Origin of the sequence: Allobosea sp. (assembly GCF_035999205.1) — a bacterium.
GTDB lineage: Bacteria > Pseudomonadota > Alphaproteobacteria > Rhizobiales > Beijerinckiaceae > Allobosea.
The window spans coordinates 57,672-288,357 of sequence record NZ_DASYHA010000024.1; the positions used below are offsets into that span (position 1 = coordinate 57,672).

Sequence of the window (230,686 nt, forward strand, 5' to 3'; positions counted from 1 at the left end):
AAAGCATGACCATTCGCGCTTCCGTGTCGCTGACGGCACTCATCCTGGCTGCCGCAGTTCCGATGTCGGGCAAGGCCTGGGCACAGGAGGGCTCCGGCGCAATCTCGCTCGACACGATCATGGTCGAAGGCGAGAGCGCGACCGGTCCGGTCCGCGGCTATGTCGCCCAGCGCAGCGCGACCGGTAGCAAGACGGGTACGCCGCTCGCCGAAACCGCCCAGAGCGTTTCGGTCATCACGCGAGACCAGATGAGCCAGCAGAACGCACAGAGCCTGAACGAGGCGCTGCGCTACACGCCCGGCGTCATCCCCGAAAGCCGCGGTGCAGGCGCCAGCCGCTTCGACCTGTTCAAGATTCGTGGTTTCGATGCGGTGAATTACCTCAATGGCCTGCGCATGCAGAAGATGAACTGGGTCTCCCCGCAGGTCGATCCTTATCTGCTGGAGCGCGTCGAGGTGCTGCGCGGCCCGTCCTCGGTCCTCTACGGGCAGGCGCCGACCGGCGGCATGGTCAACCAGATCAGCAAGCTGCCGACCGCCACGCGCTTCGGCGAGGTCGGCGTCCAGTTCGGCAACAACCAACAGCGTCAGGCGAGCTTCGACCTCGGCGGGCCGGTCGATCCCGAAGGACGTTTCCTCTATCGCCTGACCGGCATTGGGCGGATGGAGAACGGTCAGATCGCTGATACTGAAGCCGAGCGCTTCGCCATCGCACCCGCCATCACCTTCAAGCCTTCGGAAGACACCAGCCTGACGCTGCTCGGCCTGCACCAGCGCGACCCGAAGGCCAATGCCTATATCGGCGTGCCGTCTGTAGGCTCTGTGCTCTACAACCCGAATGGCCGCCTCAGCCGCCGGACGAATGTCTCGGAGCCGAACCTCGAGAGCTTCGATCGCACGCAGAGTTCTGCGGGGTACCTGTTCAGCCACCGCTTCAACGATGCTGTGACGCTACGGATGAACGGGCAGTGGTTCCGCACCAATCTCGACTATTTCAGCGTCTACGGCTCGACCTTGGCGGCGAATGGGCGGACCCTGTCGCGCTCCGTCTCAATCTCGCATGACGAGATGGACGCGTTCGCCTTCGACAACCAGATCGAATGGAAGTTCAACACCGGCCCGCTGTCGCACACGCTGCTGACGGGCTTCGATGCGCAATCCTCCGATGGATATTTCGTCTCGGGCACGGGGACCGCACCGGCGATTGACATGTTCGCCCCGGTCTATGGCCGGGCGATCACGCTGCCGGCGACACGCCGCACCGACGTCACGACCCGGCAATATGGGCTCTATGCGCAGGACGAGATCCGCTTCGGCAACTTCATCGCCACCTTCGCCGGTCGCTCCGACTGGGCGCAGAACAAGACGACGGTGGCGGGGGTGCGCAGCGAGACCGACGATCACGCGCTCACCGGCCGGGCCGCGCTGCTCTACCGTTTCGACAACGGCATCGCGCCGTATGTCAGCTTCGCGCAGTCCTTCACGCCGCTCGCCGGCACGGATGCGACGGGACGCGCCTTCGATCCGGAGCGCGGCGTCCAGTACGAGGCCGGCATCAAGTACCAGCCCGTTGGCATCAACGCCCTGCTCAGCGCCGCCGTCTTCGACCTGACGCGCGAGAACCTGCTGACGACGGACCTGGCCAATCGGAACTTCTCGGTGCAGGTCGGCGAGGCGCGCTCGCGCGGCGTCGAACTCGAGGCCAAGGCGAGCCTCGATTTCGGCCTGAACCTGGCGGCGAGCTACACCTATCTCGATACGAAATACACCAAGGATAACAGCGGCCTGCAAGGACTTGTTACGACGGGCGTTCCGCGCCATATGGCCTCGCTCTGGCTGTACTACGACCTGCCGGTAAACTTCGTGCCCGGCCTGTCGATCGGCGCGGGCATCCGCTATGTCGGCAGCACCTTCAACACCAACAACACCATCGAGGTCCCGAGCGTGACGCTGGTCGACGCCGCCCTGCGCTACGATTTCGGCCAGCTCATGCCGCAGCTCAAGGGCGCCGCGTTGCAGGTCAACGTCAAGAACCTGTTCGACAAGGAGTTTGTCGGCACCTGCTACACCTCGACCACCTGCGCGTATGGGCAAGGCCGCGTCATCACGGCCGGCCTTAACTATCGCTGGTGAAGCAGACGTCGTGACCGAACTCGTCGCATATTGCCGGTTCCAGGGAGATGCCGCCGAAGCACTGGCGCGGCATCTCGACGCTAAAAGGCAGCACTGGGACGCAGAGGGCTTCCATGTCTGCTGCGAGCGCTCGGAGCGGGAGCTCTGCCTCAGCCTTTCGGGGGCAGGCTGGCGGCGCTTGGCCCTGGCGAAGGCGCGCATAGCCGGCGAGATCCGCCGCCTGCCGGGCTGTGCAACCCTGGCCCTGACCTGGGCCGGCGATGGCGACCCAGAGCGGCTCGGGCATGTGCAGCATTGGCATGTCACGGGCGCGCGCCTCGTGACGCCGCATCTGCGCAGGGTGACCTTCCAGGTGGAGGATGCGGAACTCTACGCTGGCGACCTCCACCATATCCGCCTGCTCCTGCCGCAGCGGCCCGGAGGAGCCTTCGCCTTTCCGCGGCCCTGCCCTGCCGGCCTGCCGGTTTGGCCGGAAGGAGAGCTGATGCCGGTCTTGCGCAACTACACGATCCGCGCGGTCAGGGCGGGCAGCGACGAGGTCGATGTCGACTTCGTCCTGCACGAGCCTGCCGGGCCGGCCACTGCCTGGGCGCGGGATTGCCGCCCGGGCGTTGAGATCGGCGCGCTTGGCCCGATCGGACGGCCGGTGAGCCATGCGCCGCGGCGGATTCTCGCCGGTGACGAGACCGCCCTGCCGACCATCCTGCGCCAGATCGAGGAATGCCCGGCCGGCGAGCGGATCGACGCTTATGTCGAACTCGTCGACGATGCGGAACGCCAGAACGTGACCCTGCCTCAGGGGTGCCGGCTGTATTGGCTCCACCGCGGCGAGCTCGTCGATGCGCTGCGGCAGCTCGGGCGCGAGCAGAACGATGTAACCCTTGCCTATGCCGGCACGGAGTTTTCGACCTCCCGGCAGCTGAGCTTGGCATTCGGCAAGGATCTCGGGCTTCCCAGCACCCGCTTTCGGTCCGTTGCCTATTGGCGCATGCAAGGCGCGAGGGCTGCATGATCGCCAACGGGACATTGGACATTGCCAAGGAGGCCGTCTTCGACCTCCAGGGGGCGGGCTTCGACCTCGGCAGCCGCACCTTGCTGCGGCCGCTCGACCTCGCGCTGGCGCCGGGGCGTTGCTACGGTCTGATTGGCCCCAACGGCTCGGGTAAGAGCACGCTGGTCAAGCTGCTGGCGCGCCAGCTCACCCCGACCCGCGGCGAAATCCGCTTTCGCGGGCAGGCGCTGGCACAATGGGGCGCGCGTCCCTTCGCCCGTGAGCTCGGCTATCTGCCTCAGTTGACGCCTGCGACCGACGGTATGCTGGTGGAAGAGCTGGTCGCGCTCGGCCGCTATCCCTGGCACGGGCCGCTCGGCCGCTTCGCTCCTCGCGATCGTGCCAAGGTGGCGGAAGCGATGGCCCTGACGCAGGTCGACGTCTTCAAGGGGCGGCCGGTCGACAGCCTCTCCGGCGGCGAGCGGCAGCGCGTCTGGCTCGCCATGCTGCTGGCCCAGGATGCCGGCTGTCTCCTGCTCGATGAGCCGACATCGGCGCTCGACATCGCCCATCAGAACGAAGTTCTGGCGGTTGTCCGCGAGATGACGGTGAACCGGGCCATGACGACGCTCGTCGTGCTCCACGACGTCAACATGGCCGCGCGCTATTGCGACGAGATCATAGCGCTCGGCCAAGGGTCGGTGGTGGCGCGCGGCAAGCCCAGCGAGATCATGACCCCGGGCCGCCTCGAACAGATCTATGGCGTGCGCATGGGCGTGACCTGCCCGGACGGGAACGGTCGAGCGATCGGATACGTCCTGTGACGCAGTCCCTCGTCTCCCGACGCGGGTTGATCGCTCTTGCCGCGGCGGGGCTGATCAGCCGTCCGGCGCGTGCAGTGGAGTTCTCGGCCGCTGCGATCGACTGGGCGATGCTGGAGACCGCCCTGGCGCTCGACATTCGCGTCGTCGCAGGCGCCGAACTGCTGCTCTACCGCAAATTCGTCAGCGAGCCGGATCTGCCGTCCGGTATTGCCGATCTCGGCCTGCGCGGCAGCATCAATTTCGAGGTGCTGCGCCACACTGCGCCGAGCCTCATCCTCAGCTCGCCCTGGTATACGCGCCTCGAGCCCAATCTGAGCCGGATCGCGCCGGTGCTCTCGATGCGCATTCACGAGCGAGGGCGCGACCCCTACGGGGCCGCCGAGGCGGTAGCCAGCGAGCTCGGGCGTCGCTTTGGCCGGGAGGCTGCCGCCGAAGCGCTGATCGGCTCGACACGGGATGAGCTCGCTGCGACGGCCGGTCGGCTCGCGGCCGCGCAACAGCCGCCGCTGTTCGTCATCTCGATCGGGGACCCGCGCCACTTCCGCGTCTTCGGGGCCGACAGCATGGTCGGGACCGTGCTGAAACGCCTGGGGCTCGCGAATGCCTGGGCACGCCAGACCAGCTACAGCGCGCAGGCGCCTATCGACATCGTGACACTGGCCGACAATCCCGACGCCGCGATCGCGATCCTCGCGCCGGTGCCGGACGACGCAAGGCGGATCCTGCCGGAGAGCGCGATCTGGCGAAACCTGCCGGCCGTTCGCGCCGGCCGGGTGATGCTGCTCGATCCGGTCAATCATTTCGGCGGATTGCCCGCAGCCCGGCGGCTCGGGCGTCTGATCGGCTTGGCTTTGACGACGGGAGCGCCGGGCATTGGTTGACGCGTTGCGGCACCGCCGACTCCTGATCGGTGGCCTGGGTCTCGTCGCGCTCAGCCTGGCGTTGAGCCTCCATGCGCTGTTCATCGGCCTCGGCCCGCGCGGCCTCGCCGTCCTGACCGAACCCCAGCCGGCTGACGGCCTCAGGCGGATCATCGTGCTTCATGCCCTGCTGCCACGGGTCGCGGTCGCCTTGATCGCCGGTGCCGCGCTCGGCCTCGCCGGAGCGCTGCTGCAAAGGGTCCTGCGCAATCCAATCGCCGACGCCTCCACGCTCGGAATCTCGGCCGGCGCCCAGCTCGCATTGGTCGCGGCTACCGCCTTCCTGCCCCAGCTCAGCGGCCTCGGCCGCGAGACGATCGCCCTCGCCGGCGGTCTCGCGGCGGTTTCATTCGTGCTCGCGCTCGGCTGGCGGCGCGGCTTCGAGCCGACGACGCTCGCGCTCGCAGGCCTGCTGGTCGGGCTGGTCTGCGCGTCGGCGGGGGCGGCGATCGTCCTGTTCTCAGGACAGTACCTGACCTCGATGTTCCTCTGGGGTGGCGGTTCGCTTGCCCAGCAGAGCTGGGAGCCGGCCGAGGCGCTGGCGCTCCGGCTCGCGGTCTGCGCCGGGCTCGCTGCCCTTCTGCAGCGGCCGCTGGAGGTGCTGGCGCTCGGCGATGCCGGCGCGCGGAATCTCGGCCTATCGGTCCGCGGCGTCCGTTTCGCCATCGTGCTCGTCGCCGTGGCGCTGGCGGGTTCGGTAGTGTCGCAGGTCGGAATCATCGCCTTCGTCGGCCTGGCTGCGCCCAATGTCGCCCGCATGCTCGGCGCGCGCCGGCCGGCTTCCCTGCTGCTGGCATCGCCGCTGATCGGGGCGCTGCTGCTCGGCCTCACCGATGGCCTCGTCCAGGCCGCCAATGCCGCCAGCGGTGTCGGCATGCCGACCGGTGCGGTCGCCGCCCTGCTCGGCGGACCATTCCTGCTGTTCCTGCTGCCGCGGCTGCCGGTCTATACCATGCCCCCACAGGAGAGCGGTCCGGAACTCGGCAGCGCTTCGCGCCGGCCTTGGCGCCGCATCGGGCTGATTGCGGCGGCGCTCGCAGCGGTCACCTTGCTCGCTCTGTTTGTTGGCCGAGATCCGGACGGCCCTGCCCTCGCCATCGGGGCCGCCTTCGGAGAGCTGCTGCCCTGGCGCTGGCCGCGTCTCCTGGCGGCGATGGCGGCCGGCGCGATGCTGGCAGCTGCGGGCACGACGATCCAGCGACTCACCGGCAATCCGCTGGCGAGCCCGGAAGTCCTCGGCATCAGCAGCGCGGCCGGGCTTGGGCTCGCTTTGACCATCGTGCTGGTTCCGGGGGCATCCTGGTGGCAACAGGGCCTTGCCTGCGCCGCGGGCGCGGCGCTCGGCCTGCTGCTCCTGCTCGTGATCGCGCGCCATTTCGCGCTGGCGGCGAACCGCATGCTGCTCGGCGGAATCGCGCTGGCTGCCTTGTCCGGGGCAATCGTGACCATCATCCTGGCGCGCGGCGGGCTCGAAGCCTTCGCGATCCTCGCCTGGCTCACCGGTTCGACGCAGCAGGTGACGCCGGAGCTCGCAGTGGCCGCAGCTGCGACGGCGGCCGTTCTGCTGTCGCCATTGCCGCTGTTCGCGCGCTGGCTCCAGATCCTGCCGCTCGGCGACGCGACCTCGGCAGGCCTCGGCATCGCGATCAGACCCGCCAAGACCTGGCTCGTCATCTCGGCCTCCCTGCTGACCGGGGCTGCGACGCTGATCGTCGGCCCGGTCAGCTTCGTTGGCCTGATGGCGCCGCATCTGGCACGCATGCTCGGCCTGCGTGGCGCCGGGGTTCATCTTGCCGGAGCGGTGCTGGTCGGCGCGCTGCTGCTGGCCTTGGCGGACTGGCTGTCGCGGCTGGTGTTCTTTCCCTACCAGATGCCGGTCGGGCTCTTCGCCTCGCTGATCGGAACGCCGTATCTGGTGTGGGCGCTGCTCCGGACCAGACGCTAACGACCCTGGATTCCAGGCGCGATCGGCGTCCCGCCACCAGCCCAGCGATCAGGGGCCGACGAGTTGGCCGCCATCGACCACGATAGACTGGCCGGTGACCCAGCTGGCCTTGTCGGAAGCGAGGAAGAGCGCGACCTCGGCGACCTCCTCGGGCTTGCCCATCCGGCCGAAGGGGATCGTTGCCAGCGTGGCCTGATAGAGGTCGGGGTTCGACGTCTTCCGATCCTCCCAGGTGCCGCCTGGAAACTCGATCGAACCGGGGGCGACGCAATTCACCCGGATGCCCTTCCGCGACAGCATCTTCGCCTGGCTCGCCGTGTAGTGCATCACCGCCGCCTTGACGGCCCCGTAGGGCGCGGCGCGCGACGAGGCGCGCAGTGCGGAAATCGACGAGATATTGACGATCGACGAACCAGGTTTCATGTGCGGGATCGCAGCATGGCTGCCGCGAACGACGGCCATCACGTCCACTCTGAGCGAGACCGCCCAGCCCTCCTCGTCATCCGAGTGGCCAAAGCCGGAGGCGTTGTTGACGAGGACGTCGAGCCCTCCGAGGGCCTTCACCGCCTCGGGCACATAGGCCGCAATCGCAGCCGCGTCGGCGAGGTCGACGCTGGCCGCGTGAGCCGTCACGCCGAGCGCCTTGATGTCCCGGCGGGTCGCCTCGAGCGGCCCTGCTCCCCGAGCACAGATCGAAACGGACGCGCCGCCCGCCGCGAAGGCGAGCGCAATCGAGCGTCCGATGCCGCGGCTTCCGCCCATCACGATCACGCGCTTGCCGGTGAATTGCTGGGTCATGGGGCAGTTCCTTCCCGTTTGTAAGCCGTCGCTCCTATAGCGCGATTCTCGGGGCGGAGATGGCCGTCGGTCTACCTCGACGGACAACATGCGGATTGGCCGTCAGCCTTCATCGGCGCAGACCCGACGCTGCATGCGTCCCGATCGGCAGGTGCTGAGGCGCAGCAGCCTTCCCCGGTCTCAGGCGTCGCCCTGCAAACCCCCGTCTCCGGGAGCACGAGCCTGACGTCGTCCGCCTCCTCCATGTCTCCCGCAATCGCCGCGACGACCGAGCGAACTTGCTCAAACCCCGTCAGCATCAGGAATGTCGGCGCGCGCCCATAGCTCTTGATCCCGGCGGTGTAGAACCCGGGCTCGTGGTGAGAGAGCTCGCGATGGCCGTGCGGCGGCACCGAACCACAGGAATGCAGGTTCGGGTCGATCATCGGCCCGAGCAGGCGGGTGCTCTCCAGCCAGGGATCGAGCTCGACCCGCAATTCGCGCGTCAGCGAGAGATCGGGCCGCTGGCCCGTGCAGGCGATGACGCGGTCGACCGGACCGATCGTGCGGCCCCCTTCGGCAGTCTCGCCGTTGAGAAGGAGGCGCCCGTCCTCTTCCCGGATGCCGGACAAGGCAAAACCACTCACCAGGGCGATGGAGCCCGTCTCCACCTCACGGCGCAAGCGCTGGCCGAGATCGCCGCGGGCGGCGAGCTGATCGCTGGCTCCGCCGCCGTAGACACGCGAGAGGTCGCGGCCGCGCGTGGCCCAGATCGCCTTGGTTCCCGGCTGGTCCTTCGCAAGCCCTTCGAGTTCGAGCAGCACGTTCGCGGCCGAGTGCCCGGCGCCGAGCACGAGCGTGGTGCGTCCGGCATAGTCACCCCGATCGGATCCGCGCACGTCCGGGATGCCGTAGGCGATCCTGTCGGCCAGCGCCTCCTCGCCATCGGCGGGAACGCCGCCGGCTCCTGCCGGGTTCGGCGTGGTCCATGTACCGGAGGCATCGATCACCGCACGGGCGAGGATGCGCCGCGTGCTCCCGTCCTGGCCGCGGATGACGAGCTGGAACGGGTGCAGCGCCCGATCCCGGCCGACCACCTTGTCGATGCCGCGGCGCCCGATCGCCACGACCCGGCTGCCGAGCTCGATGATGCGCGCCAGTTCCGGCGTCTCCGCGAGGGGCGCGAGGTAGCGCGCAACGAACTCGTTCCCGGTCGGATGCTCCTGCGCGTTCGGCTCCTGCCATCCCGCCTTTTCGAGCAGAGCACGACTGGCGGAGTCGATGTTGAATTCCCAGGGCGAGAACAGCCTGACATGACCCCAGTTGCGAATGTTGGCGCCGACGCCCTCCCCGGCCTCGTAGACCCTCACGGAAACGCGGCGGGCTATGAGGTTCGCGGCGGCGGCGAGCCCGACGGGGCCCGCTCCGATGACGACGACGGGCAATGTCTGCATGCTGGCCTCCACTCCTGCCGGTCTCGTAAAATTACACCCAAGAAAAGGCGACTCCGGCGGCCCGGAAGCCGTCTATTCCTATTCCGCTGCCTGAACTGACCGTTCGACCTGGCCGCGCTCGTACCACCCCTTCGAGCGGTTCACGATCCAGACGACGGTCAGCATGACCGGCACCTCGATCAGCACGCCGACGACCGTCGCGAGCGCCGCGCCGGAGTGGAAGCCGAACAGGCTGATCGCGGCCGCGACGGCGAGCTCGAAAAAGTTCGAGGCGCCGATCAGGGCCGACGGGCCGGCGACGCAATGCTGCTCGCCGGCGATGCGGTTCAGAGGATAGGCCAGCCCGGCGTTGAGGTAGACCTGGATCAGGATCGGCACCGCCAGCAGCGCAATGACGATCGGCTGGGCGAGGATCTGCTCCCCCTGGAACCCGAAGAGCAGCACGAGCGTGGTGAGCAGCGCGACGAGCGAGGCGGGCCCCAGACGCGCGAGCAGCTTGTCGAGCGCGACCTGCCCGCCCGTCGCCAGGACATGGCTGCGGACGAGCTGCGCGACGATCACCGGAAGGACGATGTAGAGGATCACGGACAGAACCAGCGTTCCCCATGGCACGGTTATCGCCGACAGCCCGAGCAGCAGGGCGACGATCGGGGCGAAGGCCACGACCATGATCGCATCGTTCAGCGCGACCTGGCTCAGTGTGAAATGCGGCTCGCCCCTGGTCAGGTTCGACCAGACGAAGACCATGGCGGTGCAGGGCGCGGCCGCAAGGATGATGAGGCCCGCGATGTAGCTATCGATTTGGTCGGCGGGCAGCCAGGGCCGGAATAGCCAGGCGATGAAGAACCAGCCGAGCGCCGCCATCGAGAAGGGCTTCACTGCCCAGTTGATGAAGAGCGTGACGCCGATTCCGCGCCAGTGCCTTCCGATCTGGCCGAGCGCCGCGAAGTCGATCCTCAGCAGCATTGGAATGACCATCAGCCAGATCAGCACCGCGACGGGAAGGTTGACCTTGGCGATCTCGGCGGTGCCGATGAGCTGGAACACGCCCGGCAAGGCATGCCCCAGCGCGATCCCGACGACAATGCTCAGAGCGACCCAGACCGTGAGGTAGCGTTCGAAGGTGGACATGACGACCTCAGGCGAGAGCGGCAGAGCGGCCCGAGGCATCGACGACCAGTTCGCCGTCCTCCGGGCGAAGCTCGCCCCGCTGCGGTGGCAGCAGTGCCAGCAAGGCCTCCGAGGGGCGGCACAGGCCTACGCCCAGGGGCATGCCCGCGTTGCGGATCAGACCGAGCGTGTTCCGGGACGTTCCGCAGGTCGGGTTGTGGTAGATGACGACGTCCATCATGCCCCTTCCGGGCGCTGTTCGCTCGAGCCCTCAAGGCCGCCGATCTGGTGCAGGCGACTCGCCAGCGCCATCTCGTCAAGGCTGGCGAGGGGCAGCGACAGCAGGACGTTGATCCGGTTGCGCAGGTAGCGCAGCGCCGTCACGAAGGCCCGTTCGCGTTCGATGTCGCTGCCTTCGACCCTGGACGGGTCCTCTATCCCCCAATGGGCGTGATCGGCTGTCCCGGCCAAAAAGGACAGGCCTCGCCCGCGGCCTCGTCGCAGACCGTGATCACGAGGTCCATGGCGGGAGCGCCCGGCTTCGCGAAGACGTCCCAAGTCTTCGATGCCAGCCCGTCGGTCGGGATGCCCTCGGCCTGCAACACCTTGAGTGTCATGGGGTTGGGCCCGGGTCCGCCCTCGCTTCCGGCGGAGAAGGCCCGAAAGCGCCCCTCGCCCAGATGGTTCAGCAAGGCCTCGGCCAAGATCGAGCGAGCGGAATTGTGCGTGCAGAGGAACAGCACATTGTGGATGCGGTCAGCCATCATTTTAAACCCTCGGTGAGGAGCAGGGGCTGAGTTCGGCCAGCAGGGGGGCGCAAATCTCCGAACGCCCGCCGCAGCAATCCTTGAGGAGGAAGGCGAGGACCGCACGCAGGGCGTCGAGGTCGGCTCTGTAGACGATAGAACGGCTGAAGCGCTCCGATCGGACCAGCCCTGCCCGGCTGAGAATGTTCAGATGGGAGGACATCGTGTTGTGCGGAACCTCGAGGCGCCGAGCGACCTCGCCGGCAGGCAGCCCCTCCGGCTCCGCGCTCACCAACAGGCGGAAGACATCGAGACGGGTGCTCTGCGCCAGTGCGGCCAGGGCGAGGATCACATTCTCTTTTTCCATATGTCGAGATATATCGACATATTAAACCGACGACAAGGCGAGAATTTGCGGTACCTCGTTCGTGACGGCTGAACGCGACAGCGTATCGCTCGCTGGCCAGCGGCCGCAGCACGGCGCCAGTTTCCCCGGGTCCGCAGCCTCGCTTCAAGCCCTTCGCTTTCGCGGCCAGCAATATGCTTCACAGCTGATAGATGCTGACGCTCGACTCCGGCTGTGCGCTCTCCGCCGATGCGAGCAGGTTGCGGGAATTGTTGTTGGCCGGACGCAGCAGCAATGCGTGATTCATGCCCCAGATCGCCGCCTGCGTACGGTTCTGCACCCGGATCTTACGAAGTATTGCCTTGACGTGAGCCTTCACCGTCGCTTCGGCAATGCCGATCTTGCGTGCGATGCTCTTGTTGGAATCGCCGTCGACCAGGCAACACAGGATGCCGGTTTCTCGCGGCGACAGCAGCGATGTGGCGGCGGTCTCCGGCGGGGCGGATGGAAAGGCCTTTTCCGGTTCGCCGGAGACGGGCTTCGGTCGACGATGGATCTTCGCGGAGGGCGCCAATGACGGAAACGCCGGCGGGAAGAGGGTTTCGCCCAGCATCACCAGCTCGATCGACTTGACGAAGGCATCGCAGGAGTTGGCATTGACGAGGTAACCGGTCGCGCCGGCCTTGAATGCCGAGGCTGGCTCGGTCGGTCCGTAGTGATCGGCGACCACGGCGATGTGCGCATCCGGATACTGATCGCGGACCTGCTCGATTTCTCCGACGACGAGGTCGAATTCGTCATTGGTGTAGACGAACAGAAACAGGTTCTTCTGCGATCGAAGCCGGCCTCCCAGTTGGTCAGCGCCTGAGACAGAGGCGATAACACGGAAATTCTGCTCTTGAAGGACGCGATAAATACCCTCTCGCATCAATGAATATTTTCCAATAATGACAATTCCGAACGACTTGTTCTCCAACATTTGACTCTCCCTCCCAACAGGGAAACGCAATCAAATTTGGCCGCACTCCCGGAAAGTCAAACCCCTACGCAACACTATCATGAGATTTATTGTCGGGAGATCTTGACCTAAATCAATATCCATCAATCGGTATATTTCAATGAAATTCATGCTATTTAGCATCTAGGCGGCACGCTATTAAATTCGATCAGCAATATCTTTCAACTCACTATTTCTTGATGACGCATCGGCAATCAGATTCCATCTGGCATCCCCGCTTCGAACGAAGAGATCGATGGTGTATCGTGAAGCATAAAATTCAATCATGCAGGCTGTCATCTAAATAGTCAATTTTCGTTCGGATTGAATTCAATCGATCAACTTTGGTTCTCTAAATTCTGTTAGCAATCCTTTCAGTCTTTGCTTCGCCCACAATCCGTTATTAGCCGGATCGATCCTAGATCGGGCTCCCCACAGCGATCAGTTCAAATATTAGCGAAATTTCGAAATGCCGGCAAGAAATTTAGGGACTCTTTAACCAGCGCGGCGCCTTGGCCCACTTCTCGCGATACCAAGGGGTCGATCGATTTGGCGAACGAGGCGAACAGCTGCGCGCGTGCGTCGAAGCATCGAATCCGGCGGCATCACCCCTTTGACGGCGCGCGCATCCCTCGGAGCATGTAATGCAACCGGACGCGTTTACTCAACGTTTGCACGGTCTCCTTGGGATTCAAAATCAGATCGAGGCATTTCTTGGCGATTCCGACCGACAACTTCCGTCCATCGAAGCTATATCCGAGGTCGTGCAGCCGCCCGGCATGGTAGTCCCAGAATTTCCGGTCCTTGAACTTGAACGCGGCCGTCGACAGATAGGCATAGTACTGGTTCAGGAGCTGTTCGATGCGCATCTCGCGCTCCTTCTTGGTCAGATACCAGCCTCCGTACTCCTGACAGTCGCTGATCTCCGCCGAAATATACGCATTCTTTTCCAGGGATGCCGCGGTGGCCGTCTGGCGATGGATCCGCTCATGCGCCAGGACCTGATGCACGAAGCCAAAGTCGTCGTAGCGCAAGTGCTTCAGACAGGCGCTGGTATCGGCCTCGTGTGTCGCATTCGGAAAGAATTCGTCTGACTTTCTGATGAGGTCCGAGCGATACATGACCGAGGAGGGATTGCCCAAGACGTTGAGAATTCCAAGCAGATGAGAGCGGCAGACATCATGCCCTGGAACGACGGTTTGCCTGTAGGAAAGGCCGACGTTGCGGACATACCAGATGCCGGCCCCGCCGCTGAGCTGATACGCGCCGACGATGCCGACGGACGGGTTGGCTTCGGCGAGGTCGGCCATCTTCTCGAGGCATTCCGGATAGATCCAGTCGTCAGCCGAAACGACTTTGCAATATTTGCTGTTCTCCGCAATCAGGCGGAAGGCCCTGTTGTGATTTGCGATGATCGGCAGCAACGTCTCGTTGCTCACGACACGAACGCGGCTGTCCTTCCGGGCATATTCTTCCGCGATATCGAGCGTTCCGTCCGTGCTGGCGTTGTTGACGATGATGTATTCCCAATTGGCGTAGGTCTGGGCCAGGACGCTTTCGATGCATTCGCGCAGGAAATCCTCACCATTGTAGACCGGCGTCACAACGCTGATCAGCGGAGCATTCCTGCTTGGAGCATTCCTGGCTGGAGCATTCTTGGCTTTCATCGCAGCCCCCATCTCGAGAGTGTGGGTTGAGCCGTTCGGCGGAAAGGTCTTCGTTCGGCAATGCGTATGCTTCGTGGCCAGATCAGCTCGGCAAGCGGCGGCGCAAAGGTGGCGGGAAGCCGCAACCCGGCACCAGTCTTCCCGCGGACCGGGATCGATCGGCGAGTTCCAGGCAACGCCTGACCGATGTCGAGCTCGTCGATCATCCCGAATGCACCCGCCGCTTCGCCTGGAACGCCGCAGGCTTCGACAGGACGGCCTCCGCCGCCGCCTCGCCGCTCTTGAAGCTCTCGTCGGTCCATAGATAGCCCCAGTCGCCATAGCGACCGCAGTAGGAGATCCCGATATCGTCAAGATAACCGTGAACCGTCTTGAGTGCGGCGGCACGGTCGAGATCGAATATGATGTTGGCGTAGGGCAGATACATAGCCGTGCGGAACACGACCCGATCGCTGTCTCGGAGCAGCCCGCAGCGGCGCAGGTCGTCGATCACGGGCTGGATCCAGTCCTCGGGCTTGCCCGAGAACGGCCTGTACTTGTCGGAGAAATAGACTTCGGCCTGGATGCTTCCCATGCCTTTCGGGGCGTTGGCGTCACAGAGCATGTGCGGGAAGCCGAGGCGGGTGAAGCAGATATCCTCGTCGTAGAAATACGTCATGTGCGCGCTGGAGATGTCCTCGCGATCGACGCCGATATTGACCAGCACGCAAGACGAACAGGCGAGACGGCGCGAGGCCTCGAGAACGTCCGCCGGCACGCCCTTGATCATGCGGATGAGATCCGGCAGCGGAACCGACGAGATCAGTTCGTCGTAGCGGGTGCGGACGCCGTTCGAGAAGGCGAGTTCGTTGATCCCGGGATCGACCGAGACGAGCTCGTGATTCAGCTTGATGTTACCGAGCGGCACGAACCTGTGCAGATAGGACACGAAGCCGCCCTGCGTCGGATAGCGGAAATGGGTGATGTAGTGGATGTTCGGCGACGAGGCCGAGATCGCGCCGCGGAGCACTTCCTCGAGGGTCGGCCGGTAGATGCGCGGCCCGAGCCAGTCGGTGCTCATGTTCTCGGCTGTCGTGAGGTGGTATTTGCGCGTGTACTGCTTCGGGAAAAGCTCGGCGAAGGTCGGCCCGAAGCTGGCGAGCAGCCAGTCATTGTAGTTGTTGATCGGTCCGTCGGGCTTCTGCCGCTCTTCGACGAAGTCGGCGATCACTTTGACGACCACGTCTTCCGGCAGGCCATGCAGGTGCAGCTGGACGGGATGTTGCGGCCAGTAGCCGCGCCAGTAGTTGTTCAGGCTGATCTGGATGGTTTCGTAGCGTTGGTCGACGTTGTCCGCGAGCAGCTCCTGGATGCGCTCATCCTTCGTGAAGGAGATGTGCGGCCCGATATCGAAGACGAAACCGGGCTCGTGACGGAACGACATCGTATGGCCGCCATAGTACGCATTCTTGTCGTACATGACGGGCGTGATGCCCTCCTGCCCCAGGCGGTGTGCAGCACCGAAGCCAGCCATTCCCGTTCCAAGCACGACGACATTCGGCATGTGCAGGCGTTCCTTCTGCTAGCGAGGCGCTACGGGGTTCATCCTTCGGCAATCGGGAGAAGAGGCGTCGGAGCGGCCGCCGGCGACCTGATTTCCGCGCCGTTGCGCTCGGCATGGTCCTGGAGCAGGTACTCGTAACGCTCGATCTGGCGGCGCGTCAGGGATTGGAGATCGGCCCCGGCCTGGAATGCGTGGTACCATTCGACAATCCAGGCGAGGCTTTGGTCCAGTTGAAGAACCGGGTGCCAGTCGAGGCTCGCCCTCGCCTTGGACGTGTCGAGGCGCAGCAACTGCGCTTCGGCGGGATGGGCGGCCCCGTCACGCGTCCATGAGGCGCCCTCGCCCCACAGCGTCACGAGCTTGTCGGCGATCCAGGACACCGGTCTCGCATCCGTCTCCGCCGGGCCGAAGTTCCAGCCCGATGCGAAGCGCTGGCCGTCCTCGGCGAGCCTCTCGCACAGCAGCAGATAGCCATGCAGGGGCATCAGGGCGAACTGCCAGGGCCGGATCGCCGAAGGACTGCGAATGCGGCACGGGCGCCGGCCCAGAAATGCACGGATGAGATCCGGGATAAGCTGGTTGGCCGTCCAGTCGCCGCCTCCGATGGCATTGCCCGCGCGCGCGCTCGCTAGCGCGACACCGTGCCGGGACAGCCCATCCGGTGGGAAGTAGGAATCGCGATAGGCGCTGGTGACCAGCTCGGCGCATCCCTTGGAGTTGGAGTACGGGTCGTGCCCGCCCATCGCGTCATGCTCGCGATAGCCCCAGACCCACTCCCGGTTCTCGTAGCATTTGTCGCTGGTGACGTTGACCACGACGCAGGGGCGTCCGAGCTGACGGATGGCCTCGAGCAGGTGGACCGTCCCCATGACGTTCGTGGCATAGGTCTCAACCGGCTCCTCGTAGCCGTGGCGAACCACGGACTGGGCGGCCATGTGGATGATGACGTCGGGCTTGCAGGTCGCCATCGTCGATTTCAGATGCTCGAAATCGCGAATGTCGCCACGGATCGAGCGAAGGCATTCGCCCACCCTCGCCTGCTCGAACAGATTGGGTTCGGATGGCGGGTCCAGCGCATAGCCCGTGACATCGGCGCCCAGAGCCTCCAGCCACAAGGCGAGCCAGCTGCCCTTGAAGCCGGTGTGTCCGGTGACGAACACCTTGCGGTTTTGCCAGAAGGAGCGATTCAGCATGGCCGACCTAGTCCTGCGTCGATGAGATTTGCCGGCTGTCCCTGGTGTCCATTCCGCTGCATGGCCCTGCCCCTGCAGCGTATCGCCATGTCACGAAGCCGCCTCGGCCAGCACGCGCTGTCGTGGAGCGCTCGCCTCCTGCATCGGCCAGCGCCGCTGCTGTTCGCGCCACAGAGCCTCCGCCTGACTGCCTGCCGGCATGGTGACGTCGTCGAAAGTGATGACGTCGTCCTTGAATTTGTCTCGTAGCAGAATGCAGCCCTCAGAGAGGCCGATCGGCAGGGCATCGGCCGCGCGGGCCTCCGTCGCATTCTCGATCAGGCCGTAGGCGCAGAAGCCGCCGATGCCATCGAGGCGCTCGCCCGCCTTGAGATCGCGCTTGGCGACCGTGACCACCTCGCAGACGGGTCCTGCCAACGGCGCCACGGTCGCGTCGTGTTGAATGACGGCCCGCCCGATCGTCGAGGCGATCTGCAGATGAGGCAGATGGAACGGCGTGTAGAAGACGTAGAACGGCCCGTCGCCCATCTTGTAGTAGGCCAGTTGGGCCTGCTTCAGCGGCTCGGTCTCATGGACGACGACGAATGCGCCGGTGTGCGGCGCTGCGCCGAGTGCATAGTCGACGAGCCCGGATTCGAGCATGGCCGCCGGCGGCAGGCGCTCCGCGATCTCACGGACCTCCTTGCAGGCCGGTCCGTACATGCCGCGGCGGCCCGCGCGAAAGCCGGTCGCGTTCGCGAGCACCGTGGTTTCCATCGAGAGTTTCGTCGCATCGGCAAAGGAGGTGACCTTCCGGGCATCCTGACCGTTCTTTTCGGCGAAGGCCCGCTGGGTATCGGGGTTTCGATAGTAGTCCACCATGCCCTTGATGTTGCCGGCGGCGACGGGGCGCAGGCCGAGCGTCCGCAGATAGCGCAGGAGCGTCATGGCGACGCCGGGCTCATCGCCATCGGTATTGGTCAGGACCACGCCGGCCTGGCGGGCTCGCTCGTTCAGGATCGGGCCGATCAGCGAGTCGAGCTCGGCATTGACCATCACCACATGCTTGCGATGCGCGATCGCGTCGAGAACGACCATGGTGCCGGCCTCGACCGTCCCGGTGACCTCGAGGATGATGTCGATCGCTTCGCAAGCGGTCAGAACGGCCGGATCATCCGTCAGGACCGGTGCCCCGCGCGCAATGGCCTGCTCGGCCTCCCGGGCCGTGGAGGTGCGGCTCCAGCCATGGATGCCCGCCTCCCGTAAGGCTCGCTCCGCATTCTCGACGGTCCGGTTGGCGATGGCGACGAGCTGCATGCCCGGCACCGGCGTGCCGAGCTGGAGCGCAATCGCGCGGCCGGTGGCACCGGCGCCGACCATTCCCACGCGGATCGGGCGTCCCTCAGTCTCGCGCTCGCGCAATACGGTATCAACGGCCATGGCATGTTCCCTTCCGATAGCACCAGCGGATGCGATCATGACGTCAGGCACGCGGCTGACGTGATTTGGCTCGGCAGGCGCGTGGCCGGCGGCCAATTGCGATCCTGCTCGGAGACTTCGGTCACGGCCAAAGGCCAGATGATGCCGAATGCCGGATCGTCGAAGCGCACGCCCCTGACGGCTTCCGGGGTGTAGAACGCCGAGGTCATGTAGTGCATCTCGGTGTCGGAGGTGAGCGTCTGGTATCCGTGCGCGCACCCCTCGGGGAGGTAGAGCATGCGGCCGTTGTCGCCGCTCAGCTCCACGCCGTACCACGCGCCGTAGCTGGGCGATTCCGGCCGTAGGTCCAGCACGACGTCGAACATCGCTCCCTGTGTGCAGCGCACCAGCTTGGCCTCGCTGGCCGGCGCTGCCTGGAAGTGCATGCCGCGGACCGTGCCGCGCCGTGTACTGAAACCGAGATTTGCCTGGACGGGCTCGAACGTGATGCCCTGGTCGGCGAACTCCTTGAGGCACCAGGCGCGCATGAAGCGACCTCGTGAATCGGTATGCTGAACCGGGTCGATTACCATCGCCCCTTCGATGCTGGTCGTCGCGAACTTCATGCCCGCCCCCCGGAGTGCCTGGCCTCCACTGGGTTAATGCCGGGCGCACCGACCTGTTCCGGCGCCGGAGCCGCGCCCGCGCATCGGGCTGGCGCGATGGCTCAGGCGGATTTGGCAGCGCGGAAGAGGTCGAGATAGAGCGCCTTCTCGCCGGCGATGAGCAGCAGGGCAGCGACATAGGCCGCGCCGAACGAGCCGACATCCAGCGCGAGGCGCAGCACCGGCGACAGTGTCGGCGGAAGCAATGTGTGAACCCAAAGCGCGGCGGCCGCCGCGACCATGCTCGCGGCCAGCGGGCTCGCCAGCGCTCCGACGACCTCGCGGACGCGGATTCCGGTGCCGTGAAGCGCCCAGAGCGTAGCCGGGATCACCCTGACGACCATTACGGTGGAATAGGCTATCGCGACGCCGTGTGGTCCGTGAGGAAGCCCGATGAGGACGCCTGCGATCATGAGGCAAACGGAGCACAAGCCCATGTAGACGCCGCGTCTGACCAGGCCGAGCGCTGTGAGCAGCCAGCCCAGCGGGTTGTTGATCGCAAACACCAGGATCGTCGGAGCGAGTATCCTGAAGATCTCGACCGCACCGATCCATTTCGGACCCAGGGCCACGACGATGAGATCGTCCGCGAACAAGGCACACACGACCGTCAGAGGCAGGGTCAACGCCACCACCAGCGCATAGGCCTTGAGGAAGTAGCGTCGGAAGCGTGCGGGATCGTCCTTCGTGCGCGAGAGCGCGGCGAAGGCGATCTCGCCGAAGGTCGTGTTGAGGTTCTCGGTCGGGAAGTTGATGAGATAAAAGCTTCGGCTGTAGAGGCCGGTCGCTTCCGTGCCCCATACGCGGCCAAGCAGGAGCTTGTCGATGCTGATCGTGATGTAGAACAGGAAGCCGTTCAGCATCGTCCCGCCGCCGAACTGCAGCATGGACGGGACCCTGGCCGCGATCTGTGGCCGGCCCGGAAGCCAGCCCGTCGCCAGCCACAGGCCGATCGTCGTGGCCAGCGGCAGGGAGATGGTCATCGAGACGATCGCCCAATACTCGTAGCCGTGCATGGCCATGCCGATCGACACGGCAGTCGCGATCAGTAGCGCCGCGATCTCGATCGTCGCCAGGATGCCGAACGCCATGCGCCGCTGCAGCAAGACGTTGTGCTGGACGCCCGCGGCAGTGATGACGAAGGAGAGCGCCGTCACCTGCGTGATCGCAATCAGGCGTGGCTCACGATAGAATGCGCTGACCATCGGCGCGGCCGCGAAGACGATGAGCGCGAGCGCAGCACCGAACGTCAGGTTCAGCCAGAACAGCGACGTCGACTCCCGTTCGCTCAGCTCGTCGCGCTGGATCGCGGCCTGGAACAGGCCGAAGCAGCCGAACATGTTGAGCACGCCCGTGAAGGCCGCGACCATGGTGACCAGCCCATAATCCTCGGGGGTCAGCAATCGCGCCATGATCATGATCGACAGGGTGCGGATGATGAAGCCCAGCCCGCGCGCTCCGATGTTGAAGATGCCGGCACGAACGGTCTTGCGCTTCAAGTCATGCATGTCGTCCTCGATTGCCGGTTCAGAGCATCAGCTTGCGAGCGTAGAAGGCCTCGGCATAGCCACTGGGCGCGTTGCATTCCATGCCACGCAGCCGCATCAGGGCCATGAAGGTCGAACGGTCGAACCATGGCTTGTTGCTTTGGGACTTGAAGGTATCGAGGATCAGATCGACCTTCTTCTCGCAGACGTCGTCCGAAAGGGCATTGAAGACACTCGGTTGGCCGAGATCGCCGTCATATTTCGGGATCTCGTATTCGAGGATCAGGTGGCTGCGAAACGTGTTCCATGTCAGCTCGGCGATGAGCCGGTGATCCTGATGTGAATCGTGCCGGTTGTGCGTGAAGATGATGTCCGGCTGCACCTCGCGCTTGAGGTCCTCGAAGACGTTCTTGATGTCGGCTCCGAGGAACGGCATGTAACCATCTTGAAAATCCTTCAGAATGACCCGTTTCATGCGTGCGGGGTCGACGAACTGCCGCGCCCCGCTTTCGGCCTCCGATACGCGTACGCCCTTTGCGCTGAAGACGACCCAATGGAACACGGCGTCCGGGCGCTCGGCTGCAATCTGCAGCACGGTTCCGCCGCAGCCGATCTCGATGTCGTCGGAATGGCAGCCGAGACACAGGATCTGCAGCGGCGACCGGCCGTCGCCATCCGGCTTCAGGCGAAGCATGGTCACGCCACCTGGGTCATCGTGGGAGCCACCTTCGGCATTGCGCGATAGGACAACGTGGCGGCGCAGTCCTTCCAGACCTTCCAGGGCGGATTGGTGTCGTGGAGCTCCTCGAGGCGCTGCTTGTCCTTGAAGGTGTCCATGCACTGCCAGAAGCCGGTGCATTTATGCGCCAGGAGGGCCTGCTGCCGGATCAGCCGCTCGAAAGGCTCGCGGACCAATTCGTCGCCGGGATTGATGTAGTCGAAGATCTCGTTCCGGAAGACGAAGAAGCCGCCATTGATCCAGATGTCGGAATGGCTCAACGCCGCGACTTCGGCGATCTTGCCATCAGGCGTCGTCCGGACGATGTCGAAGCTCGCGGTCGGCTGCACCAGCAGCAGCGAGCCGATGGCGTTGCTCCGCTGGAACTCCTCGATCATCGTCGGAAGGTGCAGGTCGCTGAGACCGTCACCGTAGTTGGCCAGGAAGAACTCGTCGCCCTGCAGATAGGGCTCGACGGCCTTGAGCCGTTCTCCGATCGTGGCGTGCAGCCCGGTTTCCACGAAGGTGATCGTCCAGTCGTCACTGTCGCGGTTGACGAAGTCGATCTTCCGGCCGCCTTGCGACCAGACGAAGTCGTTCGAAATCGACTCGTCGTATTTCAGGAAGTAATCCTTGATGGCGCAGCCCTTATGGCCCAGGCAGAGAATGAAATCCCTGTGGCCGAAATGGGCGTAGTACTTCATCAGGTGCCACAGGATGGGGCGCGACCCGATCGGGACCATCGGCTTCGGGACATCGTCGACATATCCGCGCAGCCGCATGCCAGCGCCACCGCAAAAGAGAACGACCTTCATGATACTCTCCTTTCCGCACTTGCCGTGGCCGGGGGCCGGGATTCATCTGTCTCAGGAGGCCGATCGCGCTCTCGTCGCCGCAGGACGCTCCGATCGATAACGTTTCATCGCCGTGTCATCGGCCATGTTCAGCACCGTTCCGATGAATTTGTACCGGGCCTGGCCGGCGGACTCGAATGCCTGGCGCACGAGCTCGGATTGGGTCGTGGCCCATTTCACGACAAGCAGGAAGGCATCCAGCGAGGGGGCGGCAGCGCGCACCTGCGGGCCCGCGACGAGCGACGGCATGTCGACGATGACGAGGTCGTACGAGACCGCCGCGGTGCTGGTCATATCGTCGAGCCAGCCGCGGCGCATCAGGCGAGCGGCGCCGCCGGAGGGTTCGTCCAGCGGCAGGACATGCAGCGCGGGCTGGATCTCGACGATGCCGTCGCGCGCGGCGGCTGGCGGCTCGCACAGGGCGCGCGCAGCAAGCGCCGCCCAGCGCGAGACGGCGGGGTTCTCCGGCACAGCATCGACCAGGAGGACTTGCTTACCAGATTCCGCGGCCGCCATCGCCAGGCCGATCGCGAGGGTCGTGGCGCCCTCGCCTGCTACGACCGAGGTCACGCCGATCGTCCGTGCTCCGCCGTGCGAAACCTCTTGCAGCATGGCAGCGGCACGTCGCAGCACCGGGTTCTGCGATGCGAGCAACCGTCGTGCGGCACTGTCCTCGGGTCCGATGCCGAGGCCTGGGAAGCGTGGCACGACGCCCAGGCACTCGAGTCCGAGCGCGTATTCCATCTGGTGGGCGTTGCGGATGGTGTCGTCGACCATGTCGAGCAGGAGAGCGATGGCGGCGCCGGCGCTCAGGCCAAGCAATGCGGCGATAGCGAGGATCGCGGCTGCCGGCGGTCCATTCGCCTTGATCGGCGGCTCGGCTTCGGAAACCACCTGAGCGCTGGGGCCCAGATTCTGATGAATCTCGCGCAGCGTCGATGCCCTGGAGGAAGCTGCGTCGAAGGCCCGCGCGCGCTCCTGAAGGTAGATCTGGATCAGGCTGTTGACGATGCGGGCGGCCTTGTCGGGGTTCGACGCCTCGAAGCTCACTGTGACGATGTGGCTCGTTCCGAGTTGGCGAACCTCGAGCTTGCGGTTCATGGCGCGCAGCGCGGCGCGAAACGCGCGAGCTTCGGCCTTGGCGGTGGCGGAGGCATCCGCGCTCTCGCCACTCACGAGGCCAGAAGGCTCCTGGAGATCGCTGATGAACTCCGGATCCTTCGTCAGTTGCAGGGCGTCGACGACCTTGCCCAGCACATAGCCGGAGCGCAGCAGCTCGATCTGGTTCTGAACCATCGCGAGATCGGCACGCCCCGGCAGGATCGCCTGCTCGGAGCCCGTCAGAATCTGCCTGATGTAGATCAGCAGCTGGCCTGATGCTGTGTATGTCACCGGGCGCAAGGCGACGAAGAGTGCGGCGATGGTCACGCATGCGAGCATGCCCATACTCAGCAGCCACTTGCGCCTCCGGAGGCTTTCCAGGCCGAAGGCCGGCTGCGGCCGCGCATGGACCCGGCGATCGAACCTCTCCGTGCCGGGGGTGAGCTGCGGGTGGCCTATCGTGTCCAGCATGGCTTTCCATCAAAAAATGGGCTCCCGTCTCCGGTGCCCGGCTCGATAGACGCGGCAGTCAGGAGGGGGTCTTGCCGGCGCGGTCGCGACCTGGTCGTTCCAGTCCGCTGGCGCCTGCCCTCGCCTCCTCCGTCCTCCGTTCGCAGTGGCATTCACAGAACCAACGCGGGGCAATCCGTCGCCGTTCCTGCGGCTGCTGCGGGCCTGGATTGGGATCATCCGGAGGGTGAAGGAAGCATGCGTGCCGGGGCGAGGCCGCGGGTTACGGGACCGCGGGAGGCTTCATCTGGTTACCGCAAGCCAGGCGGGCCTGCCATCCGCGATAACTCGTTGCGGCGCGTCGCACCGGGTCCGGCGAGGGCCTCCTCCCGGCAGATCCACGCGTAGACCGTGCCCATGACGAACCAGAAATACCAGTTGAACGACAGATAGAAGTGCATGTTGTCGGAATACGACTCGAGCAGATAGGTCATCAGGATGCACAGGATGATCAGCAGGCCCGGCGGGTCGCGCCGGAGCGCCCTGGCGAAACGATAGGCCGGCCAACCGAGCAACCACGCAAGTGCCACGGCGCCGAGAAGGCCCATCTCGAAGGAAGTCTGCAGATAGAGGTTATGAGCATCGATACCTTCGGGGCCAATCAGCGGAAAGAAGCTCGACGTCGACGGCCGGAACGACTCGAGGCCGTGGCCCAGCAAGGGCTGCTCCAGGATCTGGGGGATGGCAGCCTCCCACAACGCCTGCCGCCAGACATAGGAGTTCAGCCGCGTGCTTTCGCTGAGCTGATCGAAGCTGTCGACTTCCGTCGCGGCGGTGACGTCGGTCAGCCGCTCCATCAGGCTTGGACTGGCAATGAACAGCACCGGCACCAGCAGGAAAGCCGCCAGAAACCGCCGGTCGATCTTGAACGCGTAGACCAGGAACATCAGTCCGCAGGCAACCCAGGCGCTGCGCGTCTTGGTGAGCAGCAGGAATGTGGTCAGCACGGGGATATAGAGCGTCACCAGAATTTGAATGCGGGGGGGCACGCGGATGGCGTGCGATGCCCTTACGTAAAGCGCCAGCCCCAGCACCAGCACGAGATAGAACGCATAGATGTTTGGATGCGAGAATGTGCTCTGCAAACGGAACTCGTCGAGATCGGACAATCCGCGCGCGATATCCACGAAGGCATAGAGCGTGGGAGGAACGGACGATCCGATCACCACGAGGAAGAAGCGGGACAGGTCCAGCGACGAACGCAGGATGAAGAACGGGATCGCGAAAAACGCCCAGTAAGTCAGGAGGATGAAGGCGAGCCGTGACGCCGCCCTGAAATCCGGCGCATAAAGCGTGGCCCCGAACGCGATCAGCAGAAAGGGCCCCCAGATCGCGATGACCGGCCAGGGCGCCCGCAACGGCGCTTGCAGGAAGAGGACGAGGGCAATCGCGATCACGAGGACATTGACGAGTGCGCCCACGCCCATCGCCGAGGCTCCTGCATCGCCGGCCATGAGATTGAAGATCGGGTCGGACGACGCCCGGGTCAGCAAAATGCCGAACAAGAGGGCCCGCAGGAACAGCCAGATCGCCTCGGCATTGGCGGCTCGCACGGAGAGCGTTCGCGAGACGGGGCGGAACCGGCGCCGAATTGCGTCGCCGTGAGTCGCATCGAAGGATCCCGGCGCCTGTGTCATGCCTCCAACTCCCGGGCCCTGACCCAGGCCGGATGGTGCTGCACGGCAATCTGGTTCGCCTCGCGGATCGGCCGCAGCCAGCCTTCGGCTTCCTCGCGCCATGCCGCCGGAACCGCGGCGGCGGCGCCGGCTTGTCCGATGCGATCCGTCATGCCGGGCGCGACCAGCGCGGCGGCCGTGCGCGGCAGTTCCCGCCATTGGCGGCGCTTGAAGGCGAGCGCGCTGAAGATCGAGGCGGCTCGCGCGCTCGCGGCTGCACGCCGCGATCGCCTGGCGAGGTCGTGCTCGTGCCCGGCCTCGTCCGGCTCGAGTGCGTGGTTTGCCGCCAGTGCCGCATAGCGTTCGGCGACCACCGGCCCGCGTGCAGGCAGGAGGGCTGTCCTCATCGCCCGCGATTGCCTTCCCAGGCGATCGGCGACCAGCGGCCGGTCAATGGTGGCCAGCGGCGAATGCTGGGCCAGCCTGATCCAGAGGTCCCAGTCCTCGGCGTCGCGCAGCGACCGATCGAAGCCGCCGACCAGCCGGACAAGACGACGCTCGACGATCACTGACGACCCCGTCGGGATGATGTTGCGCTTCAGCAGGGCCGCGAGGACCAATCCGCCCCTGGCATGATGATGCCCGACGATCTGGAGGCACTCGTCTACGACCACCGACCCCGTGCAACCCCACCGCGCCGAACTGACGTGCAAGGCGGCGAGCTGAGTGGCCAGCTTGTCCGGAGCCCAGAGATCGCCGTCGCCACAGAAGGCGACCCAGTGCCCGGTGGCGCAGGCGATCCCGACGTTCCGCGCCCCCGCTGCGAAGCGCGGCTGCAGGTGATGCGCGACCTTGACCCTCGGGTCCGTTGCGGCGAGCCGATCGAGCCACGGCCGCGTCTCGTCGGTCGAGCCGTCATTGACCACGACGAGTTCGATCGCGACGCCCTCCTGCCGCAGGATCGCATTCACCGCCTGCGGCAGGATCTGCCGGCGGTTCTGCGTCGCAACGATGACGGAGACGTCGATCACTCAGGACCTCCTCACCTGGCCGCATGTCCGGGCCGGAGCGCGATCACCTTGCCCGGCTCGCTCCCGCCCCGCTCAGCGAGCGACGCATTGGACGCTTCGGGCGCTTCGGCGCGTCTGCCGGCTGCCTCGACGCGATCGCGGGGCGGTGCCGCCTCTTGCGCCTGGGCCCTGAACAGGGCTGCCAGAGTCCGGGCTTCTGGCACGATGTCGTGCTGTTCGAGCACGCGCTTTCGCCCCGCCGAACCCATGGTCCGGATGAGAGTGTCGGGCGCGTCGAGGCATTGGCGGATGGCGTCCGCGAGTTGATCGACACTGCCCGCCGGAACGAGCCAGCCGCAGGTCTTGTCTTCGACCAGCTCCGGAATGCCGGCAATATAGGTCGTGACGACCGGTCGGCCGAGCGCCAGGGCTTCCATCAGGACGACGGGCAGCCCCTCGGCGAAGCTCGGCAGGACGAGTGCCCTCGCCTCGCCGATTGCGGCCCGCACCTCTGCGTTGCTCATCCAGCCCACCAGCTCGACCTGCTGTTCCAGGCCGAGTTGCCGGATGCGCTGCTCGAGCTGCGACCGCAGCGGACCATCGCCGACGACGGTCAGCTTGAAGGGCACGCCCGCGCGCGCGAGGGTCGCGAGGGCCTGGAGCAGGACCATATGCCCCTTCTGCTCGCTGAGCCGGCCGACGGTGACGAGCCGGGCCTTCTGCACGAGCCTGGACGGGCGGACAGCCAGGAAATCGGCATCCAGCCCGCACCGCACCAGCTTGAGCTTTCGCCACTCATCCTGCGGAATCCAGCGGCAGAGCTGGCTTCCAGTAAAGGAGCTGATGACGCAGACGAACGCGGCATGCTTCACCTTGGCGGGCAGGCCGAGATACTCCGGCCTGTCGAATTCATCGGGGCCGTGCACGGTGAAGCTGTAGGGGACCCCGGTCATGAGATGGCAGAGCATGGCGACCTCGGCGCCATTCGTGCCGAAATGCGCGTGGATATGTTGGACATCCTCCTCCAGAACCCAGCGCGCGAGGACGAGCGCTTCCGCAAGATAGGCCAGATGGAGCGGTGCCGGGCGGCTCGAACGGCGCATCATCCCGAATGCGGCTGCAGTCGCTTTCGCCAGCGCCATGGGCCTATGCAGCATGGCTCTGGCAAGGGCCGCCCCGAACTTGGCGATATTGCCGTCGAGGATATAGCGCGTGCGGTCTCTCTCGCTAAGATCGGCCGGGTCCACCAGCTGCAGGCCGCCGCCGCGGAGCGAAACGCGCAGGACCGAGATGCCATTGCGCTCGAGCTCGACGATCTCCCGCCGAACGAAGGTGTGCGAGGGGGCGGGATATTCCGGCACGAAGTAGCAGACCCGCATCGACGGCTTCCCCTCGCTCAATAGGCGTCGATATGTGCGCGCTTCGATATGACGGTCATGATCATGATCTTCAGATCGAAGGCGAACGACCAGTTGTCGACGTAGTAGAGATCGTGCTCGATCCGCTTCTGCATCTTCTCGAACGTATCTGTTTCGCCGCGCAGGCCGTTGACCTGCGCCCAGCCCGTGATCCCCGGCTTGACGTTGTGGCGACGGAACATCCTGCAGATCTGGTCGGCAAACATCTGATTGTGCGCGACGGCATGCGGGCGCGGCCCCACAAGCGACATCTCTCCCCTGAGGACATTCAACAGCTGCGGCAATTCGTCGATGTTGCTCCGCCGCAGGATCCGCCCGAGGCGGGTCACGCGCGGGTCGTTCCGGACCGCCTGTCGGAACTCGTCGCGCGCATCGTCGAAGGTCGTCATGCTGCGGAACTTCAGGATCTGGATCGGCTCGTTGTTGAAGCCCAGGCGCGTCTGCCGGAACAGCACCGGGCCGCGCGAGTCGAGTTTGATCAAGGCAGCGACGACAAGAAGCAGCGGCGACAGGATGACCAGCAGCGATGCGGCGACGATGGTATCGAAACTCCGTTTCAGGAACCGGTCCCGCAGCGAGCATGGCCCGCAGAACAGTTCCAGCACCTGCAGATGACCATGATGTCCGATGCGGCTGTGCCGCATGAGCTCGGCCAGTTCGATCGGCAGGAGCTGGATTCTGACCGGGAGTTCCGACAGCGCCTCGACCGCGCGCGAGACGACCTCCATGTTGTCGGAACCGAAGAGAATGAGCACGGCGTCGATCGGCAACTCCCGGCATTCATGGCGGATAGCCGAAAGTTGTACCTCCAATGAGCCGCCCTGCCCGGCCTGATCGGCACCGGACGGGAAGTCATACCAGCGCAGGATGTGCTCGTGCCTTGTCGCTGTCCGGGCGCGAACATCACCAGCGCCGAGCGCACCGGGCATGGTCAGGACAACCATGTTTTCGCGACGCCACTGCCCCGGCGAGCGGATATGATCGATGACCTGCCAGAGAACGGACCGGATGATCATCTGGCCGAGCAGCGTGGCCGCCAGTTGCGCCAGGAACGTGCCCCGCGAATAGCCGCTGAGGCTGTTGGTCACGTAACCGATGGTCAGCAGGATCACGCATGACAGGGCGATCGCTGCGCTGCCCCGCGAACGGGCGTGCTCATTCCATTCCGGGCCAAGCAGATCGTATTGGTTGTCGGCGATACACAGCGCGACATACAGCGCGCCGGCCGCAACGGACGCCAGAGCATAGTCCATCCGGAAGAAAACGACACCGTAGACGGCCGCCGAGTACGCGAGGAATGCGCCATACGCGCAGACGACGATGACGATCATCTCGATGGCCGCGACCACTACAGTCCAGAAGACCTGCGTCCCGAGAATCGACACGGTTCCGGAATGACGTCGAACCCGATGTGGAATGGCATTGGTTGACATTGAATCGCCAGTACATGTCGGCATCTGCAGAGGCATAATGCTGGCGACCAGCCCGGGTTCTTCGCGTTCTAGGACCTCGCGTTTTCGTGCGTGAGCAGGGGCGCAGCCGATCCGTCAAAAGCGCAACCGGTTGCGCTTTTGACCACCTCACGGGCTCCGGGGAACTCGCCTCCGATGCACTTTCTCCGAACGGTCGGGCACAGCGACCGGCAACAGCAACAAGCGCTTCGCGGCGAACCAATCAAAGACCCCGATCGTTAGATCTGCAGTCGGTGCGCAGTTCGATCTGCGGCCTCGTTGCCGCGCAATTTTTTTTGCGACGGGCTTTGCACGCCGCCGCAAGCGTTGCTGCCTTGGGGGTTTTCGATGTCGTCAGACGCATCTCCGCTGCGACCACCCGAGGCGACGCGGTCCAGTCAGGTTCAGATTCTGAACGGTCGTTTCGACAGGCTCTCGGCCGAAGAGACCGTCCAGGAGGTCATTGGTGCCGTCCAGGCCGGAGAACGCGGCGTGCTGTCGACGGTGAATGTCTCGATCCTGATGATGATGCGACAGAACCCGCGCCTGCAGCGCTTCATCGATGCATCGCGATGGACGGTGGCAGACGGCCAGCCCCTGGTCTGGGCATCGCATCTCCGGCAGCCGCGTTTGCCGGAGCGCGTCGCCGGCATCGATCTGATCGACCAGCTCTGCGCCCGCGCAGCGCAGGACGGAATCGGCGTCTACTTCCTCGGCGCCGAGAGCGGCACTGTGCATGCCGCCGTCGCTGTGCTCAGGAGCCGGCATCGCGGCCTCGATGTGCGCGGCTATGCCGATGGCTATTTCGGCCCCGAGCAGGCCGAGGCACGGGCGCGAGCGGTGGCGGACAGCGGCGCCGGGCTGCTCTTCGTCGCAATGGGCGTGCCGCGACAGGAGCACTTCATCGAGGAACAGTGGGAGAATCTCGGAGCGCGGGTCGTGATCGGCGTGGGCGGCAGCTTCGATGTCATCGCTGGCCGTCGCAAGCGGGCGCCAGTGTTCGTCCAGCGCGCCGGGCTGGAATGGGCCTATCGCCTGGCTCAGGAACCGCGCCGGCTGTTCAGGCGCTATCTGGTGACGAACTCCCAGTTTCTCGGCCTGATCTCCTGGAGCGCGATCGCACAGGTCGCCCTTGTCCGACGCGTCATTCCGCGACCCTGAACGAGGATCGAGATGGCTGCACGCAAGCGCATTCTCGTCGTGATGGGCACGCGGCCTGAGGCCATCAAGCTCGCTCCGCTCATCCTGAGCGCACTGGCCGATCCCGAACGCTTCGAGGTTCTGGCGGTGCGCACCAGCCAGCATCGGGAAATGCTCGATCAGGTCGTCACCGATTTCGGCCTGCCGATCCTTGCTGACCTCGACATCATGCGCAAAGACCAGGATCTCGCGCATGTCACGATGGCCGCGCTCGAAGGCCTCCAGCGCGTGATCGCCGAGGCGCGGCCCGACGTCGTCGTCGTGCAAGGCGATACGACGACGAGCTTCGTGGGCGCGCTGGCCGCCTTCTACGAGAACGTCCCCGTCGCTCACGTCGAGGCCGGTCTGCGGACCTACGACAAGCGCGCGCCCTTTCCCGAGGAGGTCTATCGCCGCCTGACGAGCGTCATCGCAGACTATCATTTCGCCCCGACGGAAACGGCCCGGTACAATCTGCTGAAGGAGAATGTGCCGGCAGAGACGATTTGGGTCACCGGAAACACGGCGATCGATGCGCTGCTCCTGACACTCGCGAAGGCTCCTCCTGCGGCTCGGGTCTCCGCTCCGACCCTTCTCCTGACCACGCACCGGCGCGAAAACCACGGCGAGCCGATGCAGCGCATCTGCCAGGCCGTTCTGCTGCTGTTGCAGGGTTTTCCGGATCTGCGCGTCGTCTGCCCCGTCCATCTCAGCCCGCGCGTTCGGCAGGTGGTCGGCCCGATGCTGGGCTCGCACCCGCGCGTCTCGCTGATCGAGCCGCTCGGCTACGCGCAGTTCGTGCTGGCGATGAGCAATGCCCACATCATTCTTTCGGACTCAGGCGGCGTTCAGGAAGAAGCGCCCGCTCTGGGCAAGCCGGTGCTCGTCCTCCGGGACAGCACCGAGCGCCCGGAAGCGGTGGAAGCCGGCACCGCGCGTCTCGTCGGCACCGAAGTGGACGCAATCGTTTCCGCCTGTCGTCAGTTGCTCACGGACCCCGAAGCGTATCGCGCCATGGCGCAGGCCAGGAACCCGTTCGGCGACGGCCATGCCTCGGAGCGAATCCTCGACGTGCTCGCCAGATCGCTCGACCATACCGAGCGCCGAGAAAAGCCAGTTCTCGCGAATACGCCAGAGCGGATCGCGTTTGCGGCCCGTCTCCCAGTCGAAACGGTGCACCAGGCGGCAATCGCAGCGGAGGTCGCCGCGCATTCGGCGGCCGTCGTGCAAGGGCCGGGATCATCGTGACCGTCATGATCGCCACCGTCACACTGGTCCTGATGGGGCTCGGACTGCTGACGGCGATCCCCGTCGTCTTTCTCGCCGTTCAGACCGGCGCGGCCCTTCTGCCCGGGCGGCGCGCAGCGGCAATTGTCTCGACAGCCTGCCCACGCTTCACGGTGATCATGCCCGCCCATGATGAAGAGGCGATCATCGCGCGCAGCATCGCTTCGATCATGGCCCAGCTGCCGGCCTCCGGGCGTTTGCTTGTGGTAGCCGACAATTGCTCGGACGACACTGCGCAAGTCGCGGCGGCCGCCGGTGCGGACCTGGCCATACGTCACGACCTCACTCGCGTCGGAAAGGGCTACGCACTCGATCACGGCGTGCGCTTTCTCGGTATCGATCCGCCCGAGGTCGTGATCATCATCGACGCCGATTGCGAAGCGATGCCCGGTACGCTCGACCATCTGGCACGGCAATGCGCCGCGACCGGACGGCCTGCCCAGGCGCGTGATACTGTGCTGGCGCCGTCATCGCCGAGCCCGGCCGACAAGGTCTCGCTGCTGGCCTGGACGGTCAAGACCTTGGTACGACCGCTGGGCTCCACGCGTCTCGGATGGCCGTGTCAGCTCATGGGCACGGGAATGGCCCTGCCCTTCGATCTCATTCGCAGGCTCGACCTCGCCACCGGGCATCTCGCGGAGGATCAGAAGATCGGTGCCGAGCTCGCCCTCGCAGGCAAGCCACCGCTGTTCTGTCCACAGGCACAGGTCGTCAGCCGGCTTCCCGAGGGCGAAACGGGAAAGAACCAGCAGCGCACGCGATGGGAGCACGGGCACCTCGCGATCATCGGAGAGTTCCTCTTTCCGATGCTCCGGCAGTCAATCGCGAAGCGCAGCCTGCAGCTCTTCGCATTCACTCTCGATCTGTGCATTCCGCCTTTGACGCTCCTGGCCATGTCCCTGCTGCTGATGGCAGGCCTCAGCCTCCTCTGGTTTGCCGCGACGGGGGCTGCAGCGCCTTTCATCGTCTCCTTGATCGTTCTGGCCTGCCTTGCCGCGACCATCGCCATGGCGTGGTGGCAGTTTGGACGGGCGATCATTTCCTGGCGCGAGCTGGCGGCGGCACCGGCCTACTGCCTGCTCAAGATTCCTTCCTTCATCCGCTTCTTCTTCCACCGCCAGGTCGATTGGGTCCGGACGGAACGATGACGGCACGACGCGGCGCCGGGGACGATGCCCATCCCCATCGAAAGACTGTCCGGATGAGATCGGATCGTGCACAGCCGGCGCGATTGGCATTCGCACTCGCGGCCGCCATGGCATTTAGTCCCCTCGCCGCGGCGCAGGATGCGCGCAATGCAGCCGTCGATGCCCCTCGCGGCGGGTTTGCGCTCGGCGAACGGCCATTCGCCGCCACCTCGTCCTGGAACACGCCGATCCCTTCGGACGCTGTTTTCGAAAAGGTCGGCTGGCCGCTGGGCGCCCGCTTCGGAATCGCCTGGAGCAGCTATTCGCCCGCCGTTCACGTCACTTCCGCTTCCGACCCCGTCGTCCTTGTCGAGCATCCGGCAACCTGGGGACGCCCCGCCGGCGCGGTCAGGGTCCGGATCCCCGCCGGAGCCGACGGAGCGTCGGGAACCGACGGCGAATTGCTGGTTATCGACGGTGAGACCGTCCATAATTTCTGGCAGTTCAGGCGGCTGGGGGGCGGAAACGCCACGGCGCAGGCCTATGGCGCGACGAACGTCGTGACCGGGAATGGCTGGGGGCTTCGCTCGCCATTTCTCGGTGCAGGCATCGTCGCCGCCGGCTCGAGCCAGCTCGCCGGCCTGCTGGTTCAGGCGGAGACGGACCGCGGCGAGATTACCCACGCCTTGCAGATTGCGATCGATGGCACCTTGGCGAAGCCCGGGCGCATCGGCGAGGCGATCTATGGGGATGGCCAAAATCCAGATGGCCTGGTCCAGGAAGGCCAACGCCTGGCGATTCCGGGCACTGTCGCCATGCCGACAGGGCTCTCGTCTCTCGGGCAAAAGGTCTTTCGCGCCTACCAGACCTACGGGGCCTTCGTGATCGACGTCGCCGGGGGCACCACCAATTTGCGGGCCCAGGCCAATGCCTATGATCGCTGGACCATCATGGCCCTGCAGCGGGATCTGGCGCGGATCTCGCCCCTGCTTCAGCGCGTCGGACGGCCGGTGAGTGAAAATCCGCCCGACGAGACCGGGGGGTAACGGGAGAAGAAGTACCGCAAGTTACGGTGATATGGCAGGCATCCGGTCGCGGTCGCGACGCGATGACCTTCCTCGAAATAGGCGCCTTGCGCGCGGCTCGATCGTCAGCGGCGACCCAGCGATCGAGCGGAAAATGCCGCTTCCCGAGCATGACGGTTCCAAGCCGACTTGCGTCGGTTAACTAAATTTTAGCCTAAACATTTCCCCTTTCAGATCACATTCTAAACACGATACGCCGCCACCGTCGTTTTGCGGATGGGAATCGCGTTGCTGTTCGAGATGACGATCTCAGGTCATCCGATCGTAGTTCTCGCGTCTAGTGTGCGTAATCGCCACGCCTCCTCACAAAACAGAAACGCCCATCCGGCCTATGGCTTCCTGCTACCGCCTATTCCGTTTATAAAAAAGGAAAACAGGACCAATGGTTTCACTTGCAAATCGGCCGTTTGCCGACTCATCAAGCTGGAATACACCAGTATCCAACAACGCAACCTTCACAAAACTTGGATGGCCTGCATCAAACGGTTACAACTATAACGCTGCGTGGAGCAGCTATTCGCCTTCCGTTTACGTTGCCTCTGCTTCCGACCCGGTCGTTCAAGTGACCTATCCTGCGACCTGGGGATATCCTGGCGGAACCGTCAACATTCGCATGCCGGCAGCGGCCAATGGCGCCGCGGGCACGGATGGCGAGCTGATCGTCATCGACGGTGATGTCGCCTACAATTTCTGGCAGTTCAAGCGCACCAGCAGCACCACCGGCACGGCCGTGTCGTTCGGGGCCGAGAACGTCGTCACCGGTGACGGGTGGGGCAGCAAGTCGCCGTTCCTCGGCGCCGGCATCACGGCGGTCGGCGCAAGCCAGCTCGGCGGCCTGATCGTCAAGGACGAAATGAACGACGGGGACATCGATCACGCCCTGCAGCTCGCGGTCGATCGCAACCTCGTCAAGGCTGGTGCCGTCGGCCAGGCCCTCTCCAGCGACGGCAGCAGCGCGTCGGGCATCGTCCAGGAAGGGCAGCTCCTCGCGATCCCGCCGGGCACGCCGATGCCTTCCGGCCTCTCGGCTGCGGGCCAGCAGGTCTTCAAGGCCATGCAGACCTACGGCGCCTATGTCGTCGACGTGGCCGGAGGCACCACGAACGTGCGCGCTCAGGCCAATGCGTTCGACAGCGCCACGATCGCGGCGTTGGCGAAGGACATGCACCAGATCACGCCCCTGCTTCATGCCGTGTCGAACAACTCTGGTGGCTCGACCGTTACGCCTCCGACCACCCCGACCAATCCCACCAATCCGACGACGCCTGCGGTCGATACGACTGCTCCGACGTTGCAGTCGGTTGCAGCCAGCGGGACGGGTCTCACCAACGGGAACGGGACTGTCCACGCCGGTGACACGGTGAGCCTGACGCTCAAGTTCAGCGAAGTGGTGAATGTCACCGGTACGCCGACCTTGGCCCTGAACAGCAATGGCAGCGCCAAGTATGTCAGCGGTGCCGGCACCGATACGCTGAAGTTCGAGTACAAGGTCGCGGCTGGCGAGACGGCCTCCGATCTCGCGATCAACGGCTTCAACCTGTCCGGGGTGAAGGATAAGGCGGGCAACGTTGCCAACCTTACCAGCGCGCCGCGGCAGCCGGCTGGGACATTGGTTGTCAACACAAGCACTCCGACGGACCCGACCACTCCGACGACCCCGACCAATCCGACCAACCCGACCACTCCCACGCCGATCGACACCACGGCGCCCAAGATTCAGGCCATCGCGGCTTCCGGATCGGGCATCAGCAACGGCAACGGCACTGTTGGAGCCGGCAGCACCGTCCGCCTGTCGGTCAGCTTCAACGAGGCGATGACCGTCAACGGCACGCCGACCTTGTCGCTGAACAGCAACGGCACGGCCAAATATGTCAGCGGCTCGGGCACCAACACCTTGCAGTTCGACTACAAGGTCGCGGCGGGCGAGAAGGCGGCCGACCTGGCTGTTTCCGGCTTCAACCTGGGTGGCGTCACGGACAAGGCGGGCAATGCCGTCAACCTGACCGGCGCGCCGCTCCAGCCCGCCGGGACGCTCGCCATCAGCACGAGCAGCACGTCGACCGATACCGTCAAGCCCAAGGTCCAGTGGCTCTCGGCGTCCGGCTCCGGCATCCGGAACGGGAACGGCATGGTTCGCGCCGGCGACACCGTTCGGCTGTCTATCGGCTTCAGCGAGGCGATGACCGTCAACGGCACGCCGACCTTGTCGCTGAGCAGCAATGGCACCGCCAAGTATGTCGGCGGCTCCGGGACCAATACCTTGCAGTTCGACTACAAGGTGGGGTCTGGCGATAGGGCGTTCGACCTTTCCGTTTCCGGCTTCAACCTGGGCGGCGTCACGGACAAGGCGGGCAACGCCGTCAACCTGACCGGCGCGCCGCGTCAGCCTGGCGGAACGCTCGTCGTGCTCTCGTCCTGGTCGTCCTCCAGCCGGCGGACTGCGACGCTGTCCACGTCCGAGAGCAGCCTGGCGGCGCCTGCGACACTGGAGTCCAGCGCGACTACGGCGTCGTCGAGCAGCAACGTGACGGACTTCATGTCCGGCAGCCGTCAGACGGTCGGGTATCCCAGTGCCCAGGATCAGGCTGCCAGCTCGGCAGCATCTGACGGCTCGCTGTCGTCCAAGCTGGCTCTGCTGAGCCAGTACTCGGCGTCCAGCTTCTCGACGCCGGCGGCGTTCTCGACCGGGGGGCTGTCGCAGGGCTGGGGGGACAGCGCCTTCCAGACGCTGGCCAAGCCGCGAGGCTAACCCAGGCCATGATAGGCCGATCAGGCTGATGCAGCCTGATCGGATCCGGCTCCAAAGCATTGGACCGAAAGTGGATTCCACGTTTCGGAAAGATGCGACGTGCCGGCCTTGAGACCGATCGCCATGCGTCCAGCTGGATGCATGGCGATCCCAGTAAGCACACATCACCAAACTGGCGTCTTCGTATCGACGATACCGAGCGTTCGACGCTCGCCGTGGCACGCGTGGGCATTTTTCCCACGCGGACGACACGGCATATCTGCGGGACAGCAGCCTTTGAAAAAACCTGACAACGATACCCGTCCGATCCCTGATGGCGGTCTGGCCGCGCTCATGTTCATCCTGAGCAGCCAGGGCGTGAGCGTGACCCCGGAGCAGATCCAGCATCAGTTCCCCGGCCGCCCCATCGGCGTCACCGAGATGGTCCGTTGCGCCAAGAACCTGGGCCTCAAGGCCCGTTCCGTGACGTCGAACTGGGAGCGCCTGGCCAAGACGCCGCTGCCGGCGATCGCGGCGATGCGCGACGGAAGCTTCCTCTTGCTGGGGCGGTGCGGCGAGGACAGCATCCTCGTCATGGCGCCGAATGCACCGCGACCGAGCATGATGTCGCGTGCCGAGCTGGAAGAAGCCTGGGACGGTCGGATCGTTCTGATGACGAAGCGCGCGTCGCTGACCGACCTTGCGCGTCGTTTCGACATCACCTGGTTCATGGGCGCCATCCACAAATACCGGTTCCTCCTCGGCGAGGTCCTGGTGGCGTCGTTCTTCCTGCAGCTGTTCGGCCTGATCTCGCCGCTCTTCTTCCAGGTCGTCATCGACAAGGTGCTCGTGCACCACAGCCTGAGCACGTTGGACGTGCTGGTTGTCGGGCTGCTGGCGATTGCCCTGTTCGAAGTCGTCCTCGGCGCGCTGCGAACCCATCTGTTCTCGCACACCACGAACCGTATCGACGTCGAACTGGGCGCGCGGCTGTTCCGGCATCTGCTTGCGCTGCCGATCGGCTATTTCCAGGCAAGGCGCGTCGGCGATTCCGTCGCCCGCGTTCGCGAGCTCGAGAATATCCGCAATTTTCTCACCAGCTCGGGCCTGACGCTCGTCATCGACCTGTTCTTCACGCTCGTCTTCATCGCTGCGCTGTTCTTCTATTCGCCCCTGCTGACGTGGATCGTCCTGGCATCGCTGCCCATCTACGTCGCGATCTCCGCGGGGGTGACGCCGCTTTTTCGCAGGTACCTGGACGACAAGTTCGCTCGCGGCGCTGAGAACCAGGCCTTTCTGGTCGAGAGCGTGACGGCGGTCGAAACGCTCAAGGCGATGGCGATCGAACCCCAGATGCAGCAGCGCTGGGAGGAGCAGCTGGCGGCTTATGTCGCTGCGAGCTTCCGCGTGCTGAACCTCGGCAACGTCGCCAGCCAGGCGGTCCAGTTCGTCAGCAAGCTGGTGACTGCCGCGATCCTCTACGTGGGCGCGAAGCTGGTCATTGCTGGGGATCTGTCGGTCGGCGAGCTGGTCGCCTTCAATCTGCTGGCAGGGCGCGTCAGCGGCCCCGTGCTGCGGCTGGCGCAGATCTGGCAGGATTTCCATCAGGCACGGCTGTCGGTCGCCCGCCTCGGTGACATCCTCAACACCGCGCCCGAGCCCGCCTTCAACCCCAGCCGGACGGCGCTCCCGTCGATCCGCGGCGACATCAGCTTCCAGCACGTCACTTTCCGTTACAAGGTCGACGGTCCAGAGATCCTCCGCAACGTCAGCCTGGACATTCCGGCCGGGCAGATGATCGGGATCGTGGGTCCGTCAGGCTCCGGCAAGAGCACGCTGGCCAAGCTCGCGCAGCGGCTCTACGTGCCGGAAACCGGCCGGGTCCTGGTCGACGGTGTCGACGTCGCCCAGATCGATCCCTCCTGGCTGCGCCGCCAGATCGGCGTCGTTCTGCAGGACAACATCCTGTTCAACCGCTCGGTCCGCGACAACATCGCCCTGGCCGACCCTGCCCTTCCGGCGGAACGGGTGATCGAGGCCGCGAAGCTCGCCGGCGCGCATGACTTCATCCTGACGCTGCCCGAGGGCTACGACACGATCGTCGGCGAGCGCGGCGGCAGCCTGTCGGGTGGCCAGCGGCAACGCATCGCCATCGCCCGCGCGCTGGTGACCGACCCCCGCATCCTGATCTTCGACGAGGCCACCAGCGCACTCGACTACGAAAGCGAGCACATCATCCAGCAGCATATGGCCGAGATCGCCCGCTCGCGAACCGTGCTCATCATCGCGCACCGGCTCTCGACGCTGCGGATGGCCGATCGCATCGTCACCATCGAGGCCGGCCGCCTCATCGAGGACGGCACGCATGAGGAGCTGATGCGCACGGGCGGCCGTTACGCCACGCTGCATCGCCTCCAGTCCGGTTTGCCCGAGGCGGGCAGCAAGCCTGCTGCGGCGAGCCAGGCCGCCGCCCGATCCGAGGCGCGGACGCCATCGCTGCCGGCGCTCGCCGGACACCAGCCATCGGGACGCTCCGAGCCGGGCGACCATGAGCGTCAGCGGGAAATCGTCTGATGGCCGTTCCTTTCATCGCACCAACGACCACCCCGCCGAGCTCGTCTCCCGAGGAGACCGGCCACGGCGAACCGAACACCATGCACACGAGCACGAACGAAGAGACGGGGCTCTTTGCCCTGGAGATGCTGCTGCGCCTGCGCGGCGCCGCTGCCACCAAGGACGATCTGCGCCCGCATCTAGGCGATGGTATTGTCGGCATCGTCGAGATCCTGCGCGGCGCGCAGGCCTTTGGCTTTGCAGGACAGACCCTGTCGGCAAGCTGGGAAGAGCTCGCCGCCCTTCCACTGCCCTGCATCGCGATGCTGCGCGACGACAGCTTCCTACTGCTCGGGAAGGCCAATCACGAGAAGGCGATCGTCATGTTGGCGAACGTCACGCAGCCGACCGTGATGACGAAGGCCGAGTTCGAGGCCGCGTGGAGCGGGAAGCTCATTTTGCTGCAGCAAGCCAAGGTAGCGCCCGAAGCGGCGCCGCGCTTCGACAAGGCCGTGGCGACCCGGGCGCGGCAGGCGCTGGTGACGACGACCCAATGGGGCGCTGCGCGTTCCAAGGCCCTGCAGCAGGCCATTGTCGCGCGTGCCAACAACGAGACGAGCCTGCGTACTCAGGAACTCGCATTCCTGCCGGCTGCGCTCGAGATCGTGGAAACGCCGCCGTCGCCTCTGGGCCGCACCATCGGCCTGAGCATCATCGGAATCTTCGCCGCAGCCCTGGTCTGGTCCTGCATCGGCACCGTCGACATCGTCGCGATCGCCCCTGGGAAGATCATTCCGAGCGGCCGGACCAAGATGATCCAGCCATTCGATACCGGTGTCGTTCGCGCGATCCAGGTCCGCGATGGCCAGAGCGTCAAGGCGGGCGATGTGTTGATCGACCTCGACACGACGGCCGTTGACGCGGAGCTCGGACACCTGCGGAACGATCTGATGGCCGCGCGCCTCGATATCGCCCGGCTGCAGGCTGCCATTTCCGACAAGGCCAACCCGATAGCGGCCTTCGCTCCTCCCCATGATGCCCCGGGCGAGCTGGTCAAGATCTATCGCGGCCTTCTGGTCAGCCAAAGCAGCGAGCAGAAGGCCAAGCTGGCGGCCATCGATGGCCAGCTTGCGCAGAAGGGCGCAGAGCGCGACACGATTCAGGCCTCGGTCGACAAACTGAAATCGACCATCGTGCCGCTGCAGCAGCGGGTCGAGATTCGCGAACATCTCTTTCAGAAGGAACTCGGCTCCAAGGTCATCTACCTGACCGAGCTGCAGGATCTCGTCGGCCAGCGTCAGGATATTCTCGTCCAGGAAAAGCGCGGCAGCGAAACACATGCGGCGCTCGCCGCCTTGCAGGAAACGCGGCTGAAGGCCGAGGCGGAGTACGAACGAACCCTGTTCGACGACCTCACCAAGGCCCAGCAGAAAGAAGCCGGCCTCAGGCGGGATGTCGTCAAGGCCGAGCAACGCAGAAGCCTGCAAAGGCTGACGGCGCCGGTCGACGGCAATGTCCAGCAGCTTGCCGTTCACACGATCGGCGGCGTCGTCACTCCCGCGCAGACGCTGATGCTCATCGTTCCGGCGGATAGCAAGCTGGAAATCGAGGCGATGGTCTCGAACCGCGACATCGGCTTCGTCAGCGCCGGCCAGGAAGCGGCCATCAAGATCGACACCTTCAACTTCACGCGCTACGGCCTGCTGCACGGCAAGATCCTCAGCGTTTCGCAGGATGCCATCGCGCGAGACAAGGCGTTCGGCGGAGCCGGCGAGAAGACCTCGGGCGCGGGTAACGACAGCAGCGAGCCGCGCGGGCAGGAGCTGCTCTATTCTGCGCGCATCGCCCTCGATCGCACGCAGCTGGCGATAGAGGACAAGCAGGTCAACCTCGCGCCCGGCATGGCCGTGACTGCGGAAATCAAGACCGGCCGGCGGCGGATCATCAGCTATCTGCTCTCGCCGCTCGCCCGCTATCGCCACGACAGCCTGCGGGAACGATAGACGACCAGTTCCGGCGACAGGAGCATTGCGGCAGCGGGTCTGACAGCATCGTCGGCCTGCTGCCGCTCGGCTTGTGCCGAACGGGGCGAAACCGGATGGCGGCTTGGCCGGATGAGTCAAGCTTGGTCGCTGTCGGGAAGCCGCAATGGCCTGCTGTCAGAACGGCCGCCGCGGTCCATCGGCCCCCTGGTTGGTGGCCACGACCGAGCGCATCTGGTTGTCGAAGCCGATCTCGCTGGTGCGCTCGATCCCCAGCAGCGCAGCCAATCGCGAACGGGCTCGGTTGATCCTGCTCTTGATCGTACCCGTCGAGGTCCGGCACAGCGCGGCGGTGTCCTCGTAGGACAGTCCGGCGGCACCGACCAGCATGAGCGCCTCGCGTTGATCGAACGGAATGGCTCGAAGGGCCGCGCAGAATTCCTTGTACTCCAGCAAGCCTTCCTGCTCCGGTGCCACGTGCAATGCTTCCGAGTAGCAGCCGTCCACGTCTTCCACCTCATGGCGGCGCCTGCGCAGATCGGAGAGGTAGCAGTTTCGGAGGATCGTCGTCAGCCAGGCACCGAGTTTCGTTCCGGGGTGGAACGTATCGATCTTGCTGATCGCGCGGAGCATCGTCTCCTGCACGAGATCGTCCGACTTGTCCGCGCTGCGGCTGAGGGACATGGCGTAGGCGCGCAGTTGCGGTGCAAATGCCAGGATCTGCTGCTGCAGGGGGAGCGCGCCGTCCTCCTCTTGCGGCCCTGAGCGATTGTCTCCGAAGGCCATCGTCGATCTCCCACTCACCACCACGGGACGAAACGATTCATCACTCACAAGCGAAGCTAGGGCCGAAATCCGGCTGCGGAGGACCGCAGCCGGGCCGCTACTGGTTGATCTTGGTCGGCAGCATGACGTTGGTCGGCCCGCGCGTGCCGATGCCGAGTGCCCCTGGCAGGATGCTCCTCTGAATCCGGAGAACGTCCCCAGGCAGAAGCTCGGTGTGCTCCTCCGCATCGATCGTCTGAGCCTTGCCGTCCTGGACGCGAATGACGGCCAGGTTCCGGGTTTCGATGGTGCCGTCGGAGCTACCGGCCAGGGTCGGTACGAGCAGCTGGGCTTCGACCAGAAGGCTCCGGTTGGTGTCGAACTTGACGCTGATGTCGTCGAGATCCATACGGATCTTCTGAACCTCCGCGGTCAGCGTCGCATTGCGCTCGCTCTTCAGGTCGAAGATCCGCTGGTCGGCCTGGGTGATGCTCTGGTGCGATCGCAGGATCAGCATCAGGAAGCCCTGCTCGTTCATCTCGAGCTGCGCCTGCATGCGCTCGAGGTTCGCCACGCGGCTGAGCGTCGTCAGCCCGCGCTTGACCAGACTGCGGACCTCCGCGAGTTCGCGTTCAACGCTGGCGGACTGTGCCTTGTTGGCCTCGATCTGGCGCGTGATCGCCGCGATCTCGCGCTCATACAGGTTGCGATTCTGAACCAGGCTGTCGATCTGGTTTTTCAAGGCGTCGACGCGAATGTTCAAAAGTGAGCGCTCCTCGTCGAGAAGCTGCCTGAGCCCGGAATCGCCCTGCGACCGCGCGAGCAGATCGGGCGGAAACTGGATGTTGTTGGTCATCATCAACTCGGCGTTCAACCGAGCCCGGCGCGCCGTCAGTTGCTGATGGCGCTTGACGAGAGTCTGCAGGTCCCCGCCGATGTTGATGGCGTCGCGATCGAGCCGCATCAGGCCGGGGTCGTTGAAGCGCAGCCACCCGCCTGCGAGGCTGACGACCTGCAGGACGGTCATTCCCGGACGGAACTGATATTCGCCAGGCTTCTGGACGTCGCCCAGTACATAGACCGGGCGCGTCTCGAGGACCTCGACCGAGGTGCCAGGCTTGTCGGACATGCCGGCACGCACGAAGCGGTCAGAGATCTTGTTCGCGATCTCCTTGGTCGAAAGGCCGTTGACCGGAACATCACCGACCGGCGCAATGGAGATCGTTCCGTTCGCGCGGACCTTATACTCGCCGCTCAACTCCGGATACTGGAAGATCTTGATCTTCAGCTTGTCATCGGGGCGAACGATATAGTCGGACGTCGCGCGAGCTGCATTGCCGCCAAGCAGGCACAGGGCCAGAGAGACTGATCCGACGATGCGTGTCCATGAATGGCTATGCCTCATTGTAGCACCTCTGCGGGTTCACGGTTATCCGGCAATTGGCTCCGGGTTCATTGCAGGCCCGATTGGGGGACGGCTGGCTGCCAGGAACGCTTCCGCCTCCCAGAGTTTGTCTCCGAACCGTCCGATCATCCGGTCGTCGACCATGTTCAATACAGCCCCGATGAAATCGGACGGTGCCGCTCCCGATACCGCGAAAGCGCGCTCGACCCGTTCCATGGCCGGGCCGCCCCACTTCATCACCAGCAGAATCCCATCGACGCTTCGCGCGAGCATTCGAAACTCGGGGCCCCGTTCCAACGGCGGCAGAGCGACAAAGATCAGGTCGTAGGCGAGCAGGGCCTTCCGGTCGAAATGCGTCCACCAATTCGCGGCGTCGCGACCGTCCAGGGGCTCTGCAGCCAGAACGTCGGGGCCGTCACCATCGGTGCGGCGCAGATTGCTCCCGGGCGGCCGCGGCCAAGCCTCGGGCGCTCCTTCCGGCCCGGAACTGGCCGCATCGGTCAAAGGATGTGGCTGGTCGCGGCGGTCGAGATCGACCAGCAAGACCTTCCTCTCACTGCCTGCAGCCATGCGCGCGAGATGCTTTGCCACAGTCGTGGCGCCCTCTCCCGCTACCGGCGAGGCGATGCCGACGATGCGCGCATCGGCGGCCTCGATCGCCACCGTCGCCCGGAGCAGCGTCTGCTCGAGCAGCGGAGCGGACGGCAGCTCGTCGTCGCTGGGCTGCTCATCGATGCTGGGAGTCCGGCTCGAAGCCGGCGCCGCACGGCGTCTGAGCAAGGGGATAGCGCCGATGCATTCCAGGCCGAAACTCTCGACCTGACGGGCGGAGCGGATCGTCTTGTCCCGGACGTCCAGCAACAGCGCCAGCACCGATCCGGCGACCAGGCCGGCCATGATGGCCGCCAACAGGACGAGGATCTTCCGTGGCCCGTCCGGCCTGTCCGGAGCAAGGGCTGGCGTCATCACGAACGCGCTGGGCCCCAATCCCCGCAAGCGCTCCCGCAGCGACGGCAGCCGGTCGCCATCCTGCTCCGCAACGCCGCGCCCTTGCAACAGAACCTGGCTGATGCTGTTTGCGATGCGTGCCGACTTATCGGGATCGGAGGTCGTGGCGCTGATGAGGATGGCGTGACTCGTTCCCACCCGCTTGACCGAGACGCGCTTCGCAAGGGCGTCGACGACGAGTTCCTGCCTGGCTCGGTTGTCGTCGGAGCCCGCTCGCGTTTCCTCAGTACCCCCCGACAGCCCTTTCAATATCGCGGCCGAGAACCCGCCTGCGATCCCCGAGAATGGTAGCGCAGCGGAAGCGAATTCGGGATCATCGCTCAAATTCAACGAGCGCGCGACCTTCGCAAGGACGGCGCGCGATCGCGCGAACTCGCTCTCGTTCTGAACTTGCGTGAGATCGGCGCGTCCGATCGAAATGACGAGGTCCGGACCGGGCTGAATCTCTTTGACGTAAACCTGAAGCTGGGTAGATGCCGTGTAATTAGCCGGCCGGAGCATCAAGAAGACGGCAGTCGGCATCGTCAAGCATGCAATACAGGCGGCGATCAGCTTCCAGCGGCGCCGAAGGCCGGGAAGTCCGATCGGTATTGCTGTCTGGCGATCGTCACTATAGACCGACATAGGAATTCAGACCCCAATTGCCTGCCGCTGCATTGCCAATGTGAGGGCGACCTTCAAAAAGCGTGCCCAAACGCCTCGCTCGGCATGTTTTAAAATTAGCAATACTAGAAATATTCAAATATTATTGTGTCAAATCCGGAATCGATATGTCACTGGCCTGCGATGAATTATTGTTCGACAGCTGGAACTCGAGATTATCCGATTCGAATTTGCGAGCTGATCGCATCCACACGAACGCTTTATTCCAAATCTCCCAGTTGGCGCTCTCCATGATGATTCGGTAGTCATCAGCGCTAAGTCGGCTAAGAATCAATTCTGCGACCATCCGTGCCCGGTCCCCGCCCGAATTGCTTCGTCCGTCCTCGGGGGGCCAATGGAACGCGCGGCCTGACAAGAACGATGCGGAGAAGCCCTCCTCCGCCGGACGATCATCCGCCTTTGCGCGCGCCTTCGCCCGTGAAGCAGAAGTCTCCGAGTACAGTTCGCTGCGCGAGACGCACTCGCCATTCTCAAGCCGTCGCAGGACCGACCTGCGAACCGCCGAGGGCGTCGTCTTGGACAGATAGACGCGCAGCGTCGACGGAACCATGAGTGCCGCGAGATTGCTGTCGGCGTGGGAATCCGCCTCGCGCGCGAGCTTCATCAGATCCTGCGCCGTTCGAATCTTGAACTCGCAGGCCTTTTCGACCCATTTGACGAAAGCGCCATGCGGCAGTTTCGCTTTCACGCCAAGGAGTTCCCGGCCGATCTCGACAGCATGCTCGGTGGCTGCGCGGCGTAGTGCCTTGATCCGCTGCGCAGCATCCTGCAATTCCGATGCGGACATTGGCGTTACGGATTTGTGCATGTCCGGAAGCACGGCCAACCCCTTACTCAACCCAGCATTTTAACGAGTCTAAGCTCGACTGCCCGCGTGGCGAAGCGATCAAAGGGGTTCCCGCCAGCGCAAAGGGGGTAGTTCTTTCAGATTACCTCCGAGTTCGCTTCGGGCGTCATGGGAGCCGGGGGCCGGCCCTGTGGCACCGCAACAGGCGCAAGCGGATTCCGGTCAAGAGCTCCGGATCAGAGCCGCATGCCGCCGTCCACCGCGATTTCTGCGCCGTTGATGTAACTTCCCTCGCGCGAACACAGCAGCAGTGCGATGCCCGCACAATCCGCGGGCGAGCCGATCCGGCCGAGGGGGATGCGCGACAGGGCCAGTTGCTCCCGTCCGGGCTGCGCCAGGATCTCGCGGTTGCGATCGGTGCGGATGGCGCCAGGCTGGATGACGTTGAAGGTGAGATCACCGCCTCCCGTCGTGCGGGCGAGCGTCCGGATCATGCTGGTTTGAGCGGCCTTGGTGGCGGCGTAGTACAAGCAATCGGCATTGGCGCGCGTCTCCTGCACCGAGCCGATTGCGATCACGCGGCCGAAGCCGCGCGCTGTCATGCCGGGCAGGAAGGCCTTCAGCAGCCGTGCCGTCGCATGCAGGTTGACCTCACTTTGAGTGGCGAGCGCACCGTCGGTCAGGGCCTCGAGCGCCTGCCGGATCTCGGCCGAAGCGGATAGCACGAGGATGTCGGGCGAGAGCCCGCGCTCCTCCAGCGCACTGGCCATGCGGCTGGGCGCGTCGGGCGCGCCCAGTTCCGCCATCAGCGCGCTGGCGAGGGCGCCTCCATCCCGAAGCCGCAGTGCAGCCGCGTCGGCCTCAGCGTCGCGATCATGGATCACGACATGCGCCGATGCTGCCGCGAGCGCCGATGCGATGGCGAGCCCGATGCCGCGTGCCCCACCGGTGACGAGAGCGACGCGGCCGGAAAGCGCTCCCGCCATCAGCCGAGTAGCGGCTTCACGCGGGCCACCGCGTCGTCCATCGCCTGCTGTGGCGGCTTGCGGCCGAGCACGGCGGCCTGCGTCTCCTCTATGAAGATGTCATGCGCACGGGCCTGCTCGTCGAAGGCCGGCAGATGGATGCGCGAGGCCTTCAGCGCCGCGGCCTCGTCTGCCGCATAGGGCATGGCTGCCTTAAGTTTCTCGTCGGAATAGGTCGAGATGCGGGTCGGGCCATTGCCGTTGAGCGCCATCGCCAGCGTCCCCGCCTTGGAGGACAGCGCGCGGATCAGTTCCCAGCCGAGCGGCTTCTGCTTGGCGTTTTTCGGGATGACGAGCGACCAGAACTCGACCGTCGGGGCATAGGCGACCTTGCCGGCGAGATCGGAGGCCATTGGCGGCAGCAGCGATTTGAAGCGCCCACCATACTTGCCCTTGGACGGGTCGTTATAGGTCACCAGCCGGGCGAAGGGGTTGATCGTCATCGCCGCCCTTCCCTGCTGCATCCAGGTGGTGATCTCCTCGTTGTTCACGGTCGCGAAATTCCGCGGCAGGACTCCGGCCTTGTAGAAGTCGGCCAGCAGCGCCAGCGCCTTGATCATCGGCGGCTCGTTGGCGACGAGCTTTCCATCAGGCGTCATGTAATCGCCCCCGAGGCAGCGTGCGAGCGTCAGGAAATTCGAGGCGAAGACGGCTGTGAAGGCGAGGCCGTTCACCTGCGTGCCGTCATCGCGCTTGAAAGTGAGCTTGCGCGCCAGTTCGGCCAGTTCCTCGAAACTTGTCGGCAGCTTGCTGACGCCGCGCTCCTCGAGGATCGCCTCATTGTAGATCAGGGCGTTGGTGGCATGGCGCACGGGGATGGCGTGCAGCGCACCATCGAGCCGCATCGGCGCGATCAGGCCGGGTGCGAAATCGTCCACCGCCTCGATCGGCGCCGCCTTCATCAAGGCGTCGAGCGGCTCGAACAGCTTGAGATTGCGCGGCACGGCGCGTCCGTTGAGCAGATAGGCGACGTCGATCGTGGTTTCGCCCAGCGAGACCTCACGCAACAGCCGCTCATGGATCGCGTTGACGTCGCCGAAGGTCACCCAATTGACGGTCGCGTCCGCCTGCTTGCGGAACCCTTCGGTCGCATCGCCGCCAGGGCCGGTCGTCGCGGAGGTCTGGTGGACGCGATGGCCGAGCGCCGTGACGGTCCTGGCCTGGGCGAGAGCTGCGCCCGGCAAGGACAGGGCCGCGGTTGCGCCGCCCGCGAACAGCCCGAAGTCGCGACGGGATATGAACTTCGACATGGCATTCCTCCGAGAGCTTGGCTCGCGCTATTCCGCGCGGTCTTGTTTGGATGATCTCAGGCCGGCAGCAGCGGCTGGACGCGCTTGACCAGCGACGCCATCGCCTCCTCCGGCGTCTTCAGACCGAGGACTGCTGCCTCCGCCTCCTCCTTGAAGAGATCACCGGCGCGCGCGGCCTCGTCGAAGGCCGGCATCGGCACGCGCGCGACCTTGAGCACCTTCAATTCCTCGGCCGCGTAGGGAACGGTGCCGGCGAAGCCCGAATCGGCATAGGTCGAGGCGCGGACAGGACCATTGCCGTTCAGGGCGGCCTTCAGGGTCGCTTCCTTGGAGGCCATCGCCTTGATGAAGCTCCAGGCGAGATCCTTGCGCTTGGCGTTCTTCGGGATGACCATCCCCCAGAACTCGACCTTGGCCGGCGCGGCGTCATACTTGCCCGCAAGCGTTTTGGAAGCCGGCACCGCGATCGTCTTGATCTTGCCGGGGAATTTCGATTTGTGCGGGTCGTTGTAGATCCGGTTTCGGCCCATACTCTGCAGGCTCATCGCCGCGCGCCCGGTCTGCATCCAGACATTGACGTCCTCAGGCGAAAGCGTCGCAAAGGTACGCGGAAACGCGCCCGCCTCGAACAGGGCGCGCAGCAGCTTGATCGCGTTCAGCATCGGTGGCTGGTCGGCGACGCATTTGAAGTCGGGCGTGATGAAGTCACCGTCCCAGGCACGGGCGATGTCGATCACGTTGGGATAGGTCACGCCGGGCATGCAGAGCCCGGTCACCGCCGTGCCGTCGGCCCTGCGATAGGTGCAGGCGCGGGCGATCTCGACCATTTCCTCGATCGTTGCCGGCGGCTTCGAGAAGCCCTTCTCCGCCAGCAGCTCCTCATTGAAGTGCAGGCCCGACGAGGCGTGGCGGAAGGGGATCGCGATCTGCTTGCCGCCAACCTTCATCCCCTCCATCAGGCCGGGGAAGACGTCGGCGCCGTCCTCCAGCGGATCGCGCTTGAGAAAGTCGTCAAGCGGCTCGAACAGGGTGGCGGCGCGCGGGATCGCCTGGGTGTTCAGGAGGAAGCCGACATCGACCGAGGTTTCGCCTAGGCTCGCCTCGCGGAACAGCCTCTCCTGCAGCGGACCGGTATCGAAGGTCGTCCACTGTATCGTGGTGCCGTTCTTCTGGGCCCAGTCCTTGGTGATGTCGCCGCCCTGAGCGCCGGTTGCGACCGTCTGCATGACGCGATGGGCGAAGACGTTGAGCGGGCCGCCCTGCGCGAAAGCGGGCGAGACCTCGAATCCGGCGAGGCCTGCCCCCGCGATGCCGGCGATGAGCTGCCTACGGTCGAGCCCTTGTCTTGTGGTCATGGTCGTCCTCCCGTGATGCCGCGATTTCCGCGATGGCGGCTTCAGCCGCTTCGAAGTGCTTGTTCATGGCGGCTCGCGCCGCATCGGCGTCGCCGGCGCGGATCGCATCGACCACGCGCACATGCCGCTCATAGGTCTTGCGCCAGTCCGCTTGCGTGCGGGCCTCGCGCGAATTGAAGATTTCCATCACCTGCCGGATCACCGGCCGCAGGCCACGGATCTGAAAGTCAAGCAGGCGATTGCCGGAGGAGGCGGCGATCGCCTCGTGGAAGTCAAGATCGGCTTCGATCCAGCGCGGCACGTCGCCGAGCGCGGCTTCCATATGCGTCATGATCGTATCAAGGCGCGCAAGATCGGCCTCGCTGCGCCTCTCGGCGCTATGCGCGGCGATCGGCGGCTCGAGAATGCGGCGCAGTTCCACGGCCTCGATCAGCCCGGCCCGGCTGCCTCCGACCGCGAAACGGAAGAAGCGATCAAGCGGTGCAGCGTTCAGCGCCTGCACCCGCGTGACCTTGCCCTGCTGGATATGAACGACGCCCATCGCCGCAAGCTGGCGGATCGCCTCGCGGGCGATCGGCTTGCTCACGCCGAAAGACGCCGCGATCCGCGATTCCGACGGAAGTGCGTCGCCGGGCTTCAGGCGGCCGTCCTGGATCGCCTGCGTGATGCGCTGGATCACGGCATCGCCAAGGCGCATCGGTACGACATCGGTCCCGCCGAACGGGTCGTCGCTGACGTTCTCGATCGCTGCGTCCGCCATTCCTGTCTCCATGGAAATGATGATTGACAGACGATCGGCATCTTTGCAACTGATGAACTTATCAAATAAGTGACTCATCCAAATTCGTTTGGTTGTCCTGGGGAGGACAGCGCCGCATGACAGCAGATCAGATCGAGAGGGTCGTCGCGCATCCGCTGCGCGCCACCTTGCCCAAGGTCCAGCGCACCTCGCAGGGCGACTATCCTGCGATCGAGCTCGTGGTCGTCGAGATCGTGACGGCCGATGGCGTGACCGGTTTCGGCGAAGGCCTGTGCCGGCGCGGCGCCGCCGGATACGCCCGGCTCATTGACGAGGCGCTGACACCCCGACTGCTTGGCAAGGATGCTGCCGACCGGCGCGCGCTCTGGAAGGCGATGCGCGCGGCGCTGTCCGGCCGGCCCGGCGGGCAATTGGTCGAGGCGATCTCGGCCGTCGACATCGCGCTCTGGGATATCGCCGGAAAGCGTTCCGGACAGCCCGTCCACAAGCTGCTTGGCGGCATGGGGCGCAGCGAGGTCGCAGCCTACGCATCCTCGATCAACTGGCTCGATGACGCGACCGTCGAGACCGAGGTCGCCGCCGCGGTGAAGGCGGGTTTCCGCGAGATCAAGGTCAAGCTCGGCCATCCGCTGAAGGACGCGGTCGCGCGCGCCAGGCTGGTGCGCAAGCTCGCGGGCGACGACATCGCGCTCTATGTCGATGCCAACTGGGCCTATGACGTCGACGATGCAATGATCGTCGGCCGCGCGCTCGCCGATCTCGGCTACGGCTTCTTCGAGGAACCGATCGCGCCGCATGATCGCGAGGGCTATCGAAGGCTGGCGCAGCATCTGCCGATCCGCCTTGCAGCCGGTGAGAGCGATTATGTCGCCTCCGAGGCGCTGACGATGCTGCAGGATCGTTCGCTAGGGCTGCTCCAGCCGGATGTGACGCGCTCGGGCGGCATCACTGAAACCTGGCGCATCGCCGAGCTGGCGGCGGCCTTCAACACGGCCTATGCGCCGCATGTGGGCTGGTCGGGCGCGATCTGCGTCGCCGCCAGCCTCCAGCTTGCCGCTGCGGCCGAGAGTTTCCGCACCTTCGAGTGCATGGTCTACGAGAACCCGCTGCGCGACGCCTTCACGACGCCGGTTGTCGGCGAGGGCTCGCAATTGATCGAGGGCAGGCTCAAGGTGCCGCAGGGCCCGGGGCTGGGCATCGAGATCGACCGCGACGCGCTCGCGCGCTTCCGGATCGCGTGATGAGCGTGCGCGCTCCCCTCTCCGCCGTCGCGCTGGTCACGCCGGTCCAACTCATGGTCGGCGGCATCATCTTCCTGCCGGCGATCTATGTCTTCTGGCTCAGCCTCAACCAGTCTTCCTTCGGGCAGGCTGCGACCTTCGTCGGCCTCGCCAACTACGCGAAGGTGCTGGGCGATGCCTATTTCTGGCGGGCACTCGTCAATACCGTGATCGTCGTCGCGGTCGTCGTGCATGTCGAACTTCTGCTCGGCCTGCTGATGGCGCTGTTCTTCGCCTCGGGCGTGCCGTTTCGGCCGGTCCTGCTCGCCATCGTGCTCGCGCCCTATGCGGTCAGCGAGGTCTCGGCGGTGGTGATGTGGCGTTTTCTGTTCGAGCCCGATGTCGGGATGATGAGCCAGGTGCTCGCCTTCGTCGGCCTGCCACCGATCGAATGGGCGGTGAAGCCGAGCCACGGGCTGTTCATGGTTTCGCTGCTCTCGATCTGGCTGCACCTGCCCTTCAGCTTCATCATCATCTATGCGGCCCGGCTCTCGATCCCGAGTGATCTCTACGAGGCCGGCGCCATCGACGGCGCGACGGGCTGGGCTGCCTTCCGGCGCATCACGCTGCCATTGCTGATGCCGGCCCTGCTGATCGCGGCGCTGTTTCGCTACATCTTCGCCTTCCGCCTGTTCTCGGAGGTCTGGCTGATGACCGGCGGTGGCCCGGCGCGCACGACCGAGGTGCTCGCGGTGTACCTCTATCTCGAGGCCTTCCGTTACAACGCCTTCGGCTCGGCCGCCGCCACCGGCTGGCTGCTCGTGCTCGCCTCGCTCGTGCTGGCGCTGTTCTATCTGCGCCGGCTCTACAGGGAGATGTTCGGCAAGCATGCTTAAGCTCCCTGCTCTGCGCGCAGCCTTCAAGCTCCTCGGCGTCCTCGCGATCGTCGCCTGGTCGATCCTGCCGATCGCGCTGATCGTGATGTCGTCCTTCAAGGCCGACCGCGACATCTTCTCGACCTCGGGCGCCTTCTCCTTCGCGCCGACGCTCGCCAATTACGAAATGCTCTGGGGCCGCTGGGGCGACTTCTTCTTCGGGCTCTGGAACAGCTTCCTGGTGACGGTCGGCGCCACGATCCTGGCCGTGGGCGTCTCGCTTCTGGCCGGCTTCGCCTATTCGCGCTTCGCCTCCAGGGGCCTGCAGGCCAGTGCCTTCTTCCTGATCTTCATCCGGCTGATCCCCCCGATCGTGATCACGCTGCCGCTGTTTCCGGTAGTGAACCGGCTCGGGCTGAACGACACCCATTTCATCCTGATCGTGCTCTACGCCACCTTCTTCGTCTCGCTCGGCACGATCGTGATGCGCACCTTCATCGACCAGATTCCGCGCGAGCTGGACGAGGCCGCGATGATGGACGGCGCCTCGCAGATGCAGATCGTCTGGCGCGTGATCCTGCCCATGGCTGCACAGGGCATGCTGGCGGTTTCGGTCTTCGTGATCGTCTATGCCTGGAACGAGTTCCTGTTCGCCTTCATCTTCACCACGACCAAGGCCAAGACGGCGCCGTTGGTGATCTCCGAGATGATCGGCGCCGTCGAGGGTGTCGAATGGGGCGTGCTCTTCGCGGCGTCCACCGTCCAGCTCGTGCCGGTCCTCGCCTTCGTCATCCTCATGCAGAAGCATCTCGTTGCGGGCCTGACCGCCGGCGCGGTGAAAGGGTAGAAGCCATGAACGCTGCAGATTTCCGGCTCGACGACATGCGCCGTGCCATCCGCGAGGCCGATCCGCAGCTCAGCCGTTTCGATCCGCTGCCGCGCATCATCTGCCTCGACGATTTCGACCGCGGCATGTGCGGCTGGACCCAGCTCGTCGGAAATTACGAGGATACGCTCGACGCGATGCTGCCGGGCTATGCCCAGCACAGCCATGCCATGCTCTCGACCCTGCCCAATTGGGATTTCGGCTCGCATGGCGGCGTTGACGGCTCCTACGCCCTGAAGATCGCGACACGGCCGAAAAAGGGCGCGCAGAACGTCGCGATCAAGCGCCTGACCTTCCGCAAGCCCGGTCCGATCCGGATCGAGGCCTATTTCACCTTCAAGCCGGAGGCCACCGAGCTGGCGCTGTCGGAGACCGACATCCGGTCGTTCGGCTTTCTCTACGATCTCCAGGTCACGGACCAGCATGGCGCGGGTGGCAACCGCGTGATGCCGCATCTGCGCTTTCTGAACGCCCTCGACGGCCAGCACGTCCAGAAATGGCAGTTCAAGCGCAAGACGACGCCGATCAAGCCGATCGGCACCTCCGGCAAGACGATCACGCATTATCACCTGGCGGAATCCGACTGGGAGGACCTGCCCGGCGGCGAGCAGCGGCTCTGCTACAACGAGATCCCGACCAAGGTGAACTGGCACTATTTCCGCTTCGACTTCGACCTCGCGACGATGCAGGCGACCGGCTTTCAGGTGAATGACCGGGTCTTCGACATGGGCGGCTTCGAGCCGATCCGCATCCCCGCGATGAAGAATCTCTGGTGCATGCTGAACCTTGCCTTCTTCGCCGAGACGGACACCGACAAGCGCGCCTTCGCCTATCTCGATTCCGTCTGCCTGTCGGGAGATTTCTGATGCTGCCCGAGAACCTCACCGCCGTCGTTGCCCGCAACGAGATCTGGACCGGCGAAAGTGCGACCGAGCCCTATGAGGCCGGCTGGGCCAGGGAGGCCGTCATCTTCGTCCGCGCGCTCAAGGAACCCAAGGGCGCGCTTCCGATGGCACGCATCGAGATCTCGGCCGACGGCATGCACTGGTGCCGCGAAGGCTCCGAATTCGCTTTGCCCGCACAGAAGGATGGCGTGACGTTCCAGCGTCTCGGGCATTTCGGCAACTTCGTCCGTGTCGCCGCATCGCTGCCTTCGGGCACGGAAATCGTCGTCCTGGTGACGCTGCATCTGAAGGCCTGAGCGCCGCCCCTCGTGGGGCCGCGTCAATCGAGCGGAGGCCGGGGCATCTGCCTTGAGGCTCGCATGCACCCGGTGCAGCCCAGCCGGCCGAAAACCGGCCTCGACGCTGCCCGAGCATTCCCCGAAGACAGGCGCAACGCTGCAGAACCGAGTCAACTGTCGTCCCGTCGCGGAGCAGGACATCTAGCGGCGACGGGATGGAGAAGCGCCTTGAAGCTGCCTGTGTGGGCGAGCGCCCTGTGCGCGACCCTTCTCATTCAAATCGTCAGCTCGTTTGCTTCGGCAGCCATCCCACTTCTCGGGCCAATCCTGACGCAGCGATGGGGCTTGCCGCCCGAGAGCATCGGCTATGTCTCGGCCATCGTTTCGATCGGCATATGCTGGTGCCTGGCCTGCGGCGGCCCGATGCTCGATCACTACGGCCCGATCCGGACCTTGCAGCTCAGCCTCGCCTGCGTCGCCGCAGGCGTTGCACTGCTGGCCTACCCCAACGTCTTCGTGGGCCTGCTTGGCGCACTCGCCATCGGCCTGGGCGTGGCGCCGAACAACCCGGCCGGCAGCAAGATTCTGATGGGAACGGCGCCGCCCAGGCACCGGACTCTGATCTTCTCGATCAGGCAGGCCGGCGTCCCGCTGGGCGGGGCGATCGCCGGCTTCACGATTGCGCCCGCCGTGCTGGCGCTGGGCTTTGCCAACGCGATCTGGCTGATCATTGTGATCGTCGTTCTGAGCGCTCTGGCCGTCCAGCCTTTCCAGCCGCGGCTTGATGCAGAGAAGGGGCCGCTCAACCACGCCTGGGCACGCTTCTTCCTGTCGCCTGCCGCCCTGCTGCGCTCGGCCAGCGTCATTCGCACCCACCCCGCCCTGCCGCTGCTCACAGCGATGGGCGTCGCCTTTTCGATCTCCCAGGCCAGCGTCACTGCCTTTACCGCGACGTATCTGGTGACCCAGCAGGGCAAATCGCTTGCCGAGGCAGGCACATTCGTTGCCGTGCTGCTGACGGCGAGCACCCTCTCACGCATCTTCCTCGGCTGGCTGGCGGATAGACTGGGACGTGGGCTGCTGCTGCTCTACCTCCTCTCCCTGGCAACGAGTGCGGCCATCCTGCTGCTCGTCTGGTCGGCAGCGGCGCCCGCCATATGGGTCTATGCCTGCGTCGCATTGGTCGGCGCGACTGCACTGGGCTGGAATGGCGTCTATATGGCCGAACTCGCGAGGCTGGCCCCGCCTGCCCTCATCGGCGACGTCACCTCCGCATCAAATCTCTTCGGTTTCGTCGGCTCAGTCTGCGGCCCGATCGTCTTTGCGGTGATTGCCAACCGCACCGCCAGCTTCGATTGGTCGTTCATCCTCATGGCCTCCCAGGTCGGCGCCTTCGGTCTCTTCGCGGTCTGGCGCCATCGCCGGGCCTGAGCCTGCGCCGAACGGCGGCCTCGCGCTAGTCCAGGCCGATCTTGCGTCCGCCGTCGCGAAACAGTTGCGCGCCTTCAGGGGTGAAATGCATCGCGGTGAGGAAGTCGTCGATGCGGTAATGCGGCAGCACGCTGCGTATGGCCGCCAGATGAGCCTGCCCCTCGTCGTGCCTCCCGGCGAGCGATAGCGACAGCGCGGCGATCGCACGGATCTGGGCATGCGCATTCGGGCGAGCAGCAGCCTTGATCGCCCAATCCGCCGCCTCGTCGAAGCGCCCGAGCCGGACCAGGGCCATGGCGCGAGCGCCGAGCATGCCGAACAGCATAGGGTCGAAGGGGCTGAGCTGGCGCGAGTAGTCCGAGGACGCGATCGCCGCGGCGGCATCGCCGGCCTGCGAATGGACGAAGGCCAACGCGTAGTGGCCCTGGGCGAAATTCGGGCTGAGCGCGATCGCTTGTTCCAACTCGGCGACCGACTGGTCGTGGCGACCGCGCAGCCACAGCGCCCTGCCCATTGCCCAATGCGCGGCCGGATCGCGGTCATCGACCATGAGGCTCTGTCCGGCCGCCTCGAAGGCCAGATCGATCTGCGGCGCGCGCGCCGTCCAGCCCTGAAAGGCGTTCTGGAAATGGGTGAAGGACAGCCCGGCATAGGCGCGCGCGAAGGTCGGATCGAGCCTGATCGCCCGCTCGAAGAACGAGCGGGCCTTGTCATTGTCGGCCTGATTGAAGCGATACATGTGCCAGAGGCCACGATGATGCGCTTCCCACGCGTCGAGGCCATTGGGCGGCTTCAGGATGGCGCGGTTGCGTTCGGCCGCCTCGACCTCGCTGGCGACGCTCGCGACGATGCGGTCGCCGATCTCGTCGAGCACGAGGAATGTGTCGTCGGCCGTGCGATTGAAGATCTCGGCCCAGACGACGCGGCCGCTTTCCGTCTCGGCGAGTTCGACGGTGATCGTCAGGCGGCCGGTCTGGCGCCGCAATGAGCCGCTGACGACATATTCGACCTTGAGCATCCTGCCGGCCTGCTCCGGGCCGATATGCCGGTCGTGCAGCCTGAAGACGGTGCCCTGAGCGATCACGAAGAGGCTGCGCAGCTTCGCGAGCCGGGTGATCACGTCATGCGCGAGCGCCGCAGCCGCTCCACCATCCTCTCCGGCAGCGATTGATTGATCGGTGAACGGCATCACAGCGATCGAGGCGCGCCGTGCCGCGCCGGCCACCTCGCCTTCATCGCCGACGGCCGCGCCCACCTCCGGAACGTCGGCGGGCGTCGCGGCTGCGGCCGGCGGGCGATCGGCGCCCGCGGTTCGCACCGCGGCCCAGGCTTGCCGGAGAGGCGCGGCATCGAAGCCCTCCGCCTCGAACAGCCGGCTTGCCGCTGCCAGATGATCGTCGCCGTCGCGAAGCTGGCCGTTCCGGGCCAGACGGGCGAGCAGCAGACCATGCGCCCGCAGGTCGAATGGCGCGAGTTCCAGCCAGCGCTCCAGATGACCGCTGCCCTGATCCTCGCCGCATGCGACCAATCTTTCCAGGAGAGCGATGTGGATGGAATGGAAGCGCCGCCGCTGCGCCATGAGCCAGTTGTCGAAGGCCGGACAGCGCTCGATCTCGAGCCCATCGAGAAGCTCGCTCTGGACGAGAGCCGCGAGGGCCTCCGCCTGGGCCGGGCCCAATGTCCCGATGCCCGACCGGCTCGCATGAGCAATGTCGCATGCATCGACGCTGCAATCCGACAGGTCGAGCCAGACCGTGTCGGCCTGCGCGCGGACTCGTTGCCGGTCAGGCCCATCGACCATCTGCCGGATCTTGCTCAGGCACCACCGTAGTTCGCCGCGTGGATCATTGGGTACGTCCCAGAGCAGTTCGCAAAGCCGGGTCCGTGTGACCGGCTGGGGCGTTAGTGCCAGATAGGCGAAGAGCGCGCGGACCTTGCGCGAGCGGGGGAGCGCCAGCGAAGCTCCGTTTCGCCGGATCGCCAACGGTCCCAGCAGCCGCACCTGCAAGGCAGGGTTCGTTTCGAGGACGCCGGCTGTGTCGGATTCCACGGCCATTTCCACACCGGATCCCACGCTCGCTTCCACGGGTGGCGACTAGTCTCGGAGGCATCGCGTCACAGCTGTCGCGACGACAGGCCCGCCCCCGCACGCGCAGGGATAGGCCGCATCGCAGAAGCACGGCCCCTCACATGGAGAGCGAGCAATGTCAGCCACTGCCACGATCCAGAGCCAAACCGCACCGACCGTCGACTTCGCCGCGATCAAGGCCCGCCAGCATGGCGCCTGGTCGTCGGGCGATTATGCCGTCGTCGGAACCACGCTGCAAATCGTCGGCGAGAACCTCTGCGAGGCCCTCGATCTGCGTGCCGGGCAGACGGTGCTCGACGTCGCTGCGGGCAACGGGAATGCCAGCCTCGCGGCGGCACGGCGCTGGTGCAAGGTGACGAGCACGGACTATGTCGGCGCCCTGCTCGAGCGCGCCCGCGAGCGGGCCGGAGCGGAGCGCCTGGAGATGGTGTTCCGCGAGGCGGATGCGGAAGCCCTGCCCTTCCCCGATGCCAGTTTCGACGCAGTCCTCTCGACCTTCGGCGTGATGTTCACGCCCGACCAGGAGCGCGCCGCAAGCGAACTCCTGCGCGTCTGCCGGCCCGGCGGCAAGATCGGGATGGCCAACTGGACGCCCGAGGGCTTCATAGGCCAACTGTTCAAGACAATCGGGCAGCATATGGCACCCCCGCCCGGCGCACGCTCGCCGGCGCTCTGGGGCACCCGGGCGCGGCTTGCCGAACTCTTCCCCGCCGATGAGGCGATGGTCGAGGCGACGGAGCGCCACTTCGTCTTCCGCTATCACTCGCCGGAGCATTGGCTTGAGGTGTTCAGGGGATACTACGGCCCGGTCCTCAAGACATTCGCCGCCCTGGCGCCGCCGGCCCAGCTCGCGCTGGAGCAGGATTTGAAGGCGCTGATCGCCCGCTTCAACCGCTCCGGGGACGGAACGGTGGTCGTGCCGAGCGCCTATCTGGAAGTCGTCGCCACGCGGCGCTGATCTCGACCATGCAACCGGCTATACCGCGGCCGAGCGCATAGGATAAGATTGTGCGCTTTACGCTGACGGCAGTGTTGGTTGGAAGGAGAGACGGCCTTGCGCTTCGTGCCCTCCGCCTCGGCCGCGGCCTTCGCTCGAACGAGGAGACGCGACGTCCTCGCGCTCCTCGGAGGTGCGCTGGCGTCATGGACCGTTCCGGCCAATGCGCAGCGCCCCACAGTGCCGGTGATTGGATATCTTGGCTCGGAATCGCCGGACCGCTACGCCAGTCGTCTTGCAGCCTTCCGAGCCGGACTCGCCGAAACCGGATTTATCGAGGGACGCAACGTCGCGATCGAGTATCGCTGGGCGGAAGGTCAGTACCGCCGGCTGCCGGCATTGGCGAAGGACCTGGTCGACCGGCAGGTGAACCTGATCGTCGCGCCTGGTGGCGCCGAAGTCGCGCTCGCGGCGAAGGCGGCTACCTCCGATATTCCGGTCGTTTTCGAGATGGGGGGCGATCCCGTCGCCCTCGGCGTGGTGGACAGCCTCTCGCGACCGGCCGGCAATCTCACCGGGGTGTCGAGCCTGAGCGTCGAGGTTTCCCGCAAGCGGCTGGAGTTCATGAGCGAGCTGCGTCCTGGCATCAAGCTGTTCGCTGCCGCCATGAACCCGGCCAGCCCGACGGCGAAAACGCAACTGGGAAATCTCCAGGTCGCAGCGAGCAGCCTCGGATTGGAGCTGCGCATCCTGGAGGCTAGCGCCGAGGAGGAATTCGACGCGATGTTCGCAAGCGCGGCGCAGCTGCGTGTCGGGGGCCTCGTCTTCAGCTCTGACCCGTATTTCGCCTACCGCAGCCCGCAACTGGCGGCGCTTGCCGTCACCCATGCCGTGCCGGCGATCACGCAATCCCGCGATTTCCCGCTTGCCGGCGGATTGATGAGCTATGGCGGCGACTTCGAACAGTCGCACCGCCACACCGGCATCTATGCCGGCCGGATTATCAAGGGTGCGAAGCCCTCGGAGCTGCCGGTACAACGTGTCACAAAAGTCGAGATGTGCATCAATCTCAAGGCGGCCAGGACACTCGACCTGGCCTTTCCGCCCTCGCTTCTGAGCAGCGCCGACCTTGTGATCGAATGAGCATCTGACCGAATGAGCTGGCCGGCGCGCCGCCCGAGAGCCAAGACTGTGTCCGATCCCCTCGCCGCACCGCGGATGTCCCTGTTCAGCAAGTATTTCCTTGCCCTGTTCGCAGCGGTCGTCGTGCCACTTCTGATCGCAGGCGGCAGCCAGGCCTGGCTCGGCTATCGCGACCGGCGGGCCGATCTGAACGATCTGCTCGATGCCGAGGCCCGGGCAGCCGCCTCCAAGATTCAGGATTTCATGGAAGGCATCCGCGACCAGCTCCGCTGGACCGTGCAGTTGCCCTGGTCGGACAGTGCCGATGAGAGGCGCAGGCTGGAGGCCCTGCTTCTGCTGCGGCAGGTTCCGGCCGTCCTCAGCCTCGCCCTCGTCGATGCAGCCGGCAGGGAGCGCCTGTTCGTGTCGAGGATCGGGCTCAATCGGATCGAGGGTGGCGAGGACCATTCCGCCAACCCGGCCGTCACGGGCGCCCGCGGGGAGCGTTCCTGGTTCGGGCCAGTGACATTCCAGCGCGGTTCGGAGCCCTTCATGACGGTATCCGTCGCGGGCAGCCGTGCGGCGGCCGGTGTCGCCGTCGCCGAGGTCAACCTCAAATTCATCTGGGATGTGATCTCGGCGATACGGGTCGGACGGACGGGCGAAGCCTTCGTTCTCGATCGGCAAGGCCGCCTCATCGCCCATCCCGATATCAGCCTGGTGCTTCGTGCCGACGATGCCGGCACCCAGCCGCTCAGGGATCTACGGGCAGCCATCGTCGCGCGACCTGGCGAAGCCATCGCCGGCCGCGACATCGCGGGCAACACGGTGCTGGCGGCGATGGCGCCGATCTCGTCCGCCGGCTGGAGCGTCATCGTCAGCCAGCCCGCGGCCGAGGCCTTTGGGCCGATCTATGCCGCGCTCTGGCGCACGCTGGGCCTGCTCGTGGCGGGTGCTGCGCTGGCAGCAGCCCTCGCCTATTGGCTCACCCAGCGCATGACACGGCCGATCCTGGTGCTCGAAGACGGGGTTGCGCGGATCGGCGCAGGGCAGTTCGACCACAGGATCACCATTGCAACGGGCGACGAATTCGAACGGCTTGCGGCCCGCTTCAACGAGATGGCGGGCGAGCTGGCGGTCTCACAAGAACGCTCGGAGCGGATCAGCCGGCTCAAGCGCTTTCTCGCGCCACAAGTGGCCGAGCTCGTCGATGGCAGCGGAGACGAGCATGTGCTGGACGGCCGCCGCGTCGAAGTCGTCGTGGTCTTCTGCGACCTGCGGGGCTTCACCGCCTTTTCGGCGCGCTCCGACCCCGAGACCGTCATTCACCTTCTGGGCGAGTACTACGATGCGCTCGAACGGGTGGTCAGCAACCACGGTGCCACGCTGACCAATTTTTCCGGCGACGGTGCGATGGTGCTCGTGAACGCACCGGTGCCTTGCCCCGACCCCGCCTTGCGTGCCGTCGAGATGGCCCGCGACATGCAGTCTGACGTGCAAAGGCTCCTGGCGGAGCGGCAGGCGCTCGACCACGGGCTCGGCTTCGGCGTGGGTCTCGCCATGGGGCCGGCGACCGTCGGGCGCATCGGTTCGGAAGGCCGCCTCGACTACACCGCCATCGGCAACGTCGTGAACCTCGCATCACGGTTGTGCTCGGGCGCTCATGACCGGGAAATCCTCGTCGATCGTGTCGCGGCCAGCGCCGTGGGCTCGAAGCTGCCGCTTGTCGAACTCGTTCCGCGTGCTCTGAAGGGGTTCGACCGGCCCGTATCGGTTTTCGCGGCCGCCGCGTTGGCCCCGCAATGACGCACCGGTGGCAACCGGGCGCGAGCCTGCCCGGTGCTCAAATCGCACCGATCCTGGCGAGCCGCTTCAAGTCCTCGAGATCATGGATCATCAGCCGGCCGCGCCCGAGCGAGAGAATGCCGTCGCGCTTCCAATTCTGCAGGTGGCGGTTCACCGTTTCACGCGTCACACCGGCGAGCGAGGCGAGTTCCTCCTGCGAGGCGTGGACTTCTGCACCGTAGTCGGTCACGAGCATCAGAATCCGGCGGGCCAGCCGCGTCTCGGCGGACAAGAATGTCGTCTCTTCCATCCGCTCGATCAGGTCGCGCAGCCGAGCGCAGAGAAGCTCGAGCAATTGCAGCGCGATCGACGGGTCGCTCTTGAGCAGGCCCAGAAAGTCGTGCCGCGGCAGGAAGAACATGTCCGTATCCTCCATCGCCACCGCATCGGCGGTTCGGGAGCGGCCGTCAAGCAGGGCGATCTCGCCGAAGATGTCGCCGCCCCCGAGGATGTTCATCGTCATCTGCTGCCCGAGGTCATCGGTCGTTCCGATACGGATCAACCCGCGCCGGATCGCATAGAGCCCATCGCTCGTGTCTCCCTTCAGGAACAGCACCTCGCGCGCCGCAAGATGGTGCGGCTTGCAGATCGCCGCGATCCTGTCGAGCGTGTCCTGGACCAGCCCGGAGAAGAACGGGTTCGTCGACAGAAGGCTCGCGATGCGCTGACGCCCCTCGTTCATCCAGCGACCCCGGCGACCGGCTCCGCCGAGCGGCGGCAGCCTATGTGATCCAGCGCACAGAACCCGAAGCTCTAAAGTTCCAGAAACCCATCGCGATCAGCCGCCGCGATCATCCTTCGCGATCAGCGACAATGCCGATCCAACTGGGGAGTTACGTCGTGTACAACGCCCTGAACCATCATCAAACCACCTTGAAAGTAGCAGATCTGGAAGCTTTGCGCGACGTCGGGCCGGCTGACGGGACCGGCGAAGGCTCGTTCCTGGGACGGCTGTCGCGCGGAGCCGGTACCCTTCGTCGGTGGCTGTCGCGGGGACGCGACGATCGGTTCGCCGCCTTCCAGCCGGAGCCTCTCGACGACCACACCTTGAGCGACATCGGAATGGAGCGCATCGAAACGCTCTATTGGGATCCGAAGAAAAGCAGCCATTGATCTGAGCGGGCTCGATAATTCGGACCGCATATCGTTCTCGTTGTCGAAATTGCGTCGTCCGCCCGACGACGGCGTCTCGCGGGAACGTGATGGACCGCCCGCTCGTGCAATTGCTGCGACGCCGAACTCGGCCAGCATAGAGGTGGACCGCGCCGGGCTCTCATGCCAGCATTCAGCCAAGCTTGCTTGATCCTGCACTGGCCGTCGCGACCGGCGCTTTCCGGTCGGGACATGAGAGCTTCGTAGCGACGATGCAGCGCCATCTGACTGCCATCCTCTCAGCCGACGTCGTCGGGTATATGCGCCTCAGCGAGGCGGCGGAGGAAGCGACTCATCATCGCCTGATGAGCCTGCGCAGCAGCCTGATCGATCCCTGCGTGCAGGAGCATGAAGGGCGGATCGTCAAGAACACCGGCGACGGGTTTCTGGCGACCTTCGACAGCGCCCCCTCGGCAACGCGGTGCGCGCTTCGCCTGCAGCGCGCGCTGGCCGTCGCCACCGCCGACCAACCGCTTGCGCTGCGGATCGCATTTCGGATGGGCATTCATCTTGCCGACGTCATTCTCGAGAACGACGACATCTTCGGCGACGGGGTCAATGTTGCCGCCAGGCTGCAATCCTATGCCGAGCAGGGCCGCGTGATCATATCCGAGGCTGTCTTCGAGCAGGCCGACGAGGAGGCCAGGTCGCTCGCTTTCGACATGGGCGAGATCTTCCTGCGCAATCACGAGCGGCCGGTGCGTGTCTTCGCCCTCGGCTATGAGCCGGGCCCCGGTCCGACCCGGAAGATTGGCGAGGCGCCGGCCGGCGTCGATGCGCGGGCATCCATCGCTGTGCTGCCGTTCCGCATGAATGGTTCGCGGTCCAAGAAGACCCTGGTCGCCGACGGTGTCGTCGACTCGATCATCCAGTCACTGTCCGGCCTGAAGGAGCTGTTCGTGATCTCGCGGGGATCGACCCTGAAATATGGTCGGCGGCGGGTCGACCCGGTGGCGATCGGGCGCCGGCTCGGCGTTCGCTACATCATGGACGGAACCGTAGCGCTACACCGCGGCAATGTCCGGATCAGCACCGAGCTGATCGCCAACGAGAACGGCGCCGTGGTCAGCGCCGATCACTACGATGGCAAGATCGCCGAGCTGTTCGAGCTGCAGGACCGCATCTCGTTGAAGCTCGTCAGAACCATCGCCCCCCATGTGCGGGAGCGCGAGCTGCGCCGGGCGCTGCGCCAGCACCCCCACAACATGACAGCCTACGACCTGCTGCTCCAGGCGCTCGACCTGCTCTACAAGATGGATCCCGACAGCTTTGCCCGTGCGCGCGGGCTGCTGCAGCAGGCCATGGCGCTGGATCCGGCCTACGCGCCGCCCTTCACCTATGCGGCCCTCTGGCATGTCTTCCGTGTCGGCGAGCTCGGATCGCCCGATCCCGACGGGGACGCCAAGGTCGCGGTCGACCGGGCGCTCGCGGCCGTCGAGCGCGACGGCAACGATGCCCTCGCGCTGGCGATCTATGGCCATGTCCAGTCCTTCCTGCTGCACGACACCGTCACGGCGCAACGCTTCCTCGACCGGGCGATCGAGGCCGGGCCGAGCGTGGCGATGGCCTGGTCGATGAGCAGCGCAACACGCGGATTCGTCGGAGACGGCCCTCTGGCGGTGCTGCACGGCGAGAAGGGACAGCGTCTGGCGCCGGCCGATCCCTATCGCTTCTGGCACGAGGGCATGCTCGCGCAGGCCCACTACGTCAACGGCGACTACGATCAGGCCGTCAGCTGGGCGCGTAGCGCGGTCGCGTACAACCCTGCAATTCGCTTTACATTGAGGACGCTTGCCGCCAGCTTGGTGGCGGCTGGCCGAATGGCGGAAGCCGCGCGCGCGGCGGACCGCCTGATGCTGGTCCAGCCCGACTTTCGATTGACCTCCTACGCCCCGCGCTGCCCGTTCGTGCCACCCGTTCTGGAGCGATGGATCGGGCATCTGCGGGGAGCGGGACTGCCTGACTGAGCCGAAGCCTGACGACTTTGCCGTAACAGCAATCGTGGGGGGCGAGCCATGACCGGGAACACGGGCAACACCGGCAATACGGGAAACGCCGGGATCAGCGGCGACATGGGTGGGGGCTGGTTCGTCCCCGACAGGCCCGATTTCCCCTTCATCATGGAAACCCGACCGAACGGCGCGGGCGGTGTCGAACGCATCGCAGAGCTTCGCCGGGAGGTCCATATCCGCGACGAATCCACCGGATCTCGACGTCGGATCAAGTTCCGCAGCGCCAATACGGGCACAGCGCCTTCTGTTGCCTTCGACGAGAACAACTGGGGCGCGCGCTGGTATGCGTTCGATGTCCTGATCCCCTTCGCCAGGAACTGGGGGCCGGGCGCGATCCACGACGATCTCGCCGACATCCTGATCGGCCTCAACGATTATGTCGTCCCGAACGACCCGACGTCGGGGACGAAGCAGGCGCGCGAGATCGACATCCTATGCGCGATGGCCCGCGACGAACGTGCGTCGGCGCTGGGCGAGATCCTGAGCCAGGATGTCGAATTCATCACGACCTTCATGGAATTCCTGGCGATGACGCCAGGTTCGCACCCGCGCACCTTCCGGGTGCTCCACATCGCTAGCCTGATCGCGTCCTTCGCCGCGCTGCACTTCAAGCATGAGTTCAACCGGCCGCGCCCATCCTGGCAATGCCCGGCCCTGCTTCCGCCGGTCCCGGTGCCCGGCCACTCCTCCTATCCGAGCGGCCACGCGACCCAGGCTCATCTGATCGCGCTTTGCATGCAGCATGTGCTCGGGCTGGTCCAGCCGGCCCTGCCGCAGCGCGACGCCGATGCCATGAAAGCCGGCCTGCACGCGCTGGCGTGCCGGGTCGCACGCAATCGCGAGATCGCCGGCCTGCATTTCCAGAGTGACTCGGAAGCTGGCAAGCGCCTGGCGGAAGCGGTGTTCGACATCCTCGCCGAGCCCGATCCGCAGGATCAGACGGCTTATGCGATCAGGCCATTCGGGCTTGCCGTGGTCGCGGCGGCCCGAAGGGAATGGACGCCTGACAGGGCCTTTCCGTGATGTCCGGCCCTGGCGACGGCCCAACGAGGTTCGATCGGAGCCGCGTGCTGCGGCAGGACAGGATTGTGCCGCTCGGCCTGCCGCACGGTCCCTTTGATCCAGCGGTGCAACCCGACAGCGTCCTGGAGCAATACGGCTTGCCGACGCCCAATGCCATGCCCACAAACCCGAAGGCGGCTGCGTTCCGACGGGAATTTCTGCAACCGCGTCGCGATGGCCCGCCCTTGCGTTTCGCCCCGGCGCTGGCGAGTCCGGAGTTTGCCGCGGACGCCACGGTGATCACGCGCACAGCCCCGACGGGCCAGCCGGCACAGAAGAGCGTCAACTGGTCCGGGGCCTATCAGTCGCCCCGCGATGGCCATCGCTTCGTCTCGGTGATGGCCGAATGGAAGGTGCCCAGCGTGTCGGTTCCGCCGGGTCGCGCCGAACCGGAGTTTCACAGCTCGACGTGGATCGGGCTCGACGGCCAGAAGCTCTATCTGGATTCGTCGCTGCCCCAGATCGGCACGAAGCAGCGTTGTGGACCCGGACTGGCCGGACAGCCGGAATACTACGCGTGGTTCCAGTGGTGGGCACGGGGCCAGGATACCGAGGAAGAACCGCTCGAGCTGCCCGTGGCGCCCGGCGACAGGATCAGCGCCATCCTGACGGTAGCCGACGCGTACTCCGTCATCTGCAACCTGAAGAACATCACGCAGGATGTCATCCTGGAGGCCTTCAAAGCCTGGGCTCCCTCACCCTGCCGCATCAGCGGCGCCACGGCCGAATGGATCATGGAACGTCCGAGCCCTCCGGTGTCTGACGGCTGGGAAGCCTATCCCCTGCCCGTCTACACGCCCTTCGCCTTCACCAGCTGCATCGCCGAAACCCGGCCCGTGGGAAGTACCGCCCTGCATGATCGCGACCTGGAAGGCGCACGGCTGATCCGCATGTACGAGATCATCGCCAACCCGCCCGGTACCCGCACGGTCTCGACCGCTCGCCGCGTCCTCCTGCCCGAGCAGAAGCTGGAGTTGTCTCACGTCGCGTCGTAGCCCGCCGCGCCCGTCGCTGAACGGTCGTCGGTCAGCGCTCAGACGTGCTGCTGCGGCGATCCGGCTGCCCGGTCGTGGCGACATTGTCCCGCAGGCGCCGGACCATCAGCCGCGTCACTGACAACGCCATCTTCGGGAACTCGGCGAGCAGGGCAAGGAAGACATCCTTGCGCAGCTTCAGCGCGTCGATGGCGGAGGTCGCGACGACCGTGGCCGAGCGCGGATCGTCGGTCACAAGACCCATCTCGCCGAGAATGGCGTTCTGGGCGAGGCTCGACACCCGTACCTGGCCGCCATCCCCGGCTTCGATGATGACATCGGCAGTGCCGGCGAGCAGCACATAGGCCGCATCCGATTCATCGCCCTGCCGGAAGAGCACATCGCCTGCTGCAAATGCGACGCGTTCGCCGGTGAAGGCTAGGAGCTTGAGACGCGCCGTGTCGAGGTCGCCGAAGATCGGCACCGATCGCAGCACGCGGATCTCCTCGGTATCGACCGGTGCCGGAGGCTCGGCTTCGGCCTCTGGAGGCGCTGGCCATTCCGCAGCCAACTCCGCCCCGGCTCCGCTTTGCACGGCCGACAGCCTGGCTCCGTCGAATGCTACATGCAGGTCAAAGCCCGGGTCGGATGCGAGATCGCGCCCGGCAACGATCAACGTTCGGCCACTCATGGCCGCCCGGACGCGGTCGAGGGTCTGTCGCGTATCGGCCTGGCCGAAGGCTCCGAAGGCATTGTTGAGTATCAGCAATTGCGGTTGCTTGATGAGGCAGCGCGCTAGGGCGATCTGCACCTTCATCGCCGGAAACAACAGCCGGCCTGCGTAGCCGGCCGGCTGTTCGAGGCCGCAACGATGGATGTCCGCGTCGAGCCCCAGTTCGGCTAGCGTATCGCGTATGATCTCGTCGGCCACGGCCGCGTCATGCGCCACCGAACCGAACAGGACGTTGTCGCGGACAGGCGCTGCCGCGCAGTACTCCAGCGGATCGTAGAAGGCGATCGAATGGGGTGTGTCAGCCGGCACCCGATCATGAAACGCCGACCGGGCCGCAAGGATGCGCTGCTCGAGCGTCAGGTCGAGCAAGCCGAGACGGTGCCGCGGCTCGACATAGAGAAGTGCCAGTCCGATGAGCTGTGCGCGGTCGGCTTCGCTGGCCATTCCGGCTTCCACGCGCCCGAGCAAGTCCCGATATTCCTGGAAGTTCTCGGCTGCGATGAAGGAGTACTGCTCGAACAGCACATGGCCCGGGGCGAGATCGCGAAAGATCTCCAGCATCGTCGCGGCGATGCGCCGCCCGATCGCCAGGAGCGGTTCGGTCAGGCCGAGATCGGCGAGGACGCGGCGCGTCGGACCATGGCTGGCGAGGCTGGCGCCGACCAGCGCCGGATCTGTCGGCACGCCGAAGAGGATGTTCTCGCCGATCGTTGCGTTGCGCGTGTAGCGCTCGGGGTCGTAGGGCTCTATCGCCGCGTCCAAGCCTCGCTCCGCGAGTCTGGCACGGATGCGGGTGCGGATCTCCGAGATCCGAAGCACCACGTCTGACGGTGTTGCACGATCGAGCTTGCCGGCAAGCCCGAAACGGAACACCGCATCGGCCAACCCTGCGACTCTCAGCACGTCGATCAGCTTCCGGTCGAGCTCGGCCTCGTCAGCCGCGTTGGCCCGGCCAGGGTCCACGGACCAGCCCGCCGGGCTCGTCTCGTCCGGCACGACGCGGCGCAGGCCGTACAGGATGTTGTCGCGCAGGCTGCCCTCGAGGATCACCGGCTCGGGGCCGAGATAGGCAATCGCGCGTCCGCGCGCTTCGGGCGACAACAGGGAGAGCGGCCTTCCGGCGATGGTCAACGAGCCGTCGCGGGCGCTCAGGCCGCCACCCAGCAACTGCGCCAGAATGCCGGCCCCCTCGCTCGCGCCACCAGACAGGGCGATGTGCCTTTGCAAGGGCAACGAGAGCGAGACCCGGTCGAGCACGTGATCACCGGCGGGATTCACGACGGTCAATCCGCGCGCCACGATCGGGCCCGCACCGGACAGGCAGGCGGCATCGTCCGCGCCATCGGCGGCGAGCTCGAGCGTCGCCTCGCCGTTCAGCGCGAAATGCTCGACGACTTGCTGGAACTTGGCCTCGACATCCAGCCGCTGCTGGTCCCAGTCGATCAGCTCCTTCACCGGGGACGGCAGGTCGCGATACGCCGCGATGACGGCGACGAGCTGGCCGAGATCGAGGCGGCCGGCCAGGGCGAAATAGCCTCCCACCGCATAGAAGAGGAACGGGGTGATCTGCGCGAGCAGGTTGTTCAGCGCCTTGACCGCGAATTTGCGCCCATAGAGCCGGTAGCGGATCCCGAACAGCGTTTCGAGGCGCCGTGCCACCTGGCTCGTCTCGACGGCGGAGGTGCCGTGGTTGTTCACCTCCGCCATGGTCTCGACGACCTCGCCGATCTTGCCTGCGAAGGCCCGCGAGGCGATCTGGCGCTGACGCCCGAGACGGATTTGTTCGCGCCGGAGGCGTGGGATGACCGCGCCCTGGATCAGGATCATGCCCGCGGCGATCAGGCCGAGCGCGAGGTTCTGCGCGAGGATGAAGGCGAGCGCCGTCAGCGCCTGACCGGCCAGGAAGACCGGTTGCACGAAGGCATCACCGACGAAGCCACCGATCGGCTCGACCTCGTCCTTGATGATGGTCGCCGCCTCGGAGGGCTTGATGCGCTGCAGCGCCTCGGGCTTGAAACGCAGCACGGCCGAGAACAGGTCGAGACGCAGGCGTTGCAGCAGGCGCTCGCCCAGGGCGCCCTTGCGCATGTTGATGACGTATTTGAAGCCGCCATTGATCAGCACGAGCAGCAGGAAAACCCCCGACAGCGCGAACAGATAGGACAGCCTGTCGAGCCAGATGCCGTCGAAGATGGTCCGCGGCCCGCCCAGCACGGCTGGAAAGTTCAGATGCAGGTGAAACAACCGGGCCGTGTCGCGCCCGCCGGCAAAGGCATGCCCCTGCAGTGCATCTGAGATGATGTAGCGGGGAACGTCGAGGGACAGGTAGTAGAACGGCAAAGACAGGACGACGATGCCGATGAGCCTGATCTGCTCGCGGCGGCTGTTGCGCCAGATATAGTCAAAAAACCCGACCATCGCAGCCGCCGCTTCTTGAGTATCGTCGCTCGTCAGATATCCATCCGGGCCGTCGCGCCGGTGCGCTCTGGCCCCCTTCTCGATGTCCTCGCAGGAGCCCCCGCCACGGGCGATCCGCCCCGCACCACCCATCCGCCGGCCCTGCCCGCGGCGCGAACGTGCATCACGGTTGCGCGGGCGGCTGGGCGCAATCGATCATGTCGCGATGTGACCGGGGCGAAAAGCCCTCACGACCACGCCCACGCCCCACCCCGCCCAGCCGTGTCAGCGCCCGGCTGGAGCGAGGCGCTGCTCAGCCGGGCGGGAGAGCCGCGCTGCTCTACCTCGGCTGCGGCAGGACGCGCAGGTAGGGCTTCATCGTCGTCCAGCCCTGGGGGAACTGTTTCTTGGCATCCTCGTCCGAGACCGAGGCCAGGATGATGACGTCATCGCCATCCTTCCAATTCACCGGCGTCGCGACCTTGTGCTTGGCGGTCAACTGCATCGAGTCGATCACGCGCAGAAGTTCGTCGAAGTTGCGGCCGGTGCTCATCGGGTAGGCCAGCGTCAGCTTGATGCGCTTGTCCGGCCCGATGACAAAGACCGTGCGGACCGTCGCATTGTCGGCGGCGGTGCGACCATCGGAGGTGCCTTCGACCTCGGCCGGCAGCATGTTGTAGAGCTTGGAGACGGAGAGTTCGGTGTCGCCGATCATCGGGTAATTCGGTGCGAAGCCCTGGGTCTCGGCGATGTCCTGCGCCCAGCTGGCATGCCGGTCGACCGGGTCGACGCTGAGCCCGATCACCTTGACGCCGCGCCGGTCGAACTCCGGCTTGATCTTGGCCAGGTTGCCGAGTTCGGTCGTGCAGACGGGCGTGAAGTCCTTGGGGTGGGAGAAGAGCACGCACCAGCCCTCCCCGATCCAGTCGTGGAACCGGATCCTTCCTTCGGTCGTCTGGGCCTCGAAATCAGGTGCGATACTGTTGATTTGGAGTGTCATGACCTGTTGTCCCCGCTTGCCGTATCCCTGAACCGTCAGGGCGAACGCAGCGCGGCGTCCGCCGCGCAGAGCTTCATGTGGCAACAAGTCATCGGGCCGCAATAGCTGGTCTCAGCTCTTGCCGGCAGGGCGTTAACGCCGCTTGCCCCTGGGGCCCCGTGCCTCCGGCGTCTTGGCCTTGTTCTCGAGGTCGAGCTTGCGCCAGCGCGCCAGCCGTTCGGGGTCGATGATGCCTTGCTTCACCGCATCCTGCACGGCGCAGCCGGGTTCGTGCTCATGGCTGCAGTCGCGGAAGCGGCAAAGATGAGCGCGCTCGGTGATTTCCGCGAACAGCGTCTCCAGGCCGGATGCCGCATCGCTGACATGGAGGGTGCGCATGCCCGGCGTATCGATCACCCAGCCGCCGCCGGCAATCGCATGCAGCGAGCGCGAGGTCGTGGTGTGGCGGCCCTTGTCGTCACGCGCACGGATGCCTCCGGTCTCCTGCGGTGCGGCGTCGCTCGTGCCGGCCAGAGCGTTCACCAGAGTCGACTTTCCGACGCCCGACGAGCCGACCAGCGCCACTGTCCGGCCTTCCGTGCACCAGGGCGCCAATACCGAAGCCGCATTCGCCTCGCGCGGGTTCACGCTCGCGACCGTCAGATCGCGCTGCAAGGCGGCCGCCTGCTCCCGATACGTCTCGACGTCCTTAACCAGATCGGCCTTGGTCAGCAGGATCACAGGCTCGGCGCCGCTCTCGTTGGCGAGCGCCAGATAGCGCTCCAGCCGCGCCACGTTGAAGTCGGAATTGCAGGAGGTGACGATGAACAGCGTGTCGATATTGGCACCCGCAAGCTGCGGCGTCTTACTGCCCTCGATGCGCCGCGCAAGCACGCTGCGGCGTTCCAGCAGCCGCCGCAGCCGATGCGTACCGGGCTCGACCAGAACCCAGTCGCCGACCGTGTATTCACCGGTATTGGTGTGAACCGCCAGTTCCAGCCGTATGGGGCCTTCCTCGGCGATCGCACTCATCCGGGCGCGATGCACTGTGGCGATGCGGGCCGGCACCAGCCCAGCCTCGTCCGGCTCGCACTGTTCGGCGAAGAAACGCGACCAGCCCAGTGTGGCCAGCGTCAGCGGACTGTCGTCCTGGCGGGGGCCGGTCATGAGCAGCGCCCATCATGCAGCGTCATCGTCATGCTCAGCGATAGAGCGGGGATCGCGCCGGCTGGCAAGCGCTGATGCGCGACCCCAATCAGCCTTCCGGGTCCCACGGGACCATTCGCAGGATGTTACCGCCAAGCTGCGCGAAGGCGCGCTGTCGGCACGAGAAGACGATAATCTGCTGGTTGCTGGCCTGCCGGTGCAGCGCGTCGAACATCCGCTCGATCCGGTCGTCGTCGGAATAGACCAATGCGTCGTCGAGAATGACCGGCGCCGGCTGCCCGTCCTTCGCCAGGAGTCGGGCGAAGGCGAGGCGCGTCAGCACCGCGAGCTGTTCGCGCATGCCGCCGCTGAGCACGCCGACCGGCTCCTCCAGCCCGTTGCGGCTGACGGTCCGGGGCAGCAGCGTCTCCTCGTCGAAGGTCACCGTCGCATCCTCGAAGAGCAGCCCGAGCAGCGGCCGCAGCTCGCCCATGACCGGCGCGAAATAGTGGTCCCGCGCCTCGGTCCGAGCCGCTTCGAGCGCATCACGCAGACGCGTCAGCAGCGCGACCTCGCGTTCCAGCCCCGCGACACGCTGCCGGGCTGCCGTCAGCTTGTCACCTGTCTCCTGCCAAGCCTCCTCCACGGCGGTATCCGCGCGGGCACGGATCTGTCCGTTGAGGCCCGCGGTCTCCTCGCGCAGCTTGGCGATCTCGGCTGCCGCGCCATCGACGACCGAGCGCATCCGGCGGAGCTTCGCCTCGGCTCCGGCCAAATCCGTGGCTCCGGCGCGCAGGACCTCAAGCTGGTCCTGCGCTCCTGCGAACCCCTGCTCGGCTTGCGCCAGATCCGCCGCCAGCGCCGTCTCCCGCCCCGCGCGCTCAGGCTCCGGCCCAAGCGTCGCGGCGAGTGCACCGAGTTCCGTGGTGACGCTCGCCAGTACCCGCTCCGCCTCGACGACGGCGGCATGGGCGGCGTCGCGCTGCGTTTGGGCCGCCCTGACCGCGCCGCGCGAGGTGATGACCTGCGCTTCCGCCTGAGCCAATGCGTTGCGAGCCAGCTCTGGGTCGCCCTTGGCTTCGCCCGCGCCTGCACTCTGGCTCTCGAGCCGCGCGACCTGTTCCTGGAGCGCCGGCAGACCATCCGGCGCCAGCAAGGCCAGGCTCTGTCGGGCAAGGCCGAACTGGACGTTCAGTTCGGCGAGCGTCGCCTCGCGTCGGCGCGCCTCGGCCAGGCTCTCAACGCCGAGACTGGACAGAATGGCAGCGCGCCGGGCCTCAGCGCGGGCGAGGTCATCATGCCCGTCCCGCCCCTGCGGCAAGGTCAGCGTCAGCCGGCCGACGCCATCGATCTCCAGCGCGGTGCTGCGCACCAGAGCGCGCTCCTCGCCGTCAGCCAGCGCCACACCGTCTATCGCGAGCGCGCCAGCTGCGCCCTCGCGATAGACGACCCGCAGAAGGGGCACCTGCGCTGCGATCACCGCCCGCAGCCCGACGAGTTCGGTCTCGACGGCTTCGAGCTGCTTCACCGCTCCGGCCGGCAGTGCCCGCGCCTTCAGTTCGGCCTGGATCGTCTCGACCTCGGCCCGGCCGCTCTCGGCCCTCGCCTGCACCTGCTTCACGCCGGCGAGCTGCTCCGCGGCATCGCGCGCCCGCAAGGCCCGTTCGAGACGGCTCAGCAGGTCGCGCGCCTCACGTTCCGCGCGCTCGGCCCGCTCGACAGCCGCCACGGCTTCCTGACCGGCAGCACTGGCGCCGCACTGACGCTCCAGCGCCTCGTCCCGCTTGCGGCCGCCCTCGGCCTCGCGCTCGCGCAGCGCGGAACAGCGCGCCAGGTTCTGCCGGTAGCTGTCGAGGCCCTGCCGGGCGGCGTCGCGACGGCTGCGCGCCAGCGCCGTCTCGACCTCGGCCGTCTTCAACGCCTCGCCCTGCGCCCTGGCGGTCGCGAAGGCGGCCTCGGCATGGGCCAACTCCTGCAGACGCACGGCCTGCTGCTCCGGATGTTCAAGCTCGGACAGGCGGGCGCGCAGGGCGCGGCGCCGGTCGAGCGCCGCGCGGAGCTCCTTGACGTCCAAGGCCAGCCGGCGCTCGGCCTCGACCAACCGGTCACGCTCCTCGATCGCCTGTGCATAGGGGCCGCCGGCCTTGGGCCGCCCCGTCGCCGTCACTAGGCGTGACAATTCCTCCTCGCAAGCTGCCACAGCCTGCGCCATCCGGCGTCCCCCGGTCAGCGACTCGACCTCACCCTGGACGGAGGTCAGGACGGATTCCCGGGCGCGCTTCTCGCCCTCCTCGTCGCTCTTGGCGCGCCGCTCGATCCCGGTGATGCCCTGCCGCACCCAGAGCAGCCCTGCCGGCCCCGTCGTGCCGCCTTGAACGAGATTGGCGATGAAGCGCTCGGCTTCGTCCGCCTGCGCGACGAGGCGCCCGGAGCCGGTCTCCCGCACCATCGCGCGCCGGCCGCCATAGAACTGCTTCGTCAGACGGAAGGAACCGTCTCCGGTCTGGATATCGGCCTCGATCAGCGGATTGCCGCCGCTATAGGGCCGCAGACCCTGCACCGCGCCGGGCGTGCCGGTGTGGGGCTGGAAGAACAAGGCGTGCAGTGCGTCGAAACAGGTCGATTTTCCGAATTCGTTGACGGCGCAGAGCACGTTGACGCCGTCGCCGATGCCTTCGACGGCGATGCCACGCGCGGCGAAGCGGCGGACATTTTGGAGACGCAGCGCTGTCAGCTTCATGAGGTCATGGCCTCGCAATAGCTGAACAGCCTGACCAGCGCGTCACGCGCAGCCTGACGCTCGCTGCCAGGGCGGCTCTCGTCGAGGCTCTCGGCGAAGAGCCGGTCGGCGGCCTGGCGCAGCGCCCCGGCGCGGTCGATGGCGTCGAGATCCTCGCTGTCGCAATCGGTCGCCAGAGCATCCGCGTCGAGCGCAAGATGCGCGAATTCCGGCGCCACGGCCGCGACCGCCGCATCGAGAGCGGCGCGAGCCTGTGGCCGCAGCCGCCCCGCGGCCTCGACCTTCAACAGGATTTGCCGGCGGATGCTGCCAGAGGGCAGTCGCTCGCCCAGCAGCGCCGCAGCGTCGTCGCCGGAAAGCAGCTTCAACGGCAGCATCCTCCAGTCGAAGCTGCCGGTCTCGACTGAAGTGACCTCGGGCACGGCACCAGGCCCCGCGAGCGAGACCAGCAGCGCCCGCCCCGGGCCCTCGTGCTTGAAGCGATCCTGCTCCGGCGCGCCGCTGTACCAGCTGCGCGCATTGATCTGCATCTGGCCGTGCCAGTCGCCGAGCGCGAGATAGTCGAGCCCCGAACGCGTGGCGCGATCCGGCGCGATGACCTCGAGCCCGACGCCGTCCTCCGAGAAACTCTGGATCGCGCCGTGGGCGAGCCCGATCCGCAGCGCGCCTTCGGGCGTCGCAGCCCGGTCCATCCAGTCGGTCAGGTCGCGACCGGGCCGTCGCGTCGTGCAGGGCGCGGGCAGAATCGCGACACCGGCTTCCAGCGCGAACGGTTCAGGCTCCATTGCGAGGACGACATTGGCGGGCAACGCTGCGCGTGCCGCAGCCCACAGCTCGTCCGCCAGCAGGGAGTCATGGTTCCCTGGCAGCACGACCCAGCGAAGCGGAGCATGGCCCGCCATGGCAGCGAGGGCTTGGCGGAGCATCGCCGGGCTCGGCGTTTCAGTGTCGAAGCAGTCTCCAGCCAGCAGGATCGTGCCCGCACCGCCCTCGCGCGCCCGCGCCGCCAAACGGTCGATCACGGTGTGTCGTGCATCACGGAGCCGGCCGCGCAGCTCCTCCGGCATCGTGCCGAAGCGCTTGCCGATATGCAGGTCCGAACTGTGCAGGAAACGGAACATCGGGCCTCGTGAAGCGGCGAACGACGAATCCGCCCTCTCTTTCATCGGGACAGAGCAGGCTTTTGTCGAGATGCAGCTGTAACGCGGCGGCGTGCTGCACGGTGATGCCACAGCGCGCCATGCGTCGGACACACCGCCCCGGTCGGCGCGAAGCTATCGACCGCGCGATGTGCTCCCGGTAAGCCTCGATACGACGGGTCGTGCCGCGGCCCCACAGGAACGATGGCATGAACCAGGTCGACACTGCCGACACGCTTCGCGACGACGGCTTCCTCCCCCACACCTCGCACTGGGGCGTCTTCTCCGCCCGCATGAAGGATGGCGAGCTCGAGGTCCGGCCGCATGGGGGCGATCCCGACCCGAACGGCATCATCGACAATTTCCCGGCCGCGCTGCGCCACCGCGCGCGCATCGCTCAGCCGATGGTGCGCCGCGGCTGGTTGGAAAACGGCCCTGGCCCGGACGAGCGGCGCGGCCGCGACGAATTCGTCCCTGTGTCCTGGGAGAAGGCCCTTGACCTGCTCGGCGGCGAGTTGAAGCGAATCCGCGACGACGCCGGCCCGGGCGCCATCTTCGGCGGTTCCTATGGCTGGGCCAGCGCCGGGCGCTTCCACCACGCCCAGAGCCAGATCCACCGCTTCCTGAACGTCGCCTGCGGTGGCTACGTCAAATCGGTCAACAGCTACTCCTCCGGCTCGTCGCAGGTGCTGGTGCCGCACATCATCGGCGAGTACGAGGATCTGACCAAGCGCAACGTCTCCTGGGAGCAGATCGCCGAGCACAGCGAGATCGTGCTCGCCTTCGGCGGCATGGCGCTGAAGAACTCGATGGTTGCTGGCGGCAGCGTCAGCAAGCATGTCGAGCGCGGCGCGATGCGGCGCGCCGCCGAGCGCGGCTGCGAGTTCGTGCTGGTCGGGCCCCTGCGCTCGGACCTGCCCGAGGAAGCGAAGGCCGAATGGCTCTCCTGCATTCCCGGCAGCGACACCGCGCTGATGATGGGCATCGTCCATACCCTCGTCGTCGAGGGCAAGCATGACCGCGCCTTCCTGGATCGCTACACGGTCGGTTGGCCTGTCTTCGAGCGCTACCTGCTTGGCGAGACCGACGGCCAGCCGAAGGACGCCGCCTGGGCCGCGGGACTCACCGGCGTCACGGCCGAAGAGATCGTCGCCCTCGCGCATCGCCTCCATGGCAAGCGCGCGCTAGTCGTCGTGGCGCATGCGTTGCAGCGCGCCGAGCATGGCGAGCAGCCGGTCTGGATGGGCATGGTGCTGGCGGCTGCGCTCGGACAGATTGGCCTTCCCGGCGGTGGCTATGGCTATGCCCTCGGCGCGATCGCCTATTACGGCCGCCGTTTCAATGCCGTGCCGGTGCCCACCTTCTCGCAAGGGAAGAACCGCGTCACCGACTACATCCCGGTCGCGCGCATTTCCGACATGCTGCTCAATCCCGGCGAGACCTATCGCTACAACGGCCAGACCCGGACCTATCCGAAGATCAAGCTGGTCTACTGGGCCGGCGGCAATCCGTTCCACCATCATCAGGACCTGAACCGCCTGCGGCAGGCCTTCGCCAAGCTGGACACGCTCGTCGTGCACGAACTCGCCTGGACAGCGACCGCGCGCCACGCCGACATCGTCCTGCCCTGCACGATGACGCTCGAGCGCGAGGACATCGGCGGCAGCTCGAACGACCCGCTGCTGGTGCCGATGCATCCGGTCGTGCCGCCCCATGGCGAGGCCCGCGACGACTACGAAATCTTTGCTGATCTCGCAGAACGTCTTGGCGCGCGCGAAGCCTTCACCGAGGGCCGCAGTGTGCGCGAATGGCTCGAATATCTCTGGGAGCCGACCCGCGAAGGGCTCGCCGCCAAGGGACTGCCGGCTCCGAGCTTCGCCGAGTTCTGGGCCAGCGAGGGCTATATCGTTCCGCAGCAGCCCGATGATGGCGGCCGCCTGCGCGCCTTCCGCGACGATCCCGAAGGAAAGCCGCTGCTGACGCCGAGCGGCAAGCTGGAGATCTTCAGCGAGACGATCGCGAGCTTTGGCGAGGCCGACTGCCCCGGCCATCCGACCTGGCTCGGCCCGACCAACGTGCCCGATCCCGCGACGCCCTATGTCCTGGTCGCCAATCAGCCGCGCACCCGCCTGCACAGCCAGTTCGATTTCGGCGGCCATAGCGGCGGCGCGAAGCATCGCGGCCGCGAGGTGGCCCGGATGCATCCGGAGGATGCCGCCGCGCGCGGCATCTCCGACGGCGACATCATCCGCCTGCATAACGAGCGCGGCGCCTGCCTGGCCGGCGTGGTGCTGACCGACGGCATCCGTCGCGGCGTGATCCAGCTGCCCACGGGCGCCTGGTACGATCCCGTCGATCCCAGCGAGGACAAGCCACTCTGCGTGCATGGGAACCCGAACGTGCTGACGCGGGACATCGGCACCTCGGCCCTGGCGCAGGGCTGCACCGGCCAGCTCACGACGGTCCAGGTCGAGCGCTTCGACGGCAACCTGCCGCCGATCAACGCCTTCGAGCCGCCGCAGGCAGCCTGACGACAACCCGGCTGCGGCGGCGATCGCCGCAGCCGGCGAAAGCGCTGGATCGACACAGCCGCGATCGACAGGCGTCCCGAAACGGGACGTTTCCGCTTCCGCCTCCCCTGCGACGGGCTCGGCAAGAGCGACGAGCGAGTCCCGCCAGGGCGAGTTCATCCGCGGATAAAATCCGTCGCACAATCAAATAATTAGAGAGCTTTCTGCGCGCGGAATGTCAGCCCGGCGGCCGAGGGCGGCTGCGCCGGAGGCGGGCACCGATCGGGGACGAGCCGGCGGCACACGCCTTGCTGCCTCGAGCTGCGTCGGGGATGCGATCAACCGGCAAGACGCATCTCGGCGACCAGGTGAAACGCGCAGGAAGGACCGGCTCTAGATGGTTGTCGTGATCCAGTACCTCCGAGGCCTCGCTGCGCTGCTGGTCGTCTACACCCATCTCGATACTCAGATCCTGAGGCTGTTGGTGGATGACGGCCTGCCCTATGCCTCGATCGGGAACTGGGGCGTCGACATCTTCTTCGTCATCAGCGGCTTCATCATGTATGTCGCCGCCATCGAGATCGATTCCAGACCGGGCGAGTTCCTGCTGCGCCGCGCCATCCGGATCGTTCCGCTCTACTGGGCACTGACGGCGCTGATCGTCGCCATTGCCGTCGTCGCGCCCTCGTTGCTCTCCAGCACGCGCCTCGACGCGAGCCATGTGCTGGCATCGCTGCTGTTCCTGCCATGGCCCAATCCGGCCTTTGACGGTCACTGGCCGGTGCTGATCCCCGGCTGGACGCTGAACTACGAGATGTACTTCTACGCGGCGGTGGCGCTCGGCCTTCTGGCGCCGCGGCGGTACAGGGTCTTCCTGACCTCGGCGATCGTGCTGGGCGTTCTCGTCACGGTCCAGGGCGCGCAGGCGGCGGGGCCCGTCGCCTTCTATGGCAACGACATCGTCATCGAGTTCCTGTTGGGCCTAATAGCGGGCTACCTGTTCACCAGGGCGCGGCCTCTCGGCGTGCCCATCGGCCTGGCCCTGATCGGGCTGTCCGTCTGTTCGGTCATTGCGATGGCCGATCTGGCGCCCGTGCCGAGGTCCGTCGCCTCCGGCATCCCCGCGCTGATGCTCGTACTCGGCAGCCTTCAGCTGGAAACACTGGCCAGGCGCTCCCCCTTCCGGCCCGCCCTCTTTCTCGGCGACATCTCCTATTCGCTGTACCTGACGCATGTCATCGCCCTGCCGATGGTCACGGCCATCTTCATCCGCCTCGATGCCCGGTACGGCCTCGATACAGCTGCCGCCTACCCGCTCGTCGCAGCACTATGGGCCCTCCTCGTCGCAGCACTCGTCTATCTGGCGATCGAAAAGCCGCTGACGCGAAGACTGCGCGTTGCAGCCGGCGAGCGGCCCGCGCCCGTGCGCGCCCCAACTCTGTACCCCGGCCGAAGTTGACCGAATTCCCCAGCGACGTCTCCCGATCGTTAAAGCAACGGCCAGCATCTCAGGTGACGCCGGAAGCAGACCGTTAGCGATGTTCTACGGCTCTGCTGGATGCGTTTCCGGCTCCATGCAATCACCCCCGCAAACGGACCAGGAGGCCGCATGTCGGCTATCGAAAAACGTCCTATGACTGCCAAATCGGAGCCGACGACGACGATCGGTGGCTTGCCGATCACGGCTCTGGGCAAGAAGGAGTCGGCGCGTCTGCTGGTCGACACCGCACTGCAGGCGCGCGGCCAGGGACAGCGGCCGTACTATTCCACATCGGCGAACGGGCAAGTCATCGCGCTCGCGCGAAACGATGCTGCCTTCCGTGAGCTGCTGACACAGGCTGACCAGATCCATCCGGATGGGATGCCCATGGTCATCCTGTCCGGCGTCGTGTCGCAAATCCCGCTACGCGAGCGCGTCGCAACCACAGATCTAATCCATGACGTCGCGAGCTTGTCGGAGGTCGACGGCGTGAGCTTCTACTTCCTCGGGGGGACCGCGGAGGTCAACAACGCCGCCGTCGAGCGCATGAAGCAGACCTATCCGAAGCTCGTCGTCGCGGGCGCACGATCAGGATACTTCACGCCGGAGGAAGAGGCGGGCGTCGTCGACGAGATCGCTCGCCTGCGGCCGGACATCCTGTGGATCGGTCTGGGCGTTCCGCTCGAACAGCGCTTCGTCGCCCGCAATATCGACCGCTTGAAGGGCGTCGGTGTCATCAAGACCTCCGGCGGCCTCTTCGATTTCCTCTCCGGGCGGAATTCCCGCGCGCCACAGTGGATGCAAGCTGCCGGGCTCGAATGGGTCTATCGCATCATGCTCGAGCCGCGCCGGCTTCTGGGCCGCTATCTCACGACGAACTTCGTGGCGATGTGGCAGATCATGAGGCATTCGCGATAGCCGGGCAGACGCGCCCCGGCACCAAGACCTGCGCAGGCCGCGAGCCTGTTGGTTGGCCGGCGCTAGATCGTGTTCGTGATCGTCCGCCACATCCCGTCGATCTCGGTCTGAAGATCGATCCGCTCCGGCGGAGTGGCGGTGGCACTGGCAACCGCGTCGGCGACGGTTTCCGGATTCGCGTCAGTCGGCACCAACCGGACGGCGCGGGCGTCGATCAGTTTCTGATAGAGGCCATGGTGGCGCAGCGCATCGGCTCGGACCGGCGCATTGACCACGACGGGCTTGCCGAAAAGGGCTGCCGCCAGCACGCTCGCCCGCCGCGAGGTCAGACCTTCCGAAAAGACGTAGCAAAAGACATCGACGGGTTCGAACATGGCGAAGAGCTCGGCGTCGTTCTTCACATATCCGGTGACGAGTACCCGATCGGTGAGCCCGGCCGCTTCCGCGAGCCGGGCGAATTCCGCCTCGACATTGTCCATACCCTTGATGAACGAGCCGATGAAGACGACGAAGACGTCGTTGCCCCGCGCGATGAGCCTCTCGGCGACCTGCAGGACCGCCGTCGACTGCTTCTTGGGATAGATCGATCCGAACTGCCCCAGAACAACACGACCCAGGCGGCGCTGCTCGTGAAGCAGCGCGCTCACTGGAGACGCGTGCAATTCCGGCGGCGGCAGGAGGTTCGGCGGGATCGGGATCAGCCTGCGGTCCGCCGTTGCCACCCTCGACAACGGGCTCCGGCCGAACTCGTCCGCAATCTCGGGGGCAGAGAAAATGATGCGCGTGGCCAGGGCCAGGACCGGCGCAAGCACGACCCTGCGCTTCCAGTCGAGCGCTTGCCACTCGTGGAGGACGACGACGACCTCCTTTCGCTTGAACCGGGCCGCCAGGGGGATCAGTACCGGCCGGACGAGTTCCTTCTTCCAGGCGACGACCGGGAAGTTGAGCAGGACGCCATCGAATTGGCGGAGGCGCTCAAGGAACCCCGCGATGCCGTCTCCAAGGACCCAGGTCCCGCCTCGGTCGGCGAGCCGCCGCGCCAGTTGCCTCGCGAACTCCTCGACGCCGCAGGTCTCGGACGCACGCGACAGGAGGACGAGATAGCGCTTCGACATTTCGGATCGGCTGAAGTCCAACGATGATGCAACGTCAAGTTAGGATTGCGACGTTAACAGATCATCCAGCGAAATGGGGCGATGGGGCGTTTGGCCCTGCAAGGGACGGGGCATGAGCGGCAATATCTCCGTGGTAACGCCGAGCTATGTTGGCGATTTCGAGCGCTGCCGATTGCTGTGCGACTCGATGGACCGGTTTTGCACGGGGTTTGCCAGGCATTGCATCGTCGTGGACGACGAGGACTATGCCCTTTTCTCGCTGCTTGCCGGGCCCAAGCGCGACGTGATCGCGACATCGGCGCTGTTCCCTCCATTCTGGCCGGTCGGGCGGTGGCGCGGGCGTCAGTATCGCTGGCGGCCCGGGCTCGGCCTTCCTGTCTATGGCTGGCATCTCCAGCAGTTGCGGAAGATCGCCGTCACTCTCGCCCAGCAGAGCGACCGCGTCCTGTGCGTCGACTCCGACATCTGCTTTTGCCGCCCCGCCGATCTTTCGGGGCTCGGCGCATCCGAGCTTGTACCGCATTTCATCCGCCCGGCCGGGCTCACCGCGGATCTGGTGCGCCATGTGCGATGGCGGGAGAATGCCTATCGGAGCCTCGGCCTCGCCCCCTCGCCACTGCCTGGAGACGACTTCATCGGGCCGATGATCACCTGGGAGCGCGAAACCGTCAGGGCCATGGTCGATCGCATCGAGACCGCCAACGGCCGCCCCTGGTGGCAGGTGCTGGCGCGTCAGCGTCATTTCTCCGAGTATCTGATCTATGGCATCGCAGTCGCGAGCGACCCGGCGCTCGCGCAGAGGCATGAGCGCGTCGAAACCTCGCCTTGCCTGACCTACTGGACCGGCCCCCAGCTCGATGAGAGTGGCATCAAACAGCTTATCGCGGAGTTGCGGCCGGACCAGTACGGGCTAACGATCCAGTCGCACACGCAGACGCCCGTCGAAACGATCCGTTCGGCGATCATGACCGGCTGAGCCGGCCCCGATCAGGACGACGATCTGTAGGGCTTCGGCAGCAGGCCGACGCTGGCGACGATCCGGCCGATCGGCATCAGGAAGGGGTGGCTCGCGAGCAAAGGCGAGCCGGTCGCCACGAGCACGCGCAGCCCGCGCAGCACGCCGAGCAGCAGGCTGGCCGCGTTCTTCAGCAGCGCGAACGGGAGCGGCTGATGCAGGCGATCGATCATGTAGTTGATGCTGCCGGTTCTCACGGACCGTTTCGCGAGAAACGACGCCGTGGTGCGCTCCGGCGCGACGAATTCATGCGCGATCGCCTCCGCGCACCACCAGGTCTTGAAGCCTGCCAGCCGGCAGCGCGTGAAGAACTCCATGTCGCCTCCGCCGAGGAAGTTGAAGCGGACATCGAAAGGCGGCCTCGGCAGTTTTTCAAAGACCCGTCGGCGGATCAGGCAGTTTCCCGAGCCGTGCAGCTGGTCGACCTGCCGCGTCTCGCCGTCGATCGAGACGAAGAGAGGATGCTGCATCACCGTGGCGCCCGGCCGGGTCTCGAACTGGCGCAGGACCGGCCCGCCGACGAGATCGGCATCCCTGGCGCGAGACAGGTTGACCATCGCCTGCAGCCAGCCGTCCAGCGCGATCTCGTCGTCGTCGATCATGAGGATGTGCTGGGCGGCGGGATAGGTGTCGAGCGCCGTCCCGAAAGCGCGATTGATCGCGTGGCAGTTGCCCTGCTCGTGCTCGACCACCACCGCGTGCGGCACAGCCGTCGCCGACAGGATCTCGTTTGCCAGGGCCGCGCCGAGAGGATTTCTTCCGTCATTGTCGACAACGACGATGGCGAAGCCGAAATCGGCTTTCTGCCCGATCACCGACTGCAGCGTACGACGCAGCCATTCGGGACGACGGAATGTCGGGATGCAGATGACGGCTTCGACAGACATGAGGCGCTGCTGCTGATCGGTCATGCGGGGCCGTTCACGCCGCCCTGCCCTTGCGGGTCAGCATGCGGCCTGAGTTCGGATCGGGCCCTTTGGATAGTCCGCCGCCGTCAATTTTCCGTATGCGAGCAGCCGCAGGCCGAACACCGCGATCAGCATGGTGAACCAAATCGGACCGCGATTGTCGAAGAACGGGTTCTCGAGGCAGGACAGAAACAGCATGAATAGCCAGCAGCGGACGAACAGGCGGGTCAGCTCGGGATCCTGCCCGCGACGGAACGCGAGGCCCGCATGGCGGCAGGGCAGCAGGACAAGCCAGATGATCATCAGCAGGAGCATCGGAAACCCGCCGTTGATCACCTGGTCGAGATAGCCGTTATGCGCGTTGGCCGCCGTGACGGCCCAGCTCGTATCTCCCCCCTCGCCATAGACGAGCCCATCCATCTGCCAGAAGGACTGGAAGCCATAGCCAAGCCAGGGCCGCTCCGCGACGGCGGCCAGCGCCAGCTGCCAGATCGACGCCCTGTCCGTGAAAGTCGGATCGATGCCGAACGAGATGAGCAGGTCCTGCATGTCGCGCGATACCGCGGCGGACATCAGGACGTAGTTCATCAAGGCCAGGCAGGCGACCAGGAACACGACCCGCAAGGGCCCGATCCGCTCGAAGAACCAGCTTGCGATGAGGATGGCCGGCAGCATCGCGGCGGCCGTCTTTCCTCCCGAGTTCAACAGAAACACCGTGGCACAGCCCACGATCAGCGCGCCCCACCAGAACGAGCGCGTCTTCATGAAGAAGATGCCGACGAAAACCGAGAATACCATCGCGGCCGCCGCAACGTTCTTGTGGCCGAAATGGCCGCGCCAGGCGCCCGCAAGCTGCTGCTCCAGCGCGTCGGAGCCCTGATGGATCGCGAGCCGGGGGACGGCGAGGACACCAAGCAGGGACAGCAGTACGGCGGTCAGCACGCAGGCGCCGATCAGCTTCCCGAACTGCTCGCTGTCGCGCGGCAGCAACAGGGCGCTGCTGCCACACAGGCAAACCAGCATCGCATAGATGATCCTGCGCAGGGCGATGGCCGGAGCATCGGAGAAGGCGGCCGTGAACAGCATCCAGCAGAAGATCACGGCGAGAAACCCATAGGACCGCAGGATGAGCCTGCGGGACGGGTGGTTGGCGAGCGCCAGAACGACAAGCGTCGCCAGACCAATCACGATGATCTGGTTCACGACGTTGGAGGACGTGCCGTAGGCGGTCAGCAGTTCGGAGGCATTGGGATTGGGAAAGGGCGCAAGGCCGATCCAGAAGAAGCAGAACAGGATGACGAACAGCGCCGACGAGAACCTGCCTGTTTCGGTACTCTGGACGGAACTCATTTCCGACACGGTGCAGCCCTTCGTCATCCGCCTTGGCATGCCGGTTTCCGGCAAGGTCGATCGCTCCGTCGGGCTCACCGCATCATCACGGCGATCTCTGCCTGCGCTGCTGCGTGGTCCAGCCTGGCAGAGCCATTTCCTGATCATCTGAAGGCCATCGCGTTAAGTATGCCATAACGCAGGTCAGCAACCGGCCGGAACTTCCTCGTTTCATATGGTATTTTGTCGACTGCGTGGTCTCGGGCGGGATCAGTCGCCGTCAAGGAGGTCACGGTTGCACAGGAGGCAGTTCGTCCTCGGCGCGATGGGTGCGGGCCTGAGCGCAGGTTCGACCTCGGCGCTCGCACAAGCGGCCGCAAAGGAATGCTCACGGGCTGCGATACCCTATGGCGCCGCGATCAGGGTGGACCTGCTGCGCGACGACCAGGAATACCGGCGCGCGGTCCTCGGCAACTGCCAGCTGGTGGTCGGCGAAGGCGGGCTGAAATGGATCGACCTTCGGCCCGAGCCCGGCAAATTCCACTTCGATCATCCCGACCGACTCCTTGCCTTCGCGGATGCCAATGGCATGCGGATGCGCGGGCATACCCTCGCCTGGTACGCCGCGATGCCTAAATGGACCGAGGCGATCTCGACGAAAGCGGAAGCGGAACGCGTGCTGTACGAGCATATCGACACCGTCGTCGGCCGCTACAAGGGCCGGATCCCGAGTTGGGATGTGGTCAACGAGGCCATCAGCGACAATCCCGCCGTCGAGGCGCCGATGCGCAAGTCGATCTGGCAGGACCTGATCGGGACGCAGCATGTCGAACTGGCGCTGCGCCGGACGGCGGCCGTCGATCCGAACGCGCAGCTGGTCCTCAACGATTTCGGCTTCGAGAACCCGACGGAACAATGTCGGGCGAAGCGTGCGGCTTTCCTGCGGCTTGTGCGGGATCTGAAGGATCGCGACGCGCCGCTCCACGCCATCGGCCTGCAGGGGCACCTGCCTGGCGAGAAGGACATCGACAAGGACGGAATCTCCAGCTTCGTCGCCGAACTGCACGGCATGGGCCTGTCGATCCTTGTCACGGAACTCGACGTGATCGATGACAAGCTGCCGAGGGACCGCGCGATCCGCGACGACATCGTGGCTTCGCGTGTGAGGGCTTTCCTGCAGGCGGTCGGCGACGTCTGCCGGCCCGAGGCGGTGCTGACCTGGGGGATCAGCGACCGCTTCACCTGGGTGCCGATCTGGTTTCGACGCAAGGATGGAGAACCCAACAGGCCGCTTCCGCTCGACGCCAATTACCGGCCAAAACCCATGATGCGGGTGATCCGCGAGTTCACGCGCGCAAAGCTCTGACGTGGCGGACGTAATTCCGCGGCGGGCACCTGGACACCGGGAGACCCCGGCTATCTGACCTTGAGATACATGTCCCAGCAGGGCGAGAGCTCGATGCGACGCCGATCGGCGAGCGAGGCCGCGTAGTGCTTCGCGAGAGCGATCCGCGCCGGCGTCAGCGGGCATTTTGGCGCGAGGATCGCATCGGTCTCCGCGAGCGAGGCGAGCGTGCTCTCGGTCGCCTCCGGCAGACTGCGGCCCGGTGTGATTCCGATCGGGACAAAACGCGGCGCATCGCGGTCGAGCAGCGCATTGAAGGGATCGACGAAATCGAGTGTGAAGATGCCATTCAGCCTGCGTTGCTCGCGCACCTCCCAGTCGCGCAAGGCGAGCAGCCCCTGCCTGACCTCGAGCAGCCAGGTCGCCTGGTAGTCGATCTCCGCGGCAAGGATCGCCGACGGCTCCAGGCCCTGATCACTCAGCGCTCGGAAGGCCTGTGCGTGCGCAGGATAGAAGTCCACCATGGCTGCGGCGCGCTCCGCCAGTCCGCGCTTGACGCTGACGCGCGCCAGCGGTCCCAGCTCCGGCGCCGGCAAGGCAACGACATCGCCGGCCATCCCGGCGAGGGCGCGTGCCCCGCGCTCGATGCAGAGCATCAGGCTGGGCAGAGCAACGGCGAGTGTCACAGCCACGACGACCGGCTTGAGTTGATCGCTGCGCAGACGCCATTGCTGCAGCACGAGCAGCAGAACCGGCCAGAGCGCGATGAATTCGAGCGAGCCGGTGTTCTGCGTCTCGAACAGCGTCAGAGCGAAGAGCGTCACTGCCAACCAACCGGCCGATCCGGCCAGTATGCGCCGGATTCGTTCAGCCGGAGATCCCTCGCCTTCCCGCAGCCCGGTCCAGAGCAGCAGGGCGACGAGAGCGGAAGCCGGCAGAACCACGCCGAACTTGGCGGACGCCACTGTCAGCAGCCGCGGCAGCAGGGTGTCCTCGTTCAGGCTGAGCAGCGTGAGAACATCTTCGAGATAGGCCCGCACCAGGCCGGTCGGCCAGTCGATGACCAGGAGCGCGAGGATGCATGCGGCCGCCGCCGCACATGCGTCGGCGAGCCGAAGCCGGCCAACCAGGCAAGCGTAGCCAACAATCACGGCGCCGACGACTGCGCCGGTTATCTTGAGGAGGAAGAGTGCCAGCATGAAGGCCGCGACGAGCAGGGTACGCGTCTTCGAGGGCTCGACGAACAGCAGCGTCGCAACCAGCCAATACAGCAGCAGCGCCGTTTGGCGGTTGTAGTTCCCGAACCCGTCAAGGCCGGGCGCAGGGTAGAAGATCGACAGATTGACCGGCAGGGCTGCAAAGATCAGGAACGGAACGAGAAGCGCGAGACCGTGGCGGCTTGCGTCGCGCTGATACAAGATGATGAGCGCCAGCGGCAGGACGAGCGGCAGAACGGCCCAGTTCACCACCAGCATCGGTTGCGCATCCGGAAAGGCATGCTGCAGCAGCGCGCCCAGATAGTAGCTCAGTGGCCCGACGGGGGCGAAGAAGTCGATGGCCGGAGCCTGGCCTAGCCCGATGCGATGGAATGCATCCAGATAGACGGCGACATCCCAATAGAACGCGCCGAGCGGCAGTCGAAGCGGAAGCGACAAGGCGACCAGCGCGGCGACAGCGAATCCGGTGACGAGGAGCAGCGGCAAGTGCCGCGCGGCCGAGCTGGTGACCGCCTGCACTTGGAGGGACGGCGCCTGCGTCTCAGCCGCTTCGCCGGCAAGCGGATCCGAAGACGGCAACCGAAGCGCCCCCTGCACGCGACCGATCCCGCTATGGGCTTCCGAGCTATCGGTCATCGCTAACCTCGACGTGGCCGCGTGCCCGGAACCGGGCGCGCAGCTGAGGCCTGCCCCACCGCCAGAAGCAGCGATATTGTGTTCGATCGTGCCACGAATTCCGCCTATCTCGCCGTCATGACGGCGCAGTGGACCGGCTCGGCCTTGCGATCGTTTACGGGTGCATCGTTTCGATTTCGTTGAACCGAATGATGAATCCGCCTTCTTGCGACGCCTCTGCGGGGTGCAGCATGTCGCCTTCTTGGCCAAGACTGTCCGAAAGCGGACCCGGTCGCTGTCAGAGGTCCGGCACCTCGCCGATCTTCTGCACGGCAACGTTCACCGTCATGCCGAGATAGTCCCCGGCATCTCCGAACCACGAACCGGCCAGCGGAATTGCCTGGCCGGGATGTCGGGCCACCGCGACCGGAATGAGATCAAAGCCGGCACTGATCTGGTTCGTTGGATCGTAATCCAGCCATCCGGCACCGGGCAGGAAGACCTGCAGCCAGGCATGGGTAGCGCCCGCTCCGCAGGTGCCGACGGCGCCACCATCGACGGTGCCGTCATACAGATAGCCGGAGACGAAACGAGATGCGAAGCCGAGCCGCCGCAGGGCCTCGACCATCAACCAGGCATAGTCCCGACATGTGCCCGATCGCGAGCGCAGCGTTTCGCCCGGCGTCTGGGTCCCCTCCTCTTCCCTCGCCTGGTAGCGGAAGCTGTCCCGAAAGATGTTCAGCATGCGCCGCAGGGCATCGACCGCCCGGTCCTGGTCGCCAGCAACGAAGCTCTTTGCCCATGCGGCCAGGCTCCCGTCGGGATCCTCCGCATGGGGACGCAAATAGCCAGCCAAGTCGGTCCACTCGTCGGGGGTGTACTGGACGGGGATTTCCTCGGCTCGCGGGTCCAGAGGGAATGCCTCGACCCCGCTAATCCCGAAATAGACGCCGCTCACCTCGAAGGTGAAAGTGAGCTCGCTGCCGGGCTCACTGAATTCCATGACGGTAACGGAATTGGATCGGGAATCACTGATCCAGTGCATCTTCGAGGGAATGTTCGTCCTTGCCGACCAGCTGAGGAGACGGGCGCATGCGCCTCTCCTTGGCAGGAACATGGCTCGATGCGTTCCGAAGCTTACCGGCTTGGCATATCGATAGGTCGTGACGTGGCTGATGGTGCCGAGTATTGCCATGGGAGCCCCCTTGCATCGCAGGATGGTCGCTTCCCCAACACGTTTTGTCGTGGGCGCTATACGATGGCGAGCGTCATCCTGTTCCGGGCCGGTCAGGCTGCGGCGGTTGGCAGCTGACAGCGGATCATTGCCGATCGGGACCGGGCATTCCAGTGCGATGTGACAGGCGTGCGGCGTCCGGCCAGGACCTATTGGGACCAGTCCGCTGAAACCTCCTCGGGCAGTCGGGTCCGCTGCCCCCCATCTTCCACCGCCTCCTCGGCGATCCAGTAGGCCACGAGCTTGTGGCGCCCGTCGCCAAATACGGAGGTTTCGCTGGCGAAGCGGCGAAGCGCCCGCACCGACCTCTGTTCGCCGGCGCCCCAGAGATAGCCGCCCCCCTCCAATAGCGGAACCTGACCGATCAGGTCCGAGAGCAGGCTCGGCGCAACGCCATTGCCGGTCCCCGTCAGCCAGGTAACACGGGCCCTCGGATGCTCCGGCAGCGGCTGGCGATGGGCCTCATCCGCAACTTCGATGAAGACCCGGCTGGCGACATGGCAAGGCGTCTGCTCGATGATCCGGGCCACCGCCGGCAGGCCGGTCGCATCGGCGAGCAGGATCTGCCAGCGCAGATCCTCGGGCGGCTTGTAAAGGCCGCGCGGATTGTTGATCAGGATCCGGTCGCCGAGGCTGGCGTTCTGCGCCCAGTCGCTGGCAAGCCCTCCCTCGTGAACCACGAAATCGACGACCAGCTCGCAGCGCTCGGCGTCGAACTGGCGCACGGTATAGGTCGCGTAACGCACGGGCGGCCCGCTGTCCGGGAAGGTCCAGCGCCCGTCGGCATCGATGGTCGGCAGCGCCAGCTCGCCGGTCTCGGGATCGGGAAAGAACAGGCGGATGTATTCATCGGCGATCCCGGTCGAGCGAAAGGCGGCGAGCCCGTCCCCCGAAAAGGTGAGCCGGACCATGCCCGACGTCAGCAGATGGCGGCCGGTCACCGTCGCTTCGTGGAACATCGGCTTCGTCATCTTCGGCAGCCCCGCATTCCACTGGCCAGATCTCGACGGGGCGCAGCTTGTCCGCGTTTTCGCGGCGGCAAGCAAGCTGTTTATCTTTGATTTGTTTGGACTATTTCTAAATCATGCTTGTTGAAGGCCAGGTTTTCCGCTGCTAAGCACAAACGTCTTCGCGTTGCGGGAGCCCCCTTTCATGTCCACGAGTGTCGACGACATCGAAAGCCTCTACGCTTCCGAGCATCGTCGGCTCCAGCGCATCGCCGCACGCAAGGTCGGGCCGGCCCAGGCGGCCGACGTCGTGCAGGACGTCTTCACCGCGTTGTGGTCGCGAGCCCGCGAGCAGATCGCCTGGACGCCGGCCTATCTCGCGCGAGCGACGCAATTCACTGCTATCAGCCATTTCCGCGCGGAGCACCGGCGCAGACGTTTCCTGGCCGGCATCACGGAAGAGCAGTATGCCGCTCCTGTAATCCAGCCGGACCAGATCGTCACGGCGCGTGAGGAACTCGCGCGTCTCGATGCCGCGCTGACGGCCCTGCCCGAGCGCACACGCCAGGTCTTCCTGCTGAACCGCTGCCATCACTGCTCCTATGACGAGATCGCAGCGGCGCTGGGCCTGTCCTATTCGACGGTCGAGCGCGAGATCGCCAAGGCGCTGCTCGCCTGCAGGAGTGGCGTGCGCTGAGCGCTCTGGACGAGGACGGGCGGCCTGAGATGTCCAGCGAGGACACCCACCAACCAGACGAGGCGCTGCTGGAACGGCAGTCGATCGCCTGGTTCACCCGCATGAACGGCCGGCCGTCCGACGCCGACAGGCAGGACTTCGCCCGCTGGCTCGCGGCCTCCCCTGCGCATGCGCGCAGCTACCAGAGCGTCCAGACGCTCTGGTCGGATCTTGGCCCGGCGGCCGGAACGCTCGACCTGCGGGAAGCCGGAGACCTGGCGGGCCCGATCGAGCGCATCCGTGAACTCCGGCGGAAGCGCCGCCTGGCTGGCGGTGCAGCCGGCGTCGTCCTGGGCGTCGCGGCAGTGGTCGCCGGCGCCTGGCTCTGGCTCGAGCAGCCTCATCTGATCGAGAACTGGCAGGCTGACCTCGCGACTGCGCGCGGCGAGCAGAGGCAGGTCGCACTCGCCGACGGCTCGACCCTGATCCTCGATGCCGACAGCGCGGTGAACATCGATTTCTCCTCGTCGCAGCGGCGCGTCACGCTCCTGCGCGGAGCGGCCTTCTTCGCCGTCGAGCCCGCGCAGACGCCCTTCGTCGTCACCGCACGCAACGGCGCCGCACGCGTTCTGGGCACGGCCTTCGAGGTCGCCTCGCGCGAAGGCGACGAGGTGACGGTGACGCTCGAGCGCGGCAGCCTGCAGGTCGGCTTGCTCGACCGCTCGAACGAGGTCGTCCTGAAGCCGGGCGAGAGTGTCGAATACGGCAAGGCGGGGCTCGGGACGGCGCATGCGGTCGATCCCGACGAGACTGCCGCCTGGCGTGGCGGCCGCTTCATCTTCACCAATGTGCGGCTGGCAGACGTGCTGCAACGCATCGGCCGCTACCGCGAAGGCCGCATCGTCCTGATCGATTCAGACCTCGGCGACCGGCGCGTCAGCGGCAATGTCGCGCTGCGCGACACCGATGCGGCACTGGCAGCGGTCCAGTCCTCGGTCGGCTTCCGCCTGACCCGGCTCGGCCGTATCACCGTGGTCTCGCCCTGAGCCCGCCGCGCTCCTCAATGTTTTTTCTGCCGGATGTGAGGGTGCGCCGGGTCGACAGACGACATGTGGGTTGAGAGGCACGCGTCGCGATCGTCGCGGCGCTCTCGGCAGTGTCGGCTGGGGACGAGTGGAATGACGGATATGGCTAGGAGCAGGATCGCGGCGCTGCTGGCGACCACGGTTTGCATCGGGGCGTTCGAGGCGATCAGCCTCGTGCCTGCGGCGGTCGCGCAGGAACGGGCCCAGGCAACCTACCGCTTCGAGATTCCCGCCAAGCCGGTCCGGTCCGCGATGAACGACGTCGCCCGCATCGCCGGTATCGACGTGGTCTTCGCCGAGACGCCAGCCGCATCCCGACGTGGCCAGGCCGTGCGCGGCTCGATGACGGTCGCCCAGGCGCTCGGCACGCTGCTCTCCGGCACCGGCCTGTCCTATCGATTCAGCAACGCCACGACCGTCGAGATCTACGACCCCAGCGCGACGGCAACGCGCGGAGGCGCGGCTCCGGAAGGCTCGATCCAGCTCGACGCCATCAACGTGCAGGGTGCGGGCAGCCTCGCGCCGCCCTATGCCGGCGGCCTGATCGCCACCGGTGGATCGCTTGGCGTGCTCGGCCAGCGTTCCGTCATGGACACGCCCTTCTCGGTGACGAACTACACGGCGAAACTGATCGAGGATCAGCGGGCGCAGTCGGTCGCCGACGTCGTGAGGAACGACTCCTCGATCCGCAATGTCGAGCCGACCAATGTCGGCAACGCGAACTACTTCGTCATTCGCGGCATCCAGGTCGGCAATGCGGCGATCGCCTTCGGCGGCCTGTTCGGCATCGCGCCGAATGCGCAATCGACACTCGCCGGAATCGAGCGCGTCGAGATCTTGAAGGGCCCCGGCGCCTTCCTCGGGGGCCTCTCGCCGAGCGGCGTCGGCGGCGTGATCAATCTCGTGCCCAAGCGCGCCGGCGACGAGCCCCTGACCCGTTTCACCGCGACCTGGCTCAGCAACACCCAGTTCGGCGGCCATCTCGATGTCGGCCGGCGCTTCGGCTCGGAGAACCAGATCGGCGTCCGCGCCAATCTGCTGTTCCGCGACGGCGGCACGCCGATCGACCAGCAGTCGCAGACGCTGGCGAACGGCACGCTCGGCCTCGACTATCGCGGCGACAATCTGCGGATCTCGCTCGACGGCGGCTATCAGGTCCTGAACACCGACCGGATGAACAACACGGTGACGCCGCTCGCCGGCGAGCCCATTCCGCGGCCGATCAAGCCCGACACGTCCTATGTCTCGCCCTGGAACTACAGCAAGTTCGCCGACAGCTACGGCATGCTGCAGGCCGAGTACGACATCACCAAGGATGTCATGCTCTATGCCAAGGGCGGCGTCAGCCACATGGACTGGGACCAGCAGGTCGAGGCCGGCAGCAGCCTGCGCCGCAACGGCGATTTCATCAGCACCGGCTCGCGCTATCTCATCGATATCAATCGCTATTCAGCTGAAACCGGGGTTCGCGGACGCTTCAGCACCGGGCCCATCGATCATGAGGTCGTTGCCTCGGCCAATACTTTCTACCAAGCGCGCGCCTCGGCTCCGCCGACGACCCTCTCGGTCACATCATCCAACATCTACAATCCGACATTCTCGCCCAATCCGGTTGTCGCCCCCGCGAGCCGCTACCGACAGAACGACAACACCTTCACCAGCTACTCGATCTCCGACACGCTCTCGGCCTTCGACAAGCGGGTCCAGTTGACGCTCGGCGTTCGCAAGCAGTTCGTCGACATCAACAACTACACCCTGCTGACGGGCGCCGTGGCCTCGCGCAACAAGAGCGACGCCGTGACCCCGATCTTCGGCCTCGTCGTCAAGCCGTGGCAGAACGTCTCGCTCTATGCGAGCTATATCGAGGGCCTCACGGCCGGCACCGTGGTCGGCAACACCTTCGTCAATGCTGGGCAGGTCCTGCCTCCCTTCGTCACCAAGCAGTACGAAGCCGGCGTGAAGGTCGACTGGGGCAAGCTGATGACCCAGGCGAGCTTCTTCCATTCGACCCAAGCCTCGGGCATCGCCAACACCGCGACCAATACCTTCACCGACGATGGCGAGACCCGCTACCAGGGCATCGAGCTGAGCGTCGCCGGCGAGGTGGTCGAAGGCGTCAGGGCGCTCGGCGGCATCACCTTCCTCGACACCGAGCAGACCCGCACGGCCAACGGCACCTTCGACGGCAAGCAGGCACCGGGTGCACCGCACGTCCAGGCCAATCTCGGCATGGAGTGGGATCCAAGCTTCGTGCCCAAGCTCACCTTGTTCGGCCGCGTGATCTACACCGGCTCCAACTATGCGGACGCCGCCAACCTGCAGAAGCTGAAGGCCTGGACCACCGTCGACATCGGGGCCCGCTACAAGATCGAGCGCCCTGGCGCCAAGCCGATCACGCTGCAGGCCAATGTGACGAACCTGTTCAACAAGGGCTATTGGACGACCTATCCCGGCTTCAACCTGCTCTATCCGAGCGAGGCGCGCATGGTCTCGGTCTCCTCGACCTTCGAGTTCTGAGCCTTGCCGCATCGGCTGACACGGCGCTGCTTCACCCTGTCGGGTGGAGCAGCTTTGCTCGCTCCCGGTGGGCCCGCCTTGGCGAGCCTCGATCGAAACGTCGAGACGTCGCTCGGTCGGATCTCGATCCCCGCCGCGCCGCGGCGCGTGATCGCGATCGATTCCCGGATCAGCCTCGAAATGGGACTCGCGCTCGAGCTGCCATTGATCGGCTACAGCCATAGCCGCGCGCGCGCCTGGGTGCCGGTACCCAGCGATGTGCCATTCCTCGCGGCACCGCCCGATCTCGAACAGATCCTGATGCTCGCGCCGGACCTGATCCTCTGTCCGGACACCGGGCCCCGCTCCGACTGGTGGCCGCTGGCGCGGCTGCAAGCGGTTGCCCCTGTCCTGCCCAGCAACCACCTTCTCTCGTGGCAGGCCAATCTGCGGCGCCTCGCCGAATGGATCGCCAAGGGCGAAATCGCCGAGGCGATCATCGCCGAGCACGCCGCGCGCGTCGCAGCGATCCGCGCGAGCCATGCGCAGGCAATCGCGCGAAGCCTCGTCGCCGCCGTTCAGTTCGACAGGATCAAGCGGCGCATTCTGGTGCGCAGCGCCGGGACCGGCAATGGCCTCGTCATGCCGGCCCAGGTTCTCGCCGATCTCGGCGGGCGCGAGCTCGGGGCAGATGTGCTGGGACCTTATGGCGAGGTCGCGCTCGAGGCTTTCGGCGACGTGCTTGGCCGTGTCGACGGCGTCCTGTTGATCGATTTCGGCGATGGCGCGCCGCAGGCCCTGGCGCGCGAACCGTTGTGGCAGCGGCTGCCGTTCGTGCAGGCCGGTCGCATCCAGACCATCGCCGGGAACTGCACCTTCGGCGCCAGCTACACCGCTCGCTATCTGCTTGCCGGCTGGGAGGCGCTGTATCAGCGCCTGGTAGGATGAGGCGCCGCCCTGCCCTGTTCGTCGTATCGGCGACCGCGGTCAGCCTTGCGACGCTCGCCGGGATGATGGCCGGCGCGAGATGGCTGCCACCCGACGCCGTGATCGCGGGGCTGTTCGGCAGCAGCGGCGACGAGGCCTCCCTGATCATGCGAGAGCTGCGGCTGCCCCGGATCGTCTTGGGCGGACTGGTAGGCGCGGCCCTCGGCCTGTCCGGCGCGATCATTCAATCCGCGACCCGCAACCCATTCGGCGATCCCGGCCTGCTCGGCATCAATGCCGGCGCCAGCCTGGCCGTCGTCCTGGGTGCCGGCCTGCTCGGATGGAGCGGCATGCCTGCGCTGCTGGCGCTCGCTGCCGGCGGCGCGGCCATGGCGGCATGTGCGGTCGCCTTCGTCGCGGGCACGGCGAGAGGCGCGGTCGCACCCGTCCAGATCGCACTCTCGGGCGTCGCCGTCGGCGCACTCTGCTATGGCCTGACGCAAGCGATCGCATTGGCCGACCCCGAACGCTTCGATCTGGTGCGCAACTGGCGGGTCGGGGCGTTGTCGGGCGACGCGCACCTGATCCTGCCCGCAGTGCTGCCGGTCATCCTGAGCGGCTTCGGGCTGGCGGCGCTGATCGCACCGCGGCTGGACCTCCTGGCGCTCGGCGAGGATCGTGCCGCATCGCTCGGCATTTCGGTCGGCCGGACGCAGGCGCTTTGCTTTCTCGCCGTGGTCCTGCTCGCCGGCGCAGCGACCGCGGCCGCCGGGCCGATCGCCTTCGTGGGCCTCGCCGCGCCTCACATCGCAAGGCGGCTTGTCGGCGCCAATGAGGCACGTCTCCTGCCGCAGGCGGCCTTGCTCGGCGCGGCACTGACGATCGCCGCCGACGCGCTCGGACGAGTCGCGGTGCTTCCGGGCGAGCTGCCGGTCGGTGTCGTCACTGCGCTGCTCGGTGCGCCGGTGCTGGTCCTCGTCGCCCGTGGTCACCGCCGGCTGGAACGGCCATGAACCGCGTCGTCATAAGCCGGCAGCCTGTCTTCGCACCGCCCGCGTTGCGGCTGTTCGCAGAACGACTGTCCATGCGGATCGACGCCCGGACGTCGGCCGTCTGCCTCGGCCTTGGGCTGCTCGGCCTGGTCCTGGCTCTGGCCGCACTGCGTCTCGGGACCATGCCGGTCTCGTTCGCCCAGGTGCTGCATACACTCTCCGGCGAGGGCCAACCGGCCGAGCGCCTCGTCCTGCTGGAGTGGCGGCTGCCGCGTGTCCTCGGCGCTGCCCTGGCCGGAGCCGGTCTCGGGCTCGCCGGTGCCCTGTTCCAGACGCTGCTGCGGAACCCGCTCGGCAGTCCCGACATCCTCGGCTTCGATGCCGGCGCCTTCCTCGGGCTGGCCCTGGCGATGCTCGCTGGCGGCAGCACGGTCGCACTCACCTCGGCAACGCTGAGCGGCGGCCTTGTCGCCGGGACGCTCATCCTGCTTCTGTCGGGCGGGCTCCATGCCGATCGGTTGCGCCTGATCCTAACCGGCATCGCGATCGGCGCTCTGTTCTCCGCCCTGTCCGAGTGGCTGGTCTTCACAGCGCCGCTCGATACCGCTCTGACCCTGGCCAACTGGAAGCAGGGTTCCCTGGCAGGTATCGACTGGGTCCGGCTCGGGACAGCGACCACACTTTTCAGCCTTCTCCTGCCGCTCGGCCTCGGCTGCGGTCGGATGATGCGGGCGCTCGAGCTTGGCGACGACAAGGCGCTGTCGCTCGGCCAGCCGGCCGGGAACGCCCGCCTCCGGCTCGCGCTCACCGGGCTCGGGCTGACCGCCACGGCAACGCTGCTCGCCGGGCCCATCGGTTTCGTCGCGCTGATCTCGCCGCAGGTCGCGCGCCGCATGGCCGGCACGGCTGGCCTGCCGCTGCTCACCTCGATGCTGGTCGGCGTCGTCTTCCTGCTCGGCGCGGACCTTGCCGCTCGCACGCTGTTCGCTCCCCGCTCCCTGCCGGTGGGTGCCGTCACGGCCTGCCTCGGCGGCTTCTACTTCGCCGTGCTGCTGCGTTCGCGCTTCGTCAGGCCAGGTGCGCCTCGATGAAGCGCCTCGATCATCCGCTGATGGCGCGCGGTCTGAAGGCGCGCCATGACCGCCGCGAGATCCTGCACGGGCTGGACGTGGCCTTTCCGGCTGGCGGCCTGACCGTGATCGTCGGCCCCAATGCCTGCGGAAAGTCGACACTCTTGCGCTCGCTCGCCCGCCTGCATCCGACCTCGGACGGCGCCGTCCTGCTCGATGGCAGCGAGATCGCCGGATTGCGGCAGCGCGACCTCGCCCGCCGGCTCGCGGTTCTGCCACAAGGCGCCGAGGCTCCCGACGGCATCACCGTGGCAGACCTCGTCAGCCGCGGCCGCCATCCGCATCAGGGGCTGTTCCGGCGCTGGTCGTCGGCAGACGAGGCCGCGGTCGCGGACGCCATGGCGGCGACGGGCGTTGCCGCCCTCGCCTCCCGCCTCCTGCATGAACTCTCCGGCGGCCAGCGCCAGAAGGTCTGGATCGCGATGGCCCTGGCCCAGGCGACTGACATCCTGCTGCTCGACGAGCCCACGACATTCCTCGACATCGCGCACCAGATCGAGATCCTCGAACTCTGTCGGTCGCTCAGCCTGGCGGGGAAGACACTGGTTGCCGTGCTCCATGACCTGAACCAGGCCTGCCGCTATGCGACGAATCTCGTCGCGATGAAGGAGGGGGCTATCGCAGCACAGGGGGCACCGGCCGAGATCGTCACGGCCGAACTCGTCCAGCATGTCTTCGGGATCGCCTGCATCGTCATCGCTGATCCCATTACGGGAACTCCGATGATCGTTCCGGGCCGGAGCCAGGGCGGCGTGCCGGCGCGCTAGCGGGACCGAATGTCGAAGATCGCCACGTCAAACACTTGGCTTTGTTGCGGACAGGCCGACCGACGCAGCGATCACATCCGCCCAACGTGCGTAGCCGAATGCATTCAGGTGGACGCCGTCGGCCTCGTAGCACCGGCCCATCGGCCGGCCATTCTTCCCGAGCAGGCAGCTGCAGACGTCGACATAGCCGCCAGGTCCACCGTCCGCATGGCTTTCCTTGAGCATGGCATTGAAGGCGTTGAATTCACCGGCATAGAGCCAGCGTCCGGGGCTGTGCTTGATCGAGAGACGGTCAATCGGGACGGAGCCGAACTTCTCGCGTAGCCGTCGCGTCAACTGCTCCATCGCGGCGAAGGCGGAGGATGCGTCGAGCCCGTCATTGGCAATGTCGTTCTCGCCGAAATAGAGCACGATCCGCCCGGGTTCGACGAGGTCGAGCAGGCTGTCGCAATAGCGCAGGCCGCTTTCCGCCGTCCCTCCGCCGAAGCCGAGGTTCGCGACCTCGAGCGAGCCGAAATCCTCGGCCATGCGGTGCCAGTAGCGGAATGACGACGAGCCGAAGAAGACGATCGGCTTGCCGGTGAAGCGCCTGCGCTTGATCTGCTGCCGCACCGCCAGCACGTCGTCGTCGTAGCGCGTCGTGGTCCATTCCACTGACGAAATCGGGCCGCTGGCAGCAGGAATCGAAGGGTACCGGTTCACGCAACGACTCTCATCAGCAAGGGGTGCAACGGGGAATGCGAGCGGGCGTCCGAGCCCGGGCAGGCGTCGTGGCGCATCAGGCCCTCCGTCCGGAAAGCCGTGGGTCGATGCGTTCGCGCAAGGCGTCGCCGAGCACGTTGATCGCGATCACCAGCAGCGACAGGAAAAGGCCGGGAAAGGCGATGACCCATGGAGCAACGCGAAAGAATTGCCGGCCACCGGCCATCACATTGCCCCAGCTCGGCAGGTCCGGCGAGATCCCGACGCCGATGAAGCTGAGAATGGCTTCGGCGAGGATCGCCGAGGCGCAGACGAAGGTCGCCTGGACGACCAGAGCCTCCGTCGCATTCGGCAGGATATGCCGGAGCAGGACGCGTGGCGTGCTCGATCCGATCGAGATCGCCGCGTCGACATAGGGCATCTCGCGCAGGCTGAGCACGACGCTGCGCATCAGCCGCGCCGTGCGCGGGATCTCGGGCACGCTGATCGCGATCATGACGGTCAGGAGCCCGCCACCGAGGAGCGAGGCCAGGGCGATCGCCAGCAGGACGCCGGGAATCGCCATGAGCCCGTCCATGATTCGCATCAGCAGCGTGTCGGCCACTCGGACATAGCCCGCCACAAGCCCAATGAGGCCGCCGGCGACCAGGGTGAGGATCGAGACGCCGAGCCCCACCACCAGTGAGGTCCGGGCGCCAGACAAGGTTCTGGTGAAGATGTCCCGGCCGAGATTATCCGTTCCGAACCAGTGAGCCGCGCCCGGCGGTTGCAGCGCGGCGCCCATGTTGAGGTCGTTGCTGTATCCAAGGACCGCGGGAGCCAGCAGCGCGCAGGCGGCCACGACTGCGACGACGGCAACGCTCAGGCCGATCGCGACCTGCGATGCCTTCAGGGACAGGCCGACGCGTGCCGGTAGGGACGGCGCGCTCATGCCCGCATGCCCTGCCGAATGCGCGGGTCGAACACCGCATAGCTGAGGTCGACGAGCACGTTCACGACGACCAGGGCGAAGGCAAAGACCAGCATCACGCCCTGCACGACCGGGTAGTCGCGCGACAGGATGGCATCGACGGTCAGCCTCCCGATCCCGGGAAGGTTGAAGACGGATTCGGTCACGACGACCCCGCCGAGCAATGCTGCGAAGGATGTGCCGACGACGGTCACCACAGGCACGCCGATGTTCTTCAGCGCATGCGTCGCGATCACACGGCCCTCGGGCAGGCCCTTGGCCCTTGCGGTGCGGATGTAATCCTCGGACAGGACGTTGAGCAGCGTCGCCCGCGTGATGCGCGCGACCAGCGCGGCAAAGAGCAGCGTGAGCGCGACGGTGGGCAGCGTCAGGCTGCGCAGGGTGTTCCAGACGCCGCTCGCCAGCGGGCGATAGCCCTGCACCGGAAGCCAGCCGAGCTCGATCGCGAAAACCTGCATCAGGGCATAGCCAATCACGAAGACGGGGATCGAGAAGCCGGCAACAGAGAGCGCCATCACGACATAATCGGTCGCCAGGCCAAGGCGCCTGGCGGCGAAGACGCCCGCGGGTATGGCGACGAGCACCGACAGCAGCGTCGTGGTGAGGGCCAGCATCAGCGTCGGCTCGGCACGCTGGAGGATCATCATCGCGACTGGGCGGCCCGAGTAGACGGAAACGCCCAGGTCGAACTGGGCCAACTGGCGCAAATAGATCAGGAACTGGACGACCAGCGGCTGGTCGAGATGCAGCCGCTGGCGGATCTGCGCAATCTGCTCGGGGCTGGCGTTGTCGCCCGCCATGGCCGCCGCAGGATCGCCCGGACCGATGTGCAGGAGCATGAAGACCACGACCAGGACCGTCAGCATGACGGGCAGGGTCGCCAGGAGCCGCGAGAACAGGTAGCGCGCCATGAGAGACCTTGCAGGCGTGGACCGGAGCTCACGCCCCGGCCCGTCAAGTCGGAATGAAAGTCGGCTCAATCCGACTTGCGCACGTTCCAGTAGGTCAATGTCGGTCCCGGAACGAAGCCCGACACGGTCTTGCGCCAGGCCGAGAGGTCGTTGAACTGGCCGAGCGGGATATAGGTCACGATCTCGTTCGACCGCGCCTGCATCTCCACCGCGACCGATTTGCGCGTGGCGTCGTCCGAGGCTTCGAGGAATTTCTGCCAGAGCGCCTGCAGCGGCTTGTCGCAGGGCCAGCCGATAAAGGCCTTCTCGCAGGCTCCGGTGACATAGGGGTTGGTCAGCGGGTCCATCAGCGCATCACCCGCGAAGCCGGTGATGAAGACGTTCCAGCCGCCCTGCTTCGGAGGCCCCTTGTTGGTTCGGCGGGTGAACATCGTCGCCGTGTCCATCTGCACGTCCTCGACGACAAAGCCGGCCTTGCGCATCGAGCTCACCATCACCGTGCCGATGTCGCGCTGCGTCTTGGCATCCATCGGGTGGAGATAGACGATCGGCGTCCCGTCGTAGCCGGCCTCCTTCAGCAGCGCCTTCGCCTTCTCGAAGTCCTGCTTCATGAAGCGCTCGCTGCCGACATCGGTCTCGTAGGGGCTGCCGCACATGAACAGAGCCGGGCAGAGTTGGTAGAGATCCTTGCGGTTGCCGAAGATGGCCTGCATCGAATCCGACTGGCTGATCGCGTATTGCAGCGCCTGCCTGATCTTGACGTTGTCCATCGGCGGCTGGGTGTGGTTGATCACCACCTGAAAGTTCTTGCCGAGGACGGGTGCCTTCGCGATCTGGACCGACTTGTCCTTTTCCAGAACCGGCAGCATCTCGGAAGGCAATTCGGCAACATAGTCGATCTCGCCGGCCAGGAGCGCATTGACCGCGCTGAGATCGTCGCTGAACTGGATGCGCTCGATGCGATCGACCCCGGCCGTCTTGGCTCCAGCAAGGCCGCTCGGCGCTTCGCTCCGAGGCTTGTAACCAGCGTGCTTGGCGACGACGAACTTCACGCCCGGGACCCATTCGTCCGGCAGCAGCTTGAAGGGGCCCGAGCCGACGAACTCCTTGAGCTCGGTCGTCGCGGGCGTCTTGGCCAGCCGCTCCGGCATGATGAACAGCGGATAGGCGGTCATGCGGGCGAAGCCGTCGAGAATGCGCGGGAACGGCTCCTTCAGCCGGACCTCGAAGGACGTCGCATCGACCGCCTTCATCGCGTCCAGGCGCTTCTCGATCTCGGCGCCCAGGCTATCCTTCTTCATCCAGCGCTCGATGGAGGCGATGCAGTCCGCGCTGGTGACGGGCTTGCCGTCATGGAACGTCAGGCCGTCGCGCAGCTTGAATGTGTAGGTCTTGCCGTCGTCGGAGAGCTTGTGGCTCTCGACCATCTGCGGTTGGACGCGATAATCGCCGTCGAGCGAAAACAGCGTGTCATAGATCAGATAGGCCATGTCCCTGACCGGGTAGGCCGAGGTGAAGAGCGCATCGAGCTGCTTGATGTCGCCGGTATTCTTGATCTTCAGGACGGATTCCGCCCGCGCCGGGCCGAGCGAACCCGCAAGGCAGAGCGAACCGGCCAACCCAGCCGCCATGACGTTTCTCAGCATCGATGTCTCCCGGCATTTCCCCGTGCCGCCCGTTGCTCGTCGGGCATGTTCTTGGGGCCGAAACTAGCGAAGCTTGGCCCTTGCACCTAGTGCCGTAGTTATGTTTCAGATATAGCAATCTGTTATGTCAGGCCGTTGGAACGACAGTGAAACTCCGGCAGCTCAAGAATTTCCTGATGATCGCGGAGACCGGCAACCTGATGAAGGCGGCCCTGCATCTCGGCGTCGCGCAGCCGGCCCTGAGCCGGGATCTGCGGCTGCTGGAAGACGAGCTCTCGACCCGCCTCTTCCACCGCAATGGGCGGGGCGTCTCGCTGACGCGTGAAGGGGCGGCATTCCAGGCAGCGATCGCCCCGCACATTGCCGGGCTCGACATGGCGAAGCAGGCGCTGGTCGGTCGGCGCGCCGGGAATGCCGTTTCGATCCGCCTGGGCTGGACCGGCACGATCAGCATCCCGCTGGCGACGCCGATCATCTCGGCCTTCACCCAGCGCTTTCCCGAGATCGAATTGCATGCCCGCGGCGGATCGAGCCTCCAGATCGCGGAATGGGTGGCGCGCGACGAGATCGACATCGGCATCTTCAACTCCGAGCGCCCCGCCTCCGGCGCACTCGTCGAGACGCTGGCGCAGGCGCCGCTGTTCCACGTCGCCCGGGCCGAAGGGCCGGTGCCGCCGACCATCACATTCGCGGAGGCGGCTGCCGGGCCGCTCTTTGTCCACAGCCGGCAGAATGCGCTCGGACGCATCGTCGAAGCCTGCGCCCGCGACCACGACGTTCCGCTGAAGATCTATGCCGAGGTCGACGATTTCCTGGCGGTGCGGCCGATGATCGAGCGCGGGCGCGCTGCGGCGATCGTGCCGCTGAGCCTCCTGACCGGCGGGGACCCAACCAAGCTCGCCATCCGGCGCGTGACGGACCCGGGGCTCACCCTGTACTTCCAGCTTGCCGCCTCGAAGATCAAACGCAACAACGCGACCGTTCTGAGCCTGGCCGACACGATCAGGTCCGAGGTCCGGCGCGCGATCGAGGCTGGCGAGCTCGACGGCGAACTCCCGATATGACGGGCCGCATCAGACCGAATCTGCTCGGCCGTGACCTCACCGCGCAGCGCCAGCTACAGCGCGCTCGCCCTCTCTCTCATAGGCGCCCATACGATCGAAGGGGTGGCGTTGAGCGGGCCGCTGCGAGAGATGTGAATCGGCTCAGTTGCCATCCCGGCAAGCGGGATCGAGGCGCCGCGATACTGCCCGCCATGCACCCGCCGAGACCGGGGCGCTGCAACTCGATCAGGCCTGGATATGAAGAGAAAGATAGCGCCACTAAGGAGTGGCTGGGGGACTAGGATTCGAACCTAGACAACCAGAGTCAGAGTCTGGGGTCCTACCGTTAGACGATCCCCCAACGGTGCGCCGCGCTGGAAGCTGCGTTCGCGTTGGTGAGCGGCGGTCTAATCAAAGCTCGGCCGAATGGCAAGCCCCTGATTGCACGCGTCCATGCAATCGCTGCGCATAAGCCGCTGAAGCGGTGGCGCCCCTTGTCCGAGCGCCCTGCCCCCCGGACAGGCCGACGCCCCGAGCAAGCCATGCCAGGGGCCTAGTACACGGAATCAGGCGCCACATCAGGCGCCACTCAGCGTCCGGCGCAGGCTGTCGTGCCAGCCGGCGATCTTGCGGGTTCGTTCGCTCGCCGCCATTGCCGGGGTGAAGCGCCGCTCCAGCCGCCAGAGATCGGCGAAGCGGTCGGGCCCGGGCAGGAGCCCGGCGTCGAGGCCGGCGAGATAGGCGGCGCCCAACGCCGTCGTCTCGCGCAGACTCGGACGGTCCACGGGCAGATCGAGGAGGTCGGCGAGGCGCTGCATCGTCCAGTCGGATGCGACCATGCCGCCGTCGACGCGCAACACCGAGCGCGCGCCCTGCCCGCCTGAGCCGCTACCCGCCCGGCTGCCCCCCGACTCGGCCTGTGACCAGTCGGCATGCATCGCCTCGATCAGGTCGAGCGTCTGGTAGCAGACGCTTTCCAGCGCCGCCTTGGCGAGTTCGCGCGGGCCGCTGCCTCGCGTCAGGCCGAAGATCGCGCCGCGTGCCTCGGCATCCCAATGCGGGGCACCGAGGCCGACGAAGGCCGGCACCAGATAGACGTCCTGCGCTGGATCTGCGGACTGGGCCAGTGGCCCGGTCTCGCTGGCGTCGCTGATGATGCCGAGCCCATCGCGCAGCCATTGCACCGCAGCGCCCGCGACGAAGATCGAGCCCTCCAGCGCATAGGTGCGCTTGCCGTCGAGCTGGTAGGCGATGGTCGAAAGCAGTCGGTGCTTGGAAGCGACCGGCGTGTCGCCGGTGTTGAGCAGCGCAAAGCAGCCCGTGCCGTAGGTCGACTTCACCATGCCCGGCGAGAAGCAGGCCTGGCCGATCGTCGCGGCCTGCTGGTCGCCTGCGATGCCGCGCACCGGGATCGCCGCACCAAGCAGCTCCGGCACCGTCTCGCCGAAGAACGCCGCGCAATCCTTGACCTCCGGCAGCAGCGTGGCCGGGATGTCGAAGAGCGCCAGCAGTTCCTCGTCCCAGGCACCGCGATTGATGTCGAAGATCATGCTGCGCGAGGCGTTGGTCGCATCGGTCGCATGCACCGCTCCGCCGGTCAGTCGCCAGAGCAGGAACGAATCGACCGTCCCGAAGGCGAGCTCACCCGCCTCTGCACGCCGCCTGGCTCCGGGAACATTGTCGAGCAGCCAGGCGATCTTGGTCGCCGAGAAATAAGGATCGATGCGCAGGCCAGTACGGGATGCGACCAGCGGCTCGTGGCCGGCCGCAACCAGTTTGGCGCAACGGGCGGCGGTGCGCCGGTCCTGCCAGACGATGGCGCGGTGGATGGCACGGCCGGTCACACGGTCCCAGACCAGCGTCGTCTCGCGCTGGTTGGTGATCCCGATGGCAGCGATGGCGCCCGCATCGAGACGTGCCTTGGCGATCGCCTCGCGGCAGGTCGCCAGAACGCTGTCCCAGATGTCTTCGGGCTCGTGCTCGACCCAGCCGGAGGCCGGGAAATGCTGCGCGAATTCACGCTGGGCGCTGGCGAGGAGATTGAGCCCGGCATCGAAGACCAGCGCGCGCGAGGAGGTCGTACCCTGGTCGATCGCGAGGATATGGCGTGCGGCGGCCATGGCGGCGGTCCCTTCCCTGAAGCTGCGGCCATGCGTCGAGGCCATCTTGCCGAAGACTGGCCGAAGCCTGCGGCGGAGGGCAAGGGCTCCCAAAGGCTCCACCGCTGATCGTTGCCGGCAGAAGGTTCCGCTTGGCACCGCAGTCCCGCTGTTGTTACGCTCGTGCCGAACGGGCAGCCGGGCTTTTCGCCCGGCTCGGCAGCCGCGCCTCCCGGGGCGCGTGCGGCAGGCCAAAGGAACGAGCAGGGTGGCGGTCGAGGACCGGCAGGAGCGGGATGCCGCGGCAGTGGCGCTACCGCAGTTTCACGGCGCCGAGGCCTATGCGGGCGGCGGAACGCGGGCGGCTGCGCCTGGGTTGGCCGATGCGGGCCTGACGGCTCCCGCAGGCGAGGCTGCGCGAAGCTATGTTCCGCGCCCTCCGGCTGCGACTTATGCCGCGCTCGATCTCGGCACCAACAACTGCCGCCTGCTCATCGCGCGGCCGGCGCAGCACGGCTTTCGCGTCGTCGACGCCTTCTCGCGCATCGTCCGGCTCGGCGAGGGCCTGGCGGCAAGCAGCCGGCTCTGCGACGCCGCCATGGATCGCGCCGTCGATGCGCTGAAGGTCTGCCGCAGCAAGATGGCGCAGCGCAATGTCACAAGGGCGCGGCTGGTGACGACGGAGGCCTGCCGCGCCGCCGTCAACGGCTCGGATTTCGTGCGCCGGGTCGCGGACGAGGCGGAACTCGAGCTCGAGATCATCGACCAGCGCACCGAGGCGACGCTCGCCGTCTCCGGCTGCGCCGCCCTCGCCGACCCAGCGGCGGAGGGCGTGATCGTCTTCGACATCGGCGGCGGCTCGACCGAGATCGTCTGGATGGGCGGCCGCAACGAGGCTCGCGATCCCGCCGCCCGCATCCGGGAATGGGCGTCGCTGCCAATCGGCGTGGTCACGGTGGCCGAGCGTTATGGCGGCGTCGATGTCAGCAGGGCGCTGTTCGAGACGATGGTCGAGGATTGCGGACGGGAACTGGCGTCCTTCGCGAAGAAGGCCGCGGCTGCGCGCGGCGCCAAGGCCTTCCACCTGTTGGGTACCTCGGGCACTGTCACGACGGTCGCCGGCATCCATCTCGGCCTGCCCCGCTACGACCGCCGCGAGGTCGATGGCCTGTGGATGCGGCAGGAGGACATTCTCGCCGTCATCGACCGGCTGGTCGAGATGGACTATGCAGCGCGTGCGGCCAATGCCTGTATCGGCCGCGAGCGGGCCGATCTCGTGCTGGCTGGCTGCGCCATATTCGAGGCGATCCGCCGCGCCTTTCCGAGCGAGCGGGTCCGCATCGCCGATCGCGGCCTGCGCGAGGGCATCCTGCTCAGGATGATGCATGAGGACCGCGCCTGGTGGCGCCGGAGATGACATGACGTCTGTGAGGACACGGGCCGGCAGCACGGCAACGCCGCCGGGAGTGGGCGCATGAGCACCATCAAGTCGGGCGGAAAATCCGCAGGCAAGTCGGGCGGCAAGTCGACCGGCAAGGCGGTCGGCGTCGCCGGCACGTCCGGCGGCGCTCGCGATCTGCGCGTCAAGGTCAAGAAGGCCGGCAAGCTCAAGCATTCCTCGCAGCTTTGGCTCGAGCGCCAGCTCAACGACCCCTACGTGAAGCGGGCCCGCGAGATGGGCTATCGCTCGCGCGCCGCGTTCAAGCTCGAGGAGATGGACGACCGCTACAAGTTCCTCAAACCCGGCCAGAAGCTGATCGATCTCGGCTGCGCGCCAGGCGGCTGGTGCCAGATCGCGGCGGCACGGATCGGACTGGAGAAGGGCAAGGGCCGGATCGTCGGCATCGACCTGCTGCCCGTCGATCCGATTCCGGGCGTCGACCTGATCCAGATGGACTTCATGGCCGACGAGGCCCCTGCCCTGCTGACGGACCGGCTGGGCGGACGGGCCGACGGCGTGATGTCCGACATGGCCGCCAACACGACCGGCCACAAGAAGACCGACCATCTCAAGATCATCGCGCTGGCCGAAGCCGCGCTGGACTTCGCCCATACCATTCTCGCACCGGGCGGCTTCTACCTGGCGAAGCTGTTCCAGGGTGGCGACAGCGCCGGGCTCCTGGCCCAGCTCAAGCGCGACTTCACGACCGTGCGCAACGTCAAGCCGTCGGCGAGCCGAGCGGATTCGTCGGAGCTCTACGTGCTTGCGACGGGCTATCGGCGGAAGGCGGACGCGTCCGCGGCCGACGACGGGCCGGACCTCACCGAGGCCTAGAGGACCACATCCCTACGGAAACAGATCGCGCGGCAGCCGGTCGGGGCTATAGAGGCCGGGGCGGCCCTTCTCGATCGATTGCCAGATCCAGGCGCCAAATCCGATGAGGGCGGCGATCGGGAACAGGATTTCGAGCACCGGGATGGTGCCGTCGGCGGTCTTCACGAGGATCCAGAGACCGGCACCGCCAAAGACGATCAGGAACAGGGCGAGGATCCCGAGCATGACGTTGTGCCGGCCCTGCGGAATGCCACGCAGGAACCGGATTCGCGCCGCGTCGCCAGCCGGAATACGGCGGTGCAGCTCCTCGACGAAGGCGATGAAGACCGGGTCGCGGCCCGGATCATTGGCGCCCCAGGGCGAGCTGGAATGCACGAACAGCGGTTTGCCGCGGTCGAACGCCAGCTCGATCACGGCTTCCCAGGGACTGCGCTTGCCACCATGGAGGGCCTGGATCCTGACGCTGCGCAGATTCGAAAAGGCTCTCAGCCCGCTTCGATCGTCGAGCGTATAGCTGATCCCTTCGTCGCTCAGCGTCAGCCGGGCCTCGGCGAGCTTGAGCCGCATCCCGCCATCGCTGATGGCGAGATCGAAATGCGCCTCGGAACTGTCCGCCGCCGGCTCCATCGCAGGATTGTGCCCTGACGCTGCGGCATCGGGCAAGCAGCCGTCATTCCAGCGGCTTCTGGTCGGCGATCGCCTCGGCCGTCGCCTTGCGGGCGCTGAAGGGGGCGTGGCCTGAGACCTCGGCGCCGGCATCAGGCGCGAGCTGCCCCATCATGAAGACCGAGGAGGCGGAAATCAGCCCGACCAGCATGAAGGCGGGCCAGAAGTCGCCAGCGCCGAGAGCAGCGCCGCCATGGAGCGCGTGCGCCGTCTCCAGGGCGAAGGCGCCGATGGTGACGCCGAGGCTGAGCGACAATTGCTGCGCCACGCTCGACAGGCTGGTCGCGCTCGACATCTCCCTGTTGGAAACGTCGGCATAGCTCAGTGCGTTGATGCCGGTGAATTGCAGCGAGCGGAAGCAGCCGCCGATCAGCAGCACCGACAGCATCAGCCAATGCGGCGTCAGCGGCGTGAACAGACCCGATGCCGCCAGGAAGGCGGCGCCGACGACGGCGTTGACGGTCAGGACGCGGCGGAAGCCGAAGCGCGCCAGGATCGTCTTCGCCAGCGTCTTCATCAGCAGCGCGCCGGCTGCCGAGACGAAGGTGATCAGCCCCGACTGCAGTGCATCGAGCCCGAAGCCGAGCTGCAGCATCAGCGGCAGCAGGAAGGGGATCGCGCCGATGCCGGTGCGGAAGATCGAGCCGCCGATCACGCCGATCCGGTAGGTCGGTATCTTCAGCAGCGAAAGGTTCAGGACCGGGTGGGCGACGCGCCTGGAATGGAACCAGTAGGCGACCAGGGCCGCAATGCCCGCCGCGACGCAGGCATAGGACACCGCTTCCGGCACGAGATGGCGCCCGCCCGTGGCAAGACCCAGCATCAGGCTGGCGAAGCCGAAGGCGGAGAGGAGGAAGCCCTTGATGTCGAGCGGCGCGACGTCCTCTTCCCTGACATCTTCGAAGAACAGGCTCGCCAGCACGATGCCGACGATCCCGATCGGAATGTTGATGAAGAAGATCCAGCGCCAGTCGAGATATGTGGTGATGAAGCCGCCGAGCGGCGGGCCGACCACCGGCCCGACCAGGGCCGGCACGGTCAGATAGGCCAGAGCACCGACCAGCTCCGACTTGCTGACGCTGCGCAGGATGACGAGGCGCCCGACCGGCACCATCATCGCCCCGCCCATGCCCTGCACGAAGCGCGCGCCGACGAAGGCGCCGAGCGAATTCGACAGCGCGCAGAGGATCGAGCCGAGCATGAACACGCCGAGCGCGGCGCGAAAGATCGTGCGGGCGCCATAACGGTCCGCCATCCAGCCGGAGATCGGGATGAACACTGCGAGGCTGACGAGATAGGAGGTCAGCGCCAGCTTGAGGGCGATCGGATCCTCGCCGAGCGACTGCGCGATCACCGGCAGCGAGGTCGCGATCACCGTCGAATCGGTGTTCTCCATGAAGAGCGCGCAGGCGACGATCAGGGGCAGGAGTTTGGCGCGTTGCACGGCTGGTTTCCGGCGACAGGAGTACGCGGCCTGCTTTATCGACGCGCCCCCGCTCTGACGAGAGCGGGACCGCAGAGCCGTCATGCGCCTGCCGGCTGAGCAGGCCGGCAGCGCGCAACGATCCCGCGGCGCAGCCGGTCAGCGTCGACCGTCTGGACGGCCGCGGGATCGAGGCATGACGCCACGCTGGTGCCGCACTGCAAAATATTCGCATCGGCATACTAGCGGCGGCGCTGAGCCCATGCTAACGGGCCTCGTCAACCCGGTCGCGGGCGCCCTCCGCGAGACCGCAACAGAACCGGCTCGAGCCGGTGTCGGAGTTGACGATGACTGCTTCCCTCGATGGTCTGATTCGCGACGGTTTCACCTTCGACGACGTGCTGCTCGAGCCCGGACCGTCCGAGGTCATGCCGGCCGATGTCGACATCAGCACCCAGCTCACCAAGACGATATCTCTGAACCTGCCGATTATCGCTTCGGCGATGGATACCGTGACCGAAGCCAAGATGGCGATCGCCATGGCGCAGGCCGGAGGCCTCGGTGTCGTCCACCGCAACCTCGAAGCCGACCAGCAGGCGGCGCAGGTCCGTCTCGTCAAGAAATTCGAATCGGGCATGGTCGCCAACCCGATCACGATCTTCCCCGACGAGACGCTGGGCGATGCGCTGGCGATCATGAAGCACAACTCGATCTCCGGCATCCCGGTGGTCGAGCGCGGCCCGCAGGGCCACAAGGGCAAGCTCGTCGGCATCCTCACCAACCGTGATGTCCGCTTCGCTGCCAATCCCGAGCAGCCCGTGTCTGAGATCATGACCAAGGACCGGCTGATCACGGTCCGCGAAGGCGTGACTCAGGACGAGGCCCGCCGGCTGCTGCACCAGTTCCGCATCGAGAAGCTGCTCGTCGTCGATGATCACTATCGCTGCATCGGCCTGATCACCGTCAAGGACATGGAGAAGCAGGTCGCCCATCCCAATGCCGCCAAGGACGCCAAGGGCCGGCTGCTGGTCGCAGCTGCGACGACGACGGGCGATCTCGGCTATGAGCGCTCGGAAATGCTGGTCGATGCTGGCGTCGACCTGATCGTCGTCGATACCGCCCATGGCCACTCGTCCAAGGTGCTCGAGGCCGTGGCGCGCGTGAAGAAGCTCTCCAACGCCGTCCAGATCATCGCCGGCAACGTGGCGACGGCCGGCGGCGCCCAGGCGCTGATCGATGCCGGCGCGGATGCGATCAAGGTCGGCATCGGGCCGGGCTCGATCTGCACCACCCGGATCGTCGCCGGCGTCGGCGTGCCCCAGCTCACCGCCATCATGGATGCCGCGTCTGCCGCCGCCAAGGCCGGCATCCCGGTCATCGCCGACGGCGGCATCAAGTACTCGGGCGATCTCGCCAAGGCGCTGGCGGCAGGCGCGTCCTGCGCCATGGTCGGCTCGCTGCTGGCCGGCACCGACGAGACGCCCGGCGAGACCTTCCTCTACCAGGGGCGCTCCTACAAATCCTATCGTGGCATGGGCTCGGTCGGCGCGATGGCTCGCGGCTCGGCGGATCGCTACTTCCAGCAGGACATCAAGGACGCGCTGAAGCTCGTCCCCGAGGGCATCGAGGGCCAGGTCGCCTATAAGGGCCCGGTCTCGGGCGTGCTGCACCAGCTCGCCGGCGGTCTTCGCGCTGCGATGGGCTATGTCGGCGGCAAGGATCTGAAGGACTACCAGGCCAAGGCGCGCTTCATCCGCATCACCAGCGCCGGCCTGCGCGAGAGCCATGTCCACGACGTGACCATCGTGCGCGAGAGCCCGAACTACCCGACCCGCTCCTAACAGGGCAGCTATCCACCGTCATTTTGAGCGCGGCGGGTCCATTCGGGCCCGCCGCGCTTGCATTTTGCGGGCATGTTGGCTTCGCTCCCGATCGCGCGGTGCCGGCTCGACGCCACACAGCGGACGATCGGAGACGCTGATGTCGCTCAAGCTGGTCTATCCTTCGCTGGCCCTGCTCCTCTGGATCTTCGTCGTCCTCGTCATCATGTTCCTGCGCCGGAAGGCGGCCTTCGACAGCAAGCAGGTCCGCATGGCGGACGTCGCGGTCTCGAACGAGCGCTATCCCGAGCCCGCGCGCCTCGCGGCAGCCAATTTCTCGAACCAGTTCGAGACCCCTCTCGTCTTCTTCGCGCTGATCATGCTGGCAATGGAGGTCGGGGCGACGAACTACATCATGGCCGCCCTCGCCTGGGCGTATGTCGCGACCCGCGTCGTGCACACGCTGGTGCATGTCGGCTCCAACGACATGCGAATCCGGGCGACGGTCTTTGCGATTGGCGTCGCGGTGCTGTTCTGCATGTGGGGCGGCGTCGTCCTGGCCGTGCTGTAGCCTGCGCAAGCTCCACGCAAGCATCGGCGCCCATGGTTGCTGACCGGGACCGATGTGGAGCCGACGGCTCGTCGCGTTAAGCATCGCACTCCATTTTGCCGGCTGAGACCCGTGCCGGCGTTGAACCTTAACGAAAAGTAAACTACACCCTGCAGGCGGCGGACGGGTAGACAAGCGTAGGGTGGAGTCGACGCGATGTTGCGTGTCCGTGAAGTTGCGACGCAGGCTTCGACCTGCAGCGACAAGCCATTTGCTTCAAGCGCTTCGAGCGAAATCCTGCCCTTGGCACGCCTGCCGCGTGCCAGCAGGCCGGCGCGCCTCGCCGCCATGACGGCGCTCGGCATCGCACTGGGCGCCGGCGGCGTCGTCTTCACCGTCTCACTGGTCCAGGCCGAGGACGATGCGGGCGTTCGCGCCTTCCATCATCAGGAATACGTCAACCGGCAAGCCCTCCAGCAAAGCAGCCAGGCAGCAAGCCAGCCGCGCGCCTCGGCCTATGCACCCGCTCGCTCCGGGTGGCATCTGCCACTGCTGCAGATGCGGCCCGACGGCCGGATCGCGCATCCGCCGGTCGAACTCAATCCCTTCCGCCAGCGTGCCGCAGCGGACGCACCCAAGCGGCAGGCCAAGCGCACCACCCAGGCCCGGCTCGACACTGCCTCCGGTGCGGCCGATGTCGCGCGCACGATCTGCGTGCGCCTCTGCGACGGCTTCCATGCGCCGATCGGCTATCTCCGCGTCGCCTCCGACATGAAGGCGCATGAAGCACTCTGCCAGGCGATGAACCCGGGCATCCCGGTGAAGGTCTTCCGCGTCGCCGCCGGCTCCGCCAATATCGGTGATGCAGTGGCCGCCGACGGCAAGCGTTACGATGCGCTGCCGATGGCCTGGAGCCATGAAACCACGAAGGACGCGGCGGCATGCCGCCCGGCCATCGTTCAGGCGGGCGAGCGCCGCGTCTCGCTGCTGCGCGACTTCACCCTGCGCCCGGGTGACAGCGTGGTGCTTGATGGCAAGGTCCGGACCTTCGTCGGTGGCTCGAACTGGCCCTACAGCACCCGTGACTTCCGCGATTTCCGCAGCGCCTCGGAGCTGAGCAACGGCCAGCGTAAGCAGATCGACGAACGCGTCGGCATCTCCCGGATGGAGGCCGAGGCCCGCGGCCTGCGCCGGCAAATGCGCCTGCGCGAGGCCAGCCTTCAGGATGACAGCGTCGCCAGCGATGCGACTGACAGATTCACCCTGCGCGGCTCCCTGGACCCGTCGAGGCGCGGTCCCGTTCGCGTCATCTCGCTCACAAGCGCGTCAGAATAAGTACCGACCAAGGTCGCCCGACAAAAGTCTTACGTCCCCAGCCCGACGAAAAATGTCGAAATGTTTCTGATGGATGGCGCTCTTATTCAAATTATTCTAAAGAAGAACTAGAGCATCTCCGTTTTAACGCTTTGATTTAAAAGGATTATCGCATTGACGCCTCGTGCGGAGCGCTCTATCGCTCCGCCAAAGCGCGCTTTGCGCTTTAAAGCGAGGGAGCGAAGCATGATCGCCAAAACCCATCTCCATGCCCTGGCGCTCGGCGCCAGCCTGCTGGCCACGCCTGCCCTGGCCCAAAGCGTCAACCTCTACACGACGCGCGAACCCGCCCTGCTCAACCCGGTGCTCGAGGCCTTCACCAAGGACACCGGCATCAAGGTCAACGCCGTGTTCCTGAAGGACGGCCTGCAGGAGCGCATCAAGGCCGAGGGCGCCAACAGCCCGGCCGATGTGATGCTCGTCGTCGATGTCGGCGAGATCAACGCGGCGGTCGATGCCGGCATCACCCAGCCGATCAAGTCCGCGGTCGTGGACAAGACCGTCCCGGCACAGCTTCGCGGCCCCGACAACAACTGGGTCACTCTGACCAAGCGCGCCCGCATCGTCGTCGTCTCGAAGGACCGCGTGCAGCAGGACGCGATCACCTATGAGGACCTCGCCGATCCCAAGTGGAAGGGCAAGTTCTGCATCCGCGCCGGCCAGCACCCCTACAACAACGCCTTCTTCGCGGCTTACCTCGCCCGCAACGGCGCCGAGAAGACGGAAGCCTATCTCAAGGCACTGAAGGCCAACGTCGCCCGCAAGCCCGGCGGCGGCGACCGCGACGTCGCCCGCGACATCCTCTCAGGTCAGTGCGATATCGCCATCATCAACACCTACTATATCGGCCTGATGAGCAAGGCGACGAACGAGCAGAAGGGCTGGTACGACGCGATCAAGCCGGTGAAGACGACCTTCGCCAATGGCGGCACGCATGTGAACGTTTCGGCTGCGGCCATCGCCAAGAACGCGCCGAACCGCGAGAACGCGGTCAAGCTGCTCGAGTACATGCTCGCCGAGAAGGCGCAGGCGCTCTACGCGGACGGCAACTTCGAGTTCCCGGTTAACCCGGACGTCAAGGAAAGCGCCGCCGTCAAGCTGCTCGGAGCCGTCACGCCCGACACGACGCCGCTCGGCGATGTCGCCAAGAACCGCAAGGCGGCCGCGGACCTCGTAGACAAGGTCGGCTTCGACAATTGAGCCTGAGCGCTCCACTCGCAACACAACGACGGTCGCCACTCGCGTGGCGGCCGTCGACGCGTTTTGCCTTCGCCTCATTGCTCGGCGCCGCCCTCGTCGCGCTGCCGATCCTGGCGCTCGCCCTCACCGCGCTGTCCTCGCAGGCGGCGTCGATCTGGCCGCACCTAGCTGCGAACGTCATTCCCACCGCCCTGGCCGATACGGGAAGGCTCCTCCTCGGGGTCGGCCTGCTCTGTGGCGTCATCGGCGTCGGCACGGCCTGGCTGGTGACGCAGTTCGAGTTCCCCGGCCGGCGTGCCCTCGAATGGTTGCTGGTACTGCCACTGGCACTGCCGACCTACATCACCGCCTACATCTATGTGGAATTTCTCGGTTTCCAGGGGCCGCTCCAGGGCGCCCTGAGGGCGCTGACCGGCTGGCGCTCGCTGCGCGACTACTGGTTTCCCGATCCGCGCAGCCTTGTCGGCGCGATCTTCGTGATGGCGATCGTGCTCTACCCTTACGTCTATCTCAGCGTTCGGGCGCTGTTCGGCGTGCAGGCGGCGACGCTCGTCGAATCCGCCCGCACGCTCGGCGCTTCACGGGGACGGCTGTTCTGGCGCATCGGCCTGCCGATGGCGCGCCCGGCGCTCGCCGCCGGCATGACGCTGGCCTTGCTGGAGACGCTGAACGACATCGGGGCGAGCGAATATCTCGGAGTGCGCTCGCTGACGCTGTCCATCTACACGACCTGGGTCAATCGCAGCTCGCTGGCCGGCGCCGCCCAGATCGCCTGCGTCATGCTGCTGCTCGTGGTGATGCTGATCGTGATCGAGGGCAGGATGCGCGGCCAGCGCCGCTTCGCCCTGCCGGTGCGGCAGCCCCGCGCCGTCGGCCATGTCCCGCTGACAGGCGCCGCCGCCATCGCAGCGAGCCTTGCCTGTGCGTTGCCGGTGCTGCTCGGCGCCGTGCTACCGATCGGCTTCCTGGCGGTGGAGGTGCTGCGACGCGACCTCTGGCAACAGGCCGACGCGGCCCTGCTGCGCAGCCTCGCCAACGCCGTCGTCCTCTCCGGTCTCGCCGCGGGCATCGTCGTGGCGCTAGGCATAGGCATCGGCGCGGCCCGCAGGCAGGGGCGCGAGCCCTGGCTGCCGGCCCTCTCTCGCCTCGCCTCGCTCGGCTATGCGGTGCCGGGGACGGTGCTGGCGCTCGGGCTGCTCGTACCGCTCGCCGGTTTCGACAACATCCTCGCCAACGCGTCGGTGCGCTGGTTCGGCTTCAATCCCGGGCTGCTGCTGATGGGCTCCGGCGCGGCCCTCATCCTCGCCTATGTCGTGCGCTTCCTGGCCATTGCCGTCTCCGGCGTCGAGAGCGGGCTGTCGCGAATCTCGCCCCGAATCGACGACGCGGCGCGTACGCTCGGCGCCAGCGCGCCGGAGGTGTTGCGCAAGATGCATTGGCCGCTCGCCCGCCCGGCCATTGCCGCTGCCGCCCTGCTCGTCTTCGTCGATTGCCTGAAGGAGTTGCCCGCGACGCTGCTGCTGCGGCCGTTGAACGTCGATACGCTGGCGACCACCGTCTACGGCCACGCCTCGCGCGGCTCGTTCGAGGATGGTGCGCTGGCAGGCCTCCTGATCGTGCTCGCCGGCCTCTACCCGGCCATCAGGCTGGCACGAGCCAGCGGGCGACGGGGCTAGCCGGCTCGACAAATCGGGCACATCAGCCTAAACCGAGCACCGTACAGGACATGATGCTGCAAGGTGGGCGCCGTATTTCGGGCTGCTTCATGTCTTCTCCTGGTTGGGTATGCGGGTGGGTACTGCCTCGGATCGCATCGCCTGGCGATACGTCCGGGGGCGTTGCATCTCCGCGGGCAGGCGCAAGCCGGCTCGAAACTCGATGACGTCCAGAAGATCCAGATACTCCGAAGGCTTATGACGCGACGCGCCTCGATTCTCGCCTACAGCCTCGTGCTCGTGCTCGGATTGCTCGGCCTGCAATCCTGGGGGATTGCGGCTGCGCGCGTCCAGAAGCACGTCATCGCCGCGATCGAGGCGCGCACAGGCCTCGTCGTGAGCAAGCTCGATCGCGCCGAGATCGCGCTGCTGCCGCTCCCGCGCATCAGCTTGTCCCAGGTCGGCTTCAGCCAGCGCGACGGACAGGTCTCAGGCCAGGCCCTGCGCCTCAAGGCGCGCGCGAGGATCCTTTCCTTGCTCGCAGGACGCATCGATTTCGACAGGATCGATCTCGTCAGCCCCCAGATCGACGTTGCCGTCGCCCCCGAAAGCGATGGCCTCTCCGACTGGCTCGCGCCACCGCTCGACTATCTCCAGGGCCTGCGCGGCCAGAGCCGCATCGTCATCGCCGACGGCTCGATCTTCATGCGCGCGCAAGGTGCGGTAAGGACCATCCTGCGCGACGTCAATCTGATCCTCGACGAGCGCGAGGCCCAGGACTCGCTCGCGGTCGCCGGCTCGCTCAACTGGCGCGGCGTTCCCACCGAGATCAGCTTGCTCTGGCCCGTCGCCGGTACGCGTGGCAGGACGACGCTCAGCGTGAACGCACCGCTGCTGAAGCTGCAGTTCGACGGCACCAGAAGCAGTTCGCCGGAGTCCACCACGAATGGGCACCTGACCCTGTCCACCCCCTCTCTCCCGGACTTGCTGGGATGGTTCGGCGAGGCGCCCCGGCTTGCCGCCGCGGTCGGCACATTCAACCTCAGCGCCAATGCCCAAATCAGGCCGCACGACACCGCGTTGACCAATGTCGTCGCCCGGGTCGATGACGACCGGCTCGATGGCGCGCTGAACCTCGCCATGGCATCCGGACGCCTTTCGGTCTCGGGGACGCTGGCCGGCGCCCAACTCGATCTCGGGCGGCTGGTCTCGCGAATGGATACCGCAGGGCTGGATGGAAGCCCCGGCGCGGCCGCCCTGCCCTTCGACGCCTGGACGGCCGAGGACATCGACCTGCGCATTTCCGCCGATGCGATGCGGCTCAACGGCGCGAAACTGAACGATGTCGCGACCTATCTGCTGGTCAAGAAGGGCCGCTTCGAGACCGGCATCCTGCGAGCCAATGCCTATGGCGGCAGCGTCAAGGGCCGTCTCCTTGCCGTGACGACGCCCGGCGGGATTGACGTCAAGCTCGTCGGCGGGCTCGACAAGGTCAATTTCGGCCAGGCCGGTGCCGACCTGCCGCAGTTCGCCCGCCTCAGCGGCTCCGGCAATCTCCAGCTCAGCCTCGACGGGCTCGGGCGCTCGCTACCGGAGGTTATCGGCTCGCTCAGCGGCAAGATTTCACTCTCCCTGCGCCAGGGCGAGCTCACGGGATTCGCCTTCGGCGACCTGATGCGCCGGGCCGAGCGCAATCCGGGCCTTGCGCTGCGCGACTGGCGCCAGGGCAGGACCGCCTTCGAGACCGCCACCGCCAATGCCAGCATCACGCACGGCATTCTCACCCTGAGCGACACGCAGATGGCGGGAGCGGGCTATCGGCTGTCGCTCTTCGGCTCCGCTTCGCTCCCCGAGCGCGAACTCGACATGGCGGCGGTGCTCCAGCCCGCGACGGGCGCGCTGCGGCTGCCCTTCAGCCTGCGCGGGCCGATCGAGACGCCGACGCTCGAGTTCGAGCCGGAATCGATGCTGCGCCCGGCAGGCGTGATCGGCGGCGCGCCGCTGCCCCTGCGCTGAGGCAGCCTCTTTCCCGCTTCCTCTGCCCGTCGAATTCCGCTTGGATGCGAACAAGGCCGCCTGACGGCCGTTCGGGCCAGGAAATCGACTCAAGGGGATCTGTGCATGAAACACTGGATCGCGGCCACGGCCGGCGTCGTGGGATGGATGGCGATGACGATGATCGAGGCGCAGCCGGCCGCTGCCCAAGGCCTTCCGGCCCAGGATTTGATGGTGGAGAAGAAGGTCTTCACCCTGCCGAGCTATACGACGCAGGGCGGCCGGACGCTCAAGGACGTCAAGGTCGGCTGGGAAAGCTACGGCACGCTCAATGCGGACAAGTCCAACGCGATCCTGATCTGCCACTTCTTCTCGGGCAACTCGCATGCAGCCGGGAAGTATGACGCGAAGGACGCGGCGCCGGGCTACTGGGACGCGATCATCGGCCCCGGCAAGGCGATCGACACCAACAAGTATTTCGTCCTGTCCTCGGACACACTGGTGAACCTGAACACCGGCGACCCCAAGACCACGACGACGGGACCGGCCTCGCTCAATCCCGACACGGGCAAGCCCTACGCGCTCGACTTCCCGGTCGTGACGATCGGCGATTTCGTGAATGTCCAGAAGGCGTTGGTCGAAAACCTGGGCATCAAGAAGCTGGCCTTGGTCGCCGGCCCCTCGATGGGCTCGCTCCAGACCTTCGAATGGGCGGCGAGCCATCCCGAAATGGTTGCGAAGGCGATGCCGGTGATCGGCGCGGGCGAAGCCGACGCGCAGCTCATCGCCTGGCTCGACGTCTGGGCTGCGCCGATCCTGGTCGACCAGAACTGGAACAAGGGCGACTATTACGGCAAGACGCCGCCCAATGCCGGCCTCGCCAAGGCGCTAACGGCGGTGACGCTGCAGGCCAACCATCAAGATTGGGCCAACGCTACCTTCGGCCGTCGCCCGGCCAAGGAGGGCGAGGAACCGGCCAAGGCGCTCGCCAACCGATTCCAGGTCCAAAGCGTGCTCGACAATGCCGGCGAAACCCGCGCCAAGGTCTCCGACGCCAACCACTTCCTCTATCTGGTCAAGGCGAACCAACTCTTCGCCGCCGGCGGTGCGTCGCTCGCCAATGCCGCGACCAAGATCAAGGCGCCGGTGCTGCTGATCACCCAGCCCAAAGACCTGGTCTTCACCGCCGACGCGGTCGACCACACCGCCGAGACCTTGAGGAAGGGCGGTGTCGACGTGACCCATACCTTCATCAAGGGGGCGCGCGGCCATCTCGACGGTGTCATCTCGATGAAGCAGGCCGAAGGGACGATCCGGGCCTTCCTGGAGAAGTAGAGCACAGCGGCACGCCAGGCCGCGCCGCCATCCCGGATCGGCTGCCAAGCGGCCCAGCTCCGGGATGGCGTTGGCGTGTCCGAGACGGGGTTCGACATCACGGCAAGCGTGTAATGCCCCACCTGCCCTGGGACCCCGCGGGGGGCGTCTGCCGATCCCGAAGGCGATGAGCACACCCGGGTAGCGATGCTGGAAGCCCGCGACGGGCTCGAGTGTCGACGTGGAGGCCGCCGGATCGCGGCTCCTTGCGGGTCGTGCCGCAGGCGCATTCTTCAGAATCCGAATCTGGTTCACATCGCGGTCGGCGCGGCCTATAAAATCCCGGAGTCATTGGCCGCCACGTAGCTGAAACACCGCCTGCGGCATGCTCTCCCGAATACTGCGGCCAAATGCTCGCATCTGCGCAAGCCTGCTCAAGCAAAGCTTATCTTTTGGCAAATCAGATCAAGATTTGATCATGAAAGATTTCTTGCTGCACCCACAACAAAATCTCCATTGATCAAAGCTTAGATCAAGCAAAAATTGGAGATCTCGATGGCGCCTCGAAACGAGATGCGTGGCCTTGAGAGAATCAAGAGCCACTGGCAACACGCGCTTCTTGCTTGGCACGAACGGAGTCGGGCGATTCTTCTCGGCGCCACCGCGCTCGTCGGCGCGGCGGCATTGACGCCGGCCGGGGGGCAGACGCCGACGCCTCCCCCGGCACAGTCTCGACCGAATATCCTCTTCATCATGGGAGACGACATCGGCCTGATGCAGCCGAGCATCTACCACCGCGGCCTGATGGTCGGAGAGACACCCAATATCGACCGCATCGGGCAGGAAGGCGCGCTCTTCACGCACTACTACGCCGAACAGAGCTGCACCGCCGGGCGCAACGCCTTCTTCACCGGCATGCACCCACTTCGGACGGGAATGATCCCGCCCCAGCTTCCGGGGAGTCCGTCCTATCTGCGACCGGGCACACCGTCGATCGCGAAATTCCTGCTCGATCTCGGCTACAACACCGGCGAGTTCGGCAAGAACCATCTCGGCGACCACACCGACGCGCTGCCGACCGCCCATGGCTTCCAGGAGTACTGGGGCTATCTGTACCATCTCGACGCGATGCAGGGCGTGAGCTTCCCTGACATCAACCGGACTTCGACCCAGCAGACCGTCGCGCCGCCCTGCGCGAACACGCCGATCCCGGGCCTCCCCCCGGTTCCCGGCGCGGTCGACCCGCGAACCTCGGTTTGCCTGACGCCGCCACGCCCCATGCTGTCCTGCACCTCGTCCAATGGCACGGCGGCCAACCAGACCTGCCGCGACGAGGGTCCGCTCACCCTAGAACGCTCGAAGACGGTGGACGAGGAGATCTCCGCCAAGGTTGTCGACTTCCTCGAGCGCAACGACCCGAGACGGACCAACAAGCCGTTCTTCGCCTGGTATAACCCGGCGCGGATGCACATCACGACCGTGCTCTCCCCGAAATACGAGGCGATGATCGGGGAACCCGGCGGCAAGGACTGGGGCCTCAACGAGGCCGGCATGAAGCAGCTCGACGATAATGTCGGCGTCGTCCTGAAGAAGCTCGAGGATATGGGGCAGCTCAACAACACCATCATCGTCTTCACCACCGATAACGGCGCCGAAACGATCACCTTCCCGGACGGCGGCACCACTCCCTTCAAGGGCGGCAAGCTGAGCACCTGGGAAGGCGGCATGCGCGCGCCGCTGCTCGTGCGCTGGCCGGCCGGTGGCATCCGCGCGGGCACCGTCAAGAACGAGATGTTCGCGGCGCTCGACTGGCTGCCCACGCTCGTCAACATCGCGGGCGGTGACAAGGGCGACGCGCTTAACCAGCGCATCATGGCCGGCAGCTATCCCGGCATCGTCAAGACCAAGCTCGATGGCGTCGACCAGACCGAATACCTCCTCGGGCGGTCCGAAAAATCGGCTCGCGATACGTTCTTCTACTATTCCGGCAAGGACCCGTCGGCGGTCCGCTACAAGAACTGGAAGATCTACTTCGCGATGGTGTCGGATTCGCCGGCCGGCTTCATCTCGGGCGTTCTGCCCTTCCACTGGGCCCAGGTCGTCAATATCAAGCGCGACCCCTTCGAGACCTCGATCGGATCGCAATACAAGACGCTCATGGGCCTGGGCGGCACCATCGGCTCCCCCTCGACCGCCTATGTCTATGATTGGAACATGCTGCCGATCGGTCAGGCGCTGTGGATGAAGGAGCTGTTGTCTTACAAGGACTTCCCGCCGATGCAGGATCCGGCGAGCTACAACCTCGATCAGGTCATCAATCAGATCAAGAACACCAAGGGCCGGTCCGACTGAGGTCCGGCGAAAGCACACCGGCCGGGAACTGCTACCGCGACGCTGGCAGCGGGGGAATCGTCACCCCACTCTTGTAGCCGTTGAGCGTCCACTCATAGGCAGCGGTTCCCGTCTGGAACTTCCCGATGCGGCCGGATGCCAGATCGAGAATTCCGACGATGATCGATGTCCACATCAGTGTCAGCAGCGCGATTAGGATGCGCAATGGCTTGGACCTGAGGCCGAACTGATAGCCCAGGCAAGCCAGGGTCACGAGCGTAATGCCAATCAGCAGCCAGAACAGCTGCGCCGGCAATCGCGTTTCAAAGGCGAGGCGCTCGCTCGTGCTCGCGTCGAATGTGTCGTTCAGCGATGCCATCAGCGCGCCGGAAATGGCGTCAGGTCTCTCACGCACGATCGCGGAAAGATGGCCCCAGATCTGCGACTGGAGTGCGCCGGTTTTCTGGTTGAGGGTTTCGTTGACCGCCAGGTCGCGGCCAGCCCGGACGAAATCAATGCGCACGACCGTGTACTGCTCAAGCAGCAGTGCGATCTCGTCGCCCCGCGGCGTCCCGATGGCCTTCGCCCTAAGCCATGCCGTGCCGATTGCATTCGCTTCAGCCAGACCGCCGACGCGTCTCTCACCAAAGCGAGCGTTGGCAAAACTCAACGTGAGTGCCAGCACGAAGGCGAGCAGTGCAAGCATCCCCCCGACTACGACGCCCACGGCCTCGGGCGCATTGGCCGGGCCGCCGCTCAGGCGCCGGCCGACGCGGTAGCCGAGTTCGTAGACGACCATATGGGCCAGGAAAAGGCTCAAGCCGAAGGCGAGGATGCTGCGTTCAGCGATGATCGTCGCGAATTCCATGGCCGCTCCCCCGTTCCGGCGCGAGCGCCGACAATCAAATGCCCAAAGCGCGTCGACCGACGCGTTCAGTAAGGACAGCGGCCCCGCCCTACCCCGCCCTGACCACCGCCCACACTCCATCGATCACGAACTGCACCGCCAGCGCCGCCAGGATCACTCCCAGCAGACGCGTCAGCACGACATTACCGGTGACGCCGAGCAGGCGCGCCAGCGGCGTCGCCAGCAGGAAGACGACGAGGCAGGAGAGGATCACCAAGCCGCAGATCACCGCGAGCGCGGCGAGCCGCAGCGGATCGCCCTCGGCCCGGCCGGCCAGCAGGATGATCGCGGTGAGCGCGCCCGGTCCCGCCATCAGCGGGATCGCCAGGGGAAAGGCCGCGACATTGTGGATGTGATCCTTGGTGATCGCCGTCTGGGCCGTCTGCTGCTTGCGCTCGGTCCGGCGCTCGAACACCATTTCGAAGGCGATCCAGAACAGCAAAAGCCCGCCGGCGATGCGAAAGGCCGGCAGCGAGACGCCAAGCGCCTTCAGCACGATGTCGCCGGCCACGCCGAAGAAGGCCAGGATGCCGAAGGCGATGATGCAGGCGCGGATCGCAACCTGTCGGCGCTCTGCCACCGACATGCCCTGCGTCAGCGACAGGAAGATCGGCGCGAGCCCGGGCGGATCGAGGGTGACGAGCAGCGTCACCAGCGCAGAGACAAGGAAATCGAGATGCATGGCAACGACTTGACCACGCCGCACGGGCGCCGTCACCCGCGAAGAATGGCGGGATTGCGGCAACCCTTGTGATCCGCCTCGAAATCGGGCTGCAACCGATTGAGATACAAGGGTTATTTTTTGACGGGACAACCTTTGCTTTCGCTGGCTTAAACCACCGGAATCGGGTAGCCAGAAGCCTGAAAATAGCAGGAATCGGGACCCAATCCCTTGAGCGACGAAACAGACGACAAGCGCCCGGACGAGCCGCATTTCGGCGGCGACATCAAGCCGATCGGCATCACCGACGAGATGAAGAAGAGCTATCTCGATTACGCCATGAGCGTGATCGTGAGCCGCGCTCTGCCCGACGTCCGCGACGGCCTGAAGCCCGTGCACCGGCGCATCCTGTTCTCGATGCACGAGAACAAGAACCTGCCCGACCGCCCCTATACCAAATGCGCCCGCATCGTCGGCGACACGATGGGTAAATACCATCCGCACGGCAATCTCGCAGTCTATGACGCGCTGGTGCGCATGGCGCAGGATTTCTCGCTGCGCCTGCCGCTGATCGACGGCCAGGGCAATTTCGGCTCGATGGACGGCGATTCTCCGGCGGCCGATCGCTACACCGAGGCCCGACTCGACAAGGCGGCGATGCCGCTGCTCGAGGACCTGGACCTCGACACGGTGAACTTCCAGCCGAACTATGACGGCAAGGAGCACGAGCCGACCGTCCTGCCGGCGCGCTATCCGAACCTTCTCGTCAACGGCGCCGGCGGCATCGCCGTCGGCATGGCGACCAACATCCCGCCGCACAATCTCGGCGAGGTGATCGACGCCTGCGTCGCGCTGATTGACAATCCCGAAATCACGATCGACGAGCTGATCGAGATCGTGCCGGGCCCGGACTTCCCGACCGGCGCCTCGATCATGGGCCGCAGCGGCATCCATGCCGCCTATCACACTGGCCGCGGCTCGGTCGTGATGCGCGCCAAGACGCATATCGAGGAGATGCGCAAGGAGCGCGAGGCCATCGTCGTCACCGAGGTTCCCTACCAGGTGAACAAGGCCTCGATGGTCGAGAAGATCGCCGAGATGGTGCGCGAGAAGCGCATCGAGGGCATCTCGGACCTGCGTGACGAATCCAGCCGCGAGGGCGTGCGTGTCGTCATCGAGATCAAGCGCGACGCGCTGGCCGATGTCGTGCTGAACCAGCTCTACCGCTTCACCCAGCTGCAGACCTCGTTCGGTTGCAACTTCGTCGCGCTGAACGGCGGCCGCCCGGAAGTCCTCAACCTGCGCGACTTCATCGTCGCCTTCGTCGAGTTCCGCGAGGAGGTCGTCTCACGGCGTACCCGCTTCCTGCTCAACAAGGCCCGCGAGCGCGCCCATGTGCTCTGCGGCCTGGCGACGGCAGTGGCCAATATCGACGAGGTCATCCGCCTCATCCGCACCGCTCCGACCCCGTCGGCAGCGCATGAATCGCTGATGGCGCGCGACTGGCCGGCCGACGACATCGCACCGCTGATCGCACTGGTCGACGATCCGCGCCACCCGATGAACCCGGACGGGACCTATCGCCTGTCGGATGCCCAGGCCAAGGCGATCCTCGAGCTACGCCTCGCCCGCCTGACCGCTCTCGGCCGCGACGAGATCGGTGACGAGCTGCAGAAGCTCGCCACCGAGATCGCCGATTATCTCGACATCCTGCGTTCGCGCGCTCGCATCCAGTCGATCATCAAGGACGAACTCGCCGAGGTGCGTGCCGCCTTTGCGACGCCGCGCCGGACCGAGATCCAGGACTGGGGTTCCGACCTCGACGACGAGGACCTGATCGCCCGCGAGGACATGGTCGTCACCGTCAGCCATGGCGGCTACATCAAGCGCGTGCCGCTCTCGACCTACCGGGCCCAGAAGCGCGGCGGCAAGGGCCGCTCCGGCATGTCGACCAAGGACGAGGATTTCGTCTCGCGCCTGTTCGTCGCCAACACGCATACGCCGGTGCTGTTCTTCTCCTCCGAGGGCCAAGTCTACAAGGAGAAGGTCTGGCGGTTGCCGCTGGCGGCACCGAATGCGCGCGGCAAGGCGCTGGTCAATATGCTGCCCATTGAGAAGGGCGAGCGCATCACCACGATCATGCCGCTGCCAGAGGACGAGGCGAGCTGGGAGACGCTCGACGTCATGTTCGCGACGGCGTCAGGTGGCGTCCGGCGCAACAAGCTGTCCGACTTCGTCAACGTCAACCGCGCCGGCAAGATCGCGATGAAGCTGGACGAGGGCGACCACATCGTCGACGTGCAGATCTGCACCGAGAACGACGACGTGCTGCTGACCACCGCCGCCGGCCAGTGCATCCGCTTCGCCGTCCCGGAAGTGCGCGTCTTCAAGGGCCGCGACTCGACTGGCGTGCGCGGCATCAACCTGGCGAAGGGCGACGAGGTCATCTCGCTGGCGATCCTGCGCCATCTCGACGCCACGCCCGACGAGCGCGCGGCCTATCTCAAGCGCGCCGCCGCCGCGCGCCGCGCCCTCAATGGCGAGGCCGATGAGGCGACGGAGGTCGCGGCCGCCGTCGAGGCCGATGCCGAAGAGAGCGCCGGCGACATCGAGCTCGGCCAGGAGAAATACGCCGCCATGGGCGCGGCGGAGCAGTTCATCCTGACCGTTTCCGAGAAGGGCTACGGCAAGCGCACCTCGTCGTTCGAGTACCGGGTCACCGGTCGCGGCGGCAAGGGCATCGTGGCCATGGTCGTGAACGATCGAAACGGCAAGCTCGTCGCCTCCTTCCCGGCGGTCGACAGCGATCAGCTGATGCTGGTCACCGATGGCGGCCAGGTCATCCGCGTCCCCGTCGACGCCGGAACCGGCAACCGCATCCGCGTCGCTGGCCGCTCGACGCAGGGCGTGACGGTGTTCAATACCGCCAAGGACGAAAAGGTCGTCTCGGTCGAGTGCATCAACGACGATGGCGAGGGCGATGACGGCGAGGCGGAAGCCGCGGCCGGTCCTGCGCCTGAGGAAAACGGCGGGGAGTGATCCCCGCCTGCTCCGGCGAAACAGACAAGGGGCTGCATCGCTGCAGCCCCTTTTTTATGCCCGGGCTCATTCCAATGAGATGCGCAGCGGCCCCCGGCGTGCCGGAACCCGGCGGGTCAAATCGTCTCCAGAAGCCCCTTGATCAGGGCGCGCCGTGGCGCGATCGAGGAGATCAGGCCGTACTCGCCGAGCGTATGCGCGCCAGCGCCGTCGATGCCAAGGCCGTCGAGCGTCGGGATGCCGAAGGCGGCAGTGAAGTTGCCGTCCGAGCCGCCGCCGGTCATCGGGCAATCCTGCAGATCGAAGCCGATCTCCGCCGCGACCTTGCGCGCCGTCTCGAACAGCGCAGCGACGGCCGGCGTCTTCTCATAGGGCGGCCGGTTCATGCCGCCGCTCACTGCGATCTTTACGTCCGGGTCGTGCGGCTTCAGGCCGAGGATGCGCTTTTCCATCTCGACGCCGTCGGCCGCGGTGGTGACGCGCAGGTCGACGCTGAACCAGGCATGCTGCGGGATGACGTTGGCCGCCGTTCCGCCGCCCATCAGCGCAACCGAGGTGGTGATGCCGCGGCCGTAATCGGTCATCCCGTCGATCGCGAGGATATGGTGCGCCGCCTCGCGGATCGCGCTGCGGCCATCGGCATGGCGCGCGCCGGAATGCGCCGGCCGCCCCTCGAACTTGACCTCGAAGCGCCCCACGCCCTTGCGCGCCGTGACGATCTTGCCGCCCTCGCGCGCCGGTTCCGTGATGAGGACGGCAGCGGATGCGCGACCGATCTCCTCGATGAGGCCGCGTGTCGTCGGCGAGCCGATTTCCTCGTCGCCGGTGAACAGGAAGACCAGCGGCCGCTTGGCGGTGCCGGCGCGGGCGACATCCTTGAAGGCCTGCAGCGCCAGCCAGGCACCGCCCTTCATATCGTAGACGCCGGGCCCGTAGAGCCGGTCGCCCTCGACGCGCACGGGCAGGTCGCGGGCACTCGTCCCGACCGGATGGACCGTGTCGAGATGCGACATCACCGCGACCGCCGGCTCGCCATTGTCGACGCCGGCCCGCAGGATCAGGCTGTCGCCAAGGCCATTGCGGCCGGGTATGCGCTCGATCGCGATCGGCAGGCCCGCCACCTCGCTGGCAACGAGATCCATCATGCCGTTGACGCCGGGCGTGTGATGGGTGGGGCTCTCCAGCGCGAGCCAGACGGACAGGGCGGAGACGTGGGGATCGATGCTGCTCATGATGGGCGGACCATCGCCGGGAAGCGCGGCGCGAACAAGGATGCCGGGCGGCAGGGGCGCCCTGCCCTGATGGCATGGCCCCGCGCCGATCTGGCTCGATTGCGGCTTGATGGGCGCCTTCCGATCCCAAGCCGCAAGGTTAGTCAATGACGACAGCAGTATCACGAAGACCCGGCTCGGGGCCCAGGGAGTAGAACACGGCCAGCCTCCAGAAAAGTCGCGACCGCCCCATCGAGGCGTTGCGGCATGGCAATTCCGGACGCTGAGAGCCTTGCCGAATATGTTCACGAGCGGAATAGGAAAGTTGCAGCATGGCACCGAGCTCAAGGCGTGCTGTCCGCTGCAGGACAGGCCGCAACAGTTCGCCGTCGGTTGCACGCCCGCTGCTGCCAAATCAGACGATTGACACCCCTCGCCAAAAATCGGCACGATGGGCTGCTCGCGATGAATCCACAGCAGGAGCGGCGAAGATGCTGTCGATCTCGAACCGCGCGGCTGCGTGCCTGGCAGGCGTCGCCTTGTCCGGATGCATGCCGTCGATGCCTACAGCCGAAGCCATCACGAAGCCGACCGTGGAAGCCTTTACGCGGCTCAGCGCGTGGCAACCTTGGCGACCGACGCCAGCCCCTGCGCAGCAAACGGCCGTCGTCGTGGCACCGCCGGAACTTCCACGTGCTGTTCCAGTCACCGAACCGAAGCAGAAGCTCGCCATCGAGAGGCCGCAACAGGACCGAATGCGTGCGTCCCATGCATCCCGGATTTCCGCGCCGCCAGTGCCGAATTTCGTGTCGGCGACAACGGAGTCGGTCCCGGTGCCCGCGAAGTTGACGTGTCAAACCTCGACTATCGCGGGCGAGCGCGTGCGAATGGAGTGCTTTCCGGTCCAAGCTGATCAGTAGCGCCAAGACAGGGTGGTTCGCGCTGGCCTGTTGCCGTTCTCCTCCCGGCCCGTGGGTGGAGGCGCGTCGGCCAATCCCGCACGATGAAGCCGCTGGTGCGCGCGAAGCCGTAGCTGTTGCAAGCGGGGCGTCGTATCGCGCGATGATGCAAGCCTTGCCGAGCGCGCGCCGCGACCAATGAGGGCTGGCTAATGAGCGAAGCGGACCCGCGAGATGTCCGCTACCTGGAATGACCCAATTTCCGCTTATGGCGCCTAGCGAATGCCGGCGGCAGGATAGAGCGCCTGATCCAGCACTAGCATGGTCGAGGTCTCTGCCACGGCCGGCACCGCCTGCAGCGTGTTGGTGATGAACTCGCGGAGCGCTTCGATGTCCGCCACCCAAACGCGCAGCAGGTAGTCCGCCGCCCCCGTGATCAGCAGGCACTCGCTGATCTCGGGCCGATCCCGGATCGCTCTTCGGAACTGCTCATGCCCGTCAGGACCATGCTGTCCCAGCTTGACCGAAACGATGACGCTCAGGGTCAGGCCAAGGGCAGCCGGATTGATCTGCGCCGCATAGCCAGTGATGACGCCGGCCTCTTCAAGCTGCTTGATACGGCGACTGCAGGGTGTCGGAGACAGGCCAACCATCTCCGCCAGTTCCAGATTCGACATCCGCCCATCGCGCATCAACTGGCCAATGATGCGCCGGTCGATCGCATCCAATCGACGCTGAGGCGATTTTCTACGCGAGACAGGCTTCGACTGGCGATTATCGCTCATCATGAAGCTCACACATCCAGATTTTGCACACAGTCGCTCTCGTTACGAGAGATATGGTGCTTCAAACTCGGAGTCGATCATGCCTAGCGCTTCCGCGGTTAGCCGCACGCGACCATCATTCGCCACATGGCTTGGTACAACCAACGACATCACGCGTACCTTCCTGTCGGCTGGCGGCGTTCCTGGCCTCATCAACATGGGAGGTGGCCTGCCGGAGCCCGGGACTTTTCCGGTTCCCGAAATCGCGCGTCTGGCCGGTGAGGCCGTCAAGGCACACCCTGGCCAGGTTTTGGGCTATGGACCGATTGAAGGCCTGCCCGAACTGCGCGACGCGTTGGCGAAACGCTTCAGCACGCCGACAACAAGACTGTCTCGAGACAATGTCTTCGTAACGTCCGGTGGGATGCAGGGGCTCGATCTGCTCGGCAAGGTGTTGCTCGACGAAGGTGGTCTCGTCGCAGGTCAGTTCCCCACCTATCTCGGCGCGCTCGACGCCTGGCGCCCCCGTCAGCCCGCCTTTCGGAACATGGAGCTCGACGATCCGGCCTTCGACGCACATGTGGCTCTGGCCGGAGCGCAGTTCGCCTACGCCGTCCCGAATTTCTCGAATCCCACGGGCCGCATGGTTCCTCTCGCCACGCGAAAGGCCCTTGTCGCCGCGGCCCACTGCACCGGGACCTGGCTGGTCGAGGACGACCCATACGGGCTGCTGCAATATGATGGCGAGCCCCTGCCCCGCCTGATCGACATCTCGGCCCTGGGGTCCGACGGCACGACCTATACCGGCCCGGTCATTTATATGGGCACGCTGTCGAAGGAGATTGCACCTGGCCTGCGCATCGGCTGGGTCATCGCAGAGCCTGAGATGATCATGGCCCTGACCATGGCCAAGCAAGGTTCGGATCTCTGCACGAGCGGCCTGACACAACATATCGCGCTCGCAGCACTGGAGGCCGGCCTCATCGATCGCATCCAGCCGTTGCTTCTTTCGACCTATCGTGCCCGGCGCGATGCCCTCTGCGACGCGATGCGTACAGAGCTCGGGGGATGGTTCGAGTGGGAGGTTCCGGTCGGAGGGATGTTCGTCTGGGCCATTGCGCGGGATCCCGCCCTCGACACCGATCTGCTGCTTCATCACGCTCTGGAGGCCGGAGTCTGTGTCAGCCCAAGCAGCGTCTTCGACGCTGCCGGTCGCAATCGCCGCGCCATCCGCATCAACTTCACTCTGAACGAACCCGACCGCCTGGCCGAGGGTGTACGAAGGTTGGCTGAGGCACTGGTGACGATGCAGGCGAGGAAGCCCTGAAATGACCGTGGCAATCCATAGCGTTTCAGCGCCGCCGCCGGTGCCCGAGGATATCGCAGCATGGCGCGGCATCCCCGTGGCGATAGCGGTCGACCTGACGCGCGATATCGGCCAGATCGACCCTGCAATCCGCCCGCTCAACCCGCCGGGCCGTCAGCCGGCGCTATTCGGCCGAGCGGTCACCGTGCTGTGCGAGCCGCCCGATTTCGGCGCGGTTGTCCATGTGCTCGACATCGTGGGACCTGGGGATGTCCTGATGATTTCGGCAGGCGGAAATGCCGAGTTCGCGATGATCGGGGAGATCCTGGGCGGACACCTGCGCAGTCGCGGCTGCGTCGGCATCGTCTGCGACGGAGCCGTACGCGATGTTGCCACGCTTGCGAGTTGGCCCGACTTCTCGGTCTAAGCTCGCTCGGTGACGCCGCGTGGTCCAGCATCGGCGGAACGCGGCGCAATCAACAAGCCCGTGGTCATTGGCGGACACATCGTTGCGCCGGGGGATCTGGTGATTGGCGACGACGACGGTCTCGTCACGCTGTCACCGCACACGCTGACTTCGCGCCTTCATGCCGCGCAAGAGAGAATGGCACGCGAGTCGACTTGGATCGCAGACCTCGCCAGCGGTCGTGCAGCTTCCGAAGTCTTCGGGCTCAAGCCAGCCCAATTGAGCGAGCAATAATCAGGAACGACGCTCGCCTTCCAATGTCCGGTTCTACGTCGTCACGCAATGTCTCCTCGCGGCATTCGAACGACCTAGAACAGGCTCGACAACATGAGCCGCGGCCCTCTTCCGTCAGCCCCAGGAGCTCGTGTTCAGGCGCCACTCTGACGACGGCGCCTTCTTGGTAGTCTTGAGGCTCGTCTTGCGGTCTCGCGTATTGTGCCCTCGCGCTCAGTTCGGCGCGAGGACCACGGAACGGGTCATTCCCGGAGGAGTTCGAAAAGCCGACCCGCACGCAGTGAGCCTTACCCTCCGCCGGCAGTGATATTTGCGGCATTGGCGATCGCAGCAACGGCCGCATCCATGGTCAGGAGGTCCACTCCTCCGAACCGGCCAACGCGGCCTATCGAACGCCGCGCGTTCCTCGTCCGTAAGTTGGACGGGTTGGCGGCGACACCCTCCGAGCCATAGAGGACGGAATATTCGCAGAACTGCTTTGGCGAACCCGATCATAGGCGTCATACCGCCGGACGGCAGGGCGCTGAACGGCCGGCCTTGCGCTGTAAATTTGGCTGCGCGTCACGGTACTGCCGCGCGCAGCCGCGACAGAGGCTCGTTTGGAATTATAGGGAACGATCGTGAGCGCGACAGCCGGCGCCGCGCCAAGAAACAGGACAGCAGCAACAAGTAAAGATCTCATCAGGCGATATCCGTATGCAAGGCATGACTTAACGGCACCGCTCATCGCAGGATTTGTCCGCCGAGCCAAGGGGATGTGTCCCAGAACGCTGCCCGACAGCTTGAGCTGCCCGTTCCAGCCAATACGGGGCAACGGATGTTCCGCTAATCTCACACATCCGGTTTCGGGCGGAGCACCAACGTCAGCCAGTGCCGCGAGCTGCCCTCTGCCTCCTCGGTTGGGAACGCCAGATTCCAGGCACGAATGCAATGTCCGCTTCGGTCGCTTCTGACCTAGTTGCTTGGCCTTTTATCTCTGAGCAGTGATGCGCTAGCCAGCTCATCGTCACCGTTGCGCCCAGTTCGCGTCCGCCCGAAGGCAGCGAGGCCGTAAGCCTCTTCGAACTGTCGCGATAGCGCGAGCACCACCGCGTCGGCGCCTTGCTGTCCAACGAGCTGAAAGCCAGTGGGCAAGCCATCGACCAAGCCGCTTGGGGTCGCGATAGCCGGCAGACCGGCGGCGTTGGCGAAGCCGGTGAAGATCGCATGGCCGCGCGGTCCCGCTGCTCGCTCATCTATCAGAGGCGGGTGGCTCTCTTCCGCCGGCCAGGGCAGAGCCGCGGTAGCCGGCATCAGCAGAATGTCGTGGCGTGCGAACAGCCGCGCGACTTCTCGCTTGAGCTGTTCGACCTCGACCAGGATCTCGAACAGCGCCGTGCCCCCGGCCGAGACGCCGAGACGATAGTTGGCCTGCGCCGCCTCGCCGCAGAGAGCGATGTCAGGACGCTCGCCCGGGCCGTAGCCGAGCTCCGGCCAAGCCGTCGGCTCATCGAGCATCCACGCCAATCCGATTGCGGACATCGACATCCAGAGGCGGTTGATCCGCTCGGCGAAGCTCGAATTGCCGACTTCCTCCACCTGATGGCCAAGCCTGGCAAAATTCTGAGCAGCATCGCGAACCTGCCGGGCAATGCCCGGATCGACGGGGTGCTCGCCAAAACCCGGCACGAATAGGATGCGCAAGCCGGCCGGGGGCGGCACGGCGAGATCTCGACCCGCAAGGATTTCGGTCATCATCGCGACGTCCGCGGTATTGCGCCCGATCGCTCCAGCGACTTCATATCCCAGAAATATCTCAGGGAGGCCGCCGCCGCGTGGCGCAAGTCCCATCGAAGGCTTGAATCCGACAAGTCCGCAATGCGATGCGGGCCGGCGTGTCGAGCCGCCACCGTCCGTCGCCAGGGCGATCGGGCAATAGCCGGCCGCGACGCCGGCCACTGCTCCGCCGGAGGATCCGCCGGGCGTCAGGGCCGGGTTCCACGGATTTCGCGTGGTTCCCGCGACGGCGTTCGAGGTGAAGCCCTGCATCGCGAATTCGGAAAGGTTCGTCTTGCCAATTATCACCGCGCCGGCAGCCCGCACTCGCGAGACCGGAACCTCGTCTCGCGCGGGTCTGACATTGCGTAGAAGGCGGCTGCCCCAGCTCGTGGCCAGGCCTGACACGTGCATGTTGTCCTTCACGCTGACCGGCACGCCATCAAGCGGGCCGAGCGGCGTGCCCCGCGCGAAGCGGCTGCTGCTTTCATGAGCGGCAGCGAGAGCGCCGCTTCGGTCCAACACCACCATGGCGTTGAGCGCGGGCTCGCACGCCTCGGCGCGCGCCAGGCAAGCCTCGATGACGTCGACGGGATCGAATTCGCCAGACCGATAGCCACAAGCAAGCTCGCCGGCGCTGAGCCGCCAGAGGTCGGTCGCACGCGGAGAGCTCTCGGATTGGTCCGCCTGTTCAGCGAGCAGGCCTTCTGTCGGAATCATGCAATCCTCGGCGATCCGCACCACGACGCTTGTCGATCAATCTTGTATACCTGTGGCATGTGGTTTGCTGCCGAGCAATCACGGGAGAGCCGCCATGACGCTGCCAGGCCAGATCAGTGATCGCATCCTCGAATCCGTGCTCGCCGAAAAGTTGCCAGCGGGTAGTCGTCTCGGCGAGAAGGAGCTCGCGGCGCTGTTCGCATGCAGCCGCACGCTCGCGCGCGAGGCGCTGATCCGGCTGGCGGCTCGCGGCATTGTCGAGGTCAGCGCGAGGCGGGGCTGGTATCTCGTCGAGCCGTCACGCGAGCAGGCTCGCGAGGCTTTCGAGGCCCGCTACGTCATCGAGACCGGCCTGCTGCGCATGGCGCAGCAGATCGACGAGCGCGGCCTGAAGCGGCTGCGCGCGCATATCGAGCAGCAACGAAGCGCCCTTGGCGGGCACAATGCCGGGCTGCGCAGCTTCCTGCTCGGCGATTTTCACGTCTGCCTGGCCGGAGCCCTCGGAAACCGGCTACTCGCCGAGACGATCCGCGACCTCACGGTGCGCACGACGCTGGCCGCGATGCATCACCAGTCTGACGCGGATGCCGCCCGCTCCTTTGCCGAACATGCGGGGATCGTCGCTGCGCTGGCGGCGGGAGACCTGTCCGAAGCCGAGCGTCGCATGGCTGCGCATCTCGGCAGCTGGGAGGCGAAGCTGCAGATCCCAGAACGGCCGGATCCACTTGCGCAACTGCGTGAGGCACTCGCTCCCGTCGAGCAGTCGGCACGCATCTTGCGTACCAGATTGACCACCAAGAAGCGGAAGGAGGCCCCCTCCCTCCCCTGACCCGCGAGGAGCTGCCTGGATGCCCGGTGACGTCATTCCTGCCGATGCAAGGATAACCCGTCGCCGCGGCGCTTTTCGATCGCCGATGCGGCGGGGAGCGTGGGCGTGATGCTGCAGCGCTCCGAGACCGGCCCTGCTGCCCAGCCACTGACGCTTGACGGTATCACGCACAGCTACGGTGGCGGGCTCGCGGTCGACAACGTTACGCTCGAGGTCAAGGGCGGCGAACTCGTCGCGCTCCTCGGCCCTTCGGGATGCGGCAAGACTACTTTGCTCAGGATCGTCGCCGGCTTCATCGAGCAGGGCAACGGGAAGGTCATCATCGGCGGCCGGCCGATCGACACGCTACCACCGAGCAAGCGCGAGATCGGCATCGTCTTTCAGAACTACGCGCTGTTCCCGCACATGACGGTGGCGCAAAACATCGCCTACGGGCTCGCTGCGCGCGGCGAAAGCCGAAAGCTTCAGGATGAGCGCGTCGCCGAAATGCTGGCGATCGTCCAGCTGGAACAGCTCGCCGACCGCAAGCCGCGACAGCTTTCCGGCGGCCAACAGCAGCGCGTTGCGCTGGCGCGTGCGTTGGCGATCCGTCCGCGGATCCTGTTGCTCGACGAGCCTTTCGCTGCGCTGGACAAGAACCTGCGGCTCGACATGCAGATCGAGATCAAGCGCCTGCAGCGTCAATTCGCCCTGACGGCGATCATGGTGACGCACGACCAGGACGAGGCGATGGCGATTGCAGACCGCATCGCCGTGATGAGCCAGGGCCGGATCGAGCAACTCGGCACGCCGGTGCAGATCTACGACGAGCCGGCAAGCCTGTTCGTCAACGGCTTCATCGGCTCCAGCAATCTGCTCGCCGGGACCGTCGAGGCCGCGACGGCGGAGAGCTGTCGCGTCGCACTTGCCGCCGGCGCGACCTGGACGATTCCCTCGCGGATGAGCTTTTCGCCCGGATCACCGGTGCTGGTCTCTGTCCGTCCCGAGCAGATGCTGCTTGCCGATGAGGCCGGCGCGGGCCGCTTTCCGGTCGCGCTCAAGCTCAGCCTGCCGATCGGCGGCGAACTGATCCACGACGTCACGGCCCCGGACGGCACTTCGCTCAAGGTCGCCGTACCGCGGCGGCCCGGCGTCGCTTCGGGCCGGGCGGAGACCGCCTTCTGTGCACTAGCCGACCATGCCCGGCCTTCGCTCTTCGCCAACCCCTGATCCCGTCACACTCAACTCAACGGAGACGACAGCCATGACCACGATCAGCCGCCGCGACCTGCTTGTCGGAGCCGGTGCCCTCGGACTCGCCGCCTCCCTGCCGCTGAGCGCGCGCGCCGCCGGCAGCCTCACCGCCGCGATCTATCCGGGAACCTGGGAGGAAGCCTATCGAGGCGTCGTGGCCCCGGCGCTGAAGAAGAGCGCCAATATCGACATGGCCTTCGACTCGCTCTTCGCGGTCGACCAGGTCGCCAAGGTGCGTGCCGCGCGCGGCGTGCCGCCTTTCGACTGCTTCGTGCTCGATCCCGGCCCGGCCGCTGCCGCCATGCAGGCGGGTCTGTTCGAGCCGGTCGACGCCAAGAAGCTGACCAACGCCGCCAAGGTGCCGGACGGGCTGATCACCTCGCATGGGGTGACCTGCAACGCGCAGGTGGTCGGCATCGCCTACAACCCGAAGAAGTTCCCGACCCCGCCGAAGAGCTGGGCCGACCTGTTCAAGTCGCCCTATGTCGAGCGGCTCGGCCTGACCGGCTTCCAGACCACCTTCGGCACGGTCTCGATCATCGAAATGGCGAAGGCGTTCGGTGGCTCGATCGAAAACATGGAGCCGATCTTCGCCGAGCTGAAGAAGGCCGTCGCCAAGGCCGCTGCCGTCGCCGCGCCGGCCGCGATGCCCGGCCTCTACCAGCAGGGGCAGATCGACATCATGTATACGAACACCAACACGGTCGCGATCCTGAAGGGCCGCGGCGTAGACATCGAGTTCGTCAAGCCCGAGTCCGGCGCGATCACCTTCCAGACCACGCTGCACATCGTGAAGGGCGCCGACAATGTCGAGAACGCCTACAAATACATGGACACGGCGATCTCGGCCGAGATCCAGGGCGCGCTGCAGCAGCAACCCTACAACATGATTCCGATCAACAAGGACGTGAAGCTGGTCGACACGCTCGACATCAAGTCCGTCGACGAGTTGACCAAGATGGTCACGCATGACTGGACCAAGATCAATCCGGTCCGCGCCGCCTGGATCGAACGGTTCAACAAGGAAATCACCAAGTAAGGCGCGATCTCGATGGCCGCAGGCGTGGCAGCAGCGGCCGGGGGCAGCGCCTCCGGCGAGAGGGTCGACTGGCGCCTCGCGGCGCCGCTCGGCCTGACCTATCTCGTCTTCTTCGCGGCGCCCTTCGCGATCCTCCTCGGCATCAGCTTCTACGCCGATGCCGAGCAGACGCGGCTCGGCCTCGACAGCTGGACGAAATTCTACGGCGACGGATTCTATCTCAAAGTCATATTCGACACGCTGAAGCTCGGCGTCTTCGCCGTGGCGGCGACGACGCTGCTCGCCTATCCCCTCGCGCTGGTCTTTCGAGCCTCGGGGCCGAAGCTGCAGCGCGTGCTGATCTTCGTCATCCTGATGCCGCTGCTGACCTCCGTGGTGATCCGCACCTTCGCCTGGATCGTCATCCTGGCGCGTGAGGGTGTGGTCAACCAGACGCTGATGGGGCTCGGCCTGACCGCAGCCCCGCTCAACCTGCTGCAGACCGAGCTCGGCCTCGTGATCGCGCTGACGCAGATCGAGATGCCGCTGATGCTGCTGCCCCTGCTGACGATCATGAACCAGATGGACCAGAACCTGGTCGACGCCTCGCGCGCGCTCGGCGCCTCGAAATGGCGGACCTTCTTCAAGGTCGTGCTGCCGCTGACCCTGCCCGGCTGGATCGCCGGCGCGACGCTGGTCTTCGCCTCGGCCACCACCGCCTTCATCTCGCAGTCGGTGATCGGCGGGGCACGGCTGGTCTATCTGCCTGCGCTGATCTGGCAGCAGTCGACCGTGGTCTACAACTGGCCGTTCGCCGCCGTCGCCTCGCTGACGCTGCTCTTCACCGTGCTCGCAGGCATCATGGCGCTCGGCTGGCTCGGCCGTTTCGCCCGAACGCATTGAGGACGGGCAGATGCAGCGCTCCACCTTCGGCGACGTGACCTACAACTGGGTGATCGGCCTGCTCGCCGGGCTGGGCATCCTGATCCTGGTCGCGCCGGTGATCATCGTGATCACGACCTCATTCACCACCTCACAGACGCTGCGCTTCCCGCCGCCGGACCTGTCGCTGCGCTGGTATCGCGAACTGCTCGATCCTGTGCGTTCGGCGCCGATCCATACGGCAGCCTGGAACAGCGTCTGGGTTGCTTTCGTCGCGACGATCGCCGGCGCGGTGCTTTCGGTGCTGGCGGCTCTGGCAATCACCCGGGTCAATCGCCCCTCGGCGCGCCTGCTGGAAGCGAGCTTCCTGTCGCCGCTGATCCTGCCGAGCCTTTCCTACGGGCTCGCGGCGCTGATGTTCTTCTCGGTGCTCGGGATCAGGCCCTCGCTCAACTTGCTCATCGCCGGCCATCTCGTCGTGATCGCGCCGTTTGTCTTCCGCACCACGCTGGCGAGCCTGACCCAGCTCGACCCGGCGCTGCTTGAGGCCTCCGCCAATCTCGGCGCCAGCCGCTTCTACGGCTTCCGTCGCATTACCTTGCCGCTGATCGCGCCCGGGATCGCGGCAGGCTGCTTCCTCGCCTTCATCTCGTCGATGGACAATGTCCCGGTCTCGCTCTTCCTCTCGAATGCGCGCACCGGGATGCTGCCGATCCGGATGTGGGGAATGATGGAATCGACGCTGGACGTGCGCATCGCCGCCATCGCCGGCGTGCTCATCCTCGCCACGCTCCTGCTGATGATCGTGATGGACCGGCTGACCGGCCTGACCAAGCGCATGAGCGCCTGACCCTGGAGACCGCCTATGATCGCCCCCTATGACCGCGACCTGATCGGCTACGGCGCCAACCCGCCCAATCCGAAATGGCCGGGCGGAGCCCGCATCGCGATCAACTTCGTGATGAACTACGAGGAGGGCTCGGAGCCTTCCGTCCAAGATGGCGAGGGCTATACCGAGATCGCCCTGACCGAAGCGACAGGCCTGCCGACCGGTGTGAAGGGGCGTGACCTCGCCGGTGAGGGCATGTTCGCCTATGGCAGCCGCGTCGGCTTCTGGCGGCTGATGCGACTTTTCCAGGAGCGTGGGCTGCCGATGACGGTCTTCGGCTGCGCGCTGGCGATGGAGCGCAATCCGGAAGCTTCGGCCGCGATCAAGGCTTCAGGCTTCGACGTCTGTTGCCATGGCTGGCGCTGGATCAAGCATTATGAGCTGAGCGAGGCCGAGGAGCGCGAACATATCGCCAAGGCGATCACGTCGCTCGAGGCAACGGTCGGCGAGCGCCCGCTGGGCTGGTATTGTCGCTATGGACCCAGCGTCAACACGCGCAGGCTGCTGATGGAGGAAGGCGGATTCCTGTACGATTCCGATGCCTATGACGACGAACTGCCCTATTGGCGGCTCGTCGACGGCAAGCCGCAGCTCATCGTCCCCTACTCGCTGGTCAACAATGACGGCAAGTTCGGCTCGGGCTTCTTCGGCACCTCGAACGACTATTTCGAGTGGCACAAGGATGCCTTCGACATGCTCTATGCCGAGGGCGCGACCCAGCCCAAGATGATGTCGGTCGGCCTTCATATGCGCCTGATCGGCCATCCGGCGCGGGCCGCCGGGCTCGCCCGCTTCCTCGACTACGTCCAGAAGCACGAGAACGTCTGGGTGACGCGGCGGCTCGACATCGCGCAGCATTGGGCGAAGACGCACCCATTCTCGGGCAAGACCGCCTGAGGGCCCACCATGCCCACCCGCATCGCCTGGGGCGCGACCCTGCTCGAAGGTTTCGATGCTGCGAGCCAGCCGATCCTGCATGAGGATGCCGGCATCGTCAGCATCGACGGCGTGATCCGCGAGATTGGCCCGATTGCAGAACTCCGGGCGCGCTATCCCGAAGCTGAAACCGTTGGCGACCCTGGCTTCGCGGTCACGCCCGGCTTCATCAATGCGCATCATCATGTCGGGCTGACGCCGCTTCAGCTCGGCTCGCCGGATCATCCGCTGGAGCTCTGGTTCGCCAGCCGCCTGGCTCTGCGCGATGTCGATCTTCATGCCGACACGCTGTTCTCGGCCTTCGAGATGATCGCGAGTGGCGTTACCACGGTACAGCACCTGCACTCGCGCGCGCCGGGCACGCCGGAGGATATCGTCGCCGCAGCAGAAAAGGTGATCTCGGCCTATCGCAGCATCGGCATGCGCGCCTCCTATTCCATGGCGCTACGCGACCAAAACCGTCTCGTCTACGAAGCGGACCAGGATTTCGTCGCGCGCCTGCCCGACAATTTGAAACCGGCGATGCGCGCCTATTTCGAGCGCTTCACGGTGCCACTCGCCGATCAGGTCGCGGTCTTCGAGGAGTTGTTCCGGCGCCATCGCACCGACCCGCTGACCCGCATTCAGCTCGCGCCGTCCAACCTACACTGGCTCTCCGACACGGCACTGGAGACGGCCGGCGAGCTTTCGCGCCGCACCGGCATGCCGATGCACATGCACGTCCTCGAGACGCCTTATCAGAAGGCCTATGCGAAGAAACGCACCGGCGGGTCGGCACTAGCGCATCTCGACCGGCTCGGACTACTTGGGCCGCATTTCACCATCGGCCACGGCGTCTGGATGAGTGAGGCCGACATCGAGCTTTGCGCCCATAGCGGCACACGCATCTGTCACAACTGCAGCTCGAATTTTCGCCTCAAGAGCGGTGTCGCGCCAGTCAACCGCTTCCTCGCGCAAGGCATCCCGGTTGCCATCGGCATCGACGAGGCCGGGATCAACGACGATCGCGACATGCTGCAGGAAATGCGGCTCGTCCTGCGTACCCATCGCGAGCCGGGCATCGACGCGCCGCATCCCGCGCCGGCTGAGGTGCTCCGCATGGCGACCGAGCACGGCGCGGCGACGACACCCTTCGCCGGGCAGATCGGCCGGCTCTCGCCGGGCATGGCGGCCGATCTCGTGATGTTCGACTGGAAGGACGTGACCTATCCCTATCAGGACGAGGCGCTTGCCTTCGTCGACGTGCTGGTCCAGCGGGCCAAGTCCAGGTCGGTGCATAGCGTCATGATCGGCGGCGACTGGGTCTATCGCGAGCGCCGCTTCACGCGCGTCGATCGCGAGGCCGTGATGGCGGGCATCGCCGAAGCGCTGGCCAAACCGAAGGCGCCGGCCGAGCGCGAGCGCGCGGCGCTGGCGGAAGCGGTGATGCCGCATGTCCGGCGCTTTTACGACGGTTATCTCGAGGGGCTCGGCGACGAGCCGCATTATCGGCCGAGCGGGCGCTTCTAGCCCGAGCGCCATGCACGTCGCTCGCTAAGATCGATCTGGACCGGGTCGTCCTCAGCGGGCCTCCGGCGGCACGGCGGCAGCGAATGCGCGCGCGATATCGGCACGCGTCGCGATCCAAAGCCGGTCGCGGCGGCTCGCGAGCAGTCGCATGATGTCGCGGAAGGCGGCGAAGCGGGCCGGCCGGCCGACGATGCGCAGGTGGAAGCCGAGATTGAGCAGGCGCGGCAGGCCGCGCGCCGCCTCCTCCGCCAGAACGTCGAGCGCGTCGGTGACGTAGTCGACCATGTCCTGCGCCCGCACGAAGCCGTTGGGATGAAAGAACTTCATGTCGTTGCTGTCGAGCGCGTAAGGCACGATCAGCAGCTTCCTGCCGGGACTGGGCTCGGTCCAATAAGGCAGGTCGTCATCGAAGCCGTTCGAGCCGTAGAGGAAGCCGCGCTCGGCGAGCAGTGCCCGCGTCCACGGGCTCTCGCCGCCGCGGCAGAAGAAGCCGACCGGATGGACGCCGGTTGCCTCGGCAATGACGCGGCTCGCGCGGTCTAGATCGGCGGCTTCGGCTTCGCGCGTATCGTAGTCGGCATGCGGACGCCAACGCCAGCCATGCACGGCCGGCTCGTGACCGCGTTCGACGACGATCCGAGCAAGCTCTGGCGAGCGTTCGACGGCGCGGCCGCAAAAGAAGATGGTCGCCGGCAGCTTGGCCTCGTCGAGCGCGTGCAGCATGCGCCAGAGCCCGGCGCGGGTGCCATAGGCAAAGATCTGCTCCTGGCCCTGGTCGCGTTTGCCGGCCGGCACGACGCTGATCACCTCGCCCATCGGTTCGGAGCGGGCATCGCCATCGCCGACCTGGAGCTCGGCTCCCTCCTCGAAATTGATCACCACCGAGACAGCGAGCTTGCCGCCGTTCGGCCAGGTCAGCTCAGGCCAGGTTCCGGCATAGCCTTGGAGGTCGCGATCGGTCATCGCTTGAGCACCATTGGGGCAAGTTGGAGGCTCGATGAGTTCGAGCGGTATGGGCGCTTGCAAGCAGCGCGCCGACCGATGCCGGCGAGGCCATTGCCAAGCTCGCCCCGGCAGCGCAGGGATGGCTCATGCGCATCCTGCTCCTGAACCCCAACACCACCGAAGCGATCACCCAGCGCCTGCTCGTGGCGGCTCAGGCCGTGGCCGCGTCCGGAACCCAGATCGTGCCGCTGACCGCGCCGCGCGGCGTGCCCTATATCGCGACCCGCGCCGAGGCACAGATCGGCGGCGCCATCGCGCTCGAAATGCTGGCCGAGCATCATCAGGAAGTCGATGCGGCGGTGATCGCCGCCTTCGGCGATCCCGGCCTGATGGGCGCGCGCGAGCTGTTCGACATTCCGGTCATCGGCATGGCCGAGGCCGCGATGCTGACGGCTTGCATGCTCGGCCGGCGCTTCGCCATCGTCACCTTCGCCCGCGCGCTCGGTCCCTGGTACGAGGAATGCGTCGAGATGCACGGCCTCACCGGCCGCTGCGCCGGCATCCGCATGCTCGACGAAGGGTTCTCGGACGTCGCCGACGTGCAGGAGGAGAAGGAGGCGGTGATCGTCCAACTCGCCCAACGCGCCGTTATCGAGGACGAGGCTGATGTCGTGATCCTGGCCGGGGCGCCGCTGGCCGGACTGGCGGCAAAGGTGGCGGAGCGGATTCCGGTGCCGGTGGTCGACCAGATGGGCGCGGCCCTGAAGCAGGCCGAGGCGCTCGTTTCGCTCAAGCCGCGCAAGGCGACGGCAGGGACGTTCCGGCGGCCGGCGCCGAAGGAGACCAAGGGGCTCGCGACAGCGCTGGCCGGGCGGATCGAGCATCGTTGACGCCTCGCACCGGACTCGACACCCAAGCCCGGGCACACTTCAGCCTGCAACGATAAGATCCTCGCGCCCGGTCGCCTTCAGCCAATGCTGCGCGATCTCGTCCCGCCTGGCGAACCATACGCCCGGCTTCGCTGCCGCATGCGCGAGGAAGCGCTCCAGCCCGCCGATGCGTCCCGGCCGGCCGATGATGCGCAGGTGCAACCCGATGGAGAGCATCCGCGGCGCGCTCGCCCCCTCCTCGTAGAGCCGGTCGAAGGCGTCGATGCAGTAGCGCGCGAAATCCTCGCCAAAGACGAAGCCTCCGCCGCGCTGGAAGCGCATGTCGTTGGTGTCGAAGGCATAGGGCAGAACGAGATGGTCGCTGCCCTCGACATCGACGAGAAATGGCAGGTCGTCATTGTAATCGTTGGAATCGTAGAGGAAGCCGCCATGCTCCTTCAGGAGCCGGCGTGTGTTGGGCGAGGTTGCCGAGCGCGTATGCCAGCCACGTGGTGGCGTGCCGGCCGCTTCCGTGATGGCCTTCACCGTCAGCGCGATCGCCTCGCGTTCGGTCGCCTCGTCCATATGGGCGTGGCGCTCCCAGCGCCAGCCATGGGCCGCGACCTCGTGACCGTCCGCAACGCCTTCCTGTGCCAGCCAGGGCGAGATGGCGAGCGCGCGACCATTGGCATTCAGCGTGGACCGGACGCCATAGCGCTTCAACAATTCGCGGATGCGCGGCCAGCCGGCACGGGTGCCGTACTCGAAATGCGATTCCATGCAGAGATCGCGAACGCCCGCGATTTCCTCCTGCACCTCGTAGACGCTCTCGTTGCGCTCGTCGCCCTGGCTGAGGGTGAGCTCCGCGCCCTCCTCGACGTTGACGACGACGGAGACGGCAAGACGGGCGTCATTCGGCCAGCGGATGGCCGGCGGGTTGCCGCCATAACCACGGAAATCGCGGTCGGTCTTCGTGCCGGGAAACATCACAGATCGGCCATGCGGCGCAGGCCGACCAGCCGATCGCCCACGACCAGCACGGCGACGGCGAGCAGGATCAGCAGGGTCGAGATCGCCGCGATGGTGGGATCGGGGCTCTCCTCGACATATTGCAGCATCTGAATGGGCAAGGTCTTGGTCCAGGCGTCGGTGAAGAAGATCGAGATCGGATAGTTGTCCATCGAGGCGAGGAACGCGAACATGCCCGAGGTCAGGAAGGCCGGCGCCAGCGAAGGCACCAGAACCTTCAGTACCGCCTTGGGATAGGACAAGCCGAGGGTCCGCGCCGCATCGATGAGGGTGAAGTCGAAGAGCGACAGCGCCGCGTAGACCGTGCGGATGACATAGGGCAGCGTGATCACGACATGGGCCAGGACCAGGCTCAGCCACACGTCGCGCAGTCCGGCGGCACGAAATGTCTCCAGCATGGCGATGCCGATGACGAGGCCCGGCAGCATCAACGGCGAAACCAGGAAGGTCACGACGGCGTCGCGCCCGCGAAAGTTGCCGCGCAGGAGGCCAATGGCGCAAAGCGTGCCGAGCGCGAGCGCGATCGCGGTCGAAAACGCGGCGAGTTGCACCGAAGCCAGAACCGCTGGCCAGAGCTCGCGCGAGCGGCCGAGCGCCTGATACCAGCGCAGCGACCAGCTGGGTGCCGGCAATGTGAAGACCGCGCTCGAGCCAAACGAGACGGCGACGGTGACCACGAGCGGAGTGAGCAGGAAGATGACGGTCGCGGCGGCGAGCAGCCAGACCGTGAATGAGGCGATGCGTTCGATCGCGGTCACGATGCGCCTCCCAGTCGCTTCGAGAGCGCGGCGCTCGCCACCACGACGGCCACGGTCAGCACCAGAAGCACGACGGCGGTGGTCGATCCGAGCTGCTCGTTGCGCATGAACAGGAAGGAGCGGCCGGTCAGTGTCGCCAGTGTCTGAAAGCGGTCGCCAATCAGGAGGCTGGGGATCACATACATCGAGGCCGCCATCGAGAAGACGAAGGCGATGCCCGTCACGATTCCCGGCAGCGAGAGCGGCAGCGCCACCTTGAAGAAGCGGTAGACCGGCGAGGCGCCGAGCGTCGCCGCCGCCTCGCCGAGGCGCGGGTCGATCAGCTTCAGCACCGAATAGATCGGCAGGATCATGAAGGGCACGAAGACATTGGCGGCGCCAATGACCAGCCCGGCCTCGGTGAAGAGCAGGCGCTGCGGCTCGTCCCAGAGGCCGATCCCCGTCATGATCTGGGAGACCACGCCGTCTCGGCGCAGCACGATCTGCCAGGCAAAGGCCTTGACCACGACGCCGACCGAGAGCGGCAGGATGATCGCGACCAAGATCAGCGCCTGCGCCAGCCCTTTGGCTCGTGCGAGTGCCAGCGCCGTCGGATAACCGATGACGAGGCAGAGCAATGTGACGAGGATCGCGACGCGGACCGTGTTGCCGATCACGATCCAGCTGAAGCTGTCCGAGAAGAAACCGACGAAGGGCGCGAGCGAGGGCGCGCCGCCGGCGAGCATGCTGCGCCCGAGCAGGACCAGCAGCGGGATGCCGTAGATCAGTGCGAGATAGAGCACCGCGGGTACGGCCAGCAGCAGGACGGGGTCGAAGCGGCTCCCCTTGGTCATGCCACGAGATCCAGAGCCGGATAGACCAGCGTGTCCTCGACATTCCATGAGAGCGTCAGCCGCGTTCCCGGCCTCGCATCAGCCGGCAAGGCAGGCACCTCGGCGAGGATCTGCCCGCCTTCGGGAGCAGCGAAATGGAGCTGCACGCGCGCGCCCTGGAAGGCTGCGTCAGCCAGCACGGCCTCGATGCGGTTGGCCTTGGTCTCGCCGATCGCGACGCGCTCGGGCCGGACACCGACGAGGACGGCGCTGCCGGGGATAAAGTTCGCCTTCGCGCGCAGCCGTCCGGCTTCGGTATCGACCTCGACCATGCCGTCTGCGGCCTGCACGACCTTGCCAGGCAGTTGCGTCGAGAGGCCAACGAAGCCGAGCGCGAAAGGCGTCGCCGGCCGGTGGTAGATTTCGGCCGGGGTATCGAGCTGCTCGATCCGGCCGCGGTGCATCACCGCGATCCGGTCCGACATGGTCAGCGCCTCGTCCTGATCATGGGTGACGAAGATCGCGGTGGTGCCGACCTCGCGCAGGATGCGCTTCAAGTCGATCTGCATCGCCTCGCGCAGCTTGCGGTCGAGCGCCGAGAAAGGCTCGTCGAGCAGGAGCAGCTTCGGGCCGACGGCGAGCGCGCGCGCCACTGCGACGCGCTGCTGCTGGCCGCCGGAGAGCGCCCTGATCGAGCGCCCGGCAAAGGCGCCCATCTGTACGAGGCCAAGATATCTGGCGACGGTGGGCGCAATCTCGTTCTTCGGCGCGCCGCGGGCCTTGAGCCCGAAGGCGACGTTCTCGGCGACACTGAGATGCGGGAAGAGCGCGTAGTTCTGGAAGACGACGCTGACGTCCCGCCTGTGCGGCGGGCGCCGTGTGATGTCCTCGCCGTCGAGAGCGACCTTGCCCTGGTCCGGCGCCATCAGCCCGGCAACGATGCGCAGCAAGGTGGTCTTGCCGCAACCCGAGGGGCCGAGCAGCGAGATGAACTCGCCGCGGCCCATCGAGAGATCGACGCCGTCGAGCACGGTTGCGGCGCCGAACGTCTTCGCCGCGCCCGAAACGGAGAGGAATCCGGAATTCATCCGCTCAGATCGCCATCTCGCGGTCCCAGCGCTTGATCCAGTCATTGCGCTGCCTGGCGACATTCGCCCAGTCGATCTGGTGGATCTTCACGTCGGCGCCGAGGCCCTCCGGCTTCGGCACCGCCTTGTTGGTGGCAAGCGAGAAGGTCGGGCCGGCGAGCTTGGACTGGAAGTCGGCGCCGAGCATCTCGTTGACATAGGCGAAGGCGAGTTCAGCCTGCGGCGCGCCCTTGATAACGGCGATACCCGACGGCATGGCGAAGACGCCTTCCTTCGGCGCGGCGAGGTCGATCGGCGCTCCCGCCGCCTTGCGCTCCAGCGCGTAGGAGGACATCGCCGGCCCGATCATATAGGCCTCGCCCTGCTCGAGCAGGTTATAGGCCTGGGGCTGCTGGGTGTAGATCGTCAGCAGGTTCGGCTTGAGCGAGGCGAGCTTCTTGAAGCCGGCATCGGTGTCCTTCTGGACCGATTCCATCGAGCCGCCGGCAAGCAGCCCGGCGACGAAGAGCGACGGCAGGCCTTCGGTGTTCTGCAGCGAGGGGATGATGATCCGGCCCTTGTACTTGGCGTCGAACATCTCGGCCCAGGAGGTCGGCGGCGTCCTCATCGTCGACTTGCCGTAGGCGACGCCGAGCCAGGGTTGGAGATAGTTCGCCCACATCCCGTCCATATGGGTCGAGCCGGGCACGAGCTCGGCGAGGTTCGGTGCCTTCGCGGGCGTCAACGGATCGAGCAGCCCTTCCTGAACCGCGAGGATCATGACGGGATCATCCATCTGGACGACCGACATGTACTGGCTGCCCTTGTTCTTCTGCATCTTCTCAAGGTTCACCAGCGAGCGCGTGCCCTCGAAGATGACCTTGCAGTTGTACTTCTTCTCGAAGGCCGGAATGACGACCTGCTCGACCCAGGGCTTGTGGCCGGCGGCGCCGCCGACGACGAGCTCCTTGGTCTGGGCGCGCAGGACGGAAGGCATGGCGACCGAGGCTGCGGCGGCAGAGCCAGCCCTGAGCAGCGAGCGGCGGCTCAGCCTGCCGTTGAGAAGCATATCCATGATCCGGCCTCACGAGTTCGCCGCGCTCCGGAAATGGCGCGGATATCATGGGCTCAGCAATGGCCGTGCCAACTCGAAAGGGCGTGGAATTGATGCAATAAACTCAGTTATATCAGAATGATACAGCTCGATCGGCCATACGCCCCGACACCAAAAGCCGCTCGGTCCGCACCTCTTTCGGCGCCAATTTTGTGCACAATCGCTGAGAGAATGTGCAGCACATTCGACGGATTGGCGCTAGAATTGCAAGGGTTCGGCGCCGCGCTCACGCGGCGTGAGGCTGCTGCGAAATAGGCTCATGAACGAAGCTGAGATTCACGAAATCCTCTCCCGGCTGCTGCTCGCCGGCAAGCTGTCGGGCGGCGTGAAGCTCGGCGAGCACCGGCTCGCCGACCTGTTCGGCGTCAGCCGCGAGCGGATCCGCAAGGTGCTGCACCGGCTCGGCCATGAACGGCTGCTCGAGATCGTCAAGAATCGCGGCGCCTTCACCATCGAGCCCGATCTGCGCGAGGGCCGCATCGTCTACGAGGCGCGGCGAATTCTGGAGAGCGGCATGGCCGCCCATCTCGCCGACAATCTCACGCAAGCGCAGGTCGAGCGGCTGCAGCAGCATGTCGATGCCGAGGCCGAGGCCCTGCGCCGCGGCGACCAGGCGACGTGGCAGGCGCTTTCGGCCGAGTTCCATTTCCTGCTCGCGGAGATGACCGGAAACCCGATCGTCCAGCGCCAGGCGCACGAGCTGATCAGCCGCACGCTGATGCTGGTGAAGCGCTACGAGACCACCGCCGGCTCGACCTGCGGCTGCGAGGAACATCGCGCGATCTTCCGGGCTCTGGCCGGGCGCGAGCGCGGCAAGGCAGTGAAGGCGATGAACAGCCACCTCTCGCTGGTCGAAACGCGGCTGCGGCCGATCGCCTGCGTCGCGGAGGGGCCGTCGCTTGAAGAGCTGGTCGCAGCGGAGATCGCCGCCCGTCGAGCGGGAGACGCGGCAATCCCGGTCGCCGCCGCCTGATCCCCCGACACGTTCCAACCACAATCCGAGTGACGCCATGCCCGCCTTCGACCTGATCATCGCAAACGGCACCATCGCGACGGCGAGCGAGAGCTACGCGGCTGATATCGGCATCCGCGACGGCCGCATCGTCGCGATCGGCGAGGCACTGAACGGCGCCGACGAGGTGGTCGACGCCACGAACAAGCTGGTACTGCCGGGCGGCATCGACAGCCATGTCCATATCTCGCAGCCCTCGGGGCCGGGCATCGTCATGGCCGACGATTTCGAGAGCGCGACGCGGGCGGCGGCGTTCGGCGGCAACAGCACGGTGATGCCCTATTGCCTGCAGCAGAAGGGTCAATCGCTGCGCGCGGCACTGAGCGACTATCACGCGCTGGCGCAGGGCGAGTGCCATATCGACCACTCCTTCCACCTGATCGTTTCCGATCCGACTGAAAGCGTGCTCGGTCAGGAACTGCCGGCGCTGTTTGCGGACGGCTACACGTCCTTCAAGGTGTTCATGACCTATGAGGGGCTGGCGCTTGACGATTACGAGATGCTGAGCGTCCTCGAAGTCGCGCGCGAGGCCGGGGCGCTCGTCCAGATCCATGCCGAGAACTATGACGCGATCCGCTTCCTGACGGAAAAGCTGGAGCGCGCCGGCAGGGTAGCGCCGCATTTTCATGGCCGCTCGCGGCCGATCCCGGTCGAACGCGAGGCGACGCATCGCGCCATTTCGCTGGCCGAGCTGATCGACGTACCGATCATGATCGTCCACGTCTCCAATCGCGAGGCGATGGAGGCGATCAGGCGGGCGCAGGCGCGCGGGCTCAAGGTGATGGGCGAGACGTGCCCGCAGTATCTCATGCTCACCGAAGCCGATATGGAAAGGACCGGAACGGAGGGCGCGAAATATGTCTGCTCGCCGCCGCCGCGCGACGTCGCCTCGCAGCAGGCCTGCTGGGAGGGGCTACAGCAGGGCGTGTTCTCGGTTTTCTCCTCCGACCATTGCCCGTTCCGCTACGAGGACGAGGCCGGCAAGCTCGCACCGAAAGGCCGCTCTTCCTTCCGCTGGATCCCCAACGGCATTCCCGGCATCGAGACGCGCTTGCCGATCCTGTTCTCGGAGGGGGTCGTGAAGGGACGCATTAGCCTCCAGCAATTCGTGGCGCTGACCGCAACCAATCACGCGAGGATCTATGGGCTGACGGGCAAGGGTTCGATCGCGATCGGCTATGACGCCGATCTCGCGATCTGGGATCCGAACCTGACGCGACCGATCCGCCAGGGAGAACTGCATCATGGCGCCGACTACACGCCCTTTGAGGGCATCGAGATCACGGGCTGGCCTACATCTCTGATCGTTCGCGGCAGTTTCGTGGTGCGCGACGGCAAGTTGACGGGCTCGAAGATGCAAGGCCGGTATCTGCCGCGCGCCAAGCCGCTCGCATCGTTGTCGCGCTAAGCGGCCCTGCTCCGCTTCCCGCGGGTTGCTTCAGCAGCCCATCGACTACGGTCGGCGGCCAAGCAATTTGGCGGGGGGCGCCCTACGCAACGGCTAACGCCAAGCATAGGGCCCGGGCCGTTGATCGCGTCGAGTCTGGGCGCCATCGCCATATTGCCCGAACCCGGCGATACAGCCGTGGAACCGGGATCCCCGTCACGCGGGCGCTGCGCCGGCGCGTGATCGCCCAACGCTGAATGCAGTGCGGGCCCTGCAATCAGCGTCGGCGGGCCAAAGCAGATCGCCAATTTCACTCCGGCTGTCTCGGCGCTTGTGCCGCACGGCCAACCCTGTTAAACGTTTTTCTGTAAAACGTTTAACAGGCCATTTGATGGACAATGGACGCGTAACGATCCGGGAAGTCGCCGCCCGCGCGGGCGTGTCGATCGCGACCGTGTCGAACGTCTTCAGCGGCAACAAGCCGGTGAATGCCGACCTGCGCGAACGCGTCCTGAAGGCTGCCGACGAGCTCGCCTATCAGGTCGACCGTGCCGCATCGCAATTGCGCTCCGGCCAGGCCCGTGTGGTCGGCGTGCTTGTCCCCGATCTCGACGACGTCTTCTTCACCTCGCTGGTCTCGCAGCTTGAGGTTCTCGCCCAGAAGGACGGCTACGACATCCTCGTCGCCAGCTCCCGCGACGATCTCGGGCTGGAGCAGTCGCGGCTGCGCACGCTGCTGGCCTGGCGCCCTTCGGGGTTGATCGCAGTTCCCTGCTCCGACACCGTCCCCGAAGCACTGCGTGCCGAGATCGGACGCCTGCCGATCGTGTTCGCCGACCGTGTGCCGCCCGAGGGCTCGGTCGTCGACACCGTTGCGATCGACAACCGCGAGGCCGGCGAGATCGCAGCGCGGCATCTCCTCGCCAAAGGCCATCGCGACATCCTCGTCGCCGCCTCCAGCCTCGCCATCTCGCCGATCCGCGAGCGCGTCCGCGGCGCCTGCGAGCTGATACAGCGCATGACCGTCCGAGAACCCACCGTGATCGAGCTCGGCTCGAATGCCGATCGCGGCGCGGCGACATTCCTGCATTGGCTTGAACGGCACTCGCAGCCGAGCGCTGTCATCGCACTCACCAACGTCACGACGCTCAGCACGCTCTCGGCGCTGGCTCGCATGCGCATCGACATTCCCGACCCGATCTCGGTCGTCGGCTTCGACGATTATCCCTGGATGAGCGCCCGCAAGACCGGCCTGACCGCGATCCGCCAGCCGATCGCCGAGATCGCGGAAGCCGCCTGGAGCCGTCTGCGCGCCCGCATGGCCGGAGACCAGATGCCGCCGACGCATTCCGTGCTGCGGACCAGTCTGCAGACCCGCGATTCCGTGCGCGACCTCGGTGCGGCGGCGGAGCGCACGAACAGCCACGACCCCGATCCTCGTCCGACCCCGGAAAGAACGGCCGCCGCACCAAAGGCGGTGCACTGACGAAGACAGCCTGCGGACGCCCTGCGTCCAAGCCACCGGGCCGACAGAGTCTGGAGCAAAGAAGTCCTGGAGGAAAACGTGCTGCTACAACGAACGGCAAGGATATTGCCGCTGCTTGCGCCGGTGCACCTGCTCATCCTGAGCGTGATCGTGCTGCCGTCGCTCTATGTCGTCTGGTTGAGCCTTAACACCTCGAGCTTTGGCCAGGCGCCGAACTTCGTCGGCCTGCGCAACTACTGGCGCGTCCTCAGCGACCCCGCCTTCCACAGCGCGCTCTGGAACACCGTCGTCCTGGTCGTCGTCGCGGTTCACCTGGAACTCGCCGTCGGCCTCGGCATGGCCCTGCTCTTCGCCAGCGGCCTGCCCTTCCGACGCTTCCTGCTCGTCGCCGTACTCGCGCCCTACGCGGTGAGCGAGGTCACGGCCGTGGTGATGTGGCGCTTCCTGTTCGACCCCGATGCCGGGCCGATCACGCTGGCACTACACGCACTGGGCCTGCCGTCGCTCGACTGGTCCTTCGAGCCCTCCCACGCCATGATCCTGATCGGCCTGCTGACGATCTGGCTGCACCTGCCCTTCACATTCGTCATCGTCTACGCCGCACGCCTCGCCATTCCCGCCGAGCTCTACGAAGCCTCGCGGATCGACGGCGCGACGCGCTGGCAGGCGTTCCGCCGCGTGACGCTGCCGCTGCTTGGCCCGGCCATGCTGATCGCCCTGCTCTTCCGCTACATCTTCGCCTTCCGCCTGTTCTCCGAGGCCTGGCTGCTGACCAAGGGCGGCCCGGCGCGCTCGACGGAAGTGGTGGCGATCTACCTCTATCAGGAGGCCTTCAGCTTCAACGCCTTCGGCCCGGCTGCCGCCACCGCCTGGATCATGGTGCTGGCCTCGCTGCTCCTTGCCGGCGCCTATGTCCTCCTGCTCAGGCGCGGAGGCGTCGCCCATGCGCACTGAACGCCTCCTGATCGGAGCCGGCAAGGCAGTTGCGGTCCTCGCGATCCTGTTCTGGTCGCTCTTCCCGATCCTGTTCATCGCCATGTCGTCGCTGAAGCCGGGCCAGGACATCTTTGCCGTGCCGCCGAAATGGTTGTTCACGCCGACCTTCAAGCACTACGCCGAGCTCTGGCGTTCCTGGGGCGTCTTCTTCGAAGGGTTGCTCAACAGCCTGCTGATCACGGTAGGCGCCACGCTGCTCGCCATCGTCGCCAGCGCCTGCGCCGGCTATGTCTACTCGCGCAACTCCGGGCGCTGGCTCGGCGCGAGCCTGCTCGGGCTCATCATCGTCCGCCTGATCCCGCCGATCGTGGTGACGCTGCCGCTCTTCCCTATCGTGAACTGGCTCGGGCTCAGCGACACGCATCTCGTCCTGATCCTGCTCTACGCGACCTTCTTCGTCTCGCTGGGCACCGTGCTGATGCGCACCTTCATGGACCAGATCCCGCGCGAGTTGGACGAAGCGGCCTCAATGGATGGGGCGAGCCGCATGACGATCCTGCGCAAGGTCATCGCACCTCTGGCGATGCCGGGCGTGCTCGCCGTCGCGGTCTTCGTGATCGTCTTCTCCTGGAACGAGTTCCTGTTCGCCTTCATCTTCACCGCGACCAGGGCCAAGACCGCCCCCCTCGTCATCTCCGAGATGATCGGCTCCATCGACGGTGTGGACTGGGGGATCCTCTTCGCCGCCGCGACGGTGCAGCTCGTGCCTGTCCTGATCTTCGTCGTCTTCATGAACCGCTACCTCGTGGCCGGCCTGACCGCCGGTTCGACGAAGGGATAGCCAACCACACAAAAAAGAGGGAGGAAGCCATGTCGAACAAGCCTGAAACCAAGCTCACCCGCCGCACCTTCGTCGCTGGTTCCGCCGGTGTCGCCGCCACGCTCGCGGTCGCCCCGGCCTTCGCCGCCGGCAAGACGCTGAATGTGCTCAGCCACAAGGTTCACCAGACCGTGCTCGGCAGCGGCGACGGTGATCTGATGGGCGGCTGGCGCAAGGCCAACGACGCCGAGATCGCCTTCACCACATTCGACTCCAATCCGCTGCAGGACCGGCTCTTCCGCGAAGCCAGCCTGAAGGAGACCGAGTACGGCGTCGGCTATCTCATCGACAACCGGCCGACCTCGCAGATCGCCGCCCTGTTCGAGCCGCTGGGGCCCTATCAGGACAAGGATGGGATCGAGGATTTCGGCGACATCGCGCCCGGCCTCGTCCAGGGCATGACGGTCGACGGCAAGCTGATCGGAATCCCGGTCCGCCATGCAACGCAGGGCCTGTTCTACAATGAGGCGCTGCTAGAAGAAGCCGGCATCTCCGCGCCTCCGACGACTCTGGAAGAGCTGATCGACCAGGCGAAGAAGACGACCTTCACCTCCAAGGCCGGCACGCCGGTGACTGGCATGGTGCTGGCAAGCGACCTCGCCGTCTTCCCCGTGATGTTCGCCCGCGCCTATGGCGGCGACTTCATCAGCCCCGATCTCAAGCTGGTGCCGAACCGCGATGCGCTCGAGCAGGGGCTGGCGGCACTGCGCGGCATGTTCGAGGCCGGCAGCCTGCCGCGCAGCTACGCCACGACCAAGAACGACGACCAGGTCACCTGGCTGCAACAGGGACGCGCCGCCTTCACCGTGCTGCCCTTCGCGCGGGGCGCGCAGCTCAACAATGCCGAGCAGAGCAAGTTCCCCGGCAAGATCAAGGCCGTCCCCTTCCCTGGCTCCCAGGCGATCCAGGGCAAGATGCCGATGGCTTCAGTCGTCGAGGCCTGGGCGATGTCGATCCCGAAGAACGCCAAGGACAAGGCGCTCGCCTGGAGCTTCATCAAGGAGGTCTCCAGCAAGCGCGTGACCTTGGGCATGGCGATCAACGGCAATGGCCCGATCCGCGTTTCGACCTACGCCGATGAGGCCCTGAAGGCGAAGAATCCGCTCGCCGCCGTCGAGGCCAAGGTGCTGGCGACGGCGCGCGGCGCTTTCCCGCCCTTTCCCGAGGCCGCCCGCGCCCAATCGACCTTCCTTGAGGAGGTTCAGCTCGCCGTGCTCGGCCGCAAGCCGGTCAAGGACGCGGTTTCCGCCATCATCGAACGCGTCAAGCCGATGATGCCGGCCTGATCAGATGCTCCAGCTGCGGGGCGCCCTGCCCCGCAGCTATCCGCTTCATTCGTTAGTCCCTGAAGGATTTCCACCATGTCGACCGCTGCGACCCGCTTCATCGAGGAACCGGCCCGCTCCATTCCCGTCTCCGCCGAATATGACGTGCTCGTCGTCGGCGGCGGCCCCTCGGGCCTCACCGCCGCTCTTGCCGCCGCCGAGGACGGCCTGCGCGTCGGTCTAATTGAAAGCCGCAGCTTCGTCGGCGGTAACATGACGATCGGCCTGCCGGTGCTCGGCTTCCTCGGCCAGAAAGGCAATCAGATCATCGACGGACTGCCGCAGAAATTCATCGAGCGGCTGCGCCGGGAGCGCCAGGGCGCGAGCGAGCACCGGCCCTGCCCGCTGCATATGGGCATCACCCTGGTTGAGCCCGAAGCGGTCAAGACGGTCGCGCTGGAGATGCTGACGGAAGCCGGCGTTGACGTGCTGTTCTACACCTTCTTCGCCGGCGCACTGGTCGAGAACGACACCATCCGCGGCGTCATCACCGAGAGCAAGAGCGGCCGCAACGCGATCCTCGCCAAGGTCGTGATCGATTGCAGCGGCGATGCCGACGTCGCCTACAGCGCCGGCGTGCCGACCGAGAAGGGCAACGAGCATGGCGGCATGCAGCCGCCGACGCTGATGTTCTGCCTCGCCGGCGTCGACACCGATGCGCTCCGGCTCTCGATCGCCAATGCGCCGCCCGCCGCGCGCACTTATCTCACCGACTTCATCCCGGCCGAGTATTTCGGCCAGAACCACCAGTTCATCGTCGTCGGCATGCGCGAACTGATGGCGAAGGCGAAGGCCGAGCGCGGCCTGCAGATCCCGAACGAACGCACCATCATCATCACCGGTTTGAAGAAGGGCGAGGTCTGGATCAACATGACCCGCGTCAAGGGCACGGACGGCACCGACGCCCGCAGCTTGACCAAGGGCGAGATCGAGGGCCGCGCTCAGATCGACGACATCGTCACCTATCTCGTCAACTACGTGCCGGGCTTCGAGAAGGCCTATTTCACCAAGACCGCGCCCTTCCTCGGCATCCGCGAGACCCGTCGCATCCTCGGCCAGTATGTGATGACGCAGGAGGACGTGCTCGCCTGCAAGCATTTCGACGACGCGATTGCGGTGGCGAGCTATCCGATCGACATCCATCGCCCGGCCGATGACGGCTGCACACTGATCTGGTGCGGCGACTGCTACGATATTCCCTACCGCTCGCTGGTGCCTCAGAAGATCGGCAACCTGCTGGTGGCTGGCCGCAGCATCTCCGCAACACATGAGGCGATGGGCGCGATCCGCGTCATGGCGACCTGCATGGCGATGGGCGAGGCTGCCGGCCGCGCGGCCAAGATCTCGGTGCGCGGCAACCGCCCGCCGGCCGATATCGACATCGAGGAACTGCGCCGCCAGCAGCTCGAGCGGGGCGTCTATCTGCGCAATCCGGACGGCACCCGCGCCGGGCCGCCGAACCGTGCCGCCGCCTGAGATGAGTGGGCACTTCATCGGCATCGACGTCGGCACCGGCAGCGCCCGGGCCGGCATCTTCGACCAGACCGGGCAAATGGCCGCAACGGCCAAGCGCGACATCGCGCTCTATCGCGACGGGCCGGAGATTGCCGAGCAGTCGAGCGAGAACATCTGGCAAGCGGTCTGCGCCAGCGTACGCGAGGCGTTGGCGCAGGCTGCGCTCTCACCGGGTGACATCGCTGGCATCGGCTTCGACGCGACCTGCTCGCTCGTCGTCCTCGGTCCCGGCGGCAAGCCCCTCCCCGTCGGGGCGCATGGTGAGGCCAGCCGCGACATCATCGTCTGGATGGACCATCGCGCGATTGGTCAGGCCGAGCGGATCAACGCCACGCGCCATCCCGTCCTGGCCTATGTCGGCGGCACGATCTCGCCGGAGATGGAGACGCCAAAACTGCTCTGGCTCCGGGAGAACTTGCCGGAGACCTACGATGCCGCCTGGCAGTTCTTCGACCTGCCGGACTTCCTGACCTGGCGCGCCAGTGGCTCGCTGGCGCGCTCGACCTGCACGGTCACCTGCAAATGGACCTATCTCGCCCATGAGGGGCGTTGGGATGCGGACTACTTCCGGAAGATCGGGCTCGGGGATCTCGCCGATCGTGATTTCACCCGCATCGGCATCGAGATCGTGCCGGGTGGTACTGCTCTCGGACAGGGCTTGACCGAACAGGCCGCCGCCGAACTGGGCCTGAACCCCGGCACGGCCGTAGCGGCCGGACTGATCGACGCCCATGCCGGCGGTGTCGGTTCTGTCGGCGTGCGCTCTCCGCACGGCAGCGCGCTGACGCGCATGGCGTATGTCTTCGGTACGTCGGCCTGCACGATGGCGAGCAGCCGCGAGCCGATCTTCATCCCCGGCATCTGGGGACCCTACTATGCAGCAATGGCACCTGGCCTCTGGCTCAGCGAGGGTGGACAGTCCGGCGCTGGCGCCGCGATCGAACAGCTGATCGGCTTCCATCCGGCGACGCCCGAGGCGCAACGCCGGGCGGAGGCGGAAGGGCTCTCGCTGCCCGATTGGCTCGCTTCACAGGCGGCACGGCATGTCGCTACGCCTTCGGAGGCGGCGCGGTACGCCGGCGACATCATCGTCGTGCCCGACTTCCTCGGCAATCGCTCGCCCCATGCCGACCCGCAGGCGCGCGCCGTGATCGCCGGGCTCGGGATGGAACGCGATCTCGATCACCTCGTCGCGCTCTATGTCGCCGGCATCACCGGGATCGGTTACGGCCTGCGCCAGATCATCGATGCGAGCCGCGCCAAAGGCGCAATGCTGGAGGCGATCGTGCTCAGCGGTGGCGCGGGACGCCAGCCCCTGATCCGGCAATTGCTCGCGGATTGTTCCGGGCTGCCGCTGCTGGCGCCCGACGAAGTCGACCCCGTCCTGCTGGGCTCCGCCATGCTTGCCGCGACCGCTGCCAAGACCTTCCCCGATCTTGCCGGAGCCATGGCCGCAATGGCGCCAAGCGCCACCGTCTTTACACCGGCGGACGCCGAGATCGCCGGGCTCCACGCAAGGCGCTTCGCCGCATTCGAAACACTGCAGAAGGCGGCCCGCGCGGCGCGCGAAGTCATGCGTCCCGCGCCCGCTCAAGCCGCATCGGAGACGTCGACGTGACTCAGGAAATGACTGGAAAGACCGCTGCGATCACTGGCGCCGCCTCGGGCATCGGGCTTGCCTGCGCCAAAAGGCTGCTTGCTGCCGGCGCGCGGGTCGCCCTCGTCGATCGCGACGGCGAAGCCCTCGCACGAGCCTGCGCGGCGCTCGGCCCCAATGGCGTCCCCGTCGTCGTCGACCTGACCGATCCCGCCTCCGTCGCCGGCATGCTGCCGCAGATCCTCGATAAGGTGGGGCAGCTCGACATCTTCCACGCCAATGCCGGCTCCTATGTCGGCGGGCCGGTCAGCGAAGGCGATCCCGATGCCTGGGATCGGATGCTCAACCTCAACGTCAACGCGGTCTTTCGCAGCATCCACGCGGTGCTGCCGCACATGATCGCACGCAAGACCGGCGACATCCTCGTCACCAGCTCCGTCGCAGGCGTCGTTCCGGTGGTCTGGGAGCCCGTCTACACAGCCTCCAAGCACGCGGTTCAGGCCTTCGTCCATACGCTGCGCCGTCAGGTCATTCCGCACGGTCTGCGCGTCGGCGCGGTTTTGCCCGGTCCCGTCGTGACCGCCCTGATCGCAGACTGGCCACAGGAGAAACTCGACGCCGAGCGTGCCCGCGGCGGCCTGATCGAGGCGGAAGAGGTCGCGGAAGCCGTGCATTTCATGCTGACGCGGCCTCGCAACATCACGATCCGCGATCTCGTGATCCTGCCGCAAAGCACGGATCTCTAGCCGCCGAGTGGCTCGAGATCACCAAGGAAACCAGTTTCGGCGACCGACAATCCGTTTGAGCATTGTTCGCCAAGGGAGCTTCGACCGTCATGTCACATGCCGTCTTCCTGCACGCCGCGGGCGATGCACGCTTCGCACCGTTCAATCTGCGCGAGGGAGAGGCCGGCGAAACCCTGCTCGACGTCGCGGCCGTGGGGCTCTGTGGCAGCGATCTGCACTATTACAAGGACGGTGGCATCGGCTCTGCGATGATCGCGTCGCCCTTCGTGCCGGGGCATGAATTCAGCGGCTGGCTGACGGAGGATCTTCCGGAGCTCGGTCTCGCACGCGGGGCGCTGGTCGCCGTCGACCCCAATCAGGCCTGCGGGCATTGCGAGCATTGCCGCAGCGGACATCCGAACCTCTGCCCCGAAGTCGTCTTCATCGGCGCCCCGCCGCATGACGGGGCGATGACCGAACGGATCTGGGTGCCGAAGTCGCAAATCGTCGCCGTGCCCGAAACCTTCTCGCCGAGCGACGCCGTGATGCTCGAACCGCTCGGCGTCGCGATCCATGCCGTCGACCTCGCCAAGCCCCGCCTGCTAGAACGGGTCGCCCTGATCGGCTGCGGACCGATCGGCCTGCTGATCCTGCAGGTGCTGCGCGCAGCCGGCGTCGGGGAGATCCTCGCCTGCGATCCGCAGCCGCATCGTCGCGAGCTGGCGCTCAGGCTGGGCGCGAGCAAGGCCGGTGCTGGAGTCGCCGATATCGCCGATTGGACAAAGGGCGAAGGCCTGCCTCTGGTGATCGAAGCGACCAATGCCCCGGAAGGTTTTCGCGACGCCATCCGCGCCGCTCGCATCGGTGGCCGTGTCGTGCTGGTCGGCATCCCCGACGGCGACCGTTACGTCATCCCCGCCGCGGAAGCCCGCAGGCGTGGCCTCAACATCAAGTTCTCGCGCCGCATGGGCCATGTCTATCCGCGGGCGATCGAACTGGTGGCTCTCGGCAAGGTCGACGTCGATGCCGTGGTCAGTCACCGTTTCCCGCTCGCCGAGGGGCCAGCGGCGTTTCGGCGCCACGCGGCGAACGAAGCGGGCATGGTCAAGAGCATGATCTATCCGGGCGGCCTGCCCGATACCCATCGTTGAACGCGTTCTGCAGGATGTGATGTGAGCTATATCGGCATCGATCTCGGGACTTCGTCGGTCAAGGCCGTGCTGGTCGACGACCGTCAGCGCGTGCTCGCCGGCGCAGCGCGGGAGCTGGCCGTAGCGCGCCCTGCCCCGCTCTGGTCCGAGCAGGCGCCGGCGGACTGGGTCACTGTCACCATGGCGGCGCTGCGCAGCCTGAGGGAAGCCGCCCCCGAAGCCTTCCGCAGCTGTGCAGGCATCGGCCTCTCCGGGCAGATGCATGGCGCAACGCTGCTGGATGAGCACGAACGGCCACTGCGCCCGTGCATCCTCTGGAACGACGGCCGTGCCGCGGCTGAGTGCGCCGAGCTCGAAACGGTCGAGCCCGAAGCCCGCGCTATCACCGGCAACATCTCCATGCCCGGCTTCACTGCCCCCAAGCTGCTCTGGGTTCGCCGGCACGAGCCCGACATCTTTCGCCGGACCCGCAAGGTCCTGCTGCCGAAAGCCTATCTGCGGCTCGTGCTGACGGGGGAGGCGATCGAGGAGATGTCCGACGCCTCGGGAACGCTCTGGCTCGATGTCGGCCGCCGCGACTGGTCGGACCGGATGCTGGCCGCGACCGGGCTCGATCGCAGCCACATGCCGGTGCTCGTCGAGGGTTCGCAACCGGCGGGGCGCATGCGCGCCGAACTCAGCCGCGAGCTTGGCTTCGACGCGCCACCGCTCTTCGCCGGCGGTGCGGGCGACAACGCCGCCGGAGCGGTCGGCCTGGGGGCCGTCGCGCCAGGCAGCAGCTTCGTGTCATTGGGGACCTCCGGCGTCCTCTGGCGCACGACCGAGGGCTTCGAGCCGCGCGCCGGCAGCGCCGTCCACGCCTTCTGCCACGCCCTGCCCGGCCGTTGGCACCAGATGTCGGTGCATCTTTCGGCGGCGGCAAGCCTGAGCTGGTGGTCCTCCATCTCGGGGCAGGCCGAGGCGGCGCTCATCGGTGAACTCGGCCCGCGGGTCGAACGCCCTTCCCGCGTGCTCTTCACGCCCTATTTGTCCGGCGAGCGCACACCGCATAACGATCCGCAGATGCGTGGCGGGTTTGCCGGCCTCGGCCAGGAGACCGATCGCCGCGCGATGACGCAGGCCGTTCTGGAGGGCGTGGCCTTCGCCTTCAGAGACGGCAAGGTTGCCCTGGAGAGCGAAGCGGCGCCGATTGCGGACGCGATGGCCATCGGCGGCGGTTCGCGCTCGGATCTGTGGCTGTCGATCCTCGCGGACGTGCTCGACATGCCGCTTCGGCGCTATCGTCAGGCCGAGTCCGGCGCGGCCTTCGGGGCCGCGCGCCTCGCCCGGCTGGCCTGCTCGAACGAGGATCCCGCGGCGGTCTGCACGGTCCCCTCCGGAGAAGTCGACATTTTCACGCCGCATCCCGCCAGGGTCGAAGCCTACGCGGAGGGCTATGCGCGCTGGCGGCGCGCGGTGGCGGCCAGCAGCACCCTTCGCTGACGGCGCTGCAGTTTGACAGGATGTCGGGCAGATGCTCTTCATGTGAGCATCCGCTCTGAATGATTGTTGCCTGATGACCTGCTCTCATCCGCCCTACGACCTCGTCATCCTCGATTGCGACGGCGTGCTCGTCGACAGCGAGGTCATCAGCTGCCGGACCCTCGTCGATATTCTCTCGCCTTTCGACCGCAGCTATGATCTGGAGGCGGTCATGCGCCGCTATCTCGGGCGGCCATCCAGCGCAGTGATCGAGGACTACGAGAAAATGACCGGGCGCCCGGCCTCGGCCGACTTCACGCAGGACTGGCGGGCCCGGCTCTTCGCGTCCTTCAGGCGCGACCTCCAAGCCATCGAGGGCGTGCGCGACGCCGTCGCGAATTTCGGCAGCGATTACTGCGTCGCCTCATCCAGCGATGAGGAGCGCATCGAGATCTGCCTCCGCAAGGCGGATCTCTGGGACCTGTTCGAGGGCCGGATCTTCAGCACGACGCGCGTGCGGCACGGCAAGCCAGCCCCGGACCTCTTCCTGCTGGCCGCCCGCGAGCGTGGCGCAGCACCCGAACGCTGCCTGGTGATCGAGGACAGCGTCAGCGGCGTCATGGCGGCGAAGGCGGCAGGAATGACGGCTTATGGCCTCGCCGCCGGCAGCCACTTCGCCGTGCTGGACCAGCGGCAGGCGCTGCTTGCAGCCGGCGCCGACCGGCTCTTCGAATCCTGGCAAGAACTGGCGCCCGCTTCGGCAACCGGCTGAGGATCCGATGGCTGATAACGATAGCGCCCGCAACGACAGCGCCCGCCTTGACGACGCGGCACGCGCGGGCTGGCTTTACTACATTGCCGGCCGCACTCAGGACGACATCGCGCAAACCCTGAACATCTCGCGGCCGGCGGCACAGCGTCTCGTCTCGCTCTGCCGCAGCGAAGGGCTGATCAGCTTTCGCATGAACCATCCGATCAGCACCTGCATGGATCTCGCCGCCCGGTTGCGCGACCGTTTCGAGCTGCTGCACTGTGACGTCGCGCCGTCCGACGGCTCGACCGAGACCGGCGCGGCCGGCGTCGCTGCGCTCGGCGGCGTGCTGATCGAGCGCTGGCTGCGCTCGCGAAAGTCTCTGGTCATGGCCCTGGGGACTGGTCGCTCGATGCGCGCCAGCATCGAACGCGTCCCGCCAATGTCCTGCCCGCTGCACCGGCTCGTTTCGCTGGTCGGGACCATCTCTCCCGACGGCTCGGCCAGCCCGTTCGACACACTCGTGAAGCTCGCCGAAATCACCAAGGCTCAGCATTTCCCCATGCCCTTGCCGCTCTATGTGTCGAGTCCGGAGGAGCGCGCGCAACTCATCGAGATTGAGTCGATCAAGCGCATCCGCGCCATCGCCAGCGAGGCCGATCTCTGGGTGATGGGCATCAGCCAGATCGGCGATGACGCGGTGCTCTACCGCGACGGGTTCATGACGCGCAGCGAGTTGCTAGAACTGGTCCGCCACGGCGCCGTCGGCGAGGTGACGGGCTGGGTCTTCGATGCAGAGGGCCGCCTTCTGGACCGCGGCACGAACCTGCGCGTGACCAGCGTACCGCCGGAACCCGGCAGCGCCCGGCTGCGCATCTGCATCGGCCAAGGGCCGGCCAAAGTCGCGCCATTGCGTGCCGCTCTGACCGGCAAGATCGTCAACGGCCTCGTCACCGACGAGGACACCGCCCGCGCCCTGCTCGCTGACTGATCCCACTCGCCAGCCATGTCGGCGCCCCTGCGTGCGAGCCATCGTGCGCGGCTGTCATGCGTCCGTCACCAACGGTTGACATAACGAGCCAGTGTGCGAGCATATGCTTCAATAAAGAGCATATGCTCGCATAAGAACCGATGAGGGAGGCTTTACATGCGACCTTTCTATGGAGTGTTGGCGGGTGCGGGCGCGATGCTGCTGGCGGGAATGTCCTCCGCCCAGGCCGCGACGGAAATCGAGTTCTGGCACGCGATGAGCGGTGCGCTCGGCGAACGTGTCGACGAAGTGGTCAAGAGGTTCAACGACTCGCAGAAGGACTACGTCGTCAAGGCGATCGCCAAGGGCAACTATGACGAGGTTCTGAACGGCACCATTGCCGCCTACCGCGCCAAGCGGCAGCCGGAGATCGTGCAGTCGAACGAGCGCTCCTTCCTAACGATGGTCAATTCCGGCGCCATCGTCTCGACCGCCGAGCTGATGGAGCAGCAAGGCCTCCCGGTCGACACCTCGAAGTTCATCGCGCCGGTGGTCAGCTACTTCGCGATCAACGGCAAGCTCCAAGCGATGCCGTTCAACTCGTCGACGCCGATCCTGTTCTACAACCGCGATCATTTCAAAGCCGCCGGCTTCGAAAAGCCCGGCGCGACCTGGCAGGAGCTCGAGCCGCAGCTCGACGCGATCAAGGCCAAGGGCGTCTCGAAATGCGCGATGGTTCTCCCCGGCGACTACGAGTGGAGCTTCCTCGAAAATTACAGCGCGGTGAACGACATCCCCTATGCGACGAAACGCAATGGCATGGATGGCCTCGACACCAATTTCGTCTTCAACAAGGGCAAGCTCGTCGGGCAGGTCGAGCGGATGAAGCGGCTGGTAAGCTCCGGCGTGATGCAGCTCGCCGGCCAGGGCATCATCCCGATCCAGCTCTTCACCTCTGGCGAGTGCTCGACGATCATCGCCTCGACAGCCTCGCATGCCGCCGTCGTCGCGGCCGCGAAGTTCGACTGGAGCGCGACGGAGCTGCCCTATGAGCAGGGCGTGACCCCGAGGAACAGCGTCATCGGCGGCGCCGCGCTCTGGACCCTGAAGGGCCATACGCCGGAGAAGTACAAGGCCGTCGCCGCCTTCTACGACTTCCTCGCCAAGACCGACACGCAGGTCTGGTGGCATCAGGCTACGGGCTATGTCCCGGTGACGACCGCCGCATATGACGCCGCCAAGGCGCAGGGCTACTACCAGAAGAATCCCACCCGCGAGATCGCCGTGGTGCAGCTGATGCGCGGCACGCCCAGCGACAATTCGCTCGGATTCCGCATCGGCAACAGCAATCAGATCAACGTCGCGATCATGGAGGAGGTCTCGGCCGCCTTCCTCGGCAAGAAGCCGGTGCAGCAGGCGCTCGACGATGCGGTGTCTCGCGGCAACGAGGCGCTGCGCCGCTACGAGCAGCTCAATGCCGGCAAGAAGTGACACGGCTACCCTTCCCGCGGCGGCTGGCGGCGGCGGTCTTCGCCTCCGCTGGCCGCTGCGGCGCCTGCTTCTCAAGGGGACGGGCGATGCCCAGTCCGAAAGCGGGCTGAAGCGTGCGCATTTCCGCGATTGGCGCCTGCCGTTCTGGCTGCTCGCGCCGCAGCTCTTCATCCTGCTGCTGTTCTTCTTCATTCCCTCGATCAGGGCGCTGATCCAGGCTTTCCAACTCACCGATCCGTTCGGCGCGACCACCCAGTGGGTCGGCTTCCAGAATTTCGAGCGGCTGTTCCGGAGCAGCGTCTACTGGTCTTCGGCGCAGGTGACGCTGATCTTCACCATCGCGCAGAACGTGCTCACGCTATCGCTCGCGCTGCTGCTCGCCTTCGCTTCGAACCATATCCTGCGCGGTCGCGGTGCCTACCGGACCGTGCTGCTTCTGCCCTATGCGATCGCGCCTGCCATCGCCGGCATCATGCTCGCCTTCCTGTTCAATCCTCGAGTCGGCCCCGTCGCGCATATGCTGCAGGGGCTCGGCTTCGATTGGGATCCCAACCGCAACTCCTGGCATGCGCTGGCACTGATCGTGATGGCGGCCTCGTGGAAGCACATCTGCTACAACTACATCTTCCTCGTCGCAGCGCTGCTCTCGGTCCCTCAGTCGATCCTCGAATCCGCCTATCTCGACGGCGCCGGGCCGATCCAGCGCTTCCTGCGCATTTCGTTGCCGATGATCACGCCGACGCTGTTCTTCCTGATCGTGATCAACTTCGTCTACGGCCTGTTCGAAACCTTCGCCATCGTCGACGCCACGACCCGCGGGGGCCCTGCCGGAGCCACCTCGATCCTCGTCTACAAAGTCTATCAGGACGGCTTCGTCACGCTCGACCTTGGTTCCTCCGCCGCGCAATCCGTCGTTCTGATGGCGCTCGCGCTGTTCCTGACCTTCGCGCAGTTTCGCTTCGTCGAACGCCGCGTGAACTACAGCGTCTAGGCGGGCGATGAACGAACGTACGCCGATCATCGACTTCGCTTGCCATCTCATTCTGGTGATGGGCGCAGCGCTTGTCTGTCTGCCGATCTACTTCGTCTTCGTCACCGGCTCGCTCTCGCAGACCGAGATCATGCGGGTGCCGATGTCCTGGCTTCCGGGAAGTCAGTTCCTCGCCAACATGCAGACCGTGCTGAGCAACGCGAATTTCGGCCGCCTGCTGCTCAACTCCTTCATCATCGCCTCGGGGATCACCATCGGGAAGTTGGCGGTGTCTGTGATCGCGGCGTTCGCGGTCACCTATTTCCGCTTCCCATTCCGGATGACGGCCTTCTGGCTGATCTTCATGTCGCTGATGCTGCCGATCGAGGTCCGCATCGTGCCGACCTATGAATCGGCGGCGAACGTCGCCCTGCCGCTCAACATCCTCGGCTCCTGGCTCGGCATCCAGGCGCTGGTCGACCTCGACTGGAACCTGGTCAACACCTATTCGGGCCTTATCCTGCCGTTGATCGCTTCGGCCACGGCGACTTTCCTCTTTCGCCAGTTCTTCCTGACCGTCCCCGACGAGCTCTGCGAGGCCGCCCGCATCGACGGCGCCACCCCCTGGCAATTCTTCCGGCTGATCCTGCTGCCGCTGTCGCGCTCGAACATCGTGGCGTTGGCGATCATCCTCTTCCTGATGGGCTGGAACCAGTATCTCTGGCCGCTCCTGCTCACCACCGAGCCAGCCATGGCGAACGCGGTCATCGGGCTGAAGAAGCTGATGCCGCAGAGCGACTCACTGCCGACCTGGCACCTGCTGATGAACGCGGCCTTCCTGACGATGCTGCCGCCGACCCTCGTCATCCTCATCCTCCAGCGCTGGTTCGTGAAGGGGCTGGTGGATAGCGGCAAGTAACCGGCCAACAGGCAAGCAGGGCACATCGACATGCGGATCATCGGTCATCGCGGCGCGCGCAACATCTGGGCGGAGAACAGCCTGAGCGGATTCCGCAACGTTTGCGGGCTTGGCGTCGACGCCGTCGAGCTCGACGTGCATCTGTCGAGCGATGGCGAGGTCATGGTGATCCACGATCCGCTGCTGGAGCGCACGACCGACCACAAGGGGCCGGTCGCGCATCTCTCCCGCGCGGCGCTCGCCAAGGTCACGCTGGACGACACGCTGGGCGAGACGATCCCGACGCTGCCGGAAGTCCTCGACGTCTTCGGCCCGACCGGGATCGAGCTCGAAATCGAGATGAAGATGGATGCCTTCGGCAATCCCTATCCCGGCCTGCTCGACAAGGTCATCGCCCTGGTCGAAGCCCGCAAGATGGCCTCGCGCGTCGTGCTGACCTGTTTCGTGCCCGAGGTCATCGAGGAGATCCGGACCAAGGCGCCGGGCATGCGCCGGCTTGCCTCGGTCGACCGTCGCTCCTGCGAGGCCTTTGGCGGCGTCGACCGCACCTTGCAGCGCTTCGTCGATCTCGGCTGCATCGTCGCCGTCGAGCAGTCGCTGCTGCGGCTGTGTGTCGATCGCGCGGTCCGCATCGTCGGCCGCGACAAGCTCGGCGCCTGGGTGCCCAACACGGTGCGCGATCTCGATTTCTGGTTTGGTCAACCGATCGCGCAGATCACCAGCGACCGCCCCGACCTCGCCTTGCAGCTACGCGCAGCGAGGAAGGGCTGAATCATGGCGGTGCGCCTGTCCCGCGCGACGCTCGGGCAGCTCGGTCCGTCGGTCGGCGTCCCCGGCTACCGTGCGGAAGAGCTGAGCCCCGGCATTGTCCATATCGGCGTCGGCAATTTCCACCGCGCCCATCAGGCCGCCTATCTCGACGAGCTGTTTGAGCGCGGGCTTGACCGCGACTGGGCGATCATCGGCACCGGCGTGCGCGAGAGCGACGCCGAGATGGGCCGCGATCTCGCTGCGCAGGATCTCCTGACTACGGTGGTGACGCAGGAGGCCGAGCTCTCGCAGGCGCGCGTCACCGGCGCGATGATCGATTTCGTCGCGCCAGGCGACAGCGCGGCGATCATCGGGCGCCTCGCCGATCCCCGCACGCGGATCGTCTCGCTGACGGTGACCGAGGGCGGTTACTACATCGACCCGGCGACGCAGGCCTTCGACCCCGGCCATCCCGATATCGCCGCCGATGCCGCAGATCGCCTTGCATCTCCAAAGACTGCCTTTGGCCTGATTGCCGCCGGCCTCCTCAGGCGCCGGGCGGCCGGCCTCCCGCCCTTCACGGTGATGTCCTGTGACAACCTGCCGGGCAATGGCCATGTCACCGCCGACGCCGTTGCCGGGCTCGTCGACCTGATCGACCGCGACCATGCGCGCTGGCTTCGCGACAGCGTCGCCTTTCCCAACGGCATGGTCGACCGCATCACACCGGCGACGTCGGATCTCCAGCGACAGGCACTGCGGGACGATTTCGGCATCGACGACCGGCGCCCAGTCTTCTGTGAAGATTTCCGGCAGTGGGTGCTGGAGGACCAATTCCCGGCCGGGCGTCCGCGCCTTGAGGACGTCGGCGTCCAGTTCGTTGCCGATGTGGCTCCGTTCGAATTGATGAAGATTCGCATCCTCAATGGCGGCCACGCGGCGATCGCCTATCCGGCCGGACTGCTCGACATTCATTTCGTCCATGAGGCGATGCAGGACGCCCAGATCGCCAGCTTCCTCGCGGCCCTGCTCGACGACGAGGTTATCCCCGTGGTTCCGCCGGTCCCGCATACCGATCTGGCCGACTACAAGCGCACGATCGAGCGACGCTTCGCCAATCCGAAGATCGGCGACACGATCCGCAGGCTCTGCCTCGACGGCTCGAACCGCCAGCCGAAATTCATCCTGCCGACGCTGCGCGATGCCTTGAGCGCCGGCAGGCCGATAGAAGGGCTCGCACTGGTCAGCGCTCTGTGGTGCCGCTACTGCTACGGCGAAACCGAAAGTGGACAGGCCATTGCGCCGAACGACCCGATCTGGTCGCGGCTGACGATACAGGCGCGGCAGGCCAGATTCGCGCCGGAATCCTGGCTGCAGATGCCGGACATCTATGGGGATCTGTCGGACAACGGGCGCTTCCGCGACGCGTTCTGCCTGACATTGCAGAGGATCTGGCAATCCGGCGCGCGTTCATGCATCGCCGACTACCTCGCCGCCCGCAGCCGCTGATAGCCAAGGCGCCAGGGCATGACGTTGCCACCATCGTCGGCGGCGATCAGCGAGCGCTTCGTCTGATCAGGAAATGCGCGGCGTCAGTCGAAAGCCAATAGCGGCCCCGGTCCGCAAGGCTTCGAACCGCAGCTGAGTACCTCAGCCGTCACGACCTCGGCTGGCGAAGGTGAAAGCGAGGTGCCTGTCAGCGCGCTTCAGTCCCCTTCCACACGCGCAGATGCGGCATTTCAGGTTGGCTGCGTCGAGACTGCTGCAAGCGCTCGCGCCGTCGCGAGGCGACCAGGCGATCGGCTTGCGAGGGCAATCGGGGCGAGTTGGCCCGTGAACAGTAGGCTGAAGCGACGCCATGGCGAGTGCAGCCTAACGGCAGAGGAGCGGGCTGGCCGAGTGTCACCAGCGCCGTTTGCGCGTCGTCAGTTTGCGTGAAGCGCTCCTGAAATGGAAAGCTCACCAAACGGCACCGGGAAGTAATTGACCATAGGTAAGATCGATTTGATCAGTTGCGATCGACCTCCGACGGAATCTCGATGCCCATCGTCTGGCCCTTTTGTTAAAAATTGCTAGATCCACTGCCCGCTCGGAGCGCGCTGGTCGGCTTGTTCAACGCTGTTTGGTGCCGCGGTCACTTGCTACCTGTGCAAATAGCTGATGAGTTCTCTTGACCAATCGCGCCTGGGGTGGTGCGATCCTTGCCAGGACAACCAATGTACCCGAGGGGCTCGCATGGCCTCCGACACGAACTCGATTCGCTGCGACGGCTGCGGTGATGCCACCATCCGGATGCCGGAATGGACCCATGACGACTCGGAGATTTTCTGCTCGGGATGCGGAGAACCTCTGGGGACGATCAAGAGCCTGCGTGAGCGGGTCGAGGCTGCCGTCTCGGACGAGCCCGACACCTTCGCAGATAACGACAACCAATAAGCTCGAATGCGGCCGGGGGGCGCTCAAAATGTCATACAACTGGCGCGACGCGACTGTCGTGATCGAACATAAAGGGTTCAAAATAACCGACGGGTACGTCGGCTTCGGATTGAGAACGGCCGATGACGATCAGCTTCTCTTCAAGATGAAGTCAGCCGACCTCAAACGGATGGCACTGTCGTTGCTACTGACGGCAGGCACTGCTGCCGCAGTCGAAGCGACATCTGAGAACTTCGCCCGCGTGGAAGCAGATATTCTGGTCGACCGTGTGAGAGCCAGTGTGAACGACACGCTGGAATTCGGCGTCCTTTCGTTTGGAGGTGGCGAGCTGGGCGCAGGATCGCTGAGCATGCCAATATCGGACGAGGCCATTAGGTCTCTCATCCGTGTCTTGCCGAAGATTCTCCAGGCGATCGCGCCGCCCCACACAGCGTGACGGTGGCTCTCAGGCCCATCAGGTTGGGGCGTGCGCACGTGGCGCCCGCACGTGTCTTTTGACATTCGTTCGGCGACACCGATCCTTGTAGAAGCTCTTGACCTGCATCTGATCGGTAGCTGGATGACGACCTTGGAACTGCGCGACGCTCGCTTCATGCGAAGCTTGCTCGCCGCCTCTGACGACTGCATCAAGGTGATCGACCTGGATGGGCAGCTCAGATTCATGAGCGAGGGCGGCCAGCGTGTCATGGAGGTCAGTGACTTCAACGCTCTGGCGGGCTGTCCATGGCCTGACTTCTGGAGCGGAGAAGGCCACGCGGAAGCGAAGCATGCCATCTCAGAGGCACGAGCCGGACGCAGTTATCGCTTCCAGGCTGCCGCGAACACCGCTGCTGGTAATCCGAAGCACTGGGACGTCAAAGTCTCTCCGATCCTGGGGCCGGACGGCAGGCCGGAGTCGATCCTTTCGGTGTCGCGCGACATCACCGAGCTCAAGTCGGCGGAGGAACGGCAGACGCTGCTCGCCCAGGAACTCAAGCATCGCATGAAGAATACGATTGCGATGGTTCAGGCGATCGCGGGCCAGACCCTCAGGGGCGATTTGTCCCTCGATGACGCACGGAACGCGCTCACAGGCCGGCTCGCGATCCTCGGGGCTGCGCAGGATCTACTGACGCAATCGTCATGGGCACGAGCCCAGCTTCGGGTCCTGGTCGGCAATGCGCTGGCGCCTCATGGTGCGGCCGGTCGGTGCGACATCAACGGTGCCGACCGCGAAATCTCATCGAAATGCGCCCTGGCTCTTGCTCTGGCGCTGCATGAGTTGACGACGAACGCGATCAAGTATGGGGCGCTCAGCAACGACAACGGCCGCGTCGAGATCGCTTGGACTTTTGGTGCCGACTTCAGGTTCGTCTGGAGAGAGATTGGGGGACCTCCCGTCTCGCCCCCGTCCCGTCAAGGCTTTGGCTCTCGAATGATCGAGCGTGCACTGGCTGGCTACTTTCAGGGCACGGGCAAGATCGAACACCTGCCCAACGGCCTGGTCTTCACACTGGTTGCACCACTCGCTGCTCTCGACGACGAGGCCTGAGGAACTGTGCTTCCGGTACGGGCCGTTGACCGCCCGTCTGTGCTTGGCCTCCCGATGACCGGTCAGCGCTCGCAAACCTGGCCGAGCCACTTCCAGCCCGCCCGCGACGCCTTCAGACGGTCAATCTCCTGAGAGGGCCTGGATCTGCCGCTCGAACTGATTGGGGATACCGTGTGTCGAGCTCTCGATGACAAGCAAACGCTCGCCGGTGCTAGGGAGCCCGCATCCTTGACACGGAACTCACTGGCGGAACGCAGCAATATCACCTGCCTAACGCCAGTTGACCGAGAAATGATGCCCATACTCGGTCATCTGCATAACAGAAAAACGGCCTTCCCGAGGAAGGCCGTTTCGATCATATTTCAATAGCTTAGCACTATAAATCTACACTCGATCGCTTACCCGAACCTAGAACGGGATGTCGTCGTCGAGATGGCTCGAGGACGAGCGCCCGCCGCCGCCCGACATCGCCGGCTGGCGCGAGCCGCCGCCACCGCCCATCGGGCTGGAGCGGCCGAAGGAGCCGCCGCTGGAGCGGTCCTCGAACGCGCCGCCGCCCTCGCCATACTCGTCCGAACCGCCCTGCCCGCGGCTGTCGAGGATGGTCAGTTCGCCGCGGAAGCGCTGAAGCACGATTTCGGTCGTGTACTTCTCGACGCCCGACTGGTCCTGCCATTTGCGGGTCTGGAGCTGACCCTCGATGTAAACCTTCGAGCCCTTCTTCAGAAACTGCTCGGCAACCTTGGCGAGGTTCTCGTTGAAGATCACCACCGAGTGCCACTCGGTGCGCTCCTTTTTCTCGCCCGACTGCTTGTCGCGCCAGGTTTCGGAGGTGGCGATGCGCAGATTGACGACCGGCTCGCCCGAGCCGAGGCGCCGGACCTCGGGATCGCGCCCGAGATTGCCGACCAGAATGACCTTGTTGACGCTACCAGCCATGAGAGGCTCCATTTCCTGCGCACATCGAAACCGGCCTTCGACCGGAGCCGGACCCTACCGGCCTATTGGCACACTATCAATGATGTTCTTGTTTTGTTCAAGGCCGTTCTCAGGCGTTGTCCCCCGAAATCGACGCGACCAACCAGAGGCTCCGCCCGTGCGGTGGCGGGCTCAGGGCCGGTTTTCATCCTTGCCCCAGATCATGGCTTCCGTCAGGCCGAGCGCCGCGAATTCGTCTGCCCGCAGATCGGCCTCGCCGACCGAAAAGAACTCGTCGAGCTGCGGTGGCTTCACTGCGGTGCCACTGAGCATGGCATGCGCCTGGCCGCGATGATGGACCTGGTGCTGGAACAGATGCAGCAGCAAACGGTCCAGCCGCTCGCGCTGGATATGCGAGCGACGATGCACCTCCACGATATGCGAGAGGCCGGTCCGGCCAGCCGCCTCGATCACCGCGATCAGGCGCCGGTCCATCGCCTCCTGCGCGGCCTGCAGCGCCGGCAGCGTCGCGCAGGGCTCTTGGTCCGCCCAAGCGGCCGGCCCGAGCGTGCCGCCCTCCATGGCGTCAACATAAAAGTGGTCGATGATCAGGATGTGGTTGAGCGTCGCGCGCAGGCTCGGGAAGAAGCCCGTGCGCGGCGCGACGAAATCGGCCTGCGACAGCCCAGCGCAGGCGCTCAGCAGCCGGTGGTTGGCCCAGAGGTTGTTGAAGGCCATTGCCCGATAGGGCCGCAAATCATCCATCCTGATCGCCCCTCGGCTGCGCTTGAAGTCTCGTCCCTCACGGCGCCGGAGCGACGATGCTCCGATAGAGATGCCATGTGGCATGACCCAGAATTGGCATGATGACGACGAGCCCCAGGAAGGCCGGCAGCATCGCGATCACCGCCAGTGCCACGACGATGGCGGCGAAGCCCAGCATCGGCACCGGGTTCGTGACCACCGCGCGCACGCTGGTGATCATCGCGGTGACGAAGTCGACCTCCCTGTCGAGCAACAGCGGGAAGGAGACCACCGTCAGCGAAAACAACGCGGTCGCCAGCACGGCACCGACGACATTGCCGATGGCCAGGAACATCAACCCCTCCGGCGTGGTCATGAGGATGTTGAGGAAGCCGCTGAAGCTGGCGAAGGACTGGAAGCCGAGGAAAAGGGCCAGCAGCAGCCGGACCTGATAGAGCCACATGATCGTTACGAAGAGGGTGACGAAGGCCATCCAGCCGAGCTCGCGCTTGTGCTGCTCCAGGACGACACCAAGCACGCCGCCCCAGCTCAGCGGAATCGCCAGTTCGCGCCGGCGGGAGACCTCGTAGAGGCCTACCGCCGCGAAGGGCCCGATCAGCGCGAAGCCCGCCGCGAGCGGATAGGCGAGATAGGGCATGCTGAAACGGGTCAGGCAGAGGAGGATGGTCAGCCCTCCGAGCGCATAGATGCCGCCGAAGAACAGGCCGAAGAGCGGCGCGGCCTGGAAGTCACGCAGCCCCGCGGCGAAGGCCTCGGCCACGTCGCGCACCGCGATGCGGCGGACCACCGGGTCCGGCCGCGGCACATCGGCCATCTCGGTCTGGGTCATGGCACGTCTCCCCCTTATGCGCCGACGGCGCGAGGCGCGCCGGAGCTTTTGGCGAGCATGCTAATGCATCGGCCCGAAAAGCGGGATGCGGTTTTCGGGAGCCACCGCGGGCCGCGGATCAGTGGCGCTCGGGCACGGAGAGTTTTGGCAGGAACCAGGCGAGCAGGCCGATCGCCGGCAGGAAGGCGCAGATCCGGTAGACCGCCTCGATGCCGATCCGGTCAGCGAGTTCGCCCAACATTGCCGCCGCGATGCCGCCGAGCCCGAAGGAGAGCCCGTAGAACAACCCGCCGACCAGCCCGATGCGGCCGGGCATCAGCTCGAGCGCGTAGACTAGGATCGCGGCGAAGGCGCTCGACATGATCAGGTTGATGACGATCGTCAGCGCGCCGGTCCAGAACAGGTCGGCGAAGGGCAGCACCAGGGTGAAGGGCAGCGCGCCGAGGATCGAGAACCAGATGATCTTGTTGCGACCGATCCGGTCACCGAGCATGCCGCCGAACAGCGCGCCGGCCGCCGACGAGACTAGAAACAGGAACAGCATGATCTGGGAGGACTGCACCGAGATGCCGAACTTGCCCATCAGGTAGAAGGTGTAGAACGAGCTGAAGCTCTGCGAATAGGCGTTCTTGGAGAACAGCAGGATCACCAGGATCGTCACGGCGAAGGCGACGGCGCCGGTCGTGCGCGCGGGTCCGGCTGCGCCCGCGATGCTCTTCTTCACCGCAGGCTGCGCGGCGTGCTGCCTCTGCAGCTCGGCAAAGCGGCCGGCCGTCCACATCATCACCATCATCGCGACCAGCGCCGCGGCCGAGAACCAAGCCAGGCTCGCCTGCCCGCGCGGCACGATGATGAAGGCCGCGAGCAGCGGGCCGAGCGCCCCGCCCGTCTGGCCGCCGACCTGGAAGATGCCCTGCGCCAGACCGTGGCGGCCCCCCGAGGCGCTGCGCGCCATGCGCGTCGCCTCGGGATGGAAGATCGAGGAGCCGAGGCCGACGCAGCCGGCCGACAGCACGAGCAGCGGGTAGCTGCCGGCATAGGCGAGCCCGATCAGCCCCGCCAGGGTGAAACCCATGCCCGCCACCATCGAATAGGGCATCGGGTTCTTGTCGGTATAGGCGCCGACCAGCGGCTGGAACAGCGAGGCGGTGATCTGGAAGGTCAGAGTGATCAGGCCGATCTGGCCGAAATCCAGCCCGTAGGCCACCTTGATGATCGGATAGATCGCCGGGATCAGCGACTGCATCATGTCGTTGAGCAGATGCGTGGCGCTGAGCGCGATCAGCACCGGCATCGCGGCGCTGCGGGATGGGCTGGCGGCTGTGCTGATCGTCATGTCCGGCGCTTCGCTGGCTCAGTTGTTGTGCCGGCCGAGGGAGTGGACCGATCCGGGCCGCGGCGCCAGCCGAAATCATGCAGGGATGTCATGCATCGGCGAAAGGATTGTCATGGCCGGATGGCCTCTGAAGCCTTGCCTGCCGGCCCGCTCAGTGGCTAAGCCCTCGGGTCAGCTCCGCCGTGCATGATCCGGCGGTCCCACGAGGATTCCTGTTCCATGAGCTTCGCCAACGGCCGGCCGATCCTTGCCATGCCAGGGCCGACCAATATCCCCGACCGTGTCCTCCAGGCGATGATGCGCCCGGCCGAGGAGCTCAGCTCGCAGTCGATCGTCAGCCTGACCGAGTCGATCCTGACCGACCTGAAGCGCATCTTTCGTACGGACGGAGAGACGTTCGTCTACGCCGCCAACGGCCATGGCGGCTGGGAGGCGGCACTGAGCAACGTGCTGTCGCGCGGCGACAAGGTGCTCGTGCTGGCGAGCGGGCGCTTTGCCATCGGCTGGGGCGAGATGGCCCGCTTCATGGGTGCCGACACCGAGGTGCTGGCCGGGAGCTGGCGCGCCGCGGTCGATCCGGCCGCTGTCGAGGCGCGGCTGCGTGCCGACACGACCCATTCGATCAAGGCCGTGATGGTGGTGCAGGTCGACACCGCGTCGGGCGTCGTCAACGACATCCCCGCGATCCGCCGGGCGATCGACGCCGCCGGCCACCCTGCCCTGTTCATGGTCGACGGTGTCGCCTCGGTCGGCTGCATGCCGTTCGAGATGGATGCCTGGCGCATCGACGTCGCCATGTCGGCCTCGCAGAAGGGGCTGATGTCGTCGCCGGGCCTGGCCGTCGTCGCGGCCAATCCGAGGGCGCTGGCCGCCCATACCCACGCCAACATGCGCACCGGCTACTGGGACTGGACCGGCCGGATGAATACGCTGGCCTATATGAAGCATTGCGGCACGGCGCCGGAGCATTTGCTCTTCGGCCTGCGCGCCGCCTTCGACATGATCTTCGAGGAAGGCCTCGAGGCGGTCTGGCAGCGCCATGCCGGACTCGCCCGCGCGACCCACGCCGCCGTCGAGACCTGGGCGACCGGGCAGGCCCTGCAATTCAGCGTCCCGGAGCCGGAGCAGCGCTCGCCATCGGTCACGACGATCCTGGTCGAGGGCCACGATACGGCGACGATCACCGATTTCGCCCGCGACGTCTGCGGCGTCTCGCTCGGCCTCGGCATCGGCGACTACACCGGCAAGGCCTTCCGCATCGCCCATATGGGCCATTTCAGCGCGGCGACCCTCCTGGCGACGCTGAGCTCGGTCGAGATGGCCTTGCAGGCCAAGGGCATCCCGCATGGCGCGGGCGGCGTCGCGGCGGCGATCTCCTGCCTGAGCGAGGCAGCCGCCTGAGCGTCGACTTCTGGCGACCGCCATCTCCGGAACCGCGCCGTAACGCTCGTGCCGCGGCCAATGCACGCCCGCGTCCGCTTTCCGAGCCGCCGTGGACATTCGGGGCACGATCCGGCCTCGCACTAGAGGCCGATATTAGCTCGTTGCTCGGAAGCGGCGTATGATCGAACTTGAGTTGGTTTTCTCGCGTCTCAATGAACAGATTGGAGACGGGGCCGATGACCACAGTTCATCGCGAATGGTTGTCTTTGAACGGCGATCAGTGCCAGTCGGGAGCCACTGACACAGTTCCATCGGGCTATCTCAGGCGCAAGATGCTGATCGGCGGCGAGTGGCTCGACGCCGCTTCTGGGCAAACGATCGTGGTCGAGAACCCGGGCCGAAAGCAGCCACTCGGGGAGGTGCCGCGTGGCGGGTCCGTCGACGTTGATCTTGCGGTCGCCGCGGCTGGTGCCGCGGGTGCGTGGGGGCGGATTCCGCCCCGGGAACGCGGGCGGGCGTGCCTGGCGATAGCCGAGGCACTCGAAGCCCGCCAAGAGGAGCTGGCGCGGCTCATCGCCAGCGAGACCGGCAATGCGATCCGGACGCAGGCACGAGGTGAGGCCAAATGGGTCGCCGATGTCTTCCGCTATTTTGGCGGCCTCGCCGGCGAGTTGAAGGGTATCACTGTACCGCTCGGCGAAGCCATGCTGAGCTACACGCGGCGGGAGCCGATTGGCATCGTCGGCGCAATCGTGCCGTGGAACGCCCCGGCGCAGCTTGCGTCGCTCAAGATCGCGCCCGCCGTTTGCGCCGGCAATACGCTCGTTCTCAAGGCCGCCGAAGATGCCCCGCTGGCGGTGCTCATGATCGCGGAGATCTGTCAGGCGCACCTGCCGCCGGGCGTGATCAACGTTCTCACAGGCTACGGCGCCGAATGCGGCGCGCAACTCGCTGCCCATCCGCAGATCCGAAAGCTGAGCTTCACCGGCTCGACGGCCGTGGGCAAGGCGATCATGCGGGCGGCAGCCGACCGGGTGGTCCCCGTCTCGCTTGAGCTCGGCGGGAAGAGCCCTTCCATCGTCTTTCCCGATGCGGACGAGGACTGGGTCGTAGAGGGCATCATCGCCGCGATGCGTTTTACGCGCCAAAGCCAGTCGTGCACTGCTGGATCACGGCTATTCCTGCATGCCGACATTTTCGAGCCATTCCTCGACAAGCTCGTCACCAAGCTGAAGCTTCTCAAGATCGGCGATCCGCTCGACGACGCCACCGATGTCGGCTCGATCATCAACGAGCGACAATTCACAAAGGTCTGCGGTTACATCGAGGAGGGCCTCCGCCGCTCCGACGCCCGCCTCATGACCGGCGGCTTGCCCCCGCCCGAAGGCCCGCTCGCCGCAGGCTATTTCGCGATCCCGACGATCTTCGCCGGGGCGTCGAACGACTGGCGCCTCGCGCGCGAGGAGATCTTCGGCCCGGTCCTCGTCGCGATCCCCTGGCGCGACGAAGCGGAGGCCATCCGCATGGCGAACGCGACCCACTACGGCTTGGCCGCATACGTCTGGTCGCGCGACATCGGCCAAGCGCTGCGCACTGCACATGCGGTTGAGGCGGGGTGGGTCCAGGTGAACCAGGGCGGAGGGCAGTTGCTCGGCCAGCCCTATGGCGGTGTCAAGGAAAGCGGGATCGGGCGCGAGATGTCGCTCGAAGGCATGCTCGACAGCTTTACCGAGACGAAGACGGTCAACGTCAACATGGCGCTGCCGCCGCCACTTCATTAAGGCGGTTCTGGCCCGCGATCGCCATCAATATCCACTCCCCACCCCGAACAAGGCCGGGCAATGCCTGCTTCTACTCGGCGTGACGCACATGGGCGATGCAGCCCTCGTCACCCCCTCGTCAGCGCCCTCCGCGCCACCCGGTCCAGCAAAATCGCCAGCAGCACGATCGCCAGGCCCCCGACGAAACCGAGGCCGGGATCGGCGCGCTGCAGGCCGAGCAGCACGATTTCGCCGAGCCCCTTTGCGCCGATCATCGATGCGACCACGACCATCGCGAGCGCCATCATGATCGCCTGATTCAGCCCCTGCAGGATGGCCGGCCGCGCCAGCGGCAGCTCGACCAGCCATAGCGCCTGCCAGCGGCCGAGCCCGAGCGCGCGCGAAGCCTGCACCAGCCCGGCATCGACGCCGCGCAGGCCGAGCTCACTAAGCCGCGCGAAGGGCGGCAGCGCATAGATCAGGGTCGCGACCAGCGCCGGCGCCCGCCCCAGCCCCAGAACCATCGCGACCGGGATCAGGTAGACGAAGCTCGGGATCGTCTGCATCAGGTCATAGACCGGCGCCAAGGCGCGCGAGAGCCAGGGCAAGCGCGCTGCCGCGACGCCGAGCGGCAGGCCGAGCACCGCGACCAGGACCACCGCGACGATGATCAGCGCCAGCGACTGCATCGCCTCGTTCCAGACGCCGAGCAATGCGAGCGCGACCGGCAGTGCCGTCATGGCGATAGTGAAGCCGATCTCCCGCCGCGGCAGCCAGGCGACGGCCGCGACGAGCGCAAGCGCAAGCCAGAGCGGCAGCTGCAGCAGCGCCGTCTCGACGAGGCGCACCGGCGCCGTCAGCGCGCCGCCGAGCCCGTCGAGCTGGTCGCCATAGCCGGTGACGATCGCATCGACCGCCCGGTTGATGAAGGCCTGGAGCGCCTTGCCGAGATCGGGCAGACCGCCTGCGCTCACAGGCCGGCCGTGACCTTGGCGGCGATCTCGGCTGGCAGCCAGTCGCGCCAGGCCGCCGGCTGGCTCTTCAGGAAGACCAGCGCCTGCTGTTCGGGCGTCAGGCCCTTCTCGCGCGCGTCGGCCAGCATCCGTGATGTCAGCTCGCTGGTCGTGCCGTACTTCTTGAAGAAGCCGGCGAGCTGCGGCGCCTGCTTCTCGAGATCGACATTGGCGCCGATGACCACGCGGCTGGTCGGATAGGCGGTGGCGCGCTTGGGCGCGTCGCTCGCCTTCAATTCGGCCCAGATCGCAGGATCGAATGCCGGCTCCTCGAGCTTGACGAGGTCATAGGCGCCGAGAAGCCAGCTCGGCCCCCAATAATAGAACAAGACCGGCCGCTTGCGCTTGAGCGAGGACTCGATCGCGGCGACCAGTGCCTCGCCCGAGCCGCCGCGGGTATTGGTGAAATCCGCCGCCAGCCCATAGGCGGCGAGCTTCTTGGTGTTGACGCCCTCGCAGACCCAGCCGGCGACGCAATTGTAGAAGCGCCCCTTGGCCGGCTCCTCCGGATCGGCGAACAGCGCCTTGTAGCGGCCGAGATCGCTGACCGCCTTCAGATCCGGCGCCTTGGCCTCTGGCCCAGCGACGAGATAACGCGGCACGAACCAGCCCTCATTGGCATCGGGGAAGGTGGTGCCGAGCGGCGTCACCCTGCCCGCCTCCGACGCCTTGACCCAGGCCTCGACCGGATTGGCCAGCCAGATTTCCATGACGATGTCGACATCGCCCCGCGCCAGCCCGTTGACCAGCGGCGCGATCGCGCCCGGGACCCGCTCCACCTTGCAGCCGAAGCCGCGCTCGGCGATCGCGCTGGCCACCGCCGTGTGAAAGGCGGCTGAATCATAGTCGAGCCCCGCCATCTTCAGCGGCCGGGACAATTCGCACGCCATGGCCGGCGCGCCGAGGCCGAGACCGAGCGCCAGCGCGCCCGCTTGAACGATAGCCTTCATGCTCATGGCTCTCTCCCGTTCTGGCGCGGGCCCGTCTCGTTCGGGTGAGGTTTCGGGGCAGGTCCGGGCGTTGCAAGTCCCTTGTTGGATGCCGCTTCCGCTTGAACGCGGCGCGACGACGCTTGATCCATGTCGGCGGTGCCTCGCCGGAGCGCAGCTTCGCATCTCGGCGCCCGCTGCGCCATCGCCGCTCCTGCCACTCCCTGTCAGCACGAGCCAAACCAGGGCCTCTTGATCGCGACGCTGCGTGGTAGTCATGGCTGCCGCGAAAGGCCTGGGCTGGTATGGTCCGGCTTTTGCCCTATCTGTACCGCTTCACCACAACCGGACGGCCCCATGGCTCGCAAATCCTCCACCGGCGGCAGCAAGACCTCGCTCGCCGATCAGGCCGCCTCCCTGGAGGCGATGTTCGACCAGGCCCAGAAGGCGGAATCGCGCGTCATTTCCGTGCGCGGCGCGCGCGAGCACAATCTCAAGAATGTCGACCTCGCCATTCCGCGCGACAAGCTCGTCGTCTTCACGGGGCTGTCCGGCTCGGGCAAGTCGTCGCTCGCCTTTGACACGATCTATGCCGAGGGCCAGCGCCGCTATGTCGAGAGCCTCTCGGCCTATGCCCGCCAGTTCCTCGAGATGATGCAGAAGCCCGATGTCGACCAGATCGACGGGCTCTCGCCGGCGATCTCGATCGAGCAGAAGACGACCTCGAAGAACCCGCGCTCGACGGTCGGCACCGTCACCGAGATCCACGACTATATGCGCCTGCTCTGGGCGCGCGCCGGCATCCCCTATTCGCCCGCGACCGGCCTGCCGATCGAGAGCCAGACCGTACAGCAGATGGTCGACCGCCTCACCGAGCTGCCGGAGAAGACTCGCGGCTACCTGCTCGCGCCGGTCGTGCGCGGCCGCAAGGGCGAGTTCAAGAAGGAGATGGCCGACTGGCTGAAGCGCGGCTTCCAGCGGGTCAAGGTCAATGGTGAGTTCGTCGAGATTCCGGACGCGCCGGCGCTCGACAAGAAGTTCAAGCATGACATCGACGTCGTCGTCGATCGCATTGTGATCAGGCCTGATTTGGGCGCCCGGCTCTCCGACTCGCTGGAGCAGGCGCTGGAGCTGACCGACGGCATCGCCGTCTTCGAATATGCCGACGAGAAGGAGGAGAACGGCGAGGCTCGCCGCATCACCTTCTCGTCCAAGTTCGCCTGCCCGGTCTCCGGCTTCACCATCCCCGAGATCGAGCCGCGACTGTTCTCGTTCAACAACCCGTTCGGCGCCTGCCCGGCCTGCGACGGCCTCGGCCACGAGATGCGGATCGACCCGGACATGATTGTGCCGGATCATTCGCTGACGCTGAAGAAGGGCGCGATCGCGCCCTGGGCCAAGTCGACCTCGCCCTATTACGGCCAGACGCTGGAATCGCTCGCCAAGCATTTCGGCTTCTCGATGACCAAGCCCTGGTCCGAGCTGCCGGAGATGGCGCGCAAGGCGATTCTGTTCGGCACCGGCACGGAAGCCGTGCGCATGGCCTATAATGACGGCCTGCGCGCCTATGAGGTGAAGAAGCCCTTCGAGGGCGTCATCACCAACATGGAACGCCGCTGGAAGGAGACGGAGTCGGACTGGGCACGCGAGGAGATCGGCCGCTTCATGTCCGAGACGCCCTGCGCCGCCTGTAACGGCTATCGCCTCAAGCCCGAGGCGCTGGCGGTCAAGATCGACATGCGCCATATCGGCGAGATCTCGAGGCTGTCGGTCAAGGACGCGCTGGAATGGGTCTCGGCGCTGCCCGCGAAGCTCTCGAAGAAGCAGAACGAGATCGCCCCGCGCATCCTCAAGGAGATCCGCGACCGGCTGACCTTCCTGCTCGATGTCGGCCTCGAATACCTGACGCTGGCCCGCTCCTCCGGCACGCTCTCGGGCGGCGAAAGCCAGCGCATCCGCCTGGCCTCGCAGATCGGCTCGGGCCTCACCGGCGTGCTCTATGTGCTGGACGAGCCCTCGATCGGGCTGCACCAGCGCGACAACGAGCGCCTGCTCGGAACCCTTCGCAGGCTCCGCGACCTCGGCAACACCGTGATCGTGGTCGAGCACGACGAGGACGCGATCCTCACCGCCGATTACGTCGTCGATGTCGGCCCCGGCGCCGGCATCCATGGCGGGGAGATCGTCGCCCAGGGCACGCCGCAGCAGATCCTCGACGATCCGAACTCGCTGACCGGCAAATACCTCACCGGCGAGATGTCGGTGGCGGTGCCTTCGAAGCGCCGCAAGGCGACCAAGGGGCGTGCCCTCAAGATCGTCGGCGCCCGCGGCAACAACCTGAAATCCGTCGATGTCGAGATTCCGCTCGGGCTCTTCACCTGCATCACCGGCGTCTCCGGCGGCGGCAAGTCGACGCTGATCATCGACACGCTCTACAAGGCGGTGGCGCGCAAGCTCAACGGCTCGATCGAGCACCCGGCCCCACATGACCGCGTCGAGGGCATGGAGCTGCTCGACAAGGTGATCGACATCGACCAGTCGCCGATCGGCCGCACGCCGCGCTCCAACCCCGCGACCTATACGGGTGCCTTCACGCCGATCCGCGAATGGTTCGCCGGCCTGCCCGAGGCGAAGGCGCGCGGCTATCAGGCCGGCCGCTTCTCGTTCAACGTCAAGGGCGGCCGCTGCGAGGCCTGCCAGGGCGACGGCCTCCTCAAGATCGAGATGCACTTCCTGCCGGATGTCTACGTCACCTGCGACGTCTGCAAGGGCAAGCGCTACGACCGCGAGACGCTGGAGGTGAAATACCGCGACAAGTCGATCGCCGACGTGCTCGACATGTCGGTCGAGGAGGCCAAGATCCTGTTCAAGGCCGTGCCCTCGATCCGAGACAAGATGGAGACACTGCACCGCGTCGGGCTCGACTACGTCAAGGTCGGCCAGCAGGCGACGACGCTGTCAGGCGGCGAGGCCCAGCGCGTCAAGCTCTCCAAGGAGCTCTCCAAGCGCGCCACCGGCCGCACGCTCTACATCCTCGACGAGCCGACGACCGGCCTGCATTTCCACGACGTCGCCAAGCTCATGGAGGTGCTGCACGAGCTGGTCGACCAGGGCAATTCGGTGGTGGTGATCGAGCACAATCTCGAGGTGGTGAAGACCGCCGACTGGGTGATCGACATGGGTCCCGAAGGCGGCGATGGCGGCGGCCAGGTCGTGGCGCAGGGCACGCCGGAGGACATCGTGCGGATCGGCAAAGGCCATACCGCAAGGTTCCTCAAGGAGGTGCTGGACCGCCGGCCGATCAAGAAGGGCAAGGCGGTGCAGCGGGAGGCAGCGGAGTGAGATGGAGAACGCGTCGCAGACTGCCGCTATCGCGTGGTTGTTCGCGTCATGGTCGGGCTTGTCCAGACCATCCACGTCTTGCGGGGCTGATGGCGGGCGATGACTCACGCTGAAGGGCGCGCCTGTCGTCCCCGTTCGAAGACGTAAGGTCGCCACAAGGGCGACCCTGACGGCAGAGTCTGTGCCTGACGGTAGGAGCCTTGTGCGTATCAGGCCAGTTCCTCGTAGAGGTCGTTCCAGTCGGGATTGCGCCCCATGATCGTGCGGGTCTTGTAGGCGCGATACCAGCGCTTCATGGAGGTCTCGCGCTGGATCGCGGCCTCGATCTCGTCGTGCCATTCATACCAGACGAGGCGCTTCAGCCCGTATTGCCGGGTGAAGCCCGCGACCAACCCCTCGCGGTGCTCATGGACGCGGCGGCCGAGGTCGCTCGTCACGCCGATATAGAGCGTGCCGTCGGGCCGGTTCGTCATGATGTAGACCCAGCCGCCCTTTTGGTTCATGGCGGCAGCATGCGGCCGAGCCGAGGAGCCGGCAAGGGCTCCACCGTCATGGTCGGGCTTGTCCCGGCCATCCACGTCTTGCGGCGCTGATGGTGGGCGACGGCTCACGATGAAGGGCGGCGCCAGCCGCCCCCGCGCGAAGACGTGGATGGTCGCCACAAGGGCAACCACCACGGAAGAGATTCAGGCAGCAAACTTATCCCCGCCCCTCCTCGTCCGCCCTATCCTGCCCTCGCCCATCACCCAAACGGGGCGGCCATCCGGAGGTGTGCCAGTGGCTGGGTGAGGGTCGGCGCCTGCGGTTGGCCTCACAAGCCAGGCTCGGGAGGCTTCGGGGCACCGCCCTGGGGACACTACGATCCCTGTGTGAGGAGCTCGCTGGAAGGCTCGGTGGCGACAGATCGGCGATGCGAGGACGCGACGACCCGTTGAGGGGAACTGGCGTCCGAGCCCGCAGGTCCTGAACCGCCCAGCCGTATAAGCGCGGCCCGGAGTCCGAAATCGCCGAAGGCGGAGCGCCACGAGGCGTGCGACGGGTGGCTCAATCCCGCCGCGCCGCCTCCGGGCTCAACGGAAGCGGATCACTCTCGCGCCTCGCGGCGCTCCGCCAGCCCCGTCCTGTCACCCCGCCGCGCACCAGCGCGGGCGGATGTCCCTGCGCGCCCTGCCGAGCAAGCGGGTTTACGCGTGCCTGCCGACCGGATCCCGCCATGCCCAGCCCTGCCCCCAAGCGCCGCAGTCCCTACGCCGATATTCCACCCATCACCGATTTCGAGAGCTGCCAGAGATTGCGGCCGGTGCTGCTGCATCGCTTCGGCGATGTCGTCGGCGTCTGGCGCCATTGCGAGAACAAGACCTGCCGGCGCCGCAAGAGCTGTCGCCGCAGCGATTGGGAATGCCTCACCGCCTTCATGCACGCGGTGCCGGACAAGGAGCGCCGGCTCTTCCTCTATGCGGTGCAGCATCGCCGCGACGGGCTGAGCTGCGACGAAGCGATCGCGCGCGCGGAAGCGCGCGTCGCCGACGAGATCGCCCGTTTCGGCGAGTGAGCGCCGCCGCTTCGACGGCGCCTGATCCGCTGCGAACCGCCCGGTCATCCCGCGGCAAGCCCGGGATGAGGTGGCGGTTCCGGGATCAAGTCCCGGGCATTACGGGTTGGCCAGGATCCATTTCACCAGAGTCTCGGCATCCTGCGGCGAAACGGCGGGCTGCGGCGGCATCGGCGTCTGCCCCCAGACGCCGCCACCACCCTTCACGACCTTCTCGCTCAGGGTCTTGGCCGCGGCGTCGTCCTTGCCGTAGCGCTCGGCGATGGCCTTGAAGGCCGGGCCGATCATCTTGCGCTCGGCGTGGTGGCAGGCGACGCAGTTCTTGCTCCGGGCCAGTTCGGGGCTGGCGAAGGCCGGCGGCGACAGCAGCAGCGCGGCCAGAAGGGCTGTCGCGAAGGGGCGAGCGTCAGGCATGGGCTGGGTTCCCGTCATGCGCGATCGGGTTCGGGCGCCAAGGGGCTGCCGCGTCGCCAGGCCGGCGGCACGGCAGCCGATCGGGCTCAGTTGGGCTTGAGCTGGTAGACGTCGCCCTGATCGGTGGCGACATACATGCTGCCATCCGGCGCCTGCACGACGGAGCGGAAGCGCCCCGCCGGCATCGGCAGGGACACGGTGCTGCGCGTGGCGGAGGAGCCGTCGGGCGCGATGTCGAGAACGTCGAGGCGGTTGCCGACCGGCGTGCCGTGGATGCCGATGCCCATGAAGGTCACGACCATGCGGCCGTTCCAGTCCTTCCATTGCGGGCCGTTCAGGAAGACGCAGGACGACATGCCCTGCGACAGCGTCTCGTTGTTCCAGGCCGGCTTCATGGCGTCGGGGTAGGTCTTGGTGTCGGTCATCGGCATGAAGGCCGAACGCTCCTTCGGGTCCATCGCGCCCATCTGGTTCGGCGAGTAGCCGCAGTAATTGTCGGGGCAGTCGCTGCGGCCGGCGATGTTCGGGCGCGGATCCCAGCCGGCATTGCCGCCGGCCTTCAGCGCCGTCACTTCGTCGCTGTGCCAGGGGCCATTCTCGGCCGTGTAGGGCTGGTTGGTGCCGGGGCGGAAGCAGATGCCCTGCGGGTTGCGATGGCCGTAGGTGAAGATGCGGGGGTCGAAGCCCTGCGGCGGGTTGTTGCCGGGCGCGGCCTTGCCGTCCCGGTCGATGCGGAGCACTTTTCCGCCGATGCGGGTCGGGCTTTGCGGCACCTCGCCGTTATGGGTGTCGCCCGTCGTCACATAGAGGAAGCCGTCAGCCGGACCGAAGCGCAGGCGCCCGCCATTATGCGCCCCGGCATCGCCGAAGGGATGGTTGCTGGGCGCAGACTTGTAGGCGATGTCGGTGACGATATCCTGCCGGTTGGAGACCTTGGTCAGATCGGGATTGACCGTCAGTCGCAGCACCCGGTTGGTTCCCGGCGCGGTCATGTTCGACGCCGAGGACACGTAGATGAAGCGGTTGGTGGCGAAGTCGGGGTCGACCGCTACACCGTACATGCCGGCCTGACCACCGCAAAAGAGATCGGCTGCGGTGTCCGGGTAGTTCTTGGAATCCTTGATGCCGAGCAGGGCGTTGATCTTGCCGGAGGGTAGTCGAACCGAGAGTCCACCGCACTTCTCGGTGAAGAACATCGTGCCGTCAGGCAGGAAGGCCATGTCCCATGTCAGGTCACGCCCTGACATGACGGCAGTGCTGGTGAGTCCGGGGGTCTGGGCCAGGGCCGACCCGGACAGGATGCATGAAGTGAGCAAGGCATAGGGCAACACGAAGCGAATACGTCGAGTCATCGATGTCTCCTCCGAGTTAGTAGGCCTCTCCCCCCTGAGTATGGTCCGCGTTGGGCCGGACTTGTGCCGAAAGCCGCGTTCGGCAGAACGATTGTTATGCCACAGCCCAAACTGGCGCAATATCGTTTCCCCGCCACCAGGGTGCGAGACGAATATTTGCGAGAGACGGGCGCGTGCCGGTGTTCAGAGATGGTCCGCCAGAGAGGGCCTGTGATGGCCATCCCGGCCGATCGTATCGGGGGCGGCCAGCATCGAATTCAGCACCGCCTCCTGCGTCGCCTCGGTGGCGGCGCGGAAGGCCAGATCGATGCGGTTCTCGTTCAGTAGGGCCAGCGGCACGATGCCGGCGCTCTCGTGATGGCTGATGCGGCCGGCAGTGGTGAAGGCGAGTGCGATGTCGCCGCTGCCATTGCCCCAGAAGGCGCCGAGCCGGGCGAGCCCGGCCCCGCAGCGCCTGGCGATGCGCGTGAGTTGGCGGCTTTCCAGCGGCAGGTCGGTCGCCAGGATGATGATGACCGAGCCGCGCTCGACCGCAGGAGCGGCCGCTGTTGCCGGCTGCGGCCTGCGCCCGTCGGGCAGGACGAGATCGCCGGCATTGCCGAAATTCGTCTGGACCAGCACGCCGACGCAGTAGTCGCGGCCATCGAGCTCGACCATTCGCGAGGCGGTCCCGATGCCGCCCTTGAAGCCGAAGCAGCTCATGCCGGTGCCGGCGCCGACGGCGCCTTCCTCGACCGGCCCGCCCGTCGCCGCATCGAGCGCGGCCTCGGCGTCCGTGACGCTCAGCCGTCGTGCCCGGATGTTGGAAAGGAAGCCGTCATTGCATTCGAGCACGAGGGAATTGACCGTACCCGTGCTCCGCCCGATCTCGGGATTCTCGGACAGGGCCCGCGCGACCAGCGCCTCGATGCCCGCCGCGACCGAAAAGGTGTTGCCGAGCAGGATTGGCGTCTCGATCTGGCCGAGTTCGGCGAGCTGCATCAGCCCGGCGCTCTTGCCGAAGCCGTTGATGACTTCGACGCCGGCCCGCAGCTTGTCGCGGAACAGGTTGCCGGCCTGCGGCAGCACCGCCGTGAAGCCGGTCAGGATGCCGGCCTCCCGCACGGTCCGGTGCCCGACGGCGACGCCCGCGACATCGGTGATCGCATTGAGCGGGCCTGATTTCAACGTCCCGCAGACCAGGCCGAAGTCACGCGCGCGTCCGGTCAAGGCAATTGCTCGTTCAGCAACTGCTCGACGAAATCGCCGAGGCCGACGGCCCGGCTGCGCTTGAGGCGCTCAGCGGCGAGGATCGAACGCACCGCTTCATAAGCCTTGTCGAGATCGTCATTGACGATGACGTAATCATAGACGGTCCAGCGCGCGATCTCCTCTCGGGCATTGGCCAGGCGCTTGGCGATCACCTCGGGCGCATCCTCGGCACGACGCACCAGCCGCGAACGCAGCTCGGCCATCGACGGCGGCAGGATGAAGATCGAGACGACGTCCTCGCGGGCCCGCTCCAGAATCTGCTGCGTGCCCTGCCAGTCGATATCGAAAAGAACGTCGCGCCCTGCCTTCAGCGAAGCCTCCACGGGCTTGCGCGGCGTGCCATAGCCATTGCCGTGCACCTCGGCCCATTCGAGCAGCTCGTCGCGGTCGCGCATCTGCTCGAAGGTCTCGCGGTCGATGAAGTGGTAATGGACCCCCTCGATCTCTGAGGGTCGCTTGGCGCGCGTCGTGACCGAGATCGACAGATCGAGATTGGTTTCGCTCGGTGATTTCGACAGCGTCCGCGTCAGCGTCGACTTCCCCGCTCCCGAGGGCGAGGACATGATCATGATCAGCCCACGACGGGCTGGGCGCAGGGCATCGACCATCAACACTCACTCCACATTCTGAACCTGCTCGCGCATCTGGTCGACCACGGTGCGCAGCTCGAGACCGATGCGCGACAGGCCGGCATCGCCGGCCTTGGCGCAGAGCGTCGAAGCCTCGCGGCCGAACTCCTGCGACAGGAAATCGAGCTTGCGGCCGATCGGCCCGCCCTGCTCCAGCAGCAGCCGCAGCGCCGCGACATGGGCATGCAGCCTGTCGATCTCCTCGCGGATATCGGCCTTGACCGCGAGCAGCGCCGCCTCCTGGTGCAGGCGCTGCGGATCAAGCGCCTGGCTCGCCTCGAGCAGCGCAGCAACCTGAGCGGCGATACGCTCGCGGATCGCGTCGACACCGCGAGCCGGGTGCTGCTCGGCCTGCGTCGTCAGCCGGGCGATGGTATCGAGATGACCGGAGAGGACGGCCTCGAGCGCCCGGCCCTCGCCGGCGCGCGCCTCCTTCAGGCCGAGCACAACCGATTCCAGCCCGGCCAGAACGGGTGCCTCGATGACGGTCAGGGTATCCTCGCTCTCCTCCGCGAGTTCGACCACGCCGCGAATGCCGAGCAGCCCGTCATAGGAAGGCGGGCGAACCGCATCGCTGGCCGGGAGGCGCGCGATCGCCTGCAGCAGGCCGGCGAGCGCCGCCTCGTTGATGCGGGGGCGCGGCGGGCCGGCGTCGCTGGTGATCTGGAGATTGACGTGGAGCGTGCCGCGCGCAAACGCGCCGGTCAGGCGCTTGCGCGCCGCTTCGGCCAGAACCTCGAAACCGGGTGGGACGCGCACCCGGATGTCGAGGCCGCGACCATTGACGCTGCGGATCTCCCAGGCCCAGGCATGGATGCCTACCGTGCCTGCGGCGCGGGCAAAGCCCGTCATGCTCTCGATGGCCATGATCCCTCGTCTCCGCCGCTTCAACGCGGCGGGACCGTAGTGGCGGGGGCATCACGGAGCAAGCGCAGGGCGGAGCGCCGGCGCAGGAAAATGGGGACGGCTTGGCCGTGGCTCAGGGCCGCAGCGCCGGAACCTGCTTCGGCGAGTTGAGGTCGAAGGTCTTGTTGCGCAACGGATCGCGATCCGTGCCCTCCGACGCATCGAAGGCGCGGGCACGGGTCCCGCCGGCGAGAGCCGCCCCCTGCTGCGTGGCCGACGCACCGGCGCGACGGTTGCCCGGAGCCGGCCAGGTTTCGATGGCCTCGGCCTCGGCAGGCTGCTGGCCCGGCGCTTCCGAGCGCGTATCGGGCGCCGGCGGCGGCTCGACCTTGTCGACGGAGGTCTCTGTCGGCGGCTTTCCGGGCTCGCGCCTGACGGCTTCGATCTGGCGCCAGCGCGCGACATTCCGATTGTGCTGGTCGAGCGTCTCGCCGAAGGCGTGGCCGCCGCTGCCATCGGCGACGAAATAGAGATCCTTGGTGCGCGAGTGGTTCACCACCGCCTCCATGGCGGCGCGACCGGGATTGGCGATCGGGCCCGGCGGCAACCCGTCGATGACATAGGTGTTGTAAGGCGTGGCCTGCGTGATCTCGTTGCGCTGGATCGCGCGGCCGAGCGTGCCCTTGCCGCCGACGATGCCGTAGACGATCGTCGGGTCGGATTGCAGCTTCATCTTGCGGTTCAAACGGTTGATGAAGACGCCGGCGACGCGCGGACGCTCGTCGGCCCGGCCGGTCTCCTTCTCGACAATCGAGGCCAGCACGACCAGTTCCTGCGGCGTCTTGATCGGCAGGTCTGCAGGCCTGCGCTCCCAGATCCGGGCGAGCACGGCGCGCTGATCGCGCGACATCCGGTCGATGATCGCCTGCCGGCTGAAGCCGCGCGGGATCCGGTAGGTGTCCGGCAGGATCGAGCCCTCGCGCGGAACCTGGATGATGTCGCCGGTCAGCAGGTCGTTCTCGCGCAAACGCGCCACGATCTGCTCGCTGGTCAGACCTTCCGGCACGGTGATCGAATGCTCGACGACCTTGCCCTCGGCGATGATGTCGAGAATGTCGGCCTGGCTGGCGCGCGCCTTGAACAGGTATTCGCCGGCCTTGAGCTTGGTCCAATTGCCGCTCACCAAAGCGGAGATTCGGAAGGCCCAGGGGTGGTCGATCATGCCCTCGCGCTGGAGCAGATCGGCAATCTCGGTCAGGCCGCTGTCCTTGGGAATGATCAGAACGCGATCGCTGGCGAACGGGCCAGGCGCGCGGCTCTGGCTGCCGACCATGGCGATGCCGGCCCCGACAAGACCCGCGATCACCAGCACCGCGGTGAACAGCCCGCTCATCATCGCGATGAAGGGGCTGCGGCGACGGCGGCGTGTCTTCGGCGGAGGCGCGGGCGGCGCGACCGGCTTCAGTGCCTCGCTGGGGCTCTTGGGGGCGACGCGGGGCGAATGGTTCACGGCTGTAGCGCTCGCACTTTCGACTTCATCACGGCTCGCAAACTGGCCAGACGGAACGACTCACGATCCGGAAGCGCTCAGCAGGTTGCCGACGCATTAGAACCGGAGTCGCGAGCCCTGCGAAAGCAAATTCGTGCTTCCGCAGGCGTTGTGCACTGTACTGAACATTATGGCGAAAGCGCGCTGCCGGGCGGCTGCTCACGCGCCCTCGGTGAAACGCCGCATCACAAGCGAGGCGTTCGTTCCGCCAAAGCCGAAGGAGTTCGACAGAACCACGTCGATCTTCCGCTTGCGCGCGACATGCGGCACGAGATCGAGATCGGTCTCGACGGAGGGATTGTCGAGATTGATCGTCGGCGGCGCGACCTGGTCGCGAATCGCCAGGATCGCAAAGATCGCCTCGATCGCCCCGGCCGCTCCGAGCAGATGGCCCGTCGCCGACTTGGTCGACGACATCGCAGGCTTCGTCGCGGCATCGGCAAGCAGGCGCTCTGCCGCGCGCAGCTCGATCTCGTCGCCAAGCTGCGTCGAGGTGCCATGCGCGTTGATGTAGTCGAGCTCGGATGCGGCGATGCCGGCCCGCTTCAGCGCCATCGACATGCAGCGATAGGCCCCGTCGCCATCCTCGGCCGGCGAGGTGATGTGATAGGCGTCCCCCGACATGCCGTAGCCGACGACCTCGGCATAGATGCGCGCGCCGCGCGCCAGGGCATGCTCGAGTTCCTCGAGCACCACGATTCCGGCGCCCTCGCCCATGACGAAACCATCGCGGTCCTTGTCATAGGGACGCGAGGCCTTTTCGGGCGTATCGTTAAAGTTCGTGGAAAGGGCGCGGCAGGCACAGAAGCCTGCGATGCCGATACGGTTGATCGCCGATTCGGTACCGCCCGCGACCATCACGTCGGCATCGCCGAGCGCGATCATTCGCGACGCATCGCCGATTGCATGCGCACCCGTCGAGCAGGCCGTCACGACGGCATGATTCGGGCCCTTCAGCCCATGCTCGATCGAGACATAGCCAGCGGCCAGATTGCTGAGCCTGCCTGGAATGAAGAAGGGGGACAGTCGACGCGGGCCGCGCTCCTTCAGCAGGATCGAGGCTTCATAGATGCCGCCGAGGCCACCGATGCCGGAGCCGATCGCAACGCCGGTGGCGATCTGGTCCTCGTAGCTCTCGGGCTTCCAGTTCGCATCCATCAGCGCCTGCTTGGCCGCAGCCATGGCGTAGACGATGAAATCATCGACCTTGCGCTGCTCCTTGGGCTCCATCCAATCGTCAGGATTGAAGGTGCCATCGGAGCCGTCGCCGCGCGGGATGCTGCAGGCGATACGCGCCGGCAGGTCGCTGCAGTCGAAGCTGGTGATGGGGCCGGCGCCACTGGCGCCGGCGAGAAGACGAGACCAGGTCGGTTCGACGCCGCAGGCAAGCGGGGTCACCATGCCCAAACCGGTCACGACGACGCGTCGCATCGGGAGACTACGTGAAACCATGGTGCTTTCTGCGGCGACCGACCCGAAGGCTGATCAGGCCGCCTTCGACAGGAACTTGACGGCGTCGCCAACGGTGACGATCGTCTCGGCCGCGTCGTCGGGGATCTCGACGCCGAACTCTTCCTCGAACGCCATCACGAGCTCGACCGTATCGAGGCTGTCCGCCCCGAGATCCTCGATGAAATTGGCGCCGTCCACGACCTTCTCAGGCTCGACGCCGAGATGCTCGACCACGATCTTCTTCACGCGCTCGGCGACATCGCTCATGGGTCTCTTCCTTAACGATTGAAACACGCAGCGCTGGATCGCGCCGCATATAGGGACGGTCACTCCTGAATCCCACCTCACCGAAACGGTGTCGACGGGCCGGAACTCGAAGCCTGCACAAACGCAACAACCGGGTTCCCGTCAAGTCCCCCGCCCCCTGCATCGCAGTCCGACGGCGCTAGTTAACACACCGAATGATGGCTGGCGAGAGCGCCAACGCTAGTGTGGAACTTGTTTGGAAACAGTCAGAAATACTTCAAATCATTGCCATTCCGCCGTTGACGTGAATGGTCTGCCCAGTCACGTAGCCGGCTTCCGTGCTGGCGAGAAAGGCGACTGCAGCCGCGACGTCTTCACCGGAACCAAGCCGGCCCATCGGCACGTCTGACAGAATGCCTTCACGCTGCTTTTCGTTCAGCGCCTGAGTCATCGGTGACTCGATGAAGCCCGGAGCGACGACGTTGACGGTGATGTTGCGACTCGCCACCTCGGCGGCCAGCGCCTTCGACATGCCGATCAACCCGGCCTTCGAGGCCGCATAATTGCCCTGCCCGGGATTGCCGGTCACGCCAACCACCGAGCCGATCGAGATGATGCGGCCATAGCGCCGGCGCATCATCGACTTCACCGCGGCACGCGAAAGCCGGAACGCCGCCGTCAGGTTGATCGCGATGACGCTGTCCCAGTCCTCGTCCTTCAGGCGCAGGAAGAGGTTATCCTTCGTCACGCCGGCATTGTTCACGAGGATGTCGAGCCCGCCGAGCTTCTCCTCCGCGGCCGGCACCAGCGCCTCGACCGAATCCTTGTCGGCGAGGTTGCAGGGCGCAATTTCGACGCGCTCGCCGAGTTCAGCCGCCAGCGCCTCCAGCGCCGCCGCACGCGTACCGGAAAGCGCGACCGTAGCTCCCTGCGCATGGAGCGCGCGCGCGATCGCACCGCCGAGGCCGCCGGTCGCGCCGGTGACCAGGGCCTTCTTGCCCGTCAGATCAAGCATCGTCTCTCCCTTTCGGCGTTCTGCCGTCTCGTCCCTTGCAGGCATTTGCCTTTGACGGCTCCTGCCCTGAGGACCTTTGCGCCCGTTCAGGCCTTGTAACCTGCGATGTCTTCTGCCGTTCCGACCGAGAGCGGCGTTGCCCCGGCGGCGATCCGCTTGACCAGCCCAGCCAGGACCTTGCCGCTGCCGACTTCGACGAAACGCGTCACGCCGGCAGCCGTCATGGCCTCGACGCATTCGCGCCAGCGCACCGTGCCGGTGACCTGCGCCACCAGCGAGGCGCGGATGGCATCGGGATCGGTCAGCGGGGCCGCGCCGACATTGGCCATGACCGGGACGATCGGCGCGTGCATCGCGACCTGCGCCAGCGCGGCCTGCATGGCCTCGGCAGCCGGCTGCATCAGCGAGCAATGAAACGGGGCGGAGACGGGCAGCAGCATGGCACGCCTGACGCCGCGCTCGCTGGCCAGCGCGATGGCGCGCTCAACCGCAGCCTTCGCTCCCGACAGCACGACCTGCCCGCCACCATTGTCATTAGCGACTTCGCAGACCTGGCCCTGGGCCGAATCGGCGGCGATGGCGCGCGCCAGATCGAGTTCCGCGCCGAGAAGCGCCGCCATGGCGCCCTCGCCCGGCGGCACCGCCTTCTGCATGGCATCGCCGCGAATGCGCAGCAGGCGCGCCGCATCGGCGACGCTGAAAGTGCCGGCCGCGGCGAGAGCGGAGTACTCGCCCAGCGAATGACCGGCGACGAAGGCCGCGTCACGCTTCAGGTCGAGCCCGGCCTCGGCCTCGAGCACGCGGATCACGGCCAGGCTGACCGCCATCAGGGCGGGCTGGGCGTTGGCGGTGAGGGTCAGTTCGTCGAGGGGGCCATCCCACATCACCGCGGAGAGCTTCTGCGACAGCGCCGCATCGACCTCGTCGAAGACGGCCCTGGCGACCGGGAAGGCTTCGGCCAGGGACTTGCCCATGCCGACGGCCTGGGAGCCTTGACCGGGGAAGAGGAAAGCGGTCGTCATGCGGCAACCTCGAATTCAAACGTTTTGGGCGGATTCACGGCGCTGTCACACTGCCTTGGACGCCAAGTCAAGCGCGAGCCGAGAATATTTGCCCTCCCGGCCGGGCGAATGCACTGATTTTGGTTGCATCACGAGGATCAAGGCTGTAACGACCGCCTCCTGTTTGTTCGGCCGGAGGCTGAACGGATGGCGCTGCGCCCTCACTCTCAACGAGATCGCTTCGCAGGTTCCTGATGGAGCCGTCATCCCGTGTCTCCGCCTTCGATGAAATCCTGTCGGGCCTTATCCAGGGCTCGAAGGGCTCCGCGCCGAATGGAACAGGGTGAAACAAGGAAGGCCAACCATGGCATTGTACGAGCATGTTCTGCTCGCGCGACAAGACGTCAGCGCGCAGCAGGTCGAGACCCTTGTCGAGACGTTCAAGGGCATCATCGAAGCGAATGGCGGCTCGGTCCCCAAGGTCGAGTACTGGGGCGTGAAGTCGCTGGGCTATCGCATCAAGAAGAACCGCAAGGCGCATTACTCGCTGCTGAACATCGACGCCCCGTCGGCCGCCGTGGCCGAGATGGAGCGCCAGATGCGCATCAACGAAGACGTGCTGCGCTTCCTGACCATCCGCGTCGAAGAGCTCGAGGAAGGCCAGTCGGCCATGCTCCAGAAGCGCGACCGCGATGACCGCGGCGAGCGCGGCGACCGCTTCGACCGTCCCGGCGGCGGTGACCGTTTCGATCGCGGCCCGCGTCGCGACCGTCCGCGTCGTGACGACGAAGCCAACGAATCCCCCGTCGCGGAGGCCTGATTCATGTCGACTGCATCCGCTGGCGCCCGTCGCCCCTTCTTCCGCCGCCGCAAGTCCTGCCCCTTCTCGGGCGAGGGCGCTCCGAAGATCGACTACAAGGATGTGCGCCTGCTCTCGCGCTACATCTCCGAGCGCGGCAAGATCGTGCCGTCGCGCATCACGGCGGTCTCCGCCAAGAAGCAGCGCGAGCTCGCCCAGGCGATCAAGCGCGCCCGCTTCCTCGGCCTGCTGCCCTACGTCATCCGCTGAGCGGATTCGTAATCGAGACCTTCCGGCGGCGAGTGATCGCCGCCGGTTCCAGCCTAGTTTGACGCATTTTCTTCACGCGAACCGGTATCCACTTCGCTTGAAGGTGCTCTGACCAAACCAGTCGCCCCGTGGTGAAAACCCACTGGGTTCGTTGAGGCAAAAGCCTCTCACCCTGCCCGGCCGCTGAGGCCCGGGAGCAGCGGGACAGCAGGACGAAGAATGATTCCGGTCGTCGGCATCGGCGCGGGCCTCGTAGCGGCCCTGCTCTTCTCAGTGGTGATCACCGGATCGCCGCTGGCCGTGCTGCTGTATTCGGCCGCCCCCCTCCCCATCCTGATCGCAGCCCTGGGCTGGAACCATCGCGCCGGGCTCTATGCCGCCGGTGCCGGTGCGATCGCCGTCGCCGTTGCGCTCAGCGTGCCCGCAGGCATCGCCTTCGCCCTGATCATCGCCCTGCCGGCCTGGTGGATCGCCTATCTCGCCTTGCTGGCACGGACGGACGAGACCAGCGCCACCGAATGGTATCCGCTCGGCAACCTGATGGTCTGGATCGCCGCGACCGCGACGATGGCGACCGTCGCCAGCGCGCTGGTGATGACGACGGATTACGAGGCCTATCGCACGGTGATCGCGCGGATCGTCGAGAACCTGCTGGGCGAGATGGTCCGCAGCAAGATGCTGACCCTGCCGGCCGGAACCACCCAAGCGGAACTCGCGGCGAGTCTCACTCCATTGCTGGTCCGCGCCGTGCCGCTCGGCATCGGCGCCTCGGTCGTCACCACGATCACCGCCAATCTCTGGCTCGCGGCGAAGGCCGTGCAGCTGTCGGGCCGCCTGCCGCGCCCCTGGCCTTTCATTCCTTCGGCGACGCTGCCGCGTCAGGCGCTCATGCTGCTGGCGGCCGGCGCCATCACGGCGACGCTCGATGGCTTCATCGGCCTGGCCGGCGTCGCCCTGGTCGGCTCGCTCGCCGCCGCCTTCATGTTCACCGGGCTCGCCATGCTGCACGACCTCTCGCGCGGACAGGCCTGGCGCACCCCGATGCTGATCAGCGTCTATGTGGCGCTGATCGTGATGCAGGCCGTGCTGACGCCGCTGCTGGCGCTGGCCGGCGTGATCGACACCCTTCTCGGCCTGCGCAAGCGGGCCGCGCTGCCTCCACCGCCTTCCAAGCCTTGACTGCCAAGACCTGAACACACCAACCGATCTCAAAAAAGGAAGAAGACCATGGAAGTGATCCTCCTCGAGCGCGTCGCCAAGCTCGGCCAGATGGGCGATGTCGTCCGCGTCCGCGACGGCTTCGGCCGCAATTTCCTCCTCGCCCGCGGCAAGGCGCTGCGCGCCACCGAGGAAAACAAGAAGCGCTTCGAGAGCCAGAAGATCGAGCTCGAGACTCGCAATCTCGAACTGAAGTCGGAAGCCGAGTCGGTCGCCGAGACGCTCGACGGCCTGAGCGTCGTGATGCTGCGCCAGTCGGGCGAGTCCGGCGTGCTCTACGGCTCGGTCTCGACCCGCGACATCGCCGAGGCTCTGACCGCCGAGGGCTTCCACGTCGCCCGCAGCCAGGTGACCCTGAACGCCCCGATCAAGACGCTCGGCCTGCACACTGTCCCGGTCGTGCTGCATCCGGAAGTCTCTGTGACCGTCACCGTCAACATCGCCCGTTCGGCCGAGGAAGCCGAGCGCCAGGTGCGTGGCGAGAACGTCACGGCCCGCGAGGAGTTCGACCTAGACGATCTCGGCCTCGAGGTCGGCGCGGCGCTGGCGGAAGCCGGCGAGGACGATCGCTGAGCCGATCCGCTCCCGCAGCGAGTCAAGGGCGCCGTGGCAACACGGCGCCCTTTTCGATTCGGGCCTCTGGACAACGGGGGTAAGCGTAATCGGATGCTGGCACGGGCTGACAAAGTGCTAAGCTCTACTCCTCCTGACAGAGTCGCTCCTGTGGTCCAGCCGCCAGCGACCGAATGTCGGCTTGCAGTATCCATCACCATCGATTTATCGGGACGGCCATGGCCACCGCTACCGCCCTCGTCGCCCGCCTCGAAACACGCGAGGCCGAATACCGCGTCCAGCCTCACAACATCGAGGCGGAGCAGGCGCTGCTGGGCGCCATGCTGGTCAACAACGACGCCTTCTATCGCGTCTCGGACTTCCTGCTTCCGGACCACTTCTTCGAGCCGATCCACCAGCGCGTCTTCGAGTTGGCATCGAGCCTGATCCGGGCCGGCAAGATCGCGACGCCGATCACGCTGAAGACCTTCGTCGGCGAGATGGACCTCGGCGGCATTACCGCCTCGCAGTATCTCGCCCGCCTCGCCGCGGAAGCGACGACCGTCATCAATGCCGGCGACTATGGCCGCACGATCTATGACCTGGCGGTACGCCGGCTGCTGATCAATGTCGGCGAGGATCTGGTCAATGTCGCCTATGACGCGCCGGTCGATATGGCGCCGCGCGACCAGATCGAGGAAGCCGAGCGCAAGCTCTACGAACTGGCGGAAAAAGGCCGCACCGAAGGCGGCTTCCACAAGTTCGACGGAGCGCTGCGGCTCGCCATCGACATGGCCGCCAGCGCCTATCAGCGCGCCGGCGGCCTCTCGGGCATTTCGTCCGGCCTGCGCGACCTCGACCAGCGCATGGGCGGCCTGCAGCCCTCCGACCTGATCGTGCTCGCCGGCCGCCCGGCCATGGGCAAGACGTCGCTCGCCACCAACATCGCCTTCAACATCGCCAAGAACTGGCGTGGCGAACGCCAGGCCGATGGAACGATCAAGACGGTCGATGGCGGCATCGTCGCCTTCTTCTCGCTCGAAATGTCGGCCGACCAGCTCGCGACGCGTATCGTCGCCGAACAATCCGGCATCTCCTCCTACAAGATCAGGCAGGGCCGCATCACAGAGGGCGACTTCGCTCGGCTGACAGATGTCGCGACCCAGATCGAGAAGCTGCCGCTCTACATCGACCAAACGGGCGGCATTTCGATCGCGCAGCTCGTTGCCCGTGCCCGCCGCCTGAAACGCCAGAAGGGCCTCGACGTCCTGTTCATCGACTATCTGCAGCTGCTGTCGGGCTCGTCCAAGAACAGCCAGAACCGTGTGCAGGAGCTGACCGAGATCACCACCAGCCTGAAGGCCTTGGCGAAGGAGCTCTCGGTCCCGGTCATCGCGCTGTCCCAGCTCTCGCGTCAGGTCGAAAGCCGCGACGACAAGCGCCCCCAGCTCTCGGACCTTCGCGAATCGGGCTCGATCGAGCAGGACGCCGACGTGGTCATGTTCGTCTATCGCGACGAGTACTACCTGAAGGGCAAGGAGCCGCGCCCCGGCACCGAAGAACACAACAAGTGGCAGATCGAGATGGAAGCCGCGCATGGCGTCGCCGAGCTCATCATCGGCAAGCAGCGCCACGGCCCCACCGGCACCATCGCCCTGCAGTTCGATGCGGATGTGACCCGATTCTCCGACCGTGCCGACGACCTGCGAATCCCGGACCGCGAATGAGCTCCTTCGACACTCCCTCCACCGAGGCGCATGGCGCCATTCTGACCATCGATCTCGCGGCGCTGGTCTCGAACTGGCGTGCACTCGGCGAGCGCGCCGGCACAGAGGCCGGAGCCGTGGTCAAGGCGGACGCCTATGGCATCGGGATCGAGCCCGCCGTCACGGCGCTCTCCCGGGCCGGTTGCAAGAGCTTCTTCGTCGCGCATGTCTCCGAGGGCATCCGCGCCCGAGCCGTCGCTCCGGATGCAACGATCTACGTTCTCAACGGGCTGCTGCCCGGAAGCTGCGACGTCTTTGCCCGACATGAGCTTTCGCCGGTGTTGGGCTCGCATGAGGAACTGCTCGAATGGGCGGCGTTCCGGCAGACCGGAGCCAATGCCCGGCCCGCCGCGCTGCATGTCGACACCGCGATGAACCGGCTCGGCTTGTGGTGCGGCGAGGGGCTGAACCTGGCCCGCGAGAAGGCCGGCGCCATCACGGCCGCCGGAATCGGGCTGGTCATGAGCCATTTCGCCTCGTCGGAGGATGAAGCCGATCCCGCCAATGCCCGCCAGATCGCGGCATTCGCGGAGATCGCGGCGGCGTTTCCGGGGTTGCCGGCATCACTCAAGAACTCCTCCGGACACTTCCTCCGGAACTGCCCCTCCTACGAGCTGACCCGACCGGGCTACGCGCTCTATGGCGGCAATCCCACGCCCGGAAAGGCGAACCCGATGCGTCCCGTCGTCGGGCTCGAGTCGCGGATCATCCAGATCCGCGAGGTCGAGGCGGGCGCGCAGGTCGGCTACAACGGCCGCTGGACCGCCAAGCGCAGGAGCCGGCTCGCCACGATCTGCCTCGGCTACGCCGACGGCTATCCGCGCAATGCGAGCTGGACCGACGCCAGCACCGGCGGCTCGGCGATCGTCGGCGGCGTCACCTGCCCCTTTGCGGGCTCGGTCTCGATGGACCTGATCATCGTCGACGTGACGGACGCGCCCGCCGGGTCCGCCAAGCGGGGGGAGCCGGTCGCGCTGATCGGCGGCCCACTCGACCTGGAGGCCGTCGGCGCCGGTGCCAAGACGCTCGGCTACGAGATCCTGACCAGCCTCGGCCGGCGCTATGCGCGCCGCTATGTCGGGCTCTAGCAGCGCGTGGCGAAGCGCGGCCCGACCTATACCTGCCAGAACTGCGGCGCGGTCTATCACCGCTGGCAGGGCAAATGCGACGCCTGCGGCACCTGGTCCTCGCTGTCCGAGGAGGCGCAGGCCGCGCCCGTGCCGGGAGCGCGCGGCTCCTCGGGCAAGGCACGCGGGCGCGTCTTCGCGCTGGAGAGCCTGAAGGGCGACACCCAGGATGCGCCACGCATCGTTTCCGGCATCGGCGAACTGGACCGCGTCACCGGCGGCGGTTTCGTGCCCGGCTCCGTGCTGCTGATCGGCGGTGATCCCGGCATCGGCAAGTCCACCCTGCTGATGCAGGCCTGCGCGGCGCTCGCCCTATCGGGGCGGCGTGTCGTCTACGTCTCGGGAGAGGAATCGACCGGGCAGGTGCGGCTGCGGGCCGAGCGCATGGGGCTGGCCGACGCGCCGGTCGATCTCGCCTCCGAGACCAATGTCGAGGACATCATCGCGACGCTTGGCCAGGGCAACCGCCCTGCCCTGGTGGTGATCGATTCGATCCAGACGATGTGGTCGGGCGAGGTGGAGAGCGCACCCGGCACCGTTACGCAGGTCCGCGGCTCGGCCCAGGCGCTGATCCGCTATGCCAAGACCAGTGGCGCCTGCATGATCCTGGTCGGCCATGTCACCAAGGACGGTCAGATCGCCGGGCCACGCGTGGTCGAGCACATGGTCGATGCCGTGCTGTCCTTCGAGGGCGAAGGTGCGCATTCCTTCCGCATCCTGCGCGGGCAAAAGAATCGCTTCGGCGCGACCGACGAGATCGGCGTCTTCGAGATGACCGGGAAGGGCCTCTCCGAAGTCGGCAACCCCTCGGCCCTCTTCCTCGCCGGCCGCGACCAGCCGGCGCCCGGCGCCGCCGTCTTCGCCGGCGTGGAGGGCACGCGCCCCGTTCTGGTCGAGATCCAGGCGCTGGTCTCGGCCACCTCGCTCGGCACGCCGCGCCGCGCCGTCGTCGGCTGGGAGAACAGCCGCCTCGCCATGGTCCTAGCCGTGCTCGAAACGCATGGCGGGCTGCGGCTCGGGCAACACGACGTCTATCTCAACGTCGCCGGGGGGTTGCGGGTGAACGAGCCTGCGGCCGACCTTGCGGTCGCAGCCGCGCTGGTTTCCTCGCTGACCGGTGCGATCCTGCCGCCCGAATCCGTCTATTTCGGCGAGATCGCGCTTTCGGGCGCGATCCGCCCGGTCTCGGTCGCGGCGGCGCGGCTGCGCGAGGCGTCCAAGCTCGGATTCGAGGCGGCGCTGATGCCGTCGGGCGGCGCCGATGCCGGCAATGGCGACGGCCTCAACCTGAGGCGTTTCGGCCATGTCACGGAACTCGTTGCCGATATCGCTGCGCGCGCTCCTCGCAGAGATGTGAAATGACTGCGCCGCAATAGTGACGCAGAGGGCCTGAGCGCGTATAGCAAAACCGATGCGGCCAGCCCATTTGATGCAGGCCATTCCGGGACCATAACGAAGCGGCTCATCCATGCCTGTGACCATCCTCGATCTCGTCGTCATCGGCGTGGTTCTGATCTCGGCACTGTTGGCCGCCGTGCGTGGGCTGACGCGCGAGGTGCTGGCCATCGCCTCATGGGCGGCTGCGGCGGCGGTCGCATGGATCTTCCACCCGCAGATGCTGCCGATCCTGAAGCAGTACATCCCCAACGACACGATCGCGCTGATCGCCTCGATCGCTTCGCTGTTCCTGGTGACGCTGATCGTCGTCTCGCTGGTGACGGCGCGGATTTCGGACTTCGTGCTGGATTCGCGCATCGGCGCGCTCGATCGCACGCTCGGATTCGTGTTCGGCGCCGGGCGCGGTGTTCTGCTCGCCGTGATCGGCTATCTCTTCTTCGCCGCGCTGATGGGCGACAAGAACATGCCGGCCTGGGCCAAGGACGCCAAGGCCAAGCCGATGCTCGAGGAAACCGGACGCTCGCTGCTGGCCATGCTGCCGCAGGACGTCAATGCCGATTTCGTCAAGAATCTGCTGAAGCCGAAGACGGGTTCCGAGCCGACCGATGCGCCGGCCGAGGAGCCACGCCAGCCCGCCGCCCCGGGCACCGACCCACAACGCCGCACCGAAGCGCCTAACGCCACCGACCGGCAGGCGCTGCAGCGTGCCATCGACGCCACCCGCCCGACCACGCCTGCCCCAACACGTCCCTAATTCGCGCGTAAAGACATCCTGTCCCAGCGCATGGAGCCTTGAGATGATCTCGCAATCCGAGACCAGGACCGCCGAGACTGAGGCCGCTTTCGACCCCAATGCCGACCGCCTGCGGGAAGAATGCGGCGTGTTCGGCATCTTCGGCCATACCGACGCCGCCGCGCTGACCGCACTCGGTCTGCACGCGCTCCAGCATCGCGGCCAGGAGGCGGCGGGCATCGTTTCCTTCGACGGATCGCGCTTCCAGTCCGAACGGCGCCTCGGCCTCGTCGGCGACGCCTTCTCGGAAGCCTCGGTCATCGACAAGCTCAAGGGCACGCAGGCGATCGGCCATGTGCGCTATTCGACGACCGGAGAAACCATCCTGCGCAACGTCCAGCCGCTCTTCGCCGAGCTGCATGGCGGCGGCTTCGCGGTGGCGCATAACGGCAACCTGACCAACGGGCTGACGCTGCGGCGCAACCTCGTACGCGACGGCGCGATCTATCAGTCGACCTCCGACACCGAGGTGCTGCTGCATCTCGTCGCCCGCAGCCGCAAGCCGCGCTTCATCGACCGCTTCGTCGAGGCGATCCGCCAAATCGAGGGGGCCTATGCCTTCGTCGGCATCACCAACAAGAAGCTGATCGGCGCGCGCGATCCGCTCGGCATCCGCCCGCTCGTGCTGGGCGAGCTCGACGGCGCGCCGATCCTGACGTCGGAAACCTGTGCGCTCGACATCATCGGCGCCAAGTTCGTTCGCGAGATCGAGAATGGCGAAGTCGTGGTGATCTCCGAAGAGGGCATCGAGAGCCACAAGCCCTTCCCGGCGATGCCGGAGCGGCCCTGCATCTTCGAGTACATCTATTTCGCCCGGCCGGATTCGATCGTGAAGGGCCGCAGCATCTATGAGCGCCGCAAGGCCATGGGTGCGCAGCTCGCGCTCGAGGCGCCGGCCAATGCCGACGTGATCGTGCCCGTGCCGGATTCCGGCGTGCCGGCCGCGCTCGGCTTTGCCCAGGCGAGCGGCATACCCTTCGAGCTCGGCATCATCCGCAACCACTATGTCGGCCGCACCTTCATCGAGCCGACGCAGAAGGTCCGCGAACTCGGCGTGAAGCTGAAGCACTCGGCCAATCGCTCGGTGGTCGAAGGCAAGAGCATTGTGCTGGTCGACGATTCGATCGTGCGCGGCACGACCTCGTTCAAGATCGTCAAGATGATGCGCGAGGCCGGCGCCAAGGAGGTGCATTTCCGCATCTCCTCGCCGCCGATCACCCATCCCGACTATTACGGCATCGACACGCCCGACCGCGAAAAGCTGCTTGCCGCGACGCACTCCCTTGAGGAGATGCGCCAGTTCGTCGGGGCGGATTCGCTCGCCTTCATCTCGGTCGACGGGCTCTACCGGGCGATGGGCCACGAACGGCGCGACCCGGCCCGGCCGCAGTTCACCGACCATTGCTTCACCGGCGACTACCCGACCTCGCTGACCGACGTGATCGGCGAGAGCGCGAAGCAGCAGATCTCGCTGCTGGCCGAGGCCGGCTGAACGCAAGGATACCCATGACCAAACCTCTCGAAGGGCGCGTCGCGCTCGTCACCGGCGCCTCGCGCGGCATCGGGCGCGCCGCTGCGCTCGCCTTTGCCGAAGCTGGCGCCCATGTCGTCGCGCTCGCCCGAACCAGTGGCGCGCTCGAGGAACTGGACGACGAGATTCGCGCGATCGGAGGCACGGCGACGCTGGTGCCGCTCGATCTTGGTGACACCGCCGCCATCGAGAAGCTGGGTCCTGCCCTGCTGCAGCGCTGGGGCAAGCTCGACATCCTGCTGGCCAATGCCGGGATCCTCGGGCCTCTCTCACCGCTGACCCACGCCTCGCCGAAGGAGTGGGCGAAGGTGTTCGACACCAATGTCACGGCCAATTGGCGTCTGCTGAAATCGGTCGAGCCGGCGCTGCAGGCATCCGACGCCGGCCGCGTGATCCTGATGTCCTCGGGCGCGGCGCATAAGTGCATGGCCTATTGGGGGCCGTACTCGATCTCCAAAGCAGCGGTCGAGGCGATGGGGCGCACCTATGCCGCCGAGACCGCGACGACGCCGCTGAAGGTGATGATGGTCAATCCCGGGCCGTTGCGCACGCGCATGCGGGCCGAGGCGATGCCCGGCGAGGATCCGCTGACCCTGAGGACGCCCGAAGATCTGGCACCGCACCTCGTCGCAATTGCCGCGCCGGCCTGGGCCGAGAGCGGCAAGATCTTCGATTTCCCGCAGGGCAAGGTGCTTAGCCCGCAGATGCCGGCCTGAGCGTCCTTCTCCCCTTGGGGGAGAAGCTTTCTGCGTAGCAGACGGATGACGACAGGGTCGCGCGAGCGGCCCTTTCCTGTTCCGGAGGGGCTTTCCCCTCATCCTTCAGCGCTTTGCGCCGCCGCCTTTCCTTCCCGATGGGAGCAAAAGGCCGATCTACTTCTTCCCCTTGTCGTAGGGGTTGTCGCCACCACGCGTGTGCAGGCGGATCGGTGTGCCCGGCAGATCGAAGGCCTCGCGCAGGTTGTTGACCAGGTAGCGCGTGTAGGACACCGGCAGGTGGTCGAGCTGGTTTCCGAACAGCGCGAAGGTCGGCGGGCGAGCCTTGGCCTGCGTCATGTAGCGGATCTTGATGCGCCGACCAGCCACCGCCGGCGGCGGATGGGCCGAGAGCACACCTTCGAGCCAGCGGTTGATCCGGGCCGTCGAGATGCGCCGGTTCCAGACGTCATAGGCCGAGAACACCGCCTGCATCAGCCGATCGATGCCCTCGCCGGCGAGGCCCGACAGCGGCACGATCGGCACGCCGCGCACCTGCGCCAGCAGGTAGCCCGCCTTCTCCTTCAGCTCGGCCAGCAGGCCCTGCTTGTCGGCGACGAGATCCCACTTGTTCAGGCCGATGACGACGCAGCGGCCCTCGCGCTCGATCAGATCGACCAGTGTCAGGTCCTGCTTCTCGAATGGGATGGTCGAATCCAGCAGAACGACGACGACCTCGGCGAAGCGGATCGCGCGCAGCGAATCCTGCACCGACATCTTCTCGAGCTTCTCCTCGATGCGGGCGCGTTTGCGCATGCCGGCGGTGTCGAAGAGCTTCACCGGCCGCCCGCGCCACTCATAATCGACCGAGATGGTGTCGCGCGTGATGCCGGCCTCAGGGCCGGTCAACAGGCGCTCCTCGCCAATCATGCGGTTGACCAGCGTCGACTTGCCGGCATTCGGTCGGCCGATGATAGTGACGCGCAGCGGCTTGCTCGGGTCGCTATACGCCCCGTCTTCCTCGGCCTCGTCGGCGGCCGGCGCATCGACCCATCTCTTGTCGCCGTAGCTCTCGTCGAACTCTTCCTCCTCCTCGGGCTCGACGTCGACGAACGGGGCGAGCGCCTCCAGAAGGTCTGCGGTGCCTTCGCCATGCTCGGCTGAAAACGGCACGGGATCACCCAGACCCAGCGCATACGCCTCGAAGATGCCGTCGAGCCCCTTCTTGCCCTCGGCCTTGTTGGCGAGCAGGATGACCGGCTTGCCGGATTTCCGCACGAGGTCGGCGAAGGGCTGGTCCATCGGCGTCAGGCCGAGCCTGGCGTCGATCATGAACAGGATGACGTCGGCCTGGGCGATGGCCATCTCGGTCTGCGCCCGCATGCGGCCGGCGAGCGAGGTCGGGTCGGCCTCCTCGAGGCCGGCGGTGTCGATGATGCTGAAGCGCAGATGGCCGAGCGTGGCATCGCCCTCGCGCCGATCGCGCGTCACGCCCGGCCGATCGTCGACGAGCGCGAGCTTCTTGCCGACGAGGCGGTTGAACAGCGTCGACTTGCCGACATTAGGCCGGCCGATGATGGCGACGGTGGCGGTCATGGTGTGTTGTCCAGTCTCAACAGCGTCGCTCCGGGCTACGGGCCGTTCCGGAAGTCCATCAATACAGGTCGACGCAAAAAGGAAAGGCCGATCGCCGCTCGACGCGGCTTCGGCCCCTGTTCGCAGGCTGAGGGCTCGACCATTTGTCGAACCCAGGGATTGTCCCTAGTTCCTGGTCTGGACCGGGCCGCCGCGCACCAAGGCGAGGTAGAGCTCGGTGCGCTGGCGCAGCACGCCTGGCGCCTGGGGATCGGTGACGATCGCGTCGAACCAGCGGCCGGCATCGTCAAACAGATTGGCCTTGAGCGCGGCGATGCCGAGGAACTCACGGGCCGAGTGGCGCCATGCCCCCTGCGGCGTGGCCAGCGGCTCCAGCGCCGTCCGGAGCTCGGCATAAGGCACGAGGTCAACGCGCAGCATGCCAGCACGCAGGCGCGCAAGGTCGCGGTAGACCTGCGCCAGCGAGCCGTCATTGGCGAGCGCGTCGAACGCCGTCGCTCCGGCGGCGGCATCGCGCTTGGCGGTCTCGGCCGCGAGACGGAAGCGGGCAATCTGGCGATAACCTGCCGGCGCGCTGGCCGCGAGCTCGCCGAGGATCGTCTCCGCCTCCGTGCCATTGTTGTCGCGCGAGGCCTTCAGCGCCGCTTCGAGCCTTGCGCCGACGACCTGCGAGGCCTGCTGCTCGCGATGGAGCCAGAACTGCCAGCCGGCGACCGCGAGAACGGCCAGGATGGCAAGGCCGGTGACGACCCAGCCATATTTCTTCCAGAGCTCAGCCGCCTTGTCGCGGCGGACTTCCTCATCGATCTCGCGAAAAATATCGGCCATGGTCCGTCAGAATTCCCGTGTGGTGGTGCCGGGTAGCATTTTCGCCGGGCAATGGCGAGCCGGAACACGATCTTTCCCGGCGAGGCCATCGGTTCCCGCCGTTCGCGGTCAACGCGCCATCGGGCCTGCGGCTGCACGGTGCAGCAGGCTGCCGTCGCCGTAGGAGTAGAAGCGGTAGCCGCCGGCGATCGCATGCGCGTAGGCGCGCTTCATCACATCCAGGCCGCAGAAGGCCGAGACCAGCATGAAGAGCGTCGAGCGCGGCAGGTGGAAATTCGTCAGCAGCAGATCCACCGCCCGGAAGCGATAACCCGGCGTGATGAAGATCGCCGTATCTCCGGAGAAAGGCGCAATCACGCCATCCTCGCGCGCTGCGCTCTCGAGCAGCCGCAGCGACGTCGTGCCGGCTGCGACAATGCGCCCGCCCCGCGCCCGCACGGCATTGAGAGCGCTCGCAGTCTCGGGCGAGACGCTGCCCCATTCGGCATGCATGCGATGCTCGTCGGTGTCCTGCGCCTTCACGGGCAGGAAGGTGCCGGCGCCCACATGCAGCGTCACGAAATGGCGGGAGACGCCGCGGGCCTCCAGCGCCGCGAACAGCTCCGGCGTGAAGTGCAGCCCAGCCGTGGGCGCCGCGACGGCGCCCTCATGACGGGCGTAGCTCGTCTGGTAGTCGCTCGCATCAGCCTGATCGGTCGGGCGCTTGCCCGCGATGTAGGGGGGCAGCGGCAATTCGCCGAAGCGCGCGATGGCCGCGTCGAGGTAAGCGCCCGACAGGGCGAAGCGAAGCTCGACCTCGCCGCCTTCACTCTTGCTGACAACTTCTGCCTGCAGGCGGCCGAGCTCACAGGCAATTCCTTCGGAATCGTCGCCGAAGGTGATGGTCTCGCCAATCGCAATCTTTTTGGCGGGCCGTGCGAAGGCGCGCCAGCGATCCTCGCCCTCGCGCTTGTGCAGCATGATCTCGATCCGGGCTGACGCCTCGCCGCGATAGCGGCGGCCGTACAACCGCGAGGGGATCACACGCGTGTCGTTGAGAACGAGCGCGTCGCCGGGCTCCAGCAACGAGACGAGGTCGCGGATGCCGCGATCCTCGAAAGGCTCGCGCGCATCCGGCCTGACGACGAGCAAACGCGCCGCATCGCGCGGGCTGGCTGGCCTCAGCGCAATGCGGTCTTCCGGGAGGTCGAAATCAAAGAGCCCGACATCCACGATCGAGATCAGGCCGCGTCGGCCATGACCTTCATCGAGACGATGGAGTCGGGATCGCGCACGGGCTCGCCGCGCTTGATCTTGTCGACATTCTCCATGCCTTCAACGACCTCGCCCCAGACGGTGTACTGCTTGTCGAGGAAGCGGGCGTCGTCGAAGACGATGAAGAACTGGCTGTTGGCCGAGTTCGGGTTCTGGGCGCGGGCCATCGAGCAGATGCCGCGGACATGCGGCTCGGCGTTGAACTCCTGCTTCAGGTCCGGATAGTCCGAGCCGCCGGTGCCGGTGCCATGCGGGCAGCCGACCTGGGCCATGAAGCCATCGATGACACGATGGAAGACGATGCCGTCATAGAAGCCTTCGCGAGCGAGCAGCTTGATGCGCTCGACATGGCCAGGAGCGAGATCGGGGCGCAGCTTGATCACCACCTTGCCCTTGGTGGTTTCCATGACGATGGTGTTCTCGGGATCGAGTGACATCAGATCGGCCTTTCGTTAGACGGCGCTCGGCCGTGGAAGCGGATGGACAAAGGTCGTCCCGCGATAGCCGCTCCCAGCGGCGGCGACAACCTCATTGGTGTGCAGGCACGAACAGCAGCGACGACGGATTCGGTGAAGCGCCGGCGCAGATCGGGGTCCGTCTTGCTGGTTTCCCACATCACGCGCGGCTGGCCGAAGAGCGAGCCGTCGCGCCGCAGGCTGAACCGCACCGTCGCCATCACGCCCGTATCGGGGCCGTCGAGCGGCGGCGGCGTCCAGCAGCGGCGCAGGGCCGGCGCGATATCGGTCAGGCGATCCAACGTCTCGCCTTCGAAAGGCTGCGTCGCGGGCGCGAGCCCGCCGACGACTCCGATCTCGCCGCTGCCGTTGCGCGGTTGCGGCGGCAGGACCGGGCGCTGGTTCATGCCCGGAATGTCGGCATTCCCGCCAAAGCGCCCGCCGATTCCGGGCAGATAGCGCTGCCCGGATTGAGGCGGCAGCACCGGATTCTGCGAGCCGGAGGGCGGAGGCAGGACGGGGTTCTGCGAGCCCGAAGGCGGCGGCAGGCCGAGGTCCGTCGTGTCCTGTGCGCTGGCGCCCGTCACAGCCGCCAGCGTGATCAGAATAACGGCAAGGGAGCCATGGCGCATCGCCCTGCCCTCCACCACCCGAAGGTGACTTACTTCGCGTCGGCCTGCAGGCGCATCCGGACGATCTTGTCGGGACCGGAGACCTGGCCGCTGCCGGGCGCGCCCTTCTTGATCTTGCGGACGGCGTCCATGCCCGAGACGACCTCGCCGAACAGCGTGTACTGGCCGGTCAGCGAAGCGCAGCCCTCATAGCAGATGAAGAACTGCGAATTGGCCGAATCGGGCGACTGGGAGCGGGCCATGCCGACCGAACCGACCTTGTAGGGGGTCGGCGTGAACTCTGCCTTGATATTGGGCAGATCCGAACCGCCGGTGCCGGTGCCGGTCGGATCGCCGGTCTGGGCCATGAAGCCGTCGATGACGCGGTGGAAGACGATTCCGTTGTAGAAGCCGCGCTTGGTCAGCGCCTTGATCTGCTCGACGTGCTTGGGCGCGAGATCCGGCCGCAGCCGGATCGTCACCGGGCCATCCTTGGTCTCGAGGATCAGCGTGTTGTTCGGGTCGGGCGCCTGCGCCTGGGCCGGCATCTGGGCGAAGCCGAACGACGCCAGGACGGCGAGGGTAGCGAGCGAGCTGCGCAGCATTGTCATCTCCATGGCCGCCGACGATCCGGCGGGAATCCGTGTCCCAGCGCGTCGTAGCGGCATCCTTTGGCCGGAACAAGGCGCCGAAGGGCCGCGAATCGAAGGATGCTGCACTGCACAAGTCGAGCGGAGAATAAATTTGCAAAAAGATCAGGCTACACGTGCCCAAAGTGATGACAGGACTGTCGCAATCGGTTATCAAATTCCCGCTGGACACGCTTTGCTGGACAAAGCGCCGCGGACCAGGTCTCGGGAGGACAAACGCCCGCCTAGTATACGAGTCGCACGCAAACAGACGCGCGCCGATACTGCGGTAAAAACAGACTAAAGAAGGCAAGGCATCGGCCTTGCCTTTTTCTTTGCCTGTTGTCCGGTGACTGGACGCTGACTATCCCCGACTTGGCGGCTAGGCGCATGTCGCCACACTGCCGCAAAGTCACCTGCCCCGCAGCTTCGCCGATTTCGTACGAGAACCCACCGTCATCCCCGACGAGCGGCGCAGTCGCACAGATCCGGGTTTCCTCGTAGAGCCCCGGAAGTCATCAGCCGGGCCTAAAGGTCGAACGTCGCCCAGACATACCAGACGATCGAGAAGACCACCGCGGCGATGACGGTGGTGATCATCGCCTTGCGCGCCAGACCCGGCAGGACAGGCGCTCCGGGCTCGGTGCCTTGCGTGATCTCGCCCGTTTCCGCCTGGCTGCGGACGCCGAATGGCAGCACCACGAAGAGCACCGTCCACCAGATGACGAAGTACACCGCGAGCGCACTGGCGAGGGTCATGGCTGCTGGCTCCCCGCGACGTCACCGGCCAGGGCGATGCATGAGAATGCCACCCTCGCCGGCGTCGGCACGCCGAAACGGGCGGTATGGCGCGCAGGCAATCCGCCTGGGAAGTGCTTCACATATTCGGCGTTGCAGGCGGCATAGTCGGCGGGGTCCGTGATCAGCATCGTCATCTGCACGACGCGATCGAGCGCGCTGCCGGCCTCGGCCAGAATCTCCGAGATCCTGCCCAGCGCGTTGCGGACCTCGTCGGCCGGCGTTTCGCCCCGATGGACACCCCGCTCCGGATCATGCGGCGCCGAATGGCCCGAGACGAAGATCAGCCCGCCAGCACGCGTCGCGGCACTGAACGGGCGGACCGAGCCCGGCTCGGGCTCGCCAAGGAATGTGATCGGTGACTGGTCCATCGACGTCAGGCCTGCTCGAGTTCAACCAGCGTTCCGGTGAAATCCTTGGGATGCAGGAAGATGACCGGCTTGCCATGAGCGCCGATACGCGGCTCCCCGGTGCCGAGCACGCGCGCGCCGGTCTGCTTGAGACGATCGCGCGCCGCGATGATGTCGTCGACCTCATAGCAGATGTGATGGATGCCGCCGTCGGGATTGCGCTCGATGAACTTGCCTACCGGCGAGTCGGCGCCGAGCGGCTCCAGGAGTTCGACCTTGGTGTTCGGCAGTTCGACGAAGACGACGGTGACGCCGTGCTCCGGTTGCGGCAGCGGCGCGGAGACGCGGGCGCCCAACGTGTCGCGATAGAGTGCTGTCGCTGCAGCGAGGTCCTTGACGGCGATGGCGACGTGGTTGAGGCGTCCGATCATGCTTGCGCTCCCTGCGGCCAGAGGCCGATGCCGGCCATGGCGGTTCTACACCTCGATGACCAGTGCATGCACCAGCGGCTTCTTGCCCCACTCCTCATTGACGGCGCTGCGGAGGCCGCGCTCCAGCGCATTGCGAAGCGCTTCAGGATCGCGCCGGCGCGCCTTCGGAATGCCGTCGATCAGCTCGGACACGGCATCGGCGACATACTCGTCGAAGCTGGTGCCGTCGCGGGTATAGGGTGGCAGCCCAAGCACCGCGATCTCGGGATCGCCGGCCAGGCCGCCCTTCTCGTCGATGGCGACGGCGACCGAGATCATGCCGACATAGGACAGGCGGCGGCGCTCGGGGATCGTCTTCTCAAGAGCATTCACCAAGAGATTGCCATCCTGGTAGAGCCGGCCATGGGTGACCTCGTCGATCTTGCTGGCACCGTCCGGCCTAATCTCGACGACGTCGCCATTGCCGGCGCGCACCACCGTCTTGACGCCGAGCCCACGCGCGAAGGCCGCATGCTCGGAGAGATGCAGATCCTCGCCATGAGCGGGGATGACGATCTTGGGCTTCAGCCAGCCATAGAGCCGGGCCATCTCCTCGCGGCGCGGATGGCCGGAGACATGGACGAGATGCGTCCTGTCGGTGATGATCTCGATGTTGTCGCGCGCCAGCGCGTTCTGGATCGCGCCGACTGCCTTCTCGTTGCCCGGAATCGTACGCGAGGAGAAGATCACGCGGTCGCCCGGCGTCAGGGTGATCTCCGGATGATCATCGGAGGCGATCCGCGAAAGCGCGGCGCGGGGCTCGCCCTGGCTGCCGGTCAAGAGCGCCACCACCTTGTCGCGCGGCAGGTAGCCATAGGTGTCGGCAGAGCGGAAGGCCGGAATGCCATCGAGATAGCCGCATTCGCGCGCGACATCGATGACGCGGTCCATGGCGCGACCGACGACGACGACCTCGCGCTGATCGGCCATCGCAGCCTCCGCCACGGCACGGAGACGCGCGACATTCGAGGCGAAGGTGGTAACCGCGACACGCCCCGGCGCCGAGTGGATCAGCTCCTTGAGCTTGGCGCCGACATCGGCCTCGCTCGGGCTGATGCCGTCGCGCATGACGTTGGTCGAATCGCAGACCAGCGCCAGCACGCCCTCTTCGCCGAGTTCGCGCAGGCGCTTCTCATCGGTCGGCAGGCCGACCTGCGGGGTCGGGTCGATCTTCCAGTCGCCGGTATGGATGACGAGGCCGACGGGGGTGCGGATGGCGAGCGCGTTCGACTCGGGGATGGAATGGGCGACCGGCACGAACTCGATGTCGAAGGGGCCGAGCGTAATGCGCCCGCCCTGGGCGACGACGTTCATCGGCACCTTGGGGGCGCCCGGCTCCGAGAGCCGGCGCGTCGCCAGCAGGCCGGCGGCGAACTGCGTGCAATAGACGGGTGCGCGCAAGGAAGGCCAGAGCGCGGCGAGCGCGCCGATATGGTCCTCATGGGCGTGGGTGATGACGATGCCCAGCAGGTTTGCGCGTTCCTCGATGATATAGCGCAGGTCCGGCAAGACGATGTCGACGCCGGGCACTTCAGGGCCGGCGAAGGACAGGCCGCAATCAACCAGAATCCATTTCCGCCGCCCCTCCGGCCCGAAGCCGTAGAGAGCCGCATTCATGCCGATCTCGCCGAGGCCGCCGAGGGGAACGAAGACGAGTTGGTCCTGGGAACGAGGCACGGGCAATCCTGACTGGAGCGGGGTGCCCTGGCGGCACCGGATTTGAGGGCGAGCCCTACCACGCTACGGAGCAGGTCTCCATAGCGGCAGGCCAGTGTTACGCCCGATCGGCCGTCGGCTGCCCGAAGAAGAGATCGCCGGCATCGAACTGGCGGATCCCGGCCGGGGTTTCGAGCAGGAGCCGCCCGGTCGGGTCGATGCCGGAGAAGATGCCGGTGACGGCGCCTTCGGGAGGCCTGATCGTGATGGTCTGACCGAGGAAGGCCGCGCGCTCGAGCCAGGCCTCCCGCGTCGGGCCGAACCCTCCAGGCGCCTGCCATGTCGCGAAGCGGGCAGCCCAGGCGTCGCCGAGCGCGGCCAGGGTGGCCTCGATCGTCACGGAGGGCGCATGAGCCTGCAGGAAGCTCGCGGGATAGGGGGTGCCCTGCGCGCAGGACGCGATGTTGATGCCCAGGCCGATGACGACGCTGAACTGCCCTGCCCGGCTTTCGCCTTCGAGCAGCAGGCCCGAACATTTGGCGCCGTCGACCAGAAGATCGTTCGGCCATTTCAGGGCGAGGCTTGGTGGGACGAGCCCGGTCACGGCGGCGGCCGCGTCATGCAGGGCAAGGCCAGCCACGAACCCGAGCTGCGGGGCGAGCGCTGGCTCGCAGGGGGCGACCAGCAGCAGGCTGGCGTAGAGATTGCCGGGCGGCGAGGTCCATTGCCGGCCATGCCGACCTCGCCCGGCATTCTGGCTGCGGGCGACGATCCAGAGCTTGCCCGAATCCCCCTGCGCCAGCACCCGGCGCGCCTCCTCCATGGTCGAGCCGACCTCGTCACGGACGATCAGCCGATAGCCGGCGGCGCGGGCGATTTCAGAGAGCATGGTAGAGGCCGTCATTCCCGGGTGAAGCGAGGCGCAGACCCGAGAATTCCCTGAGGGAGATGCTCGGGACAGGCCCGAGCATGACGCAAAGCTGCATTCAGAACAGCGACTTGGCCGCCGCCGCCGCCGAGTTCAGCAGCGGAGCCGGCAGGAGCGAGAGCGCCAGCACGAAGAGCGCGGAGACCAGCAGCACGGCGCGCACGCCGATATCGCCCTTCTCGAAGGCCGGCTTGGCGTCGTCGAAATAGATCACCTTGACGATGCGCAGATAGTAATAGGCGCCAATCACGGAGGTCACGACGCCGATGACAGCCAGCCAATAGAGCTTGGCGTCGATGGCGGCGAGGAAGACGTAGAACTTCGCCCAGAAGCCGGCCAGCGGCGGAATGCCGGCCAGCGAGAACATCATCATCGAAAGCGCGAAGGCCATCCAGCCATTGGTGCGCGAAAGGCCAGCGAGCTCGGAGATGTCCTCCACCGCCTTGCCGTCGCGCCGCATCAGCAGGACGCAGGCGAAGGCGGCGAGCGTCGTCGCCAGATAGATGGCCATGTAGACCAGAACGCCCTGGACGCCCGCAGCGTTGCCGGCAGCGAGACCGACCAGCGCGTAGCCCATATTGGCGATCGAGGAGTAGGCGAGCAGGCGCTTGATATTTCTCTGGCCGATCGCGGCGAAGGCACCGAGCGCCATCGAGGCGATCGCGATGGCGATGATGATCTGCTGCCACTCATGCAGCGCACCGGGGAAGGCGCCGACGAAGATGCGCACGACCATGGCCATCGCAGCCATCTTGGGGGCCGAGGCGAAGAAGGCGGCAACCGGGGTCGGGGCGCCTTCATAGACGTCGGGCGTCCACATGTGGAACGGCACGGCGGAGATCTTGAAGGCAACGCCGGCGGCGATGAAGACGATGCCGAAGATCAGGCCGAGCCCGGGATGGCCGTGCTGCACCGCCGCCGCGATGCCCGCATAGTTCACCGTGCCGGTGAAGCCATAGACCAGCGAGGCGCCATAGAGCAGCATGCCCGAGGACAGCGCGCCGAGGACGAAATACTTCAGGCCGGCTTCCGTCGACTTCTCGTTGTCGCGATCGAAGGCGGCGACGACATAGAGCGCCAGCGACTGGAGCTCGAGGCCGACATAGAGGCTGATGAGATCGTTGGCCGAGATCATCATCATCATGCCGATCGTCGACAGCACGACCAGGATCGGGAACTCGAAGCGCATCGCGCCGTCGCGACGCAGGCTGTCCGAGGAGAGCAGGATCGCGGCGCCGGCACCGAGCAGCGTCAGCACCTTGAAGAAGCGCGCGAAGCTGTCGACGACGAAGCCGTCATTGAAGGTCAGCACCTTGCCCTGCCCCGCAAGGACGAGGACCAGCGCCAGCGCGAACAGCGCCAGGGCCACGCCTTCGAGCAGGCGCGTCGCGCGCTCGCCCCGTATCGCGCCGACGAGCACCATCGCGATGGCGCCGATAGCGAGGATGATTTCCGGAAGAGCCGGGCCGAGAGCGGGCAGAGCCATCCTGCGAGACCTTACTGAAGGGCCAGCATCGCCGTTTTCGCGGCGGTGAGTGCGGCCTGATAATTCTTGATGAGGGCTTCGGTCGGCGCGGCGAAGGCGTCGAGGATCGTGCCCGGACGAATGCCGTACCAGATCGTCAGCAGCATAAGCGGAACGAGGATCGCGATCTCGCGACGGTCGAGATCAGTGATGTCCTTCAGCTCCGGCTTGGTCAGTTCGCCGAAGACGACGCGGCGATAGAGCCAGAGCGCGTAGGCAGCCGACAGGATGACGCCCGAGCAGGCGATGAAGGCGACCCAGGGATTGGCCTTGAAGGCTCCCATCAGCGTCAGGAACTCGCCGACGAAGCCGGCCGTCCCGGGCAGGCCGACATTGGCCATGGTGAAGACCATGAAGACGACCGCATAGAGCGGCATGCGGTTCACCAGCCCGCCATAGGCGGAGATCTCGCGGGTGTGCATGCGGTCATAGATCACGCCGACGCAAAGGAAGAGCGCGCCCGAAACCAGCCCGTGGCTGACCATCTGGAACATCGCCCCCTGGATGCCCTGCGCGGTCATCGTGAACAGGCCCATCGTGACGAAGCCCATATGGGCGACCGACGAGTAGGCGATCAGCTTCTTGATGTCCTCCTGCATCAGCGCCACCAGCGAGGTGTAGACGATGGCGATGACGGAGAGCGCAAAGACGAAGGAGGCGAAATAGGCCGAGGCCTCCGGGAACATCGGGATCGAGAAGCGGATGAAGCCGTAGCCGCCCATTTTCAGCATGATCGCCGCAAGCACGACGGAGCCTGCCGTCGGCGCCTCGACGTGCGCGTCGGGCAGCCAGGTATGGACCGGCCACATCGGCATCTTCACCGCGAAGGAGGCGAAGAAGGCGAGCCACAGCCAGGTCTGCATGTTGGCCGGGAACTTGTGCGCCAGCAGCGTCGGGATGTCGGTGGTGCCGGCATTCCAGTACATCGCCATCAGCGCGAGCAGCAGCAGCACCGAACCGAGCAGCGTGTAGAGGAAGAACTTGTAGGCCGCGTAGACGCGCCGCTTGCCGCCCCAGATGCCAACGATCAGGAACATCGGGATCAGGCCGCCCTCGAAAAAGAGGTAGAACAGCACGAGATCGAGCGCCACGAACACGCCGATCATCAGCGTCTCGAGGATCAGGAACGCGACCATGTATTCGCGCACCCGCTTCGTGATCGAGTGCCAGGACGCCAGGATGCAGAACGGCATCAGGAAGGCGGTCAGCACGACGAAGGGGAAGGAGAAGCCGTCGACGCCGAGCTTGAACTGGATCGCGTCGGAGACCCAGGCATGGGTCTCGACCATCTGGAAGCCGGGATTGGCGGGGTCGAACTGCGCCCAGGCGACCAGGGACAGCACGAAGGTCGCAACTGTCGCCGCCAGCGCCGCGTAGCGCGCATTCGACTCGACCGCGGCCTGATCGCCGCGCTGCGCCAGGATGAAGGCCGCGCCGACCAGCGGCAGGACCAGAAGACCGGTGAGGATACCGAAACCGAACATCATCTCACCCGCGAGCCACGAGATACCAGGTCACGAAGCCTGCGACGCCGATGAGCATGGCGAAGGCATAGTGATAGACATAGCCGGTCTGGAGCCGGACGACCCGGTTCGTCACGTCGACGACGCGGGCCGAGACACCGTCGGGTCCCATGCCGTCGATGACGAAGCCGTCGCCCTTCTTCCAGAGGAACTTCCCGATCCACATCGCCGGCTTCACGAACAGGAAGTCGTAGATCTCGTCGAAGTACCACTTGTTCAGCAGGAAGCGGTACAGGACCGGGTTGGCCGCCGCCAGCTTGCCCGGAATGTCCGTGCGCAGCACGTACATGTAGAGCGCCAGTACGAAGCCGAGCAGCATCGCGACGAAGGGCGACCAGACCACCCATTTCGGCACTTCGTGCATCTCGTGCAGGATGTGGTTGTCCTTGCCGGTGAAGAGCGCAGCCTTCCAGAAGTGCTCGTAGTCGTGGCCGATGAAGGCGCCCTTGAAGGCGAAGCCGGCCGCGACGGCGCCGAGCGAGAGCACGGCGAGCGGAACCAGCATCACCAGCGGGCTCTCATGCGGCGTGTGGTCATGGCCATGACCGTGATGGTCGTCATGCGCATGCGCGGCATGGGCGTGATCATCATGCCCATGGGCCGCGTGAGCGTGGTCGTCGTGACCATGCGCGTCGTGGCCGTGGCCCCAGCGCGGCGCCCCCTCGAAGGTCATGAAATAGAGCCGCCACGAGTAGAACGAGGTCATGCAGGCGGCGACCACCAGCAGGACGAAGGCATAGGACGCGGCGAAGCCCTTGTGCGCGACCGCGGCGTAGGCGCTCTCGATGATCGCGTCCTTGGAGAAGTAGCCGGCGAGAAGCGGGAAGCCGGTCAGCGCCAGCGTACCAATCGTCATGGCGGCGGCGGTCAGCGGGATGTGCTTCCGCAGGCCACCCATGTGCCGCATGTCCTGCTCGTGATGCATCGCATGGATGACCGAGCCGGCGCCGAGGAAGAGCAGCGCCTTGAAGAAGGCGTGCGTGAACAGGTGGAACACGCCAGCCGAATAGGCGCCGACGCCGAGCGCGACGAACATGTAGCCGAGCTGCGAGCAGGTCGAATAGGCGATGACGCGCTTGATGTCGTTCTGGACGAGGCCGACGGTCGCAGCGAAGAAGGCCGTCGTCGCGCCGATCACGATCACCACCGTCAGGGCGACGGGAGCGTATTCGAAGATCGGCGACAGGCGCGCGACCATGAAGACGCCGGCGGTGACCATCGTTGCCGCATGGATCAGCGCCGAGACCGGGGTCGGGCCTTCCATCGCGTCCGGCAGCCAGGTGTGCAGCAGGAACTGCGCCGACTTGCCCATGGCACCCATGAACAGAAGCAGAGCGGTCAGCGTCAGCGCGTTCCAGTCATAGCCGAGGAAGCGGAAGCTGCGTTCGGTCAGGCCGGCGATCTGCGGGAAGATCGAGTCGAAGGCGACCGTGCCGGTGAGCACGAAGACCATGAAGATGCCGAGCAGGAAGCCGAAATCACCGACGCGGTTGACGATGAAGGCCTTCATCGCGGCCGCGCAGGCCGAGGGCTTCTGATACCAGAAGCCGATCAGCAGATAGGAGGCGAGACCGACGCCTTCCCAGCCGAAGAACATCTGCACCAGGTTATCGGCCGTCACCAGCATCAGCATGGCGAAGGTGAACAGCGACAGATAGGCGAAGAAGCGCGGCCGGTGCGGATCCTCGTGCATGTAGCCAATCGAATAGAGGTGCACGAGCGAGGAGACGGTGTTGACCACGACCAGCATCACCGCGGTCAGCGTGTCCACGCGGAAGGCCCAGTCGACCTGCAGGTTGCCGGAGGACAGCCAGGTCGCGACCTGGACACGGGTCGTGCCGGATCCGAAGCCGACCTGGAAGAAGGCGACCCAGGACAGCACGGCCGAGACGACCAGAAGCGAGGTGGTGACGATCTCCGAGCCACGCGCGCCGATCAGACGGCCGAGGATGCCGGCGATCAGGAAGCCGATGAGGGGGAGGAAGACGATCAGGTGATACATGGGGCGGTTCCGGGCGCTTAGCTACGCCTCAGCCTTTCATCATGTTGATGTCTTCCACCGCGATCGTGCCGCGGTTGCGGAAGTAGACGACGAGAATGGCAAGCCCAATGGCGGCCTCGGCCGCTGCGACCGTCAGCACCAGCAAGGCGAAGACCTGCCCGACGATGTCGTTCATGAAGCTCGAGAAGGCGACGAAGTTCAGGTTCACCGAGAGCAGGATCAGCTCGACTGACATCAGGATGACGATGACGTTCTTGCGGTTGATGAAGATGCCGAGCACGCCCAGCGTGAACAGGATCGCGCCGACGGCGAGATAGTGGCCAAGTCCGATCATCAGACCGTCTCCTCCGGCAGGGCAGCGCCGGAGGTGACCTTGCGGACCTCCATGGCGCCTTCCTTGGTGCGCGCGTTCTGCGCCGGGATGTTCTGGCGCTTGATGCCGGGCCGGTCGCGCAGGGTCAGCACGATCGCGCCGATCATGGCGACCAGCAGCACGAGCCCTGCCGCCTGGAAGTAATAGACATACTGGGTGTAGAGCACCCGGCCGAGCGCCTCGGTGTTGGTCACGTCGGCGGGAATCGCCGCCACCGGCGCCTTGACGATCTGGGGATCGATGACCCAGGCGCCGACGACGAGCAGCAGCTCGACCGCAAAGATCAGCCCGATCAGCGCGCCGATCGGCAGGTAGTTCAGGAAGCCTTGACGGAACTCGGCGAAATCGACGTCGAGCATCATCACCACGAAGAGGAAGAGCACCGCGACCGCGCCGACATAGACGACGATCAGCAGCATCGCCAGGAACTCGGCTCCCAGCATCATGAACAGCCCCGCCGCATTGACGAAGGCCAGGATCAGGAAGAGCACCGAGTGAACGGGGTTGCGCGAGACCACCACCATGAACGCCGAAGCGACGGTGACACTTGCGAACAGGTAGAAGAAAGCCGCTGCGGCATTCATCTCGGTCAGCCTTTCCGCCCCTGCGGGCGGCTCTCGTTTTCAATCACGCCCGACTCTCGCCGGGCGCAGTTTGGAGCGTCTATAGTCAGGCCCGTCTGGCGCGACAACCGCGCGAAGGGTCTGCCCGAACCGCCTCAGCGATAGGGCGCGTCCATCGCGATGTTGCGCGCGATCTCGCGTTCCCAGCGGGCGCCGTTCGCGAGCAGCTTGTCCTTGTCGTAGAACAGCTCCTCGCGGGTCTCGGTGGCGAATTCGAAGTTCGGCCCCTCGACGATGGCATCGACCGGGCAAGCCTCCTGGCAGAAGCCGCAATAGATGCACTTGGTCATGTCGATGTCGTAGCGCGTCGTACGGCGCGTGCCGTCGTTGCGGCGCGGACCGGCCTCGATGGTGATGGCCTGCGCCGGGCAGATCGCCTCGCAGAGCTTGCAGGCGATGCAGCGTTCCTCGCCATTCGGATAGCGGCGCAGCGCATGCTCGCCCCGGAAGCGCGGCGAGAGCACGCCCTTCTCGAAGGGATAGTTCAGCGTCGCCTTCGGCTTGAAGAAATAGCGCATCGAGAGCGCGAACGCCCCGACGAACTCCTTCAGCAGCAGGCCCTTGGCGGCTTGTGCGAGCGACATGCCTCTCGTCCTTCCAGCTCAGCCAAACACCGTTTGGCCGACGATATAACCCAGCACGGGCGTGACGCCGATCATCAACACGACCAGCGCGGCCCTGACCCAGCCGATGCGACGTTCATAGTCGTCGCGCTCGGCCTGTGTCTTCGATGGATCGGTCCGGCGCAGGGCCCCGATGACCAGCGCCGAAACGATCCTGTATTCAACCAACCCCACCACGAGCCCGATCAGCGCGCCGATCAGGCCGGGCGAGACGCCCATCAGCGAACCGGGCCCCAGCCCGTGACCTGCAACACCAGGGCAACCACGACAACGCAGGCCAGCGACAGCGGCAGGAAGACCTTCCAGCCCAGCCGCATCAGCTGGTCGTAGCGGTAGCGCGGCACGAAGGCCTTCACCATCGCGAACATGAAGAAGACCAGGCAGACCTTCAGAGCGAACCAGAACACGCCCGGCAGCCAGGTGAACGGCGCGATCGGGAACGGCGGTAGCCAGCCCCCGAGGAAGAGGATCGTGGTCAGCGCGCACATGGTCATAATCGCCACGTATTCGCCGAGCATGAACAGCAGGTACGGCGTCGAGGAATACTCGACCATATAGCCCGCCACGAGCTCCGACTCCGCTTCAGGGAGGTCGAAAGGCGGCCGGTTGGTCTCGGCCAGGGCCGAGATGAAGAAGACCACGAACATCGGGAACAGCGGCAGCCAGTACCAGCCGAACAGGCCGACCTTGGTGTTCTGCGCCTCGACGATGGCCGTCAGGTTCAGCGAGCCCACGCAGAGCAGCACGGTGATGATGACGAAGCCGATCGAGACCTCGTAGGAGACCATCTGCGCGGCGGAGCGCAGCGCGCCCATGAAGGGGTACTTCGAGTTCGACGCCCAGCCGGCCATGATGACGCCGTAGACGCCGAGCGAGGAGATCGCGAGGATGTAGAGGATGCCGACATTGATGTTGGCGATCGCCCAGCCTTCCGCGACCGGGATCACCGCCCAGGCGCCGAGCGCCAGCAGGCAGGAGATGAAGGGCGCGAGCAGGAAGACGCCCTTGTTGGAGCCCGACGGGATGATCGGCTCCTTGAAGGCGAATTTCAGCAGGTCGGCGAAGCTCTGGAACAGGCCGAAGGGCCCGACGACGTTAGGGCCGCGCCGCAGCTGCACCGCCGCCCAGATTTTGCGGTCGGCGAGCAGGATATAGGCGATGAAGACCAGCAGGCAGACGAGCAGCAGCAGGCTCTTGCCGAGGATGATCGCGAGATCGAGGACGAGGTCCCAGTTCATGGCCGCTTACTCCGCCGCCTGCTGCAGCCGGCCGGAGGCCAGCGCCGAACATTCGGCCATCACGGCGGAAGCGCGCGCGATCGGGTTGGTCTGGTAGAAATCGGCGATCGTCGAGACGAAGCCGGCCTTGTCGGTCTTGCCGCCGGCAGCAGCGAGGGAGCCGAGGACTGCGCCGTCGGCCGGCTGTAGCACCTCGAGCGCCGCGAAGTGCGGATGCGCCTCGTAGAGCGCCCTGCGCAGGCCCGACAGCGAGTCGAAGGGCAGCGTCTTGCCGAGGGCGGCGGAGAGCGCGCGCAGGATCGCCCAGTCCTCGCGGGCATCGCCCGGCGGGAAGGTGGCGCGGTCGGTCATCTGTACGCGACCTTCGGTATTGGCGTAGGTGCCGGACTTCTCGGTATAGGCCGAGCCCGGCAGGATGACGTCAGCGCGATGCGCGCCCTTGTCGCCATGCGTCCCCTGATAGACCACGAAGGCGCCTGCAGGCACCTCGATCTCGTCGGCGCCGAGCAGGAACAGCAGGTCGAGCGCGCCGGGCTGAAGCATGCCGGCGACGTCGAGACCGCCAGAACCATCGGCATTTTCTTGCGGCACGAAGCCGAGATCGAGCGCGCCGACACGGGCGGCAGCGGTGTGCAGCACGCCGAAGCCGTTCCAGCCTTCCGAGACGGCGCCCAGCGCCTGCGCAGCCTTGGCGGCCAGCGCCAGCACGGCTTCGCCATCGGCCCGGGCGAGAGCGCCCTGCCCGACCAGCACCATCGGCCGCTCGCCGGCCTTCTCCGCCTTAGCCGCGACATCGGCCAGGGTCTCGGCGCCCGCGCCGAGATAGTCGTAGTCATAGGTCAGATCGGCCTTATCGCCGATGACCTGTATCTTGAAGTCGCCGCGCAGCCAGCGCTTGCGGATGCGCGCGTTCAGGATCGGCGCCTCGCGGCGCGGATTGGCGCCGACGATCAGCAGCGAGGTCGCATTGTCGATCCCGGCGATGCCGGCATTGAGGACATAGGAGCCGCGGCCGAACTTCGGATGCAGCTTCGTGCCGTCCTGGCGGGCGTCGAGATTGGCGCTGCCGAGCGAGGCGATCAGGCTCTTGAGCGCGAACATCTCCTCCACAGCCGCGAGATCGCCGGCGATGGCGCCGATCTTCTCGGGCTTCGTCGCCTTGACCTTCTCGGCGATCAACGCGAAGGCCTCGTTCCAGCTCGCGGGGCGTAGCGCGCCGTCCTTACGGATATAGGGCCGGTCGAGACGCTGGGTGCGCAGGCCGTCGACGACGTGGCGGGTCTTGTCGGAGATCCACTCCTCGTTCACCGCCTCGTTCAGGCGGGGCAGGACGCGCATCACTTCCTTGCCGCGCGAGTCGACGCGGATCGCCGAGCCGACCGCGTCCATCACATCGATGGATTCGGTCTTGGTCAGCTCCCAGGGGCGGGCCTTGTTCTGGTAAGGCTTCGAGGTCAGCGCGCCGACCGGGCAGAGATCGACGACGTTGCCTTGCAGCTCCGAGGTCATCGCCTTCTCGAGATAGGTCGTGATCTCCATGTCCTCGCCACGGCCGATGGCGCCGAGGTCGGAGGCGCCGGCGACTTCCGTGGTGAAGCGGACGCAGCGCGTGCACTGGATGCAGCGCGTCATCGAGGTCTTGACCAGCGGGCCGATATACTTGTCCTCGACCGCGCGCTTGTTCTCGGCATAGCGGGAATTGTCCACGCCATAGGCCATGGCCTGGTCCTGCAGGTCGCATTCGCCGCCCTGGTCGCAGATCGGGCAATCCAGCGGGTGGTTGATGAGGAGGAACTCCATTACCCCCTCGCGCGCCTTCTTCACCATCGGCGACTTGGTCAGGACGACCGGCGGCTCGCCATTCGGGCCGGGGCGCAGGTCGCGCACGCCGATGGCACACGAAGCCTGCGGCTTCGGCGGGCCGCCCTTCACCTCGACGAGGCACATGCGGCAATTGCCGGCGATCGACAGCCGCTCATGGAAGCAGAAGCGCGGCACCTCGGCGCCTGCGGCCTCGCAGGCCTGGAGCACCGTGTATTCGGCGGGGACATCGACCTCGATGCCGTCGATGAGGAGTTTGGTCATGGTCTCACTCCGCCGCCATCAGTCGAACCGGCTCGGAATGCGGGTTCGCGGCATAGTCGTCGATGCGCTGCTCGATCTCGTGGCGGAAATGCGCGATCAGGCCCTGGATCGGCCATGCGGCGGCATCGCCGAGCGCGCAGATCGTGTGGCCCTCGATCTGCTTTGTGACGTCGAGCAGCATGTCGATCTCGCGCTTCTGGGCGCGACCCACGGCCATGCGCTCCATCACGCGCCACATCCAGCCCGTGCCCTCGCGGCAGGGCGTGCACTGGCCACAGCTCTCATGCTTGTAGAAATGGCTGAGGCGGGCGATGGCGCGGATGATGTCAGTGGACTTGTCCATGACGATCACCGCCGCCGTGCCGAGGCCCGAGCGCAGCTTCGAGAGCGAGTCGAAATCCATCGGCGTGTCGATGATCTGGTCGGCGGGAACCATGCGAACCGAGGAGCCGCCGGGGATGACCGCCTTGAGATTGTCCCAGCCGCCACGGATACCGCCGCAATGGCGGTCGATCAGCTCGCGGAAGGTGAGGCCCATCACCTCTTCGACGTTGCAGGGCTTGTTCACATGGCCCGAGACGCAGAACAGCTTGGTGCCGACATTGTTCGGGTTGCCGAGCGAGGAGAACCAGGCCGCGCCGCGGCGCAGGATGGTCGGCGCGACCGCGATCGACTCGACGTTGTTGACGGTGGTCGGGCAGCCATAGAGGCCGACATTCGCGGGGAATGGCGGCTTCATCCGGGGCATGCCCTTCTTGCCCTCGAGGCTTTCGAGCAAGGCCGTCTCTTCGCCGCAGATATAGGCGCCGGCACCATGATGCACATAGAGATCAAAGGGATAGCCGTGGATGTTGTCCTTGCCGATGAGCTTGGCCTCATAGGCCTCGTCGACGGCCCGCTGCAGCGCCTCGCGCTCGCGGATGTACTCGCCACGGATGTAGATGTAGGCGGCGTGCGCGCCCATCGCGAAGGAGGCGATCAGGCAGCCCTCGACCAGCGTATGCGGGTCGTTGCGCATGATCTCGCGGTCCTTGCAGGTGCCCGGCTCCGACTCGTCGGCATTGACGACGAGGTAATGCGGGCGCCCGTCATTGACCTTGGGCATGAACGACCATTTCAGCCCGGTCGGGAAGCCGGCGCCGCCACGGCCGCGCAGGCCCGACTGCTTCATCTCGTCGATAATCCAGTCCCTGCCCTGCTGGAGCAGGAACTTGGTGCCGTCCCAATGGCCGCGCGCCATGGCGCCTTTCAGCGACAGGTCGTGAAGGCCGTAGAGATTGGTGAAAATCCGGTCGCGATCAGCAAGCATCGTTTTCGCCTCACTTCACCGGCTTCTCGCCGACGGCCGATTCCGGCCGCCAGCCCGTCGCGAGTTTCTTCGCCTGCGAGATCCAGTCGTCGCGCGTGGCGCGGCCCTTGAATCCGGTCAGGCGGGCATCGACCCAGGCGAGTTCCTCGGCCTTCCAGTTCGCAATCTGGTCGAAATGCCAGACGCCCATCTCGTTGAGCATCGTCGCAAGCTTGGGGCCGACGCCCCAGATCAGACCGAGGTCGTCGCCCTTGCCGCCGCGCGCGGCGGTCAGCAGCTCGGGCTTCGATTCCGCCACGGCCGGGGCCGCGGCAGCCGGCTTCGCCGATTCCGTGACGGCGGCCTTCGTGACCTTTCCGGCGGCGGCGGGCGTATCCTGCGCCGCGCCGGAAGGCTGGGCGGGGGTCGAAGGCTTGGGCCGGCCGGCCGCGGCTGTCTCGGTCGCCGGCTTGCTCCCGACCGCAGCAGGCGTCGCTTCAGCCTTCTTGGCTTCCTCCGCAGCGGCCGCCTTCGCGGCAGCTGCCTCGGCCGCCGCCTTGCGCTGCTCGGCGATGCGCTTCTGCCAGTCGCCGGCGCCGATCACCGAGCCGTCATAGAGGGCCGGATCCTTCAGCGTCTCGCCGCCGCCGAACGGCTCCGAGCCGGTGCGCCCGTTCTGCGGGCCGGGCTTGGTCGGCCGGCCGTGGCGCAGGTCTTCCAGCAGGGCCTTGAAGTTCTCGGGCGTCAGATCCTCGTAATAGTCGAAGTTGATCTGCGCCATCGGGGCGTTGCAGCAGGCGCCGAGGCACTCGACCTCGAGCCAGGAGAGCTTGCCGTCGGCGGTCACGGTCGATTGCGGGCCGATGACGTCCTCGCAGACCTTCTTCAGCGCTTCAGCTCCGCGCAACGCGCAGGGCGTCGTGCCGCAGAGCTGGACGAAGTGCTCGCCCACCGGCTGCAGGTTGAACATCGTGTAGAAGGTGGCGATCTCCATGACGCGCATCGGCGCCATTCCGAGCTTGCGCGCGACGGCCTCGATCGCGGCGCGCGGCACCCAGCCATCATGCTGCTCCTGCGCCTTCCACAGGAGCGGAATCACGGCGGAGGCCTGACGGCCCTGCGGATACTTCGCGATCTGCTGGTCGGCCCAGTTCTCGTTCGCCGAGTCGAAGGCGAAGGAGGCGGGCTGAACGTGATCGGGGGCGAGACGACGGACGGACATCAGCGGTCTACTTCACCAAAAACGATATCGAGGGAGCCCAGGATGGCGGAGACGTCCGCCAGCATGTGCTTGCGGCACATGAAATCCATGGCCTGGAGATGGGCGAAGCCCGGAGCCTTGATCTTGCAGCGATAGGGCTTGTTGGTTCCATCCGAGACGAGATAGACGCCGAACTCGCCCTTGGGGGCCTCGACGGCGGCATAGACCTCGCCCTCGGGCACCTTGTAGCCCTCGGTGTAGAGTTTGAAGTGGTGGATCAGCGCTTCCATCGAGCGCTTCATCTCGCCGCGCTTGGGCGGCACCATCTTGCCGTCGAGCGAGGAGACCGGCCCGCCGCCATCGGCAGCGAGGAGCTTCTCGCAGCACTGCTTCATGATGCGGACCGACTGGCGCATCTCTTCCATGCGGATGCAGTAGCGGTCGTAGCAATCGCCGTTCTTGCCGACGGGAATGTCGAATTCCATCTCGTCGTAGCACTCGTAGGGCTGCGACTTGCGCAGATCCCAGGCCGCGCCGGAGCCACGCACCATCACGCCCGAGAAGCCCCATTTCCAGCAGGTCTCGAGATCGACCACGCCGATATCGACGTTGCGCTGCTTAAAGATGCGGTTGTCGGTGAGCAGACCCTCGAGGTCGTCGCAGACCTGCAGGAACGGGTCGCACCATTCGGCGATGTCGTGGATCAGGGAGGTCGGCAGGTCCTGGTGAACGCCGCCCGGCCGGACATATGCCGCGTGCATGCGCGCGCCGCAGGCCCGCTCATAGAAGATCATCAGCTTCTCGCGCTCCTCGAAGCCCCAGAGCGGGGGCGTCAGCGCGCCGACGTCCATCGCCTGCGTGGTGACGTTGAGGATGTGCGAGAGGATGCGGCCGATTTCGGAGTAGAGCACGCGGATGAGCTGGCCGCGACGCGGGACCGTGACGCCCATCAGCTTCTCGACGGCCAGGGCATAGGCATGCTCCTGGTTCATCGGCGCGACATAGTCGAGCCGGTCGAAATAGGGCACGGCCTGGAGATAGGTCTTGGCCTCGATCAGCTTCTCGGTGCCGCGATGGAGCAGGCCGATATGCGGATCGACGCGCTCGACGATCTCGCCGTCGAGCTCGAGGACGAGGCGCAGCACGCCGTGGGCCGCAGGGTGCTGCGGGCCGAAATTGATCGAGAAGTTCCGGATGTTGTGCTCTGTCATGTCCGGCTCCGATCAGGCCGTCTTCGCTTTTTCGTCGCCGGGGAGGACGTATTCCGTCCCTTCCCATGGACTTAGGAAATCGAAGTTGCGGAACTCTTGATTGAGCTTCACCGGCTCGTAGACCACGCGCTTCTGTTCGTCGTCATAGCGGACCTCGACGAAGCCGGTCAGCGGGAAGTCCTTGCGCAGCGGATGCCCCTCGAAGCCGTAGTCGGTGAGGATGCGGCGCAGGTCGGGATGGCCCGAGAACAGCATGCCGTAAAAATCGTAGGCCTCGCGCTCGTACCAGTTGGCCGCCGGGAAGACCTCGATGATCGAGGGAACAGGCGTCGCCTCGTCGGTCTGGACCTTCACGCGGATGCGGTGGTTCGAATAGGGCGCGAGCAGGTGATAAACCACGTCGAAGCGCTTCTCGCGGCCGGGATAGTCGGCGCCGGCGATATCGGTGAAGTTCACGAAGCGGAAGCGGCGATCCGAGTAGAGCGTCCGCATGACCTCCACGATCGAGGCCGCCTCGGCATGGATCGTCAGCTCGCCGAAGGCGACGACGGCTTCGGTGACCGCGCCCGGCAGCGCCGCCTTGATCTCTTCGCCGAGTGCTACGAGCGCTTCGCTCATTGTCTTAACCTTCGTTGCTCAACCGCGGCGTGCTCAGGCTTGCCCCGAGCAGCGCATGCAGGATTGAGCCCAACCCCTGTCGTATCCCGCGCCTCTCCGTCAGGAGATGCTCGGGCCAGGCCCGAGCATGACGCAAATTACCGCTCGATCGTGCCGGTGCGGCGAATCTTCTTCTGCAGCAGAAGCACGCCGTAGAGCAGAGCCTCCGCCGTCGGCGGGCAGCCCGGCACATAAATGTCGATCGGCACGATGCGATCGCAGCCGCGCACCACCGAGTAGCTGTAGTGGTAGTAGCCGCCGCCATTGGCGCAGGAGCCCATCGAGATGACATAGCGTGGCTCGGGCATCTGGTCGTAGACCTTGCGCAGCGCCGGGGCCATCTTGTTGGTGAGCGTGCCAGCCACGATCATCACGTCGGACTGGCGCGGAGAAGCGCGCGGCGCGAAGCCGAAGCGCTCGACGTCGTAGCGCGGCATCGAGAGCTGCATCATCTCGACCGCGCAGCAGGCGAGGCCGAAGGTCATCCACATCAGCGAGCCGGTGCGCGACCAGTTGATCAGGTCGTCGGTGGCGGTGACGATGAAGCCCTTGTCGGCGAGCTCGCTGTTGATCTCGGTGAAGAACGGATCGCGATGGCCGACCGGCTTCCCGTCGGGGCCGAGCAGGCCCTTGGGCGCGGGGGCGACGAGCGGATCACCGCGGTCGATCGCTGTTGTTGCCATTCCAGTATCCTCGTGAACCGTAACCGTCAGATAGATCGCGAGCCTTGCGCCAGCGAGACGACGGTTAGTCCCACTCCAGCGCACCCTTGCGCCACTCATAGACGAAGCCGACCGTCAGCACGGCCAGGAAGATCATCATCGACCAGAAGCCATACCAGCCGAGCCCACCGAAGGCGACCGCCCAGGGGAAGAGGAAGGCGACTTCGAGATCGAAGATGATGAACAGGATCGCCACCAGATAGAAGCGAACGTCGAACTTCATGCGCGCATCGTCGAATGCGTTGAAGCCGCATTCATAGGCCGAGAGCTTCTCGGCGTCCGGCTTGGAGTAGGCGATCGCGAAGGGCGCGATCAGCAGGGCCAGACCGATCACGCCGGCCACGGCGAGAAACAGCACCAGCGGCAGGTAGTCGTTGAGCAGGGACGGCACTGGAAGAGCTTGCATGGACGATCCAGCTTCAAACGGACGACGGCGGCGCGCCGTGGGTGTCGATTAGACCTTGCATTAGAATGAAGCAAGACTCTGCCGCGCCGCACAATCGCGCGACCGGGTTGAACGTGGCGCAGATGTGGCAGATTTTCGGCACCCTGCCCGGCCTCGCCAAATGACCACGCCGGAATTCTTATCCATATCGACGGCTTCCGGCTGGCAGATGGCGGCGCGACGCGACACACTCACGCCGAATCGATTCTTCTTAAGCAAACCACGCTTTCGAGAAAGGCGCCCTCATGACCCGGCTCGCCAGGCCCTTCCTCGCGGCGGCGCTGT

The 230,686-nt window shown here is 66.1% G+C and carries 196 protein-coding genes, 1 tRNA gene and 2 pseudogenes (1 of these 199 running past the window's edge); 95 read left to right on the forward strand and 104 right to left on the reverse strand.

Annotation, left to right across the window (positions count from 1 at the left end; translation table 11 throughout):
* The first annotated feature begins 5 nt into the window (after positions 1–5).
* Genes VGN82_RS12965 through fhuB form a run of 5 tightly spaced genes read left to right on the forward strand, consistent with a single transcriptional unit; the run spans position 6 to position 6,812 of the window.
* The gene (locus tag VGN82_RS12965) at positions 6–2,132 is read left to right on the forward strand and encodes a TonB-dependent siderophore receptor (protein WP_327527442.1); all 2,127 of its coding nucleotides are present in this window, start codon (positions 6–8) and stop codon (positions 2,130–2,132) included.
* 10 nt (positions 2,133–2,142) lie between these two features.
* Positions 2,143–3,144: a siderophore-interacting protein gene (locus tag VGN82_RS12970; protein ID WP_327527443.1), complete on the forward strand. Its 1,002-nt coding sequence runs from the start codon at positions 2,143–2,145 to the stop codon at positions 3,142–3,144.
* Complete coding sequence (locus VGN82_RS12975) at positions 3,141–3,947, forward strand: ABC transporter ATP-binding protein (protein ID WP_327527444.1); 807 nt, start codon at positions 3,141–3,143, stop codon at positions 3,945–3,947. Before VGN82_RS12970 ends, VGN82_RS12975 begins: the two co-directional genes overlap by 4 nt.
* Positions 3,944–4,828 (forward strand): ABC transporter substrate-binding protein, encoded by an 885-nt coding sequence (locus VGN82_RS12980; RefSeq protein WP_327527445.1) that lies wholly within the window; start codon positions 3,944–3,946, stop codon positions 4,826–4,828. The genes VGN82_RS12975 and VGN82_RS12980 overlap by 4 nt, the downstream gene beginning before the upstream one ends.
* Entirely contained in the window at positions 4,821–6,812 is a 1,992-nt protein-coding gene (gene fhuB, locus VGN82_RS12985; RefSeq protein WP_327527446.1) for a Fe(3+)-hydroxamate ABC transporter permease FhuB, read from the forward strand. Before VGN82_RS12980 ends, fhuB begins: the two co-directional genes overlap by 8 nt.
* A gap of 48 nt (positions 6,813–6,860) precedes the next feature.
* On the opposite strand, the gene VGN82_RS12990 is transcribed toward fhuB, so the two are convergent.
* The 20 genes and pseudogenes from VGN82_RS12990 to VGN82_RS13085 all read right to left on the reverse strand — a co-directional run bounded on the left by VGN82_RS12990 (position 6,861) and on the right by VGN82_RS13085 (position 28,855).
* Positions 6,861–7,610 carry an SDR family NAD(P)-dependent oxidoreductase gene (locus VGN82_RS12990; protein WP_327527447.1) on the reverse strand — a complete coding sequence of 250 codons (750 nt, stop codon included), beginning with the start codon at positions 7,608–7,610 and terminating at the stop codon, positions 6,861–6,863.
* Between the two features lie 71 nt (positions 7,611–7,681).
* A complete protein-coding gene (locus VGN82_RS12995) occupies positions 7,682–9,043 on the reverse strand; it encodes an NAD(P)-binding domain-containing protein (protein ID WP_327527448.1) in 1,362 nt (453 codons plus the stop codon).
* Positions 9,044–9,121: 78 nt separating this feature from the next.
* Positions 9,122–10,174 (reverse strand): ACR3 family arsenite efflux transporter, encoded by a 1,053-nt coding sequence (gene arsB, locus VGN82_RS13000; RefSeq protein WP_327527449.1) that lies wholly within the window; start codon positions 10,172–10,174, stop codon positions 9,122–9,124.
* Positions 10,175–10,181: 7 nt separating this feature from the next.
* The gene (locus VGN82_RS13005) at positions 10,182–10,391 is read right to left on the reverse strand and encodes a thioredoxin domain-containing protein (RefSeq protein ID WP_327527903.1); all 210 of its coding nucleotides are present in this window, start codon (positions 10,389–10,391) and stop codon (positions 10,182–10,184) included.
* A pseudogene (locus VGN82_RS13010) lies at positions 10,391–10,917 on the reverse strand (arsenate reductase ArsC). The gene VGN82_RS13005 and the pseudogene VGN82_RS13010 overlap by 1 nt, the downstream one beginning before the upstream one ends.
* A 4-nt stretch (positions 10,918–10,921) precedes the next feature.
* Positions 10,922–11,266 carry an ArsR/SmtB family transcription factor gene (locus VGN82_RS13015; protein WP_327527450.1) on the reverse strand — a complete coding sequence of 115 codons (345 nt, stop codon included), beginning with the start codon at positions 11,264–11,266 and terminating at the stop codon, positions 10,922–10,924.
* A 178-nt stretch (positions 11,267–11,444) separates the two neighbouring features.
* Positions 11,445–12,224 (reverse strand): response regulator transcription factor, encoded by a 780-nt coding sequence (locus VGN82_RS13020; RefSeq protein ID WP_327527451.1) that lies wholly within the window; start codon positions 12,222–12,224, stop codon positions 11,445–11,447.
* Between the two features lie 623 nt (positions 12,225–12,847).
* Positions 12,848–13,909 (reverse strand): glycosyltransferase family 2 protein, encoded by a 1,062-nt coding sequence (locus VGN82_RS13025; RefSeq protein ID WP_327527452.1) that lies wholly within the window; start codon positions 13,907–13,909, stop codon positions 12,848–12,850.
* 202 nt (positions 13,910–14,111) lie between these two features.
* On the reverse strand, positions 14,112–15,452 hold the full coding sequence (locus VGN82_RS13030) for a protoporphyrinogen/coproporphyrinogen oxidase (RefSeq protein ID WP_327527453.1): 1,341 nt from the start codon (positions 15,450–15,452) through the stop codon (positions 14,112–14,114).
* Positions 15,453–15,490: 38 nt separating this feature from the next.
* Positions 15,491–16,645, reverse strand: coding sequence for a CDP-glucose 4,6-dehydratase (gene rfbG, locus VGN82_RS13035; RefSeq protein ID WP_327527454.1), 1,155 nt, complete (start codon positions 16,643–16,645; stop codon positions 15,491–15,493).
* A 90-nt stretch (positions 16,646–16,735) separates the two neighbouring features.
* Positions 16,736–18,064, reverse strand: a complete 1,329-nt coding sequence (locus tag VGN82_RS13040; protein ID WP_327527455.1) for an NAD(P)H-dependent oxidoreductase — start codon at positions 18,062–18,064, stop codon at positions 16,736–16,738.
* Positions 18,065–18,099: 35 nt separating this feature from the next.
* Positions 18,100–18,669 (reverse strand): dTDP-4-dehydrorhamnose 3,5-epimerase, encoded by a 570-nt coding sequence (gene rfbC / locus VGN82_RS13045; RefSeq protein WP_327527456.1) that lies wholly within the window; start codon positions 18,667–18,669, stop codon positions 18,100–18,102.
* 101 nt (positions 18,670–18,770) lie between these two features.
* Positions 18,771–20,216 carry a lipopolysaccharide biosynthesis protein gene (locus VGN82_RS13050; RefSeq protein ID WP_327527457.1) on the reverse strand — a complete coding sequence of 482 codons (1,446 nt, stop codon included), beginning with the start codon at positions 20,214–20,216 and terminating at the stop codon, positions 18,771–18,773.
* 19 nt (positions 20,217–20,235) lie between these two features.
* Positions 20,236–20,889 (reverse strand): PIG-L deacetylase family protein, encoded by a 654-nt coding sequence (locus tag VGN82_RS13055; protein WP_327527904.1) that lies wholly within the window; start codon positions 20,887–20,889, stop codon positions 20,236–20,238.
* Positions 20,890–20,891: 2 nt separating this feature from the next.
* Positions 20,892–21,728 carry a sugar phosphate nucleotidyltransferase gene (locus VGN82_RS13060; RefSeq protein WP_327527458.1) on the reverse strand — a complete coding sequence of 279 codons (837 nt, stop codon included), beginning with the start codon at positions 21,726–21,728 and terminating at the stop codon, positions 20,892–20,894.
* Between the two features lie 51 nt (positions 21,729–21,779).
* Positions 21,780–23,339, reverse strand: coding sequence for a cellulose synthase operon protein YhjQ/BcsQ (locus VGN82_RS13065; RefSeq protein ID WP_327527459.1), 1,560 nt, complete (start codon positions 23,337–23,339; stop codon positions 21,780–21,782).
* A gap of 290 nt (positions 23,340–23,629) precedes the next feature.
* Positions 23,630–24,832 (reverse strand): O-antigen ligase family protein, encoded by a 1,203-nt coding sequence (locus tag VGN82_RS13070; RefSeq protein ID WP_327527460.1) that lies wholly within the window; start codon positions 24,830–24,832, stop codon positions 23,630–23,632.
* 179 nt (positions 24,833–25,011) lie between these two features.
* Positions 25,012–26,025: a glycosyltransferase family 2 protein gene (locus tag VGN82_RS13075; protein WP_327527461.1), complete on the reverse strand. Its 1,014-nt coding sequence runs from the start codon at positions 26,023–26,025 to the stop codon at positions 25,012–25,014.
* Positions 26,026–26,036: 11 nt separating this feature from the next.
* The gene (locus VGN82_RS13080; RefSeq protein ID WP_327527462.1) at positions 26,037–27,383 is read right to left on the reverse strand and encodes a glycosyltransferase; all 1,347 of its coding nucleotides are present in this window, start codon (positions 27,381–27,383) and stop codon (positions 26,037–26,039) included.
* A gap of 17 nt (positions 27,384–27,400) precedes the next feature.
* Positions 27,401–28,855 (reverse strand): exopolysaccharide biosynthesis polyprenyl glycosylphosphotransferase, encoded by a 1,455-nt coding sequence (locus tag VGN82_RS13085; RefSeq protein WP_327527463.1) that lies wholly within the window; start codon positions 28,853–28,855, stop codon positions 27,401–27,403.
* Positions 28,856–29,221: 366 nt separating this feature from the next.
* Between VGN82_RS13085 and VGN82_RS13090 the strand changes: the two genes are divergently transcribed.
* Both VGN82_RS13090 and wecB read left to right on the forward strand, forming a co-directional pair.
* Positions 29,222–30,034 (forward strand): WecB/TagA/CpsF family glycosyltransferase, encoded by an 813-nt coding sequence (locus VGN82_RS13090; protein ID WP_327527464.1) that lies wholly within the window; start codon positions 29,222–29,224, stop codon positions 30,032–30,034.
* 39 nt (positions 30,035–30,073) lie between these two features.
* Positions 30,074–31,300, forward strand: coding sequence for a non-hydrolyzing UDP-N-acetylglucosamine 2-epimerase (gene wecB, locus VGN82_RS13095; protein ID WP_349256654.1), 1,227 nt, complete (start codon positions 30,074–30,076; stop codon positions 31,298–31,300).
* Between the two features lie 79 nt (positions 31,301–31,379).
* On the opposite strand, the gene VGN82_RS13100 is transcribed toward wecB, so the two are convergent.
* Positions 31,380–31,511, reverse strand: coding sequence for a hypothetical protein (locus VGN82_RS13100; RefSeq protein WP_327527928.1), 132 nt, complete (start codon positions 31,509–31,511; stop codon positions 31,380–31,382).
* On the opposite strand from VGN82_RS13100, the gene VGN82_RS13105 reads away from it, so the two are divergent.
* The 5 genes from VGN82_RS13105 (at position 31,459) to VGN82_RS13125 (ending at position 40,835) form a co-directional block, all read left to right on the forward strand.
* A complete protein-coding gene (locus VGN82_RS13105) occupies positions 31,459–32,487 on the forward strand; it encodes a glycosyltransferase family 2 protein (protein WP_327527905.1) in 1,029 nt (342 codons plus the stop codon). The two genes, VGN82_RS13100 and VGN82_RS13105, sit on opposite strands and share 53 nt — an antisense overlap.
* Positions 32,488–32,594: 107 nt before the next feature.
* On the forward strand, positions 32,595–33,512 hold the full coding sequence (locus VGN82_RS13110) for a hypothetical protein (RefSeq protein WP_327527466.1): 918 nt from the start codon (positions 32,595–32,597) through the stop codon (positions 33,510–33,512).
* A gap of 601 nt (positions 33,513–34,113) precedes the next feature.
* The gene (locus VGN82_RS13115) at positions 34,114–36,300 is read left to right on the forward strand and encodes a hypothetical protein (protein WP_327527467.1); all 2,187 of its coding nucleotides are present in this window, start codon (positions 34,114–34,116) and stop codon (positions 36,298–36,300) included.
* A 276-nt stretch (positions 36,301–36,576) separates the two neighbouring features.
* Complete coding sequence (locus VGN82_RS13120; protein WP_414644285.1) at positions 36,577–38,853, forward strand: type I secretion system permease/ATPase; 2,277 nt, start codon at positions 36,577–36,579, stop codon at positions 38,851–38,853.
* On the forward strand, positions 38,853–40,835 hold the full coding sequence (locus tag VGN82_RS13125; RefSeq protein ID WP_327527468.1) for an HlyD family type I secretion periplasmic adaptor subunit: 1,983 nt from the start codon (positions 38,853–38,855) through the stop codon (positions 40,833–40,835). Before VGN82_RS13120 ends, VGN82_RS13125 begins: the two co-directional genes overlap by 1 nt.
* Before the next feature lie 156 nt (positions 40,836–40,991).
* Here VGN82_RS13125 and VGN82_RS13130 read toward each other — a convergent pair whose 3' ends face one another.
* The 8 genes from VGN82_RS13130 to VGN82_RS13165 form a co-directional block, all read right to left on the reverse strand.
* Positions 40,992–41,600 (reverse strand): sigma-70 family RNA polymerase sigma factor, encoded by a 609-nt coding sequence (locus VGN82_RS13130; protein WP_327527469.1) that lies wholly within the window; start codon positions 41,598–41,600, stop codon positions 40,992–40,994.
* Positions 41,601–41,697: 97 nt separating this feature from the next.
* The gene (locus VGN82_RS13135) at positions 41,698–42,984 is read right to left on the reverse strand and encodes a polysaccharide biosynthesis/export family protein (RefSeq protein WP_327527470.1); all 1,287 of its coding nucleotides are present in this window, start codon (positions 42,982–42,984) and stop codon (positions 41,698–41,700) included.
* 24 nt (positions 42,985–43,008) lie between these two features.
* Positions 43,009–44,616, reverse strand: coding sequence for a Wzz/FepE/Etk N-terminal domain-containing protein (locus VGN82_RS13140; protein ID WP_327527471.1), 1,608 nt, complete (start codon positions 44,614–44,616; stop codon positions 43,009–43,011).
* Positions 44,617–44,737: 121 nt separating this feature from the next.
* Complete coding sequence (locus tag VGN82_RS13145) at positions 44,738–45,475, reverse strand: DUF3102 domain-containing protein (protein ID WP_327527907.1); 738 nt, start codon at positions 45,473–45,475, stop codon at positions 44,738–44,740.
* A gap of 203 nt (positions 45,476–45,678) precedes the next feature.
* On the reverse strand, positions 45,679–46,428 hold the full coding sequence (locus VGN82_RS13150; protein WP_327527472.1) for an SDR family NAD(P)-dependent oxidoreductase: 750 nt from the start codon (positions 46,426–46,428) through the stop codon (positions 45,679–45,681).
* Positions 46,428–47,717, reverse strand: a complete 1,290-nt coding sequence (locus VGN82_RS13155; RefSeq protein WP_327527473.1) for an ABC transporter substrate-binding protein — start codon at positions 47,715–47,717, stop codon at positions 46,428–46,430. Before VGN82_RS13155 ends, VGN82_RS13150 begins: the two co-directional genes overlap by 1 nt.
* 56 nt (positions 47,718–47,773) lie before the next feature.
* Positions 47,774–49,072 carry an ABC transporter substrate-binding protein gene (locus VGN82_RS13160; protein WP_327527474.1) on the reverse strand — a complete coding sequence of 433 codons (1,299 nt, stop codon included), beginning with the start codon at positions 49,070–49,072 and terminating at the stop codon, positions 47,774–47,776.
* Positions 49,044–49,832 (reverse strand): FadR/GntR family transcriptional regulator, encoded by a 789-nt coding sequence (locus VGN82_RS13165; protein ID WP_327527475.1) that lies wholly within the window; start codon positions 49,830–49,832, stop codon positions 49,044–49,046. Before VGN82_RS13165 ends, VGN82_RS13160 begins: the two co-directional genes overlap by 29 nt.
* Positions 49,833–49,948: 116 nt before the next feature.
* On the opposite strand from VGN82_RS13165, the gene VGN82_RS13170 reads away from it, so the two are divergent.
* From VGN82_RS13170 to VGN82_RS13195, 6 genes are all read left to right on the forward strand, one after another.
* Positions 49,949–51,073: a mandelate racemase/muconate lactonizing enzyme family protein gene (locus VGN82_RS13170; RefSeq protein WP_327527476.1), complete on the forward strand. Its 1,125-nt coding sequence runs from the start codon at positions 49,949–49,951 to the stop codon at positions 51,071–51,073.
* Entirely contained in the window at positions 51,073–51,948 is an 876-nt protein-coding gene (locus VGN82_RS13175; protein WP_327527477.1) for a carbohydrate ABC transporter permease, read from the forward strand. Before VGN82_RS13170 ends, VGN82_RS13175 begins: the two co-directional genes overlap by 1 nt.
* Entirely contained in the window at positions 51,941–52,774 is an 834-nt protein-coding gene (locus tag VGN82_RS13180) for a carbohydrate ABC transporter permease (RefSeq protein WP_327527478.1), read from the forward strand. The genes VGN82_RS13175 and VGN82_RS13180 overlap by 8 nt, the downstream gene beginning before the upstream one ends.
* A 35-nt stretch (positions 52,775–52,809) precedes the next feature.
* Positions 52,810–53,679: a DUF6772 family protein gene (locus tag VGN82_RS13185; protein WP_327527908.1), complete on the forward strand. Its 870-nt coding sequence runs from the start codon at positions 52,810–52,812 to the stop codon at positions 53,677–53,679.
* A complete protein-coding gene (locus tag VGN82_RS13190; protein ID WP_327527479.1) occupies positions 53,679–54,014 on the forward strand; it encodes a hypothetical protein in 336 nt (111 codons plus the stop codon). Before VGN82_RS13185 ends, VGN82_RS13190 begins: the two co-directional genes overlap by 1 nt.
* A 63-nt stretch (positions 54,015–54,077) precedes the next feature.
* A complete protein-coding gene (locus VGN82_RS13195) occupies positions 54,078–55,427 on the forward strand; it encodes an MFS transporter (protein WP_327527480.1) in 1,350 nt (449 codons plus the stop codon).
* Between the two features lie 25 nt (positions 55,428–55,452).
* Here the strand turns inward: VGN82_RS13195 and VGN82_RS13200 are convergent, their stop codons facing one another.
* The gene (locus VGN82_RS13200) at positions 55,453–57,483 is read right to left on the reverse strand and encodes a tetratricopeptide repeat protein (protein ID WP_327527481.1); all 2,031 of its coding nucleotides are present in this window, start codon (positions 57,481–57,483) and stop codon (positions 55,453–55,455) included.
* A 148-nt stretch (positions 57,484–57,631) separates the two neighbouring features.
* Here VGN82_RS13200 and VGN82_RS13205 point away from each other — a divergent pair, with 148 nt between their 5' ends.
* From VGN82_RS13205 to VGN82_RS13215, 3 genes are all read left to right on the forward strand, one after another.
* Positions 57,632–58,474 (forward strand): class I SAM-dependent methyltransferase, encoded by an 843-nt coding sequence (locus tag VGN82_RS13205; RefSeq protein ID WP_327527482.1) that lies wholly within the window; start codon positions 57,632–57,634, stop codon positions 58,472–58,474.
* A 177-nt stretch (positions 58,475–58,651) separates the two neighbouring features.
* Positions 58,652–59,596, forward strand: coding sequence for an ABC transporter substrate-binding protein (locus VGN82_RS13210; RefSeq protein WP_327527909.1), 945 nt, complete (start codon positions 58,652–58,654; stop codon positions 59,594–59,596).
* A 75-nt stretch (positions 59,597–59,671) separates the two neighbouring features.
* Positions 59,672–61,381 carry a cache domain-containing protein gene (locus tag VGN82_RS13215; RefSeq protein ID WP_327527910.1) on the forward strand — a complete coding sequence of 570 codons (1,710 nt, stop codon included), beginning with the start codon at positions 59,672–59,674 and terminating at the stop codon, positions 61,379–61,381.
* Positions 61,382–61,418: 37 nt separating this feature from the next.
* Here the strand turns inward: VGN82_RS13215 and VGN82_RS13220 are convergent, their stop codons facing one another.
* On the reverse strand, positions 61,419–62,102 hold the full coding sequence (locus VGN82_RS13220; protein WP_327527483.1) for a Crp/Fnr family transcriptional regulator: 684 nt from the start codon (positions 62,100–62,102) through the stop codon (positions 61,419–61,421).
* Between the two features lie 158 nt (positions 62,103–62,260).
* Here VGN82_RS13220 and VGN82_RS13225 point away from each other — a divergent pair, with 158 nt between their 5' ends.
* From VGN82_RS13225 to VGN82_RS13240, 4 genes are all read left to right on the forward strand, one after another.
* A complete protein-coding gene (locus VGN82_RS13225) occupies positions 62,261–62,533 on the forward strand; it encodes a hypothetical protein (RefSeq protein WP_327527484.1) in 273 nt (90 codons plus the stop codon).
* Positions 62,534–62,715: 182 nt separating this feature from the next.
* Positions 62,716–64,539: an adenylate/guanylate cyclase domain-containing protein gene (locus VGN82_RS13230; protein ID WP_327527485.1), complete on the forward strand. Its 1,824-nt coding sequence runs from the start codon at positions 62,716–62,718 to the stop codon at positions 64,537–64,539.
* A gap of 48 nt (positions 64,540–64,587) precedes the next feature.
* Positions 64,588–65,607, forward strand: coding sequence for a phosphatase PAP2 family protein (locus VGN82_RS13235; protein ID WP_327527486.1), 1,020 nt, complete (start codon positions 64,588–64,590; stop codon positions 65,605–65,607).
* A gap of 44 nt (positions 65,608–65,651) precedes the next feature.
* Entirely contained in the window at positions 65,652–66,641 is a 990-nt protein-coding gene (locus VGN82_RS13240) for a G1 family glutamic endopeptidase (RefSeq protein ID WP_327527487.1), read from the forward strand.
* A 31-nt stretch (positions 66,642–66,672) separates the two neighbouring features.
* Here the strand turns inward: VGN82_RS13240 and VGN82_RS13245 are convergent, their stop codons facing one another.
* The 5 genes from VGN82_RS13245 to VGN82_RS13265 form a co-directional block, all read right to left on the reverse strand.
* Positions 66,673–69,771 carry a cyclic nucleotide-binding domain-containing protein gene (locus tag VGN82_RS13245; RefSeq protein WP_327527488.1) on the reverse strand — a complete coding sequence of 1,033 codons (3,099 nt, stop codon included), beginning with the start codon at positions 69,769–69,771 and terminating at the stop codon, positions 66,673–66,675.
* A 319-nt stretch (positions 69,772–70,090) separates the two neighbouring features.
* Positions 70,091–70,750 (reverse strand): peroxiredoxin, encoded by a 660-nt coding sequence (locus VGN82_RS13250; protein WP_327527489.1) that lies wholly within the window; start codon positions 70,748–70,750, stop codon positions 70,091–70,093.
* Positions 70,751–70,882: 132 nt separating this feature from the next.
* Positions 70,883–71,896 (reverse strand): ribosome small subunit-dependent GTPase A, encoded by a 1,014-nt coding sequence (gene rsgA / locus VGN82_RS13255; RefSeq protein ID WP_327527490.1) that lies wholly within the window; start codon positions 71,894–71,896, stop codon positions 70,883–70,885.
* A gap of 88 nt (positions 71,897–71,984) precedes the next feature.
* Positions 71,985–74,615, reverse strand: coding sequence for an AAA family ATPase (locus VGN82_RS13260; RefSeq protein WP_327527491.1), 2,631 nt, complete (start codon positions 74,613–74,615; stop codon positions 71,985–71,987).
* Positions 74,612–75,736, reverse strand: a complete 1,125-nt coding sequence (locus tag VGN82_RS13265; RefSeq protein WP_327527492.1) for a metallophosphoesterase family protein — start codon at positions 75,734–75,736, stop codon at positions 74,612–74,614. The genes VGN82_RS13260 and VGN82_RS13265 overlap by 4 nt, the downstream gene beginning before the upstream one ends.
* A 227-nt stretch (positions 75,737–75,963) precedes the next feature.
* On the opposite strand from VGN82_RS13265, the gene VGN82_RS13270 reads away from it, so the two are divergent.
* From VGN82_RS13270 to VGN82_RS13280, 3 genes are all read left to right on the forward strand, one after another.
* Positions 75,964–78,285, forward strand: a complete 2,322-nt coding sequence (locus VGN82_RS13270) for a molybdopterin guanine dinucleotide-containing S/N-oxide reductase (RefSeq protein WP_327527493.1) — start codon at positions 75,964–75,966, stop codon at positions 78,283–78,285.
* Positions 78,286–78,661: 376 nt separating this feature from the next.
* A complete protein-coding gene (locus VGN82_RS13275) occupies positions 78,662–79,723 on the forward strand; it encodes an acyltransferase family protein (RefSeq protein ID WP_327527494.1) in 1,062 nt (353 codons plus the stop codon).
* A gap of 174 nt (positions 79,724–79,897) precedes the next feature.
* Positions 79,898–80,662, forward strand: coding sequence for a WecB/TagA/CpsF family glycosyltransferase (locus tag VGN82_RS13280; protein ID WP_327527495.1), 765 nt, complete (start codon positions 79,898–79,900; stop codon positions 80,660–80,662).
* Positions 80,663–80,724: 62 nt separating this feature from the next.
* Here the strand turns inward: VGN82_RS13280 and VGN82_RS13285 are convergent, their stop codons facing one another.
* Complete coding sequence (locus VGN82_RS13285) at positions 80,725–81,777, reverse strand: glycosyltransferase (RefSeq protein WP_327527496.1); 1,053 nt, start codon at positions 81,775–81,777, stop codon at positions 80,725–80,727.
* Between the two features lie 112 nt (positions 81,778–81,889).
* Here VGN82_RS13285 and VGN82_RS13290 point away from each other — a divergent pair, with 112 nt between their 5' ends.
* Positions 81,890–82,753 (forward strand): DUF6492 family protein, encoded by an 864-nt coding sequence (locus tag VGN82_RS13290; protein WP_327527497.1) that lies wholly within the window; start codon positions 81,890–81,892, stop codon positions 82,751–82,753.
* Between the two features lie 11 nt (positions 82,754–82,764).
* On the opposite strand, the gene VGN82_RS13295 is transcribed toward VGN82_RS13290, so the two are convergent.
* The gene (locus tag VGN82_RS13295) at positions 82,765–83,679 is read right to left on the reverse strand and encodes a glycosyltransferase family 2 protein (protein WP_327527498.1); all 915 of its coding nucleotides are present in this window, start codon (positions 83,677–83,679) and stop codon (positions 82,765–82,767) included.
* Between the two features lie 57 nt (positions 83,680–83,736).
* Positions 83,737–85,089 (reverse strand): O-antigen ligase family protein, encoded by a 1,353-nt coding sequence (locus tag VGN82_RS13300; RefSeq protein ID WP_327527499.1) that lies wholly within the window; start codon positions 85,087–85,089, stop codon positions 83,737–83,739.
* A gap of 235 nt (positions 85,090–85,324) precedes the next feature.
* Here VGN82_RS13300 and VGN82_RS13305 point away from each other — a divergent pair, with 235 nt between their 5' ends.
* Positions 85,325–86,395 carry an endo-1,4-beta-xylanase gene (locus tag VGN82_RS13305; protein WP_327527500.1) on the forward strand — a complete coding sequence of 357 codons (1,071 nt, stop codon included), beginning with the start codon at positions 85,325–85,327 and terminating at the stop codon, positions 86,393–86,395.
* 50 nt (positions 86,396–86,445) lie between these two features.
* Here VGN82_RS13305 and VGN82_RS13310 read toward each other — a convergent pair whose 3' ends face one another.
* The 3 genes from VGN82_RS13310 to VGN82_RS13320 all read right to left on the reverse strand — a co-directional run bounded on the left by VGN82_RS13310 (position 86,446) and on the right by VGN82_RS13320 (position 90,411).
* The gene (locus tag VGN82_RS13310; protein WP_327527501.1) at positions 86,446–88,227 is read right to left on the reverse strand and encodes a hypothetical protein; all 1,782 of its coding nucleotides are present in this window, start codon (positions 88,225–88,227) and stop codon (positions 86,446–86,448) included.
* A 277-nt stretch (positions 88,228–88,504) separates the two neighbouring features.
* Positions 88,505–89,401, reverse strand: a complete 897-nt coding sequence (locus tag VGN82_RS13315) for a transglutaminase family protein (protein ID WP_327527502.1) — start codon at positions 89,399–89,401, stop codon at positions 88,505–88,507.
* Positions 89,402–89,589: 188 nt separating this feature from the next.
* Positions 89,590–90,411 carry a siderophore-interacting protein gene (locus tag VGN82_RS13320; protein ID WP_327527503.1) on the reverse strand — a complete coding sequence of 274 codons (822 nt, stop codon included), beginning with the start codon at positions 90,409–90,411 and terminating at the stop codon, positions 89,590–89,592.
* A 181-nt stretch (positions 90,412–90,592) separates the two neighbouring features.
* Between VGN82_RS13320 and VGN82_RS13325 the strand changes: the two genes are divergently transcribed.
* The 7 genes from VGN82_RS13325 to VGN82_RS13355 all read left to right on the forward strand — a co-directional run bounded on the left by VGN82_RS13325 (position 90,593) and on the right by VGN82_RS13355 (position 98,460).
* A complete protein-coding gene (locus VGN82_RS13325) occupies positions 90,593–91,084 on the forward strand; it encodes an RNA polymerase sigma factor (protein ID WP_327527504.1) in 492 nt (163 codons plus the stop codon).
* A 29-nt stretch (positions 91,085–91,113) separates the two neighbouring features.
* Positions 91,114–92,109 (forward strand): FecR family protein, encoded by a 996-nt coding sequence (locus VGN82_RS13330; protein WP_327527505.1) that lies wholly within the window; start codon positions 91,114–91,116, stop codon positions 92,107–92,109.
* 141 nt (positions 92,110–92,250) lie between these two features.
* Positions 92,251–94,665, forward strand: a complete 2,415-nt coding sequence (locus tag VGN82_RS13335; protein ID WP_327527506.1) for a TonB-dependent receptor — start codon at positions 92,251–92,253, stop codon at positions 94,663–94,665.
* A gap of 78 nt (positions 94,666–94,743) precedes the next feature.
* On the forward strand, positions 94,744–95,592 hold the full coding sequence (locus tag VGN82_RS13340; RefSeq protein WP_327527507.1) for an ABC transporter substrate-binding protein: 849 nt from the start codon (positions 94,744–94,746) through the stop codon (positions 95,590–95,592).
* Entirely contained in the window at positions 95,589–96,584 is a 996-nt protein-coding gene (locus VGN82_RS13345) for a FecCD family ABC transporter permease (RefSeq protein ID WP_327527508.1), read from the forward strand. The genes VGN82_RS13340 and VGN82_RS13345 overlap by 4 nt, the downstream gene beginning before the upstream one ends.
* Entirely contained in the window at positions 96,581–97,654 is a 1,074-nt protein-coding gene (locus VGN82_RS13350; RefSeq protein ID WP_327527509.1) for a FecCD family ABC transporter permease, read from the forward strand. The genes VGN82_RS13345 and VGN82_RS13350 overlap by 4 nt, the downstream gene beginning before the upstream one ends.
* Positions 97,651–98,460 carry an ABC transporter ATP-binding protein gene (locus VGN82_RS13355; RefSeq protein WP_327527510.1) on the forward strand — a complete coding sequence of 270 codons (810 nt, stop codon included), beginning with the start codon at positions 97,651–97,653 and terminating at the stop codon, positions 98,458–98,460. The genes VGN82_RS13350 and VGN82_RS13355 overlap by 4 nt, the downstream gene beginning before the upstream one ends.
* Before the next feature lie 27 nt (positions 98,461–98,487).
* On the opposite strand, the gene VGN82_RS13360 is transcribed toward VGN82_RS13355, so the two are convergent.
* The 4 genes from VGN82_RS13360 to VGN82_RS13375 form a co-directional block, all read right to left on the reverse strand.
* The gene (locus VGN82_RS13360) at positions 98,488–99,162 is read right to left on the reverse strand and encodes a GDSL-type esterase/lipase family protein (RefSeq protein WP_327527511.1); all 675 of its coding nucleotides are present in this window, start codon (positions 99,160–99,162) and stop codon (positions 98,488–98,490) included.
* Positions 99,163–99,238: 76 nt separating this feature from the next.
* Positions 99,239–100,093: an ABC transporter permease gene (locus VGN82_RS13365; RefSeq protein ID WP_327527512.1), complete on the reverse strand. Its 855-nt coding sequence runs from the start codon at positions 100,091–100,093 to the stop codon at positions 99,239–99,241.
* A complete protein-coding gene (locus VGN82_RS13370) occupies positions 100,090–101,043 on the reverse strand; it encodes an ABC transporter permease (protein WP_327527513.1) in 954 nt (317 codons plus the stop codon). Before VGN82_RS13370 ends, VGN82_RS13365 begins: the two co-directional genes overlap by 4 nt.
* A gap of 65 nt (positions 101,044–101,108) precedes the next feature.
* Positions 101,109–102,689: an ABC transporter substrate-binding protein gene (locus VGN82_RS13375; protein WP_327527514.1), complete on the reverse strand. Its 1,581-nt coding sequence runs from the start codon at positions 102,687–102,689 to the stop codon at positions 101,109–101,111.
* A 146-nt stretch (positions 102,690–102,835) separates the two neighbouring features.
* Here VGN82_RS13375 and VGN82_RS13380 point away from each other — a divergent pair, with 146 nt between their 5' ends.
* Positions 102,836–103,753: a LysR family transcriptional regulator gene (locus VGN82_RS13380; RefSeq protein ID WP_327527515.1), complete on the forward strand. Its 918-nt coding sequence runs from the start codon at positions 102,836–102,838 to the stop codon at positions 103,751–103,753.
* A 266-nt stretch (positions 103,754–104,019) separates the two neighbouring features.
* Here the strand turns inward: VGN82_RS13380 and VGN82_RS13385 are convergent.
* Positions 104,020–104,093, reverse strand: a tRNA-Gln gene (locus VGN82_RS13385).
* A 217-nt stretch (positions 104,094–104,310) separates the two neighbouring features.
* Positions 104,311–105,852, reverse strand: a complete 1,542-nt coding sequence (glpK, locus tag VGN82_RS13390; protein WP_327527516.1) for a glycerol kinase GlpK — start codon at positions 105,850–105,852, stop codon at positions 104,311–104,313.
* Positions 105,853–106,222: 370 nt separating this feature from the next.
* Here glpK and VGN82_RS13395 point away from each other — a divergent pair, with 370 nt between their 5' ends.
* Both VGN82_RS13395 and VGN82_RS13400 read left to right on the forward strand, forming a co-directional pair.
* The gene (locus VGN82_RS13395; protein WP_327527911.1) at positions 106,223–107,248 is read left to right on the forward strand and encodes a Ppx/GppA phosphatase family protein; all 1,026 of its coding nucleotides are present in this window, start codon (positions 106,223–106,225) and stop codon (positions 107,246–107,248) included.
* 57 nt (positions 107,249–107,305) lie between these two features.
* A complete protein-coding gene (locus VGN82_RS13400; protein ID WP_327527517.1) occupies positions 107,306–108,106 on the forward strand; it encodes an RlmE family RNA methyltransferase in 801 nt (266 codons plus the stop codon).
* 12 nt (positions 108,107–108,118) lie between these two features.
* On the opposite strand, the gene VGN82_RS13405 is transcribed toward VGN82_RS13400, so the two are convergent.
* Together VGN82_RS13405 and VGN82_RS13410 are read right to left on the reverse strand one after the other, a co-directional pair.
* The gene (locus tag VGN82_RS13405) at positions 108,119–108,769 is read right to left on the reverse strand and encodes a hypothetical protein (protein WP_327527518.1); all 651 of its coding nucleotides are present in this window, start codon (positions 108,767–108,769) and stop codon (positions 108,119–108,121) included.
* 7 nt (positions 108,770–108,776) lie between these two features.
* The gene (locus VGN82_RS13410) at positions 108,777–110,216 is read right to left on the reverse strand and encodes an MFS transporter (protein WP_327527519.1); all 1,440 of its coding nucleotides are present in this window, start codon (positions 110,214–110,216) and stop codon (positions 108,777–108,779) included.
* A gap of 326 nt (positions 110,217–110,542) precedes the next feature.
* On the opposite strand from VGN82_RS13410, the gene guaB reads away from it, so the two are divergent.
* The 8 genes from guaB (at position 110,543) to VGN82_RS13450 (ending at position 122,455) form a co-directional block, all read left to right on the forward strand.
* Positions 110,543–112,036, forward strand: coding sequence for an IMP dehydrogenase (gene guaB, locus VGN82_RS13415; RefSeq protein ID WP_327527520.1), 1,494 nt, complete (start codon positions 110,543–110,545; stop codon positions 112,034–112,036).
* Positions 112,037–112,175: 139 nt separating this feature from the next.
* Positions 112,176–112,586 carry an MAPEG family protein gene (locus VGN82_RS13420; protein WP_327527521.1) on the forward strand — a complete coding sequence of 137 codons (411 nt, stop codon included), beginning with the start codon at positions 112,176–112,178 and terminating at the stop codon, positions 112,584–112,586.
* Positions 112,587–112,781: 195 nt separating this feature from the next.
* Positions 112,782–113,900, forward strand: coding sequence for a DUF2865 domain-containing protein (locus VGN82_RS13425; protein WP_327527522.1), 1,119 nt, complete (start codon positions 112,782–112,784; stop codon positions 113,898–113,900).
* Between the two features lie 225 nt (positions 113,901–114,125).
* Positions 114,126–115,139 (forward strand): extracellular solute-binding protein, encoded by a 1,014-nt coding sequence (locus VGN82_RS13430; protein WP_327527523.1) that lies wholly within the window; start codon positions 114,126–114,128, stop codon positions 115,137–115,139.
* Between the two features lie 77 nt (positions 115,140–115,216).
* Positions 115,217–116,815, forward strand: a complete 1,599-nt coding sequence (locus VGN82_RS13435) for an ABC transporter permease (protein WP_327527524.1) — start codon at positions 115,217–115,219, stop codon at positions 116,813–116,815.
* A gap of 237 nt (positions 116,816–117,052) precedes the next feature.
* Positions 117,053–118,810 carry an AsmA family protein gene (locus VGN82_RS13440; RefSeq protein WP_327527525.1) on the forward strand — a complete coding sequence of 586 codons (1,758 nt, stop codon included), beginning with the start codon at positions 117,053–117,055 and terminating at the stop codon, positions 118,808–118,810.
* Between the two features lie 105 nt (positions 118,811–118,915).
* A complete protein-coding gene (locus VGN82_RS13445) occupies positions 118,916–120,124 on the forward strand; it encodes an E22 family MetX-like putative esterase (RefSeq protein ID WP_327527526.1) in 1,209 nt (402 codons plus the stop codon).
* 552 nt (positions 120,125–120,676) lie between these two features.
* A complete protein-coding gene (locus VGN82_RS13450; RefSeq protein ID WP_327527912.1) occupies positions 120,677–122,455 on the forward strand; it encodes an arylsulfatase in 1,779 nt (592 codons plus the stop codon).
* A 31-nt stretch (positions 122,456–122,486) separates the two neighbouring features.
* On the opposite strand, the gene VGN82_RS13455 is transcribed toward VGN82_RS13450, so the two are convergent.
* The gene (locus VGN82_RS13455; protein WP_327527527.1) at positions 122,487–123,302 is read right to left on the reverse strand and encodes a bestrophin-like domain; all 816 of its coding nucleotides are present in this window, start codon (positions 123,300–123,302) and stop codon (positions 122,487–122,489) included.
* 88 nt (positions 123,303–123,390) lie between these two features.
* On the reverse strand, positions 123,391–124,023 hold the full coding sequence (locus tag VGN82_RS13460; RefSeq protein WP_327527528.1) for a MarC family protein: 633 nt from the start codon (positions 124,021–124,023) through the stop codon (positions 123,391–123,393).
* 210 nt (positions 124,024–124,233) lie between these two features.
* Between VGN82_RS13460 and gyrA the strand changes: the two genes are divergently transcribed.
* The gene (gene gyrA, locus VGN82_RS13465) at positions 124,234–127,041 is read left to right on the forward strand and encodes a DNA gyrase subunit A (RefSeq protein WP_327527529.1); all 2,808 of its coding nucleotides are present in this window, start codon (positions 124,234–124,236) and stop codon (positions 127,039–127,041) included.
* 116 nt (positions 127,042–127,157) lie between these two features.
* On the opposite strand, the gene VGN82_RS13470 is transcribed toward gyrA, so the two are convergent.
* Positions 127,158–128,273, reverse strand: coding sequence for a M20 family metallopeptidase (locus tag VGN82_RS13470; protein WP_327527530.1), 1,116 nt, complete (start codon positions 128,271–128,273; stop codon positions 127,158–127,160).
* A 1,153-nt stretch (positions 128,274–129,426) separates the two neighbouring features.
* Positions 129,427–129,879, reverse strand: coding sequence for an Lrp/AsnC family transcriptional regulator (locus tag VGN82_RS13475; RefSeq protein WP_327527531.1), 453 nt, complete (start codon positions 129,877–129,879; stop codon positions 129,427–129,429).
* Between the two features lie 58 nt (positions 129,880–129,937).
* Here VGN82_RS13475 and VGN82_RS13480 point away from each other — a divergent pair, with 58 nt between their 5' ends.
* Positions 129,938–131,242 (forward strand): aminotransferase-like domain-containing protein, encoded by a 1,305-nt coding sequence (locus VGN82_RS13480; protein WP_327527532.1) that lies wholly within the window; start codon positions 129,938–129,940, stop codon positions 131,240–131,242.
* A 1-nt stretch (position 131,243) separates the two neighbouring features.
* Positions 131,244–131,921 (forward strand): annotated as a pseudogene (locus tag VGN82_RS13485) (RraA family protein).
* Between the two features lie 954 nt (positions 131,922–132,875).
* Here the strand turns inward: VGN82_RS13485 and VGN82_RS13490 are convergent.
* Positions 132,876–134,396: an amidase gene (locus VGN82_RS13490; RefSeq protein ID WP_327527533.1), complete on the reverse strand. Its 1,521-nt coding sequence runs from the start codon at positions 134,394–134,396 to the stop codon at positions 132,876–132,878.
* A gap of 94 nt (positions 134,397–134,490) precedes the next feature.
* Between VGN82_RS13490 and VGN82_RS13495 the strand changes: the two genes are divergently transcribed.
* The 7 genes from VGN82_RS13495 (at position 134,491) to VGN82_RS13525 (ending at position 141,692) form a co-directional block, all read left to right on the forward strand.
* Complete coding sequence (locus VGN82_RS13495; protein WP_327527534.1) at positions 134,491–135,225, forward strand: GntR family transcriptional regulator; 735 nt, start codon at positions 134,491–134,493, stop codon at positions 135,223–135,225.
* Between the two features lie 108 nt (positions 135,226–135,333).
* Positions 135,334–136,434, forward strand: a complete 1,101-nt coding sequence (locus VGN82_RS13500) for an ABC transporter ATP-binding protein (RefSeq protein WP_327527535.1) — start codon at positions 135,334–135,336, stop codon at positions 136,432–136,434.
* A 34-nt stretch (positions 136,435–136,468) separates the two neighbouring features.
* Positions 136,469–137,497, forward strand: a complete 1,029-nt coding sequence (locus tag VGN82_RS13505; RefSeq protein WP_327527536.1) for an extracellular solute-binding protein — start codon at positions 136,469–136,471, stop codon at positions 137,495–137,497.
* A gap of 12 nt (positions 137,498–137,509) precedes the next feature.
* Positions 137,510–138,379 carry an ABC transporter permease gene (locus VGN82_RS13510; RefSeq protein ID WP_327527537.1) on the forward strand — a complete coding sequence of 290 codons (870 nt, stop codon included), beginning with the start codon at positions 137,510–137,512 and terminating at the stop codon, positions 138,377–138,379.
* Between the two features lie 10 nt (positions 138,380–138,389).
* On the forward strand, positions 138,390–139,208 hold the full coding sequence (locus VGN82_RS13515) for an ABC transporter permease (RefSeq protein WP_327527538.1): 819 nt from the start codon (positions 138,390–138,392) through the stop codon (positions 139,206–139,208).
* A 15-nt stretch (positions 139,209–139,223) separates the two neighbouring features.
* Entirely contained in the window at positions 139,224–140,144 is a 921-nt protein-coding gene (locus VGN82_RS13520; protein ID WP_327527539.1) for a polysaccharide deacetylase family protein, read from the forward strand.
* 9 nt (positions 140,145–140,153) lie between these two features.
* Positions 140,154–141,692: an amidohydrolase family protein gene (locus tag VGN82_RS13525; RefSeq protein WP_327527540.1), complete on the forward strand. Its 1,539-nt coding sequence runs from the start codon at positions 140,154–140,156 to the stop codon at positions 141,690–141,692.
* Between the two features lie 51 nt (positions 141,693–141,743).
* On the opposite strand, the gene VGN82_RS13530 is transcribed toward VGN82_RS13525, so the two are convergent.
* Positions 141,744–142,655 (reverse strand): polysaccharide deacetylase family protein, encoded by a 912-nt coding sequence (locus VGN82_RS13530; protein WP_327527541.1) that lies wholly within the window; start codon positions 142,653–142,655, stop codon positions 141,744–141,746.
* A 128-nt stretch (positions 142,656–142,783) separates the two neighbouring features.
* On the opposite strand from VGN82_RS13530, the gene VGN82_RS13535 reads away from it, so the two are divergent.
* Positions 142,784–143,527, forward strand: coding sequence for an aspartate/glutamate racemase family protein (locus VGN82_RS13535; RefSeq protein ID WP_327527542.1), 744 nt, complete (start codon positions 142,784–142,786; stop codon positions 143,525–143,527).
* Positions 143,528–143,566: 39 nt separating this feature from the next.
* Here the strand turns inward: VGN82_RS13535 and VGN82_RS13540 are convergent, their stop codons facing one another.
* From VGN82_RS13540 to VGN82_RS13560, 5 genes are read right to left on the reverse strand one after another with little or no spacing between them, the layout of a single operon-like run.
* Positions 143,567–144,493: a polysaccharide deacetylase family protein gene (locus VGN82_RS13540; protein WP_327527543.1), complete on the reverse strand. Its 927-nt coding sequence runs from the start codon at positions 144,491–144,493 to the stop codon at positions 143,567–143,569.
* The gene (locus tag VGN82_RS13545) at positions 144,493–145,293 is read right to left on the reverse strand and encodes an ABC transporter permease (RefSeq protein WP_327527544.1); all 801 of its coding nucleotides are present in this window, start codon (positions 145,291–145,293) and stop codon (positions 144,493–144,495) included. Before VGN82_RS13545 ends, VGN82_RS13540 begins: the two co-directional genes overlap by 1 nt.
* On the reverse strand, positions 145,290–146,126 hold the full coding sequence (locus tag VGN82_RS13550; protein ID WP_327527545.1) for an ABC transporter permease: 837 nt from the start codon (positions 146,124–146,126) through the stop codon (positions 145,290–145,292). Before VGN82_RS13550 ends, VGN82_RS13545 begins: the two co-directional genes overlap by 4 nt.
* Complete coding sequence (locus tag VGN82_RS13555; protein WP_327527546.1) at positions 146,123–147,193, reverse strand: ABC transporter ATP-binding protein; 1,071 nt, start codon at positions 147,191–147,193, stop codon at positions 146,123–146,125. The genes VGN82_RS13550 and VGN82_RS13555 overlap by 4 nt, the downstream gene beginning before the upstream one ends.
* A 4-nt stretch (positions 147,194–147,197) precedes the next feature.
* The gene (locus VGN82_RS13560; RefSeq protein WP_327527547.1) at positions 147,198–148,247 is read right to left on the reverse strand and encodes an ABC transporter substrate-binding protein; all 1,050 of its coding nucleotides are present in this window, start codon (positions 148,245–148,247) and stop codon (positions 147,198–147,200) included.
* A gap of 298 nt (positions 148,248–148,545) precedes the next feature.
* On the opposite strand from VGN82_RS13560, the gene VGN82_RS13565 reads away from it, so the two are divergent.
* The 21 genes from VGN82_RS13565 (at position 148,546) to VGN82_RS13665 (ending at position 171,579) form a co-directional block, all read left to right on the forward strand.
* Entirely contained in the window at positions 148,546–149,259 is a 714-nt protein-coding gene (locus VGN82_RS13565; protein ID WP_327527548.1) for a GntR family transcriptional regulator, read from the forward strand.
* Between the two features lie 37 nt (positions 149,260–149,296).
* Positions 149,297–150,706, forward strand: coding sequence for a dihydropyrimidinase (gene hydA, locus VGN82_RS13570; protein ID WP_327527549.1), 1,410 nt, complete (start codon positions 149,297–149,299; stop codon positions 150,704–150,706).
* 370 nt (positions 150,707–151,076) lie between these two features.
* Positions 151,077–152,171, forward strand: coding sequence for a LacI family DNA-binding transcriptional regulator (locus VGN82_RS13575; protein WP_327527550.1), 1,095 nt, complete (start codon positions 151,077–151,079; stop codon positions 152,169–152,171).
* Between the two features lie 78 nt (positions 152,172–152,249).
* Positions 152,250–153,125, forward strand: a complete 876-nt coding sequence (locus VGN82_RS13580; protein ID WP_327527551.1) for a carbohydrate ABC transporter permease — start codon at positions 152,250–152,252, stop codon at positions 153,123–153,125.
* Positions 153,115–153,948 carry a carbohydrate ABC transporter permease gene (locus tag VGN82_RS13585; RefSeq protein ID WP_327527552.1) on the forward strand — a complete coding sequence of 278 codons (834 nt, stop codon included), beginning with the start codon at positions 153,115–153,117 and terminating at the stop codon, positions 153,946–153,948. The genes VGN82_RS13580 and VGN82_RS13585 overlap by 11 nt, the downstream gene beginning before the upstream one ends.
* A gap of 29 nt (positions 153,949–153,977) precedes the next feature.
* Entirely contained in the window at positions 153,978–155,273 is a 1,296-nt protein-coding gene (locus VGN82_RS13590; RefSeq protein ID WP_327527553.1) for an ABC transporter substrate-binding protein, read from the forward strand.
* Between the two features lie 75 nt (positions 155,274–155,348).
* Positions 155,349–156,788, forward strand: a complete 1,440-nt coding sequence (locus VGN82_RS13595) for an FAD-dependent oxidoreductase (RefSeq protein WP_327527554.1) — start codon at positions 155,349–155,351, stop codon at positions 156,786–156,788.
* A gap of 1 nt (position 156,789) precedes the next feature.
* On the forward strand, positions 156,790–158,445 hold the full coding sequence (locus VGN82_RS13600; RefSeq protein ID WP_327527555.1) for an FGGY-family carbohydrate kinase: 1,656 nt from the start codon (positions 156,790–156,792) through the stop codon (positions 158,443–158,445).
* Positions 158,446–158,453: 8 nt separating this feature from the next.
* The gene (locus VGN82_RS13605) at positions 158,454–159,170 is read left to right on the forward strand and encodes an SDR family oxidoreductase (RefSeq protein WP_414644298.1); all 717 of its coding nucleotides are present in this window, start codon (positions 158,454–158,456) and stop codon (positions 159,168–159,170) included.
* A gap of 89 nt (positions 159,171–159,259) precedes the next feature.
* Positions 159,260–160,300: a zinc-dependent alcohol dehydrogenase gene (locus tag VGN82_RS13610; RefSeq protein WP_327527557.1), complete on the forward strand. Its 1,041-nt coding sequence runs from the start codon at positions 159,260–159,262 to the stop codon at positions 160,298–160,300.
* Between the two features lie 21 nt (positions 160,301–160,321).
* The gene (gene xylB / locus VGN82_RS13615) at positions 160,322–161,782 is read left to right on the forward strand and encodes a xylulokinase (protein ID WP_327527558.1); all 1,461 of its coding nucleotides are present in this window, start codon (positions 160,322–160,324) and stop codon (positions 161,780–161,782) included.
* 73 nt (positions 161,783–161,855) lie between these two features.
* The gene (locus tag VGN82_RS13620) at positions 161,856–162,533 is read left to right on the forward strand and encodes an HAD family hydrolase (RefSeq protein ID WP_327527559.1); all 678 of its coding nucleotides are present in this window, start codon (positions 161,856–161,858) and stop codon (positions 162,531–162,533) included.
* A gap of 7 nt (positions 162,534–162,540) precedes the next feature.
* Positions 162,541–163,503 (forward strand): sugar-binding transcriptional regulator, encoded by a 963-nt coding sequence (locus VGN82_RS13625; RefSeq protein WP_327527913.1) that lies wholly within the window; start codon positions 162,541–162,543, stop codon positions 163,501–163,503.
* A 156-nt stretch (positions 163,504–163,659) separates the two neighbouring features.
* Positions 163,660–164,973: an extracellular solute-binding protein gene (locus tag VGN82_RS13630; protein WP_327527560.1), complete on the forward strand. Its 1,314-nt coding sequence runs from the start codon at positions 163,660–163,662 to the stop codon at positions 164,971–164,973.
* A complete protein-coding gene (locus VGN82_RS13635) occupies positions 164,957–165,964 on the forward strand; it encodes an ABC transporter permease subunit (protein ID WP_327527561.1) in 1,008 nt (335 codons plus the stop codon). Before VGN82_RS13630 ends, VGN82_RS13635 begins: the two co-directional genes overlap by 17 nt.
* A 7-nt stretch (positions 165,965–165,971) precedes the next feature.
* Positions 165,972–166,862, forward strand: a complete 891-nt coding sequence (locus VGN82_RS13640) for an ABC transporter permease subunit (RefSeq protein WP_327527562.1) — start codon at positions 165,972–165,974, stop codon at positions 166,860–166,862.
* A 30-nt stretch (positions 166,863–166,892) separates the two neighbouring features.
* A complete protein-coding gene (locus VGN82_RS13645) occupies positions 166,893–167,633 on the forward strand; it encodes a glycerophosphodiester phosphodiesterase family protein (RefSeq protein WP_327527563.1) in 741 nt (246 codons plus the stop codon).
* A 3-nt stretch (positions 167,634–167,636) separates the two neighbouring features.
* A complete protein-coding gene (locus VGN82_RS13650; RefSeq protein WP_327527564.1) occupies positions 167,637–169,121 on the forward strand; it encodes a mannitol dehydrogenase family protein in 1,485 nt (494 codons plus the stop codon).
* A 726-nt stretch (positions 169,122–169,847) separates the two neighbouring features.
* Complete coding sequence (locus VGN82_RS13655; RefSeq protein WP_327527565.1) at positions 169,848–170,048, forward strand: hypothetical protein; 201 nt, start codon at positions 169,848–169,850, stop codon at positions 170,046–170,048.
* 28 nt (positions 170,049–170,076) lie between these two features.
* On the forward strand, positions 170,077–170,484 hold the full coding sequence (locus VGN82_RS13660) for a hypothetical protein (RefSeq protein ID WP_327527566.1): 408 nt from the start codon (positions 170,077–170,079) through the stop codon (positions 170,482–170,484).
* A gap of 51 nt (positions 170,485–170,535) precedes the next feature.
* Complete coding sequence (locus VGN82_RS13665; RefSeq protein ID WP_327527567.1) at positions 170,536–171,579, forward strand: sensor histidine kinase; 1,044 nt, start codon at positions 170,536–170,538, stop codon at positions 171,577–171,579.
* 408 nt (positions 171,580–171,987) lie between these two features.
* Here VGN82_RS13665 and ssb read toward each other — a convergent pair whose 3' ends face one another.
* The 4 genes from ssb to VGN82_RS13685 form a co-directional block, all read right to left on the reverse strand.
* On the reverse strand, positions 171,988–172,518 hold the full coding sequence (gene ssb / locus VGN82_RS13670; RefSeq protein ID WP_327527568.1) for a single-stranded DNA-binding protein: 531 nt from the start codon (positions 172,516–172,518) through the stop codon (positions 171,988–171,990).
* Between the two features lie 171 nt (positions 172,519–172,689).
* Entirely contained in the window at positions 172,690–173,262 is a 573-nt protein-coding gene (locus tag VGN82_RS13675) for a DinB family protein (protein ID WP_327527569.1), read from the reverse strand.
* A gap of 37 nt (positions 173,263–173,299) precedes the next feature.
* A complete protein-coding gene (locus tag VGN82_RS13680) occupies positions 173,300–174,091 on the reverse strand; it encodes a DUF2189 domain-containing protein (protein WP_414644286.1) in 792 nt (263 codons plus the stop codon).
* Between the two features lie 118 nt (positions 174,092–174,209).
* The gene (locus VGN82_RS13685) at positions 174,210–175,427 is read right to left on the reverse strand and encodes an MFS transporter (RefSeq protein WP_327527570.1); all 1,218 of its coding nucleotides are present in this window, start codon (positions 175,425–175,427) and stop codon (positions 174,210–174,212) included.
* 219 nt (positions 175,428–175,646) lie between these two features.
* Between VGN82_RS13685 and VGN82_RS13690 the strand changes: the two genes are divergently transcribed.
* Positions 175,647–176,828 (forward strand): pyridoxal-phosphate-dependent aminotransferase family protein, encoded by a 1,182-nt coding sequence (locus VGN82_RS13690; RefSeq protein ID WP_327527571.1) that lies wholly within the window; start codon positions 175,647–175,649, stop codon positions 176,826–176,828.
* Between the two features lie 314 nt (positions 176,829–177,142).
* On the forward strand, positions 177,143–178,591 hold the full coding sequence (locus VGN82_RS13695) for an aldehyde dehydrogenase family protein (RefSeq protein ID WP_327527572.1): 1,449 nt from the start codon (positions 177,143–177,145) through the stop codon (positions 178,589–178,591).
* Positions 178,592–178,698: 107 nt separating this feature from the next.
* On the opposite strand, the gene VGN82_RS13700 is transcribed toward VGN82_RS13695, so the two are convergent.
* Together VGN82_RS13700 and VGN82_RS13705 are read right to left on the reverse strand one after the other, a co-directional pair.
* A complete protein-coding gene (locus VGN82_RS13700; RefSeq protein ID WP_327527573.1) occupies positions 178,699–179,544 on the reverse strand; it encodes an ABC transporter permease in 846 nt (281 codons plus the stop codon).
* The gene (locus VGN82_RS13705) at positions 179,541–180,539 is read right to left on the reverse strand and encodes an ABC transporter substrate-binding protein (RefSeq protein ID WP_327527574.1); all 999 of its coding nucleotides are present in this window, start codon (positions 180,537–180,539) and stop codon (positions 179,541–179,543) included. The genes VGN82_RS13700 and VGN82_RS13705 overlap by 4 nt, the downstream gene beginning before the upstream one ends.
* Before the next feature lie 330 nt (positions 180,540–180,869).
* Between VGN82_RS13705 and uvrA the strand changes: the two genes are divergently transcribed.
* Positions 180,870–183,854 (forward strand): excinuclease ABC subunit UvrA, encoded by a 2,985-nt coding sequence (gene uvrA, locus VGN82_RS13710; protein WP_327527575.1) that lies wholly within the window; start codon positions 180,870–180,872, stop codon positions 183,852–183,854.
* Between the two features lie 209 nt (positions 183,855–184,063).
* On the opposite strand, the gene VGN82_RS13715 is transcribed toward uvrA, so the two are convergent.
* The gene (locus VGN82_RS13715; RefSeq protein ID WP_327527576.1) at positions 184,064–184,357 is read right to left on the reverse strand and encodes a GIY-YIG nuclease family protein; all 294 of its coding nucleotides are present in this window, start codon (positions 184,355–184,357) and stop codon (positions 184,064–184,066) included.
* A gap of 710 nt (positions 184,358–185,067) precedes the next feature.
* On the opposite strand from VGN82_RS13715, the gene VGN82_RS13720 reads away from it, so the two are divergent.
* Positions 185,068–185,406: a hypothetical protein gene (locus tag VGN82_RS13720; protein WP_327527577.1), complete on the forward strand. Its 339-nt coding sequence runs from the start codon at positions 185,068–185,070 to the stop codon at positions 185,404–185,406.
* A gap of 99 nt (positions 185,407–185,505) precedes the next feature.
* Here VGN82_RS13720 and VGN82_RS13725 read toward each other — a convergent pair whose 3' ends face one another.
* The 10 genes from VGN82_RS13725 to fabD form a co-directional block, all read right to left on the reverse strand.
* Positions 185,506–185,820: a c-type cytochrome gene (locus tag VGN82_RS13725; RefSeq protein WP_327527578.1), complete on the reverse strand. Its 315-nt coding sequence runs from the start codon at positions 185,818–185,820 to the stop codon at positions 185,506–185,508.
* An 86-nt stretch (positions 185,821–185,906) separates the two neighbouring features.
* Positions 185,907–187,172 (reverse strand): PQQ-dependent sugar dehydrogenase, encoded by a 1,266-nt coding sequence (locus VGN82_RS13730; RefSeq protein ID WP_327527579.1) that lies wholly within the window; start codon positions 187,170–187,172, stop codon positions 185,907–185,909.
* A 183-nt stretch (positions 187,173–187,355) separates the two neighbouring features.
* Entirely contained in the window at positions 187,356–188,381 is a 1,026-nt protein-coding gene (locus VGN82_RS13735) for a DmpA family aminopeptidase (RefSeq protein ID WP_327527580.1), read from the reverse strand.
* Positions 188,378–189,031 carry a guanylate kinase gene (gmk, locus tag VGN82_RS13740; protein WP_327527581.1) on the reverse strand — a complete coding sequence of 218 codons (654 nt, stop codon included), beginning with the start codon at positions 189,029–189,031 and terminating at the stop codon, positions 188,378–188,380. Before gmk ends, VGN82_RS13735 begins: the two co-directional genes overlap by 4 nt.
* 6 nt (positions 189,032–189,037) lie before the next feature.
* On the reverse strand, positions 189,038–189,919 hold the full coding sequence (locus VGN82_RS13745) for a YicC/YloC family endoribonuclease (protein ID WP_327527582.1): 882 nt from the start codon (positions 189,917–189,919) through the stop codon (positions 189,038–189,040).
* Positions 189,920–190,031: 112 nt separating this feature from the next.
* The gene (mltG, locus tag VGN82_RS13750; protein WP_327527583.1) at positions 190,032–191,408 is read right to left on the reverse strand and encodes an endolytic transglycosylase MltG; all 1,377 of its coding nucleotides are present in this window, start codon (positions 191,406–191,408) and stop codon (positions 190,032–190,034) included.
* Positions 191,409–191,606: 198 nt separating this feature from the next.
* A complete protein-coding gene (gene fabF, locus VGN82_RS13755) occupies positions 191,607–192,878 on the reverse strand; it encodes a beta-ketoacyl-ACP synthase II (RefSeq protein ID WP_327527915.1) in 1,272 nt (423 codons plus the stop codon).
* Between the two features lie 54 nt (positions 192,879–192,932).
* Positions 192,933–193,166, reverse strand: a complete 234-nt coding sequence (locus VGN82_RS13760; RefSeq protein WP_054141335.1) for an acyl carrier protein — start codon at positions 193,164–193,166, stop codon at positions 192,933–192,935.
* Positions 193,167–193,422: 256 nt separating this feature from the next.
* Positions 193,423–194,160 (reverse strand): 3-oxoacyl-[acyl-carrier-protein] reductase, encoded by a 738-nt coding sequence (gene fabG / locus VGN82_RS13765; protein WP_327527584.1) that lies wholly within the window; start codon positions 194,158–194,160, stop codon positions 193,423–193,425.
* 86 nt (positions 194,161–194,246) lie between these two features.
* Positions 194,247–195,182: an ACP S-malonyltransferase gene (fabD, locus tag VGN82_RS13770; RefSeq protein WP_327527585.1), complete on the reverse strand. Its 936-nt coding sequence runs from the start codon at positions 195,180–195,182 to the stop codon at positions 194,247–194,249.
* A 343-nt stretch (positions 195,183–195,525) separates the two neighbouring features.
* Here fabD and rpsF point away from each other — a divergent pair, with 343 nt between their 5' ends.
* The 10 genes from rpsF (at position 195,526) to VGN82_RS13820 (ending at position 205,331) form a co-directional block, all read left to right on the forward strand.
* Positions 195,526–195,981, forward strand: a complete 456-nt coding sequence (gene rpsF, locus VGN82_RS13775; protein WP_327527586.1) for a 30S ribosomal protein S6 — start codon at positions 195,526–195,528, stop codon at positions 195,979–195,981.
* 3 nt (positions 195,982–195,984) lie between these two features.
* Entirely contained in the window at positions 195,985–196,230 is a 246-nt protein-coding gene (gene rpsR / locus VGN82_RS13780; RefSeq protein ID WP_038367644.1) for a 30S ribosomal protein S18, read from the forward strand.
* Positions 196,231–196,449: 219 nt separating this feature from the next.
* A complete protein-coding gene (locus VGN82_RS13785) occupies positions 196,450–197,409 on the forward strand; it encodes a DUF2232 domain-containing protein (protein ID WP_327527587.1) in 960 nt (319 codons plus the stop codon).
* A gap of 48 nt (positions 197,410–197,457) precedes the next feature.
* Positions 197,458–198,021 carry a 50S ribosomal protein L9 gene (rplI, locus tag VGN82_RS13790; protein WP_327527588.1) on the forward strand — a complete coding sequence of 188 codons (564 nt, stop codon included), beginning with the start codon at positions 197,458–197,460 and terminating at the stop codon, positions 198,019–198,021.
* A 218-nt stretch (positions 198,022–198,239) separates the two neighbouring features.
* Positions 198,240–199,727 carry a replicative DNA helicase gene (locus tag VGN82_RS13795; protein WP_327527589.1) on the forward strand — a complete coding sequence of 496 codons (1,488 nt, stop codon included), beginning with the start codon at positions 198,240–198,242 and terminating at the stop codon, positions 199,725–199,727.
* A complete protein-coding gene (alr, locus tag VGN82_RS13800; protein WP_327527590.1) occupies positions 199,724–200,854 on the forward strand; it encodes an alanine racemase in 1,131 nt (376 codons plus the stop codon). The genes VGN82_RS13795 and alr overlap by 4 nt, the downstream gene beginning before the upstream one ends.
* Positions 200,855–200,860: 6 nt before the next feature.
* Positions 200,861–202,255 carry a DNA repair protein RadA gene (radA, locus tag VGN82_RS13805; RefSeq protein WP_327527591.1) on the forward strand — a complete coding sequence of 465 codons (1,395 nt, stop codon included), beginning with the start codon at positions 200,861–200,863 and terminating at the stop codon, positions 202,253–202,255.
* A gap of 106 nt (positions 202,256–202,361) precedes the next feature.
* The gene (locus VGN82_RS13810; RefSeq protein ID WP_327527592.1) at positions 202,362–203,045 is read left to right on the forward strand and encodes a CvpA family protein; all 684 of its coding nucleotides are present in this window, start codon (positions 202,362–202,364) and stop codon (positions 203,043–203,045) included.
* 43 nt (positions 203,046–203,088) lie between these two features.
* Positions 203,089–204,576: an amidophosphoribosyltransferase gene (purF, locus tag VGN82_RS13815; protein WP_327527593.1), complete on the forward strand. Its 1,488-nt coding sequence runs from the start codon at positions 203,089–203,091 to the stop codon at positions 204,574–204,576.
* A 14-nt stretch (positions 204,577–204,590) separates the two neighbouring features.
* Positions 204,591–205,331: an SDR family NAD(P)-dependent oxidoreductase gene (locus tag VGN82_RS13820; protein ID WP_327527594.1), complete on the forward strand. Its 741-nt coding sequence runs from the start codon at positions 204,591–204,593 to the stop codon at positions 205,329–205,331.
* Between the two features lie 156 nt (positions 205,332–205,487).
* Here the strand turns inward: VGN82_RS13820 and der are convergent, their stop codons facing one another.
* From der to VGN82_RS13950, 26 genes are all read right to left on the reverse strand, one after another.
* On the reverse strand, positions 205,488–206,906 hold the full coding sequence (gene der / locus VGN82_RS13825; RefSeq protein ID WP_327527595.1) for a ribosome biogenesis GTPase Der: 1,419 nt from the start codon (positions 206,904–206,906) through the stop codon (positions 205,488–205,490).
* A gap of 165 nt (positions 206,907–207,071) precedes the next feature.
* A complete protein-coding gene (locus VGN82_RS13830; RefSeq protein ID WP_327527596.1) occupies positions 207,072–207,734 on the reverse strand; it encodes a tetratricopeptide repeat protein in 663 nt (220 codons plus the stop codon).
* Between the two features lie 108 nt (positions 207,735–207,842).
* The gene (gene queA / locus VGN82_RS13835; protein WP_327527597.1) at positions 207,843–208,946 is read right to left on the reverse strand and encodes a tRNA preQ1(34) S-adenosylmethionine ribosyltransferase-isomerase QueA; all 1,104 of its coding nucleotides are present in this window, start codon (positions 208,944–208,946) and stop codon (positions 207,843–207,845) included.
* Between the two features lie 8 nt (positions 208,947–208,954).
* Positions 208,955–209,425 carry a peptidylprolyl isomerase gene (locus tag VGN82_RS13840; RefSeq protein ID WP_327527598.1) on the reverse strand — a complete coding sequence of 157 codons (471 nt, stop codon included), beginning with the start codon at positions 209,423–209,425 and terminating at the stop codon, positions 208,955–208,957.
* Positions 209,425–210,075 (reverse strand): hypothetical protein, encoded by a 651-nt coding sequence (locus VGN82_RS13845; RefSeq protein WP_327527599.1) that lies wholly within the window; start codon positions 210,073–210,075, stop codon positions 209,425–209,427. Before VGN82_RS13845 ends, VGN82_RS13840 begins: the two co-directional genes overlap by 1 nt.
* Before the next feature lie 29 nt (positions 210,076–210,104).
* A complete protein-coding gene (locus tag VGN82_RS13850; RefSeq protein WP_327527600.1) occupies positions 210,105–210,659 on the reverse strand; it encodes a peptidylprolyl isomerase in 555 nt (184 codons plus the stop codon).
* Positions 210,660–211,211: 552 nt separating this feature from the next.
* Positions 211,212–211,442 carry a DUF1467 family protein gene (locus VGN82_RS13855; protein ID WP_327527601.1) on the reverse strand — a complete coding sequence of 77 codons (231 nt, stop codon included), beginning with the start codon at positions 211,440–211,442 and terminating at the stop codon, positions 211,212–211,214.
* Positions 211,439–211,852: a RidA family protein gene (locus VGN82_RS13860; RefSeq protein WP_327527602.1), complete on the reverse strand. Its 414-nt coding sequence runs from the start codon at positions 211,850–211,852 to the stop codon at positions 211,439–211,441. The genes VGN82_RS13855 and VGN82_RS13860 overlap by 4 nt, the downstream gene beginning before the upstream one ends.
* Before the next feature lie 5 nt (positions 211,853–211,857).
* The gene (gene mce, locus VGN82_RS13865; protein ID WP_327527603.1) at positions 211,858–212,262 is read right to left on the reverse strand and encodes a methylmalonyl-CoA epimerase; all 405 of its coding nucleotides are present in this window, start codon (positions 212,260–212,262) and stop codon (positions 211,858–211,860) included.
* Positions 212,263–212,307: 45 nt separating this feature from the next.
* Entirely contained in the window at positions 212,308–213,978 is a 1,671-nt protein-coding gene (locus VGN82_RS13870; RefSeq protein WP_327527604.1) for a ribonuclease J, read from the reverse strand.
* Positions 213,979–214,075: 97 nt separating this feature from the next.
* Positions 214,076–214,846, reverse strand: coding sequence for a biotin--[acetyl-CoA-carboxylase] ligase (locus tag VGN82_RS13875; RefSeq protein WP_327527605.1), 771 nt, complete (start codon positions 214,844–214,846; stop codon positions 214,076–214,078).
* A 97-nt stretch (positions 214,847–214,943) separates the two neighbouring features.
* Positions 214,944–216,371: an NADH-quinone oxidoreductase subunit NuoN gene (gene nuoN, locus VGN82_RS13880; protein WP_327527606.1), complete on the reverse strand. Its 1,428-nt coding sequence runs from the start codon at positions 216,369–216,371 to the stop codon at positions 214,944–214,946.
* 11 nt (positions 216,372–216,382) lie between these two features.
* Positions 216,383–217,894, reverse strand: a complete 1,512-nt coding sequence (locus VGN82_RS13885) for an NADH-quinone oxidoreductase subunit M (RefSeq protein ID WP_327527607.1) — start codon at positions 217,892–217,894, stop codon at positions 216,383–216,385.
* A 4-nt stretch (positions 217,895–217,898) separates the two neighbouring features.
* Complete coding sequence (gene nuoL, locus VGN82_RS13890) at positions 217,899–219,935, reverse strand: NADH-quinone oxidoreductase subunit L (RefSeq protein WP_327527608.1); 2,037 nt, start codon at positions 219,933–219,935, stop codon at positions 217,899–217,901.
* 28 nt (positions 219,936–219,963) lie between these two features.
* Positions 219,964–220,272 (reverse strand): NADH-quinone oxidoreductase subunit NuoK, encoded by a 309-nt coding sequence (nuoK, locus tag VGN82_RS13895; RefSeq protein WP_327527916.1) that lies wholly within the window; start codon positions 220,270–220,272, stop codon positions 219,964–219,966.
* Complete coding sequence (locus tag VGN82_RS13900; protein WP_327527609.1) at positions 220,269–220,892, reverse strand: NADH-quinone oxidoreductase subunit J; 624 nt, start codon at positions 220,890–220,892, stop codon at positions 220,269–220,271. The genes nuoK and VGN82_RS13900 overlap by 4 nt, the downstream gene beginning before the upstream one ends.
* A 134-nt stretch (positions 220,893–221,026) precedes the next feature.
* The gene (gene nuoI, locus VGN82_RS13905; RefSeq protein ID WP_327527610.1) at positions 221,027–221,515 is read right to left on the reverse strand and encodes an NADH-quinone oxidoreductase subunit NuoI; all 489 of its coding nucleotides are present in this window, start codon (positions 221,513–221,515) and stop codon (positions 221,027–221,029) included.
* Between the two features lie 18 nt (positions 221,516–221,533).
* Positions 221,534–221,773 (reverse strand): hypothetical protein, encoded by a 240-nt coding sequence (locus VGN82_RS13910; protein WP_327527611.1) that lies wholly within the window; start codon positions 221,771–221,773, stop codon positions 221,534–221,536.
* Complete coding sequence (gene nuoH / locus VGN82_RS13915; RefSeq protein ID WP_327527612.1) at positions 221,773–222,792, reverse strand: NADH-quinone oxidoreductase subunit NuoH; 1,020 nt, start codon at positions 222,790–222,792, stop codon at positions 221,773–221,775. Before nuoH ends, VGN82_RS13910 begins: the two co-directional genes overlap by 1 nt.
* Before the next feature lie 6 nt (positions 222,793–222,798).
* Positions 222,799–224,877, reverse strand: coding sequence for an NADH-quinone oxidoreductase subunit NuoG (gene nuoG, locus VGN82_RS13920; RefSeq protein ID WP_327527613.1), 2,079 nt, complete (start codon positions 224,875–224,877; stop codon positions 222,799–222,801).
* 4 nt (positions 224,878–224,881) lie between these two features.
* Positions 224,882–226,186 (reverse strand): NADH-quinone oxidoreductase subunit NuoF, encoded by a 1,305-nt coding sequence (gene nuoF / locus VGN82_RS13925; RefSeq protein ID WP_327527614.1) that lies wholly within the window; start codon positions 226,184–226,186, stop codon positions 224,882–224,884.
* A gap of 10 nt (positions 226,187–226,196) precedes the next feature.
* Positions 226,197–227,387, reverse strand: coding sequence for an NADH-quinone oxidoreductase subunit NuoE (gene nuoE, locus VGN82_RS13930; protein WP_327527615.1), 1,191 nt, complete (start codon positions 227,385–227,387; stop codon positions 226,197–226,199).
* Positions 227,387–228,577: an NADH-quinone oxidoreductase subunit D gene (locus tag VGN82_RS13935; RefSeq protein ID WP_327527616.1), complete on the reverse strand. Its 1,191-nt coding sequence runs from the start codon at positions 228,575–228,577 to the stop codon at positions 227,387–227,389. Before VGN82_RS13935 ends, nuoE begins: the two co-directional genes overlap by 1 nt.
* Before the next feature lie 12 nt (positions 228,578–228,589).
* Entirely contained in the window at positions 228,590–229,195 is a 606-nt protein-coding gene (locus VGN82_RS13940; protein ID WP_327527617.1) for an NADH-quinone oxidoreductase subunit C, read from the reverse strand.
* 137 nt (positions 229,196–229,332) lie between these two features.
* The gene (locus tag VGN82_RS13945) at positions 229,333–229,917 is read right to left on the reverse strand and encodes a NuoB/complex I 20 kDa subunit family protein (protein ID WP_327527618.1); all 585 of its coding nucleotides are present in this window, start codon (positions 229,915–229,917) and stop codon (positions 229,333–229,335) included.
* Positions 229,918–229,981: 64 nt separating this feature from the next.
* Positions 229,982–230,362: an NADH-quinone oxidoreductase subunit A gene (locus VGN82_RS13950; protein WP_327527619.1), complete on the reverse strand. Its 381-nt coding sequence runs from the start codon at positions 230,360–230,362 to the stop codon at positions 229,982–229,984.
* Between the two features lie 284 nt (positions 230,363–230,646).
* Between VGN82_RS13950 and VGN82_RS13955 the strand changes: the two genes are divergently transcribed.
* Positions 230,647–230,686, forward strand: the start of a protein-coding gene (locus tag VGN82_RS13955; RefSeq protein WP_327527620.1) for an HdeA/HdeB family chaperone. 281 nt of this gene lie beyond the right edge of the window; the window shows 40 of its 321 coding nt (coding positions 1–40); the start codon lies at positions 230,647–230,649; its stop codon lies off the right edge, out of view.

What these genes read in the sequence shown, in the direction of transcription:
- VGN82_RS13030 (WP_327527453.1), bottom strand. Translation starts at nt 15,452, where the DNA reads ATGCCGAATGTCGTCGTGCTTGGAACGGGAATGGCTGGCTTCGGTGCT.
- VGN82_RS13625 (WP_327527913.1), top strand. Translation starts at nt 162,541, where the DNA reads ATGGCTGATAACGATAGCGCCCGCAACGACAGCGCCCGCCTTGACGAC.
- VGN82_RS13935 (WP_327527616.1), bottom strand. Translation starts at nt 228,577, where the DNA reads ATGACAGAGCACAACATCCGGAACTTCTCGATCAATTTCGGCCCGCAG.
- VGN82_RS13400 (WP_327527517.1), top strand. Translation starts at nt 107,306, where the DNA reads ATGAGCACCATCAAGTCGGGCGGAAAATCCGCAGGCAAGTCGGGCGGC.
- VGN82_RS13315 (WP_327527502.1), bottom strand. Translation starts at nt 89,401, where the DNA reads ATGGCAATACTCGGCACCATCAGCCACGTCACGACCTATCGATATGCC.
- nuoE (WP_327527615.1), bottom strand. Translation starts at nt 227,387, where the DNA reads ATGTCCGTCCGTCGTCTCGCCCCCGATCACGTTCAGCCCGCCTCCTTC.
- VGN82_RS13510 (WP_327527537.1), top strand. Translation starts at nt 137,510, where the DNA reads ATGGCCGCAGGCGTGGCAGCAGCGGCCGGGGGCAGCGCCTCCGGCGAG.
- VGN82_RS13840 (WP_327527598.1), bottom strand. Translation starts at nt 209,425, where the DNA reads ATGTCACTCGATCCCGAGAACACCATCGTCATGGAAACCACCAAGGGC.
- VGN82_RS13365 (WP_327527512.1), bottom strand. Translation starts at nt 100,093, where the DNA reads ATGAGCGCGCCGTCCCTACCGGCACGCGTCGGCCTGTCCCTGAAGGCA.
- glpK (WP_327527516.1), bottom strand. Translation starts at nt 105,852, where the DNA reads ATGGCCGCCGCACGCCATATCCTCGCGATCGACCAGGGTACGACCTCC.
- VGN82_RS13885 (WP_327527607.1), bottom strand. Translation starts at nt 217,894, where the DNA reads ATGTTCGGTTTCGGTATCCTCACCGGTCTTCTGGTCCTGCCGCTGGTC.
- rsgA (WP_327527490.1), bottom strand. Translation starts at nt 71,896, where the DNA reads ATGACCGGCCCCCGCCAGGACGACAGTCCGCTGACGCTGGCCACACTG.
- VGN82_RS13520 (WP_327527539.1), top strand. Translation starts at nt 139,224, where the DNA reads ATGATCGCCCCCTATGACCGCGACCTGATCGGCTACGGCGCCAACCCG.
- VGN82_RS13555 (WP_327527546.1), bottom strand. Translation starts at nt 147,193, where the DNA reads ATGAATTCCGGATTCCTCTCCGTTTCGGGCGCGGCGAAGACGTTCGGC.
- nuoN (WP_327527606.1), bottom strand. Translation starts at nt 216,371, where the DNA reads ATGGCTCTGCCCGCTCTCGGCCCGGCTCTTCCGGAAATCATCCTCGCT.
- VGN82_RS13190 (WP_327527479.1), top strand. Translation starts at nt 53,679, where the DNA reads ATGCTGCCCGAGAACCTCACCGCCGTCGTTGCCCGCAACGAGATCTGG.
- VGN82_RS13420 (WP_327527521.1), top strand. Translation starts at nt 112,176, where the DNA reads ATGTCGCTCAAGCTGGTCTATCCTTCGCTGGCCCTGCTCCTCTGGATC.
- VGN82_RS13165 (WP_327527475.1), bottom strand. Translation starts at nt 49,832, where the DNA reads ATGGCGGACGCAGCGATCGAGAACGTCAGCGACGACCCGTTCGGCGGG.
- VGN82_RS13645 (WP_327527563.1), top strand. Translation starts at nt 166,893, where the DNA reads ATGCGGATCATCGGTCATCGCGGCGCGCGCAACATCTGGGCGGAGAAC.
- VGN82_RS13205 (WP_327527482.1), top strand. Translation starts at nt 57,632, where the DNA reads ATGTCAGCCACTGCCACGATCCAGAGCCAAACCGCACCGACCGTCGAC.
- VGN82_RS13760 (WP_054141335.1), bottom strand. Translation starts at nt 193,166, where the DNA reads ATGAGCGATGTCGCCGAGCGCGTGAAGAAGATCGTGGTCGAGCATCTC.
- VGN82_RS13680 (WP_414644286.1), bottom strand. Translation starts at nt 174,091, where the DNA reads ATGACCCAGACCGAGATGGCCGATGTGCCGCGGCCGGACCCGGTGGTC.
- VGN82_RS13130 (WP_327527469.1), bottom strand. Translation starts at nt 41,600, where the DNA reads ATGGCCTTCGGAGACAATCGCTCAGGGCCGCAAGAGGAGGACGGCGCG.
- VGN82_RS13330 (WP_327527505.1), top strand. Translation starts at nt 91,114, where the DNA reads ATGTCCAGCGAGGACACCCACCAACCAGACGAGGCGCTGCTGGAACGG.
- nuoI (WP_327527610.1), bottom strand. Translation starts at nt 221,515, where the DNA reads ATGTCGCTCGCACAAGCCGCCAAGGGCCTGCTGCTGAAGGAGTTCGTC.
- VGN82_RS13655 (WP_327527565.1), top strand. Translation starts at nt 169,848, where the DNA reads ATGGCCTCCGACACGAACTCGATTCGCTGCGACGGCTGCGGTGATGCC.
- VGN82_RS13725 (WP_327527578.1), bottom strand. Translation starts at nt 185,820, where the DNA reads ATGCCTGACGCTCGCCCCTTCGCGACAGCCCTTCTGGCCGCGCTGCTG.
- VGN82_RS13250 (WP_327527489.1), bottom strand. Translation starts at nt 70,750, where the DNA reads ATGACACTCCAAATCAACAGTATCGCACCTGATTTCGAGGCCCAGACG.
- VGN82_RS13845 (WP_327527599.1), bottom strand. Translation starts at nt 210,075, where the DNA reads ATGCGCCATGGCTCCCTTGCCGTTATTCTGATCACGCTGGCGGCTGTG.
- VGN82_RS13220 (WP_327527483.1), bottom strand. Translation starts at nt 62,102, where the DNA reads ATGAACGAGGGGCGTCAGCGCATCGCGAGCCTTCTGTCGACGAACCCG.
- VGN82_RS13705 (WP_327527574.1), bottom strand. Translation starts at nt 180,539, where the DNA reads ATGAGCATGAAGGCTATCGTTCAAGCGGGCGCGCTGGCGCTCGGTCTC.
- VGN82_RS13310 (WP_327527501.1), bottom strand. Translation starts at nt 88,227, where the DNA reads ATGACCGATAGCTCGGAAGCCCATAGCGGGATCGGTCGCGTGCAGGGG.
- nuoF (WP_327527614.1), bottom strand. Translation starts at nt 226,186, where the DNA reads ATGCTTGCTGATCGCGACCGGATTTTCACCAATCTCTACGGCCTTCAC.
- VGN82_RS13020 (WP_327527451.1), bottom strand. Translation starts at nt 12,224, where the DNA reads ATGTTGGAGAACAAGTCGTTCGGAATTGTCATTATTGGAAAATATTCA.
- gmk (WP_327527581.1), bottom strand. Translation starts at nt 189,031, where the DNA reads ATGGTCGATGCCCTGCGCCCAGCCCGTCGTGGGCTGATCATGATCATG.
- VGN82_RS13270 (WP_327527493.1), top strand. Translation starts at nt 75,964, where the DNA reads ATGAACCAGGTCGACACTGCCGACACGCTTCGCGACGACGGCTTCCTC.
- hydA (WP_327527549.1), top strand. Translation starts at nt 149,297, where the DNA reads ATGCCCGCCTTCGACCTGATCATCGCAAACGGCACCATCGCGACGGCG.
- VGN82_RS13350 (WP_327527509.1), top strand. Translation starts at nt 96,581, where the DNA reads ATGAACCGCGTCGTCATAAGCCGGCAGCCTGTCTTCGCACCGCCCGCG.
- VGN82_RS13335 (WP_327527506.1), top strand. Translation starts at nt 92,251, where the DNA reads ATGGCTAGGAGCAGGATCGCGGCGCTGCTGGCGACCACGGTTTGCATC.
- VGN82_RS13280 (WP_327527495.1), top strand. Translation starts at nt 79,898, where the DNA reads ATGACTGCCAAATCGGAGCCGACGACGACGATCGGTGGCTTGCCGATC.
- VGN82_RS13940 (WP_327527617.1), bottom strand. Translation starts at nt 229,195, where the DNA reads ATGAGCGAAGCGCTCGTAGCACTCGGCGAAGAGATCAAGGCGGCGCTG.
- VGN82_RS13450 (WP_327527912.1), top strand. Translation starts at nt 120,677, where the DNA reads ATGCGTGGCCTTGAGAGAATCAAGAGCCACTGGCAACACGCGCTTCTT.
- VGN82_RS13695 (WP_327527572.1), top strand. Translation starts at nt 177,143, where the DNA reads ATGCTGATCGGCGGCGAGTGGCTCGACGCCGCTTCTGGGCAAACGATC.
- VGN82_RS13015 (WP_327527450.1), bottom strand. Translation starts at nt 11,266, where the DNA reads ATGGAAAAAGAGAATGTGATCCTCGCCCTGGCCGCACTGGCGCAGAGC.
- VGN82_RS13155 (WP_327527473.1), bottom strand. Translation starts at nt 47,717, where the DNA reads ATGTCGAAGTTCATATCCCGTCGCGACTTCGGGCTGTTCGCGGGCGGC.
- VGN82_RS13690 (WP_327527571.1), top strand. Translation starts at nt 175,647, where the DNA reads ATGAGCTTCGCCAACGGCCGGCCGATCCTTGCCATGCCAGGGCCGACC.
- VGN82_RS13110 (WP_327527466.1), top strand. Translation starts at nt 32,595, where the DNA reads ATGGCATTTAGTCCCCTCGCCGCGGCGCAGGATGCGCGCAATGCAGCC.
- mce (WP_327527603.1), bottom strand. Translation starts at nt 212,262, where the DNA reads ATGATCGGACGCCTCAACCACGTCGCCATCGCCGTCAAGGACCTCGCT.
- VGN82_RS12990 (WP_327527447.1), bottom strand. Translation starts at nt 7,610, where the DNA reads ATGACCCAGCAATTCACCGGCAAGCGCGTGATCGTGATGGGCGGAAGC.
- VGN82_RS13100 (WP_327527928.1), bottom strand. Translation starts at nt 31,511, where the DNA reads ATGATCGAAGCGATGCTGCGCGCGATGATCGCCTCTTCATCATGGGCG.
- fabD (WP_327527585.1), bottom strand. Translation starts at nt 195,182, where the DNA reads ATGACGACCGCTTTCCTCTTCCCCGGTCAAGGCTCCCAGGCCGTCGGC.
- VGN82_RS13650 (WP_327527564.1), top strand. Translation starts at nt 167,637, where the DNA reads ATGGCGGTGCGCCTGTCCCGCGCGACGCTCGGGCAGCTCGGTCCGTCG.
- VGN82_RS13495 (WP_327527534.1), top strand. Translation starts at nt 134,491, where the DNA reads ATGACGCTGCCAGGCCAGATCAGTGATCGCATCCTCGAATCCGTGCTC.
- fabG (WP_327527584.1), bottom strand. Translation starts at nt 194,160, where the DNA reads ATGCTTGATCTGACGGGCAAGAAGGCCCTGGTCACCGGCGCGACCGGC.
- rfbC (WP_327527456.1), bottom strand. Translation starts at nt 18,669, where the DNA reads ATGAAGTTCGCGACGACCAGCATCGAAGGGGCGATGGTAATCGACCCG.
- VGN82_RS12995 (WP_327527448.1), bottom strand. Translation starts at nt 9,043, where the DNA reads ATGCAGACATTGCCCGTCGTCGTCATCGGAGCGGGCCCCGTCGGGCTC.
- VGN82_RS13505 (WP_327527536.1), top strand. Translation starts at nt 136,469, where the DNA reads ATGACCACGATCAGCCGCCGCGACCTGCTTGTCGGAGCCGGTGCCCTC.
- VGN82_RS13945 (WP_327527618.1), bottom strand. Translation starts at nt 229,917, where the DNA reads ATGGCAACAACAGCGATCGACCGCGGTGATCCGCTCGTCGCCCCCGCG.
- rplI (WP_327527588.1), top strand. Translation starts at nt 197,458, where the DNA reads ATGGAAGTGATCCTCCTCGAGCGCGTCGCCAAGCTCGGCCAGATGGGC.
- VGN82_RS13050 (WP_327527457.1), bottom strand. Translation starts at nt 20,216, where the DNA reads ATGCATGACTTGAAGCGCAAGACCGTTCGTGCCGGCATCTTCAACATC.
- VGN82_RS13265 (WP_327527492.1), bottom strand. Translation starts at nt 75,736, where the DNA reads ATGTTCCGTTTCCTGCACAGTTCGGACCTGCATATCGGCAAGCGCTTC.
- VGN82_RS13605 (WP_414644298.1), top strand. Translation starts at nt 158,454, where the DNA reads ATGACTGGAAAGACCGCTGCGATCACTGGCGCCGCCTCGGGCATCGGG.
- VGN82_RS13595 (WP_327527554.1), top strand. Translation starts at nt 155,349, where the DNA reads ATGTCGACCGCTGCGACCCGCTTCATCGAGGAACCGGCCCGCTCCATT.
- VGN82_RS13445 (WP_327527526.1), top strand. Translation starts at nt 118,916, where the DNA reads ATGAAACACTGGATCGCGGCCACGGCCGGCGTCGTGGGATGGATGGCG.
- VGN82_RS13425 (WP_327527522.1), top strand. Translation starts at nt 112,782, where the DNA reads ATGTTGCGTGTCCGTGAAGTTGCGACGCAGGCTTCGACCTGCAGCGAC.
- VGN82_RS13730 (WP_327527579.1), bottom strand. Translation starts at nt 187,172, where the DNA reads ATGACTCGACGTATTCGCTTCGTGTTGCCCTATGCCTTGCTCACTTCA.
- VGN82_RS13855 (WP_327527601.1), bottom strand. Translation starts at nt 211,442, where the DNA reads ATGACCCTCGCCAGTGCGCTCGCGGTGTACTTCGTCATCTGGTGGACG.
- VGN82_RS13785 (WP_327527587.1), top strand. Translation starts at nt 196,450, where the DNA reads ATGATTCCGGTCGTCGGCATCGGCGCGGGCCTCGTAGCGGCCCTGCTC.
- nuoL (WP_327527608.1), bottom strand. Translation starts at nt 219,935, where the DNA reads ATGTATCACCTGATCGTCTTCCTCCCCCTCATCGGCTTCCTGATCGCC.
- VGN82_RS13795 (WP_327527589.1), top strand. Translation starts at nt 198,240, where the DNA reads ATGGCCACCGCTACCGCCCTCGTCGCCCGCCTCGAAACACGCGAGGCC.
- VGN82_RS13640 (WP_327527562.1), top strand. Translation starts at nt 165,972, where the DNA reads ATGAACGAACGTACGCCGATCATCGACTTCGCTTGCCATCTCATTCTG.
- VGN82_RS13635 (WP_327527561.1), top strand. Translation starts at nt 164,957, where the DNA reads ATGCCGGCAAGAAGTGACACGGCTACCCTTCCCGCGGCGGCTGGCGGC.
- VGN82_RS13590 (WP_327527553.1), top strand. Translation starts at nt 153,978, where the DNA reads ATGTCGAACAAGCCTGAAACCAAGCTCACCCGCCGCACCTTCGTCGCT.
- VGN82_RS13575 (WP_327527550.1), top strand. Translation starts at nt 151,077, where the DNA reads ATGGACAATGGACGCGTAACGATCCGGGAAGTCGCCGCCCGCGCGGGC.
- VGN82_RS13460 (WP_327527528.1), bottom strand. Translation starts at nt 124,023, where the DNA reads ATGCATCTCGATTTCCTTGTCTCTGCGCTGGTGACGCTGCTCGTCACC.
- VGN82_RS13290 (WP_327527497.1), top strand. Translation starts at nt 81,890, where the DNA reads ATGAGCGGCAATATCTCCGTGGTAACGCCGAGCTATGTTGGCGATTTC.
- VGN82_RS13060 (WP_327527458.1), bottom strand. Translation starts at nt 21,728, where the DNA reads ATGAAGGTCGTTCTCTTTTGCGGTGGCGCTGGCATGCGGCTGCGCGGA.
- VGN82_RS13660 (WP_327527566.1), top strand. Translation starts at nt 170,077, where the DNA reads ATGTCATACAACTGGCGCGACGCGACTGTCGTGATCGAACATAAAGGG.
- VGN82_RS13090 (WP_327527464.1), top strand. Translation starts at nt 29,222, where the DNA reads ATGTCGTCAGACGCATCTCCGCTGCGACCACCCGAGGCGACGCGGTCC.
- VGN82_RS13235 (WP_327527486.1), top strand. Translation starts at nt 64,588, where the DNA reads ATGACCGGGAACACGGGCAACACCGGCAATACGGGAAACGCCGGGATC.
- VGN82_RS13430 (WP_327527523.1), top strand. Translation starts at nt 114,126, where the DNA reads ATGATCGCCAAAACCCATCTCCATGCCCTGGCGCTCGGCGCCAGCCTG.
- arsB (WP_327527449.1), bottom strand. Translation starts at nt 10,174, where the DNA reads ATGTCCACCTTCGAACGCTACCTCACGGTCTGGGTCGCTCTGAGCATT.
- VGN82_RS13900 (WP_327527609.1), bottom strand. Translation starts at nt 220,892, where the DNA reads ATGAATGCCGCAGCGGCTTTCTTCTACCTGTTCGCAAGTGTCACCGTC.
- VGN82_RS13715 (WP_327527576.1), bottom strand. Translation starts at nt 184,357, where the DNA reads ATGAACCAAAAGGGCGGCTGGGTCTACATCATGACGAACCGGCCCGAC.
- VGN82_RS13500 (WP_327527535.1), top strand. Translation starts at nt 135,334, where the DNA reads ATGCTGCAGCGCTCCGAGACCGGCCCTGCTGCCCAGCCACTGACGCTT.
- VGN82_RS13195 (WP_327527480.1), top strand. Translation starts at nt 54,078, where the DNA reads ATGCACCCGGTGCAGCCCAGCCGGCCGAAAACCGGCCTCGACGCTGCC.
- VGN82_RS13950 (WP_327527619.1), bottom strand. Translation starts at nt 230,362, where the DNA reads ATGCAAGCTCTTCCAGTGCCGTCCCTGCTCAACGACTACCTGCCGCTG.
- VGN82_RS13745 (WP_327527582.1), bottom strand. Translation starts at nt 189,919, where the DNA reads ATGGCCATCGAGAGCATGACGGGCTTTGCCCGCGCCGCAGGCACGGTA.
- VGN82_RS13300 (WP_327527499.1), bottom strand. Translation starts at nt 85,089, where the DNA reads ATGCCAAGGCGGATGACGAAGGGCTGCACCGTGTCGGAAATGAGTTCC.
- VGN82_RS13160 (WP_327527474.1), bottom strand. Translation starts at nt 49,072, where the DNA reads ATGACCACAAGACAAGGGCTCGACCGTAGGCAGCTCATCGCCGGCATC.
- VGN82_RS13675 (WP_327527569.1), bottom strand. Translation starts at nt 173,262, where the DNA reads ATGGATGATTTGCGGCCCTATCGGGCAATGGCCTTCAACAACCTCTGG.
- VGN82_RS13585 (WP_327527552.1), top strand. Translation starts at nt 153,115, where the DNA reads ATGCGCACTGAACGCCTCCTGATCGGAGCCGGCAAGGCAGTTGCGGTC.
- VGN82_RS13820 (WP_327527594.1), top strand. Translation starts at nt 204,591, where the DNA reads ATGACCAAACCTCTCGAAGGGCGCGTCGCGCTCGTCACCGGCGCCTCG.
- VGN82_RS13860 (WP_327527602.1), bottom strand. Translation starts at nt 211,852, where the DNA reads ATGGACCAGTCACCGATCACATTCCTTGGCGAGCCCGAGCCGGGCTCG.
- VGN82_RS13440 (WP_327527525.1), top strand. Translation starts at nt 117,053, where the DNA reads ATGACGCGACGCGCCTCGATTCTCGCCTACAGCCTCGTGCTCGTGCTC.
- VGN82_RS13085 (WP_327527463.1), bottom strand. Translation starts at nt 28,855, where the DNA reads ATGTCAACCAATGCCATTCCACATCGGGTTCGACGTCATTCCGGAACC.
- VGN82_RS13185 (WP_327527908.1), top strand. Translation starts at nt 52,810, where the DNA reads ATGCGCCGTGCCATCCGCGAGGCCGATCCGCAGCTCAGCCGTTTCGAT.
- VGN82_RS13135 (WP_327527470.1), bottom strand. Translation starts at nt 42,984, where the DNA reads ATGAGGCATAGCCATTCATGGACACGCATCGTCGGATCAGTCTCTCTG.
- VGN82_RS13175 (WP_327527477.1), top strand. Translation starts at nt 51,073, where the DNA reads ATGAGCGTGCGCGCTCCCCTCTCCGCCGTCGCGCTGGTCACGCCGGTC.
- VGN82_RS13535 (WP_327527542.1), top strand. Translation starts at nt 142,784, where the DNA reads ATGCGCATCCTGCTCCTGAACCCCAACACCACCGAAGCGATCACCCAG.
- VGN82_RS13295 (WP_327527498.1), bottom strand. Translation starts at nt 83,679, where the DNA reads ATGTCTGTCGAAGCCGTCATCTGCATCCCGACATTCCGTCGTCCCGAA.
- VGN82_RS13525 (WP_327527540.1), top strand. Translation starts at nt 140,154, where the DNA reads ATGCCCACCCGCATCGCCTGGGGCGCGACCCTGCTCGAAGGTTTCGAT.
- VGN82_RS13610 (WP_327527557.1), top strand. Translation starts at nt 159,260, where the DNA reads ATGTCACATGCCGTCTTCCTGCACGCCGCGGGCGATGCACGCTTCGCA.
- VGN82_RS13260 (WP_327527491.1), bottom strand. Translation starts at nt 74,615, where the DNA reads ATGAAGCTGACAGCGCTGCGTCTCCAAAATGTCCGCCGCTTCGCCGCG.
- VGN82_RS13245 (WP_327527488.1), bottom strand. Translation starts at nt 69,771, where the DNA reads ATGGTCGGGTTTTTTGACTATATCTGGCGCAACAGCCGCCGCGAGCAG.
- der (WP_327527595.1), bottom strand. Translation starts at nt 206,906, where the DNA reads ATGACCGCCACCGTCGCCATCATCGGCCGGCCTAATGTCGGCAAGTCG.
- VGN82_RS13005 (WP_327527903.1), bottom strand. Translation starts at nt 10,391, where the DNA reads ATGGACGTCGTCATCTACCACAACCCGACCTGCGGAACGTCCCGGAAC.
- VGN82_RS13325 (WP_327527504.1), top strand. Translation starts at nt 90,593, where the DNA reads ATGTCCACGAGTGTCGACGACATCGAAAGCCTCTACGCTTCCGAGCAT.
- fabF (WP_327527915.1), bottom strand. Translation starts at nt 192,878, where the DNA reads ATGCGACGCGTCGTCGTGACCGGTTTGGGCATGGTGACCCCGCTTGCC.
- VGN82_RS13455 (WP_327527527.1), bottom strand. Translation starts at nt 123,302, where the DNA reads ATGGAATTCGCGACGATCATCGCTGAACGCAGCATCCTCGCCTTCGGC.
- VGN82_RS13040 (WP_327527455.1), bottom strand. Translation starts at nt 18,064, where the DNA reads ATGGCCGTTGATACCGTATTGCGCGAGCGCGAGACTGAGGGACGCCCG.
- VGN82_RS13830 (WP_327527596.1), bottom strand. Translation starts at nt 207,734, where the DNA reads ATGGCCGATATTTTTCGCGAGATCGATGAGGAAGTCCGCCGCGACAAG.
- VGN82_RS13490 (WP_327527533.1), bottom strand. Translation starts at nt 134,396, where the DNA reads ATGATTCCGACAGAAGGCCTGCTCGCTGAACAGGCGGACCAATCCGAG.
- VGN82_RS13370 (WP_327527513.1), bottom strand. Translation starts at nt 101,043, where the DNA reads ATGGCGCGCTACCTGTTCTCGCGGCTCCTGGCGACCCTGCCCGTCATG.
- VGN82_RS13180 (WP_327527478.1), top strand. Translation starts at nt 51,941, where the DNA reads ATGCTTAAGCTCCCTGCTCTGCGCGCAGCCTTCAAGCTCCTCGGCGTC.
- VGN82_RS13685 (WP_327527570.1), bottom strand. Translation starts at nt 175,427, where the DNA reads ATGACGATCAGCACAGCCGCCAGCCCATCCCGCAGCGCCGCGATGCCG.
- VGN82_RS13530 (WP_327527541.1), bottom strand. Translation starts at nt 142,655, where the DNA reads ATGACCGATCGCGACCTCCAAGGCTATGCCGGAACCTGGCCTGAGCTG.
- VGN82_RS13470 (WP_327527530.1), bottom strand. Translation starts at nt 128,273, where the DNA reads ATGAGCAGCATCGATCCCCACGTCTCCGCCCTGTCCGTCTGGCTCGCG.
- purF (WP_327527593.1), top strand. Translation starts at nt 203,089, where the DNA reads ATGATCTCGCAATCCGAGACCAGGACCGCCGAGACTGAGGCCGCTTTC.
- VGN82_RS13170 (WP_327527476.1), top strand. Translation starts at nt 49,949, where the DNA reads ATGACAGCAGATCAGATCGAGAGGGTCGTCGCGCATCCGCTGCGCGCC.
- VGN82_RS13720 (WP_327527577.1), top strand. Translation starts at nt 185,068, where the DNA reads ATGCCCAGCCCTGCCCCCAAGCGCCGCAGTCCCTACGCCGATATTCCA.
- VGN82_RS13560 (WP_327527547.1), bottom strand. Translation starts at nt 148,247, where the DNA reads ATGGATATGCTTCTCAACGGCAGGCTGAGCCGCCGCTCGCTGCTCAGG.
- VGN82_RS13275 (WP_327527494.1), top strand. Translation starts at nt 78,662, where the DNA reads ATGGTTGTCGTGATCCAGTACCTCCGAGGCCTCGCTGCGCTGCTGGTC.
- VGN82_RS13150 (WP_327527472.1), bottom strand. Translation starts at nt 46,428, where the DNA reads ATGGCGGGAGCGCTTTCCGGCCGCGTCGCTCTCGTCACCGGTGGGGCA.
- VGN82_RS13540 (WP_327527543.1), bottom strand. Translation starts at nt 144,493, where the DNA reads ATGTTTCCCGGCACGAAGACCGACCGCGATTTCCGTGGTTATGGCGGC.
- VGN82_RS12975 (WP_327527444.1), top strand. Translation starts at nt 3,141, where the DNA reads ATGATCGCCAACGGGACATTGGACATTGCCAAGGAGGCCGTCTTCGAC.
- VGN82_RS13630 (WP_327527560.1), top strand. Translation starts at nt 163,660, where the DNA reads ATGCGACCTTTCTATGGAGTGTTGGCGGGTGCGGGCGCGATGCTGCTG.
- VGN82_RS12965 (WP_327527442.1), top strand. Translation starts at nt 6, where the DNA reads ATGACCATTCGCGCTTCCGTGTCGCTGACGGCACTCATCCTGGCTGCC.
- VGN82_RS13875 (WP_327527605.1), bottom strand. Translation starts at nt 214,846, where the DNA reads ATGCTCTCTGAAATCGCCCGCGCCGCCGGCTATCGGCTGATCGTCCGT.
- VGN82_RS13320 (WP_327527503.1), bottom strand. Translation starts at nt 90,411, where the DNA reads ATGACGAAGCCGATGTTCCACGAAGCGACGGTGACCGGCCGCCATCTG.
- VGN82_RS13215 (WP_327527910.1), top strand. Translation starts at nt 59,672, where the DNA reads ATGTCCCTGTTCAGCAAGTATTTCCTTGCCCTGTTCGCAGCGGTCGTC.
- rfbG (WP_327527454.1), bottom strand. Translation starts at nt 16,645, where the DNA reads ATGCTGAATCGCTCCTTCTGGCAAAACCGCAAGGTGTTCGTCACCGGA.
- VGN82_RS13850 (WP_327527600.1), bottom strand. Translation starts at nt 210,659, where the DNA reads ATGCTGCGCAGCTCGCTCGCTACCCTCGCCGTCCTGGCGTCGTTCGGC.
- VGN82_RS13200 (WP_327527481.1), bottom strand. Translation starts at nt 57,483, where the DNA reads ATGGCCGTGGAATCCGACACAGCCGGCGTCCTCGAAACGAACCCTGCC.
- VGN82_RS13070 (WP_327527460.1), bottom strand. Translation starts at nt 24,832, where the DNA reads ATGGCCGGCGATGCAGGAGCCTCGGCGATGGGCGTGGGCGCACTCGTC.
- VGN82_RS13600 (WP_327527555.1), top strand. Translation starts at nt 156,790, where the DNA reads ATGAGTGGGCACTTCATCGGCATCGACGTCGGCACCGGCAGCGCCCGG.
- uvrA (WP_327527575.1), top strand. Translation starts at nt 180,870, where the DNA reads ATGGCTCGCAAATCCTCCACCGGCGGCAGCAAGACCTCGCTCGCCGAT.
- VGN82_RS13065 (WP_327527459.1), bottom strand. Translation starts at nt 23,339, where the DNA reads ATGCTGGACACGATAGGCCACCCGCAGCTCACCCCCGGCACGGAGAGG.
- VGN82_RS13105 (WP_327527905.1), top strand. Translation starts at nt 31,459, where the DNA reads ATGCCCGCCCATGATGAAGAGGCGATCATCGCGCGCAGCATCGCTTCG.
- VGN82_RS13055 (WP_327527904.1), bottom strand. Translation starts at nt 20,889, where the DNA reads ATGCTTCGCCTGAAGCCGGATGGCGACGGCCGGTCGCCGCTGCAGATC.
- VGN82_RS13140 (WP_327527471.1), bottom strand. Translation starts at nt 44,616, where the DNA reads ATGTCGGTCTATAGTGACGATCGCCAGACAGCAATACCGATCGGACTT.
- ssb (WP_327527568.1), bottom strand. Translation starts at nt 172,518, where the DNA reads ATGGCTGGTAGCGTCAACAAGGTCATTCTGGTCGGCAATCTCGGGCGC.
- VGN82_RS13345 (WP_327527508.1), top strand. Translation starts at nt 95,589, where the DNA reads ATGAGGCGCCGCCCTGCCCTGTTCGTCGTATCGGCGACCGCGGTCAGC.
- rpsR (WP_038367644.1), top strand. Translation starts at nt 195,985, where the DNA reads ATGTCGACTGCATCCGCTGGCGCCCGTCGCCCCTTCTTCCGCCGCCGC.
- nuoG (WP_327527613.1), bottom strand. Translation starts at nt 224,877, where the DNA reads ATGACCAAACTCCTCATCGACGGCATCGAGGTCGATGTCCCCGCCGAA.
- VGN82_RS13080 (WP_327527462.1), bottom strand. Translation starts at nt 27,383, where the DNA reads ATGCGGGTCTGCTACTTCGTGCCGGAATATCCCGCCCCCTCGCACACC.
- nuoH (WP_327527612.1), bottom strand. Translation starts at nt 222,792, where the DNA reads ATGAACTGGGACCTCGTCCTCGATCTCGCGATCATCCTCGGCAAGAGC.
- VGN82_RS13515 (WP_327527538.1), top strand. Translation starts at nt 138,390, where the DNA reads ATGCAGCGCTCCACCTTCGGCGACGTGACCTACAACTGGGTGATCGGC.
- VGN82_RS13025 (WP_327527452.1), bottom strand. Translation starts at nt 13,909, where the DNA reads ATGAAAGCCAAGAATGCTCCAGCCAGGAATGCTCCAAGCAGGAATGCT.
- VGN82_RS13480 (WP_327527532.1), top strand. Translation starts at nt 129,938, where the DNA reads ATGAAGCTCACACATCCAGATTTTGCACACAGTCGCTCTCGTTACGAG.
- alr (WP_327527590.1), top strand. Translation starts at nt 199,724, where the DNA reads ATGAGCTCCTTCGACACTCCCTCCACCGAGGCGCATGGCGCCATTCTG.
- VGN82_RS13565 (WP_327527548.1), top strand. Translation starts at nt 148,546, where the DNA reads ATGAACGAAGCTGAGATTCACGAAATCCTCTCCCGGCTGCTGCTCGCC.
- VGN82_RS13355 (WP_327527510.1), top strand. Translation starts at nt 97,651, where the DNA reads ATGAAGCGCCTCGATCATCCGCTGATGGCGCGCGGTCTGAAGGCGCGC.
- VGN82_RS13910 (WP_327527611.1), bottom strand. Translation starts at nt 221,773, where the DNA reads ATGGGCGTCTCGCCCGGCCTGATCGGCGCGCTGATCGGGCTCGTGGTG.
- rpsF (WP_327527586.1), top strand. Translation starts at nt 195,526, where the DNA reads ATGGCATTGTACGAGCATGTTCTGCTCGCGCGACAAGACGTCAGCGCG.
- VGN82_RS13375 (WP_327527514.1), bottom strand. Translation starts at nt 102,689, where the DNA reads ATGCTGAGAAACGTCATGGCGGCTGGGTTGGCCGGTTCGCTCTGCCTT.
- VGN82_RS13285 (WP_327527496.1), bottom strand. Translation starts at nt 81,777, where the DNA reads ATGTCGAAGCGCTATCTCGTCCTCCTGTCGCGTGCGTCCGAGACCTGC.
- guaB (WP_327527520.1), top strand. Translation starts at nt 110,543, where the DNA reads ATGACTGCTTCCCTCGATGGTCTGATTCGCGACGGTTTCACCTTCGAC.
- VGN82_RS13125 (WP_327527468.1), top strand. Translation starts at nt 38,853, where the DNA reads ATGGCCGTTCCTTTCATCGCACCAACGACCACCCCGCCGAGCTCGTCT.
- VGN82_RS13810 (WP_327527592.1), top strand. Translation starts at nt 202,362, where the DNA reads ATGCCTGTGACCATCCTCGATCTCGTCGTCATCGGCGTGGTTCTGATC.
- VGN82_RS13550 (WP_327527545.1), bottom strand. Translation starts at nt 146,126, where the DNA reads ATGACCAAGGGGAGCCGCTTCGACCCCGTCCTGCTGCTGGCCGTACCC.
- VGN82_RS13620 (WP_327527559.1), top strand. Translation starts at nt 161,856, where the DNA reads ATGACCTGCTCTCATCCGCCCTACGACCTCGTCATCCTCGATTGCGAC.